The sequence below is a fragment of the Streptomyces sp. NBC_01244 genome, assembly GCF_035987325.1.
GTDB lineage: Bacteria > Actinomycetota > Actinomycetes > Streptomycetales > Streptomycetaceae > Streptomyces.
The window spans coordinates 6,330,769-6,561,454 of sequence record NZ_CP108488.1 but is presented as its reverse complement, the minus strand read 5'-3'; the positions used below and the strand labels follow the sequence as shown (position 1 = coordinate 6,561,454).

Sequence of the window (230,686 nt, the reverse complement as noted above, 5' to 3'; positions counted from 1 at the left end):
AGGAGCGGCGGGACGGCCGGCTCCAGCGGGCCGGTCAGCGCCGCCGCCGCGACCATGCCGAAGTTCTCGATGTCCAGGCTGTCGCGTCCGGCCAGGTAGCCGACGCGCTCGCGCAACTGGGCCGGGCAGGACTGCGCGTTGGGGCACCGGACGTCGATGTCCCCTTCTTTCATGGGCCGCAGCGGCGTCCCGCACTCGGGGCACTCGGCGGGCATGACGAACTCCCGCTCGCTGCCGTCGCGCAGGTCGACCACCGGCCCGAGGATCTCGGGGATGACGTCGCCGGCCTTGCGCAGGACGACGGTGTCCCCGATGAGCACGCCCTTGGCCTTGACGACCTCCTGGTTGTGCAGGGTCGCGAACTCCACCTCGGAGCCCGCCACCGTCACCGGCTCCACCTGGGCGTACGGGGTCACGCGCCCGGTGCGGCCCACGCCGACCTTGATGTCGATCAGCTTGGTGTTGACCTCTTCGGGGGCGTACTTCCAGGCGATGGCCCAGCGCGGGGCGCGCGCGGTGGAGCCGAGCCGGCCCTGGAGGGCGATCTCGTCGAGCTTGACGACGACGCCGTCGATCTCGTGCTCCACGGAGTGCCGGTTCTCGCCGAAGTTCGCGATGAACTCCCGGACCTCGGCGAGCGTGGAGACCACCTTGTTGTGCTGGGCGGTGGGCATGCCCCACTCGTGCAGCAGCTCGTACGCCTGCGACTGGCGCTCGATCTCGAAGCCCTCGCGGGCGCCGATGCCGTGCACGACCATGTGCAGCGGGCGGCTCGCGGTGACCTTCGGGTCCTTCTGGCGCAGCGAACCGGCCGCCGCGTTGCGCGGGTTGGCGAAGGGCTTGCCCTCGGCCTCGACGAGCCGTGCGTTGAGCTCCTCGAACTTCTCCATCGGGAAGTAGACCTCGCCGCGGATCTCGACCAGGGCGGGGATCCGGTCGCCCTTCAGCCGGTCGGGGATGTCGGCGATGGTGCGGACGTTGGGCGTGATGTCCTCGCCCGTGCGGCCGTCGCCGCGGGTGGCGGCGCGGGTCAGGCGGCCGTTCTCGTAGGTGAGGTTGACGGCGAGGCCGTCCACCTTCAGCTCGCACAGGTAGTGGTAGTCGGAGGTGTTGGCGTCCCGGGCCACGCGCTCGGCCCAGGCCGCCAGTTCCTCGTCGTCGAAGGCGTTGTCGAGGGAGAGCATCCGCTCGCGGTGCTCCACGGAGGCGAAGTCCGTCTCGTACGCCCCGGCCACCTTCTGGGTGGGCGAATCGGGCGTGCGCAGCTCCGGGTACTGCTCCTCCAGGGCTTCCAGCGAGCGCAGCAGCTGGTCGAACTCGGCGTCGCTGACGACCGGCTGGTCGTTCACGTAGTACCGGAAGCGGTGCTCCTCGACCTGCTCGGCGATCAGCGCGTGCTGCTCGCGCAGTTCCGCCGGTACGGCCGATTCGCTGCCCTGCTTCTGTTCGGCTGCCATGCCGTGTCCTCCCGTGACCCGTCTCGATCCATCACTCAGGGTTGTCGGCGAGCGACCTCGCCGCCCTGACGCAGTGCGCCTGAACCGCCCGTGCGTAGGCGGGCGAAGCGCCCGCCAGACCGCACGTCGGGGTGACCACGACGGACTCCGCCAGAGTCCCCGGGGTCAGCCCCAGCCTGCGCCAAAGCTTCCTGACACCCATGACGCTACCGCCCGGGTCCGACAACGGGCCGTCGGTCCCGGGCACCACTCCGGCGAAGAGTTTCGTACCGGCTTCGACTGCTTCCCCGATCGCGTCATCCTCGCGCTCGGTGAGCAAGGAGAAATCGAACGACACGCCCGAGACCCCGGCGCGCCGCAGCAGTCCGAAGGGCACCTCGGGTGCGCAGGAGTGGACGATGACCTCGCCGTCGTGGACGGCGAACAGCTCGCGCAGGGTCCCCTCGACGACCTGCCGGTCGACGGCGCGGTAGGTGCGGTAGCCGCTGGCGGAGCGCACCCGGCCGAGCAGGACGGCGGTGAGCGAGGGCTCGTCGTACTGGAGGACGATCTCGGCGCCGGGGATCCGCTTGCGTACGTCGGCAAGGTGCTCGCGCAGGCCCTCCGCGAGCGACCCGGCCAGGTCCCGGCAGGCGCCCGGGTCCTGGAGGACGGCCTCGCCGCCGTGCAGCTCCAGGGCGGAGGCCAGCGTCCACGGCCCGACGGCCTGGACCTTGAGCCGGCCCTGGTAGCCCTGGGTGAACTCCTCCAGGGCGTCGAGGTCTTCGCCCAGCCAGGAGCGGGCCCGCTTGCTGTCGCGGCCGGGGCGGTCGCTGATCCGCCAGCCGCTGGGCTCGACGTGCGCGTACATGTCCACGAGCAGCCCGAGGGACCGGCCGATCATGTCCGAGCCGGGGCCGCGGGCGGGCAGCTCGGCGAGGTACGGGAACTCCTCGAAGGAGCCGGTGACGGTCTTGGCGGCCTCGCGGGCGTCGCCGCCGGGCAGCGAGCCGACTCCGGTGGCTCCGCCGGTGCGGCTCGTGCTCATCGGCCGGGCCTGACGGTGAGGTCGCTGACCACGGCGTCGCGGGGCAGGTCGACGGCCATCACGATGGTGGTCGCGACGGACTCGGCGTCGATCCAGTCGGCGGCGTCGTAGGTCTCGCCCTCCTGGGAGCGGACCTTCATCTGCATGGGGGTGGCGGTGCGGCCGGGGTAGACGGAGGTGACGCGGATGCCGTTCTCCTTCTCCTCGGCCCGGAGCGAGTCGGCGAGGGCCTTCAGCCCGTGCTTGGAGGCGGCGTAGGCGCTCCAGTCGGCGTGGGCGGCGAGACCGGCGCCGGAGTTCACGAAGACGATGGTGGCGTGCGAGGCGCGCAGGGTCGGCAGCAGGAGCCGGGTGGCCTCGGCGGGGGCGATGAGGTTGACGTTGAGCTGCTGGTGCCAGGTCTTGGGGCGCAGCTCCCCCACCGGGCCGAGGTCCACGATGCCGGCGATGTGCAGGAGGGAGTCGATCCGCTCCGGGATGGCCTGCTTGGAGAAGGCCCACGACAGCCGGTCGGGGTCGGCGAGGTCCCCGACGAGCGCGCTCGATCCCGGGTAGCGGTCAGTGAGCTGCCGGGCGCGGGCGGCGTCGCGGGCGAGCAGGACGAGGTCGTCGCCGCGGGCGTGCAGGCGGTCCGCGACGGCTTTGCCGATGCCGGAGCCGGCGCCGGTGATCAGGTGAGTGGCCATGCCTCCCATGCTCGCAGGTACCCCACCCCGCCCACGCCGCGCCCGCATGCGCATCCGTATCCGGCCCCGGCCCGGCCCCGGGGTCGCGTCAGAGGCCGGCGGTCTCGCGGAGGGTTGCCGCCGTCTTCGAGGCGTCGTAGTCCGCGGGGACGCCGTCGACCAGGATGACGTCCCCCGCGATGTGATCCGCGCGGAGCGGGATCAGCGCCTGGTAGGCCTCCGACGCGTACCACCCCCGTGCGCGCTCGAGGTCGGGGAAGCCGATCATCACGACCGTGCCGGGCCAGCTGCCCTCCATGACCTCGACCTGCCGGCCGTGGACGAGGAAGCGGCCCTCGAAGGGGTCCATGGTGGCCTGGATCTCCTCGATGTAGCGGAGGATGTCCTCGTTCATGGTCTCGGGGCGTATGTGGGCGATGGCGTAGGCGGTCATCTCGGGCCTCTTCTTCCCTGCGGGATCGGCTTGTTGGTCCGATCCTGCCCGCCGGTGGCCCCGGAGGCGATTACCTCCGGGGTCATCGGTGGGCGGGTGGGCGGGGCGTCAGCCCGCCAGGTAGGCGCGCAGGACCGTCACCTGCGACGTGTTGCCCGAGCGGTCCGTGACGGTGCCGCGCAGGGAGACCGTGCCGCCCTTCGCGGGGGTGCGGACGTCCACCCTGCCGTGGCGGACGTGGAGCGGGCGCCAGGTGCGGCCCTCGTCGTAGGAGACCTCCGCCCGGAGGGAGGCCCGGGCGGTGGCCGCCGGGCCCTGGACGGTCACCGGGAAGTTCGCCGTGCGGCCCGCCGGCAGGGTGCCGTCCAGGGCCGGGCGGGCGTCGAAGCGGACCACCGAGACCGGGAGCGGGACCGGTCCGGCCGTCTCCTGCGAGCGGAACCGCCAGGTGGCCGTGGTCTCGGAGGAGGTGGCCGAGAGATCCGGGCTCAGCCGGGCCGTCGTGGTGAGCTCGTACGCGGCCTCGCCCGGCGGGACCGGGAAGGGGTCGCTCGACTCAAGCGGGCTGTCGCTGCGGCCCACCTCGACGCCGTCACGGCGCAGGACGGTGCTGCCGGTGGCCTCGTGGAACCCGCCCTGGTGGTTCGCGCCGTCCGCCAGCAGGGGGACGGAGCCGCCGATCGAGCCGCCGTCGCGGAACACCCCGTGCTCGGCGTCCAACCGGGGCCCGAACACAGCCGCGTTGAAGCGCTCGTGGTAGGTGCGGCCGCCCGTGAGGGTGCGCCCGCTCTCCGCCTCGTACGCCGTCTCCTCCCGCGGGAAGCCGTTCTCGTCGTGTCCGGAGCTCTGCGTGTAGAGGAGGTCCCAGGTCACCTTGTCCAGGGTGGACACGTAGAGCGTGGCCGTGGTCGGCAGGGGCCGCCGCAGGGACATCGAGCTGCCGGAACGGCTGTCCGGGAGGCTGCCGATCGCGACGGGCGAGCCCTCCTTGCCCGGGGCGGAGGCGCCCTGGCCGATCACGAGGGCCGCCAGGTCGCGGGATTTCAGGTGCCGGGTGTAGCCGGTGGCGAGGCTCCGTACGGGGCCGCCCAGCACCGCGTGGTACTCCGTCGAGGGGCCGTCCTGCCAATGCACGTCCCACTGCTGGCTGAGCGCTCCGGCGGCGGGCGGCGGGCCCGACTGGCGGGTGCGGAAGCCGGTGAGCGAGTCGAGCCAGAAGCCGAAGCCGTAGCGTGCGCCGCCCTCGTTCAGGGTGTACGAGGGCATCACGAACTGGGCCTGCGCCGACTTCGAGGGGACCGTGATCTCCACCGGCCGGGTGGTGCGCGCGTCGAGGGTGACCGTGGTGTCGGCGGTGATGTCGAGCTGCGGCCGGACGATCCAGTCGGCGCCCTTGGTGAGGTCGAGCGGGTCGACGACGAGGGCGGCGTCGAGCAGGTAGCCGCCCTTGGGGACGCGCAGGGTGACGGTGCCGGAGGGGTCGTGGGCCTCGAAGCGGCGGGCCGCCGCGCCGCCCCTGACGCCCTGGACGGTGGTGGCGTGGTCCGCGGCCGGTTTCCCGTCGCGTCCGAGGTGGCGGAGCGTCAGATCGTAGGACTCGGGCTCGCGTTCGGCGACGGCGGCCGTACGCACCCGCTGGCCGCCGCCGGTAGCCGTCGCGGTGGTGTACGCGCTGTAGGTGCCGTCCGCCGTTCCGCCGAGGCGGGTGTCCACCGTCAGCGCGGTCTCGGCGGTGCCGCCCGCCGGGACGGTGAGCCGGCGGTCGCCGAGGGTGAAGAAGCCCTCGGGCGCGGGCGCGCCGCCGGGGGCGCTGCCCGTGACGGTGAGGTCGAGGGTGACGGGCGCGGCGCCGAGGTTGCGGTAGGTGATCTTCCGGGTCTGCGGGACGTCGTCCGCGTGCGGCCAGCGCTGCATGTCGAAGGTCAGCGCCGCCTCCTGGGCGATCACGCTCTGGCCGAGCGCGCCGTCGACGGCGATCCGGCCGGTGCCCTGCTGGTACGGGGTGTACGCGGCCCCCTGGGCGGAGCCGGTCAGCGCGCCCTTGAGCTCGGCGCCCTTCCAGTCCGGGTGCCGCTGCTTGAGCAGGGCGGCGGCCCCGGCGACGTGCGGGGTGGCCATGGAGGTGCCGGAGATGGTCAGGTAGCCGGCCGGGTCCTGTCCGCTCTCGCGGTCGATGACGCTGCCGGGGGCGGCGGCCGCGGTGATGTCGACGCCGGGCGCCGTGACGTCCGGCTTGACCGCGCCGTCGCCGAGGCGCGGGCCGGTGCTGGAGAAGGGGGCGAGCACGTCGGCGTCGTCGACGGCGCCGACGGTGAGCGCCGCGCTCGCGCTGCCCGGGGACTGGACGGTGCCGGGGCCGCGGCGGCCGCTGTTGCCTGCGGCGACGGCGAAGAGCACGCCCTTCTCGGCGCTGAGCCGGTCCACGGCCGCTTCGACGGGGTCGAGCTGTGGGGTGTCGGGCGCGCCGAGGCTGAGGTTGACGATGTCGGCGCCCTGGGCGACGGCCCATTCCATGCCGGCGAGGATGCCGGAGTCGCTGCCGGAGCCGCGGTCGTCCAGGACCTTGCCGTTGAGCAGTTTCGCGCCGGGCGCGACGCCCTTGAAGGCGCCGGCCGAGCGGGCGCCCGTACCGGCGGCGATGGAGGCGACGTGCGTGCCGTGGCCGAAGCGGTCCGCGGCGTCCTCGGAGCGGGAGAAGTTCTGCGCGGCGACGACCTGGCCGGCCAGGTCGGCGTGGGTGGCGTCGATGCCGGTGTCGAGCACGGCGATCTTGACGCCGGAGCCGTCGTATCCGGCGGCCCAGGCCCGGTCGGCGCCGATCTGCCGGGTGCTCCTGTCCAGGGTGGCGGTGCGCTCGGCGTCGAGCCAGACCGTGGCGATGCCGGGGGCCGCGGCGCGGCCTCCGGCGTCCTGCCGGGGGTCGGTGAGCGCTTCCCAGAGGGCGGCGGCGGCTCCGGGGTCGGCGCTGACGGCCTCGGCGTCGAGGGTGGGGTAGGTCCGGGTGACCTGCGGGCCGCCGGCGGCCCGCAGGGCGGACCGGGCGGCGGGGGCGGGGCCCTCGTAGCCGACGATCAGCTGGAGCCGGCCGGAGGGACGCGCCAGGTACTCGGGGCGGCTCAGTTCGGTGATGTCGAACAGGCGCGGGTCGAGCTTTCCGGCGCGGATCAGCGGCCTGGCGTCGTACGGCACGACGCTGGTGTGGCCGTTCTCGGTGTGCACCGAGAACGGTATGTGCGCGCGGCCCTCGGCGCGCTCGAGGGAGACGGGCCTGCCGTCGGCGGCGAGGACGACGCGGTCGCCGGTGACGAGGGTGATGCGGGTGGTCGGGGCCCGTCCGGCGGCGGATGCCGCACCGTCCCCGGTGCTCGCGGACCCCGGGCCCCCTGGGGCGGTCGCGGAGGGTGTGCCCGATGAGCCGGTCTCGGGCGCCGCGGCGGCCGGGGTGGTCAGCCCCGCCGCGAGCACGAGTGCGGCGGCCGCCGCGAGCGAGGCCGCCGCCGTCCTGGTGTGGTGGTTGCGCACGTGGTTCCCCCTGAGAAGAAGAGTGCAGGGCCACGCAGTATGCCGATGTCCTGACGGTGCATCAATGGTGCGCAGGAGCATAGGAGTTGGGCTGGAAGGTGCGCCGGTAGGCAATCGGGGAGATACCGAGTGCGGAACGCATGTGCTGGCGCAGCGAGTTCGCCGAGCCGAAGCCGGAGCGGTGGGCCACCAGGTCGACGGGGAGGTCGCTGGTCTCCAGCAACTGGCGTGCCATTTCCAGGCGCTGGCCGGTGAGCCACTGCACCGGGGTCATGCCGACCTCGTCGCGGAAGCGTCGGGTGAAGGTGCGCAGGCTCATCCGGGCGTGGGCGGCCAGTTCGGCCAGGGCGATCGGTTCGGCGAGGCGTTCCAGGGCCCAGGCCCGGGTGGCGGTGGTGGTGGCGACGGTGGGTTCGGGGACGGGCCGGACGATGTACTGGGCCTGCCCGCCGTCGCGCCACGGCGGTACGACGCACAGCCGCGCGGCGCGGTTGGCGACGGCCGTGCCGTGGTCCTGGCGGATCATGTAGAGGCAGAGGTCCACGCCGGCGGCGACCCCGGCGGAGGTCAGGATGTCCCCGTCGTCGACGAAGAGCACGTCCTCGTCGAGCTTGACGCGCGGGAAGGCCCGCTGGAAGGCGGGCGCCTTGATCCAGTGCGTGGTGGCGGGCCTGCCGTCGAGCAGGCCGGCTGCGGCGAGCACGTAGGTGCCGGTGCAGATCGACACCAGCCGGGTGCCGGGGCGGATCGCGGCGAGGGCGTCGGCGAGCGGCCGGGGCAGGGGTACGCCCTGCTCCAGCGCCATCATGACGTTGGTCGGCGGGATGATCACCGTGTCGGCGGCCGCGAGGGCCTCGGGTCCCGCCGAGACCCCGACCGTGAAGCCCGCGTCGCTGCTCACGGGCTGCCCGTCGACGGTGCAGACGGTCACCTCGTAGAGCGGCTTCCCGGAGTCGTCGACGGCGTTGCCGAACACCCGGGACGGCATCCCGAGCTCGAACGGGGGGACGCCTTCGAGGGCGAGTACGGCGATCCGGTGCATGGCCAGATCCTGTCACAGGGTGGCCGTCCGGCCAATACCACGGCCTCGCTCCGCCGCCGAAGCTAAGGCGAAACCACCGGACACACCTGAGGAGAAACACATGCGCGCCATCGTCGTCAGCCAGTGGGGCGGACCCGAGGTACTGACCGAGACCGAGCTGGACCGCCCGGAGCCGGGCATGGGCGAGATCCTGGTACGGGTCCACGCGGCCGGCGTGAACCCGGTCGACTGGAAGACCCGGGCCAGCGGCGCCCTGATCCCCTGGGGGCCGGTCCCGGCCGTCGGCTGGGACGTGTCCGGCACGGTCGAGGCCGTCGGCCCCGGCGTGACGATGTTCCAGCCCGGCGACGAGGTCTTCGGCATGCCCCGATTCCCGGTCCAGGCGGGCGGCTACGCCGAGTACGTCACAGCCACGGCCCGGCACTTCACCCGCAAGCCGGCCGCCATCAACCACGTCCAGGCGGCGGCGCTCCCGCTGGCCGCGCTCACCGCCTGGCAGGCGCTGACCGACACCGCCGGCGTGCGGCCGGGGCAGCGGGTCCTGGTGCACGCGGCGGCGGGCGGCGTGGGGCACTTCGCCGTCCAGATCGCCAAGGCGCTCGGGGCGTACGTGATCGGCACCGCCAGCGCCGCCAAGCACGAGGTGCTCCGCTCGCTCGGGGCCGACGAACTGATCGACTACCGGACCACAGCCTTCGAAGACGTCGTCGCGGACGTGGACGTCGTGATCGACGCCATCGGCGGCGACTACGGGACGCGCTCGCTGAAGGTGCTGCGCCCGGGCGGGCACCTGATCACCCTGAACGGCCCGGACGACGTACCGGCCGACGCCGAGGGCTTCCACACCGGCTGGACCCTCGTCGAGCCGGACTACGCGGGCCTGAAGGCGATCGCCGCCTTGGTCGCAGAAGGCAGGCTCCGCCCGGTGATCGACACGGTCCTGCCCCTGGCGGAGGCCGCGAAGGCCCACGAGATCGGCGAGCAGGGCCGGACCACCGGCAAGATCGTCCTGACGGTGGTCCAGGACGCCTAGACGTCCTGGACGTCTAGACCGAGGCGGCCGGGGCGGCCGCGGTCGCCCGGGTGGTCGCGGAGATCGTGGCGGAGCCGACCACGCGGGTGCCGTCGTAGAGGACGATCGCCTGGCCGGGGGCCACGCCGCGGACGGGCTCGGTGAAGCGGACGCGCAGTTCGCCCTCCACCAGCTCGGCGAAGACCTCGGTCTCGCCGCCGTGGGCGCGCAGCTGTGCGGTGTAGGTGCCCGGGGCGGCGGCGGTGGATCCGCACCAGCGGGGGCGGATCGCGGTGAGGGCGGTGACGTCGAGGGCTTCGACGGGGCCGACCGTGACGGTGTTGTTCACCGGGGAGATGTCGAGGACGTAGCGCGGCTTGCCGTCGGGGGCCGGGTGGCCGATCCGCAGGCCCTTGCGCTGGCCGATGGTGAACCCGAAGGCGCCCTCGTGGGTGCCGACCTTCTCGCCGGTGGCCTCGTCGACGATGTCGCCCTCGGCCTTGCCGAGACGGTTCGCCAGGAAGCCCTGGGTGTCGCCGTCGGCGATGAAGCAGATGTCGTGGCTGTCGGGCTTCTTCGCGACGGCCAGCCCCCGCTCCTCGGCCTCGGCGCGGATCTCTTCCTTGGTGGTGAGGGTGTCGCCGAGCGGGAAGAGCGCGTGGGCGAGCTGCTTCTCGTCGAGGACGCCGAGGACGTAGGACTGGTCCTTGGCCATGTCGGAGGCGCGGTGCAGCTCGCGCGTGCCGTCCTCGTTGAGGACGACGGTGGCGTAGTGGCCCGTACAGACGGCGTCGAAGCCGAGGGCGAGGGCCTTGTCGAGCAGCGCGGCGAACTTGATCTTCTCGTTGCAGCGCAGGCAGGGGTTCGGGGTGCGCCCGGCCTCGTACTCGGAGATGAAGTCCTCGACGACGTCCTCGCGGAAGCGCTCGGCGAGGTCCCAGACGTAGAAGGGGATGCCGATGACGTCGGCGGCGCGGCGGGCGTCGCGGGAGTCCTCGATCGTGCAGCAGCCGCGGGCCCCGGTCCGGAAGGACTGCGGGTTCGCGGAGAGGGCGAGGTGGACGCCGGTCACGTCGTGCCCGGCTTCGACGGCGCGGGCGGCGGCGACGGCGGAGTCCACACCGCCGGACATGGCGGCCAGGACGCGGAGGGGGCGGGGGACGCTCGGCAGGTTCTCAGTCATAGCACCGTCCAGGGTACGGGGGAACCGGGCGGGGTCACAGCGCGTTCTCGGTGGCAGGGGGTGGATCACCATGGGGACCAAGAGCGACAAGGGCGGTACGAGGGCCGGGGCGGGCGCGGGAGCCAGGGCCGGCGCGGGGGGCAAACGGCCCGGGCGGACCCGCAGGGCGGTGCTGTTCGGCGGGCTCGGGGTGCTGACGGCCGCGGCGGTCGCCGGGCGCGATGAGATCGGGCGGGCCTGGTGGCTGGTGCCCGGGGTGTCCAAGCCGCGGAAGGAGGGCGAGCTGGACCACGCGGGGGCTTCCTGGACGGCGGCCTCTCCGGCGAACTGGCGGCTGGCGGACCGGCCCGCGGACTACCGGGTGGACCGGATCGTGGTGCATGTCACCCAGGGCGGCTTCAAGTCCTCGGTGGACGCCTTCAAGAATCCGTTCCACCGGGCGTCGGCGCACTACATCGTCGGCCAGGACGGCCACATCGAGCAGATGGTGCGCGAGCTCGACGTCGCCTTCCACTCGGGCAGCCGCTCCATGAACGAGCGCAGCATCGGCATCGAGCACGTCGGGTTCGTGGACCGGCCGAAGGACTTCACGGACGCGATGTACGGGGCTTCGGCGCGGCTCGCCGCCGACGTCTGCAAGCGGTACGGGATACCCGCCGACCGCAAGCACTTCCTCGGCCACTCCGAGGTGCCGGGCGCCGATCACACGGACCCCGGCCGCCACTGGGACTGGGACCGCTACCTCCGCATGGTCAACGAGGCCGGCGCCGCGGGCGCCAAGACCGCCTAGTGCTGTGGCCGGAAAGGTTTGCCCGGTGAACCTTTCCGGTCACAGCACTAGCTCAGCCCCGCCGTGCGGGCGCGGGCCACGGCCGGGCCGATGGCGGCGGCGACCGCGTCCACGTCGGCCTGCGTGGAGGTGTGGCCGAGGGAGAAGCGCAGGGTCCCCCGGGCGAGGCGCGGGTCCGTTCCGGTGGCCAGCAGCACGTGGCTGGGCTGGGCCACGCCGGCCGTGCAGGCGGAGCCGGTGGAGCACTCGATGCCCTGGGCGTCGAGCAGGAGCAGCAGGGAGTCCCCCTCGCAGCCGGGGAAGCTGAAGTGGGCGTTGGCGGGGAGCCGGCCGTCCGGGTCTCCGCCGAGGACGGCGTCGGGGACCTCGCGGAGCACGGCGGCGACGAGCCGGTCGCGCAGGGCGCCGATCTCGGTGGCGAAGCGTTCGCGCCGCTCGGCGGCGAGGACGGCGGCCACCGCGAAGGCGGCGATGGCCGGGACGTCGAGGGTGCCGGAGCGGACGTGCCGCTCCTGGCCCCCGCCGTGCAGGACGGGTACCGGGCTCTGGTCGCGGCCGAGCAGCAGCGCGCCGATCCCGTACGGTCCGCCGACCTTGTGGCCGCTCACGGTCATGGCGGCGAGCCCGCTGTCGCCGAAGCGGACGTCGAGCTGGCCGACGGCCTGGACGGCGTCGGAATGCAGCGGGATGCCGGACTCGCGGGCGACGGCGGCCAGTTCGGCGATCGGCATGACGGTGCCGATCTCGTTGTTGGCCCACATGACGGTGGCGAGGGCGATGTCGTCGGGGTTCCGCTCGACCGCCTCGCGGAAGGCCTCCGGGTGCACGCGCCCGTAGCGGTCGACCGGCAGGTACTCGACCTGCGCGCCCTCGTGCTCGGCGAGCCAGTGCACGGCGTCGAGGACGGCGTGGTGCTCCACGGGGCTGGCGAGGACACGGGTCCGGGCGGGATCGGCGTCGCGGCGGGCCCAGTAGAGCCCCTTGACGGCGAGGTTGTCGGCCTCCGTGCCACCGGCGGTGAAGACCACCTCGCTCGGACGGGCCCCGAGCGCGTCGGCGAGGGCCTCACGGGCCTCCTCGACGGTGCGGCGGGCGCGGCGGCCGGCGGCGTGCAGGGAGGACGCGTTGCCCGTGACGGCGAACTGCGCGGTCATCGCCGCAGCGGCCTCCGGCAGCATCGGGGTGGTGGCGGCGTGGTCGAGGTAGGCCATGATCCCCCGATTCTACGAGTCCCCCACACCCCCGATCCCCCGCCGGGGCCCGGGAACCGCCCGCCGGGGCCGGCGGGCGCTCCGCCCGGTGCCTCAGGAGGGCTTCGGCGCCACGCGCGGAGCGCTCGCCAGCTGGCGGGACTGGGCCACCAGCCGGTCCGCCGAGTCCCAGACCTCCGCGTCCTCTTCGAGGAAGCCGCCCGCCAGGTTCCGCGTGGTGATCGACACCCGGAGCGGACCGGGCGCGGGGCGGTGGCGGATGTGGGTGGTGAGTTCGACCGTGGGGGTCCAGCCGAGCAGGCCGAGGTCGAAGGAGGTCGGCGGGAGCGCGTCCACCGCGAGGAGCAGGGAGAAGGGGTCCGCGTCGCGGCCGTCCGCGAGCTCGAACCAGGCGCGCATCTCGCCCTTGCCCGAGGGGTGGCCGATGGCCCAGCCCGCGGTCGCCGGGTCCAGGCGCAGCCGGAGCCGGTCCACGATCGCCGAGCTGCCGGGGATCGGGGCCGGGCCGGCCTCGGGGCCGAGGCAGTCCTCGTAGGCGGGGATGACGGGCGGGAGGGCCGTGGTGTGGACGGAGTCCGGGAGCGCGGCGAGGTCCCCGTAGGAGGCCAGGACGCGGATCCGCTCGATCTCGGCGCCGCTCTCGTCGAACTGGAACAGGGAGGCCTGCCCGGTGGAGAGCGTGCGGCCGACCCGTACGACCTCGGTGCGGATCACGGCGGGGCCGGGGACCGACGAGGTCAGGTAGTGCGCGGAGACCGTGAAGGGGTCCGGGTGCGGCAGGGTCGCCGACAGGGCGCGGCCGACGAGGGCCAGGAGGTAGCCGCCGTTGACGGCGGTGATGATCGTCCACCCGGCGGAGAGGTCCGCGTCGTACACCCCGGGCTCGCCCGCACGGGCGGTGATGGTGGTGTCGCGGTCGAACTCGCTGTCGCCGATGGACGCCTTGGCAGCTGCGTGTGACATGGAACGACCGTACACCCGACCCCTACTAAGCGGTAGCTTTCCTTGGTGTGGTGACCGCTACGCGGGCTCCGCGCCTACGGCTCCTCCGCCACCGACGAGCGGCGGTTCCACGCGAGGGGCGCCCGCCAGTGGAAGCGGATGGCGAGCAGCCGCAGCACGAAGGTGGTGACGATCGCCAGGCCCGTCGTGATGGCGTTCAGGTGGTCGAAGCTGATGAAGAGCGCCACCATCGAGGCGCCGATGACGGCCGGCACGGCGTACATCTCGCGGTCGCGCAGCAGCGAGGGCACCTCGTTGACGAGGACGTCGCGCAGCACGCCCCCGCCGACGGCGGTCGCCAGGCCGAGCGCGGCGGACGCGGTGAGGCCCAGGCCGTACTCGTACGCCTTGGTCGTGCCCGTCACGCAGAACAGCCCGAGGCCGGCCGCGTCGAAGACGTTGATGGCGCGGTTGATGCGCTGGACCTCGGGGTGCAGGAAGAAGACGATCGCGGCGGCGACCAGCGGTGTGACGAAGAACCCGAGGTCGCTGAAGGCGGCGGCGGGGGTGGCACCGATGACGATGTCGCGGAACAGGCCGCCGCCGAGGGCGGTGACGAGCGCGAGGACGACGATGCCGAAGACGTCGAAGTTCTTGCGTACGGCGAGCAGGGAGCCGGCCGTGGCGAAGACGAAGATGCCCATGAGGTCCAGGGTGTGCTGGACTCCGGGCGGGAAGAGATCGTGGATCACGGGAACATTCTGCCGGTCGCCCGCGGCGCCCTTGGACGGGTGCGGCGCGGCCCCGTCAGGGGCTCCGCCCCCGAACCCCCGTGCCTCGAACGCCGGCGGGGCCGATCCCGCCCCGCCGGCGTCGGACCGTCAGACCGTCGGCCCGGTCACCGCGTCCGCCGCGCCCGGCAGGGCCGGGTCGCCCGGGGCCTGGTCGGGGGCGTTCTCCGGGTGGTGGCAGGCCACCTGGTGGCCGGTCTTCAGCGCGATGAGCGGGGGCTCCTGCGTGGTGCAGACCTGGGTCGCCTTCCAGCACCGGGTGTGGAAGCGGCAGCCGCTCGGCGGGGAGATGGGCGAGGGCACGTCTCCCTTGAGCAGGATGCGGCCGCTCTTGGCTCCGCGCCGGCGCGGGTCCGGCACCGGGACGGCGGACATCAGGGCCGTGGTGTACGGGTGCATGGGCGCCGAGTACAGGGACTTGTTGTCCGCGAGCTCGACGATCTTGCCGAGGTACATGACCGCGATGCGGTCCGAGACGTGCCGGATGACCGACAGGTCGTGCGCGATGATCACGTACGTGAGGCCGAGCTCCTCCTGGAGGTCGTCCAGCAGGTTCACCACCTGGGCCTGGATGGAGACGTCCAGGGCCGAGACCGGCTCGTCCGCCACGACCAGCTTCGGCTTCAGGGCCAGGGCACGGGCGATGCCGATGCGCTGGCGCTGGCCGCCGGAGAACTCGTGCGGATAGCGGTTGTAGTGCTCCGGGTTGAGGCCCACCAGAGAGAGGAGGCGCTGGACCTCCGCCTTGAGGCCGCCCTCGGGCTCGACGCCCTGGAGCTTGAACGGGGCGCTGACGATGGTGCCCACCGTGTGCCGCGGGTTCAGCGAGCCGTAGGGGTCCTGGAAGATCATCTGCACGTCGCGGCGCATCGGGCGCATGCCGGACACGCTCAGGTGCGTGATGTCCTTGCCCTCGAACTCGACCTTTCCGCCGGTCGGTTCGAGCAGCCGGGTGATCAGCCGGCCCATGGTCGACTTGCCACAGCCGGACTCGCCGACGATGCCGAGGGTCTCACCCGGGTAGACCTCGAAGTCGATGCCGTCGACGGCCTTCACGGCCCCGACCTGGCGGCGCAGCAGCCCCTTGGAGATGGGGAAGTGCTTGACCAGTCCGGTCACCCTGAGCAGCGGCTCCGGGGAGTCCACCGCCTGGGCCGGAAGGACGGCCGTCTCGTTCTTGCTGTTATCGGGCGCAGTCATGTCGGTCACAGCTTCGGCGCAATCTCTTCGGTCCAGATCCGGTCCCGCTGCTCCGGGGAGAGGTGACAGGCGGCCCAGTGCCGGCCGGCGCCCTCCGCGGCGGTGTCGACCAGGGCCAGCTCGGGCCGTACGGTCCGCGTGACGTCGTCCTTGGGCAGGTCGGCGTACGGGCACCGGGGGTTGAAGGCGCAGCCGCTCGGGATGTTGATCAGGCTGGGCGGCGAGCCCTTGACCGGGATGAGGCGTTCGGTCTGCTCCCGGTCGATGCGCGGCATCGAGCCGAGCAGGCCCCAGGTGTACGGGTGCCGGGGCTCGTAGAACACCTTCTCCGCGCTGCCCCGCTCCACGCACCGGCCGCCGTACATCACGAGGAGGTCGTCGGCCATCTCGGCGACCACGCCGAGGTCGTGCGTGATCATGATGACCGCGGAGCCGAACTCCTTCTGCAGGTCCCGGATCAGGTCGAGGATCTGCGCCTGGACGGTGACGTCCAGGGCGGTGGTGGGCTCGTCCGCGATGAGCAGTTCGGGGTTGTTGACCAGCGCCATCGCGATCATCGCGCGCTGGCGCATGCCGCCGGAGAACTCGTGCGGGTAGCTGTCGACCCGCTTGTGGGGCTCGGGGATGCCGACGCGGTCCAGGAGGTCGACGGCCCGCTTGCGGGCGGTCTTCTTGTCGACCTTGTTGTGGACCCGGTACGCCTCGGCGATCTGCTTGCCGACCGTGAAGTACGGGTGCATCGCCGACAGCGGGTCCTGGAAGATCATCGCGATCTCCCGGCCGCGCAGCTTGCGGACCTCTTCCTCGGGGCTGGACAGCAGTTCCTTGCCGTCGAGCCAGATCTCACCGGAGATCCGGGCCCGCTGGCGGCCGTACTGGCCGACCCGGTGCAGGCCCATGATGCCCAGCGAGGTCACCGATTTACCGGAGCCGGACTCGCCGACGATGCCGAGGGTCTTGCCCTTCTCCAGCGTGAAGGAGAGTCCGTCCACGGACTTGACCAGGCCGTCTTCCGTGGGGAAGTGCACCTTGAGGTCGCGTACGTCGAGGAACGCGGTGCCGGGTGCGCCGGGGGCGACGGGCTCGTTCAGTGCGCCCGTCACGGCGGGCGCCGTCGAATCGGTCATGACAGCCTCACTCGGGGGTCGATCACCGCGTACAAGAGGTCGACGACGAGGTTGGCCGCGACGACGAAGAAGGCGGAGATCAAGGTGATGCCGAGAATGACCGGCAGGTCGTGCTCGCTGATGGCGCGGACGGCGCTGTAGCCGAGGCCGTGCAGCGAGAAGGTGTACTCGGTGAGGACGGCGCCGCCCATCAGCGCGCCCAGGTCGAGACCCAGGACGGTCAGGATCGGCGTCATGGTCGAGCGCATCGCGTGCTTGCCGATGACGACGGGTTCCGTCAGCCCCTTGGCGCGCGCGGTGCGGATGTAGTCCTCGTTGAGCACTTCGAGCATGGTCGCGCGGGTGAGCCGCGCGTACATCGCCGCGTAGAGGAAGGCGAGCGAGACCCACGGCAGGACCATGCCGTTGAACCAGGCTCCCGGGTCCTCGGCGAAGGTCTTCTCCGGCCGCCCGAACCAGCCGAGCTGGTCGGAGAAGAGGGCGATGGCGAGCATGCCCGTGAAGTAGATCGGGAGGGAGACGCCGGCGAGGGCGAGGCCCATCGCCGAACGGTCCAGGACCGTACCGCGCTTGAGGGCGGAGATGACGCCTGCGGCGACACCGCCGATCACCCAGAGCACGACGGCACCGGCGGCGAGCGAGAGGGTGACGGGCAGCCAGTCGGTCAGCAGCGGCCACACCTCCTGCTCGCTCTTGAAGGAGTATCCGAAGCAGGGCGCGGCGCAGTGCGTGACGTCGTTGCCGTTGGCGTACGTACGACCCGCCACCAGCCCGACGACGAACTTGCCGAACTGGACGAGGATCGGGTCGGCGAGACCCATCTTCTGCCGGATGCCCTCGATGGCGGCGGGGTCGGACTGCTTGCCGACGAAGTACAGGGCCGGGTCCGTCCCGATCATCTTCGGGAAGAGGAAGAAGATTCCGAAGGTCACCAGCGAGATGACCAACAGCATGACGATGACGGCGAAGATCCGCCGGATGAGATATGCAAGCACTGCGCTCGGCCTGGCCGCGGCCCGGGGACGCCCTCTTCTGGAGAGCGCCCCCGAGCCGCCGCCGCGGCCATCACCTGCCCTTCGTGCCTAGCGGGTGTGGCACTGGAACTGAATCGGACGGTTTGTCTACTGGACGCCGAGCGAGGCGTAGTCGTACCGGCCGTTGTACGCGTCGGAGGTGTAGACGTTGGTCAGGCGGCTGCTGCGCCAGGAGATCGTCTTGTCGTAGACGAAGGGCAGGTAGACCGCGGCCTCGGAGACCTTCTGGTTCATCTGCTTGTAGATGTCGCCGGCCTTGGCCGGGTCCGTCTCCGCGATGGCGTCGTCGAACAGCTTGTTGATCGCCGGGTCGTTGAGCTCGGAGAAGTTGTTGTTACCGCTCTGCAGGATGAAGCGGCCGTCGACCAGCGGCTGGGAGAAGCCCTGACCGGTCGGGAAGTCGGCGCCCCAGCCCATGATGATGATGCCGTAGCCCTTCTCCTTGACCACCTTCGGCGAACCGATGATGCCGGAGGTCTGGGCGCCGTCGAACTGGTCGACGTCGGCCTCGATGCCGACCTGCTTCAGGGCGTTCTGCAGGGAGACGGCCGTGGCGACCTCGACCGGCTTGTTGTTGCGGACCGCGATCGTGGTCTTGAAGCCGGTCTCCTTGCCACAGGCCTTCAGAGCGGCCTTGGCCTTGTTGACGTCGGGCTTGCCGTCGTTCGTCAGGACACCGTACGGGTCGTACTTGCCATCGGCGCCCTTGATGCCCAGCGGCAGCATGTTGGGGGCGATGTCACCACCGGCCTGCGGGCCGCCGCGGGCGGTCTGCAGGGACTTGTGGTCGGCCGCGTAGATGACGGCCTTGCGGCACTCGATGTTGTCGAACGGCGCGACGGTCTGCGGCATGACGGCGTACCGGATGAAGCCGGTCTGGCCGTTGTCCAGGTTGTCCTTGTGGTCCTTCAGCGCGGTGGCGCGGGCCGCCTGGCCGATGCCGGTCGCGTTGATGTCCAGGTCGAACTCGCCGTTCATCAGGCGCTTGTCCATGTCGTCCGCGTTCGCCATGAACGTGACGGAGATGGAGTCCGGGAGCGCCTTGCGGATGGTGTCCGACTCGGCCTTCCAGTTCGTGTTGCGCGAGAGCTTCATGCTCTTGTTGGGCTCGTACGAGTCGATCTTGTACGGGCCGTTGGAGAAGGGCTTGAGGCCGTACTTGGCCGCGGTGTCCTTGTCCTGCTTGACCGGGCTGGCGGCCGGCATGGCCAGCATCTGCTCGAAGTCGCCGTTGGGCGCGGGGAGCTTGAAGATGATGGTCTTCGCGTCCGGGGTCTCGATCGCCTTGAGGCCGAGCTTGTCCGGGCTGGTGTCCTTGTACGGACCCGGGTACTCGGTCTTCGGGTCGAGGACCTGCATCAGGTAGACCGGGCCGCCGGAGATGACGTCCTGGGCCCAGGTGCGCTCGATGCCGTACTTGACGTCCTGGGCGGTGACGGGGGTGCCGTCCTCCCAGGTCACGTTGTCCTTGAGGGTGTACTTGTAGGTCTTGCCGCCGTCGCTGATCTCCGCGTTCGCGGTGGCCAGGTCGGGGACGAGCTCGGTGCTCTTGGTGCCCGGCTCCGCCTTGAAGCTGACGAGCTGGCGGGCGTAGTAGCGGGAGAAGTCCCACATGAAGCCGTAGTAACCGCGCTGCGGGTCCCACGAGTCCGCTTCCTGCGTACCGACGAACTTCAGCTCGCCGCCCGTCTTGGTGGAGGCGTTGGCGACCTTGCCGATGGCGGCGTTGAAGCCGCCCGCGGCGGCCGGCTTGTCTTCCTTCGCCTTGCCGTCGTCGCCGCCACAGGCGGTCGCGGCCAGCATCGTCGCGAGCACGACGGCCGTGCCGGCGACGAGCCTGCGCTTGGACATGCGATGGGTAGTCACGATGCTCGCAACCCTCCGTTGTGATTCCGGTACGAAGCCGGGTTCCGGTGTGCCCTGCGGTTCTGACCTACGGGTGCCCTGCGGGATGACCTGCGGGGACGGCTAACGGGAGCCCTTCGGGTCGAGGGCGTCGCGGACGCCGTCGCCGAAGAGGTTGAAGGCCAGCACGGTGATGAAGATCGCCACGCCGGGGAAGATCATGAAGAGCGGGTCGTCCTCATAGGTCCGCACGGCCGTCGAGAGGGTCTCGCCCCAGGACGGCGTGGGCGGCTTGACGCCGACGCCCAGGAAGCTGAGCGCGGCCTCGGTCAGTACGTTGGTGGGGATCATCAGCGTCGCGTAGACGGTGATCGGGGCCACCAGGTTCGGGAGCAGCTCGCGGAAGAGGATGTACATCCGGCCGGCGCCCAGGCTCCGCGCCGCTTCGACGTACTCCCGTTCGCGCAGCGACAGGGTCTGGCCGCGGACGATGCGGCCGATGTAGGGCCAGCCGAAGAAGCCGATCACCAGGACCAGTACGGCGATCCGCAGGCCCGATCCCTCGAAGCCCCAGAGCTTGCCGGGGACGACCGAGATCAGCGCGATGATGAAGAGCAGCTGCGGGAAGGCGAGCAGCAGGTCCATGACCCGGCTGATGGCCGCGTCGACCCAGCCGCCGAAGTAGCCGGCGACGATGCCGAAGAAGGTGCCCATCGAGACCGCCACGAAGGCGGAGAGGAAGGCGACCAGCAGCGAGATGCGGGCGCCGTAGACGATCCGGCTGAACACGTCGCGGCCGTTGACCGGCTCGATGCCGAGCAGGAAGTCGCCGCTCATGCCGCCGTAGTCGCCGGCCGGCAGGCCCAGCAGCGGGTCCAGCAGGTCTTCGTGCAGCTCCTCCGGAGGGTGGCCGAAAACGCTGACGATCAGCGGCGCGAAGAGTGCGACGAGGATCAGCAGGAGCACGACGAAACCGCCGGCCAGCGCGACCTTGTCGCGCTTGAGCCGCATCCAGGCGATGCGGCCGGGCGAACGGCCTTCGATGGCCTTGGCGGGGACGTCGGCTACGGACACGGGTGCGGGTGTCTCCGCGCTCATGTCGTGCAGTGGTGCCGTCATCGTGGTGGGGACCCCTCTCGGCCGACGGGTGGGCCGGCCCATGCCCGCCGCTGTGGCGGCGTTGGTGCGGAGTGGCGCTCGGAGTGCGAGGTACGGGTGCGCGGATTTCCTGCGGCGGGGCAAACCCAGGCGACCGCCGGAGGACTGACCCGCTCTTGGGTGGGGAGTCTTCATCGGGCGCTCGATCAGCCGCCAGACCCGCAGGTGAATGGATGCGCAACCGTGATCTGAGGGTCGAGTTCCCGTTATCCGGACTTCACTGTCATCTCAGCGGAGCAAGACATCCTGTTCGGTACGGAATCGGACATGGCGCCCAACTCGGCCTACGAGCATGCCTATTGGGCGTACATCAACGTCGAAATCAGGACAACGCAAAGGCCGCACGGAACGACTGTTCCGTGCGGCCTGGGGTGGCTTGGTCCCCATGTCTCAACGAGCGGGATGCCTCGGCGAGCGGGACCTCTCAGTAGGCGGGCGCCTGTCCCTCGCGGTCGTAGAAGGGGCGGGTCTGCGCCCGCAGCCACATCGCCACCGGGTCGTGTTCGTCCGCCAGCGCGACCGTGCAGACGGGCACTCCCTCGGGGACCGCGCCGACCGACTGGCGCATCATTTCCCGCACGGATTCCAACGCGTGCGCGGAGGCGTCGTACAGGTCGAGCCCGACGGCGAGGTACGGGGACCCCAGCGCGGGCTGCACCCAGGCGCGGCGCAGCGAGCGGACGGCGGGCGTGCGGTGCGCGTGCTGCGTGAGCAGCCCGTAGAACTGCGGCAGCTCGATGGCGGGCTCGGACAGCCGCAGCGGGCCGGCCGGCATCCGGTCCAGCCCGGTGGCGATCCGGCGCAGGTCGGCCCAGGGAATGCCGACGCCGCCGCCCTGGGCGTGCGGGTTGAGCCACAGCCCCCAGCGGTCGGGGTAGAGGGCGCGGGCGATGTCCCGTCCGGTGACCACCTCGTACCCGCGGTTCCAGCCGCTGGCGGCCAGCTCCTGCGGTGAGGTCACGCAGGGCGCGTACCCGAGGCCCTCGACCTCCATGCCGCCGTACTGGGCCTCCGGGGAGCCGGGCTGCCCCTGCCAGAGGAGCATCCACAGCCGCCCCTCGGCCAGGGCGTGCAGGAGGGACTCGTAGCTCTCGTAGCGCCCGGGAGTCACCTGGCGCAGCATGTGCTCGACCTGCCCGACCGCGGCCGTGCCTGACGCACTCACCCGGTACCCCTCTTCGTCTGTTCGTCCGCCCGTCGTCCACGCGTGTCGGCCACCAGCTTAAGCGTCACTACGGCAGGTAGAAGGGGCGTACGCGCGTGGTGATGAAGTCGACCACCGGGTCTTCCGCGGCGTCGAGCAGGATCAACTGCACAGGCCAGGGCGGCGGTACGCGGGTCAGGGCGCGGCCCAGCGCGTCCATCGGGGCGTTTCGCATGTCGGGCTCCCATCCCACCAGGTGGACTCCGATGTAGAGCTCCGGCGAGCCGCCCTCGACGCTGGCGAGGCAGCGGTGCGCGGAGGCGACGACTCCGGTGGCCCGGAACTCCTCCGCGGCGGCGGTCAGGAACTCGACCGGGTCCTGCTGCCAGTCGGGCTCGAAGAGCCGGACCCTGCCGCCGGTGGCGGGGCCGTCGAGCGGGCCGCGGCCGGTGCGGCAGAGCTCCGCGACGGCCGGCGGGGGCAGGGGCACGCCGACGGAGCCCTCGGGGTTGACCGCGAGGCCGAGTTGCGGGGGCAGGCCCCGGGCGAAGTCCACGGCGGGGGCGACGGCGAAGTCCATGGCGGGTCCGGCGCAGGCGCGGAACTGCTCCTCGGAGCTGTAGACGGGCACGTACGCGGCGCCGTCGATGTCCATGGTGGGCAGGCTGAGGCTGTTCACCCCGCCGGGCAGCGGGATCCACAGGTGGCTGCGCCCGAGGACCTCGAGGATCCGCCCCCCGGCGTCCGCCTGTCCGAGCGCCGCCCCGAGCACCTGCTCCAGCTCGTTACCCGGCCACATGTACGTCTCCGCTCGCTTGCCCTTGATATCGACCCGAGATTAACGGGCGCCCGCGACACCCCGACCGGGGGCCGCCCGTGCCGGGGCCGCCCGCGCCGGGGGACAGGCCCTAGTGGAAGCCGATCGACGTCAGCCGGGACGCCGCCGGGCGGTCCAGCAGGGTCACCGACGCGCAGCCGGCGGGCGGGCGGCCCGCCTCGGCCTCGCGCAGCAGCCGGGCCACCGCGCCCCGGTGCCGGGCGAAGGCGTACGCCGACACGCCCCGGCCCCGCGCCGCCTGCCCGGCCCTGGCCTCCTCCGGAGTGGTGTCCAGCAGCACCAGGTGCAGCGCGCGGCCGCGCCGGCGGGCCGCCGAGGCCAGCAGCGCCCGTACCCAACTCTGCGTACCGCAGTCGTGGACGACGGCCGGGGCCCCGGAGCGGAGCACCCGCCACAGGCCCCAGTAGTGCGCGATCCGGACGGCGGGCCGGTACACCGCGTAGGGCAGGGCGGCCGGCATCCGGCGCTCCCAGCGCTCGCGGGCGTCCTGGGAGTCGACGCCGCCGCCCTCCGCGGCCCGCTTGATCAGGGTGCTCTTGCCGCCGCCGGGCAGCCCGGAGACCACCACGACGTCCCCCTCGGCGAAGCGCAGCCGCCGCGGGCCCTCGGCTCCGCGCAGGTCCCGTACCGCTGCGGGCTCCCCCGCCGTTCCGCCCGCCGCGGGGTCCCGTACGGCGCCGCGCTGCGACGGCACCCCGGCCACCGCACCCTCGACGGTGCCGGTGTTCGTCGCCGCCAGTACTCCGAATCTCCGCACAGTGCTCGCCTCCCCCGCGACGGGTCGCCTGGACCCGGTCCCCCTGAGTGTAAAGAGACGGTAATCCGGTGCCACCGGTTCCGCTCCGGTTCCGCTCGGAGTCTGCTCCGCTTGCGGACCCCCTCCCCCATTCGGCCGCACGTCGTGCAATGATGTGCGCCATCTGGACACCTAATTACATACCGGCCGCTTGAATCCGCGCGGGAGAGTCCCGGCACGCCGCAAGGCGGTGCCCGGGCGCCGAAGGAGCAAGTACCTCCCTTGAATCTCTCAGGCCCCGTACCGCGTGGATGAGGCAGATCTGAAAAGCGAGCCGCGCCACCGCCCGTGAGGGCCCCGGCGACGGTTCCACCCAAGGTGCAAGTCGATGGCCTTCCCCTGGAAGCGGGGAACTCTCGGCGAACCTCTCAGGTTCCGATGACAGATGGGGAGGAACTCCTCCTCGTCATGTCATGCCCTGGGACCCGGGAGCCACACCCATGAGCACTGCCCCCCGCCTGACCGCCCTCGATGCGCTGCACCGTTCTCTCGGTGCGACCATGACCGATTTCGCGGGCTGGGACATGCCCCTGCGGTACGCCAGCGAGCGCGACGAGCACAACGCCGTCCGCACCAAGGCCGGTCTGTTCGACCTCTCCCACATGGGCGAGATCACCCTGACCGGCCCGGAGGCCGTGAAGGTCCTGGACTACGCCCTGGTCGGCAACATCTCCACCGTCGGCGTCGGCCGCGCCCGCTACACGCACATCTGCCAGGAAGACGGCGGGATCCTCGACGACCTGATCGTCTACCGCCTGGGCGAGACCGAGTACATGGTCGTCGCGAACGCCTCCAACGCCCAGGTCGTCCTGGACGCGATCACCGAGCGCGCCGCCGGCTTCGACGCCGAGGTCCGCGACGACCGCGACGCGTACGCGCTGCTCGCGGTGCAGGGTCCGGAGTCCCCCGGCATCCTCGCCTCGCTCACCGACGCCGACCTGGACGGGCTGAAGTACTACGCCGGCCTGCCCGGCACGGTCGCCGGGGTGCCCGCGCTGATCGCGCGTACGGGCTACACCGGCGAGGACGGCTTCGAGCTGTTCGTCTCCCCCGAGCACGCCGTGGAGCTGTGGCAGGCGCTGACCAAGGCGGGCGAGGGCGTCGGCCTGGTCCCGGCCGGCCTGTCCTGCCGCGACACCCTGCGCCTGGAAGCGGGCATGCCGCTGTACGGGCACGAGCTGACCACCTCCCTCACCCCGTTCGACGCGGGTCTGGGCCGGGTCGTGAAGTTCGAGAAGGAGGGCGACTTCGTCGGCCGCGCCGCCCTGGAGGCCGCCGCCGAGCGCGCCGCCGCCAAGGCGCCGCGCAAGCTGGTCGGCCTGATCGCCGAGGGCCGCCGCGTTCCGCGCGCCGGCTTCTCCGTGACCTTCGACGGCCAGGTCGTCGGCGAGGTCACCTCGGGCGCCCCGTCCCCGACGCTCGGCAAGCCGATCGCGATGGCCTATGTCGACGCGGCGCACGCCGCGCCCGGCACCTCCGGCGTCGGCGTGGACATTCGCGGTACGCATGAGGCGTACGAGGTCGTGGCCCTGCCGTTCTACAAGCGGCAGAAGTAGCCCCGTACCGCCCCGTACCGCACCGCACCGCTCTTCGGCGCGTCGCGCCGGTCCGCAGGACCACCGTTCGTATCCACTCCCCCGCATCCAGGAGAATCAGGTCATGAGCAACCCCCAGCAGCTGCGTTTCAGCAAGGAGCACGAGTGGCTGTCGGACGCCGTCGACGGCGTCTCGACGGTCGGCATCACGGAGTTCGCGGCCAACGCGCTCGGTGACGTCGTCTACGCCCAGCTTCCCGAGGTGGGCGACACGGTGACCGCGGGCGAGACCTGCGGCGAGCTGGAGTCGACCAAGTCGGTCAGCGACCTGTACTCCCCCGTCACCGGCGAGATCGTCGAGTCCAACCAGGACGTCATCGACGACCCGGCCCTGGTGAACTCGGCCCCGTTCGAGGGCGGCTGGCTCTTCAAGGTGCGCGTCACGGAGGAGCCGGCCGACCTGCTCTCCGTCGACGAGTACGCCAAGCTCACCTCCGGCAACTGACCCAGGGAACCCTGATGTCTGTACTGAACACTCCCCTCCACGAGCTCGACCCGGACGTCGCCGCCGCCGTCGACGCCGAGCTCGTGCGCCAGCAGTCCACCCTGGAAATGATCGCGTCGGAGAACTTCGCTCCGGTCGCCGTCATGGAGGCCCAGGGCTCGGTCCTGACCAACAAGTACGCCGAGGGCTACCCCGGCCGCCGCTACTACGGCGGCTGTGAGCACGTCGACGTGGTCGAGCAGATCGCGATCGACCGCATCAAGGCGCTCTTCGGCGCCGAGGCCGCGAACGTGCAGCCCCACTCGGGCGCGCAGGCCAACGCGGCCGCGATGTTCGCGCTGATCAAGCCGGGCGACACGATCATGGGCCTGAACCTGGCCCACGGTGGTCACCTGACCCACGGCATGAAGATCAACTTCTCCGGCAAGCTCTACAACGTGGTCCCGTACCACGTCGACGAGACCGGTGAGGTCGACATGGCCGAGGTCGAGCGCCTCGCCAAGGAGTCCAAGCCGCAGCTGATCGTCGCGGGCTGGTCCGCCTACCCGCGCCAGCTCGACTTCGCCGCCTTCCGCCGCATCGCGGACGAGGTCGGCGCGTACCTGATGGTCGACATGGCGCACTTCGCCGGCCTGGTCGCCGCGGGTCTGCACCCGAACCCGGTGCCGCACGCCCACGTCGTGACCACCACCACGCACAAGACCCTCGGCGGTCCGCGCGGCGGTGTCATCCTGTCGACGCAGGAGCTGGCCAAGAAGATCAACTCCGCGGTCTTCCCGGGTCAGCAGGGCGGCCCGCTGGAGCACGTGATCGCGGCCAAGGCCGTCTCCTTCCTCGTGGCGGCCTCGCCCGAGTTCAAGGAGCGCCAGGAGCGCACCCTGGAGGGCGCGAAGATCCTCGCCGCCCGCCTGGTCCAGGACGACGTCAAGGCCGTGGGCGTGGACGTCCTCACCGGCGGCACCGACGTGCACCTGGTCCTGGTCGACCTGCGCAACTCCGAGCTGGACGGCCAGCAGGCCGAGGACCGCCTCCACGAGGTCGGCATCACGGTCAACCGCAACGCCATCCCGAACGACCCGCGGCCGCCGATGGTCACCTCGGGCCTGCGGATCGGTACGCCGGCGCTGGCCACCCGCGGTTTCGACGCCGAGGCCTTCACCGAGGTCGCCGAGATCATCGCGCAGGCGCTCAAGCCCGCCTACGACGCGGAGGACCTGAAGGCGCGCGTCTCGGCGCTCGCCGCGAAGTTCCCGCTGTACCCGACGCTCTAGGCACCGGCCTGAGAGGGCCCGGTCTTGTTTTGCACAGGGCCGGGCCCCTTTCATGACCAAAGCCCCAGGCGGATGCGGCCCATTGCCACTGAATCATCCAAAAAATGGCAAATAGGCTCCGGATAAAGGAAAGACCGCACCCCCCTGGCAGGACGGACAGCACACCCCATGGACATGAGCGCAGCGAACAAGAAGGGACTCAGTCTCTTCGCCCTGATCATGATCGGCCTCGGCTCGATCTTCGGATCGGGGTGGCTCTTCGGGGCCGGCCAGGCCGCCGCGGTCGCGGGGCCCGCGGCGATCATCGCCTGGGTCATCGGCGCCGTCTTCATCGGCATGATCGCCATGTCCTACGCGGAGGTGGGCGCCGCCTACCCGCTGCCCGGCTCGATGGCCCGCTTCGGCACCATCTCGCACGGGCCGGTGCTGGGCTTCATCACCGGCTGGGCGGTCTGGATCGCCATCGCCGCGCTGATCCCGATCGAGTCCATCGCCGGAACGCAGTACATGTCCTCCTGGAACTTCGGCTGGGCCAAGGGCCTCGTCGAGAACGGCGGCCTGACCACCTCCGGCATGGCGATGGCCCTGTTCCTGACGGTCGCGCTGTGGCTGGCCTGCTACTGGTCGGTCGCACTGCTAGCCAAGGCGAACAACCTCCTCACCCTGGTCAAGTTCGCCATCCCGGTACTCGCCGTGATCGCCCTGATCACCTCCGGCTTCCACACCGGCAACTTCACCGACCACGGCGGCTTCGCGCCCAACGGCTGGTCCGCGGTCATGACCGCCGTCACCACCTCCGGCGTGGTCTTCGCATTCAACGGCTTCCAGGCCGTCGTCAACCTCGGCGGCGCCGCCAAGAACCCCGGCCGCGCCATTCCGCTGGCCCTGGTCGGCGCGCTCTCCCTCGGCCTGGTCATCTACCTGGCCCTGCAGATCGCCTTCATCGGCGGTGTCCCGCCGGAGAAGCTGGCCGAGGCCGGCGGCTGGAGCGGCATCAACTTCTCCTCACCGTTCGCCGACCTGGCCAAGATGCTGATGCTGCACTGGGTCGTCACCATGCTCCAGTTCGGCGCCTTCATCTCCCCGTCCGGTGCCAACATCGGCAACGTCGCCTCGGCCTCCTACATGGCGCAGAACCTCGCGGACACCGGCTTCTTCCCGAAGAAGATCCGCGAGGTGCACCCGAAGTACGGCACCGCACGCCCCGCGATGTGGCTGAACCTCGGCTTCTCGATCCTGCTGCTGGTCACCGTCGGCCACAGCTGGGAGGCCCTGGCCAGCGTGGTCTCCGCCGCGATGGTGGTCTCGTACCTGATCGGCCCGATCGCGGTCGGCGTCTTCCGCAAGACGAAGCCCGAGCTGCCGCGCCCCTTCCGACTGCCCGCGGCCAAGATCCTCTGCCCGGTCACCTTCGCCTTCGCCGCCTGCGCCCTGTACTGGTCCAAGTGGCCGGACACCGGCAAGGTGGTGCTGCTCACCCTGGTCGCCGCCCCGATCGCGGCCGTCGTGCTCAAGCGCAAGGGCGAGAAGAACCTGGCCAAGCAGTTCGCCCCCGCCTGGTGGATGATCGCCTTCCTGCTGTGGCTGGGCACGCTGTCGGCACTCGGCAGCACCGAGTTCGGCGGCAGCGGGTTCATCCCCGGCGGCGCGGACATCGCCCTCGTGGCCGTCTCCGCCCTGGGCTTCTACTTCTGGGCCGTACGGTCCGGGGTCAAGGCCCACTACGCGGGCCTGCCGGGCCCGGACCCGGTCCTGGACGCCCCCTCCAGGGAGGCCGACGCGGCCGACGCACCGGAGCGCGAACTGAGCCACGCCTGAGCACCCCCTCCCCGACCCGTCCGGCGGCCGAGCTGTTCACCTCACCGCGTTAAGCTCGACCGCCGGACAAAATCCGCAGATCACCCCTGATCAACCCGATCAACCCGATCAACCCGATCCGCCTCTCCTGCCCACGCTTCCCACCCACGAGCAGACATAGGAGTCCGCAACCGTGGCCATCTCCGTCTTCGATCTCTTCTCGATCGGCATCGGTCCCTCTTCCTCCCACACCGTCGGACCGATGCGCGCCGCGCGCATGTTCGCGACCCGGCTCAAGAAGGACGGCGTCCTCGCCCAGACCGTCTCGGTCCGCGCCGAGCTCTTCGGCTCGCTCGGCGCCACCGGGCACGGCCACGGCACCCCCAAGGCGGTCCTGCTGGGCCTGGAGGGCCACTCCCCCCGCACCGTGAACGTGGAGACCGCCGACGCCGAAGTCGAGCGCATCCGCCAGACGGGCCGCCTGCGCCTGCTGGGCACGGAAATAGGTGACGGCCACGAGATCGACTTCGACGAGCCGAACCAGCTGATCCTGCACCGCCGGCGCTCGCTCCCGTACCACGCGAACGGCATGACGCTCTTCGCGTACGACGAAGCGGGCACCCCGCTGCTGGAGAAGACCTACTACTCGGTCGGCGGCGGGTTCGTCGTGGACGAGGACGCGGTCGGCGAGGACCGGATCAAGCTCGACGACACCCCGCTGAAGTACCCCTTCCGCAGCGGCGACGAGATGCTCCGCCTCGCGAACGAGACCGGCCTGTCGATCTCCTCGATGATGCTGGAGAACGAGAAGGCCTGGCGCACCGAGGACGAGATCCGCGAGGGCCTCCTGGAGATCTGGCGCGTCATGCAAGCCTGCGTCTCGCGCGGCATGTCCCGCGAGGGCATCCTCCCCGGCGGCCTGCGGGTCAAGCGCCGGGCCGCCTCCACGGCGCGCCAGCTGCGCACCGAGGGCGACCCGATGATGCACCGCAGCGAGTGGGCCACCATCTACGCGATGGCGGTCAACGAGGAGAACGCGGCCGGCGGCCGGGTCGTCACCGCTCCGACGAACGGCGCCGCGGGGGTCCTGCCCGCCGTCCTGCACTACTACATGAACTTCGTGCCGGGCGCGGACGAGGACGGCGTGGTCCGCTTCCTCCTCGCCGCGGGTGCGATCGGCATGCTCTTCAAGGAGAACGCCTCGATCTCCGGCGCCGAGGTCGGCTGCCAGGGCGAGGTCGGCTCGGCCTGCTCGATGGCGGCCGGCGCGCTGGCCGAGGTCCTGGGCGGCACCCCGGAGCAGGTCGAGAACGCGGCCGAGATCGGCATGGAGCACAACCTCGGCCTGACCTGCGACCCGGTCGGCGGCCTCGTCCAGATCCCCTGCATCGAGCGCAACGGCATGGCGGCGGTCAAGGCCGTCACCGCGGCCAAGATGGCGATGCGCGGCGACGGCACCCACAAGGTCTCCCTCGACAAGGTCATCAAGACCATGAAGGAGACGGGCGCCGACATGAAGGTCAAGTACAAGGAAACCGCCCGCGGCGGCCTGGCGGTCAACGTCATCGAGTGCTGACGCCGCATTCTGTGTAACCCCGCTCGACGCCGATGGGGCGTGACTCTTGGAGTCACGCCCCATCGGTTTTTCCTGGCTCAATTCTTTCAACTGAGCAGGAATTGTCGCCGCCTAGCCCCTGTCGAGTTTGCGGGATTCATCCGCCAAATCTTCAAGGCGCTCGTGCAACTTCTCGCTTTCAATCCTGGTGGACGACCAAGCTCGACTGAAATGTACCAACTTTTTGGCTTCCGATCGATTACTCAATCCGAGGTCGACGACAGCACGAATACATTCGACTTGCGACAGACCCGCCTCCTTCAGCTTGATGAGGACGGCTTCAGGGTCGGCGCCATCGTCCAGATCACTGCGCACAGCGTCCAGCGCAGCCAGGTACATTGCCATGCGGCAACCCTACCAATCCTTCGATTCGTTCTCAGCAGTCCGGCTTGGGCAGGTCGATGTTCCATTCGCCGGTATGACCGTTCTCCGGGCCTTCACTGGTACGCATCCAGTTGATCTTAAGGGTCGTAAATCCTTGGTTGGCGGCTGCCGAAATAACCTTGCGCCTCAGAGCCAGGAAGTCACGCGGACCAACGGAACCCCGCTCAAGATCACCATCTGCGCCATAGATGGAGATATTTTCCAGCTTGAGGGTCGTTCCATCAATGTCGACAAAGGCGCCGATGTCTATGTCACCGTGGACGGTCTGCAGCACCGTACTGAAGAACAATCCGCCTCTCAGGTCATCAAGGGATGCAATACCCGAGTTGTGCACGAGGACCGGCGTCTTCCCCACGATGACGTAGTACGTGTGGAAGTCGTCGACGGTGAAGTTGTGGGTGGTGACGGCGTGGCGGTAACTACGGCCGGCATTCACCGTGAGGGTCGTGCCGTTGGGCTGGCGGAGCTGCTCGCCGACCTTGAGGTCGCCGGCGTCGATCCACTGGTGGCGGGTTTCGCTCCAGTAGGGGTGGTGAGAGGTGGAAGTGATCTTCGCGGGCGGTCCGCGGGGGCCGGCCTCGTCGGTGAGGGTGAGGTCGGTGAATTCCTTGTCGTCGGGGGTGGTGATGGTGCCGATGACCTTCTTGGGGCGGGTTTCGCCCGTCTGGGGGTCCGTGGCCATCACGGTGTCGCCGACGCTGACGTCCTCGATCGCCTTCGTGCTGCCGTCGCCCATCAGGATCCGGGTGCCGGTGGGGAAGCTGTTCCTCTTCTTGCAGGACGGACCTGAGGAGGAGTCCGGCGCCGAACCGCCATCGGACTGCGCGGCGTCACCACCATCGGCCTTCGCGGCATCGGCTTCGTCCGCCACTGCCTTGGCTTCTGTTCCGGCACTGTCGCTTGCGGATTCCTTGGCGGCTTTCTCCGATGCGGATTTGGCTGCCTTGGCTTCGGCGTCGCGCGCTTCCTTGAAGGCCTTTTTCGCCGTGCTGTAGGCCTCGGCGGCCTTGGAGGCTCCGCGTTCGGCTTCGTGGATGGCGTCGTAGGCCTTGTTCATCTCCTTGTAGATCTTGAAGGCCTTGATGCCGACCTTGACGGCCTTGACGAGCTTGCCCCAGGGGACGAAGTTCAGGGCCGTGTTGATGCACGCCATCACGTCGCCCTTGGTGAAGCAGTCCCGGGCGTCGTTGTATCCGATCAGGTCACCGACCACGTCGATGACTTCGTCGATCAGCTTGTCGCGCTTCTTCTTGGCGTCGGAGACCTTCTTCGTGGCCGTCTTGAGCTCTGTGTCCGACGGGCCGTCGTCGGTCTTTCCCGGGTGCTTGTCGTACCACTCCGGGTCGTACGTGGACCCGAGGTCCGAGCCGTTGCTGCCCGAGCAGTAGCCGGCTCCGAAACAGCTCTCCAAGCCCGAAGCATCGGACTTGTTGACGGGGTTGTTCTCGGAGTAGGCGTACGCGTTCCACTGCTGTGGGTTGCTCGCGTTGATGACGGGGTCGGGGCTGATGAAGCGGCCGGTGGTGGGGTCGTATTCGCGGGCGCCGAGGAGGGTGAAGCCGGTGGATTTCTCCTTGGTGCCGCCGACGAATCCCTTGTCTCCGGCCCAGGCGCCCGGGGCGGGCTGGGTGCCGCGTTCGTTGCCGAACGGGTCGCTCGCGCGTCGGACGTGGCTGAGGTCGGAGGCCTTGAGCTGGACTCCGCCGGTGCCGTGGTGGTCCGAGCTCTGGTAGGTCAGCGCGGAGCCGCTGGTGGTGCTGGTGGTGCGGGTGACGGTCAGGCCGCCGGGCATGCCGTACGTGCGGACGTTGGAGACCTTGCCGCTGGCGGTGTCCAGGGTGATCTGGTCGGCGCCGAGGGTGAGCGTGGTGCTGGCGGCGTCGCGGCGGATGAGCTGGTTGCCGCCCGTGTCGTACAGGTAGCTGGTACCGGCGCTCTCACCGGTACCGATGACCTTGTCCAGCTTGCCCTGGCCGTTCCAGGTCAGGGACCTGGTGCCGGGAGTACTGGTGATGGACGCCGTATTACCGGCAGCGTCGTAGGTGTAGGAGGTGACCTTGGTTCCGGACGGGCCGGTCTCGGTCGAGGACATCAGCGCGTGCGGACCGCCCGTGCCCCCGCCCGTCTGCGGGTCGGTGGAGGGGGCGTTGTTCTTCGGGCCGAACGTCTGGGTGATCGTGACGTCCTTGGCCGCGTTGCCGGTGACGTCCTTCCTCACCAGCTTCTTGCGGTTGCCCATCGCGTCGTACTCGTACTGCTGCCAGTACGGAGCGGTACCACCCACACTGGGCTTGCCGGTGCCGTCGACGGCGGGGCCGGCGCTGTTGGTGCAGCCGCCGATGCCGCGCACGCTGGGCGCGGGAGCCGTGGTCTGGGTACCGGTGTCGGTCCAGGCCTGGGTCAGGCGCCCGAGGTAGTCGTGCGTGAAGCACTGCAGGTCACGGCCGGTGCCATCCTGGGTGTCACCGATCGAGGTGATCACACCGGCCTTGTTGTACGTGTAGTCCAGGACATCCACGCTGGCCGTTGCGGCGGTCTGCTTGTCGAGCGTGGAGCGGACCGCGCGGCCGGTGCCTGCGTCGTAGTCGGCTGTGGAGACGACCTGCATGCCGGTGTCGCCGACGGTCGTGCGGATCGGACGGCCGTAGGGGTCGTAGCGCATGTCCACGAGGTACGGGGTCCGGGCGAGACCGATCTTGCCGCCGAGTGAGGTCAGGTTGCCCGCGACGTCGGTACCGTACGTCAGCGTCTCGACGCCGAGGCCCGCCTTGGAGATGCCGGGCAGGGCGGTCGTCTTCAGCTGCCCGTAGGCGTCGTAGGTGTTGGTCGTCTCGTACGTACCGGCGAGTTCCCTCTCCGCCGCCGGGATGGTGACCTTGGTGCCGAGGGAGCGGTAGCCGCCGTCGTAACCGGTCACCTCGGTGACGTACGCACTGCCCGTCTTGCCGCCCACGTAACGGGTGGTGGTGTCGGGCTTGCCCAGCGCCTTGGTGTCGTACGTGAACGCGGCGATCTGCTTCGCCGGGTCGACGGCCGTACCCTCGTACGTCGCCACGGGACGACCGAGGATGTCAGCCACCGTGGTGGCGCTCTTGAGACGGGCGTCGGTGGAGACGACGAGGATCTTCTTGTCGTCGTAGGCCGTGGTGCTGGTGCCCGAGTCGGGGTCGGTGGTCTTCACCACGCGGCCGAGGAGGTCGTAGGTGAAGGTCCACTCGTTGCCGGCGGAGTCCTTCCGCGACAGCTCCTGGCCCTGGGGGTTGGACACGTAGGTCGTGTCGTCGTACGCACCGGTCGGGGTGTTGGCCTTGTACTGGCGCAGGATCGAGGTGGTGCCGTTGGTGATCTTTGCCGTGGCGAACCCACCGGCCGGCGGGGTCGTACGGGTCTCGTCCACGCCCGGGTATTCGGTCTTGGTGCGGGACTGCTCCACACCGAAGGACTGCGAGACGGAAGCGGCGACGCGGCCGAGGCCGTCGAAGACGGAGACGGTCTGGGCCGGGATCTTGCTGTCGGGCTGGACCCCGCCGTTGGGCAGGAACACGGCAGCGGAAGGCGCGCCCTGGTCGGTGTAGTAGGCGGCGCTGGTCTTGACCTGCCAGCCGTGGGAGTCGAACAGCGCGTCCGTGATCATCCGGCCGGCCACACCCGAAGGAGCGCTGGCCTGGGTCTGGCGGACCCGGCCGAGACCGTCGTAGATCGAATACGAGGACGTGTAGGAGTTGTCGTTCATGAGCGCCTGGCTCAGAACGGCGGACGGCGCGTTCGTGCCGTTCATCGTGTACGAGAACTTGCGCACCGGGAGAGCGCTGTTCGCGCGTTCCTGGCCGGGCTGCCAGATCGAGACGACCCGACCGAGGGCGTCGTACTCGCGTTCGGCGACGTGGTTGTTCTCGTCGGTGGTCTTCAGCGGCTGCGAGCGGCCGATGTCGAGGGTCGTCGTGGACTTCCAGCCCAGCGGGTTGGTGTGGGTCACCTTGTCGGGCAGGACACCCGTGGCCGGCGCGTACTCGGTCGTGGTGACTGCGCCGCCGGGGTGGGCGGTGTCGGTGCGGACCTTGTTGGTGTTGCTGGTGACGCGGCCGTAGGTGTCGTAGGTGGAGGTGGAGTTGAGGCGGTAGACCGGCTTGCCGGTGCCGTCGTACTTCTCCAGGACCTCGGTACCCGTGCCGTCCGCCGTCGCTCCGACCTGGCCGTAGGGCAGACCGTCGAAGTACGAGCGGGTGTCACCGACGGTGTTGGCCGCCGTCGGCGTCTGCCCGCAGACACCGGAAATGACCAGCGTGCGGGAAGCGAGCTCCGTGACCGCGCCGCCCGGGCCGGTCGGGTACTCGAACGTGGTGCACAGACGCTGGTCCGTGCGGGAGATGTCGCTGTTGTCGTCGACCTGGAGGGGCCGGGTGACGAGCGTGGTGTCGTACGTCGACGAGCGCTCGCTCGTGCGCCAGCTGCCGCTGGCGAGCTTCGCCCGGGTGGTGACCTTGGCGGTGTTCACCGCACGGGCCGTGATCGGCGGCATGCCGGCGGACTGGGCGCGGGTCGCGGTGACCGGGCCGAGCCACGGTGTGGTGACCTCGTCCCCGATGACGGTTCCGTCGACGCCGTCGCGGTCGTAGGTCTGGGTCTGGCGGACGAAGCCGGACAGGACTTCTTCGTCCTTGATCGTCCCGCCCTGTGCGTCGAGGACGTTGACGGTGCGCTTGGTGCCGTTGGCGAGGACGTCGCCGTCCATACCGCGGAGATACGTCGAAACGTTCTTCGTTCGCGGGGCTTCGCTCGCGTTGCCGCTGCCCGTGCGGGTCGTCACCGTGCTGAAGCCGCGGAACTGGTCCCAGGTGCGGGTCTTGGGGTCGGCGAACTCGGAGTCGTTGCGGTGCCAGGCGATGCCGCCGCCGTACTCGTAGTCGGTGACGGTGGAGACCTGGCCGCCGACCTTGTCCTGCTGGGTGACGGACTGGACGACGACCTTGTTGAACCAGTCGTTGACGGGGTCGGCGAAGGACTGGCCGGGCAAGTACCACTTGACCGGCATGCAGGCCATCGTGTTGCCGTCCTCCGAGGACGGCATCGTCCCCGCGAGACGCGAGCACTCCGGTGCCTTGTAGGCGACATTGATCTGGCCACCGGTTTCGGTGGTGATCGTCTGGATCCGCGGACGCCGATAGCTCGGAGCCGAAGCGTCCGTACCGTCGGGGCGGCGGACGACGCCGTCGACACGGTTGGGGAACTGCGTCGCCTGGAACAGGACCGCGGGGAGCTTGATCGCGGTCTTGCTGTTGCTGGCGTTGCGCTGGATCGAGTCGAGCCACAAGGTCGGGGACGTGCCGTCACCCGGGTCCTGGAAGGACTGCTTGAGGTCGTACCAGTCGACCGTGCGCCACGCCGTGCCCGTCCAGACCTGACTGGCGATCTGGGTGAACTTCTTCGTCGTGAAATAGGTCGGCGAGAGGTTCAGGCACTGACCGGTGGCCGGGCATTCCTGGTCGATGGGAGTGTCGGGCCAGGAAGCGGCGTTCGCCTTCACACGCTGAGCGGTGTCCGTGCAGGTGACGGTCCCGATCACGACGCAGCGTTCGGCGTTCTTGATGTTGATCTGGACGGCCGGCTTCGCCAGGCCCTTCGCCGTGATCTGCTCCGGCAGACGCTGGCCGTAGCCGATCCAGGTCGGGTAGGAGCCGCGCTGGTACTTCGTGTTGGTGCCGGTGCCGCCGTTCTGGCCGCCACCACGCCCGTAGAAGTTGTCTTCCTGCTCGTAGCGGTAGGAGACCAGGTTCTGGTGCGGGTCCACGACGTAGTCGAGGTTCCACTGCCAGCCCAGCTGCTGCCACGTACCGTTCGCCGGAGTCTCAGCACCCAGGCACTTGTCCTGACCACTGTTGAAATACACCGGGACCGTGGAGACCGACTTGGCCTCCGGGTCGGTGCCATCCCCGCCGGGCAGGCGGTTGGAGCCGAAGTAGTACTGGGTCCCGTCGGTCGTGGTGACCTTGAAACCCTCGCCCTTCCAGGCCGCGTTGCGCTGCCCGGTCAGCCGCTCGATCTTTGTGCCGTCCTCACCCTGAAGGTGATACACGCACGAGGTGTCGTCGCGGACGATCTGGCCGGCGTGGCCGGCGAGGTTCAGGGACAGGATGTCCCCGGCCCAGCACTCGTCACCCGACTCCGCGATCCCCGCGTCTTTGCAGCCCTTGTAAGTACGGGAGATCGAGCCCGGACTCCAGTCCCAGCCCTCACCGAAACCGGACGCCTGCGCGTTCGTCGACGCCGTACGGCCATCGATGGAGGACGAGTCGTAGCCCAGGCCCACGTCCGGACCCGCGCCGGCAATGGAGGACGGAACCTCGACGGTGTAGCCGTAGGTGAAGTTCGCGGCATTCGCACCGGCCTGCCACGACATCGACGGCGCAATCGGCGTCGCGGTGAAGTCACCACTCGCACCCGACGGACCCGCCTCCACCGCAAGCGCAACCGCCTGCGACGCCAGCATCTGCGGAGCATCCGACGGAGCCGACTTGAAGGCAGTCGCCTTCGTCTTGGGGGCGTCGATCTCCGCGACCAGACGGCCCGAGGCGTCCTTGTGGGAAGCGACCGGCGTACGGGCCGTGCAGCCCTTCGCGCCAGGAGTCGTCAGCGCACAGTCGGGAAGGCGGACGACACGCGCACGGTCGCCCCAGTTGGCACCGGTGGTTTTAGCCAACGCCGAGACGTCGAAACCAACCTGGACCTTGCCCGAAGCAGCGCTGCCCGCCGCATCGGTCAGAGCGACGAGGACGCCCCCGACACCAGCCGCACGCGTCTTCGCCTCGTCCTTCACCTCCACCCGAAGCGAACCCTCACCGGAACCGGAACCCGAGGTGGCGAGTTCCGAAAGTTTTGCGGAACGGTTCGGGCCCTTGGCGGGAGCAACCCACACGGGCAAAGAGCCGGCCTGAACCGACTTGCCGCCGCCCGCGGTCGCCGACGTCCCCGCCGCATTGAGCGGAACGGTCGCCGAACCGGACGGGGCCTTCGCCTTCGCGTCCGGCTTCCACGCCTTGCCGGCCGGAGCCTTGGCGTTGACAGGCTTGGCATTTGAACCCTTGACGGGCTTGGTCTGCGGGAGCGCCGTATTCGGCGGCACCCACACCTTCGGCGGCTTCGCCACCGCTTCGACCGCGGGCAAGCCCAGGCCGGAGATGAACACCGCAAGCACGGCGACCATCGCAACACGTGGTCGCATCGCGCGCGCACGCGAATGCAAACCACCCTGACGAGACAACAAAATCCCCCCATGAAAAGGAATGACAAGGTCCGCTTCAGACACAGTTCGGACAGCGGCACCCTAAGGAGAGGGGCATTCCTTCGTACAGATTTTCTTTAGCATTCCCTTACATGATCAATGTCACTTGCCAGCCAACGCGATGTTTATTCCCGCGAATCCGACATATTGCCTGGCGCTTCTTTTGACAGACTTTCGGCCAGCAAGGAACGTGCGCGTGACCTTCGTTCACCGACGCGCATAGCGAGGACCTCTGCCCATGAGGCCGTCTTCTCCATCCCTTGATCCCAGGCCGGGGGCCCTCCGTCGTCGGCGGGCATCCGCAGCCGCGATGCTTCCCGCGGCAGGCGCCGTGGTGCTGTCCCTGGGGGCAGGACTGATCACCGCTCCAAGTGCCTTCGCGGCCGGCTCGCCGAGTCCCGTGCCGAAGCCCGCCTCCAAGGCCGAGCCCACCGCCCAGCAGAAGGCGGTGGAAGCCGCGCTGGCGCAGGCCAAGCGCACCGGAAAGCCGGTGGCGATCGAGGGTCTGACCACTGCCGACTCTCAGACGTTCGCCAACCCCGGCGGCACGCTCACCACGGATGCCACGGCCTCTCCGGAGCGGGTGAAGCAGGCGAACGGGTCGTGGCGGGCGATCGACACCACGCTCCGGGTCAACGCCGACGGGACGATATCCCCGGCGGCCGTTCCTTCCCCGTTGAGCATCTCCGGTGGCGGCAGCGGGCCGATGGCGACGATGACCACGGCCGACGGCAAGAAGCTGGCCTTCAAGACGCCCTTCAAGCTGCCCAAGCCGGTCCTCGACGGCAACGACGCCCTCTACAAGAACGTCCTGCCCGACGTCGACCTGCGCCTGACCGCCACCCAGCTCGGCGGCTGGAGCCAGGTCCTGATCGTCCACACCGCGCAGGCCGCCGCGAACCCGGCGCTGAAGAAGATCCGCCTCGGTGTCGACGCCCCGGGACTGAAGACCACCGCCGACGCCGCGGGCAACATCAGCTTCAACGACGCCCAGGGCAAGGCCCGCTTCACCAGCCCCACCTCCTTCATGTGGGACTCCACGAAGAAGCCCCTCCCCGAGGCAGCGTCCGCCCCGCAGGGCAGCAGCAAGAGCAGCAAGAGCGGCAAGTCCGCGGCCGCGAGCGGCACCGACGCCCCGCCGTCGGCGCCGGCCGCCGCCGACCGGGTCATCGCCTCCAGCGCAGACGCCCCCGGCGACACCGCCAACGTCAAGCCCATCGGCGTCAAGGCCGATGCCACCGGCATCGACCTGATCCCCGACACCTCGCTCCTCGGCCAGGGCGCCGGCCCCTGGTACATCGACCCCGGCGTCAACCCCTCGGTGAACAACGCCACGCGCGCCTGGTCACAGGTGCAGGAGGCCTACCCGGACACCAACGAGTTCAACGGCACCGCGGACGGCCAGAACACCCCGGCCGCCGGCTACTGCGGGTACTCCACCTGCACCCGCAAGGGCCGCGAGCGCGCGTACTTCCAGGTCGGGATCAGTTCGACGATCTACGACACCGAGGTTCTCGACGCCCGGCTCCACGCCACCGTCGTCTCCTCCTCCAGCCCCAGCACGTCCACGCCGATGGGCCTGTATCAGACCGGTCCCATCAACAACCCGACCACGTGGAACAACCAGCCCTGCGACAAGAACTCGCGCATGGGCGGCAACTGCGTCAAGATCGGCGGCATCAACATCTCGGGAACGGGTGACGTCCAGTACGACGTCACCACCCAGATGCGGAACGCCGCCCGCGACAAGTGGCCCCACTTCACGTTCGGTTTCGCGCCGGACGACGAAGGCAACATGTACTACCGGCAGCGGTTCAGCAACAGCCCGCGCGTCACGGTCACGTACGACATCCGTCCGACCATCAGCAACCCGCGCACCGAACCCACCCCCGGTTTCGCCGCCACCGACACCTACGCCGCCTGCCGCACCGCCGGCGCCGTGAACCCCTGGGACAACCCGGGCTGGGTCGGCCTCAACTCCGACACCTCGGTGAAGGTCTTCACCCAGTCGCTCACGGGGCGCCTGCTCCAGACGAACTTCGCGCTCGTGGACGAGGACGACAACGGCAGCGCCCAGTACGTCAACACCGGCTGGAACAGCTCTTCCGGTGATGTCACGGCCCACTTCGGGGCCCTGAAGGACGGGCACAAGTACTACTGGTTCGCGAACACGCAGGACGACACCCTGTGGAGCGCCGACAGCGAGCGCTGCTACTTCTTCGTCGACCGGAGTTCGCCCTCCGCGTCGGTGGCCTCGACCGACTTCCCGGCCTCCGGTACCACCGGCGGTCACCCCAAGCGCGTCGGCGAAGAGGGCAGCTTCACCCTCGCCGGTGCGGACAACACCCCGACCAACGGCAGCACCCGTAGCTCGGGCCTGGCCTGCGCCCGCTGGACGACGGACCCGGTGAAGGCGGCTTCCGACTGGAAGTGCACCGACTCCGACCCCCGGATCGTAAAGACCTTCACGGCCGGCAAGGCAACCGTGAAGTTCACCCCGCAGGCCTGGGGCACGAACTACCTGTACCTCCAGACGCAGGACAACGCGGGCAACATGTCCCAGCCCGTCGTCCACAGCTTCTACGTCCCGTCGAACCCGAACAGCCCCGCGCCGATCTTCGGCGACATCAACGGTGACAAGAAGGCCGACGTCGTCCTCGCCGACTCCGCCGGCAACATCCGCCAGATCAACGGCGGCGGCGACCCCGCCGCCTCACCCGTGGCCCTCGCCCGCTCCAGCGTGAGCGGCAACGGCTGGAACGGCATCCAGCTCACCCACCGCGGCAGCCTCGGCAACAAGAACGTCGACGACCTCCTCGCCCACGAACCGGGCAAGCCCAACCTCTACAACTTCACCAACAACAACACCGGCCTCGTCGACGGCCAGGCACCCATCAACGTCGCCAAGCCCAACGCCTGCGCCAAGACCGACTTCACCCCCATCGACTGCGCCGCCCACGGCTTCTCCACCGCGAACTGGACCAACGTCACCCAGATCGCCGCCTACGGCTCCGTCACCGGAGACAGCAAGGCCGGACTCCCGAACTCCCTGCCCCAGAGCTCCCTCCTCTTCGTGGAGAACGGGCGCCTGTGGCTCGCCATCCCCGGCGCCACCCACCAGCTCGACTCGCCGGCGATCCTGATCTCCGCCAACGACACCAAGTGGGACGGCTACGAGCTGCTCACCCCGGGCCGCGCCAAGGGCACCAACTTCGCGACCCTGTGGGCCCGCAACAAGACCGACGGCGGCACCCTGCACGCCTTCGCCATCACCGGCGGCACCCCCGAGGCCCCGGTCCTGACCGCCGCCACCAACCCCGCCGCGGGCCTCATCACCGGCAAGATCGACCCCGCCCGCTACCCGCGCGTCGGCTCCGACGGCGACCTCACCGGCGACAACATCCCCGACCTCTGGGCCGTCGACAAGGAACAGCAGCTCGTCGCGTTCAACGGCGTGGGCATCGCCCCCAACGGCACGAGCATCCTCTACCCCACCGTCACCGGCATCGCCCCCACCTTCACCCTCCAGGGCAACCTCAACACCCCCACCCACCAGTGGAAGCTGAACACGGCGACCGCAGGCAAGACCCCCAGCGCCGACGGCAACAAGACCCCCGCCACCATCGCGGGCGTCACCTTCCCCGCCGCCGAGACCATCGACGGCCGTAGCACCTCGTACGCGGCGTTCAACGGTGCCCAGGCGACGATCACCGCCACCGGTGCTTCCATCGACACCCGCAAGAGCTTCACCCTCAGCACCTGGGCCAAGGCCGGCCCGAACGGCGGCCTGATCGCGAGCCAGGACAACACGCGCAACAGTGCCTTCACCCTCTACGCCGACGCGGCCACCTCCTCCTGGAGGTTCGCCATGGCCAGGGGCGACGTGGACGGCTGGGCGTACGACTGGTCCGACAAGGTCAACGACGCGGCCCGGTTCCAGGCGAACACCTGGACCCGTCTGTCCGCCGTCTACAACGCCGAGACCGGCCTGATGAGTCTGTACGTCAACGGCGTCCTCGCCGCGAGCGGCAACCACGCGGCCGCCGCCAGTCCGGCGCCGACCGGACCGCTGGTCCTGGGCCGGTACAAGGTCAACGGGCAGCCGGACTACTTCGGCACCTTCGTCGGCGGCATCAGCAACTTCGCCGCCTACCCCTACGCGGCCGCCCCCACCGCCACCGGCGCGACCACCAAGATCTCGCTGACCGCGAGGGGTGCCAAGTGCGCGGACCTGGCCTCCGACGGCAGCACGGTGCAGATCTGGGACTGCAACGAGATCAGCGGGGGCCTCGCCCAGCAGTTCGAGGTCCGGGCCGACGGCACCGTGCGCATCCAGGGCAAGTGCATGGACGCCAAGGACGCCGGTACCGGCAACGGCACGCCGATCCAGGCCGTCGACTGCCACAACCACCCGGCGCAGCAGTTCCTGCCCCGCGCCGACGGCAGCCTCTACAACACGGTCTCCGGTCGCTGTCTCGACCTGAACGGCGGTGACACGACGAACGGGATCCAGCTCCAGCTCTGGGACTGCAACCAGACGGACCCGCAGCGCTGGTCCGTCACCGCCCTGGCCACCGCGCCGCTGCCCGTGCCGAGTTACGACGCGGCAGCCTGACTCGGCAGCAGTTCCGGCACGACGGCGGCCGCTCCTCCCATCCGGGAGGGGCGGCCGCCTCCGCATGGGTGGGTTACGCCAGTAACTTCGTTCGAGATTGGGTGTGATGTGAGGTTTGGCGGTGAGTTGATCACGCTTGAGGGGGAACAAGGCAGTCTGGGCTGGTTTCTTGATGATCACCTGCGCCAGGGTGGGCACACGACGTCGCGTCCACACCCCCGGCGGTTCGGCCAACCGTCTTGGACCACAGCCGTTTTGCTTATCTGGAGGACTTGAATCATGGCAAGCACCCGCAGCATCCGCGTGATGGCGGCCGCCGCATCGCTCCCCCTCGCCTTCGCGCTCCTCTCGGGCGTCGCCCAGGCCGACAACGGGGCCGGTGCGGCAGGGACCGCGTCGAACGCGGCCCTCGCCGGCGTCCTCGGCAGCGGGGTCGGCGGCAGCAACCTCGGGAACTCCTCCACCGCCCAGCAGGTCGCCTCGGGCTTCGGCGCCTCGAACCAGAACAACGGCGCCCAGGCCAACGGTTCGGGCTTCACCGCGATCGGCCAGTCCAACGCGCACGAGTCCTTCATCTACAACCCGCTCCCGTAGTGCCGGCCGGGGCCCCCGCCCCGGTCGCACAGGTCCGCCGAGCCCCGCCCTCCCCCCGGAGGGCGGGGCTCGGCGCATCGGGCGAAGTAGGGCCGAGCGGCCCGGCCGTACGGGACCTTCGGCAGCGGAAAAGCGGTCCGGGGGTGGGCTAGCTTGCCCGAGTGGGCATGTCGCGCGTGCGTCGGCGAGACCCCACCCGAGAGAGAGGCGCCCGCATGACCGGCACCGAACACCGCGTCCTGCCGCTCCGGCTCGAGGCCGCGACCGCGCCCGTCCCGGTGCGGGGCGTCTTCGTGTACCGCACCGAGCGGCCGTACGAGATCTCCCTCGACTTCGAGGGTGCCGGGATGCACCTCGCGCGCTGGGTCTTCTCCCGGGAACTGCTGCTCGACGGCCAGATCTGCGCCACCGGCGAGGGCGACATACAGGTGTGGCCGCGCTGGAAGGGCACCGAGCCGCGCGTCTTCCTCGCCTTCAGCAACGGCGAGCAGTCGTGCGTGGTGTCCGCCCGGGCCAAAGACGTACGGGAGCTGTGCCGCCGGATGACCGAGCTGGTGCCGCGCGGCCAGGAGCACCGGTACTACGACCTCGACGCCGAGCTGAGCGCCCTCCTGCCCAGCTGAACCGGGTAAACGCGATCAACCGGGTGAGCCCGGCGAACGCGGCGAACCCGGTGCAACCACGACCGTAGCGGGCGCGTCTTCACGGGTGACACCGTTCCCCGTCTCTCGGAATCGAGGGGACGCCATGAACCGTCCACGCCGCCGGCAGGCCACCGCACTGGGGTTGGGCGCACTGCTCTCCGCCATGCTCGCCTTCGCCGCCCCGGCCTCCGCCGCAGCCACGACCGCCGCCGCCACCACTACCGCCACCACGATCACTCCGCTCGTCGTCAATGCCCGCTGGGGCGGGCACTGCACGTACGACCGCGTGGTCATCGACCTGCAGGGATACGTACCCGAGGTCACCGTCACCCGCGTCCCGTCGCTGATCTACGACGGATCCGGCAAGCCCGTCCCGCTGCCCGGGCGGTACTTCCTGGAGATCCGCCTGCACCCCGCCGCCGGACACGACGACGCGGGCCGCAACGTCTACCGCGGGCCCAAACTCCTCAAGATCTACCTGCCCAAGCTGAAGGGCATCGCCCTGACCGGCGACTACGAGGGGTACGTCACCTTCGGCGCCGCCTTCGACACCAAGCCCGCCTACACCTCGTTCAAGCTGCACGCCCCGGAGCGCTTCGTCCTGGACATCGCGCACCCGAACGTCTGCTGAGCACGCCGGCGGGAGGAGTGAAGAGGGAGGCGGGACCGGGGGCTACCGGTGCTCGGGGTTCGGGAAGTCGAAGCGGCAGCCCGCGTCCCACAGGGAGCGCTGGTTGCCGTGCGCCGGCATCCCGCCGGACCGCTTGAGCAGAGCGGCCAGGTGCATGAGGTTCCAGCTCATGAAGGCCGTGTTCCGGTTGGTGAAGTCGTTCTCGGGTCCGCCGGATCCGGGGTCCAGGTACGAGGGCCCGGGTCCGGCCTCGCCGATCCATCCGGCGTCGGCCTGCGGGGGGATCGCGTAGCCGAGGTGCTGGAGGCTGTAGAGGATGTTCATGGCGCAGTGCTTGACGCCGTCCTCGTTCCCGGTGATCAGCGCCCCGCCCACGCGCCCGTAATAGGCGTACTGTCCCTGCTCGTTCAGGATCGAGGAGCAGGCGTAGAGCCGCTCGATGACCTGCTTCATCACCGAGCTGTTGTCCCCGAGCCAGATCGGGCCGCACAGCACGAGGATGTCGGCGTCCATGATCTGGCTGTAGAGCACCGGCCACTGATCGCTCTCCCAGCCGTGGTCGGTCATATCGGGCCAGACACCGGTGGCGATGTCGTGGTCGACGGCCCGGATGAGCGAGGTCCGGACCCCGGCCGCCTCCATCACCGCGCGGCTCTTGTCGATCAGGCCCTCGGTGTTGCTGGGCTCGGGCGATCGCTTGAGCGTGCAGTTGACGTAGACGGCGGTGAGGTCGGAGTAGTCGAAGGAGTGCGCGGTGTCGGTAGCCACCCGTCCAGCCTCTCCGGGGCCCGGCGCGGCCGCCACCGGGCCGCGCCCGTCCGGGCGACCGGGCGACCGGGCGACCGGCGCAGGCGATGAGGACCTCGCGGCCGGTTCGTCCGTACGGAAGGGCGCGCCGAAGCGGGCAGCCGGGCCCGGGCTGCCACGGATCCGTGGAACTCCGTTTCCACGCGGGGCCATTGAGGCAGACGGCAGCCGCACGGGCACACGGCGTGACGCACAAGCGGAATCCGGTCACCACCCGGCGCGATCGGGGCGGGTTGTGACCGGTCCGCGCGGCCGACTAGGGTCAGCGGGCCTTGGTGTTCGGGAAACCGGTGGGAAACCGGTGCGGCCCTCGCCACTGTGATCGGGAAGTCCGGCTCCACTCCTGCGGGAAAGCCACTGGGCTGCGCGGGAGGTTCCGCGCTGCCCGGGAAGGCGGAGCATGGACATCAACCCGTGAGCCAGGAGACCGGCCGGGGCGCGTTGTCCATCCACGAGGTGCTGGAGAGGTCTCCCTACTCATGCATATAGCCGAGGGGTTTCTGCCCCCTTTGCACGCGGTCGCCTGGGGCGCCGTGTCCGCCCCCTTCGTCGTCCACGGCGTCCGCTCGCTCACCCGCGAGGTGAAGGCCAACCCGGAGAGCACGCTGCTGCTCGGCGCTTCCGGAGCGTTCACTTTCGTCCTGTCCGCCCTGAAAATCCCCTCCGTGACGGGCAGTTGCTCGCACCCCACGGGCACCGGGCTCGGGGCGATCTTGTTCCGGCCGCCGATCATGGCGGTGCTCGGCACGATCACCCTGCTGTTCCAGGCCCTGCTGCTGGCGCACGGCGGGCTCACCACCCTCGGCGCCAACGTCTTCTCGATGGCCATCGCCGGCCCGTGGGCGGGCTACGCCGTCTACCGGCTGCTGCGGAAGTCCGGTCTCCCGCTGATGGTCACCGTGTTCTTCGGCGCCTTCTTCGCCGACCTGGTCACCTACTGCGTCACCAGCGTGCAGCTCGCCATGGCCTTCCCGGACCCGGCTTCCGGTTTCCCGGGCTCGCTCGCGAAGTTCGGGGGGATCTTCGCGGTCACCCAGATACCGCTGGCCGTGAGCGAGGGGCTGCTGACCGTCCTGGTGATGCGGCTGCTGATGGCGTCGAGCAAGTCGGACCTGGTCCGGCTGGGCGTCGCGAAGCTGACCTCCGCCCGTACCGAAGAGAAGGCGGCGGCCTGATGAGCGGGATGTCCAAGAACGCGAAGATCAACACGCTGCTGCTGCTCCTGGTGGCGGCGCTGGCCGTCCTGCCGCTCGCCCTGGGGCTGGGCGAGGGCAAGGAGGAGCCCTTCGCCGGCGCCGACGCGCAGGCCGAGGTGGCGATCACCGAGCTGAAGCCGGATTACGAGCCCTGGTTCTCCCCTCTGTACGAGCCCCCTTCCGGCGAGATCGAGTCCGCGCTGTTCGCCTTGCAGGCGGCGCTGGGCGCGGGCGTGCTCGCCTACTACTTCGGCGTCCGCAAGGGCCGCCGCCAAGGAGCGGCCGCCGCCGCTGCCGCCGCCGCCCCGGAGGCGTAGGCGGTGCTGCCGATCGACGTGGCCGCGCACGGCAGTCGCTGGCGCGGTCGGCACCCGCTGGAGAAGGCCCTGCTCGGGGTCGGGCTGACGGTCACCGCCGTGTGCCTGCCGCCCTGGCCGGGCGGGCCGCTGGTGGCCGCCGCCACCCTCGCCGTGCTGCTCGGCCCGGCCGGGGTGGCCGGCCGGCAGCTCTGGCGGGCCTTCCGGATCCCGCTCGGCTTCTGCTTCACCGGGGCGCTGCCGCTGCTGTTCGCCGTCGGGGGCCCGGCGGGTCCGGTGTCCCTGGCCCCCGACGGCCCCCGACTGGCCGCCGAACTGCTGCTGCGCACCTCGGCGGCCTCGCTCGGACTACTGCTGTTCGCCTTCACCACCCCGGTCTCCGACGTACTGCCCCGGCTGGTCCGGGCCGGGGTGCCGGCCCCGGTCGTAGACGTGGCCCTGGTCATGTACCGGATCGGCTTCCTGCTGCTCGACTCCATGGCCCAGGTCCGCCGGGCCCAGGCGGCCCGGCTCGGGCACACCGGCCGGGCGGCGGTGTGGCGTTCCCTGGCCGGGCTCGCCGCCACCTCCTTCGTACGGGCCTTCGACCGCGCGGCCAAGCTCCAGGCGGGGCTGGCCGGACGCGGTTACGACGGGGCGCTGCGGGTCCTCGTACCGGAGGCGGCCCTGTCGTGGCGCTTCCTGACGGCAACCGCCGGCCTGCTGGCGTCCCTGATCACCCTGACCCTCACCCTGAAGGGGCTCTCCCTGTGAACCCGTCGCTGCCCCCCTCACCCCACCCGGTGGTGGAACTGTCCGGCGCGGGCTACGCCTACGAGGACGGCCCGGCGGTCCTGACCGGCGTCGACTTCGCCATCGCGCCGGGCCGGGCGCTGGCCCTGCTGGGCCGCAACGGCAGCGGCAAGACCACGCTGATGCGGCTGCTGAGCGGCGGCCTGCGGCCCGGCGCGGGATCGCTGCGGCTGGACGGCACGGAGGTCTCGTACGACCGGGCCGGCCTGACCCGGCTGCGCACGTCCGTCCAGCTGGTGGTGCAGGACCCCGACGACCAGCTGTTCGCGGCCTCGGTGGAACAGGACGTGTCCTTCGGCCCGATGAACCAGGGGCTCCCCGCTCCGGAGGTCCGCGCCCGCGTGGACTCGGCCCTCGCCGCGCTGGACATCACGCACCTCCGGGACCGCCCCACGCACCTGCTCTCCTACGGGCAGCGCAAGCGTGCGGCGATCGCGGGGGCGGTGGCGATGGCTCCGCGGGTGCTGATCCTGGACGAGCCGACGGCCGGCCTGGACCCGGACGGCCAGGAGCGGCTCCTCGACGTCCTCGCGGGACTGCGGGCCTCCGGCACGACGGTGGTCATGGCCACCCACGACGTGGACCTGGCGGTGCGCTGGGCCGACGACGCGGCGGTCCTGACCCCGGCGGGCATCCGCTTCGGCCCCGCCGAGCCCCTCCTCTCGGACCCGCCCCTCCTCACCTCGGCGGGCCTGCGCCCGGCGTGGTCCCCGGCGGTGACGGCCTTCCTGCGCGCCCACGGCCACCTGGCGGCGGGCGCCCCCGGACCGCGCGATCCGCAGACACTGGCCGCCTGGGGGCAAATCTAGGATGGCCGCATGTCGCTCCCGCACGCCATCCTCACCGCCCTGCTCGAGAAGCCCTCGTCGGGGCTGGAGCTGACCCGGCGGTTCGACAAGTCGATCGGGTACTTCTGGTCCGCGACGCACCAGCAGATCTACCGCGAGCTCGGCCGGCTGGAGGAGGCCGGGCTGATCCGGGCGCTGCCCAGCGAGGGGCCCGTGCGGGGGCAGAAGAAGGAGTACGAGGTGCTGCCCGCCGGGAGCGGGGAGCTGGCGCGATGGGTCGGGGAGCGGCAGGATCCCAAGCCGGTGCGGGATCCCCTGCTGCTGCGGATCCGGGCGGCCGCGGTGGTGGGGCCGCAGGGGCTGGCCGCGGAGCTGCGGCGGCATCTGGAGCTGCACCGGGCCCAGTCGGCCGTGTACGAGGGCATCGAGGAGAAGGATTTCCCGGCCGGCCGGGACTCCGACGAGGACCGGTTGCGGCGTGTCGTGCTGCACGCGGGAACCGGGTTGGAGACGTTCTGGCTGCGCTGGCTGGAGGAGGCCCTCGCCGAGGTGGAGGGCATGGCCGCCGAGCCGCGGCAGGCCTGACGCGCGCCCCCGGCCCGGCAGGGGCCGGGGGGCGGCGCGGGGGCTTACTTGTTCAGGGAGTCCCAGAACTCGTCGAAGCTCAGCAGGCCGTCGCCGTTCGAGTCCTTGGCCGCTATCACGGCCTCCGCGACCGGGCCGGCGAAGGGGTCGCCCATCGCCGCCATCGCCGAACGGAACTCGTCGGCCGTGACGAAGCCGTCACCGTTCACGTCGAACTTGCCGAACGTCGTCCGTGCGTTCTCGATGTCCGCCACTGGGTCCACCCCTTCTTGGTGCTTGTTGACCGGCTCAGGGTAGCGGCATGCCCGGCCCCCTCACGCCCCGGGTCCCGTTCGAGCGGCAGATAGAAATTCAATTACTCTTCCGTAGTGCGGAAGCGATAATTCCAGCCAACAATTCAAGCCCCCACTTGTCACGCTCCGGGACCACGGCATAACGTAGCGACATTGCCGCCACACCGGGAGCGCAGGGCTCCCAGGGACAAGCGGCAACAAGGGCGATCACACAGGTGACGATCACAGCTGACGCATCATTCGAAGTTCTGCCCTTCACCCGCACTTGCCACCACATCTGGGAAGACGGCGACCATGTGCTCATCGGAGTGAGTCCTGGGAACAGCTACTTCAGCTCCGAGCGCATATCCGGCCTCACCCGATGGGCCACGACCCGGTTCGCACAGGTCGACTTCGTCTACGCAGACCTCCACGTGGACCGGATGTTCGCCGCCTTCGGCTACACCCAGGAACACGCCGAGAAGCGTGCGACGAAGGAAATCAAGGCAGTCCGGCGAAGGATTCTCAAGGGCGTGGAGGAGTCAGGGCCTCTGCATGCCGAGATCCGAGTGAGGGCACTTTCGGAGTTCCAGACGAACCCCGTCTACCAACTTCTGCACAGACGCGTACTCCATTTCCTGGAGTCCGACGACGAATTCCGCAAGGGCTGCGAGGAAATGGCCCTGCACTTTGTCGGATCCAAGTTGCCGGAAGGTGAATCAATCACCGACGCACAGTTGCAGGTGTGTTTCGATTACATGGCAGCCGAGCTGCCGTTCTTCATCGACACCCCGAGCATTCTCGACGTGCCGTCCTCCGTGGCGGCCTACCACGTCAAGATGCCGATGACCGACGTCCTCTTCGCGCGCGGTGGGGGCCTGCGCGCGACGAGGAACCAGGCATACGCCGTGGTACGGCCCGAGGCGGCCGAAAAGGCACAGAGCAACCCGAACAACCCGAACCCGAACCACCTGAACGCGAACACGCACGCGCACACCGCACCAACCGAAGGGACCGTCGATGAGCGTCGAGCAGCTTGAGGGCACCGGGCCGACCGCCGAGCCCCTCATCGACTTCCCCCTCTCCCGGCGCGGTGACGTGCTCCCGGAGGAGTGCACCTGGCTCCGCGAGAAGGCGCCGGTCGCGAAGGTCCGTACCCTCACCGGGGACCCGGCCTGGCTGGTGAGCAGCTACGCGCTGGCCAAGCAGGTGCTGGAGGACGAGCGCTTCAGCCTCAAGGACACGGCCAATGCCGGTGTCCCGCGCCAGTACGCGCTGACGATCCCGCCCGAGGTCGTCAACAACATGGGCAACATCAACAGCGCCGGACTGCGCAACGCGGTCATGAAGGCGCTCAACCCGCGCCAGAAGGGCCTGCAGGACTGGCTGCGCGCGAAGGCCGGCGAGCTCATCGACCAGCTCCTCGCCGAAGGGGGGCCCGCCGACCTGCGGGCCGGGTTCGCAGATCCCTTCTCCGCGGCCATGCACTGCCAGGTGCTGGGTGTGCCGTTCGAGGACTGGCGGCGGCTGATGTCGGGGCTGGACGTCGCGTTCATGACCGCTCGCGAGCCGTTCTCCGACTCGGCGCTCAACTGGTACAAGGACGTCGGCTACTTCGAGGACCGGCTGAAGGCGCAGCTGGCGCTGCCTGCCGAGGAGCGTACGGGGCTCCTCGGCAAGTTCGCCGAGCTGAAGGAGGCGGACCCGGAGTCGGCGCATCTGACCGACGACATGTTCGCCACCGTCGCCGTCTCGCTCTTCGGAGCCGGCGCCGTCTCCACCTCCGCGTTCCTGACCCTGGCGGTCCTGGCACTGCTGCAGAAGCCCGAGCTGATCGGGTACCTGCGCAAGCACCCGGAGCGCATGGGCAAGGCCGTGGAAGAGCTGCTGCGCTGGAACCTGTCCGTGGGCGACGGCCTGCCGCGCATCGCGATGGCGGACATCCAGGTCGGGGACGTGCTGGTCAAGGAGGGCGAGCTGGTCCTCGTCCTGCTGGAGGGGGCCAACTTCGACCCGGAGGCCTTCGAGAACCCCGACGAGCTGGACCTGGAGCGCGAGAGCTCCAGCGCCAACCTCGCCTTCGGCGCCGGCCGGCACTTCTGCCCGGCCTCCGCGCTGGGCCGGGCGCACGCCGAGATCGCGCTGGAGGTGCTGGTCGAGCGGCTGCCCGAGCTGCGTCTCGCGGTGCCCGCGGAGAACCTCGTGTGGCGGACCGGCTTCATCAAGCGCCTTCCCGAGCGGCTCCCCGTCGCCTGGTGAGGAGGCGGCGGTGAGCGGCCCAGAGTGCCCCGGGAGCTGTGCGAGCTCCCGGGGCACGCCCGTTCCCTCTCTGCTCGCGCGCTCGCGTCCTACCGGAAGATGCCGGTGTGGCCGAGGGAGTAGCGGCCGGGCTGCGGGTAGACGGCGAGGCCGTGCGGTCCACCGCCCACGGGGATCTTGGCGAGCTGATTGCCGGTGGTGGTGTCGATGGCGTAGACCTCGGAGTTGTAACGGCCCGAGAGCCACAGCACCTTGCCGTCGGCGGAGACCCCGCCCATGTCGGGGCTGCCGCCGTCGGGCAGTTCCCACTTCTTGGTCAGCTTGTTCTGGGTGAAGTCGAAGACGGAGACGGAGCCTTCGCCCCGGTTGGAGACGTACATCTCCTTGGAGTCGCGGCTGACGTAGAGGCCGTGGCAGCCCTTTCCGGTGGGCAGCAGCTTGGGGGTCTCGAACTTGTCGCCGCCGAGCACCCACATGCCGTGCGCCATCATGTCCGCGACGTAGAAGGTCTTTCCGTCCGGCGAGACCTTGACGTCCTGCGGCATCGCGCCCTCGAAGGGCAGTTTCTGCTGGCCGACGACCTCCATCTTCTCGGTGTCGACCTTGAGCAGTTCGCCGGAGAACTCGCAGCTCACGATGAAGTAGCGGCCGTCCGCGGAGAAGTCCGCGTGATTGACGCCGAAGCAGGTCACGGGGACGGTCTTCACGCGGTCCATCGTGTGCGGATCGCGGAAGACCAGCTCCTTGTCCATCGAGGCCATGACCACCGCGTACTTGCCATTGGGCGTGAAGTACAGGTTGTACGGGTCGTGCACCTCGACGGGCTTGCCGGCCTCTCCGGTGGCCGGGTTGATCGGGGTGAGCGTGTGGCCCCGGTTGTTGTTGACCCAGAGGGTCTTCATGTCCCAGGACGGGACCACGTGCTGGGGCTGGATGCCGACGGGGATGGTGTCGATGACCTTGTAGGTGACCGGGTCGATGACGGACACCGTGTTGGAGGAGGTGTTCGGCACGTAGACGCGGGACGGGAAGTCCTTGACCACCGGGGAGAGTTTGTTCGGCCGGTCCGCCGCGTACACGTCGTTCGGATCGAGGAGCGGCGGCATTCCGGCCAGGCCCGGCGGCGCGGCCGGTACGGCCTTGACGGGCGCGGCGGGCCCCTTCGTGCCGAGGGCCTCGGCGGGTCCCTTGTCGGCCGCTCCGCAGCCGGTCAGGGCGGCGAGGACCAGGCCGGCCAGCAACGCGGTGGCCTTCCGGGGAAGGCGGGTGGTCGTCATGGGGTCAGCAGCTCCGTGGTGGTCACCGCGCGCAGTTTGCGGCGTGCGAGTTCTTCGAGGAGGGGTGGCATCGCGTCGACCGTGTCCGCGTAGCCGAAGTGCAGGCTCACCACCGATCCGCCTTGGATCGGGCCGATGACGGTGCGGATGACGGCCGCGGCACCGGGCGAGGTGAAGTCGAGGGAGTCCACGTCGTACGAGAGGACGTGCGGGTAGCCCGCCCGCTGGGCCAGTTTTCGCACCAGGGGGGTGGCGTACTGGGTCTGGGACGGGCGGAACCAGGTGCCGATGGATCCGGTCAGCCGTTTGAGCCGGTCGGCGCAGCCGGTGATCTCGGCGTACGCCTGCTCCTCGGGCATGGTGTTGATCGCGAGGTGGCGCTGGGTGTGGTTGCCGAGCTCGTGGCCGCCGTCCAGGATCCGGCGGGCCATCTCCGGGTGGGCGTCGAGCCAGGCGCCGATGGCCAGTACGGTGACCCGCGCGCCCGCCCTTTCCGCTTCGGCGAGCACCGCCTTGGCGATGGCGGGGTCGCCGTTGCCGTGGAAGGTGAGCGCGACGCCGGGCCGGCCGCGGGGACCGTGCCCGATCTCCACGGGCTGGCCGGCGAACCGGCGCGGGGCGGGGGCCGCCTTGCCCCGGGCCGCCGCTTTGTCCGGGGCGGCCTTCGCCGGGGCCGCGGGGCCTGCGGGGGCCGTCCCGGAAACGGACGGCCCCGCAGTGGTGGGGGCGTCCGTGCCACAGGCGGAGGCGAGGACGCCGGCGGCGACCGCCGCGCCGGCACGGAGAGCGGATCGGCGGTCCGGGTAGCAGAGCACCCGCCCATTTAAGGGGTGGATGCCCGTGTAGGTATTGATTGACCCAATTCAGGACCTTCGGTCGAACCGGGTCCACCCGCCCACTGTCCGCTATGTGATCAACGATTCACGCAGAGCGGCCGATCTTTACACACTGATTACGAGGCCAGTGGCCCACCTCACCTAAGATTTAGGTAGAAAGTCTTAGGATATGCACACTTATGTCCAACTTGGGACTTTTGGCATTTGGTCCCTCTTCTGCCATAGTCGGAATCACGGCTTCCCGTTGACCCGAGCGAAGTCCCTGCCGAGGATCACACCCCCTTCGATCCTCGGCACACCCATGAAACCCCCGCAGCGCCCCACAACGGCGACAGGGGGTTTCTGGCATTCAGGGGGTACTCGGCGGTCGGGCAGCGCTCAGTGGTCAGGCGGCGCTCAGCGGTCGGCGACCCGCATCTCGAACCAGGTGATCTTTCCGCGCGGCAGCAGGTCCGCGCCCCAGCGGTCCGAGAGCTTGTCGACGAGGAACAGCCCCCGGCCGGTGGTGTCCATCTCGTGGACCGGCATGAGGCAGGGCAGCCCGCGCGAGGGGTCGCGCACCTCCACGCGGATCCAGCCGCGCCGCCTGAGCATCCGTAAACCGAAGGACCGGGCCCCCGTATGGCGGACGGCATTGCCCACCAGCTCCGAGACGAGCAGGACCGTGTGCTCGGCGATCTGCGGCGAGAGCCCCCACAGGCGGACGACCACGCACTGCGTGAGCCGGCGGGCGGTGCTCGCCGACTCCGGCATCGACGGCAGCGTCACTTCCGCCTCGGCCGGGTTCCCGTACAACTCCAGGGCTTTTAGGCCGAGTTCGTCTTCCAGGGCCGCCGTGAGCCGTACGGCGGAAGCGCTACTGCGCTGCCGCGGCTGTTCCACACCCTCCAGACCCGCCATGCACCCATCATGGAGGGCCGGTACGGCCGTTCGGGCCGTTCCGCAGGAAAAGACCCCCCGGGATCTCTGATTCCGAGGGGTCGTCCTGGCATATGCAATCGGCAACCCGTCGGCCACCGCACCCCGCTGACCTGCGGTGACGTACCGCGAGGTGGTGATCACCCAGAGTGGATCACCGGCTCGCCTTAAGGGTGCCTTAAGGCCTGGCTAATCCACCCACAGGAATGACCCCGACACGGATCCGGGCAGGGATCCGCGCAGGGATTCCGGGCGGGGTTCCCGACAGGGCTTCCGACAGCGCTCCCGACAGGGCTCCCCCTAGAGGAACTTGGCCTTGCCCGGCCCCTCCTCGACGAAGCTGCGCATCCCCCGCTCGCGGTCCTCGGTGGCGAACAGCCCCGCGAACCAGCCCCGTTCGATGGTCAGACCGGTGTCGATGTCGGCCTCCAGACCCGCGTCCACGCACTCCTTCGCGGCGCGCAGCGCGAGGGCCGGGCCCTGCGCCAGCTTCGCGGCCCACGCGTACGCCTGCTCGTAGACCTCGGTGGCCGGGACCACGCGGTCCACGAGGCCCAGGGTCAGCGCCTCGTCGGCCTTGACCATGCGGCCCGTGAAGATGAGGTCCTTGGCCTTGGAGGGGCCGATCAGCCGGGACAGCCGCTGGGTGCCGCCCGCGCCGGGGATCAGGCCGAGCAGGATCTCGGGCTGGCCGAGCTTCGCGTTGTCGGCGGCGATCCGGTAGTCGGCGCACAGGGCCAGCTCGCAGCCGCCGCCCAGGGCGTAGCCGGTGACGGCCGCGACCACGGGCTTGGGGATCCGGGCCACCGCGGTGAAGGCGTCCTGCAGTCCGCGGGACCGGGCGACCATGGCCGCGTGGTCCATCGTCTGCATCTCCTTGATGTCCGCCCCGGCCGCGAACACCTTCTCGCCACCGTAGATGACGACGGTGCGGACGTCCGCCCGGTCGGTCGCCTCCACCGCGAGCTCGCGCAGCCGGTCCTGGGTGGCGATGTCCAGGGCGTTCATGGGCGGCCGGTCCAGACGGATGACGCCGACGCCTTCGGAGACTTCGAGAGAGATGGTCATACGGGAAGGTTAGCGCCGGTTAACGCCGGGTGGCCCGGTGCTGTGGGTCACAGCACCGGGCCACCGGACGACGCGCGGGAGGGCGTTACTTGATCCAGTCCGCCCAGTCCATGTTCCAGCCGTTGAGGCCGTTGTCGGGGGCGACGGTCTTGTCCTTGGAGTTCTTCACGATGACCACGTCGCCGATCAGCGACTCGTTGAAGAACCAGGCGGCGGGCTGGCCGCCGTCGCCGGCGCCGCGGACGTCCTTCAGGCCCACGCAGCCGTGGCTGACGTTCTCGGAGCCGAACGTGCCGGACGAGGCCCAGTAGTTGCCGTGGACGAAGGTGCCGGAGGTGGTCAGCCGCATCGCGTGCGGGACGTCGGAGATGTCGTACTCCCCGCCGAAGCCGACGGTGGCGCCGTTCATCCGGGTCACCTTGTACTTCTCGCTGATGACCATCTGACCGTTGTACGTGGTCGTCGACGGGGCGCCCGCGGTGATCGGAACGTTCTTGAGCACCTGGCCGTCCCGGACCACCTGCATCTGCTTGCTGCCGGCGTCGACGGTGGTGACCTGGGAGCGGCCGATCTTGAAGCTGACCGTACGGGTCTGCTTGCCGTAGACCCCCGGGCGGCCCTCGACCCCGTCGAGCTCGAGCTTCAGGGTGACCTTGGTGCCCGCGGCCCAGTACTTCTCGGGGCGGAAGTCCAGGCGGTCGTTGCCGAACCAGTGGCCCTCGACCGGGACGGCCGGATCGGCCATGACCGTGATGGCCTTCTCGACGGCCTCGGGGTTGGTGATGCCCCGAGAGAAGTTGATCGAGACCGGCATGCCCACGCCGACCGTCGATCCGTCTTCGGGGGTGTACTGGCCGATGAAGGTGTTGGCGGGCGTGAGGGTCGTGAAGGTGGTGTCCTTCGCGGACTCGCGGCCGGCCTCGTCCTTGGCGACCGCGTGCACCTTGTACTCGGTGGCGGAGGCAAGGTTGCGGGCGGGCTCCCAGCTCGCGCCGTCGGCGGCGAGCTTGCCCTCCACCGCGTTGCCCTTGGTGTCGGCGACCGTCACCGTGGTGAGCTTGCCGCCGGTGCTGGTGATCTTCAGGATGCCGCTGGTCGCGACCTCCTTGGCCCCGTCGTCCGGCTTCACGCTCACGACGGCCTTCGACGCCTCGGTGCCGGTCGTGGCGGTACCCCCGTCGCCGCCACCGCTCCCGCCGGCGCCGCCACCACTCCCGCCACCGCTGCACGCGCTGGTGAACAGCAAGGCCGCGCCCAGCAGGAGGGCCGGCAGGCCGGTGCGGGCGCGCCCGCGTATCGGCTGCAGGTTCACGATCGTTCTCCCCATGTCCCCCGCGCACGGACAGTCGCGCGCTTATCGCCAGGAAATCACATGGGGGATCACGAGACAGTACGGTCATGTCACCGTTCCGTCCCAAGAGGGGCGACACGCCGGGAGTTCGGCGGGAGACTCCCGAAGTCATCCCTCGGTGCCGGGCTTGGTGCCCCAGACTTGAAGTGCTCTCCCGGCTGAAGCCGGGAGATTCCTGCTTACCTTGCGGCAGCGGGCTTGACGCGCTTCGCGCGCCTGACGACTGCCCTCCCGGCAGCCGAGATGAGCGCGAGGCCCATCCGGTACAGGTGCAAGACGTTGCGAGCCGCGTTGTGGTCGGCGTTGCCCGACCAGCCACACTCCGGGTTCTTGCACACGAACACGGCCTGGGACTCCCTGCTCCCCGGCGTGATGAAGCCGCACGCGGAGCAGCGCAGGCTGGTGCCGGGGGCGGGGACCTTGTGCAGGGTGCCGCCGTGCCGGGCGGTCTTGTACGCCAGCATGCTGACCGTCCGGCCCCACGCCTCCCCGCTGATGGAGCGGTTCAGCCCAGCCTTCTGGCCGACGTTCTTCCCCGGCTCCTCGTTGGTTCCCCTGGCCGACTTGACCATGTTCGTGATGGTGAGCGCTTCGACCACGACAGTCCCATATGTGCAGGCGATGGCGGTGGTCGCCTTGTGCTGCCAGTCCAGGGCTCTGCGCTTGGCTTTCGCGCGGAGTCCAGCGATCTGGTCGTAGGTGTGGCGCAGCCGGCGGCTGGCCTGCTCTCCGGGCTTGCGGCGTGCCTTGCGCCGGGCGGCGCGCCGCTCCAGGTGCAGGAGCTTCGCCTTCTCCTTGCCGGTCAGCCACTCGCCGTGCTCGTAGGTTTCGCCGTCTGAGAGAGCGAGGGGCACGGTGACGCCCACGTCGGTGCCGACCTCCAGCCCTTGGCGGGGCTCGGGCCCGGCCTCAAGGGTCTGGACGCGGAAGGCGATGTGCCAGCCGAGCGCATCCTTGACCAGACGGGCCCCGGTGATCCGGTTCTCTCCGTTGGCGCGCCTGCCCACGGGCAGGTCCTTGGTCCACCGGAAGCGGACCCGGCCCACCTTGGGGATATTGGCCATGCCCCAGCGGCGGTGCACCCGGATGATGTTCAGGTCACGGCCCTGTGGGATGTCCACGGACATTACCGTGCGGAACCGGCCCTTGAAGTTCGGGGCGTCTGAGCGGCCGTCCCAGCAGTTCTTCCACGCCTGGAAATACGTCTTCAACACCGCTTGCGCGGCCTGCGCGGGAAGAACAGCGAGAAAGTCGATGTCCTCACGCGCCTGCCGGATCGCGGCATCCGCGATAGTCCAGAGTCCGCTTATCCTTCGGCATCATCTGCCACCAGGCGTGCAGACAGTTCCACATGGTGCGGGCCGCGTGCGCCTGGCCATCAGCCTTCAACACCTCGGCAGGCGACAGCGTGAGCCGGGCACGGTGCCCGAACTGCCGTTTTGCCAGGGTGTCTTGACTCAAGATCGAGAACCTGGCATTGGTTTATGTCACCGTGCTGGAACCCTCATCCCGATGTACGCACCGGACGCCATGTTGTTCACAACTTGCACGTTCACTTGGTTTTCGTCACCAAGTACCGGCGGAGTTGAAACAGTTCAACGGCGAACAGGACCACGTGCACCTGCTCGTGCACTACCCGCCGAAGGTGCAGCTTTCCAAGCTGGTCAACTCCCTCAAGGGCGTCAGCTCCCGCAGGCTGCGCCAGGAGTACGACAGCCATGTCCGCCGGTACCTGTGGGGCGGGCGCTTCTGGTCCGGGTCCTACTTCGCCGGCTCATGTGGCGGCGCACCCCTGACCGTCGTCAAGCAGTACATCGAAGACCAGCAGCGCCCCGCCTGACCCTCACCCCGAAAGTGCGGAGCACTCCGGCGCTCCGCACCTCCGGGCCAAGGATGGCCTTTCCCCCCGCCCTGAAGGGCGGATCACTGGCCAAGATCAGAGGTGCTGGAACGTCCGGACCGCCTCGCAGTCCCGCCGTCGCGAGAACCGCGGCCCATGGCGGCCACCGGGCGGCCTAGCCGAGCCGCCTAGCCGGCCCGACGCGGCTTCGGGCCCTTGCCCTTGCCCTTGCCCTTGCCCTTGCCCTTGCCGTGGTGGTCGCGCTTGTTCTCCAGGGTCACCACCAGGCGGTGGTCCGGGGTCCTCTCGTCCAGGTGGAGCGGACCCGTGACCGGGTTGCGCGGGAGGACGTAGCCCTCCGGGACGGCCGTTTCGACCACGTAGTACCAGCCCTCTTCCAGGCCCGGGAACGAGCACGCCCCGGCCCGGTCCGTGGCGCAGCCCGACGTCACCTTGCGGTCGGGGTTGATGCCGCGCGTCTGGAGGCCGGCGGTGCTGTTGGTCTCCTTCCACACCTCGAAGACCGCCCCGCGCAGCGGGTGCTTCGTCTTCGCGTCCTTCTTCACCACCTTGATCGAGCCCTCGTATCCGGGCTCCTCGGTCCGTTCGTCGGTGACGCTGACGACGAGGCCCGCCGTCACGTGGCTCTCGTCGAGGTCGAACGGGGTGACCGGGTCCGCCGGCAGGTCGTAGCCGGCCGGTGCCTGCGTCTCCCGCCAGTAGTACCGCTCGCCGACCGGGAGCTGGACCGTGCAGCTTCCCTGCGCGTCGGTGGTGCAGGACCCGGCCAGCTGCTCGTCGGGTTCCGTGCCGTCGGTCTGGAGGCCCGTCAGGTCGTTGGCCTCGCGCCACAGCTCGAAGCGGGCGCCGGGCAGCAGGGCCCCACCGTCCGCGTCGGACTTGCGCAGCACCACTTGGGCGCTGCCCGGAAACTTCGCGTTGCTCATGCTGCCGCTCACGCCCCCCGCGGCGTTCTGCGCGGTCAGCGTCAGCTCGACGACGGGGTTCTCCGCGAGCTCGTAGCCGTCCGGTGCCTGGGTCTCGCGCCAGTAGTACGTGCCGAGCGGGACGGTGCTGGAGCAGATGCCGCTCGCCGGGGTCACGCAGTCGGTGACCTTGGTGTCGCCGCCGGGGCTCGTGAACTGGGCTCCGGGGGTGCCGTTGGTCTCCCGCCACAGCTCGTACGTGGCTCCGGCCAGCGGGTTGTCCGTGTCGTCCTGCTTGGTGACGGAGACGGTGCCCGTGACCGGGACCGTGTTCCCGCAGTCGGGCAGGTCACCGTTGAACGGGTACGCGTGGAACTCCTGGCCGCCGCCCCCGGTGCTGGTGTGGACGAGCTCGCCGGTGGTGAAGAAGCGGCCGTTGGTCCCGGGCAGGGTCACGGTGGTGCGCGAGGCCTGCTCGCCGACGAGCACGCTGCCCTGGAACTGTCCGGTGCCGACCAGCTGGACGGTGGTGGCGTCGGGGAAGTTCCACAGGAGCCGGGTGCGGTAGCCGTTCCAGGGGTCGGCGCCGGGCCCCACGTCGTTGATGCTTCCGGCGTAGGTGTTGAGCGTGCGGGTGGTGCCCAGGACGTTGACCAGGACGGTGGCGTCGTCCGGGATCCGGTCGAAGCGGAAGCCGATGGCGCCGCCGCTCGAGCTCACCAGGTCGAAGTCCACGTTGAAGACCTGGAGCTCGGAGGTGTTGTCCCCGGTGAAGACGGTGGTGCCGTCCTGGTTGACGGCGGTGCCCGTCGCCGGACGCGCCTGGCCGTCGACCCGGGCGTAGCACCGGCTGGCCGTGGTGAGCTGGTCGCGCAGGCCGGCGTACGGGGTGATGGCGGCCGGGTCGGCCTCGAGCGGGCCGGTGACGGTGCCGGGCCCGGGGGCGGTGCCCGCGTGGCGTACGACGCCGCCGTCCGAGATCAGTTGCTGCTGGGCGGCGATCGTGACGTCGCGGCCGGTGGTGAGGAAGTCCGAACCGGCCGGGGGCCGTACGAGGGAACCCGCGCCGACGATTCCGATGTTGTACCCGCCGCCGGTCGCCGCCAGGTTCTTGTTCTGGTCGAAGCTGCCGAGGACGACGACCTTGCCCTCGGCCTCGGCGGCGCGCTCGCGGACGAGGAAGTCGGCGCCGACGAAGATGTTGATGCCCTCGTCGTAGCCGCTGGGCACGGTGCCGGTATCGACCGCCGGGAACGGGTCGGGGCACAGGGATCCGAGGCAGGGACCCAGCCCGCCCGGAAGCGGGGCCCTCAGGGCGGCGACGGCCTGCCGGGCCGGCGCCGGCTGCTGTCCGCCGGGGCCCGGCGCGGCCGGCGCCGCCAGGGCCACCGGGGCGCCGGCGGCCAGTACGGCCCCGAGGGCGAGCCCCAGGGGCCCGAGGGTCCACTTCCTTGCTGACATGACGCTCCGTCCGTTGCCCGCCGCCGCGTGCGTGCAGGGCCCCGTACAGGCTGGCGGCGGGCTCCGGCGAGCCGGGCGGACCGACACTCCCCCGCTGCGGCATTCCGGTACGACAATCACTCGACTGGGGTGTCGGTGCGGGGAACGGCGGGTGGCGGGTGGCGGGTGGGGTCAGCCGGTCGCGGAGCCCGCCACCCAGGCGGGCCAGGACATGTTCCAGCCGCCCAGCCCGTTGTCCGGGGCGACCGTCTTGTCCTGCGAGTTCACGACCTCCACCACGTCGCCGACCAGGGTCCGGTCGAAGAACCAGCCGGCCGGGGTGTCCGAGCCGCCGCCCTTGTCGTCGCGCAGCCCGATGCAGCCGTGGCTGACGTTGGTGGAGCCGAAGGTGTCGGGGCTGGCCCAGTAGTTGCCGTGCAGGAAGGTCCCGGAGCGGGTGAGGCGCATGGCGTGCGGGACGTCGGGGATATCGTACTCGCCGCCGAAGCCGACGGTCTGCCCGTTCATCCGGGTGACGTCGAAGAGCTCCATCACCACCATCTTGCCGTTGTAGGTCATGTTCTTCGGCGCCCCGGCGGTGATCGGCACGGTGGACACCAGCTCGCCGTCGCGCCGGACCTCCATGGTGTGCGCGGCCGCGTCGACGGTGGAGATCTGGGAGCGTCCGACGGTGAAGCGCAGGGTCTTGTCCTGGATGCCGTAGGAGCCGGCGGCGCCCTCGACGTCCCGCAGGTTCAGCTTGACCGTGACCTCGGTGCCGGGCTTCCAGTACGTCTTGGGCCGGAAGTCGAGGCGCTCGTCGCCGAACCAGTGGCCCACCACTTCCACGGCCGGGTCGGAGGTGATCGTGATGGCCCGCTCCACATCGGCGCGGCGTTCGATGGACCGGCTGAACCCGAAGGAGATGATCATGCCGGTGCCGACGGTCGAACGGTTCTCGGGCTTGAAGTAGCCGATGAACCGCTCCTCGGGAACATAGGTGGTGAAGGTGGTGTGCCGGGCCTGGCGGCGGTTGTGCCCGTCGAGCGCGACCGCGTCCACGGTGTACTTGGCCGCGAGCGCGAGCCGGCCCGACGCCGGTTCGGGGCTCCAGCTGAGCCCGTCGACGGCGATGGAGCCGGCCACCTGCTCCTGCTGGGCGTCCTCCACCTTCGTGACCACGACCCGCTCCAGCCGGCCCTCGGGCACGCTGACCCTGAGCGGACCCTCGGCGGGCACCCCCTTCGCGTTGTCGTCGGGGGTGATCCTGATCGCCTCGTCCGGTGACCGGGGTTTGCCGGGCAGCTGGATCTCGATCGGGGAGCCGCCGTTCTCGGTGCATCCGGCCAGGCCTCCGAGGAGGCCCGCCCATACCGCCACGGCGGCCAAGCCCGCCCCTGCCCGCCTCGTCAGAAGAGTCACGTTCCTCCAACGACCGGGGCCCTCCGGGGGAAACGTGGGCGCGGCCCACGTTCCAGGCAGGACAGTCCGGGCAGAACAGTGGGAAGGACCGGACGGGGGCGGGCCGCGGCAGGGACGCCGGGGCCGCAGTTCCCCCACCCCCGCAGGTACCGAGAGCCGTGGAGGCGGGCAGTGTCGAGCGCAGCCGAGCAAGAGGCGGTGGAAGCCGTCGCGGGGACCGGGCATCCGATCGGGACCGGCCGTCCCGACGGGACCGGACATCCCAACGGAACCGGGAACGGCAACGGCAACGGATCCGCGAACGGGACGTCGAACGGCCTGGCCAGAGGCCACGCGTCGGCGGTGCGGGAGCGGACCCGCCCCGGACCGCCCGTGTGGCCGGGCTCCTCGCACCCGCTGGGGGCCCGGTTCCACCAGGGGCCGGACGGGACGGCCGGGACCAACTTCGCGCTGTGGGCCCAGGGCGCGGAGGTGGTGGAGGTCTGCCTCTTCGCGGAGGACGGGTCCGAGAGCCGGTGCGTGCTGACGGAGCTGACCCACGAGATCTGGCACGGCTTCCTGCCGGGCGTGCGCCCCGGGCAGCGGTACGGATTTCGGGTGCACGGGCGCTGGGACCCGTGGACGGGGGCCCGCCACAATCCGGCGAAGCTGCTCCTGGACCCGTACGCACGCGCCGTGGACGGGGACTTCCTGCTGCCGCCGGAGGTGTACGGGCACGTCCGCGACTGGCCGCAGCAGTACATCGCGGACACCGTGCGCGACGACCGCGACTCGGCCCCGCACGTCCCGAAGGGGGTCGTGGTCCACGATGACGACGACTGGGCGGACGACGTCCGGCCCAAGACCCCGTGGGCCGATTCGGTCATCTACGAACTGCACGTGCGCGGCTTCACGATGCGCCATCCGGGCATCCCCGAGCACCTGCGGGGCACGTACGCGGGCCTCGCGCACCCGGCGGCGATCGAGCACCTGACCGGGCTCGGGGTGACGGCGGTGGAGCTGCTGCCGGTCCATCAGTTCGCGCACGAGGACCACCTGCTGCGCCGGGGCCTGCGCAACTACTGGGGCTACAACTCCGTCGGCTACTTCGCCCCGCACGCCGCGTACTCCTCGAGCGGTACGGCCGGCCAGCAGGTCGGCGAGTTCAAGCGGATGGTCAAGGCGCTGCACGCCGCCGGGATCGAGGTCATCCTCGACGTGGTCTACAACCACACGGCGGAGGCCGGCGAGCTGGGGCCGACGCTGTCGCTGCGCGGGATCGACAACCGGGCGTACTACCGGCTCCAGTCGGACCAGCGCCGGTACGCGGACTACACCGGGTGCGGGAACACCCTGCACGCCGGGCGGCCGCACGTGCTGCGCCTGATCACCGACTCGCTGCGGTACTGGGTGACGGAGATGGGGGTGGACGGCTTCCGCTTCGACCTGGCGGCGGCGCTGGCCCGCTCGATGCACGACGTGGACATGCTCTCGCCGTTCCTCGCGGTGATCGCCCAGGACCCGGTGCTGCGGCGGGTGAAGCTGATCGCCGAGCCGTGGGACGTGGGCTCGGGCGGGTACCAGGTGGGGGCGTTCCCGCCGCTGTGGACGGAGTGGAACGACCGCTACCGGGACGCCGTACGGGACTTCTGGCGCGGCGCACTGCCCGACGTACGGGACCTCGGGTACCGGCTGTCGGGATCGAGCGACCTGTACGCGTGGGGCGGGCGGCGGCCGTACGCCTCGGTCAACTTCATCACCGCGCACGACGGTTTCACCCTGCGCGACCTGGTGTCGTACGAGTCCAAGCACAACGAGGAGAACGGCGAGGCGGGCCGGGACGGCACCAACGACAACCGGTCCTGGAACTGCGGGGTGGAGGGCGAGCCGGAAGAGGGCACGCAACCGCGGATCGCGGCCCTGCGCCGGCGGCAGCTGCGCAATCTGCTGACCACGCTGCTGCTGTCGACCGGGGTGCCGATGCTGGTGGCGGGCGACGAGTTCGGCCGGACGCAGGGCGGCAACAACAACGCGTACTGCCAGGACAACGAGACGAGCTGGGTGGACTGGTCGCTGCTGGAGGACCCGTCCTGGCAGGCGCTGCTGGCGCTGACCCGGCGGCTGCTGGCGCTGCGCCGGGCCCATCCGGTGCTGCGGCGCCGCGCGTTCTTCTCCGGGCGCTCGCAGGGGGCGGACGGACTGCGGGACCTGGCCTGGTTCACCCCGGCGGGGGTGGAGATGACCGAGCGGGACTGGTACGCCCCGGCCGGTTCGGTGGGCCTGTACCTGTCGGGGCAGGACATCCCGGGCCGTGACGAGCGCGGGCGGCAGGTCACGGACGACAGCTTCCTGGCGCTGCTGCACGCTGGGGACCGGCCGGTGGCGTGGGTGCTGCCGGGGGCGCCGTGGGGCCGGGCGTACGAACTGGTCCTGGACACCTCCCGCGAGGACCAGGCGGCGGCGCCCGCCACCGTGCACCGCGGGGGCGAGAGCGTGACCGTCCCGGCCCGAGCGGTGCTGCTGCTGAAGGTGGTGGGCGGGCAGGGCTAGCCGGTCCGGAAGCCGGGGCTAGGGACTGTCGTCACACTCCCGTCGTCGCCCGAAGGGCGGCCTCGCGGCGTCTGGTGCGTGCTCTCGGCGTGCCGGGCGCAAGCCCGCGTACTGGACGTACTTGGCTTCCGTCCGGTGCGGCGAGAGCGCGTGCCAGGCGTCGTGAGGCAGACGGGAGTTTGACGACAGGCCCTGAGGTCCGCGCATCCGGTGGACCCGGAGCGGGAGCCCCCGGACACCCTGCGATGATGTGCCCTTCGTGCGCACGTACACATAAACGGATATTCGAGGGGCTGTGTCGATGGCGAGTGTCGGGACCGCGTTGCGGGAGCTGCGCGGGGCGCAGAAGTCGGCTAAGGGGGTGTCGCTCTACTCCCGGTTCGTCAACCGGCCCGTCGGGCGGTACCTGGCCGCCGGGTCGTACGCGCTGGGGCTCACCCCGAACCAGGTGACGCTGATCAGCGCCGCCCTGAGTTTCGCGGGCGCGGCCGTCGTCGCCCTGGCCTCGCCCTCGTGGGGGCTGGGCATCGCGGTGTGGGCCCTACTCGCCGTCGGCTTCGCCTTCGACTCCGCCGACGGGCAGCTCGCCCGGCTGCGCGGGGGCGGCAGCGCGGCCGGCGAGTGGCTGGACCACGTCGTGGACTGCGCGAAGCTCACCGCGCTGCACACCTGCGTCCTGATCGCCTTCTACCGCTTCCCCGAGGCCTACGGGATCGGCGGCGGCGCGGACGGCGGCGCCGCGGCCGGCTGGCTGCTGGTGCCCCTGGGTTTCCAGCTCGCCGCGGTCGTGACCTTCTTCGGGGGGCTTCTGACGGAGAAGCTCAAGCCGAAGCCGGCGCCGGGAAGTGCGGCCGCCGCGCCGTCGGCCCTGCGCGCGGTGGCGCTGCTGCCCGTGGATTACGGGGTGTTCTGCCTGGTGTTCCTGTTCCTCGGCGGCAGCGGGCTGTTCCGCTGGGTGTACGCCGGGGCGGGCGTGATGGCCGCGCTGTTCCTGGTGGCGTTCCTCGCGAAGTGGTTCCGGGAGCTCAGCGCCGTACCCCGGTGACCGGGGCCGGCGCCCGCCGACGGGCCGCTCAGCCCCGCTGTTCCGTGGCGAGCGGTTGCGACAGCACGTCCAGGGCCCGGCGCAGCTGGGTGCTGGAGGTGTGGACCGTGTACGGGAAGTAGACGACCTCGACCCCGTGCACGGCGAAGTCCTTTTCCAGCTGGTCACCCTTGGGGGTGCCGCGCCAGTCGTCGCCCTTGAATATGACGTCGAAACGGACTTGTTTCCACGTTTCGACCTTGTCCGGGACGGTCTCGACAAAAGCGGCATCCACGTACTGGACGCTACGGACGATCTCCAGCCGCTCGACGAGCGGTATCACCGGGCGGCGCCCCTTGGCGAGTTCCGCCATTTCGTCGGATACGACCCCGGCCACCAGGTAGTCGCACTGACTCCGGGCGTGCCGAAGGATGTTGAGATGTCCGATGTGGAAGAGATCGTAGGCACCCGGCGCGTAGCCGACCCGGTGAGGTCTACGCCCAGGCTCGGCAAATTCGGACATGTCCTGCTCCGTCACGTGTTATCCCCCAGAAGCCGCACACCCCGGTGTGGCGGATTAGCAGACAATAGCGTGCACGTTCCCCCTGGTGCCGGTGAACGAATAGGGTGACGTGCGCATCATCCAGGTGAGAGGGGGACGTCGAGTGTCGAAATCCGGTCAGCGACGCCTACTGCTGGTTTCCACCAATTACGCCCCCGAGCACACGGGCATCGGCCCGTACGCCACCCAGATCGCGGAGCACTGGGCCGGTCTCGGTCACGACACCCACGTCTTGGCGGGCATGCCCCACTACCCGGCCTGGTCGGTCGAGCCGGAGTACAAGGGGGCGCTACGGCGCACGGAACAGCGCGCGGGCGTGACCGTGCACCGGCGTGCGCACACCGTGCCCCCGCGCCAGACCGCCCTACGCCGGGCACTTTTCGAAGGATCGATTCTGCTGCACGGCTCCGCGGCCCCGCCCCGGATGCCGAAGCCGGACGCGGTCCTCGCCCAGATGCCGAGCCTGGCCGGCGGCCTGCTGGCCGCGCGCCTGGCGGCGCGCTGGAAGGTCCCCTTCGTTCCGGTCGTCCAGGACCTGATGGGCGCCGCCGCCGCGCAGAGCGGCATCAGCGGCGGGGACAAGGCCGCCGCGTTCGCCGGGCGGGCCGAGGCCCACGCCCTGAAGCGGGCCGCCCTCGTCGGTGTGATCCACGAGACCTTCGTCGACCGGGTCGTCGGCATGGGCGTGGACCCCAAGCGGATCCGGCTCGTCCCGAACTGGTCCCATGTGGCGTTGCCCACCAAGCCGCGCGGCCGGACCCGCCACCACCTCGGCTGGGCCCCCGACCAGACCGTCGTCCTGCACTCCGGGAACATGGGGCTCAAGCAGGGACTCGAGGTCCTCGTCGGCGCCGCCCGGCTGGACCCGAGCGTCCGTTTCGTCCTGATGGGCGACGGCAGCCAGCGCTCCGCCCTCGCCGACCTGGCGGCCGATGTTCCCAATCTCGACATCATCCCGCCTGCCGCCGACGGCGAGTTCCCGGATATCCTCGCCGCGGCGGACGTGCTCGCGGTCACGCAGCACGCCGCCGTGATGGACATGAGCGTGCCGTCCAAGCTGACCTCGTACTTCCAGGCCGGTCGTCCCGTCGTCGCCTCCGTCGCCGCGCTGGGCGGGACCGCCCAGGAGGTGGAACGTTCGGGCGCCGGGGTGCTCGTACCGCCGGAAAACCCGGAGGCCCTGCTGAAGGCCGTACGGGCGCTGGCCGAGGACCCCGCGGGCGCGGACGCGCTGGGGGCGGCAGGACCGCGCCACGTCGCGGCGCACCTGAGCCGCGAGGCGGGCCTGGCCCGCATCGACGCACTGATGGACGAAGCACTTGGGGGTCCCCGGCCGTGATCGAGACCAACCGCCCGGCAGCGGCTCCGGCCGAGGACGAACCGGACCTGCTCCGGGACCAGTTCCGCCAGCTCCTGCGCTACCGCCGGCTCATCGGCGTGGGCGTGGGCATCGGCCTGCTCGGCGGGGTCTACCTCGGCGTCTCCACGGCGGACACCTACGTGGCCACCGCCGACATCGTGCTGCGCGCGCCCACCGACGACCCGTTCAACCCGAGCCTCGCCCCCGACAAGGCGATCAACATCGGCTCGGAGCGCCAGGTCGCGCTCTCCAGCTCCATAGCCAACGAGGCCGCGAAGAAGCTCGGGGTCTCGGCCACCGACTTCGCGGCCCTGCGCGCCGGTCTGCAGGTGACCAACCCCCCGCAGACGATGGTGCTGCGCTTCACCTACACTGCGGCCTCCCCCGCCGAGGCCGCCAAGCGCGCCAACGCGATGACCGAGGCCTACCTGCTCAAGCGGCAGGAGGCCCTCGACGTCACCCGCGACAAGATGGTCAAGGGCTATCAGGAGCAGCGCGATCCGGTGGCCAAGCAGCTCGAAGAGCTGACCAAGCAGACCACCGGCATGCCGGCCGGTCCGGCGCGGGACGCCGCGTACGCCGCCAAGACCGACCAGCAGAGCAAGATCAACACGCTCAACGGCAACATCGCCAAGCTCAAGGCCCTGGACATGACCCCGGGCCGGGTCACCAGCACCGCCGTCCCGCCGCACGGGGCCGACGGCCCCGGCCTGCCCATGTCGCTCGCGCTCGGCGCGGCCGTGGGCCTGGCCCTCGGCCTGCTCGGCGCCTGGGTGCGCCTCGTCTTCGACCCGGCTCCGCGCTCCGAGGGCGATGTCGCCCGGGCCCTGCGCGCGCCCGTACTGGGCTCCCTGCCGCGGGGCAAGGCCGACGGCGGGCCGCTGCTCGCGGCGGGCGAGGAAGACCCGCGGCTGGCGGAGGAGTTCCGCTCGGTGGCCTTCCGGCTCGCCTACGACGCCCGCTTCGCGGACCGGCGCCGCCTCCTCGTCGTCGCCCCGCGCGGCAGCAGCGAGATCGCCGCCGCCGTGGCGGTGAACCTGGCCGCCTCCTTCGCGGAGACCGGCAAGGACGTGCTCCTCATCGAGGCCGACCTGCGCACCCCGGTGCTGGCCAGCCAGCTGCCCACCGACGCCTCCGGCCGGCCCAACTGGAGCAAGTCCAAGGGGGGCGCGGGCGCGCAGCCCGCGGACACCGAGTGGCCCGACGGCCGCCAGCTCCTGGTGGACGCCGGGGAGTCCGGCAGCTTCGACCTGATCCCGGGCGAGCGGGTCCGCAACGTCCCCCGCGCCCTCACCTCGCAGCGGGCCACCCGGCTGATCTCCGAGGCCGACTCCCCCAACTCCACCGTCGTGGTGCTCGCCCCGCCCGTGCTCTCGTACGCCGACGCCCTCGCGCTCGTCGACCGCGTCGACGGCGTCCTGGTGGTCTGCAACCCCGGCGCGGTGCGCCGCACCGACCTCTCCCGCATCCGTGAGCTGATCAGCGGGGCCGGCGGCACGGTGCTCGGCGCCGTCCTGCACGCGCCGCTGCCGGGCGAGAAGAAGCGCGGCCTCGGCAGGAGCCCCCGGGGCGGCGGCCCCGCCGCCGAGGACCCCCGGCCCGCGCCCCCTTCCGGACCCTCGCCCCGTTCGCGGGAGCCGCAGCCGATCCCGTACGAGGTGGCCGCCGCCGACGCCGCGCAGCACATCCCGGGCGACGGCACCGACACGGTCGCCCTGCGTACGGTCCGCACGGGCCGGCGGTGAGCCGGCGCGGCCTCGCGGCGGTCGCCTCGGTACTGGACCAGGCCGCGTCCAGCGCCACGAACATCCTGGTCCTGGTGCTGGCCGCCCGGCTCTCCTCGGCGGCCGGCTTCGCCGACTTCTCGATGGTCTACGTGACCTTCACCGTGCTGCTCGGCCTGAACGTGGCCTACGTCGGCCAGACCCTGGTGCTGGAGAAGGACGACCCCGCCTCCGCCCGCCTCGCCACGGCCTGCCGCTCGGGCCTGGCCTTCAGCGGCGCCGCCTCGGCGGCGGTGGGAGCCGTCCTGGCCCTCCTGGGTCTGCTGCTGCCCGGAGCCACCGGCTGGTCGTTCCTCGCGCTGGGACTCGTACTGCCCCTGGTCCTGCTGCAGGACGGGCTGCGCTACTGCTTCTCCGCCCTGCGGGCCCCCGGACGGGCGCTGGCCGCCGACGCGCTGCGCCTCGCCTGCGTGGTGCCCGCGCTGCTCCTCCAGCCCGAGGGCGCCCCGGCGGGGCGGCTGGTGCTGGTGTGGGGGATCTCCGCGCTGCCCGCGCTCGCGCTGGGCCTGTGGCTGCTGCGGCCCTCGGTGCGGGGCGGCGCCGGCGGCGCCATCGACCTACGCCCGTACCTGCGGCGCGGGTACCTGGGACAGCGGTTCGTGGTCGAGTTCGCCGTGGGCAACGGCTCCAGCCAGCTCGCCGTCCTGGGGCTCGGCGTCTTCGCGACCCCGCTGGCCGTCGGCGCGCTGCGCGGTGCCACCACCCTCTTCGGGCCGCTGAACGTGCTGTTCAACTCCGCGAACGCCTTCGGGCCGCCGGTCGTCGGCCGGGCCTCCGGGAAGCGGGGCGTGGTCCGCCTCACCGCCCTGATGGGCGGCGCGCTCGCCGTGACCGGCGCCGCCTGGGGGGCCGTGCTGTACGCGCTGCCGGAGCGGGTCGGCCGCGAACTGCTCGGCGACACCTGGCAGGCGGCGGCCGCGCTGCTGCCCGCGACGGGCGCACAGTACGCCGTCATGGGGCTCGGCACCTGTGCGCTGCTGACCCTGCGGGTGCTGAACCCGAAGGCCACCCTCTCGCTCCAGGTGGTCTTCTCGCTGCTGTCGGTCGGGCTGCTGCTGGGCGGGTACGCCGTCTGGGGCGTGGCCGGGGCCGCCTGGGGGCTGGCCCTCGGCTCCGCCTCGAAGGCCGCGGCGGGCTGGCTGCGCGTGGCCCGGCTGCCGTCCCCCGCACCGGCTGCCGCCACCACCTCCGACGAGGTCCGGGCGGCCTGAGGCGGGGCTTTCGGTCCGGCCGGGTGCCGGTCAGGCCGGGTGCCGGTCAGGCCGGGGTGTCGCCGAAGCCCGTTTCGATCAGGTCGAACAGGTCCCGCATGGCCTGCTGCTGGTCCTCCTGGCCGCGGATCAGGCTCGTGGTGTCCATCGCGAACCGGGCCAGCGCGGCGGACCTGAGGTCGCCTTCGGGTGCGCCCGCGGCTTCCGCGATGGCGGCGGCGAGCGCGAACTCGTGACGCCGCCACATCCGGTCCCAGTACTCCAGCAGTTCCGGCGTCTCCCGGACCAGGGTGAGGTGCGCGATGACCGCCGGGTCGTCGATCCGCCGGGTCGCCCGCGTCGCCACGAGGTGCTCGCGCAGGGAGTGCAGGACGGACCGGCCGGGCGCGCGGTCCCGTACGGCCGAGACGAGCGCGGCCTCGATGCCCTCGTCCTCGTCGAAGACCAGGGCTTCCTTGCTCGGGAAGTGCTTGAACAGCGTGGTCACCGAGACATCGGCTTCCTCCGCCACGTCACGGACGCCGACCTTGTCGTACCCGTGCTCCAGGAACAGGCGCAGCGCGGCATCGGCCAGGGCCTTGCGGGTCTGGGCCTTCTTGCGCTCGCGGCGCCCCACGGTCTCGGTCATGGGACCACTGTACCGGCGACATTTATCCGGTGCACAAGTTGAGCGAGTGCACTTGTGGAGCAGCTGCGAGAAAGTGGTGTCCCCAGGTCAGCGCAGGGTCGTGGCCCTGTCCTGCCGGTACGTGGCCACGAGCGCGAGGCAGATCCCCGCGATGGCGATCCGGCCCGAGGCCTGGAGCAGCGGCCCGCGCAGCAGGATGAAGGAGTACCCCGCGACCAGCGGGACCACCGTGGAGATCAGGCTGCCCGGCGGCGAGCTGCGCCGGGCCCGCTTCGCGTACCGCCGGTCGACGCGGGCGGAGGCGTACCCCATCCCCAGGAGCCCCGCCCCCATGCCCAGCGGCCCGAAGTCGATCCACAGCTCGGCCCAGATCGGGGAGGAGAGGTTGGTGTTGACCGTGCCCATCCACTGGCCGACCATCACGCCGGTGTCGCGCGGCTTGCCCGACCACACCGAGCGCGGCACCGCGAAGAAGACGGATCCCGCGAGCTGGCGCCCGTAGGAGTGCCCGGGACCGGACTCCGAGAAGGTGATGGTGTTCGCGAACATGCCGATCTGGTCGTAGTCCTTGAGCGCCATCGGCTCCAGGAAGGAGGTCGTCTCGACGGGCTTGTAGTTCTTCTCGTCGTAGCGGAAGCGGTCCGCGAACGGGAAGACGAGCAGGGCGATCACCACGGCCATGGACAGCGCCACCCGGTACATCGCGGCGCTCACCGGGAAGACGGTGAAGAGCATCGCGAACATGACCGTGAGGAACCAGTAGCGCGGGTTCGAGATCGGGTTGTTGACGATCAGGTTGAGGATCATGAGCGCCGACCAGGTGACGATGATCGACACCTTGCGGCGGGCGAACTTCGAGGTGATCAGCCAGCGCGTGTACAGCAGCAGGGCCAGCAGCGCGGGGACCGTGCCGAAGCCGCGCAGCAGCGCCTGGCCCGCCTGGCCGTCCTGGGAGACGCCCGCTTCCTCGATGCCCGCGATGATCTCCTGGCGGCTGGAGAAGAACACCGCCGGGCCGCCGAGCTTCACGATCAGGGCCGCGCTGCCCAGGAACGCCACGGCGGTCAGCAGGTGGAGGCGCCGGCGGTGCGCCATGACCGGGCGCGGCTCCTTCTGCGAACCGCCCGCGCGGCCGGCCGGCCGGTGCCGGGCCAGCAGCACGCCCACGTCGAAGGCGGCGCAGCCGAGCAGGACCAGGCCGATGGCGGCGGTGAGGTCGGAGCGCGGGCCGACGACGGGGGTCGGGACCTGGCCGAGGACGGCCTGGGCGAGGGGGGCCACGCCCATGGCCATGTAGACGAAGAGCCAGAAGGAGCCCTGGAGCAGCTTGCGGCGACTGGTCAGGACCATCGCGGAGAGCCGGGCGCCCGCGTACATGGTGAGCAGCAGCTGGAGCCAGAAGGCGGCGTCGTGCTGGCCCGCGCCGGGCTGGACGGCGACGAACAGGGGCAGGAAGACGGTGAATCCGAGGGCCAGCGGGACGGAGAGCGCCCGGGAGAGCAGGGTGCGCGGAGTGGTGACCCTGCCCCAGCTCTTGTCTTCACCGGGGCGCGGCGGCGCCGGCCGGGCGGCGGTCTCACGTATGTCGGTCGCCACGCTTGCCCCCACCCCCTGTACCTGATTCCGGCGCAGTCTAGTCTGGGCGCTCGGCGCCCGGGGAGGCGCCTTCGAAGGCGCCGTCGGGGGCCGCTCTACCAGGGGGTGCCTGTGCGTGATCTTCCTGCCTTCACGCTGGCCGGATACGACAAGGGGCGCGGGCGGCTGACGCAGGCGCTCTGGTTCGCCGTGATGAACACGCTCTTCATGAGCTGGCTGTGTCCCGCCCGGCTGCGGGTCGCGCTGCTGCGCGCCTTCGGGGCGCGGATCGGCGAAGGGGTGCTGATCCGCCACAGGGTGCGGGTGCTGTGGCCGTGGAAGCTGACCGTGGGCGACCACGCGTGGATCGGCGAGGGTGCCTGGGTGCTGAACCTGGAGCCGGTGACGATCGGCGCGCACGCCTGCGTCTCGCAGGAGGCGCTGCTGTGCACCGGCTCCCACGACCACCGGGCCGCCGACTTCCGCTACCGCAACGCGCCGATCACCGTAGAGGACGGCGCGTGGGTGGCCGTACGGGCCACCGTGCTGGCCGGCGTGACCATCGGCCGGTGCGCGGTGGCGGGCGCGGGGTCCGTGGTCCACAAGGACCTTCCCGCGCTGACCCTGCAGACCCAGGACGGGCACCGCCGCCCGGTCGAGGAGCCCAAATGAGAGTCCTGCACGCCGTCACCCTGCACTCCCCCACGCACGCCTTCGGCGGGCCGGTGCGGGTCGCGCTGAACCTGGCCAAGGGGCTGCGGGCCCGCGGCCACGAGGCGAACCTGCTGGCGCTGGGCGAGGGCTTCCCGGATCCCTGGCCGACCGCGGTGGAAGGGGTCCCGGCCAAGCTGTTCCCGGCCCGGCGCCTGCTCCCCCTCGGCTTCAGCGGGATGACCTCGCCGGCCCTGCTCGCCTCCGCGGGCCGCCTGGTGCGGGGCGCGGACCTGGTCCACGTCCACCTGGCGCGGGACCTGGTCACCCTGCCCGTCGCCCTGGCGGCGCTGCGGGCCGGCACACCGCTGGTCCTGCAGACCCACGGCATGGTCGACCCGAGCGGGAAACCGCTGGCCAAGGTGCTGGACGCGCTGGCGGTACGCCGCCTCCTGCGCGGGGCCGACGCGCTGCTGTACCTGACCCCGCACGAGCGGGAGGGCCTCGACGCGGTGGTCGGGGCGCCGCTCCCGAACACCGTCCGCCTCGTCAACGGCACCCCGGCCCAGGAGGAGCGCCCCGCCCTGTCCGGGCCCGCGCGCATCCTCTATTCGGCCCGCCTGCAGGCCCGCAAACGCCCGGTGGACTTCGTGGACGCCGCCCCGGCCGTGCTGGCGGCGCACCCGGACGCGGAGTTCGTGGTGGCCGGCCCGGACGAGGGCGAACTCGCGGCGGTCCGCGCCCGCGTGAGCGCCCTCGGCCTCTCCTCCCGCTTCACCGTCCCGGGCGCCCTGTCCGGTGCGGAGGTCCTCACGGAGCTCCGCCGCGCCCACGTCTACGTACTCCCCTCGGTGGACGAACCGTTCCCGATGTCGGTCCTGGAAGCCCTGGCGGTGGGCGTCCCGTCGGTGGTCACCCACTCCAACGGCCTGGCCCGCGACATCGCCCGCGCGGGCGCGGGCCGAGCGGTCGACCCCGGCCCGGCGGGCGTCGCGGAGGCGGTCCTGTCCCTCCTGGACCCGACCGAGAACGCGACGGCCTCCGGCGCGGCCCGCAAGCTCGCCGCCGAGTCCTTCTCCATGGACGCCGTCCTGGACACGCTGCTGCCGGTGTACGAGGGTGCCCTGCGGCGCAGGTGAGGTGCGCGGGGCCCGGCCTCGGGCTCAGAGCCCGCGGCGGGTTTCGTCGACGACCGGGAGGGCGCCGGTCCGGCGGCGCTTGGCGACGTTCGCGTAGACCGCCAGGCCCAGGGCGCCGGCCACCATCATGATCACGCCGACCAGGTCGAGGTTGACGCTCTGCAGCTGCCAGTCGCTCGCGAAGGTGAGGATGGCCCCCACCACGATCAGGCCTATGCAACCGCTGATGCCCCTCATCGGATTCGCCTCCAGCCTCGTGGACGGGGTGCGGCCCCGCCCTGTGGAGGCTCGGATGCCCCCGCTGCGGGAACGGAAACGCCCCACGGCCCGGGGTCCGGGCTGCGGGGGCGTTCGCGGTCGCTGTCGCTGTCGCTGTCGCTGTCGGTTCGGGCTACGCCGGGATCCAGGCGTAGCAGCCGTTCGAGACGAACTGGGTCGTGCCCGCCGGGATCTTGGCGGTGATCTTGTCGCCCGGCTTCAGCGGGGTCGCCGGGCCCGAGGCCAGGGGGGCGCCGTCCTTGCCCTTGGCCTCCCAGCTGCACGTCGTGCTCTGGGTCAGCGCGCGGTAGGTGCCCGCCGCCGGGGACGCCTTCGTACCGTCCGGGAAGCCCTTCGCCGCCGCGGCGAGGACCGGCTTCTGCTCCGGGCACAGGAAGGTGATCGCGTCCTTCGCGCCCGGGATCTCCCCGGCCACGAGGGCGCCGACCGCCGCGTCCTTGTCCCGCTTCGCGGTGCGCTCGATCCGCTGGCAGGCCTCCTCGCCGCTCTGCAGGACGGCCGCCGGGTCCATCTTCTCCGGGACCCTGCCGCTCAGGTACTGCTTCTGCGGCGCGGTGAAGCTGCCCGTCTTCGGGACGAGCTTCGTGTCCGGCAGGACGGGACCCGTCGGCTTCGCGTCCGCCGAGGGGGGTGCCGGGGTGGCCGTGGCATCGGCCGGGTCGACGGCCGACGAGGCGGCCGGCGGCTTGGGCGAGGCGGCCGAGGCTTCGGCCTTGCCGTCGCCGCCCGAACTGCAGGCGGTCAGCGTCAGGGCGGCGGACAGCAGGACAGCAGCCGCTGCGGAGCGTCGGTACATCAGATGGCTCCCGTACGTATGAGATGGGTGTGCGGGGCCCGGCCGTCGAACGGCCGGGCCCCGCACTCCGTCAAGCGGTTACTTCGCGCCGAAGGTGAGGGTCAGCTGCGGCTTGGCGTCCACGGCCGTGGACTCCGCGGACCAGATCCACAGCGGGTCGGTGCCCGTGCTCGTCAGGCCCAGGCTGTAGCTGCTGCCCAGCACCGCGGAGAGCGCGTCGGTGTCCAGCGGCGTGCTCTGGACCGCCGAACCCTCCGGCACGCCCGTGAAGGAGCCGAGCGGGGTGGTGCCCAGGGTGGGCTTGCTCTTGAAGGTCGTGCCCGCACCGCTCCAGGTACCGGTGACCGGGACCACGGAGACGGTGTCGGTGGTGCCGGCAGTCGCCGAGGTGGTGGTCTTGACCTGCAGGGACGCGGACTTCAGCACCGTGCCGGCCGGAGCGGCCGGGATGTCGAAGCGCAGGTACGTCTCGTAGGCCGAGGTGCCGCGGACGGCCAGCGAGGTGGACGCGCCGTAGGCGGTGCCGGGGGCGCCCTGGTTGATGTAGGTGTCCTCGGTCGCGGTGACCTTGGAGACCGTGTCGGTGGCGGTCTTGGCCAGGTTGAAGTGGTTCTTGACCTGGGCCTCGGTCAGCACCTTCGGGTAGACGGCCGTCTCGTCGATCTGGCCGGCGAAGAAGTTGCTGGTCGGCCGGGACGCCCAGCCGGCGAGGTTGTCCCCGCCGACGTGCCAGTAGCCCTCGATCGCCTGGGAGCCGGTGACGTTGGAGGAGTCCTTGGTCTTGCCGTCCACGTACAGCGTCATGCCGGAGGGGCCCTGGGTGACGGCGACGTGGTGCCACTTGTTGTCGTTGAACGTGTCGAACAGGCCGGTGGAGAGGGTCCTCGTCGAGCCCGGGTTGACCCCGAAGAAGATCCGGCCGGTGTTGGTCATGTAGATGTTCTTGTCGTACTGCTTGCTGGTGCGGTCCTGGTTGTCACCGAAACCGATCAGCTTGCCGCCGCGGGTGGTGTTCGTCTTGAACCAGGTCTCCAGCGTGTAGCTGCTGCCGACCGTCTGGCGGTGGGCGCTGTACACCTGCTGGCTGGTGCCGTTGAAGCCCATGGCCGTGCTGGCGCCGCTGATCGCACCCGGGGTCTGGCGCAGCGCCGGAGCGTTGAGCTGGATGCCGCCGGTGTTGCCGGAGACCGAGGAGTCGGCCACGTACGGGCTGACGACGTCGTCGTAGCGCCAGTACAGGGTGGCGCCGTCCTCGCGGACCTGGTGGGGGTAAGCGAGGACCGCGGTCGGGACCGCGACCGAGGTGGTGGCAGACAGGGCGCTGGTGTTGCCCGCCCCGTCGGTGGCGGAGACCCGGTAGCTGTAGGACGCGCCGGCCTTCACCGTGGTGTCCGTCCAGGAGGCCTGCCGGCGCAGCCACTCCAGGGAGTTCGCGCTGACGGTGGCGATCGGGGTCGCGGAGCCGTTGCGGTAGATGCGGTAGGTCAGCTTCTCGTCGTCCGCGTCGTAGCTGGTGCGCCAGCGGACCTGGACCTCGCCGGGCTTGACGCTGGAGACGCTGGAGACCGGGGTGGTCGGGGCGCCGACGTCGCCGGTGGAGGCGAAGCGGGTCAGGGCCTGCTGCTCCTTGCCGTTGATGAGGGTGAACTCACCGCCGACCCACATGTACTTGGTGGCGTTCTTCTCCGCGACGGCCATCACGCGCGGGCCGATGCCCTCGCCGAGGCCGTCGTTGGCGGTGGGGTGCCAGCCGAGCTTCGCCGGGCTGCGCACGAAACCGTTCACGGCAGAGGGGGCGTCGAGACCGCCGTTGCCCCAGTCGGTCAGCTGCGCCAGCAGGAAGTGGCGCTTGCCGTCGGGGTACTGGCCCTCGGAGCTGCAGTTGTGCGCGTGCGAGGAGCTGTAGAGGACTCCGTCGTACGGCAGCACGGCCTGGGTCGCGCCCAGGCACTGGTCGCGCCACTTCTCACTGAAGTCGGTGGCGAGGGCGACGCGGCCGTCGAAGCCGCCGGTGCCCTCGGCGCCGGTGTAGTAGCCCGTGGCGTCGGCCGTGATGGACTTGATGACCGACATCGAGGGGATGGTGCCGTACGTCTTGGCGACGGCGCCGGTGGTGGCGTTCACGACGGCGAGCGCGTGGCTCTGGGAACCGTTGACGGTGAAGAAGTCACCGCCCAGCAGGATGTTCTTGCCGTCGTTGCTGAGCTGGAGGGCGCGGCCGGGCTCGTCGACGTTGGCGACGAAGGGCTTGAGCGCACCGGAAGTGGCGTGGACCGCGGCGAACCGCTCGCGGGTCGCACCCTCGACGGTGGTGAAGTCTCCCGCCGCGTACAGGGTGTCGTCGGTGGCGGCGAGCGCGCGCACCGTGGACGGGAACTTCGGGTCGAACGAGGCCTTGGGGGAGCAGGTCGCGATGTCGATGGCGGCGACGCTGGAGACCGGGGTTCCGTTGACGGCACCGAAGTAGCCGCCCGCGTACAGGGTCTTCTTGTCCTTCGAGACGGTGAGCGCGCGCACGGTCGCGCTGCCCTCGGCGACGGTGAAGGAGAGCTTGCAGGAGGTGGGGGCGCCGGTCGCCGCGTCGAGCGCGACGAAGTTCACGGCTTCCTGCTCGCTGCCGGCGGTGCCGGTGGGCGGACGGACGGACGAGAAGGTGCCGCCCGCGAAGACGGTGCCGTTGGCCTCGGCCATCGCCCAGACGATCCCGTTGGGCTGCCACGTCGGCAGGTTGTCGGCGGTGAAGGCCACCGGCTGCGTGATGGCCGACGCCTCGGGTATCAGCACCAGGCCTATCGCGGTGCCGGCGCCGGCCAGTGACAGGGCGAGGGCAGCAGTCAGCCCTCTGGATCTACGCATGAGCCCCCCAGGGCAATCGCCCGGCTTGAATGGCTGGTTCGGCAAGTATCAGAACAGCCATATGTACTGGCGCAGACTAGGGCTTACGCGAGGGCCTGGTCACCACGCCCGACCCATTGCTACCAACTTGGAATCAACGAGTCCGGCACGGATGGAGCACTTCGGACATACGGCAGATTTGCCCCGGCCGCGCCCGTCAACAGCTGTGCGAACGACCGGGACGGGGCAAATCGTAGGCGCAATATATGGCCTCAGCGGTCGATGCGGACGCCGGCGCCCGCCAGTTGGTCCTCGACCTGCCGGATATCGGCATCCACCATGATCTTGGCCAGTTCGGCCACCAGGACCGTCGGCTTCCAGCCGAGCAGGTCATGGGCCTTGGAGGCGTCGCCGATCAGGGCGTCGACCTCGCTGGGGCGCTCGTACTTGGGGTCGTAGCGCACGTGCTCGTTCCAGTCGAGACCGGCGTGCGTGAAGGAGGCCTCGACGAACTCGCGGACGGTGGCGGCGACGCCGGTGGCCACGACGTAGTCGGTGGGCTCGTCCTGCTGGAGCATCCGCCACATGGCGTCCACGTACTCCGGGGCGTAGCCCCAGTCGCGGACGGCGTCGAGGTTGCCGAGGTAGAGCTTCTCCTGGAGGCCCGCCTTGATCCGGGCGACCGCGCGGGTGATCTTGCGGGTCACGAAGGTCTCGCCGCGGCGCGGGGACTCGTGGTTGAAGAGGATGCCGTTGACGGCGAACATCCCGTAGGCCTCGCGATAGTTCACCGTCGTCCAGTACGCGAACACCTTCGCGGCGCCGTACGGGCTGCGCGGGTGGAACGGGGTGGCCTCGTTCTGCGGGGGCGGGGTGGCGCCGAACATCTCCGAGGAGGAGGCCTGGTAGATGCGGGTGTCCACGCCGCTGGCCCGGATCGCCTCCAGCAGGCGCAGGGCGCCGAGGCCGGTCACGTCGCCGGTGTAGAGCGGGGCGTCGAAGGAGACGCGGACGTGCGACTGGGCGCCGAGGTTGTAGACCTCGTCGGGGCGTATCTCCCGGAGCAGGTTCACCAGGGCGACGCCGTCGGAGAGGTCGGCGTGATGCAGCACGAAGGAACGGTTCGCCGTCTGCGGGTCCTGGTAGATGTGGTCGATCCGCTCCGTGTTGAAGCTGGAGGACCGCCGCACGAGCCCGTGCACCGTGTAGCCCTTGGAGAGCAGGAGCTCTGCGAGGTACGAGCCGTCCTGCCCGGTGACGCCGGTGATCAGCGCGGTCTTGCCCATTGGGTCCCCCTGGGGATCGTTACGGTGCGGTCGTGGCTGCGCCCCGGGGTACGGGCCGGAGCTGTTCGGTTCGGGGCGGCGCCCCGGTTGTGGCTCGGGGCGCGGCCCCGGGTATGGCTCGGGGTCACGCCTCGTCGTGCGGGTCGGTGCCGGGCACCGGGTACGGGTCGGTGCCGGGCCCCGGGTGCAGGTCGGTGCCGGGCACCGGGTGCGGCTCCGGACCTGGACCCGGCCCGGGGCGCGGGTCGGGGCCCGGCACCGGAGTGCGGGTCGGGGCCGCGCCCCCGGTGTTCGGGCCGGCCGCCGGATGCGGAGTGGGGCCGGGCCCGGGGTGTTGCGCGGTCCGCCGCCAGGGGGCTGGAGACGGGTACCGGATGGGTACCGTACACGTTCCGCCCGGAGCCGCTCCCGCCGGATCGGGCCCCCTCGCCCCCTTGCGGGTCGGTATGTACCGGACTGGCCCGCGCCACCCCAAATCGGCCTCCCCGCCAAGGCTCCCGCACCCACCCCGGCAGCGCCGCCCGGGCCCCGGAAGGGCAGTCCCGGCCGGGGCCCGGAAGGGCAGTCCCGGCCGGGGCCGGAGGGACGGTCCGGGACGGGGCCCGGAAGGGCAGTCCCGGAGGAGGCCCGGAAGGGCAGCCCGGACTGGCGGTCCCGGACAGGGCCCGGAAAGGCAGTCCCGGAGGAGGCCCGGAAGGGGCAGACGGGACAGGTCCCGGAGGGGCAGGCCCGAACGAGGCTCGAGGTGGGCACCGGGGTTGGTCCCGGAGCGGGGCCTGGGGATCCCCCGGAGCGGAACCCGCGGCGGGCACGGGACCGGGACCTGGGATGGGGCCCGGGGTTGATCCGGGAGCGGGGCCCGGGGATGCCCCCCGAGCGCGGCCCGGGGTGTCCCCCTGAGCGGAACCCGAGGCGGGCACGGGAGCGGAACCCGAGGCGGGCGTCGAGGTTGGCCCGGGATGGGGCCCGGGAGCGGGGCCCCGGATGGGGCCCGGGGCGCTCGGTACCGGATCCGGGGGGCGGGGCTCCCCCGTAAAACCGCGGACAGCGGACTGGCATCATCGGCGGTATGACAAGTTCGCCGTTCCTGCCCCCGAGCGCCCGCGTCTTCGTCGCCGGCCACCGCGGCCTCGTGGGGTCCGCGGTCGTCCGCCGGCTCACCGCCGACGGGTACGAGGTGCTCACCCGCGGCCGCGCCGACCTCGATCTGCGCGATGCCGCCGCGACCGCGGCGTACCTGCGGGACGCCCGGCCCGACGCCGTCGTCCTGGCCGCCGCCAAGGTCGGCGGGATCATGGCCAACAGCACGTTCCCGGTGCAGTTCCTGGAGGACAACCTCAAGATCCAGCTGAGCGTCGTCGCCGGGGCGCACGCCGCGGAGGTCGGCCGGCTGCTGTTCCTCGGCTCCTCCTGCATCTACCCCAAGCTGGCCCCGCAGCCCATCAGCGAGGACGCCCTGCTGACCGGCCCGCTGGAGCCGACGAACGAGGCGTACGCCCTGGCGAAGATCGCCGGCATCGTCCAGGTCCAGTCGTACCGCAAGCAGTACGGGGCCTCGTACATCTCCGCCATGCCCACGAACCTCTACGGTCCGGGCGACAACTTCGACCTGGAGTCCTCGCACGTCCTGCCCGCCCTCATCCGCCGCTTCCACGAGGCCGCGGCCGAGGGGCGCGAGGAGGTCACGCTGTGGGGATCGGGGACGCCCCGCCGGGAGTTCCTGCACGTGGACGACCTGGCCGCGGCCTGCGCCGTGCTGCTGCGCGAGTACGACGGCGCCGAGCCGGTGAACATCGGCTGCGGCGAGGACCTGACCATCCGGACCCTCGCGGAGACCGTCGCCGAGGTGACCGGCTTCCGCGGCAGGCTCGCCTGGGACACCTCCAAGCCCGACGGCACGCCCCGCAAGCTGCTGGACGTGACCCGGCTGCGCGCCCTCGGGTGGAAGCCCGCGGTCCCGCTGCGCGAGGGCATCGCCGCCACGTACGCCTGGTGGCGCGAGCAGGGCGGCGGGCCCGGACACGGGCAGACCCGCGGGCAGAGCTGATCCCGGGCGCGGGTCCCCCGGTACCTCAGTACGCTCCGCGGCCGTCGACCACGGCGCGGAGCGTGCGGCCCATCACGTCGACGTCACTGGTGAACGACCAGTTGTCCACGTACTGCAGGTCGAGCTGGATGGTTTCGTCCCACGAGAGGTCGGACCGCCCGCTGATCTGCCACAGCCCGGTCATCCCGGGCCGCACGGCGAGCCTGCGCAGTTCGACCTCGTCGTACTCCGCCACCTCCTCCGGCAGCGGCGGGCGCGGGCCGACCAGTGACATGTTGCCCGCCACCACATTGATCAGCTGGGGCAGTTCGTCCATGGACGTGCGGCGCAGCAGCCGGCCCACGCGGGTCACCCGGGGGTCGCGGCGCATCTTGAACATGAGGCCGTCGTTCTCGTTGGCCCCGGACAGCTCGGCCTTGCGCGCGTCGGCGTCCACGACCATCGTGCGGAACTTCCACATGACGAAGGGGACCCCGTCGCGGCCGATGCGCCGCTGCCGGTAGAAGGCGGGACCGCGCGAGCCGAAGCGGATCGCCAGGACCATCGCGAGGAAGGCCGGCGACAGCAGGACCAGTCCGATCGCCGCGCCCGCCCGGTCCAGTACCGACTTCAGGAGGGGCTGCACGCCCCGGCTCACCGGCGGCGCCACCCGCAGCATGGCCAGGCCGCCCGCGGACAGGGTTTCGAGCCGCTTGACGGAGACTTCCACCAGGCCGGGGAAGACCGCCAGTTCGAGCCCGGCGTCGTGCAGGGCCCAGGAGATCCGGCGCAGCCGCTCCCCCGCGAGCCGGGCCCCCGGTGCGACGAGCACCAGGTCGGCGCGGTGGGCGGCGACGGCGCCGAGCACGGCGGTGGAGTCCCCGTTCGGGGACTGCGCCGTCTCGGAGCCGAGCCGTGCCGCGACGGGCACGCCGTTGTCCATCGTGCCGGGGCCCACCGGGACCACCCCGACCACCACGTACGGGTGGTCGGTGCGCGCGGCGAGGTGCCCGATGACGGACTCGGCGGAGTCGGGCTCGCCGACGACCAGCACCCGGCTCACGGCGTGGGCCTCGCGCCGGGCGGCGGAGAGGTGGCGGTAGGTCAGCTTGTGGCAGGCGACGGTGACGAGCAGAGCGGGCACGAGGGCGCCGAGGGCGGCCAGCCGGGGGGTGTTCTCCCCGGTGATCACGCGGGCCACGGCGAGTACGCCGATCAGAATCAGCCAGTCGTGTACGACCGGCAGAACTCCCCGCGATTCCCCGAGCGCGCGGCCGGCATAGCGTCGGCGCATCAGCTGCACGCCGGTCCAGGCCAGGGCCGCGCCGAGGGCGCAGTAGAGCGGCCGTGCCTGCTGGGCCGCCTCGAAGACCAGGCCGACGGGGACTCCCGCGCCGATCAGGTCCGCGGAGACCGCGGCGGGCAGGTACCAACGGGCTTTGTCGCCGAGGCCCCGGGCCGGCATGGCCGACGCCCGGGCCGCTTCGGCCACTCTTTGCACAGGTATATGGACATGCCTCATGGGCCCCCCTGGCACGTGGTCTATGACGGTGGCGCCAGTCCGCGGCTTCCCCAGGCAGTGGACATCAGACGCACCGGGAAACAGTACGACAAACACCCGTACGGTAAATGCCGTTTCCGGGATCCGGGCGTCTTGTTGCCCAAGCGTTAGCGGCCGGTGGCCCTCGTTCCGGCTATGGGACCCCTCTTTCTCATTCCAAAGTGAATGTTCCGCATACCGGATACGTCTCTTCGGACAACGAACGATTTCAGGCCAACCTTTTGACGCGGCCCTGACATCACAGCGCTCAGATGGCACTCTTCGACCGTTCTTCGCACCAGCCCGATCTGCCCGGAGGCCCACCCAGCCATCCGGAACCCCCCTTGCAGAAGGAGTCTGCGTTGAGTCCCACCCCCCAGCGGCGTGCCACCACGGCCGGCGCGCTTGTTGCCGCGGCCGCTCTCCTCGCCGTAGGCATCCAGACCGGATCCGCCAACGCCGACGCCACCGCGTCGCAGGCCGGACAGGTCGCCCAGGCCAACCCGGGCGCGGCCAATCTCAAACTCAGCGCTTCGGAGCGTGCGACGCTCCTGGCCGAGGCCAACTCCACCACCGCGCAGGCCGCCAAGGCGCTCGGCCTCGGCAGCGGCGAGAAGCTCATCGTCCGCGACGTGGTCAAGGACGTGGACGGCACCACCCACACCTCGTACGAGCGCACCTACGACGGCATACCGGTGCTCGGCGGTGACCTGACCGTCCGCGCCAAGGGCGGCGTCACCAAGCTCGTCACCAAGGCCACCAACCACGACCTGAAGGTGGACACCACCGCCACCGTCGCGCCGTCCGCCGCGGAGGGCCAGGCGGTCGCCGCCGCCAACGCCGAGGGCTCCAAGGACGTCAAGGCCAGCAAGGGCGCCCGCAAGGTGATCTGGGCGGCCGAGGGCGCTCCGGTCCTCGCCTTCGAGACCGTCGTCGGCGGCCTCCAGCACGACGGCACGCCCAGCGAGCTGCACGTGGTGACCAACGCCAAGACCGGCGCGAAGATCACCGAGTGGCAGGCCGTCAAGACCGGCACCGGCAACACCATGTACAGCGGCCAGGTGACGATCGGCACCTCGCAGTCGGGCAGCAACTTCACGCTGAACGACGCCACGCGCGGCGGCCACAAGACCAACAACCTCAACCGGGCCACCTCCGGCACCGGCACGCTCTTCTCCGGCCCGGACGACATCTGGGGCAACGGCCTGCCGGCCAACCTGGAGACGGCCGCCTCCGACGCCCACTACGGCGCGCAGGTGACGTGGGACTACTTCAAGAACGTCCACGGCCGCAACGGCCTGCGCAACGACGGGGTCTCCCCGTACAGCCGGGTCCACTACGGCAACAACTACGTGAACGCCTTCTGGGACGACTCCTGCTTCTGCATGACGTACGGCGACGGTGATGGCAACGCCAAGCCGCTCACCTCCACCGACGTGGCCGCGCACGAGATGACGCACGGCCTGACCTCGGTCACCGGCAACATGACGTACGCCGGCGAGCCGGGCGGTCTGAACGAGGCCACCTCCGACATCTTCGCGGCGGCGGTCGAGTTCTACGCGGCCAACCCGCAGGACGTCGGCGACTACCTGGTCGGCGAGAAGATCGACATCCGCGGCAACGGCACCCCGCTGCGCTACATGGACAAGCCGAGCAAGGACGGCTCGTCGAAGGACGCCTGGTACTCGGGCATCGGCTCGATCGACGTCCACTACTCCTCGGGCCCGGCCAACCACTGGTACTACCTGGCCTCCGAGGGCTCGGGCGCCAAGGTCGTCAACGGCGTGAGCTACGACTCGCCGACCTCCGACGGCCTCCCGGTCACCGCGATCGGCCGTGACGCCGCGTCCAAGATCTGGTTCCGCGCCCTGACCACCAACCTGTTCAGGTCGAACACCAACTACGCGGCCGCCCGTACCGCCACCCTGCAGGCCGCTGCCGACCTGTACGGCGCCGGCTCGACCACGTACAACAACGCCGCGAACGCCTGGGCCGCCATCAATGTCGGTCCGCGCATCGTCAACGGCGTCACGGTCACCAACCCGGGCAACCAGACCACCGTCACGGGCAGCGCCGTCAGCCTCCAGGTCCAGGCCACCAGCACCAACGCGGGTGCCCTGAGCTACGCGGCCACCGGTCTGCCGGCCGGGCTGTCGATCAACTCCTCCAACGGCCTGATCTCGGGTACGGCCTCCACGGCGGGCACGTCCAACGTGACCGTCACGGTGACCGACTCGGCGAACCAGACCGGGACGGCGGCGTTCACCTGGACGGTCGGCACCTCGCAGCCGAACGTCTTCGAGAACACCACCGACTACGCCATCGCCGACAACGCGACGGTCGACTCCCCGATCACCGTGAACCGCACGGGCAACGCCCCGAGCACCCTCAAGGTGGACCTCAACATCCTCCACACGTACATCGGTGACCTGAAGGTCGACCTCGTCGCCCCCGACGGCACCCTGTACAACCTGCACAACCGCACCGGTGGCAGCGCGGACAACATCATCAAGTCCGTCACGGTCAACGCCTCCTCCGAGGTCGCCCAGGGTGTGTGGAAGCTCCGGGTCAACGACAACGCGAACATCGACACCGGCAAGATCGACAGCTGGAAGCTCACCTTCTGACCCCCACCGGGGCCGTCCGTGAACCAGAGCTGAACCGCTAGACCACGGGGCCGCCCGGGAGAAGACCTCCCCGGGCGGCCCTGTTCCAATCCCCGGCCCTTTCCCCCAGCTCCCTTCCCCACGCCGTTCCCCACCCCGCTCCCGCAGCCCTCGTTCGGCCCCTCGTTCCATAAGCCCCCGCCGGACCGGGTCCAGCGCCCCTGAGGGCCGGGACCTTCGGCGCCATTCGGCGGGCGGCTCCCGGGTCATAGTGGATTTCAGCGAACCTACGGAACCGTAGGTTCGGGTGATTCCGAGGACGTGACCCATGCCGCAGACCCCCACGACCGCCCCCGCCGCGCAGCACCCCTGGCTGATCCAGGGCGGCATGGGCGTCGGCGTCTCCGGCTGGCGGCTGGCCAGGGCCGTCTCCGGCGAGGGCCAGCTCGGTGTGGTCTCCGGGACGGCGCTGGACGTCGTACTGGCCCGCGTGCTGCAGACCGGGGACCCCGGCGGCCACGCCCGCCGGGCCCTGGCGGCCTTCCCGCTGCCGGAGCTCGCCCAGTCCGCCCTCGACCTCTACTTCCGCGAGGAGGGCCTCGCGGCCGGCGCGGCGATGCGCACCACCCCGCGACTGCGGGCGACGGGCGGATCGCAGGCCGAGATCCTCACCGTCCTCGGCAACTTCGTCGAGGTCTGGCTCGCCAAGGAGGGACATGACGGTGTCATCGGCATCAACTACCTGGAGAAGATCCAGCTCGCCACGGCCCCCGCGATGTTCGGCGCGATCCTGGCAGGCGTCGACTACGTGCTCGTGGGCGCGGGAGTCCCCGGTCACATCCCGGCCCTCGCCTCAAGGCTGGCGCGCTACGAACGCTGCGTGAGCACGATTCGCGTGGAGGGAGGACCTCATGGGGAAGAACCCCTGGAGCACCTCTTCGACCCCGCGGCCCTGCTCGCCGGGCACCTGCCCGGCCCGCTGCGCCGGCCCCACGTGCTGGCCATCGTCTCGCTCCCGGTCCTGGCCGCCTACCTGGCCCGGGACGAGATCACCCGCCCCGACGGCTTCGTGATCGAGACCAGCCAGGCCGGCGGCCACAGCGCCCCGCCGCGCGGGCCGATGAAGCTCGACGAGGACGGCGAGCCGGTCTACGGCCCGCGCGACAGCCCCGACCTCGCCAAGATGGCGGCGCTCGGGCTGCCGTTCTGGCTCGCCGGCGGCCAGGCCGGCCCCGGGGCCGTGGCCGAGGCGCTCGCCGGGGGCGCGGCCGGGGTCCAGATCGGCAGCGCGTTCGCCCTGTGCGAGGAGTCGGGCATGGCCCGCCACCTGCGCGAGGAACTGCTGGAGCGGGCCCACGGCGGCACCCTCTCGGTCCGCAACGACCCCGAGGCCTCGCCCACTTCCTTCCCGTTCAAGGTGGCGGACCTGCCGGGGACGATCTCCGAGCCGGAGGTGGCCGAAGCCCGGCGCCGGGTCTGCGACCTCGGGTTCCTGCGCACGCCCGTACGGGGTCCGCGCGGTCTGGTCTACCGGTGCGCGGCCGAGCCGGTGGCCGCGTACGTCCGCAAGGGCGGCGAGGCCTCCGACACCAAGGGCCGCCAGTGCCTGTGCAACGGCCTGCTGGCCACGATCGGGCTGGCCCAGCGGCGGCCGCACGGCCGGGTGGAGCCCCCGCTGGTGACGATCGGCAAGGACCTGTCCTTCCTCCCGGAGCTCGCCCCGAACGCCGAGCCCTACACGGCCGCGGACGTGGTGCACTGGCTCGCGGCGGGCGCGGACCGGCCTACGGCCGGCTGAGGATCACGGCGCGAGAAGGGCCCGGCACCCCCGAGCGGGATGCCGGGCTCTTCCGGCTCGGCGGCCGTGAACCGGCCGGGGGTGGGAGCGGATCAGCCGATGGAGCGGAAGATCCGGTCGAGGGTGGCGGGGGTGGAGGCGGCGTCCGCTCCGGCGGCACGCCCGCCGATGCCGCGGTCCTCGTCGTCACGCCAGTCGTCGCGGCCGTCGTTGCGGCCGTCGTTTCCGTCCTCGTCGCGCCAGTCGTGGCGGCCGCCGTGGTGGTGGTCCTCGTCGACCGGCTTGAAGTACACGGAGGCGACGGCCGTGTCGCGCAGCCGCTCGCCCGGCTCCAGCTCCGCCTCCGGGACCCCGCCGCAGCTGCGGTTGCTGTAGACCACCGCGAGGGAGTCGGTCTCGTTCGTCACCTCGAAGGCCGGCCGGTTCGCGGTGGTGTGCGTCAGCCGGTAGCAGGTGTCGTTGTCCGCCGGGTGGATCTGCCCGTGGCGGCGGTCGCCGTCGTCGTCCGTGTACCGGTAGTACAGGGTTCCGAGGCGCTCGCGGTCGTCGTGGTCGTTGGCGTACGACAGGCCTGCGGTCGGCAGGACGAGCGCGAGGGCGCCCGTGAGCGCGATGGCGGTGGTGCGAAGACGCATGGGGAGTCCGTTCCTCGGGTTCCTCGGATGCCGGGTCCGGTGGGCATCCGCGGGCAGCGTAGGAGCGGAACGGCGTGACGAGACGATTCGGCACGGCAGCGCGTTCGAAGGTTCACCCTCCCGGACCCTCCGTGGCCCTCCGGGACCGAATGCGCGAACGCCCCGGATCCGCACGGGATTCGGGGCGTACGAGGAGGCGGTACGAGTACCCGGGAATGCGGTACGGAGCCTCGCGCGAAGCTCCGTACGGCGCCCCGGGCGGCTCAGGCGGCGGCGCGGCCGGCGGCCCGGTCCGCCGGCGCGGAACCCTGACCCGGCACCGGAGCCGGGGCCCCGCCGCCAGACCCGGCGGCGGGCCGGCGGACCAGCACCAGCACCAGCAGGATCAGCGCCCCCGCCAGGCCCATCGCCCCCGAGACCCGGAAGGCGTCGCGCAGCCCGCTCGCGAAGGCCGCCTCCACCCAGGACCCGGCCCCCGGAACGGTCTCCAGGAGCCGCGCCGCGCCGCCGCCGGCCATCCCCGCCCGGGCCGGGGGCACGGCCCCCATCGCGGCGGCGGCCAGGGCCGGGGAGACCAGCCCGACGCCCGCTCCGGTGACGACCAGGCCCGGCGCCAGCGCCGTCCAGCCGTCACCCGCGTCGAGCATTCAGCCCTGCAGCAGCGCCCCGGCGGCGATGAGGAACAGCCCGCCGCCGATGGTGATCCGGGGCGAGGCCCCGTGCAGGAGCTTGCCGGAGGCCGCGGAGACGGGGAAGGCGGCCAGGCTCAGCGGCAGCAGGGCCATGCCGGCCCCGACCGGGCCCATGCCCTCGGCGGTCTGCAGCCACAGGGGGGAGACGTACATCAGTTGACTTCCGCTCTCCCCCTAAAGGGCGGAGATTCCTACCACGGTCGGCTGACCGTCTCGGTGGGTTCCTGCTTCTCCGCGCTGTGCCGGGACGCGTCCCGGTCTTACCAGCGCTCGACAGGCTGACACTGCCAGTCCGGCAGCCTCGGCGATGATGACCGCCGCGTTGATGTCCCGGTCAAGGACGGACCCGCACGCCTTGCACTCCCACTCGCGGACATGCAGAGGTTTGGGGCCGTCCTTGACGCCGCACTGCGAGCACACCTGAGAGGTCGGCTCGAAGCGGCCGATGCTTACGAGGGGGCGCCCGTACCGGGCGGCCTTGTACTCCAGCATCGCAAGGAACGCCGACCATCCGGCGTCGTGGACGGACTTGGCCATGCGCGTGCGGGCGAGTCCTTTGACTGCCAGGTTCTCAACGGCAACCGCTTGGTTCTCGCGGATGATCTTCGTTGAAAGCTGGTGGTGGAACTCGCGCCGCGCGTCGGCAACCCGTGCATGAGCGCGGGCGACCTTGATACGGGCCTTGGCCCGGTTGCTGGAGCCCTTGGCCTTGCGGGACAGGCGCCGCTGTTCCCGCTTCAGTTTCTTCTCCGCCCGGCGCAGGAAACGCGGGCTGTCGATCTTCGTGCCGTCCGAGAGGATCGCGAAGTGCGTGAGCCCCAGGTCGATGCCGACCTGACCAGCCACCCCGGGCAGCCCCTCATCCGTGCCGGTCTCGACCACGAATGAGGCGAGGTACCGTCCGGACGCATCCTTGACCACGGTCACCGTGGACGGCGTGGACGGCAGCGTGCGGGACCACTTCACCCGGACATCACCGACCTTCGGCAACGACAGGTCACCGCCGGCCGTGATCTTCCAACGGGCATTCGCCGTGAACCGTACGGCCTGCCGGTTGTTCTTGCGGGACTTGAACCGCGGCGCACCCATGGTGGGGCGCTTACCCTTGAGGCTGTCGAAGAAGTTCCGGTACGCGGCGTCCAGGTCTCGAAGGGACTGCTGGAGGACGACGGCGGAGACCTCCCCGAGCCACGACCGTTCCTCAGTCCTCTTCGCCTCGGTGATCAGCAGCTTGGACAGATCTCCCGCCTTCGGGAACACGGCACCTTCGGAGCGGGCGGTCTCACGTGCGCGGAGCGCATCGTACTGGTCGGCACTGCGCTCTCGCCCTACACGCCCACATGGTTTTCGTGACGAAGTACCGGCACAAGATCTCCACGGACGTGACGCTCTGCCGCTCGACAAGCTGCCGCGCACTCGTCGGGTGACTGGGATCAGCGCGCACACGTCCTGCGGATATTCACCGACTGCCCCGACCACTGGTTCGGGCTCGGTGTGCTGCGCCCGGACCAGGTCCCCGCTGCTGGAGCAGCCGCCGGCCCGAGCGGTACATGCTGGACGGAGCTGGCGCTCCTGGGCCTGCTGGGCCGGGACGGCCGCAGCGGCTATCCGGAGCCGGCGCACGCGACCGGCCGTCCCGAATCCACGGCCCGGCACCGCGTGGAGCGGCTACGGGAGGAGGGCACGCCGCACTTCGACGTGGAGACCGTGCCCGGAACCCTCGGCTTCGAGGCGGAGACCACCCGGATGCTGAAGGTCCACCCAGCCCTGCTGGCGCGGGTAGGCGCGACCTTGGGAGCCACCCAGAGGTGCCGTTCGCTGCGGCGGTGACGGGCACGGCGAATCCGCTGACGGTGATGATCTGCAAGGACACGGACGCGCTGTACACCTACCTGACCGAGCGGATCGGTGCGGTGGACGGTGTGGGACAGGTGGAGGTGATCCCCGCCCTGCGCAGCGTCAAGCGGGCCGGGATGCTGGTGGAGGACGGGCGGCTGGTGGATCCGCCGCCCGCCCCCTGACGGCCCGCTCCCTGACGGCCGGGGCCCTCAGCGCAGTACGACACCGCCTCCCGCGTCCGTGTCCACAGGGCCCGCGACCAGGCCCAGTTCGGCCGGGGTCGCCAGCAGCGGGTGCGCCGGCATGATCCGTACGGTGTAGCCGAAGGGCCCCGTACGGTCGAGGGCGAGCGGGCCCTCGTACAGCCAGCGCCCCTCCAGGTCCGGTCCGCCGGCGGGCTTGAGCGGGAAGGCCCGCCCGCCCTGGATCACGTCCTGCGCGTCGACCCGGCCCGCGACGGCCTGTACCTCCACGTCCTCGGGGGCCAAGGCGTCGAGGGAGACCTGCACGCGCAGGGTGAGGGTGGCCCCGAGTTCGGCGGTGCCGCCGACCGGGCCCGCGGTCAGGGCCTCCACGTGCTCGACGGTGAGCTTCGGCCAGGCCGCCCGGACCCGGCCCTTCCACCAGGCGAGGTCCCGCGCCGCGTCCGGGGTCAGGGCGCGGTGGGAGAGCGCGGCCGGAGCGTAGAGCCGCTCCACGTACTCCCTCACCATGCGCCCCGCGAGCACCTTGGGCCCCAGGGAGACGAGGGTGCGCCGGACCATCTCGATCCACCGCACCGGGAGTCCGGCCTGTCCGGCCCGGTCGTAGAACCGGGGTGCGACCCGGCCCTCGATCAGGTCGTAGAGGGCGTTGGCCTCCAGGTCGTCGCGGCGGTCCTCGTCGGCGCCGAGGCCGTCGGCGGTCGGGATGGCCCAGCCGAAGTCCGGCTCGAACCACTCGTCCCACCAGCCGTCCAGGACGGACAGGTTGAGGCAGCCGTTGAGCGCCGCCTTCATCCCGCTGGTGCCGCAGGCCTCCAGCGGGCGCAGCGGGTTGTTCAGCCAGACGTCGCAGCCCGGGTAGAGCTTCTGGGCCATGGCCATGCCGTAGTCGGGCAGGAACACGATCCGGTGGCGCACGCGGGGATCGTCCGCGAACCTCACCAGTTCCTGGACGAGCCGCTTACCGCCGTCGTCGGCCGGGTGCGCCTTGCCCGCGACCACGATCTGCACGGGCCGGTCCGGGTCCAGCAGCAGACGGCGCAGCCGGTCGGGGTCGCGCAGCATCAGGGTGAGCCGCTTGTAGGACGGCACCCGGCGGGCGAACCCGATGGTCAGCACGTCCGGGTCGAGGACGGAGTCCACCCAGCCCAGCTCGGCGTCGGCGGCCCCGCGCTGGCGCCAGGAGGCGCGCAGGCGGTCCCGTACCTCGTGGACGAGCTGCTCCCGGAGCACCCGGCGCAGGTCCCAGACGTCCTGGTCGGGGATGTCCGCGACGGCGTCCCAGCGCTGCGAGCCGCCGACGGAGAGCGCGTCCTCGGTGCGGCCGGCGCCGATCTGCTTCGCGCCGAGCTTCACGACCTCGGGCGCCACCCAGGTCGGGGCGTGGACGCCGTTGGTCACCGAGGTGATGGGCACGTCGGCGGGGTCGAAGCCCGGCCACAGCCCGGCGAACATCCCGCGGCTGACGGCGCCGTGCAGGGTGGAGACCCCGTTGGCCCGCTGGGCGAGGCGCAGGCCCATCACCGCCATGTTGAACACCCCGGGGTCGCCGCCGGGGTAGGTCTCGGCGCCGAGGGCCAGGATCCGGTCGACGGGTACGCCGGCCAGTTCGCCGCCCTCGCCGAAGTGGCGGGCGACCAGGGCCCGGTCGAAGCGGTCGATGCCGGCGGGGACGGGGGTGTGCGTGGTGAACACGGTGCCGGCCCGGACGGCTTCGACGGCGGCGTCGAAGCCGAGTCCCTGCGCCCCCTCCAGTTCTCTTATGCGCTCCAGCCCCAGGAATCCGGCGTGGCCCTCGTTGGTGTGGAAGACCTCGGGGTCGGGGTGTCCGGTGATCCGGCAGTAGGCGCGCACCGCCCGGACCCCGCCGATGCCGAGGAGCATCTCCTGCAACAGCCGGTGGTCGCTCCCTCCCCCGTACAGCCGGTCGGTCACCTCGCGGGCGACGGCGTCGTTCTCCTCGACGTCGGAGTCGAGGAGCAGCAGCGGCACCCGGCCGACGCGTGCCTGCCAGACGTGGGCGTGCAGGGACCGGCCGCCGGGGAGGCTCAGGGACACCCGCGCGGGGGTCCCGTCCTCCTCGCGCACCAGCGCGACGGGCAGTTCGTTGGGGTCGAGCACCGGATAGTGCTCCTGCTGCCAGCCGTCCCGGGAGAGGGACTGGCGGAAGTACCCGTGCCGGTAGAGGAGTCCGACGCCGATGAGGGGGACGCCGAGGTCGCTGGCGGCCTTGAGGTGGTCCCCGGCGAGGATCCCGAGCCCGCCGGAGTACTGGGGCAGGGCGGCGGTGATCCCGAACTCGGGCGAGAAGTAGGCGATGCCGGCGGGCAGCTCCGCGGCCGCCTCGTGGCTCTGGTACCACCTCCCGCCGTGGACGTAGTCATCGAGGTCGGCGGCGGCGACGGCGAGCCGCCTCAGGAACCGCCGGTCCCCGGCGAGCTCGGCGATCCGCGCGGCGGACACGGCACCGAGCAGCCGGACGGGATCACCGCCGGCGGCTTGCCAGCCCTCGGGATCGACGGATTGGAAGAGTTCACGGGTCTCGGCGTGCCAGGACCAGCGCAGGTTGCGCGCGAGGTCGGCGAGCGGCGAGAGGGTCTCGGGGAGGACGGGGCGCACGGTGAATCGACGGATAGCCTTCACGCGTTCCACCTTCGCAGGGGATTACGGATCGGAGCGGCCGCACCACGCTGTGCACCGCGAGCGTCACCCTCGGAAGGCTAGCGCCGCCACCTCGCCACGGCCATGCCGCCTCCAGCCCCCCTCCACCGGCCGCCCCCTGCCGACAGGGCAGGGGTGGACATCCGTTAGTCCTATCCGAGTTGACGGAGCATCGGCAGGTGTCGAGCCGTGGTGCGCGGGCAGGCGTTCCACTACGTACGAGTAGTTAACCGAACACCCGGGTTGGGCCGGGCTGGAGTGGGAAGGGCTCCTCGGGTACAGCGCACGGCGCACCCCGGAACCGCCTCCCCGCCACCCGAGTGAACGCGGACAGGAGCGGCCATGCCCGCAGCCCAGCCGTCTTCCGAGCGGCTAGAAACAGAGCGAACAGAGCGTGCACTACCAGCTGCCTTGCCGGCTGGCCTGTTGTCACCGAGCCCTGCGAACTGCCCCCAGGTGATCCCATCATGATCGGTCGCATTCCCGTGCTGGACGTCCGCCCCGCCGTCGACTGCGGCGTCAGACCCGCCAAGGCGGTCGTGGACGAGGTCTTCGAGATTTCCGCCACCGTGTTCCGCGAGGGGCACGACGCCGTGGCGGCCCATGTCGTGCTCCGAGATCCGAGCGGACGGCTGCGGCCGCCCGTGTCCCTGTCCGAGCTCGCTCCCGGCACCGACCGGTGGGGGGCCCGGGTGTCCGCCGAGGTCGAGGGGAGGTGGACGTACACCGTCGAGGCGTGGAGCGACCCGGTGGGCACCTGGCGGGCCCACGCGGCGGTGAAGATCCCGGCCGGGATCGACACCGGGCTCACCCTCCTGGAGGGCGCCGAGCTCTACGAGCGGGCCGCCGCCAAGATCCCCAAGCGCGACGGCCGCGAGCACGTGCTGGCCGCCGCGGACGTGATGCGCGACGAGGACCGGCCCGTCGCCGAACGGTACGCGGCCGCCCTCGGCCCCCGGATCGACGCGCTGCTCGCGAAGCGTCCGCTCCGGGAGCTGGTGACGGCCTCCAAGCCGCTGCCGCTGCTGATCGAGCGCAAGCGGGCCCTCTTCGGGTCCTGGTACGAGCTGTTCCCCCGGTCGGAGGGGGCGGTGCTGGAGCCCGGCGGGGCTCCCGTCAGCGGGACCTTCACGACCGCCGCCGAGCGGCTGCCGGCCATCGCGGCGATGGGCTTCGACGTGGTGTACCTGCCGCCCATCCACCCGATCGGGAGCACCTGCCGCAAGGGCCCGAACAACACGCTGTCCGCCGGGAGTTGGGATCCGGGCGTGCCCTGGGCCATCGGCTCCACCGAGGGCGGCCACGACGCGGTCCACCCCGAGCTCGGCACCCTGGAGGACTTCGACGCCTTCGTCGCCAAGGCCCGCGAGCTGCGCATCGAGGTGGCGCTCGACTTCGCCCTGCAGTGCTCCCCGGACCACCCGTGGGTGGAGAAGCACCCGGAGTGGTTCCGCCACCGCGCCGACGGGACGATCGCGTACGCGGAGAACCCGCCGAAGAAGTACCAGGACATCGTCCCCATCCACTTCGACTCCGACATGGCCGGCATCGTCGAGGAGACGGTGCGGATCCTGCGGCACTGGATGGAGCACGGGGTCCGGATCTTCCGGGTCGACAACCCGCACACCAAGCCGGTGGTCTTCTGGCAGAAGGTGATCGCGGACATCAACAAGTCCGACCCCGACGTGATCTTCCTCGCCGAGGCCTTCACCCGCCCCGCGATGATGCGGGCGCTCGCCGCCGTCGGCTTCCAGCAGTCCTACACGTACTTCACCTGGCGCAACACCAAGGCCGAGCTGACCGCGTACGTGACCGAGCTCGCGGACACCCGCTCCGCCTCCGTCATGCGGCCGAATTTCTTCGTCAACACCCCCGACATCCTGCACGCATACCTTCAGCACGGCGGCCGCCCCGCCTTCGAGATCCGCGCGGTCCTCGCCGCCACGCTCTCCCCGACCTGGGGGGTCTACGCCGGTTACGAGCTCTGCGAGAACACCCCGGCCAAGGAGGGCAGCGAGGAGTACCTGAACTCCGAGAAGTACGAGCTGCGCCCGCGCGACTGGGCCGCCGCCGACCGCGAGGGCCGCACGATCGCCCCGCTGATCACCTCCCTGAACCGGCTGCGCCGGCGCAACCCGGCGCTCCAGCAGCTCCGCGACATCCATTTCCACCCGACCGACAACGAACAGGTGATCGCCTATTCGAAGCACGCGGGGAGCAATTCCGTACTGGTGGTCGTCAACCTCGATCCGCACCACACCCAGGAGGCGACGGTCTCGTTGGACATGCCGGTACTCGGCCTCGACTGGCACGGGTCCCTCGCGGTGCGCGACGAGCTCACCGGCGAGACCTATCACTGGGGCAGGGCCAACTACGTGCGCCTGGAACCGGGCCGCACGCCCGCGCACGTACTGGCGGCTCTGCGACCGTCCCCGCCCACCGGAGGGTCACCCATCTCATGATGATCAACGATCCCGTCCCCGACACCTTCGAGGACACCCCCGCCAAGGACCGAGACCCCGACTGGTTCAAGCGGGCGGTGTTCTACGAGGTCCTCGTACGGTCCTTCCACGACAGCAACGGCGACGGCGTGGGTGACCTCAAGGGGCTCACCGCCAAGCTGGACTACCTCCAGTGGCTCGGCGTCGACTGCCTGTGGCTCCCGCCGTTCTTCGCCTCTCCCCTGCGCGACGGGGGCTACGACGTCGCCGACTACACCTCCGTGCTGCCCGAATTCGGCGACCTCGCCGACTTCGTGGAGTTCGTGGACGCGGCGCACACCCGCGGCATGCGGGTGATCATCGACTTCGTGATGAACCACACGAGCGATCAGCACGAGTGGTTCCAGCAGTCCCGCAAGGACCCGGACGGGCCGTACGGCGACTACTACATGTGGGCCGACAACGACAAGCAGTTCCAGGACGCCCGCATCATCTTCGTCGACACCGAGACCTCGAACTGGACGTACGACCCGGTCCGCAAGCAGTACTACTGGCACCGGTTCTTCTCCCACCAGCCGGACCTCAACTACGAGAACCCGGCCGTGGTCGAGGAGATCGTCTCCGCGCTGCGCTTCTGGCTCGACCTCGGGATCGACGGCTTCCGCCTCGACGCCGTGCCCTACCTGTACGCCGAGGAGGGCACCAACTGCGAGAACCTGCCGCGCACGCACACCCTCCTCAAGGCGGTCCGCGCCGAGATCGACGCGCACTACCCGGACACCGTGCTGCTCGCCGAGGCCAACCAGTGGCCCGAGGACGTCGTCGACTACTTCGGGGACTTCCAGAAGGGCGGGGACGAGTGCCACATGGCCTTCCACTTCCCCGTCATGCCGCGCATCTTCATGGCGGTGCGAAGAGAGTCGCGCTATCCGGTCTCCGAAATCCTGGCGAAGACCCCGGCGATCCCCGACCGCTGCCAGTGGGGCATCTTCCTGCGCAACCACGACGAGCTCACCCTCGAGATGGTCACCGACGAAGAGCGCGACTACATGTACGCCGAGTACGCCAAGGACCCGCGGATGCGGGCCAACATCGGCATCCGGCGCCGGCTCGCCCCCCTGCTGGACAACGACCGCAACCAGATGGAGCTGTTCACCGCCCTGCTGCTGTCGCTGCCCGGTTCGCCGGTGCTGTACTACGGCGACGAGATCGGCATGGGCGACAACATCTGGCTCGGCGACCGCGACGGCGTGCGCACGCCGATGCAGTGGACGCCGGACCGCAACGCCGGTTTCTCCTCGTGCGATCCGGGCAGGCTGAATCTGCCGGTCATCATGGACCCGGTCCACGGGTACCAGGTGACCAATGTCGAAGCGGCGATGGCCTCACCCTCTTCGCTGCTGCACTGGACCCGCCGGATGATCGAGGTCCGCAAGGCCAACCCGGCCTTCGGGCTCGGTTCGTACACCGAACTGCCTTCGTCCAACCCGGCGGTGCTGGCCTTCCTCCGTGAGTACGGGGACGACCTGGTGCTGTGCGTGCACAACTTCTCGCGCTTCGCGCAGCCCACCGAGCTGGACCTGCGGTCGTTCAACGGGCGGGTCCCGGTGGAACTCACCGGCGACGTCCGTTTCCCGCCGATCGGCGAATGGCCGTACCTGCTGACCCTGGCGGGCCACGGCTTCTACTGGTTCCGCCTGCGCTCGGAGTGAAGTCCCGCTCGGAGTGACGACGCACGAGGGCGGGCGAATGGGTCAATCGCCCGCCCCTGTACGGACCTTTCTGACCCGACACTCGCTCACACCGGAGCAGCAAACACCGCGATCCGGGACACTCTGCGCATTCTTTGACGGCCCGGGGAAAGGACGCGACGCCATGTCGGAGGCTGCATCCGCCCGGGATCGGCTCACCGCCGACCGGGCCACCGGACTCGGGCTCGGCCCACTGGAGCCGATGCTGCGGGCCTGGCTGCCCGCGCAGCGCTGGTTCGCGGGCAAAGGCCGCGCCATCGGACGACTCAGGGCCATCTCGGCGGCCGAACTGCTCCCGCCCGGGTCGGCCCCCGGACTCCTGCACCTGCTGCTGGACGTGGACGGGGACTGCTACCAGCTCCTGCTCGGCATCCGCCCGAGCCCGCTGCCGCCGGCCCTCGCGCCCGCGCTGATCGGCCGCGCCGAGCAGGGCCCGTACGCCGGCCAGTCGGTCTACGAGGGCCTGGGCGATCCGCGGCTCGCCTCGCTGCTGCTGGAGCGGCTGCGCTCCCCCGGCACCCTGGGCCCGCTGCGCTTCGACCGGGATCCGGCCGCCGTGATCCCCGAGGCCCCCACCCCCCGGCCGCTGGCCGGTGAACAGACCAACTCCTCCCTGATCTACGGGGATTCGTACATCCTGAAAGTCTTCAGACGGGTCGGCCCCGGAGTCAACCCCGACCTGGAGCTGCCCCGGGCCCTGGCCGCGGCCGGCTGCGCCCGGGTGCCCGCGCCGGTCGCCTGGTACGAGGCCGAGCTGCCCGGCTCCGAACCGCTGACCCTGGGCGTGCTCCAGCCGTACCTGCGCGGCTCCGACGACGGCTGGCAGCTCGCGCTGCACCGGCTGCGCACCGGCGCCGACTTCACCGCCGAGGCGCACGCGCTGGGCCGGGCCACCGCCGAGGTGCACAGCGCGCTGGCCGGGGCCCTGCCCACCATCGCCCTGGGCCCGGAGCAGACGGCCCGGCTGGCCGCCGGGATGACGGCCCGGCTCGCCGCCACCGCCCGCGAGGTACCGGCCCTGCGCCCCTACGAGGCGGGGCTGCGCGGCGCCTTCGACGCGCTGGCCGCCTCCCGCGGGGCCGGGGTGCCCGCCCAGCGGATCCACGGGGACCTGCACCTGGGCCAGACCCTGCGCACCGCCGACGGCAGCTGGGCACTGATCGACTTCGAGGGCGAGCCGGCCCGGCCGCTGGCCGACCGGCGCCGCCCCGAACCGGCGGTCCGGGACATCGCCGGGATACTGCGCTCCTTCGACTACGCGGCCCGCTCGCACCGGCCGTTCGCCCCCGCCTGGGCGGACGACTGCCGGGCCGCCTTCTGCGAGGGCTACGCCCGCACGACCGGCCGGGACCCGCGCGAGGACCCCGTACTCCTGCGCGCCTACGAGACCGACAAGGCGGTGTACGAGGCCCGCTACGAGTCCCGGCACCGGCCCGACTGGCTGCACGTGCCGATGGCGGCCATCCGGCGGCTTTCGGAGCCGCAGCGTCCCCCCTCCCACCGCACGCATCCCCCCGTCCCCGGATCCACCACCCCCCACCACCCGAAGCCCCCGAGGAGGCCGCTCGCGTGAGCGCCGCACGACAGCCGTCACCGACCGTCCGCGACGAGGCCACAGCCCCTGTCACCGGCGCTGCCACAGCGGCCCCTGTCACGGGCTCAGCCCCCGTTCGCGAACCCGTGAAGAAGGCCCGGGCCCCCAGGGCACGGCGGGAGGCCCCGCCGCGCGGGGTCCGGCCGGTGCCGGCGCTGGGCGCGGAGGAGCGGGCCCGGCTGCTGGAGGGCCGCCACCACGATCCGCACGGGGTGCTCGGGGCCCGTACCCGGCGGGGCGGGGTGTCCTTCCGGGTGCTGCGTCCGTACGCGAAGGCGGTCACCATCGTCGCCAAGGGGCTGCGGGCCGAGCTCCTGGACGAGGGCGACGGGCTGTTCGCCGGGCTGCTGCCGCTGACCGGGGTGCCGGACTACCGGCTGCTGGTGACGTACGACAGCGACGAGGTGGAGGTCCACGACCCCTACCGGTTCCTGCCCGCACTCGGCGAGCTCGACCTGCACCTCATCGGTGAGGGCCGGCACGAGGAGCTGTGGACGGCGCTCGGCGCGGAGCCGATGGAGCACCAGGGCGTGGCGGGCACCCGGTTCACGGTGTGGGCGCCGAACGCGCAGGGGGTACGGGTCAGCGGGGACTTCTCGTACTGGGACTCGGTCGCCTACCCGATGCGCTCGCTCGGGGCGACCGGCGTGTGGGAGCTGTTCCTGCCCGGCGTCGGCGAGGGCGCCCTGTACAAGTACGACATCACCCGCCCGGACGGCTCGCACACCCTGCGCGCCGACCCGATGGCGAAGCACGCCGAGGTCCCGCCGGCCAACGCCTCGGTGGTGACGGCCTCCTCCTACGTCTGGCAGGACGCCGAGTGGATGGCCTCGCGCGGGGAGCGCCCGCCGCACCAGGCCCCCTTCTCGGTGTACGAGCTGCACCTGGCGTCCTGGCGGCCCGGCCTCTCCTACCGGCAGCTGGCCGAGCAGCTGCCCGCGTACGTGACGGAGCTCGGCTTCACGCACGTGGAGCTGATGCCGGTCGCCGAGCACCCCTTCGGCGGCTCCTGGGGCTACCAGGTCACCGGCTTCTACGCGCCGACCTCCCGGATGGGCACCCCGGACGACTTCCGCTTCCTGGTGGACGCGCTGCACCGGGCCGGGATCGGGGTGATCGTCGACTGGGTGCCGGCGCACTTCCCGCGCGACGACTGGGCGCTCGCCGAGTTCGACGGGCGGCCGCTGTACGAGCACCACGACCCGCAGCGGGCCGCGCACCCGGACTGGGGGACGCTGGAGTTCGACTACGGGCGCCGGGAGGTGCGGAACTTCCTGGTGGCCAATGCCGTGTACTGGTGCCAGGAGTTCCACGTGGACGGGCTGCGGGTGGACGCGGTGGCCTCGATGCTCTATCTGGACTACTCGCGCAAGGACGGCGAGTGGACCCCGAACGAGCACGGCGGCCGGGAGAACCTGGACGCGGTGGCGATGCTCCAGGAGATGAACGCGACCGTCTACCGGCGCTGCCCGGGCGTGGTGACGATCGCCGAGGAGTCCACGGCGTGGCCGGGCGTCACCCGGCCCACCGACGGGGGCGGGCTCGGCTTCGGCCTGAAGTGGAACATGGGCTGGATGCACGACACGCTGCGCTACGCCTCCAAGGAGTCGGTGCACCGCAAGTACCACCACCACGACATGACCTTCGGGATGGTCTACGCGTTCAGCGAGAACTACGTGCTGCCGATCTCCCACGACGAGGTGGTGCACGGCAAGGGCTCGCTGGTGTCGAAGATGCCCGGCGACTGGTGGCAGCAGCGGGCGGCGCACCGGGCGTACCTGGGCTTCATGTGGGCCCACCCGGGCAAGCAGCTGCTCTTCATGGGGCAGGAGTTCGCCCAGGGGTCGGAGTGGTCCGAGACGTACGGGCCGGACTGGTGGCTGCTGGACTCCTCGTACGCGGCGGCCGGTGACCACCGGGGCGTACGCAGCCTCGTGGGCGACCTGAACCGCACCTACCGGGCGGCGCCCGCCCTGTGGGAGCGGGACACGGTGCCGGAGGGGTTCGCGTGGGTGGAGGCGGACGCGGCGGAGGACAACGTCTTCGCCTTCCTCCGCTTCGCGCAGGACGGCTCGCAGCTGCTGTGCGTCTCGAACTTCTCGCCGGTGGTCCGGCACGGGTACCGGATCGGCGTCCCGGAGGAGGTGCCGCTGTGGCGGGAGGTGCTGAACACCGACCTGGAGTCCTACGGCGGCAGCGGCGTCCACCACACCCAGCCGCTGCGCCCCGAACCGGTACCGGCACAAGGCCGCCCGGCCAGCCTGCGCCTGACCCTCCCGCCGCTGGCGACGGTCTGGCTCCGGCCCCTGCCGCGGCGGTAGCCGCGAGCCCCCCTTTCCCGTTCCCGACGGACGGGCCGGAGGCCCTCGCCACCCCCGTGAGCGAGGGCCTCCACCTCATGGAGCACGGGGTGGCCCAGTGGCCGGTTCGGGTCGCTGCGATCGTGTGAGGGGGATCACGCACGGGGCTATCGCTACGGGCGGCCGGAAACGTACGCTTGGAAGTGGATCACGTGCGCGTCGCGCATCGATCCGATTACCGGACAGTCGCAGGGAAAACCGTCCAAAGCCCTTTACTCCATAGGACGTTCCTACGAGTTATGGGCTTGTTTGATTGGTCTGTAGTCGCCGTGCCTCGGCCACTCCTACGGTGTGCCATGTGCACTCCAGCCCCCCTTTCAATGCCCCCGCCGCGCGTCGTCTCCGCGCTGCCCTGGGCATGGCTCCCGGTCATGTCGCCTATGGCCTGCGCGCCCAGTACGGACTGCTCGTCACTCCCGAGACCGTGATGGCGTGGGAGCGTGGCGAGATTTCGCCCACCTCCCCCGAACTCACCGCCCTGGCCGGCGTGCTCTGGTGTTCCCCCGGCGAGCTGCTCGCGGAGCCCGTCACCCTGCGGGAGCACCGCATCGCCCGGGGCCTGGCCGCCGAAGACCTGGCCCGCCGGGTCGGTGTGGAGGCGGGTGCGTACCAGAAGATGGAGGACACCGGCCGCTGGAAGGGCAACGAGCGGCAGTCCGCCGCGCTGGCGACGGCCCTGGGGCTGACGCTGGCCCAGTTCGTGACGGCGACCGGCAAGCACGAGGAGCTGGCCGAGCTGCTGCGCAGCGCGGTGACCACGCGCTGGCAGGCGTACGTGAAACCGCTGACCAAGCTGCTTCCGGTGCCGAAGTCGCACCTGGAGCGGGTGCTGGAGCAGCTGCACGCCGAGTACCAGTCCCGGATGGTGGCGACCCTGAGCTGGGGCGGCGGGCAGGGCGAGGCCGGCAGCGGCGACTCGGGACGTGAGTACCTGGGCGAGATCGTGGAGCGGTTCTGGTACCTCGCGGGGGGTGCGTCGTAGGACACATTTCGCCCGCGGGCTCCCTGCGGGAAAGGCCCCGACCGCGTCCGGACGAGGACGCGATCGGGGCCTTTCGGCGCCCGAACTGGGGGCGGGGGTCCCGCTCCGGGGGCCGGTCGGCGGCCCGGATCGGTGACGGAAGTCCCCGCCGGGAAGGTCAGAAGACGGACTCGGCCTCGTACATGCGGTCCTCGGGGACGGTCTTCAGCTCGGTGACGGCGTCGGCCAGCGGGGCCATGACGATGTCGGTGCCGCGCAGGGCGGTCATGTTGCCGAAGTCGCCGCGGTGGACGCCCTCGACCGCGTGCCAGCCGAAGCGGGTCGCGAGGACGCGGTCGTAGGCGGTGGGGGTGCCGCCGCGCTGGACGTGACCGAGGATGACCGGGCGGGCTTCCTTGCCCAGGCGCCGCTCCAGCTCGACGGCGAGGCGGTTGCCGATGCCGGCGAAGCGCTCGTGGCCGTACTGGTCGATCGCGCCCTTCTCGTAGGGCATGGAGCCCTCGCCCGGGTGCGCGCCTTCGGCCACGCAGATGACGGCGAACTTCTTACCGCGGGCGAATCGTTCCTCCACCATCTTGACCAGGGCGTCCACCTCGAAGGGGCGCTCCGGCAGGCAGATGCCGTGGGCGCCGCCGGCCATGCCGGACTCCAGGGCGATCCAGCCCGCGTGCCGGCCCATGACCTCGACGACCATCACGCGCTGGTGCGATTCGGCGGTGGTCTTGAGGCGGTCGATGGCCTCCGTGGCGACCATGACGGCGGTGTCGAAGCCGAAGGTGCGGTCGGTGGAGGAGATGTCGTTGTCGATGGTCTTCGGTACGCCGACGACCGGCATGCCGGCGTCCGACAGCATCCGGGCGGCCGTCAGGGTGCCCTCGCCGCCGATCGGGATCAGGGCGTCGATGCCGTAGCGCTTGGCCAGTTCGACCGCGTTCTCGGCCGCCTCGTGGAGGCGGGCGCGCTCCATGCGGGCCGATCCGAGGATCGTGCCGCCGCGGGCGAGGATGCCGCTGACCGCGTTGATGTCGAGAGGGCGGAAGTTGCCGTCGAGGAGGCCCTTGAAGCCGTCCTCGAAGCCGATGACCTCGTCCCCGTGCCCGACCACGGCACGGTGTACGACCGACCGGATGACAGCGTTCAGGCCCGGGCAGTCGCCGCCTGCGGTGAGAACTCCGATACGCATCGTGCTGTGTCTCCTGCTCCTGGTCGTACCTGGCCGTTCGCGTGCGGGCGCCCGGTCAGGGGACATATGAGGTGCCGTATGAGGTGCCATAGGGGGTGCCCTGTGAGGGCGTATTGATGAAGCCTGTCCGATTGTTCCACGGGCTCCGGGTGAAGCGCGCTCTGTGGCATGCCGCCCCCGGGAGGCCCACAGGGCCTTTCGGCCCCCTCCGGCAGGCCCTTCTCCCGGCGGGCGCCCTAAGGAATCGCAGGGGTATTGTCAAGAGGTCAAGCCCATATTTACTGGGACAACCGACTCGAATTGGGACGGAGAGCACGCGTGACGCGCAGCGTGTACGTGACGGGTATCGAGCGGGGGGACGGCCGCCAGGTCGTCGAGCTGGGCATCATGGAGCTCCTGACCCGCCAGACCGGCCGGGTGGGCGTGTACCGCCCCCTGCTGCACGACGGGCCCGACCGGCTCTTCGACCTGCTCAAGGCCCGGTACCGGATCGACCAGGACTCCGCGACGGCCTACGGCATGGAGTACCACGAGGCCTCCGCCATCCTGGCCGAGAAGGGCACCGACGAACTGGTCTCCCAGCTCGTCGGCCGCTACCAGAAGGTGGCGCGCGACTACGAGGTCATGCTGGTCCTCGGCACCGACTACGCCGACACCAACCTCCCGGACGAGCTCGCGCTCAACGCCCGCCTCGCCAACGAGCTGGGCGCGCTGGTCATCCCCGTCGTGGGCGGCACCAAGCACCCGGCCGAGGCCGTGCGCGCCGAGACCCGCAACGCCTACCGCGCGTACGAGGCCCTGGGCTGCCACGTGGGCGCGATGGTCGTCAACCGGGTGGCCGCCGAGGACCGCGAGGTGATAGCCGAGCGCCTGGCCGCCAGACTGCCCGTGCCCTGCTACGTCCTGCCGGACGACAAGCACCTGTCCGCCCCGACGGTCGCCCAGATCACCCGGGCGCTCGGCGGCGAGGTGCTCCTCGGCGACGAGGCCGGACTGGCCCGCGACGCCCTGGACTTCGTCTTCGGCGGGGCGATGCTGCCGAACTTCCTCAACGCCCTGACCCCCGGCTGCCTGGTCGTCACCCCCGGAGACCGCTCCGACCTGGTCATCGGCGCGCTCGCCGCGCACACCTCCGGCACCCCGCCGATCGCCGGTGTGCTGCTGACGCTGAACGAGCGTCCGGGCAAGGACATCCTGACGCTGGCCTCCAAGCTGGCTCCGGGCACCCCGGTGGTCTCGGTGGCGGGCAACAGCTTCCCGACGGCCGCCGAACTCTTCGCGCTGCAGAGCCGGCTGAACTCCGCGACCCCGCGCAAGCTGGAGACCGCGCTCGGCCTGTTCGAGCGCCACGTGGACACCGCCGAGCTGCGCGAGGTGCTCTCGGTGGCCCGCTCCGAGCGGGTCACGCCGATGATGTTCGAGAACCAGCTGCTGGAGCAGGCCCGGGCCGAGCGCCGCCGCGTGGTCCTCCCCGAGGGCACCGAGGAGCGCGTGCTGCGCGCCGCGGACGTGGTGCTGCGCCGCGGGGTCTGCGACCTCACTTTGCTGGGCGAGGAGCAGGCGATCCTGAAGAAGGCCGCCGACCTGGGCATCGACATCTCGGCCGCCCAGCTCATCGACCCGGCCACCTCCCCGCTGCGGGAACGGTTCGCCGAGTACTACGCCAAGGCCCGCGCCCACAAGGGCATGACGGTCGAGCTGGCCCACGACGTGGTCACCGACGTCAACTACTTCGGCACCCTGATGGTCCAGGAGGGCCTCGCCGACGGCATGGTCTCCGGCTCGGTGCACTCCACCGCCGCCACCATCCGCCCGGCCTTCGAGATCATCAAGACCAAGCCCGACGCGTCCATCGTCTCCTCGGTCTTCTTCATGTGCCTGGCCGACAAGGTCCTCGCCTACGGCGACTGCGCCGTGAACCCGGACCCGAACGCCGAGCAGCTCGCCGACATCGCCGTCCAGTCGGCCACCACCGCCGCCGCCTTCGGCCTGGAGCCGCGGATCGCGATGCTCTCGTACTCCACCGGCACGTCGGGCTCGGGCGCGGACGTGGACAAGGTCCGCAAGGCCACCGAGCTCGTCCGCGAGCAGCGCCCCGACCTGCTGATCGAGGGTCCGATCCAGTACGACGCCGCCGTGGAGCCCTCGGTCGCCGCGACCAAGCTGCCCGAATCCGAGGTGGCCGGCCGCGCGACGGTGCTGATCTTCCCGGACCTCAACACCGGCAACAACACGTACAAGGCCGTGCAGCGCTCGGCCGGCGCCGTGGCGGTCGGCCCCGTCCTGCAGGGCCTGCGCAAGCCGGTCAACGACCTCTCGCGCGGCGCCCTGGTCCAGGACATCGTCACCACCGTGGCCATCACCGCGATCCAGGCGCAGTCCCGGCCCGCGGCCGGCTGAGCCCTCCACCACCGAGCCCCCGAGCCCCCACCGCAAAGGAAAGACCCTCATCGTGACCGCATCGCGCGTACTCGTCCTCAACTCCGGCTCCTCGTCGGTGAAGTACCAGCTGCTCGACATGGCGGACTCCTCCCGCCTCGCGGTCGGCCTGGTGGAGCGCATCGGCGAGGAGACCTCCCGTCTCGTGCACGAGCCGTTGACCGGTCCGGGCGCCGCGGGCGGCAAGCGCGTGACGACCGGTCCGATCGCCGACCACGGGGCGGCGCTGCGGGCCGTCGCGGCGGAGCTCGCCGCCGACGGGCTGGGGCTGGACTCCCCCGAGCTGGCCGCCGTGGGCCACCGGGTGGTGCACGGCGGGACCAAGTTCACCCACCCGACGCTGATCGACGACGCGGTCCTGGCCGAGATCCGCGCCCTGATCCCGCTCGCCCCGCTGCACAACCCGGCGAACGTGACCGGCATCGAGGTGGCGCGGGAGCTGCGCCCCGACCTGCCGCAGGTCGCCGTCTTCGACACGGCCTTCCACTCGACCATGCCGGAGTACGTGGCGCGGTACGCGATCGACGCCGCGACGGCCGACAAGTACTCCATCCGGCGGTACGGGTTCCACGGCACCTCGCACGCCTATGTCGCCCGGGCCACGGCGAAGCTGCTCGGCAAGGCCGAGGAGGACGTGAACGTGATCGTCCTCCACCTGGGCAACGGCGCCTCGGCCTCGGCCGTGCACGGCGGGGTCTGCGTGGAGACCTCCATGGGGCTGACCCCGCTGGAGGGCCTGGTCATGGGCACCCGTTCGGGCGATCTGGACCCGGCCGTCATCTTCCACCTGGCGCGCGTCGGGGGCATGTCCATCGACGAGATCGACTCGCTGCTCAACAAGAAGAGCGGTCTGCTGGGTCTGTGCGGCGACAACGACATGCGCGAGGTGCAGCGGCGGGCGGCGGAGGGCGACGCCTCCGCCCGCTTGGCGCTGGCCTCGTACATCCACCGTCTGAAGAAGTACATCGGCGCCTACTCGGCGGTCCTGGGCCGGGTGGACGCGGTGGCCTTCACGGCGGGCGTGGGCGAGAACTCCTCCGACATCCGGGAGATGGCCCTGGCCGGTCTGGCCGAACTGGGCCTGGCGCTCGACCTGGAGGCGAACTCGGTACGGTCCCCCGAGCCGCGCCTGGTGTCCGCGGAGTACGCACGGGTGGCCGTGGCCGTGGTCCCGACGGACGAGGAACTGGAGATCGCCAGCCAGACGTACGCGCTGGTTACCGGGTAGTCACTTTGGACTTTCCGCCAGACGGAATATTCCGCTACGAAACAAACCGATAGGATCCGCTCCATGCGCCGTTCCAAAATCGTCTGCACGCTGGGCCCCGCCGTCGACTCTTACGAGCAGCTGAAAGCTCTCGTAGAGGCCGGTATGAACGTGGCCCGATTCAACTTCAGCCACGGCTCCCAGGCAGAACACCAGGAGCGGTACGACCGCGTCCGGAAGGTGTCCGAGGACACCGGGCGTGCCGTCGGCGTCCTCGCCGACCTCCAGGGCCCGAAGATCCGCCTGGAGACCTTCGCCGAGGGTCCCGTCGAGCTCGTCCGCGGTGACGAGTTCACCATCACCACCGAGGACGTCCCGGGCGACAAGTCCATCTGCGGCACGACCTACAAGGGTCTGCCGGGCGACGTGTCCAAGGGCGACCAGGTCCTGATCAACGACGGCAACGTCGAGCTCCGGGTGACCGAGGTCGAGGGCCCCCGGGTCAAGACCATCGTCATCGAGGGCGGTGTCATCTCGGACCACAAGGGCATCAACCTGCCGGGTGCCGCCGTCAACGTCCCCGCCCTGTCGGAGAAGGACGTCGACGACCTCCGCTTCGCCCTGCGGATGGGCTGCGACATGGTCGCCCTGTCCTTCGTGCGTGACGCCAACGACGTCAAGGACGTCCACAAGGTCATGGACGAGGAGGGCCGCCGGGTCCCCGTCATCGCCAAGGTCGAGAAGCCCCAGGCCGTCGCCAACATGGAGAGCGTCGTCGCGGCGTTCGACGCGGTCATGGTCGCCCGTGGCGACCTCGCCGTCGAGTACCCGCTCGAGAAGGTCCCGATGGTGCAGAAGCGCCTCGTGGAGATGTGCCGCCGCAACGCCAAGCCGGTGATCGTCGCGACCCAGATGATGGAGTCGATGATCACCAACTCGCGCCCGACGCGCGCGGAGGCCTCCGACGTCGCCAACGCGATCCTCGACGGGGCGGACGCGGTCATGCTGTCCGCCGAGTCCTCGGTCGGCGCCTACCCGATCGAGACCGTCAAGACGATGTCGAAGATCGTCGAGGCGGCCGAGGAGGAGCTCCTGTCCAAGGGCCTGCAGCCGCTGGTCCCGGGCAAGAAGCCCCGCACCCAGGGCGGCTCCGTCGCCCGCGCGGCCTGCGAGATCGCGGACTTCCTGGACGGCAAGGCCCTGGTCGCCTTCACCCACTCCGGTGACACCGCCCGCCGCCTGTCGCGCTACCGCGCGAACCAGCCGATCCTGGCCTTCACCACCGACACCGGCACCCGCAACCAGCTCACGCTGAGCTGGGGCGTCGAGTCCTACGTCGTCCCGCACGTGGACAACACCGACTCCATGGTCGACCTGGTGGACGTGGAGATGCTCAAGCTCAAGCGGTACAACAAGGGCGACACCATGATCATCACCGCCGGCTCGCCCCCCGGCGTCCCCGGCACCACCAACATGGTCCGGGTCCACCACCTGGGCAGCGGCGCCCGCGACTGACCTCGCCGCACCGCTCCACTCGCTCCATCCGTACAGCCTCTGCCGCACAGAGACCGAGGGCGGCACCCCGATCCGATGAGGATCCGGGTGCCGCCCTCGGTGCGTGCGGCCGCGCGAGGCCGTACGCGTCTACTCCTCCGGGCCGATGTAGTTCTTGAGGCCCGGGACGGTCAGGGTGCCGCCGAACTGGCCGGCCTGGACGACCTTGGCGTTCGTGAAGAACGCGAACGGGACGTTCAGGGGCGGCGGGCTCTTCGGGCTGAACTCGATCGGGATGATCCCGAAGAGGTTGCCCTTGAGGCTCTCGGTGTACATCGTCACCTTGGCCCCGCGGATCTTCGAGGTGGACCCCGGACGGGACTTCAGGTGGGCGACGTTCTTGCCCTTGCCGACCGTCTGGTAGAGGTCCTTGATGTCCAGCGAGTCCGCGGTGAACTTCAGGACGGTCTTGGTCTTGCCGCCCGCCGTCTTCACCTCGACGATGCCCTCGTAGTCGAGGCCGTAGAGGGTCAGCAGCGAGCTGTCCAGGTACCAGGGCTCGTCCGGGAGCAGCGGGATGCCCTGCTCCATTTCGGCGTCGGCCAGGGCCTTGGCGTCGTAGGTCGGGCAGGGGAAGGGTTCCTTCCCGTTCTTGCCCTTCGCGCCCTTCCCGCCCTCCGTGGCCGTTTCAGGCTTCGGCTTCGGCTTGGGCTTCGACTTGCCCGTCTCGTCCTTCGGGGTCGCCTTGGTGCCCTTGACCTCCTCGGAGAGCTCCGAGACCGAGACGCCTGCCGTCTTCGCGGCGTCACGGATCGCGGCCGCGGTCGGGTCCGCGGCGGGCGCGGACGCCTTGGTCGCGGTGGCGGTCGGGGCCGGGGCTGCCGGGGTGCCCGCGAGGGGCTTGCCGAGCTCGCCGAACAGACCCTTGAACGCGTCGCCGACGCCGAGCGGGTCCAGCGGGTTCGCCACCTTCGCCGGGGGGACCGCCGCCGGCTTGACGCCGGGCTGCTCGACGGACTTCGACGCCGACGGGCTGGCGCTCGGCGAAGGTACCGTCGTGGGCGACTTGCCCGGTGAGGGCGTCGTCCGCGGAGTCTTGGACGGGGTCTTGGAAGGCTTCTTCGATGCCGACGGGGAGGGCGACTCCGCGGGCTCGTCGGACCGCGTCACGCACGGACCGGGCGCGAAGGGGATGTCCTTGTCGTCGGCCACGGCCAGCTTCGGCGCCATGCTCATGCCGACGAAGACCGCGGTCGGCATGGCGGCCAGCGCCATCGTCTTGCCGACGGGTATCTGGATCTTGGTCAGCAGCGACTTCCTGGGCGCCGCGTGGCGCGGGCCCTTCCTCTCACGGGACTCAGCACCCGGAGCCTCGCCCCGTTGCGTTTCGTCACCCCGCACTGTTCCTCCCGCCATCGGCGTGGGCAGTCGTCTCGCTCGCGTATGCGGTCGTTTCCGTCTCGCGCTGTCCCGGGACCCCGTAGGGGCCCGCCATCGCCTCGGCCTTGCCCAGGTTCACGGCGTGGGCCGGATCTCTGGCGTCCTGCGGGCCTGTCTCGTGCGCCGGCTTGCCCGGCACCCACGACAGTGCGAGGCCTCCGCCGGTCAGGGCGAGGATGATGCCCAGACCGAAACCGCCGAGGTTCGACACCGGGATGGACACCAGTCCCAGCAGGATCGAGGCGACGCCCGCGAAGATCCGTACACCCTGCTGGAACCAGAGCGTCAGCCCCAGCGTGACCAGGAGGACACCGATGATCAGCGAACCGGCACCGGTCGTCGTCGCCATGGCGAGGGTGACATTGCCGAGACGGACGTCCCCGTAGGGGAAGTAGAGGATCGGAGCACCGCTCAGGAGCGTGAACAGACCCGCCCAGAAGGGGCGGTGACCGCTCCACGCGTGGAAGCGGTAGTACACCGCGGTAAGCCAGGCGTCGTCTTCGGCGCGCACGTAAACCGGGGCCTGGGGGTTCATGGACAACAGCTCCCTGGAAACGGGTGGTACTGAGAACTATGTGGAGCCCGGACGGGCGGGCGACGGCGACCACTGCCGTCACCGCCCACCCGTCCGGTTATGCACCGGGAACGACTACTTCTCGTCCTAGTAGCAGGGCTGGTCGCCACCGAGGAGGCGCAGCTTGAGGTCGGGCAGCTTGAAGGTGCCCGCCGTCGTCGCCCACGCCTTCTGGCGCACGTTCGACAGCACCGCGCGGTCCGCACGCTGCGAGAACGCGTACTTGTTGGCGACCGTGCCGGCCTGCGGCTTGGTCTTGTGGGACGGGTCGCCGACCGCGACACCGATGTCCAGGTTGGTGAACTCGGCGTCGGTGTCGAGCTCCGCAACATCCAGGTAGATGTTGTCGGCCACCGCGGGCTTGCCCGCCTTGGTGCCCGTCGTCAGCTTCAGCGTGATGTTGCCGAGCGGCGTCGGGGTGACCAGCGACTGGCACATGTTGGTGATCTCGGCGTGGCTGAACCCGGAGATGGTGACCGGGTGGTGCGCCGGGTTGCCCTTGAGGTCGTGCCCCTCGGCGACGCCGCCGTACTGGATCAGGTCCTTGCCGTCGAGCTTGTCGGCAGAAACCTTGAAGTCCTGGCCCGAGACGCTGAAGGACGCCGCGAGGGCACCCTGCGCCAGACCCACTCCGACCGCCGCCGTGGCAGCGATGCTCGGCACCATGACGAGCGCGAAGCGCTTCCATCTGGTCCCGCCACGAATCTGGGAAATCATGTTCGTTCCTCCTTCTCGGACGTACATCTCCGGTCCGGGCGGTGCCCGTCCTGGGATGGGAGAAGTGCTACGTCCTCGGGAAGGAGCGCGAGCGGCCGAGCCGCGGCAATGCCGCGTCCGTACACCGGCGTTCACCCCCGAGCGACAACCACTTGGCCACGCGTTCGCGCAACCTGGAGGACAGGCCCCGCCGTGTGACGGAGACCCCCCTGTCCCACGGCCGGTGCCACTGCCACCGGCCGGCCCGGTGGGGACCCTCCACCGCGGCTCCGGATGAGCGGCTCTGCGGGAAGGACCGAGCGTCGCCGATCGTGGTCCATTCACGGCCGGGGCACAAGGGGGTTCGTTACTGGCGGGTAACGGCCAGATAACCCGAAGGAGTCCTGCCCCTGTCGGGCAGCAACACAGGGTGTCACCGAGGGCCACGACAGACCGGGGGAAGAGTGAACACACCGGACAGTTCACGGGGTTCGATTTACTGCGAGTAACAGCGGCCGCGATTGCCAAGTTTTGGCAAAGCGCGGCCGTTGTTTATCTCCGTGTCAACAAATCACCGGCATGTGCCGGTGCTGTGTCGGTCCTGTGCCGGTCTAGAACAGCACCCTCGCGAGCGCCGTGCGCGCCGAGGTGACAAGCGGGCTGTCCGGACCGACCACTTCGAACATCTCCAGCAGGCGCACGCGCACCGCGTCCCGGTCGTCACCGAACGTCACCTTCACGGTGTCCACCAGCCGCCCGAAGGCGTCCGCCACGTGACCGCCGGCCAGATCCAGGTCGGCCGCGTCGATCTGCGCCGCCGGGTCGCGCGGGTTCTCGGCCGCCGCGGCGCGCACCGCCTGCGGGTTCATGTCCTTGACCCGGACGAACAGCTCGGTCTGGGCCAGGCCCAGCTTGGCGTCGGTGTTGGAGGGATCGGCCGCGAGCACGTTCTTGTACGCGCGCACCGCCCCGTCCAGGTCGTCGGCGTCCAGCGCCTCGATCGCCTCGTCGAGCAGCGCGTCGTACGGACCGGCCGGCTCCTCGGCCTCCACGGCGCCCGGCCCCGGGGCGGCGGCGCCCTCGGCGCCGGGGTCCACCTCGACGCCGACGACCCCGAAGCGCTCCTCTGCGATCTGGACCAGCTGGGCCAGGACCCCGCGGACCTCGCCCTCGGACGCGAAGTCCTGGAACAGCGGCATCGCCTGGCCTGCGACCACGGCGAAGACGGCCGGGAGGGCCTGGATGCGGAACTCGCGGATCAGGTTCTGGTTGGCCGCGACGTCGAGCGCGGCCAGCGCGAGGCGGCCGTTCGCCTCGATGGTGAGCCGCTCCAGCAGCAGGCTCAGCTCCTGCCCCTGCTCGAAGCCCTCGGCGCGGAAGTCGAGGATGACCGGGACCTCGCCGGAGAGCGGAACCACGTGGCTCTCGAAGCGGGTCTCGTCGGTGTCGAAGACGAGCGCGGACGGCGGAACCGCCCCGGCGGGCGCGGACGCACCGCCCTGAGCGGCCTTCCGGGCCGCGTCGGCGCGGGCCTGCTCCGCCTTGGCCTTGGCCTCGCCGGCCGCCTTCACCGCGGCGAGGTCGACGACGCCGCTCATGGACATGTTTCTGGGCTGCATGCGTACATCCTCCCCCGAGTGCGCGCGCCGACGAAAAAGATCGGCCGAAACGAACCGATCGCGGTACCTGTCGTGCCGTAACCGTCGTGCTGTGGCGCCGGGTCCCCACCTGGCGCCGGTAGCTCTTCGCGTGGTTGTCGCTCTTACGCTACGAGTCGTAGCGTAACTCCCCCCGCCCGCCCCCGCCCCGTGATCTGAACCACACGCCCGGGGGGCCGATCGGCTCTGCTACCGGCGGGTATGGTCTCGGCCATGCGCAACCCCAGCTCGGACACCTCTTGCCCGCCCGGCCGCACCGGCCGCCCGCGCAGCGCCGCGGCGGACGCCGCGATCCTCGCCGCGACCCGGGACGCGCTCGTGGAGCTGGGCTGGTCGAAGCTGACGATGGGGGACGTCTCGGCGCGGGCCGGGGTCGCGAAGACCACCCTCTACCGGCGCTGGTCGGGCAAGAGCGAGCTGGTCGTGGACGCCGTCGCGGAGCTCTTCGACTCCCTCGAACTCCCCGACAGGGGCTCGCTCGAAGCCGACATCGAGTACGTGGTGCTCCAGTTCGCGGCGCTGCTGCGGCGCCCGGAGGCCCGTACCGCCCTGATGGCTGTCGTCGCCGAGTCCACCCGGGACGAGGCCCTGCGGGACCGGATCCGGTCGGCGATCGTGGACCGGCAGAAACGTCTCGTCGTACTGGGGCGCGAACGGGCGCAGGCCCGCGGCGAACTCCCCTACGAGGAGGACGAGTCCCTCGCCTCCCACACCACGGACCTGATCTTCGACGTGATCGCGGGCACGGTGGTCCACCGTGCGCTGGTCAGCTCCGAGCCGGTGGACGAACTGTGGGTGGCCACCTTCACGGCCCTGCTCATGTACGGCCTCCAGGGTTCCGCCGCCGGCCCTTCCGGCCCCGCACCGGCGGAGTGACCACGGCGGGCCGGCCGCCGTCGGACAGGGGCAGGAAGTCCTCGCACCAGGCCGGCGCCGCAGCGATCAGCGCCTCCGAGCGCGGATTGTGGCCCGGCCAGGGCCTCGGGCGCCCCGGCCAGTCGGCCCAGCGCAGGCTGTCGGCCTCCTCCGGCGGCAGCAGGCCGGAGGCCACCAGGGCCGCCCGGCCCGCTTCGAGCCCGGCGAGCCGGTAGCCGTACTCCGAGGAGTCCACCTCGTGGACACGGGCGTCGGTGAGCAGCACCGAGGCCGCCACCCCGTCGAGGCCGCGCACGATGCCCGCACGCACGCAGGAGAGGTACACCCCGGGCAGCCGGCGCTCCGCCGGGACGGCGTTCAGGACCTCCGTCAGCCCGCCCCGGCCCGGCGGCTCGAAGTCTGCGGCGATGTACGCGTACGGCCCGCAGTTGGTCTGCATGAGCACGCGGGCGGTCACCCCGTACACGGGGACGGGGAGGTGGCGGCCTGTCATGGCCGCCACCTTAGAGCGTGTCTTTTGGATCAGGGCGGGGCGTCAGAAGCCCGGCGGCTCCGTGTACGTGCCCCACTCGTCCCGCAGCACGTTGCAGATCTCGCCCATCGTGGCCTCGGCGCGCACCGCGTCCAGCATGGCCGGGATCATGTTCGACCCGTCGCGGGCGGCGGCCAGCATGGCGTCCAGCGCCTCGGTCACCTTCGCGTCGTCCCGGCCGGCCTTGCGCTCCGCGAGCTCGCGGACCTGTACGCGTTCCACCTCGTGGCTGACCCGCAGGATCTCCAGGTCCCCGGTGACCGAGCCGTGGTGGACGTTGACGCCCACGACGCGCTTGTCGCCCTTCTCCACCGAACGCTGGTACTGGAAGGCCGACTCGGCGATCTCCCCGGTGAACCAGCCGTCCTCGATGCCCCGCAGGATGCCCGAGGTGATCGGGCCGATCGGGTGCTGCCCGTTCGGGTGGGCGCGCAGCCCGCGCTCCTTGATCTGCTCGAAGATCTTCTCGGCGTCGGCCTCGATGCGGTCGGTGAGCTGCTCGACGTACCAGGAGCCGCCCAGCGGGTCGGCCACGTTGGCCACGCCCGTCTCCTCCATCAGCACCTGCTGCGTGCGCAGGGCGATCTCGGCGGCCTGCTCGCTCGGCAGCGCGAGGGTCTCGTCGAGGGCGTTGGTGTGGAGCGAGTTGGTGCCGCCGAGGACGGCCGCGAGGGCCTCCACCGCGGTGCGCACGACGTTGTTGTAGGGCTGCTGGGCGGTGAGGGAGACACCGGCCGTCTGGGTGTGGAAGCGCAGCCACATCGTCTTGTCGGACTTCGCCCCGTACACCTCCTTCATCCAGCGGGCCCAGATGCGGCGGGCGGCGCGGAACTTGGCGATCTCCTCGAAGAAGTCGAGGTGCGCGTCGAAGAAGAAGGAGAGCCCGGACGCGAAGTGGTCGACGTCCAGCCCGCGCGAGAGGCCCAGCTCCACGTACCCGAAGCCGTCGGCGAGGGTGTACGCGAGCTCCTGCGCGGCCGTGGCCCCGGCCTCGCGGATGTGGTAGCCGGAGACGGAGAGCGGCTTGTAGTCGGGGATGCCGTTCGCGCAGTACTCCATGAGGTCGCCGATGAGGCGCAGGTGCGGCTCGGGCTCGAAGAGCCATTCCTTCTGGGCGATGTACTCCTTGAAGATGTCGGTCTGGAGCGTCCCGTTCAGGACGGCCGGGTCGACACCCTGGCGTTCGGCGGCCACCAGGTACATGCAGAAGGCGGGGACGGCGGGGCCGCTGATCGTCATGGAGGTGGTCACGTCGCCGAGCGGGATGTCCTTGAAGAGGATCTCCATGTCGGCGGCGGAGTCGATGGCGACCCCGCAGTGGCCGACCTCGCCGAGCGCGCGGGGGTCGTCGGAGTCGCGCCCCATCAGGGTGGGCATGTCGAAGGCCACGGAGAGCCCGCCGCCGCCGGCGGCCAGGATCATCTTGTAGCGCTCGTTGGTCTGCTCGGCGTTGCCGAACCCGGCGAACTGCCGGATGGTCCAGGTCCGCCCCCGGTAGCCGGTGGCGTGCAGGCCGCGGGTGTACGGGTACTCCCCCGGCCAGCCGATGCGCTCGAAGCCCTCGTACGAGTCGCCGGGCCGGGGTCCGTAGACGGGATCGACGGGGTCGCCGGAGAGCGTCGTGAAATCGGCCTCGCGCTTGCGGGCCTTGTCGTACCGGGCCTGCCAGCGACGGCGGCCTTCCTCAATGGCGTCAGCGTCCATGCTCTGAATTTACTAGGACGTCCTAGTAAATGTCGATGGCCAACCCCCGGGGAGTCGCCCCGGGGGCGGGTGGATCATCTGAGGTCAGGCGCGGGCGGCGGCCGGATCGCCGACGACGAGGGGCTCGACCTCGGCGCGGATCTTGCGCTCCACGAAGAACGCGGCGAGCGGGATGGTGCCGGAGACCAGGACCCACAGGAGCTTGCCGAACGGCCACTTGGCCTTGGAGCCCAGGTCGAAGGCGAACACCAGGTAGACCATGAACAGCACACCGTGCGCCTGCGAGACCGCGAAGGTCAGGTCGGCGCCGGTGTCGAAGCCGTACTTCGCCACCATGCAGGCACAGAGGATCAGGAGCATGACCGCGGTCACGTAGGCCATGACGCGGTAGCGGGTCAGCACGCTTCGTTTCATGCCGTCGAGCCTAGCCGTCCGGTTTGCACGATCTTGACGCGGGCCGGGTTGGTGCCCCGCCGCGCGCCCGGGTCAGCCGGAGCCGGGCGGCGGGGCCGGCGCGGGGTTCGGCTCGGGGGCCGGCTGCAGGTTCGACTCCGGGGCCGGCTCGGGGTTCGGCTCCGGACTCGGCTCCGGGTTCCGGAGCGGGGGCCTCGACCAGGGCGCGTCGACGGCGCCGGACTCCGGCCGCAGACCGAGCTCGTGGAGCAGGTTGACCGCCACCATGCCGGTGAACAGCGCGTTCGGGTTGGCCCCGCCGATGCCCAGCTCCGCGACGGCCCCCGCGAACGCGCCCGGCCGGACCCGCGCGCCCTCCCCGGTCAGCCCCAGCGCCACCCCCTGCAGCGCGGTGGCCTGCTCCAGTACGCCTTCCAGGTAGGCCGCCGCTTCGGCACGGCGGCGCACGGCGAAGGTGTGCCCGTCGGTGAGCAGCTCCGCTTCTCCCCGCTCGAAGAGGAGGGCCGCGGAGGCCAGGACGGTCTGGATCTTGAGCTGGTCGGCGTCGGCCATCGCACCACAGGGCCCGTTGCCCTCGTCGGACAGGTGCAGGACGCCGGCGTCCCGCAGGTGCACGATCACGTGCCCGGCGCAGTGGCCCTGGCTGCGCAGCACCCGGACCGCGCCGTCGGCGAAGGTCCAGCCGGTGAACCGCAGCGGACCGATCCGGATCCGCTCCAGCGGCCGTTCCTCGTAGGTCCGGGTCTTCGTGCCCAAGGGCCGCATCGGCCGGAAGAGCGCGACCAGCCCGGCCGCGGTCCGCCCCGGGTCGGGCAGCGCCGCGGCCCCGGCGGCCCGCTCGAAGGCCCGGACCCAGTACTCGCCCGGGTCCCGCATCTGCGGCAGGTCGGGGGCGGGGACCCAGTGCTCCGCCGGTACGCCCAGGCCGTCGGCCAGGTCGTTGTTGCCGACGTGGTCGAGGTGGCCGTGCGTGGTGAGCACCAGGGCCCGGGACCAGGGGCCGACGCGGCCGGTCGCCTCCAGCAGCGCCGTGCGGAAGGCCGTGGTGACACCGGTGTCGACGACCACGAGGGTGTCGCCGACCCGGTGCACGAGGGCATTGGCGACGTCCGGCTGCCCGTGGGCGAGGTCCAGCCCCTGCCCGAGGACCAGCAGGGTCCGGTCGTCGATCTCGATCAGGTCACCGAGCGCGGTCATAGGCCCTCCGCGGTCCAGTCCGGGCACCCCTGCCGAGCCTACGCCGCCACCGGGGACGGCGCCGCCCGCGTCAGACCAGGGGGACGGGGGCCCGGGCGAGGAGGGTCACCTCTCGTCGAAGTCGGCCGCGGCCACCCGGAGCGGGCGCAGGAGAGCGAAGATCTCCCCGCACTCCTCGGCGTCGTAGGCGCCCAGCCCGAAGTCGATCTCCATCAGCGCCTTCGTGGCCGCCTCGACCACCTCGCGGCCCTTGTCCGTGATCGACGCGAGGGTGCCTCGCCCGTCGTTCGGGTTCGGGCGCCGGGAGACGAGGCCGGACCTCACCAGCCGGTCCACCGTGTTCGTCACCGACGTCGGGTGCACCATCAGCCGCTCGCCGATCTTCGACATCGGCAGCTCGCCGGCCTTGGAGAAGGTCAGCAGCACCAGCGCCTCGTAGCGCGCGAAGGTCAGACCGTACGGCTTGACGACCGCGTCGACCTCGCCGAGCAGGATCTGGTGCGCCCGCATGATCGAGGTGATCGCGGCCATCGAGGGGACGGGACCCCAGCGTTGCTGCCAGAGTTCGTCGGCGCGGGCGATCGGGTCGAAGGGAAGGCTGAGCGGTTTGGCCACGCATCAGACCCTACCGGGCGGTCATTTGGCCGCGGGATCCGTCTCACGCTTCGGCCCGTCCGTCCGGCGCACCTCGGCGAGCAGCAGCAGGACGACCCCGGTGCCCAACACCGCGGCCGACGCCACCACCACGTGGACGGACAGGAACTCCGCCGCGAGTCCGGCGAGCGCCATGCCGACGCCCTGAAGGGTCATCAGCCCGGTGCTCAGCAGGGTCATCGCCCGGCCGCGCAGCTCCTCGGGTACGGCCTCGACGTACCACTGGTCGAGCCCGAGGGTGTACGCGTGGGCGAGCCCGGCCAGGACCAGCACCCCCAGCAGCAGCGGCAGGCCGGGCCGGACGGCGTACGCGAGCAGCGGCAGCAGCGAGAGCGCCGCGAGCGGGGCCGTGATCCGCGAACGCGTTCGGGCGGTGAGCGCGGAGCCCGCCCACACCTCCCCGGCGATGGCTCCGGCAGGCATCGCGCACATCAGCAGCCCGAGCCCGGCGGTGGAGATGCCGAGGCCGGTGGCGTACGGGGTCAGCAGTGCCTCGGGCACGACCACGAAGAGCGGCGGCAGCCAGGACAGCAGGGTCAGCGCCCGCAGCCGGCGGTGTCCCAGCACGGCGCGCAGCCCGGCGAGCGGGGAGACCCGCGCGCCGGCGCCGGCGCTCCGGGCGGGCCGGGCCCGGGTCCCCAGGCGCAGCAGGACCGCGGAGCCGAGGAAACCGGCGGCCGTGAGGAGGATGGCCCCGCGCGGGGCCAGCACGGTGAGCAGCAGCCCGCCGAGCCCGAAGCCGATGAGCTGGGCGCTCTGCGCCACCATGCGCAGCAGCGAGCGGCCCAGGACGTACGCGTCCCCGGCGCCGAGAACGTCGGCGAGGGAGGCGCTGCGGGTGCCCTGGAACAGCGGCGCGACGAAGGCCATCGCGCAGCGCAGTACGAGGAGCAGGGCGACCGGGGTGCCCGGCGCGGCCATGGCCGCCGCGCAGGCCGCGCAGACGAGGTCGCAGCCGACGAGCACCCGGCGGGCGGGGAGCCGGTCGGCGAGCGGCGCGAGGAGGGTGCCGCCGAGGGCGTAGGGGAGGAAGCCGAGGGCGAAGGTGAGCGCGCTCATCAGGGGGGAGCCGGTGGCGCGGTAGACGAGGACGGTGAGGGAGATCTCGGCGATGACGACGCCGAGCACGGACAGCAGGTGCGCGGCGAAGACCGGCCGGAACTCCCCGACCCGGAAGACGGCCCGGTATCCGGCGGGTTCCGGCGCGGGGGGCCGCTCGGGCGGCCCGGGGACGGGATGCGGCTCGGCGGCGGGTGCGCCCTGGTTGGCGGTGGTCATACGGTGCACCGTGGCGGCGCCTAGGCTGGGGTGCCAGAGATTCGTCCTCACCCGAATCACCCGCCTCCGGCCCGCCTACCGCCCACCGCCTACCGCCCACCGCCGCCCGGCACCCCGTCGCCCGCCCAGTCCGCCCCGTCCGCCCCGTCCCACCCCCGGAGGGACCCGTGCCCTTCCACTTCCGCTTCGGCCCCGCCGACCTGCTGCGCTGCCGGTTCTCGATCTCGCCCCGCTGGGAGACCCAGGAGGCGGTACGGGTCCTGCTGGACCGGCGGCGCCACGCCTACCACCTGCCCTGGCTCCGCGGGATCCGCACGGCGGCCGCCGGGCTGGACCTGCGGCCGCTGTGGCTGCTGATGCCGCGCACGGGACACAATCCGGACTTCCTCAGCCCGCCCCCGACGGGCCCGTCGGTCACCTTCGAGGAGGAGCTCGCGCGGGTCCGGGCCGCCGATCCGCAGGCGGCGCGGGAGGACCTGCGGCGCTCCCTGGTCTGCACCCCGGGCGCCCCGGAGAGCGCGGCCGGCCGGCGGATGCTGGACGACCCCGAACGGGCGGTCCAGGAGCTGGCCGACCTCTACGAGCAGGCCTGGCGGGCGCTGGTCGCCCCGCACTGGCCGCGGCTGCGCGCCCTGCTGGAGGCGGACGTCCTGTTCCACTCCCGGCGGCTGGCCGCGGGCGGGCTGGAAGCCCTCTTCGACGGCCTCCACCCGGATCTGCACTGGTCGGGGAACACCCTCAGCATCGCCCGCCGGGGCCACCACGACCGCTCCCTCGACGGCCAGGGGCTCCTCCTGATGCCGAGCGCCTTCGTCTGGCCGGAGGTGGTGGGCGGCTACGACCCGCCGTGGCAGCCGACCTTGGTATACCCGGCCCGCGGCATCGGCGCCCTGTGGACGGCTCCGGCCGGCCCGGCCCCGCGGGCACTGGCCCGGCTGCTGGGCCGCGCCCGCGCCGACGTCCTGTGCGCCCTGACCGAGCCGGCCTCGACCACCGCCCTGGCCCACCGCCTGTCCCTGGCCCCCTCCACCGTCTCCGCCCACCTCAAAACCCTCCAGGAAGCCGGCCTCCTCATCTCCGCGCGCCACGGCCACCAGATCCTGTACGAACGCACCCCGCTGGCCATCGCCCTGACGAATCCGGCTTCGCCGGGGTGAATCCGGCCCCTCCGGCGTGTGAGGAGCGGGGGTCCGGGGGCGGAGCCCCCGAGGAGGTCCGGGCACAGCCCGGCTGGGGGTCCCCCCGGACGGAGTCTGGGGATGGGCGAAGGGCGGGTAGGGGACAGCACCGCGCAGCGCCACCCCCTCCCCCCTCGCCCTCCCCCCACCCGGCCGCACTCGGCGGTGTCGCACCCCACCCCAACTGCCCGTTATGTCACGATGACCCGGCCCGCAGCCGCTCACCCCTTCGCCCCGAGGAAGCCGGATGCCAGCCCGCCGCACCCGCAGCCACCCCGCCACCCTCCTCGCCGCAGCCCTCGCTCTGACGGCGGCAGCCGCCTGCACGCCCGCCCCCACCGCGCGGCCGGAATCCGCCCCGCCCCACCCCCCGGCAGGGGTCGGCCTCGTCGACGAGTCGCCGTTCTGGGTGGACCCGCAGAGCGACGCCGCCCGCCAGGTCGCCGCCTGGGAGGCGCAGGGCCGCAACAGCGACGCCCAGGTGCTGCGCCGCATCGCCGACCGGCCGATGGCCCTGTGGGGCCCGGCCGGCGACCCCGGCCCCGAAATCCGCCGGGCCAGGGCGAGCGCCCGCGCGGCGGGCCGCACGCTGGTCCTCGTCGCGTACAACATCCCGTACCGGGACTGCGGGCAGCACTCGGCGGGCGGTGCCCGGGACGCAGCCGCGTACCGGAGCTGGATCGGCGCCTTTGCCGACAACATCGCCGACACCAAGGCCCTGGTCGTCCTGGAGCCGGACGCGGTCCCGCACCTGGTGGACGGCTGCACCCGGGCCGACCACCGCGACGAGCGCCTGCGGCTGCTCTCCGAGGCCGTCGACCGGCTCAAGCGCAACAAGAACACCAAGGTCTACCTGGACGCCGGCAACCCGGCGTGGATCCCGGACCCGAAGAAGCTGGTCGATCCCCTGTACGAGGCGGGGCTGGAGCGCGCCGACGGCTTCTCCCTCAACGTCTCCAACTTCCAGCCCAGCGCGGCCGGACGGGAGTACGGCGCCGCCCTGTCCAGGGCCACCAAGGGCAAGCACTTCGTCATCGACACCAGCCGCAACGGCGACGGCCCGCTCGAGGGCGACCGAGGCCAGGCCTGGTGCAACCCGCCGGGCCGGGCGCTGGGCACGCCCCCGACCGACGGGACGGGTGACCCGCTCGTGGACGCGTACCTCTGGGTCAAGCGGCCGGGCGAATCGGACGGCACCTGCCGCGGCGGCCCCACGGCCGGGAAGTGGTGGCCGGACTACGCCCTGGGCCTGGCCCGCCGCTCCACGGACTAGCTAGGCCCTGTCGTCAAACCCGCGTCCCTAACTCAGCCAGCCGTCCCGCGACGCCGGTGACGGCGGGGGCTCCGGAGCCGGCCGCACCCGGACCCACTTCGCCACCGACGGGGTGCCGTCCGCGTCCGTCACGAACAGCATGTACCAGCCGGGCGGCACCAGCGTCGGGTCGGCGGGCACGGTGACCGTCACCGTGCCGGCCGTCTTCTCCAGCCCGAGCTCGATCGAGCGCTGCTCCACGTCGGTGGTGTGCGTGACCGCGCTCGGCCGCATCAGCCGGGCCCGCTGGATCCGCTCGGCCCGGGAGGGCCGCGGCGGCCACAAAGGTGTCGGTGCGCGGGTAGCCAACTATTGATTTCGATTGTTGTCCGCGACTGGTCATCGAATAGCCCGTACGGGTGAACGTGAGGTGCTATCGACATACGGTCTTGGTCGGAACGCCAGTGTGAGTGGTGAACGTTGGTGCCGTTGCGGGATGGGGAGGGGTGGCTGGTGGTGCGTAGTGGGGGTCGGCGGAAGCGTGTACTGCGCACGCTGGCTGATCCGTTCACGGTGGCGGCGCCTGCGGGTGCGCGGATCCGGGATCGTCTGCGCCTGTCCGCCGGTGATGCTGAGGTTGTGCGGATGGTCGGTGAACATCTGGGCCGGTATTCCCGTGCTGATCTGGCTGAGCGTGTCCGTATCGGCAGGGTGCCGGTGAAGGAGAACAGGCGGGCGGATCGTAAACGTGTGCTGACGAGGGTGTCGTCGTCCCGGTGGGCAGGGGCGATCACCCGCGCAAGTGAGGATCAGTACCAGCTGTCCCTGCAGTGTCTCTTCGATGAGCGGGCCTCGCTGCGCCGGGCCATCGCGAAGATCAGTCAGCGTCTGGCGGTGCCGTGCGGGCAACGGGTGGTTGGCGTCCGGGGTTACCCGAGCCGGGCCGAGCGGGCGCAGAAGCAGCGCCGGTCGCAGGTCCTCACCGCACGTCTGGTGGAGGTGGAGCGGCGGATCGAGACCGGGCATCCGGCGATCGTCAGCGGTGGTCGACGGCTCGCCAAGACCCGGCACAACCTTGCCACCGCCGGGCTTACCGAAACCGAGTGGCGGGAACGGTGGGAGGCGCAGCGCATGTTCGTGACCGCCGACGGGGAGTCCGGTGCGCCGCATGGGAACTACACGATCACCGTCGATCCCTCTGACGGCGCGGCCACGATCGTCCTGCCCGAACCGCTCAGGCACCTCGCCAATGCACCGCGCGGCCGGTACCGGCTCGCCTGCACCGTCACCTTCAATCACCGCCGCGAGGAGTGGCTGGACCGGCTATGCGCCAACCAGGCCGTGCGCTACGACATCGTGTGCGACACGGAACGTGGCCGTTGGTACCTCGACGCCTCCTGGTCGACCCCGACAGCGCCTCTGCCGACTCCTGCCGAGCTGGCCGCAGCTGGCGTCCGGTTGCTGGCCGTGGACCTCAACGCCGGGCACCTCGCCGCCTGCGTCGTCGACGCCCACGGCAACCCCGTCGGCCGGCCAATCACCGTACCCACCGACCTGACCGGCCCCACATCTCAGCGCGACGGACGTCTGCGCGCCGCGATCGCCGAACTCATCCGCCTCGCGCACCAGCACGGCTGTGCTGGTCTGGCGATCGAGAACCTCGGCTTCACGAAGGCCCGCGCCACCGGCCGGGAAACCATGGGCCGGGGTAAGCGCGGCAAGGCGTTCCGCCGCACTGTCGCCGGACTACCGACCGCCCGCTTCCGCGACCGGCTGGCCGGCATGGCCCACCACGCCGGCCTGATCGTGGCCGCGGTCGACCCCGCTTACACCTCCCGCTGGGGAGCCCAGCACTGGAAGGCTCCACTCCAGAAGCAATCGAAGACCACGCTCGTCACTGGCCACCATGCGGCCTCGGTGGCGATCGGCAGGCGCGCCCTCGGACACGGGACACGGCGTCGGCCAGGTGTGACCGCACACGACCAGAGGATCGTCGCGCGGAGAGCTACCGGCCAGACCGGCACCGCACCGAGGGCACGCGGGACCACGAGCCCGCCAAGGACCACAGGCACACCCAATCCGGGTGGCAAGACCTGCCGGGACCGAAGCGACCAGCTCGCGCTGTTCCCCGTCCCCCAAAACCGTTCGGGGAGACAACCGGCCAGACCGGTTTGCAGCGATTCGGCCGACAGCGGCCAAGATCGCTAGGAACGGTAGTAGAACTGCGCCTTGCGGATATCGCTGGCGCCCCGGCCCCGGCAGTCGGCGGAGCCGCCCGTGGCGAAGACGGCGTCGTCGGGCAGCAGCATGCTGCTGGGGTAGTGGCCCCCCGCGGCAGCCTGGCCGTCGAGCAGAGGGCCCGGCAAGGCCCCCTTGAGGTCCACGACCGCAGTCCGAGCGGTGGCCAGCTTGGCCTCGCCAACCCCGCCACCACCGAGCACCATCCCCGCCGGAGTCGGCGGGCTCGTGGGGCGGGACCTTGTGGCCCAGCGGCCCGGGGGCATCCGGAAGCAGCCGCGCCAGTACTGCCGCAGGAGGGTCTCGTACGTCCCTCGCGACCAGCGCAGCTGCTGCGTGAAGAAGTCGGTCCAGGTGCTCGGCCCCTCCCCCACGGCGAGCACGTCGGGGGTGTAGACGGAACGCCAGAACCGTCCGGTCGCGGGGTTCCTGCTCCGGTGCAGCTCGAAGCCGGTGGCCATGTCCTCGGTGAGGGAGTCGTAGAGCCCGCCGACCTGCCGCAGCGCGCTGATCCGGACGGCGTTGTTGGTGCCGACGAACATGGGGGCGCCGTAGCGGTTTCCCGCGCGCTGGATCAGTGCGTGGAAGAGGTACTGCTGGGACTCGGCGGCCTTGGTGACCGAGGCGGTGTAGTTGCCGTAGACCTGCGGGCCGACGACGAAGGCGATGTCGGGGTCGCGGAAGAAGCCGAGCATCCGCTCCAGGTACTGCGGGAGCGGCACGTGGTCGGTGTCGACGGAGGCGAAGTAGTCGTAGTCGGCGCCGTGCCGGGCGAGCCAGGAGTTGTAGTTGCCGTGCTTGGTCCTCGCCCGGTGGGCGCCCTGGGCCGTGTTCCACTCGGCGACGCCCTTGCGGGTGAAGTGGCGCACTCCGAGCGCCGCGCACAGTTCCCTGGCCCCGGGGTCGTCTCCCTCGTCGAGGAGCCAGACGTCGAGCGGCCCGTCGTGGCGGACGGCGACGGCCCCGCGCAGGGTGGCGGCCGCCATGGAGAGGGGTTCCTTGCCGGGGACGTAGGTGGTGAGGAAGGCGACGCGGGTGCCGGGTTCGGCGGGGACCGGGACCGGGTCCCGGGCGACCATCGTGGCGTGGGCGATCGAGATCACGTTGACCACCATGAAGAGCATGATCAGGGCGACGGATCCGAGCATCACGGCGTCGAGCCGCACCAGCCATCCCTCGCCGCCCTCCCGGACGGTCCGGTGCGTGGGCCAGACGAGGTAGAGGAGCAGACCGGTGGCGGCGACGGGGGCGAGCGTCATGAGCGCGACGGCCCGTATTCGGGTCCGGAGGTCCTCGCGTGCGAGGAGGGAGCGGTAGCGCACCCGGTAGGCGGCGGGATCCGGCTCCTCACAGGGGCCGGCGAGCCGGCTGTGGGTCTCGTAGTCGAAGGCTTCCTGCCGCACGGTTCCTCCAGCGCTCGAAACCGAGGTACGTATCCCAACGAAAGGGGAGATGCCTCGGCCTGTCGAACGGGGTGCACCCACCCGGGCGGTTCCGTTCCGTGCCCTTGCGTTCAGGGCCGAACGGGTCACCGCACCGCTTCTACGCGGACGCCGGGGCCCCGGCCGCGCCCCTCAGCCGGCCCGGCCGCCGAGCAGGATGCCGCGTCCGGCGTAGAAGCGGTCCAGGTCGGCCCAGGGGACGGGCGCGTACTGCTGGGATCCGTCGGGGAAGCCGGAGGGATTGTGCACCAGGACGGCGTCCTCGGTGGCCCCGACGGCGAGCACCAGGTGGCCGCCCCTGGCCTCCACCACGGGGGTCAGGGTGCGGATCGCCCAATGGACCGACAGCATCGCCATCCCGCCCCCGGCGAGCGTGTCCCGGACGGTCCGGTGGTCCAGTACGGGCGCCGAGCGGGCGTCGAGGCCCCAGCGGGCGGTGACGTACTCGGCGAACGGCCGGTAGATCAGCCCCTTCACCGCGTCCCCGTCCCGCACGTACGCCCCGGCCGCGCTGAGCTCCTTCACCAGCTCCACCGAGGGCGGCACCGGGAGCCCCAGGCTCCCCAGCACCATCCGCAGGCAGGCCACTCCGCACATGCGGGGCGCCCAGAAGGCGTACTCCTCGGGGGAGTCGGCGCCCGAGGTGGACCACAGGGGATCCCGGGCCGCGTCGGCGCCCGCGACGAACTCGGGCACCAGCGCGGCGGACTCCCACTGGGAGTAGTACGGGACGGCGTGCTTGATCGTGGAGACGGTCATGCCTCCGAAGTCTGCTCTACGCGAGATGCCCCGGCCTCGGCGGCCGTGGGACGGGCCCGCTACTCGCAGGCCACGCCGTCACCGTCCCTGTCGAGATGGCGGCCGTAACCGGGGTCGCCGCGACGGATCGGGTCGGCTCCCGCGGCGCGGACGGCGGTGCAGTTCTTGTAGTACACGCTGCCGCCCCCACCACCGGTGGACGAACCGCCCGAGGAGGAACCGCCAGAGGAGGAACCGCCCGAGTCGTCCCCGTCGTCCGGCGCTTCGGGAGTGGGTTCGGGGTCCGGATGCAGCCTGCCGCCCGCCGCAGCCGGGCAGGCCGTGCCGGGTGCCACGACCTTCAGCCGGGCGCCCACGGTCTTCGGAGCCTGGATCTCCTTGCCCTCGGCCGGGTCCTGGAAGCAGACCTTCCAGTCGCCCACGGTCGCGGGCAGAGTGACGTCGGTGTACGCGCTCTCCGGTTCGACCGACTTCAGCCCGATCGGCTTGAGGGTCTCGGTCGCCCCGGCGAAGGGGAGACCCACGACCATCGGCATCTTCGGGTGAGCCGGGGCCGCGGTCGCCGAAGACGCGGGTATCGCGGTCGCCGAAGGCACCGCCGCCGCGGTCGCCGAAGGCGTGGTCGTCACGGTGGCCTCGGACGTGACCGCGGCCTTCGGCTTCGCGTCGGTCCCGGTCTTCTCCGGCGGGTCGCCCAGGAAGGGGGCGAAGAACCAGAGCCCGGCGAGGACCGTGGCGGTGATCTTCTTGCCCTTGCTCCAGCCGCTGGTCCACGCGAGGGCGATGCCACCGGGCGGGAAGACGACGAGCAGGGTGATGATCAGTGCCGGATGGTGCCACCAACGCCGTACGGGCGCATGCGGGTGGGGGTACGGCGGCGGGTAGCTCACGGAGTGTCCTTGCTGCTGATGCGTGCCGGGCCCGGCGAGCGTACATAAATGTGAAAGTTGTACCGATCGGTACGCGGGATTGACCCCGGATCGGTCCCGGACACGACGGCGTCACGGGGTGAGCCTGTCTTGGCGAGGCGTAATACGCGTCATACGCTGCGGCTGTGGCTGTGGCCAAGACCAGGATCAGCATCAGCCTCGAGCAGGAGCAGGCCGAGCGCATCAGGCGGCACGCCGAGCACGCCGGCCTGGACGTCTCCGCGTACCTCGTGCACGCGGCGACGCGCCAGATGGCCGAGACCGAGGCCATAGAGGCGCAGTTCGCGGACGTGGACGCCTTGATCTCGGCGGCAGAAGCCGAGGCCGCGAACGCACCGCAGGCGGACGCGGCCGTCCCGGAACTGACGGAACAGGAGCGGCGAGAGGTCGAAGCGGCCCTCGGTCTCGTCTACGGGGCGGATCGATCCGGTGCGCGTCCCGGAAAAGCCGCGTGAGCGCGGGGCGGGTCCCCGTCTACGACACCGGGATGCTCATCGCTCTCGCCGACCGCAAGGCCAAAGCGCTCCATCTGCATGAAGCCATGAAGGAGACCCCGCACCGGGCCCTGGTCCTGGGGCCGGTGCTGGCACAGGTGTGGCGCCCCCACCCGACCTTGGTCCATGCGCTGGCCACGATGCTCAAGGACTGCGCGGTGCCGCAGGCGCGGACTTCGGCCCCGCCGATGCGCGAGACCGGGGCGGGCCGTCCGGAGTGCATCGCCTGCGCGACGGGCTTCGACCCGGCGGACTGGCGCCGGGTCGGTACCGCCCTGGGGGAGGCCGGACTCCCCCCGAAGAAGCGGCCGGACGCAGTGGACGCCGCCGTGGCCCTGGCCGCCGCGAAGCACGGCAGTGCGGTGATCTTCACCAGCGACCCCGAGGACATCACCGCGTACCTGTCGGTGCTCAATCCGCCCGACGTGCACGTCCACGCCGTGTGAGCCGACGCGACGTGCGATCGGACGGGTCCCGCGATCCGGTCAGCCCGCGGCGAGGTGGCGTTCCACCGTTTCCATCTTGGACGTCATGCCGTCCGTGACGCCGGGGCGGATGTCGGCCTTGAGGATGAAGGAGACCCGGGGAGCGCGTGCCTCCACGGCGGCCACCGCGCGCTTGACCACGTCCATCACCTCGTCCCACTCGCCCTCGATGGTGGTGAACATGGCATCCGTGTGGTTCGGCAGCCCCGACGCGCGGACGACGCGGACGGCGTCGGCCACGTACTCGCCGACCTCTTCGCCGACGCCCAGCGGGGTCACCGAGAACGCGATCATCATGCGCGGGCTGCCTCGCGGGCGCGGGCGGCGAGCACGCCGGCCGTCTCGTCGCGCTTGAGCAGGCGGTCGCCGTAGAGCCCGCCGAAGGGGATCAGCGCCAGCAGGAAGAACAGTGCGACCTTCTTCAGGGGCCACTTCGCCTTGAACCAGACGTCCAGCAGGAAGACGCCGTAGATGACGAACAGGATCCCGTGGATGATGCCGAGCGGCATCATCAGGTAGTCGATGTCCGAGATCCGGCTCAGCACCGAGCCGAAGATCAGCAGCGCCGGGAACGAGAGCGCCTCCGGTACGGAGATGAGGCGCAGCCGGTGCAGGGCGGAAGCGGTCTTGATGTCCACGTGGAACCTTCGCGGTGGATGCCGGGGGTCCGTCCCAGTGTCTCAGCCGCCCCGGGCGATCTTGGCGCGGGGCCCTCGGTCCCTGCGGACCGGGGCGGACCGTGCCGAACCGTGACGGATATCGGCCAACGGGCCCTGTTCGGTGCCGCCCGCTGCGGATAACGTCTTCCCGTGGCTCAGTTCCGACTCCAAGGCAGCAAGGTGCTCGCCGTCGACCTGACCGGGGACGCCGTGAAAGCGAAAAACGGCTCCATGGTCGCGTACGACGGCCAGGTGGCCTTCAAGAAGATGACCGGCGGCGGCGAAGGCCTCCGCGGAATGGTGACCCGGCGGCTCACCGGCGAGCAGATGACCGTGATGGAAGTGCAGGGTCACGGCACCTGCTTCTTCGCCGACCGGGCGAGTGAGATCAATCTGGTCGATCTGCGCGGCGAGAAGCTCTACGTCGAGTCCAGCAACCTGCTGTGCACCGACGCCGGCCTGCGCACCGGCACCACCTTCACCGGCCTGCGCGGTGCATCGACGGGCAACGGCCTGTTCACCACGACCGTCGAGGGCAGCGGGCAGGCGGCGATCATGTCCGACGGCCCGGCGGTGGTGCTGCGCGTCAGCGCCCAGTACCCGCTCTCCGTCGACCCGGGGGCGTACATCGCGCACACCGGCAACCTCCAGCAGTCCTTCCAGTCCGGCGTGAACTTCCGCACGCTGATCGGCGAGGGCTCCGGCGAGTCCTTCCAGATCCGCTTCGAGGGCGAGGGCCTGGTGTACGTGCAGCCCAGCGAGCGCAACACCATCGGGGGCGACGTCTGATGCCGTTCCGCGAGATCAACTCGAAGATGGTCGAGGCCCAGGTCGTACCGGGGCAGAAGATGTACAGCCAGCGCGGCGCGATGCTCGCCTACCGCGGCGAGGTCTCCTTCACCCCGAGCCTGACCGGCGGCCAGGGCGGCGTGATGGGCATGATCGGGCGCCGGGTGGCGAACGAGCAGACCCCGCTGATGGAGGTCGAGGGCAGCGGCACCGTGATGTTCGGCCACGGCGGCCACCACATCCAGGTGATCAGCCTCACCGGCGAGACGCTCTACGTGGAGGCCGACCGGCTGCTCGCCTTCGACGGCACCCTGCAGCAGGGCACGATGTTCATGGGCGCGCAGGGCGGGGTCATGGGCATGGTCCGCGGCCAGGTGACCGGCCAGGGCCTGTTCACCACCACCCTCAAGGGCCACGGCTCGGTGGCCGTGATGGCCCACGGCGGGGTCATCGAGCTGCCGATCCACCCCGGCCGCCCGATCCACGTGGACCCGCAGGCCTACGTCGCCCACCACGGCGAGGTCCGCAACAAGCTGTCCACGGCGCTGGGCTGGCGGGACATGGTCGGGCGCGGCTCGGGCGAGGCGTTCCAGCTGGAGCTGTCCGGGCAGGGTGCGGTGTACGTACAGGCCTCAGAGGAGAAGTTGTGAACTTTGGTCCCGTGACCGGTGGACCGGGAGGTCCGACCGTCTTCGACCCGTACACCCTGCCGTCCGACGACAACGTCAACGCCTACACCTTCTGCGTGGAGCTCAAGGGGAGCCAGTGGTTCCTGCAGAAGGGCAAGATGATCGCCTACTACGGGCGCATCGAGTTCAACGGCATCGGCCACGGCCGGTTCGACCGGCTGCTGCGCACCAGCTTCCACTCGCCACTGCACGCGAGCGACTGGGTGGTGGCCGAGGGCCAGGGCAAGATGCTGCTCGCCGACCGGGCCTTCGACGTGAACTCGTACGACCTGGACAACGGCAACCTGACCATCCGGTCGGGCAACCTGCTCGCGTACCAGCCCACGCTCGCCCTCAAGCAGTCGATCGTGCCGGGCTTCCTCACCCTGATCGGGACCGGCAAGTTCGTGGCGGCCTCCAACGGGCCGGTGGTGTTCATGGAGCCGCCGCTGCGCGTGGACCCGCAGGCGCTGGTGGGCTGGGCGGACTGCCCCTCCCCCTGTCACCATTACGACCACAAGTACATGTCGGGCGTGATCGGCGGCCTGCGCTCGCTGACGGGCATCGGGGGTTCCTCGGGCGAGGAGCACCAGTTCGAGTTCGTCGGCGCGGGTACGGTGCTGCTCCAGTCCTCGGAGATGCTGATGGCGGAGCAGGCGGTCGGCACCGTCGGCCCCGGCGCGGCCACGGGCAACGCCCAGGGCGTGCCCGGACAGGGGCCGATGGGGCAGAGCGGCGTACCGCGGATGCCGGGGCAGCTGGGCGATCTCCAGAGGCGCTTCGGGCTGTAGGGAACCTCTCATTCCGCCGCATTTTTGTACGCAATTCAACTTCTTAGGTAGAGTTCTTTCATGGAGACCATCGAGACCGAGACGGCCACCCCCTGGCTGAACGACGCCGAGCAGTGCGCCTGGCGCACCCACCTGGACGTCAGCCGGCTGCTGAGTCACCAGCTGGAAAAGGACCTCCAGCCGTTCGGGCTCACCAACAACGACTACGAGATCCTCGTGAACCTCTCCGAATCCGAGGAACACCGGATGCGGATGAGCGATCTCGCGACGTCCACGCTGCAGTCCAAGAGCCGGCTCTCCCACCAGATCACCCGCATGGAATCGGCGGGCCTCGTCCGCCGTGTGAACTGCGAGTCCGACCGCCGCGGGCTCTACGCCGTCCTCACGCCCGAGGGCATGGAGACGATGCGCAAGGTCGCCCCGCACCACGTGGCGTCCGTCCGCCGGCACTTCATCGACCTGCTCACCCCGGACGCCATCGCCGCGCTGCGCGCCGCGCTCGGACCGGTCGCCGAGCACCTGCGCGCGGGCCGCGGCAAGGCCTGAGCCGGGCCGGACGGCCCCGGGCCGGGCCGCGGGCTCGTCCCGAGCGGCGGTCCTCGGCCGCGGGCCGGAGAATGGGCGGTAACGCTCGCTCGCCGGCCGCCGCCGAGCAACCGTAAGCGCCATGGCCGGCCTGAGGAGGTCATGCCATGAAGCGCACCCTGTACGTCTCGTCGGCCGCGGTCGCCGCGGCCCTGCTGGTCGCAGGGCCGGTGGCGGCCGCCGCCGCTTCCACGGCCGAAGCGGCCACCGGCGGCGTCTCCGCGCCCCTGCGCGCCGCGGTCGATGCCGAGGGGGCCGCCGCGGCGGCCCTCAAGAGCCACCCCGGAGTCATCGAGTCCCTCGACAAGGACGGCTCGGTCTGGCACGTGAACGTGATCGGCAAGGACGGCGGCAACACGGAGCTGCTCGTCACCGCGGCCACCGGATCGGTCGCCGTCGAGAACTCGGACGAGAACGACGACGACGGGGACGAGGACGCCGCCCTGGTCGCCGCGAAGGTCACCGCCCAGCAGGCCATGAAGGCCGCGGTCGCCGCCCATCCCGGCCAGGTGTGGTCGGTGCAGTGGGACGACGATGACGACAACAACAAGACCTACTGGGACGTGGAGGTCAAGTCCGGCGGCAGCACGACGAACGTCCACGTCGACCCCACGTCCGGCAAGGCCACGGTGTCCCACTCGGACAACGACAACGACAACGACGAGAACGACGACAACGGCTAGGCCCAGGCCCGGCCGGGCCCGGCCCGGGTGTACGGAAGCCGCACCCCGTGGACGGGATGCGGCTTCCGTATGTGGTCGTTCCGTGCTCACGGTCAGGCGTTGGGACGCTTTCCGTGGTTGGCCTTCTTCTTCTTGCGGGCTCGCTTCTTGTTGCCGCGCTTCGCCATGAAACCTCCCTGCGTCGGGGCATTCCGGGCGTTCGCCAGTCTATGACCGGCCCGCGGGCTCCGCATCCGGTTCCGGCGCTTCCGTCAGGGTCGACAGCAGCGCGTCCGAGGCCGCGTACGGATCCAGCTCGCCCGCCGCCACCCGCCCGGCCAGGGCCTCCAGGTGGGTGTCGCCGTGCACGTCGGCCAGCCGGGCCCTCAGCGCGGTGATCGCGATCGTTTCCACCTCGCGCGCGGCCCGGGCCGTACGCCGCTGCGCCAGCACCCCGCGCTCGTCCATCCACGCCCGGTGCTTCTCCAGCGCCTCGACCAGCTCGTCGATGCCCGTACCGCGCGCCGCGACCGTCTTGACGATCGGCGGCCGCCAGTCGCCCTTGCCCCGGGACTCCCCCAGGCTCAGCATGTGGTTCAGTTCCCGGGCGGTGGCGTCCGCGCCGTCCCGGTCGGCCTTGTTCACCACGTAGACGTCGCCGATCTCCAGGATGCCCGCCTTCGCGGCCTGGATCCCGTCGCCCATCCCGGGGGCCAGCAGCACCACCGAGGTGTCGGCCTGCGCCGCGATCTCCACCTCCGACTGCCCGACCCCGACGGTCTCGACCAGGATCACCTCGCAGCCGGCCGCGTCCAGCACCCGGATCGCCTGCGGGGCGGCCCAGGCGAGTCCGCCCAGGTGGCCGCGGGTGGCCATGGAGCGGATGTAGACCCCCGGGTCGGACGCGTGGTCCGACATCCGCACCCGGTCGCCGAGCAGCGCGCCCCCGCTGAACGGCGAGGACGGGTCGACGGCCAGGACGCCGACCCGCTTGCCGGCCTGCCGGTACGCGGAGACCAGCGCCGAGGTGGTCGTGGACTTGCCGACGCCCGGGGAGCCGGTGAGGCCCACCACGTACGCGTTGCCCGTGAGCGGCGCCAGCGCCGCCATCACCTCGCGCAGCTGCGGGGACGCCCCCTCGACCAGCGAGATCAGCCGGGCGACCGCTCGCGGCCTGCCCTCGCGGGCCTGGGCCACCAGCTGGGGGACGTCCACCGCCGTCATTCTTGCTGCGCTCCTTGCTTCTCGGGGGTCTCGCGGGTCCCGCGGGCCTCGTACGGGTACGGCTACGGGTGCGGCTACGGGTGCGGGCGGCCGGGTGGCCGCCCCTCCCCTACGGGACGCGGACGATCAGGGCGTCTCCCTGGCCGCCGCCACCGCACAGGGCGGCCGCACCGACCCCGCCGCCGCGGCGCTTGAGCTCCAGCGCCAAGTGCAGCACCACGCGGGCGCCGGACATGCCGATCGGGTGACCCAGGGCGATGGCGCCGCCGTTGACGTTCACCTTTTCAGGGGTCACGCCGAGGTCCTTCATCGACTGCACGGCGACCGCCGCGAAGGCCTCGTTGATCTCGATGAGGTCGAGGTCCTCGACGCCGAGGCCCTCCTTCTTCAGGGCGTGCAGGATCGCGTTGGAGGGCTGCGACTGGAGCGAGTTGTCCGGGCCCGCCACGTTGCCGTGGGCGCCGATCTCGGCGAGCCACTCCAGGCCCAGCTCCTCGGCCTTGGCCTTGCTCATCACGACCACGGCGGCGGCGCCGTCGCTGATCTGCGAGGAGGTGCCGGCGGTGATGGTGCCGTCCTTCGCGAAGGCCGGACGCAGCTTGCCGAGGGACTCGACCGTGGTCTCGGCCCGGATGCCCTCGTCCTGGGAGAACACCACCGGCTCGCCCTTGCGCTGCGGGATCTCGACCGGGGTGATCTCGGCCTCGAAGACGCCGTTCTTCTGCGCGGCGGCGGCGCGCTGGTGGGAGGTGGCCGCGAACGCGTCCTGCGGGGCCCGCTCGATGCCGAGGCGGGTGTTGTGCTTCTCGGTGGACTCGCCCATCGCGATGTTCTCGAAGGCGTCGGTGAGGCCGTCGTAGGCCATCGCGTCGAGCATCTCGATGGCGCCGTACTTGAAGCCCTCACGGGACTTCGGCAGCAGGTGCGGGGCGTTGGTCATGGACTCCTGACCGCCCGCGACCACGATGTCGAACTCCCCGGCGCGAATCAGCTGGTCGGCCAGGGCGATGGCGTCGAGGCCCGACAGGCACACCTTGTTGATGGTGAGCGCGGGCACGTTCATGGGGATTCCGCCCTTGGCGGCGGCCTGGCGGGCGGGGATCTGGCCCGCACCGGCCTGCAGAACCTGGCCCATGATCACGTACTGGACCTGGTCACCCGAGATCCCGGCCCGCTCCAGCGCGGACTTGATGGCGAAGCCGCCGAGGTCGGCACCCGAGAAGGACTTCAGCGAGCCGAGCAGTCGCCCCATGGGCGTGCGGGCCCCGGCGACGATCACTGACGTGGTGTTGTTCGTTCCGGACATGGAGCACAGCCCCTTGAAGATGAGGAGTGAACGAGGGTTTACCCGAATGTACTGAGCGGTACCCGTGCCGTCACCGGCCCGCCAGTGTGATCGCGCGCACGTTGCGTAACCGCCTCCGGTAGCGCTGCACTGTGTCCATGCTGACAAGAATCGACCACATCGGGATCGCCTGCTTCGACCTGGACACGACGGTTGAGTTCTACCGTGCCACGTACGGCTTCGAGGTGTTCCACTCCGAGGTCAACGAGGAGCAGGGCGTCCGCGAGGCCATGCTGAAGATCAACGAGACCTCCGACGGCGGAGCCTCCTACCTCCAGCTCCTGGAACCCACCCGCGAGGACTCCGCGGTCGGCAAGTGGCTGGCCAAGAACGGCGAGGGCGTCCACCACATCGCCTTCGGCACCGAGGACGTCCAGGGCGACTCGGAAGCCATCCGCGGCAAGGGCGTCCGCGTCCTCTACGACCAGCCCCGCACCGGCTCGATGGGCTCCTCCATCACCTTCCTGCACCCCAAGGACTGCCATGGCGTCCTCACCGAACTGGTCACGAGCAACCCCGACCAGTCAACGGCTCGGCACTGACGGGCTTGCGTTACGGCGCACCACTGGCCGTGGTGCGCCGTACGACCGGCAGGCGAAGCGGGCCCGGGAGACCCGGTTCGCCTTGTCGACACGGCCGCACTCGGAGCAGGTGCGGGAGGTGAAGCCGCCTCATTGCAGGCGCGCAAGGTCGCCGCGAGCGCCGACTCCTGTGGCGCCGTCGGCAGCAGCTCGACCTGCACCACGAGCTTCACGTCGACGACGGTACGTTCCAGCCCGGACACATGCATTCGAACACCGCAAATCAGCACTCCACGGACCCGAAGAGAGAATCTCCGCGGGGTCAGCTCGCCGGGGTTCCCGCACGAGGGCACTGATGTCCCGTTTCCCCGGCCGGTAGAGTGGCTTTGGCTCGGCCGGGGTTCGGTGCGGGGACGGGGTCGGGGCCTGTATCGCCCGACCCGGTATCTGACACCATTCCCCGGGGGCGTCGTTCAGCGGGCGGACGGCGCTCGTTTGGGATCGGGCTTGCGACCAGGGGACGGATGGGACCGCGCTGTGCGGGGCTACGAAAGCCAGGAGAGCCATCAGGCCGAGGCCGACCATCTCTCGCGCTTCGAAGCCGAGATGGAGCGGCTGAAGAAGGAACGCGGGAAGGCCGTCCAGCACGCCGATGACCTGGGGTACCAGGTCGAGGTGCTGCGCGCCAAGCTCCACGAGGTACGCCGCAATCTGGCGTCCCGCCCCGCCTACGACGGCGCGGACATGGGCTACCAGGCGGAGCAGCTGCTCCGCAATGCCCAGATCCAGGCCGACCAGATGCGCTCCGACGCCGAGCGCGAACTGCGCGACGTACGGGCCCAGACCCAGCGCATCCTCCAGGAGCACGCCGAGCACCAGGCGCGCCTCCAGGCCGAACTGCACGCCGAGGCCGTCAACCGCCGTCAGCGCCTGGACCAGGAGCTGAGCGAGCGCCGCCAGACGGTGGAAGCCCACGTCAACGAGAACGTGGCCTGGGCCGAGCAGTTGCGCGCCCGCACCGAATCGCAGGCCCGCCGGCTCATGGACGAGTCCCGCGTCGAGGCCGAGCAGACCCTCAACACCGCCCGCGCCGAGGCCGCCCGGGTCGCCTCCGAGGCCACCCGCCGGCTCGCCTCCGAGAACGAAGCCGCCCGCGCCGAGGCCGAGTCGACGCTGCTGCGCGCCCGCAAGGAGGCCGAGCGGCTGCTGACCGCCGCCTCCGCGCAGGCCCAGGAGGCCACCGAGCACGCGGAGCGGCTGCGCTCCACCACCTCCGCCGAGGCCGAGCAGACCCGCCAGCAGACGATGGACCTGGGCCGGGTCGCGGAGCAGCGCGCCCAGGAGGCCGACGGCGCCCTGCGGGAGGCACGCGCCGCCGCGGAGAAGCTGCTGGCGGAGGCCAAGGAGAGCGCCGCACGGCAGCTCGCCTCGGCGGAATCCGTCAACGAGCAGCGCACCCGTACGGCCAAGGAGCAGGTGGCCCGCCTGGTGGGCGAGGCCAACAAGGAGGCCGAGACCCTCAAGGCCGAGGCCGAGCAGGCGCTCGCCGATGCCCGCGCGCAGACCGAGCGGCTGCGCGCCGAGGCCGGCGAGCAGGCCCGTACCGCGGCGGCCGAGGACACGGCGGCCCAGCTGGCGAAGGCGGCCCGCACCGCCGAGGAGGTCCTGAACAAGGCCTCGGAGGACGCCCGCGCCACCACCCGGGCGGCGTCCGAGGAGGCCGAGCGGATCCGCGGCGAGGCGGAGGCGGAGGCCGAGCGGCTGCGTGCCCAGGCCGCGGCCACGGCCGATGAGCTCAAGGGCGCCGCGAAGGACGACACGGAGGAGTACCGGGCCCGCACGGTCGAGCTCCAGGAGGAGGCCCGCCGGCTGCGCGGCGAGGCCGAGCAGTTGCGTGCGGAGGCCGTCGCCGAGGGCGAGCGGATCCGCGGCGAGGCCCGTCGCGAGGCGGTCCAGCAGATCGAGGAGGCGGCCCGCACCGCCGAGGAGCTGCTGGGCAAGTCCCGGGCGGACGCCGACGAGGTGCGCTCCGGAGCGAACGCCGAGAGCGAGCGGGTCCGCGGCGAGGCCGTCGAGCGGGCCACCACCCTGCGCAAGCAGGCCGAGGAGACCCTGGAGCGGACCCGCGCCGAGGCCGAGCGGCTGCGCGCCGAGGCCGAGGAGCAGGCGGAGTCCGTACGGGCCGAGGCGGACGCCGCGGCGGCCGTACGGCGCGAGGAGACCGAGCGGGCGCTGTCGGCGAAGCGGGCGGAGGCCGACGAGGAGCTCGTCCGGCTGCACACGGATGCCGAGGGGCGCCTCGCGACCGCCGAGCAGACGCTGCGCGACGCCCGGACGGCCGCCGAGAACATCCGCAAGGAGACCACCGAGGAGAGCGACCGGCTCCGCGCGGAGTCGGCGGAGCGGATCCGCACGCTGCAGGCGCAGTCGGAGTCGGAGGCCGACCAGCTGCGGACCGACGCCGCCGAGGACGCCGGCCGGGTCCGCGCGGAGGCCGAGCAGAACGCGGTACGGCTGACCGGCGAGGCCGAGGCCGAGGCGGAGCGGCTGCGCTCCGAGGCGCAGGAGACCGCGGACCGGCTGCGCGCGGAGGCCAAGGCCGCCGCCGAGCGGGTCGCGCAGGAGGCGGCCGAGGCGCTGGCCGCCGCCCAGGAGGAGGCCGCGAGGCGCCGCCGGGAGTCCGAGGAGACGCTGGCTTCGGCGCGTACGGACGCGGAGAGCGAGCGGGCGCAGGCCCGGGAGGAGAGCGAGGAGCTCCTCGCCCAGGCCCGCAAGCGTTCCGAGGAGGCCACGGCCGAGGCGGTCTGGCTCACCGAGGAGGCCGAGCGGCGGGCGTCCGAGGTGGTCGCGGCGGCCGAGGCCACCGCCCAGCAGGTGCGCGACGCGGTGGCCGGGCTGCACGAGCAGGCCGAGGAAGAGGTCGCGGGGCTGCGCAGCGCGGCCGAGCACGCGGCGGAGCGTACGAGGACGGAGGCCGAGGAGGAGTCCGGCCGGGTCCGCGCCGACGCGTACGCGGAGCGGGAGCGGGCCACCGAGGACGCCAACCGGATCCGCAGCGAGGCGCGCACCGAGACGGACGCGGCGAAGGCGCTGGCCGAGCGGACGGTCGGCGACGCGATCGCCGAGGCCGAGCAGTTGCGCACGGACACGGCGGAGTACGCGCAGCGGGTGCGCACGGAGGCCACCGACGCGCTGGCCGCCTCCGAGCGCGACGCGGCCCGTACGAAGGCCGACGCCCGGGACGATGCCAACCGGATCCGCGGCGAGGCCGCGGAGGTCCTGGAGGCCGCTCGTACCGAGGGCGGCCGGCTCGTCGCGGAGGCCACGGCCGAGGCCGAGCGCCGCACCGAGGAGACCCGCGCGGCCAACGAGGCCACGATCGGCGAGGCACAGGCACAGGCGGCGCGGCTCACGGCCGAGGCCGAGGCCTCCGCGGAGGCGACCCGTACCGAGGCCGCGGGCACGCTGGACGAGGCCCGCTCCGAGGCCAACCGGCTGCGTACGGAGGCTGCCGAGCAGGCGGACCGCCTGATCTCCGAGGCCACCACGGAGGCCGAGCGGCACACCGAGGAGACCCGCGCGGCCAACGAGGCCACGATCGGCGAGGCACAGGCCGCGGCCGAGGCGCTGCGCGCCGAGGCGGCCGCCGCCCTGGACGGGGCGAAGGCGGAGGCGGGGCGCCTCACGGCGCAGGCCGCCCAGACGCTGGCCGGGGCCGAGCGGGACGCGACGGGGATCCTCGTCGACGCGCGAACCGAGGGCGACCGGCTCGTCGAGGAGACGCGCACGGCCAACGAGGCCACCGTCGGCGAGGCCGCGGCGGAGGCCGACCGGCTGCGCGCCGAGGCGGCACGCACCCTGGACGACGCCCGCGCGGAGGGCGGCCGGATCATCGGCGAGGCCACCGCGGAGGCGGACCGGGTCACGGTCGCGGCCAACGAGACGCTGGCGGGCGCCGAGCGGGAGTCCGAGCGGACCCTGGACGAGGCGCGCGCCGAGGCGGGCCGGATCCGTACCGAGGCCGCCGAGCAGGCGGACCACCTGGTCGGCGAGGCCATCGCGGAGGCGGACCGGCTCACCGAGCAGACCCGCAAGGACACCGAGCGCACGGTCGGCGAGGCGGCGAACGAGGCCGAGCGGCTGCGGGCCGAGGCCTCCGAGGCGCTGTCCTCGGCGCAGGAGCACGCGACCCGCACCCGGTCCGAGGCCGAGCGGGTCAAGGCCGAGGCCGCCACCGAGGCGGAGCGGATCCGGGGCGAGGCGCGCACCGCGTCGGAGCGGGTGCTGGACGAGGCCCGCGAAGAGGCCAACAAGCGCCGCAGCGAGGCCGCGACCCAGGTCGACCGGCTCATCACGGAGGCGTCCTCGGAGGCCGAGAAGCTCACCGGGGACGCGCAGAAGCAGGCCCTGGCCGCCACGACGGCGGCCGAGGAGCAGGCGGACGCGATGGTCGACGCGGCGCGCAAGGAAGCGGCGCGGATCTCCTCCGAGGCGACCGTGGAGGGCAACTCCCTGGTGGAGAAGGCCCGTACGGACGCCGACGAGCTGCTGGTCGGGGCGCGCAGCGACGCGTCGGCCATAAGGGATCGGGCGGAGGAGCTGCGCGGCCGCGTCGAGGCGGAGGTCGAGGAGCTGCACGAGCGGGCCCGCCGCGAGTCGGCCGAGCAGATGAAGTCGGCCGGCGAGCGCGTGGACAAGCTGGTGCGGGCGGCGACCGAGCAGAGCGTCGAGGCCGACGCGAAGGCCAAGGCGCTGGTGTCGGACGCGAGCAGTGAGGCGAGCAAGGTCCGCATCGCCGCGGTGCGCAAGGCGGAGGCGCTGCTCAAGGAGGCCGAGCAGAAGAAGGCCGAGCTGGTCCGGGCCGCCGAGGGGGCTCTCGCGGAGGCGAAGGCCGAGGCCGAGCGGCTCGTCGAGGAGGGCCGGCGCGAGCTGGAGGTCCTCGTGCGCAGGCGCGAGGACATTCAGGCGGAGATCTCCCGTGTCCAGGACGTTCTTGAGGCGTTGGAATCATTCGAGGCGCCTTCGGGTGGCGCGAAGCCCGGGGTCGGCGGTCAGGGCGCGGGGGGCGTGAAGGCCGGTGCGACAGCGGGTTCCACTCGTTCGGGTGGCAAGACGTCAGAGGGCTAGTCAGCACGCTCGACGCTGTGCTCCTGATGGAGGTTCAGGCGAACGAGTGACAAGCATTCTGTCGCCTTGCCACTCAAAAGGGGTGTCATTGTCCAGATCAAACGCGGATTGACTCGATGACACGCCGTCTTGGCGCCTAGGATTCCCCTTAACACCTAACACCCCGCGTAGCACCTCATCGGTCTCATTCGACAGGAACCCCATGAGCGACACATCCTCCCCCTTCGGCTTCGAGCTCGTGCGGCGTGGTTACGACCGCGGTCAGGTGGACGACCGCATCACCAAGCTGGTCTCCGACCGCGACAGCGCCCTAGGACGTATCAACTCTCTGGAAAAGCGGATCGAGGAGTTGCACCTCGAGACGCAGAACGCCCAGGCTCAGGTGAGCGACGCCGAGCCGTCGTACGCCGGTCTCGGCGCCCGGGTCGAGAAGATCCTGCGCCTGGCCGAGGAGGAGGCGAAGGACCTCCGTGAGGAGGCCCGTCGCGCGGCCGAGCAGCACCGCGAGCTCGCCGAGTCGGCCGCCCAGCAGGTGCGCAACGACGCCGAGTCGTTCGCCGCCGACCGGAAGTCGACCGCCGAGGACGAGGGCGTCCGGATCGTCGAGAAGGCCAAGGGCGACGCGGCTTCCCTGCGCACCGAGGCCCAGAAGGACGCCGCCTCCAAGCGCGAGGAGGCCGACGCGCTCTTCGAGGAGACCCGCGCCAAGGCCGCCCAGGCCGCCGCGGACTTCGAGACCAACCTGGCCAAGCGCCGCGAGCAGTCCGAGCGTGACCTGGCCGGCCGTCAGGCCAAGGCCGAGAAGCGTCTCGCGGAGATCGAGCACCGCGCGGAGCAGCTGCGCCTGGAGGCCGAGAAGCTCCGTACGGACGCCGAGCGTCGCGCCCGCCAGACCGTGGAGACCGCGCAGCGCCAGGCCGAGGACATCGTGGCCGACGCGAACGCCAAGGCCGACCGGATCCGCAGCGAGTCCGAGCGCGAGCTGGCGGCGCTCACCAACCGCCGCGACTCGATCAACGCGCAGCTCACCAACGTCCGCGAGATGCTGGCGACGCTGACGGGTGCCGCGGTCGCGGCCGCCTCCGCGCCGATCGACGACGAGCCGGTCACCCGCGGCGTTCCGGCGCAGCAGAGCCGCTAGTCGGCTACTGATCGGTAGCCGCCGGTCGCCGGAGGGTTGCCGGAAGGTGACAATCCACTTCGACACCGAGGGCCCTTCGTCACCCGTGAGAGGTGGCGTAGGGCCCTTCGGCGTTCTAGCGTGGCGGAATGATCGAGCTTGAGGGCCTTACGAAACGATTCGGCGCGAAGACCGCCGTGGACAACCTCAGCTTCCAGGTCAAACCGGGGGTGGTCACCGGCTTCCTCGGCCCCAACGGGGCAGGGAAGTCCACGACCATGCGCATGATGCTCGACCTCGACAATCCGACCAGCGGTACGGTCCGGATCGACGGGAAGCACTACCGGGACCTGCCGGAGCCGCTGAAGTACATCGGGGCACTGCTGGACGCGAAGTCGATGAACGGCGGACGCAGCGCGTACAACAACCTGCTCTGCCTCGCCCAGTCGAACCGGATCCCGAGCAGCCGGGTCTCCGAAGTACTGGACCTGGTCGGCCTGACGGCCGTGGCGAAGAAGAAGTCGAAGGGATTCTCGCTGGGCATGGGCCAGCGGCTCGGCATCGCCGCCGCGCTGCTCGGCGACCCGGAGATCTTGATGTTCGACGAACCCGTCAATGGTCTGGACCCGGAGGGAATTCTCTGGATCCGCAATCTGATGAAGGGGCTCGCGGCAGAGGGAAGGACGATCTTCGTTTCTTCCCATCTGATGAGCGAAATGGCCCTGACCGCAGAGCATTTGGTCGTCATCGGACAGGGAAAACTGCTGGCCGACCTGTCCATGGCGGATTTCATCCAGCAGAACTCCCGCAGTTACGTGCGCGTCCGCACGCCGCAACAGGAGCGGCTGAAGGACGTCCTGCACGAGGCCGGTATCGACGCCATCAGCGTCCCGGCCACCGGCGCCCTGGAGATCGACGGCGTGGAGTCGGAGAAGCTCGGCGAGCTCGCCGCCCAGCACCAGATCGTGCTGCACGAACTCAGCCCGCAGCGGGCTTCACTGGAGGAAGCGTTCATGCGCATGACGGCGGATTCCGTCGAGTACCACGCCCACGCACCGGGGGTGGGCGGGCTCCCGCCGGCACCGGGCATGGCGCTGGACAACCCGGCCCGGCCTGCCGACGTACCCGCGTGGGGCGCCGGCTTCGAGGCGAAGCGCAAGGGCGGCGAGTGATCATGGCTTTCTCCGCACTCCTCCAGTCCGAGTGGACCAAGATCCGCACGGTCGCCTCCACCAGCTGGACCCTCGCCCTCGCCTTCCTCGTCACCGTCGGGTTCGGCGCCGGATTCTGCGCCCTGGTCAACGCGACCTTCGACGACATGAGCGAGGTCGAACAGGCCACCTTCGACCCCACCCTGCTGAGCTTCACCGGAATGGGCTTCGGCCAGCTGGCCATGATCGTCTTCGGCGTGATGGTCGTCAGCTCCGAGTACAGCTCGGGCATGATCCGCACCTCGCTGGCCGCCGTGCCCGGACGCGGCGGCTTCCTGGCGGGCAAGTTCGCCGTGGCCACGGCGCTGGCCCTGGTGGTCGGGCTGGTGACCAGCTTCGTGTCGTTCTTCCTCGGCCAGGCCATCCTGGGCGACCGCAGCATCGGCATCGGCGAGGACAACGTCCTGAGGGCGGTCGTCGGCGCCGGCGTGTACATGGCACTGCTCGCCCTCTTCTCCATGGGCGTGGCCACCATGCTGCGCAGCTCGGTCGCCTCGATCAGCATCCTGATCCCGTTCTTCCTGATCGTCTCGAACCTCCTCAGCGGATTCGAGGCGACCCGCAAGTACGGCCAGTACCTGCCCGACAAGGCGGGATCCAAGATCATGCAGGTGGTGCCGGAAGCGATGGGCAGCCCCGAGACCCCCTACGGCCCCTGGGGCGGCCTCGGGATCATGCTCCTGTGGGTGGCCGCCTCGGCCATCGGCGGCTACCTCGTCCTCAAGAAGAGGGACGCCTGACGTACTACGCGGGCCCCCCGGGTCGTACGGGGGATCCCCGGGTCGGTTCTCAGGGGTAGCTCAGGGTCCGGGACGACGTGGAACCGCAGGGGACTGGATATCCTCTTAACCCTTACGCGGGCGAGAGTCGTCCCGGCCTGGCAAGGGGCAGCAAGATGATCGAGGCAGTCGGCCTGACCAAGCGCTTCGGCGCGAAGACCGCTGTCGACGACCTTTCCTTCCAGGTCAAGCCCGGTCACGTGACGGGATTCCTGGGGCCCAACGGCTCCGGGAAGTCCACCACGATGCGCATGATCGTCGGCCTGGACCGGCCCACCGCCGGCCGGGTCACGATCAACGGCCTGCCCTTCCGCGAGCTCCCGAACGCCCAGCGGCACGTCGGGGCCCTGCTCGACGCCAAGGCCGTCCACGGCGGCCGCCGGGCCCGTACCCACCTGCTGTCGATCGCCCAGCTCTCCGGGATCCCCGAGAAGCGGGTGGACGAGGTGCTGGGCGTCGTGGGCCTGCAGGACGTGGCCCGGCAGCGCGCCAAGGGCTTCTCGCTCGGCATGGGCCAGCGCCTCGGCATCGCGACCGCCCTACTCGGCGACCCCCAGGTGCTGCTCTTCGACGAGCCGGTCAACGGCCTCGACCCCGAGGGCATCCTCTGGGTCCGCAATCTGATGCGCCGGCTCGCCTCCGAGGGCCGTACGGTCTTCGTCTCCTCGCACCTCATGAGCGAGATGGCGCTGACCGCCGACCACCTGATCGTGATCGGCCGGGGCCGGCTGCTCGCCGACATGAGCACCCAGGACTTCATCACCCACAATTCGGCCGGATTCGCCCGGGTCCGCACGGCCGACACCGACCCGGGCGGCTGGGACACCCTCGGCTCCGTCCTCACCCGGGCGGGCGGCCGGGTCCTGCGGGAGCCCGACGGAGCGCTGCGGGTGACCGGGCTGGAGCTGCCGCGGATCTCCGACCTCGCGCACGCGGCCGGCGTACGGCTGTGGGAGCTGTCGCCGCACCGGGCCTCGCTGGAGGAGGCGTACATGCGGATGACGCAGTCCTCCGTCGAGTACACCTCCACCGAGGACCCGCGTGCCGAGCTCTGGGAGCCCGAGCCGCTGAGCGTCCCGAAGTGGGAGGAAGACGAGGCGGCCGACGCCCTCCGGGTCCCGCAGGCGGGCTTCTTCGCGCCCCCGCCGCCCGGGACCGGTGGCCGGCCGTTCCTGATGCCCGGCAGCCCCGGCGAGCTCGCCGGCCCCGGGGCCGCGTCCTCGGGGACCGAGCCCTCCCCCGGCACCTCGCCCTCCCCCGATCCCGTGCGCACCCCCGATCCCGCGCACGCTCCCGATCCCGTGCACACCCCCGCCCAGAAGCCCGAGGACACCCGATGACCGCCCCGACGACCGCGACCACCGGGGACCGGGACCCGGCGGGCTACACCTCGCCGCTGCCGACCCCCCGGCCGCACCTGGGGCACGCACTGGCCTCGGAGTGGACGAAGCTGACCTCGGTGCGCTCCACGATGTGGACGCTCGGCGTGCTGGTGCTGCTCGTCGTCGGCATCGGCGGCACGGTCATCGTGCAGACCCGGTCGCTGGACTACGAGCAGATGCCGTTCATCGCCCCCGCCCTGTTCGGGCTGCTGGTCGGTCAGCTGGCGTTGATGGTGCTCGGGGTACTGACGATCACCTCCGAGTACGGCACCGGCCTGGTCCGCACCACCTTCACTGCGGCCCCCGACCGGTACCGGGTGCTCACCGCGAAGTACCTCGTCTTCGGCATCACCGCGTTCCTCACCACGGCCGGGTCGGTCTGCCTGGTGGGGCTGGCCGCGTCGATCCTGCGCGACGGCCCGGGCGCCGGGCACCACCCGCCTTCCGAGTGGGCGTCCGGACTCGTGGGCAGCCTCTACGTCACCCTGCTCGGCGTACTGGCCCTGGCGGTCGGGGCGCTGGTGCGGCACTCGGCCGGGGGGATCGCCGTGATGCTCGGCGTCGTCACGCTGCCGCCGGTGATAGGCGGAGTGCTCAGCATCTGGGAGGCCGTCGCACCGGTCGGCCGGATCCTGCTCCAGTACAACGCCCCGGTGGCGATGATGGAGCTGTTCGGCATGCCGACCAACGCCTCGGACCCGGCGTCCGGCGAGATGGTGATCCCGGGCAGCCTGAGTCACATGACGGTGATCCTGCTGCTGACGGGCGCCGCGGTCGCCGGCTCGTACGTGGTGGTCGGCCGCCGGGACGTCTAGTGCTGTGGCCGGAAAGGTTTGCCGGGTCGCGGCGTTCGGTGCGGTGCATCGCAAGGCGGAGGACCGCGCCTCGTACTGGACGTACCGGCGTGGTCCGACAACGCGGCGAGGTGCCGTACCGGGCGTCGCGACCCGGTGAACCTTTCCGGTCACAGCACTAAGCGGGCCCGTCCGGATCGTGCCGGTCGGGCCCCGTCCGCCAGGCCGCGCCCTCTAATGCTTGGGGGCGTTGCGGGACCGCTGCACCTTGGTGGTGCGGCGGTCCTTCGCGTTCCAGCAGGCCTTGTGCCAGTGCCGGCGGTCGTCGACCCCGCCGTACTCGGGCCAGGCCACCAGGTGCGGGGTGCCGGAGGGGATCTCCTGGTCGCAGCCGGGGCAGCGGTAGCGCTTGCCCGCGGCGCTCGCGCCCGCGACGTGCCGGACCTTCCAGTCCTCGCCCTGGTACTCCTCCGTGCGCTCCAGGCCGTACCGGTCCAGACTGCCCGGGCCCGAGCCCTGGTCCGAACGATCGGCTGGATTCTCGCCGCCCCTGGGGCGGTTGTGGCGCGGTGACACGTATACCTCACGGATGGGCGGACGGCAGTGACTTTCTCCCAGACTACGCGCAGCGAGCCCGGGTACCCGCAGGGTGTCCGAAGACGACCGTAGGAGCGGGCCGCCGGTCGGTGCGACTGGCCTGACAATCCCAATAACTTTCCGGTCAGGCCGTGCCTTTGGCACGTGTCAGACGTTGTTGCCGATGAGGAAAACGGTCCGCCTGGGGGAGGCCGCGTCAGCCGCGAGGAGGCTAAAGGCGATGCGCGTAGGAGCATTTGTACTGGCGGCCCAGTTCCCGGGACAGGGACAGGGCGAGGCACTGCACCGGGCGGTGCGGACCGCCGAGGTGGCCGAGGAGGCCGGGCTCGACTCGGTCTGGCTCGCCGAGCACCATTTCGTCCCGTACGGGGTCTGCCCGTCCGCGGTGACCCTGGCGGCCCTGATGCTGGGCCTCACCCGGCGGCTGCGCGTGGGCACGGCGGTGAGCGTCCTGCCGAGCACCCACCCGGTGGCCCTGGGCGAGCAGGCGGCCCTGCTGCACCTGACCTCGGAGGGACGCTTCACCCTGGGGGTGGGCCGGGGCGGCCCCTGGGTGGACCTGGAGGTCTTCGGCGGCGGGCTCGACGCGTACGAGAACCGCTTCCCGGAGGATTTGGACCTGTTGCGGCGCTGGCTGACCGAGCCGCGCGTGGGGGCGCCGGCAGCGACGGGGGCGGCGGCCGGCGGCCGGCACGGCTTCCGCGAAGTGGCCGTCGTACCGCGTGCGTCGGAGGCGCTGCACGGGGACGGGACAGGGCCGGAACTGATCGTCGCCTGCACCTCTCCCGGCTCGGTACGCATGGCCGCGGAGCGCGGACTGCCGATGCTGCTGGGCATGCACTGCGGGGACGAGGACAAGGCCGCCATGGTCGAGCTGTGGCGGCGTACGGCGCGGGCCGCGGGGCATTCGCCCGAGGCCGGCCACGTGTCGGCCGGGGTCTGCCAGCTCGCGGACCGGACGGCGGACGCCCGCGAAACGCTGCTGAAGGCGATGCCGGGCTGGCTCAAGCAGGGCCTGGACGCGCACGTCACGGTGGACGGACGGCAGCGGGCGATGCGGGACCCGGTCGCGTACACCGAGCTGTTGTGCGATCTCCACCCCGTGGGAACACCGGAGCTGGCGGCCGACCGACTGGCGGCCACCTCGGAACGTACGGGGATCACGCGGTTCGCCCTGCTGACGGAGGGATCGGGTGACCTCGCCGCGACCGAGGAGAACCTCCGGCGCCTCGGCGCCGAGGTGCTGCCCCGGCTCGGCTGAGACCAGGGCTGCCGCTCCGTTGGCACCGGAGCGGCAGCGAGGTACCGGTCGTGCGGCGATACGGTCGTACGGCGGTGCGGAGTGCGGTCGTACGGAGGTGCGGTCGTGCTGGTCGTGCGGTCGTACGGTTCGTGCGGTCTTCCTGCTAACAGTCACGCATTTCGGGCGACTGGTTGAGCAGCTGGCCACGGATCGAAGTGAACTTGGCCAGCCGGTCGTCCACCGCGGAGTCCAGGGGGAACACCGCTACCCGGTGGCAGTTCTGGAATGCCAGGCGCACTCCGAAGTGGCGCTGCAGCGCACCCCGTATCGCGTCACTCGCGAGAGCGCGCAGCAGTTGGCCACGCGCCTGCTCGTCCGGCGGCGGCGTCTGGTTGTCGGCGAACTGTCCGCCGTCCACCTTGAGCTGGGCCACCAGCGAGCTGATCATCTCCCATGCGTAGGGCAGGGAGGTCCGGACGCAGTCGACGAAAGCGGCTTCGTCGACCTCGCCTCGCTCGGCCTGTTCGAGTAGGGCCGGTGAGACGTCGAGCGACATGGGTTCTCCTCTCGCGACTCCGGCCGATTGGGTTGCCGGAGCCTTACGGGCAGGGAAGGAGATCGCGACGCAGCGTGCACGAGTCGCAACCTCCCGCTCACCACGGTAGGCGCCTCATGGGTACCGCACCAGGAGAATGCGCATACAACGCGCCATCCTCGAACGGGGCTTTCGGGGGCGAATCGCGTGCATGCCTTCTCGTCGAGTAGCGTTGCCGACCATGCGTCTCGTCATTGCCCGCTGCTCCGTCGATTACGCGGGCCGGCTCACCGCCCATCTGCCCTCGGCACCCCGTCTGATCCTCGTGAAGGCCGACGGCAGTGTCTCGATCCACGCGGACGACCGAGCGTACAAACCGCTCAACTGGATGTCGCCGCCGTGCACCCTCAAGGAGGGGAGCGGCGACGACGCCGGCGTCTGGACCGTCGTCAACAAGGCGGGCGAGAAGCTCATCATCACCATGGAGGAAGTCCTCCACGACTCCTCGCACGAACTGGGCACCGACCCGGGCCTGATCAAGGACGGGGTCGAGGCCCACCTGCAGGAGCTCCTGGCTGACCGGATCGAGACCCTCGGCGAGGGCTACACGCTGATCCGCCGCGAGTACATGACCGCGATCGGACCGGTCGACATCCTGTGCCGGGACGCCTCCGGCGCGACGGTGGCGGTGGAGATCAAGCGCCGCGGCGAGATCGACGGCGTCGAACAGCTCACCCGGTACCTGGAGCTCCTGAACCGGGACCCGCACCTGTCGCCCGTGAAGGGCGTCTTCGCGGCCCAGGAGATCAAGCCCCAGGCCCGCGTCCTGGCGAACGACCGCGGCATGGACTGCGTCGTCCTCGACTACAACGCGATGCGCGGCATCGAGGACGACAAGCTCCGCCTGTTCTAGCCAGGGGGCGTCCTGCCGATCAGGGGGTCCCGGTCTCCGGCTCGCCCTCGGAATCCGTGGGGGGCTGCGGCACTGCCGGCGGCGTCGTGTTCGTAGGGCTCGGCGTCACGGACGTGGTCGGGGTCGGAGTCGGGGTCGGGGAGGCCGGCGGACTGCTCACCGGCGGGGCCGAGCTCGTCACCGGCGGCGAAGGCGGCGTCACCGGGCTCGACGACGACTGCGTCGGCGAAGGCGTCGGCGTGGGCGAGGGGGACTTGCGCGGCGGCGGGGTCGTACCCGGCGCCTGCGAGGTGGGGGACGAGGGCTCCGGCTCCGGCGAGGGATCGCTTCCGCTCGGATCCGGCGTACTGGGCTGCGGCTGCGCCTCCTCCGAGCTCGGGGCCGTGGAGACCGCCGGCGCCTGCGCGGGCGGCTTCTCGTCCTCGGTGGTCATCGCCAGGGCGACCACCGTGCCCAGGACCACGACGGTCACCGCCCCGGCGGCGGCCAGCAGCATCGGCTTGCGGCGGGGCCCCGGCTTCGCCTGGGGCAGCGCCCTGGGCGCCGGAGCCGGCTCGGGGGTGAGCGGGAAGGCGTCCTCGAACACCTCGGCAAGGGTCGCGGGCGCGACGGAGCCCGGCGGCGCCACCGCGGGCACCACCGTCGTGAAGCCGTCCGGAACCCGCGTCGCCGCGTGCTCGGCTACGGGGGCGGCCCCGGCACCCGCCCCGGGCAGGGCGGCGAGGGCCTTCGACAGGGTCGCCGGAGTCACGGGAGCCGAGGGTGCGACGGGAGCGGACGGCGTCCCGGCAGCACCACGCGCCCGAAAAGCACCAGGAGCCGACGGATTCCCGGCAGCACCGGCAGCACCGGCAGCACCGGCAGCACCGGCAGCACCGGCAGCACCGGCAGCACCGGCAGCACCGGCAGCACCGGCAGCACCGGCAGCACCGGCAGCACCGGCAGCACCGGCAGCACCGGCAGCGAACGAGGTCCCTACGGCACCGGGAACGCCCGGGCCCTGCCGAACCTCAGGAAACGGCGTGGTCCGAGCGGCCCGGGCAACCCCGGGAGCTCCAGCAGCGGGCGGAGCCCCCTCGGTCCCGGGAACCGCAGGAAGCTGAGCGGCCCCGGCAGCCCGGGGAAGCCCGGGAGGCGCCGGAAGGGCAGGAAGCCCGGGAGCCGGTGCGGCAGCGCCGGCAACGCCGGTAGCCCCAGGAAGCAGCGGAGCCCCCGCAGCCTCCGGACCCGGCGGCAGACCCGGCAGACCTCGAACCGGCAGGAGACCCGGATCACCCGGTGCCCCCGCCCCCGGCTGACCGGGCCCCGGCGACTTCGCCGCTCCCCCGGCCCCCGCCGCAGACGCAGACGCGGTCGGCGGAGCCAGTCGCAGCGGCGGCGATGTCTGGACCTCCGCCGCCTCCCGGTCGGTGACCAGGGCCAGAGCGCGCCGTCCCGCGACGGTCCCCCGCTTGTCGGCCAGCGCGCCGCGCAGCCCGATCGAGGCCTCCAGTTCGGCCCGCGCCCGGTCGAGCCGGCCCTCGCACAGGGCCAGTACGCCCAGCTCGTGGTGGAAGTACGCCTGCTCCGCGACCTCGCCGGCCTTCCGCGCGGCCTCCGCGCCCGCGCGCAGCACCCGCTCCCAGGCCTCCCAGTGCAGCGAGGCCGCGAACGCCGGTGCCGCCGTCCGTGCGAGCAGTACCGCGGCCACCACGTCGGCTCCGGCCAGCGCCGCGAGCACCGCGTCGGCCTCCGCCGCGACCCGCGCGGGGCTGACCGAGGTGTGCCCGGTCCACCAGGCGTAGTGGCGGGCGGCCGTACGGGCCTCCTCGGCCGCGGTGTCTCCGTAGCCGATCTCCTCGAGCTGTCGCGCGACCCCCGCGGCCAGCCGGTGGCGCGTCCCGACGGGGCTCAGCAGCCCGCAGTCGAGCAGCTCCGCGACGGCCGTGTCGGCGTGCGTGTCGCCGACCAGCGCGGGCAGGTGCGCGTGGTGCGGCAGCTCCCCGCCGAGCGCGCAGGCGATCCGCAGCGCGGCCCGCGCCGACTCGCTGACCCGTGAGGCGAGCAGCTCCGCGGGAGCGGCGCCTTCGGCCAGCGTCGGCAGCGGCACGAAGACGGTGTCGCGCGGCTTCTCCTGGAAGACGCCGGGCTCCTCGTCCTCGTCGGCCTCGTCGTCGTAGCCGGTCCGGTTGAGCTCGTCGCGCTGGCGCAGGAGCGCGGCCCCCTGCACGAAGCGCAGCGGCAGTCCTTCGGAGGCGAAGCTCAGGTCCCCGGCCCAGGCCGTTTCCGCGTCCGTCAGCGGCCGTCCGGTGCCCGCTTCGAGCAGGGCCGCGCAGTCGGCGCGGGACAGTCCGCCGAGGAAGACCTCTTCGAGGTGCGAGTCGTCGGAGGGGGCCCGGGTGTCGGGGGTGGTGGCCAGGAGGTACGCGCACTCCGGCGTGGCCCGGAGCAGTTCGTCGAGGGCGGTGCCGCCCATGTCGAGGTCGTCGACGAGGACGACGGCGCCTATCTCGGCCACCCGGGCGAGGAGCCCGGCGCGGTCGGGGCGTTCGGCCGGAGCCTCGTACACGGTGGCGTAGAGCGCCTGGAGCAGCTCGCCGGGCTGCTGGTGTCCGTACCCGCAGAGCCGTACGACCCCGTCGGGGGCGAGGTCCGCGCAGGCGTCGGCGACCGCGTCGAGCAGCGCCGTGCGCCCGGATCCGGGCGGCCCGGTCAGCCGTACGGAGCGACCGCGCGTGAGGAGGCGTACGAGGCGTTCGAGTTCCTCCTCGCGGCCCAGCAGGGACCGCGAGGAGCCCGGGGCGCCCGGCGGTACGGGGGGCCGTGCGGCGGCCGCCGCGGAGGCGCGGGCGGCGGGGGTGCGCTTGACCGGGGCGGGGGCGGGGACGCCGCCGGGGCGGTGCGTCCGGACGATCTCGCTGCCGTCGACGGGGTTCACGGTGAGGGTGAGGTCCCCGGTCGTCAGCGTCACCACCCGCGCCGGCGGCTCCGCCGGATCGGCCTGCCCCTGTGTGCTGCTGCGGTCCATGACCAAGTCCCCCGATCGCGCCGTGCGCCGTCGTCCCGCCCGGCCTTCGCACACGCCGCTGTCGCTACTGGTCCGGTTTCCGCCCGAACCCTAGACCGTGCCCGCCGGGGCCGGTACCGCAGGGGTGCCTTCACCACCGGACCGTTACGTTTGTGCAGGCCCTCTGGAGCGGGCCCCACGGGACCCGCACGGCCCGCGCGCCCCGCACCGCAGACCCCGCGCACGTGAACCGCGTAGGGGCGTCACGCGCGCGGCAGCGACTCCGCTTCCAGCCCGCCCTCGATCGCGAGGATCCGGTGCAGCCGGGTGGCCACGAGCAGCCGCTGCATCTGCGGCGGGACCCCGCGCAGGACGAGCCGGCGGCCGGTCCGGCCGGCCCGGCGGTGGGCGCCCATGATCACGCCGAGGCCCGTCGCGTCCCAGGAGTCGAGCCCGGTGAGGTCCAGCACGAGGTCGCCGTGACCGTCGTCCAGGGCGGTGTGCAGGACCGTACGGGCGTCCGCCGCGCTGCGCACGTCGAGGCGACCCCCGACAGCGAGTTCGGCGTGGTCGCCCCTGATGTGCATGTGTACTCCCGGCAGAGCGGTACTGATTGCGTATGGTCCGACTGGTCCGTGGTCGGCAACTCTCACTGCAACTGACTGCCTCGGGGGCGGGGAAGTTGCCGACCGTGAGCGAACCGATACCTAATTCACCCTGTGGGGTGTAGGCACTCGAACTGGTGCTCAGTGCTTGTAGAAGCCCTGACCGCTCTTGCGGCCGATGTCGCCCGCGTCCACCATGCGGCGCATCAGCTCCGGCGGCGCGAACTTCTCGTCCTGGGACTCCGTGTAGATGTTGCTGGTGGCGTGCAGCAGGATGTCGACGCCGGTGAGGTCCGCGGTGGCCAGCGGGCCCATCGCGTGCCCGAAGCCGAGCTTGCAGGCGATGTCGATGTCCTCGGCCGAGGCGACGCCCGATTCGTACAGTTTCGCCGCTTCGACGACCAGGGCCGAAATGAGACGGGTCGTCACGAATCCGGCAACGTCACGGTTGACGACGATGCAGGTCTTGCCGACCGACTCGGCGAACGCCCGGGTGGTGGCGAGGGTTTCGTCGCTCGTCTTGTAGCCGCGCACGAGCTCGCACAGCTGCATCATCGGCACCGGCGAGAAGAAGTGCGCGCCGACGACCCGCTCCGGACGCTCCGTCACGGCCGCGATCTTGGTGATCGGGATGGCGGAGGTGTTGGAGGCCAGGATCGCGTCCTCGCGCACGAGCTTGTCGAGCGCGCGGAAGATCTCGTGCTTGACCTCCAGCTTCTCGAAGACGGCCTCGACGACGATGTCGGCGTCGGCGACCGCTTCGAGCTCGGTGGTCGTGGTGATGCGGGCCAGCGCCGCCTCGGCGTCCTCGGCCGTCAGCTTGCCCTTGGAGACGAACCTGTCGTACGAGGCCTTGATCCCGTCGGTACCGCGCGTCAGAGCGGCATCGGTCACATCGCGCAGCACGACGTCCCAACCCGCCTGGGCGGAGACCTGCGCGATTCCGGAACCCATCAGTCCGGCACCGATGACGGCGAGCTTCCCAGCCACTGCACACCCCAAGTTCTAAAAAATAGGACACGGCCTTCAATAGGACACGGCCTCAGATACGGCACAGCCTCGTTCGTTCTCCGGCGGAGACTAGCGTCCGAGAGGGGCGCAGTGACCGCGAAGTAACACGCGTCACGTCTCAGATGACGGACATCACACCGGGACGGCCCAGCAGTGCGACAGGGGCCCGCAGTTGGCCCGCACTAGGCTGGCGGCATGGTGAACCTCACGCGCATCTACACCCGCACCGGTGACAAAGGCACGACCGCACTGGGCGACATGAGCCGCACGGCCAAGACCGATCTGCGGATCTCGGCGTACGCCGACGCCAACGAGGCCAACGCGGCCATCGGGACGGCGATCGCGCTCGGCTCGCTGCCCGCCGATGTCGTGAAGGTCCTGGTCCGGGTGCAGAACGACCTGTTCGACGTCGGCGCCGACCTCTGCACCCCGGTCGCCGAGAACCCCGAGTACCCGCCGCTGCGCGTCGAGCAGTTCTACGTGGACAAGCTGGAGGCCGACTGCGACCTCTTCAACGGTGAGCTGGAGAAGCTCCGCAGCTTCATCCTCCCCGGCGGCACCCCCGGCGCGGCCCTCCTGCACCAGGCCTGCACGGTGGTCCGGCGCGCCGAGCGCTCCACGTGGGCCGCCCTGGAGGCGCACGGCGAGGTCATGAACCCGCTGACCGCCACCTACCTCAACCGCCTCTCCGACCTCCTGTTCATCCTGGCCCGCACGGCCAACAAGGAGGTCGGCGACGTCCTGTGGGTCCCGGGCGGGGACCGCTAGGGCCCGTCGTCAGCGGCAGAACGAGGCCGCCCCCGAGGGTGTCCCGGGGACGCAGGGCAGCAGGTGGCGCGGGCGCTCGTGGCGCGAGTCCTCGCGGCGCGGACCCGGCTGCGCGGCGCCGGCGTGCGGGCCGGGCCCCCGGCCCGGGAGCGCGTCGACGCGGCCGATGGCGTTGCCGAGGAGTTCGGTGAACCAGACGTTCCGGTCGGGCCCCGTCGCGATGTTGAAGGGCACCTTCTCCGCGCCGCCCGGCACCGGGAACTCGGTGATCTCCCCTGTCGGGGTGATCCGCCCGATGGCACCGAGCGGGTCGGCGTACCACATGTTCCCGTCGGGGCCGCGGGTGATGCCGTCGGCGCCTCCGCCCGGGTTCGGGAAGAGTGTGATGGTGCCCGTCGGGGTGATCCGCCCGATCTGCTCGGAAGCGGTGAACCACATCCCGCCGGGGCCGGCCGCGATGTCGCTCGGGAACTCGAACCCGGTGGGCAGCGGGTACTCGGTCACGTTGCCGGCGTGGTCGACGCGGCCGATCTTGCCTGCGATCCCCTCCGTGAACCACACACCGCCGGGGCCGGCCGCGATGTGGTACGGGAAGCTGTCCGGCGTGGGGATGGCGTACTCGGTGACCGTTCCGTCGAGCCGCATCCGCCCGATCTTGTTCGTCCCGTTCTCGGTGAACCACAGGGCGCGGTCGGCGCCGAGCGTGATGCCCAAGGGGAAACTGCCCGCCACGGGCAGGGGGAATTCCGTGACCGTGCCCTCGGTGGTGATCCGCCCGATCTTGTCGGCCGCTCCCTCGGTGAACCACAGGGCGCGGTCGGGGCCCTGTGTGATGTCGAAGGGGAAGCTCGATTCGGTGGGTACGGCGAACTCGGTGACGGTGCCGCCGGTCGTGATGCGTCCGATCCTGTTGCCATCGGACTCGGTGAACCACAGCGCCCGGTCCGGTCCCGCCGTGATCCCGGCGGGGAAGCTATCCGGGGTCGTGAGCGGATACTCCGTCACGTCCCCCACGTCGGCCCGGGCGGGAGCGGCCTGCACCGCGACCGCGAGCAGGGCACCCAGGGACGCGGTGAGCAGGCGGTGGAATCGTCGGCGGATCGTCGGCGTGCCCGGCATGGACCAGCCCCTTTGCGGTGAGCTACGGGAGAGTGACAGGTGACGGCCTATCAGCTCACTCCCCGGGACCGCCCGGCCCGCGCCACCGAGTCGGCCGCGAACCAGCCGACTGCCGTAGCGCGGAACGTCCGCTCGACACCTAGGGCGCGTCCACGGCGTCGCGCGCGGCGGCCTTCGCCTCCGGTGCCCGCTTCGGCCACACCGTGTAGGTGACGGCGATCAGCGCGTGGATGCCCACCACCCGCAGGGACGTGAGCTGCCATCCGCGCAGCACCGCGGTGTCGCCCGACCTGCCGACGTACCAGATCGCGGCCTGCAGCAGGCCGGCCGCGACGGCCGCCGCGAGGACGGTCCGCGCGACCAGCTTCCACTCGTGGACGGCCCGCGCCCTGCCGTAACCGGCGCCGGCCGGCTTCGGGCCCCCGGCCAGCCGGTACGCGGCGTGGCCGTCGAGCCAGCGCACGGTGTAGTGCCCGTAGGCGACGGTGTAGCCGAGGTACAGCGCGGCGAGCCCGTGCTTCCAGTCCGGCTCGGCGCCGCCGCGCAGGTCCACGGCGGTGGCCACCAGCAGCACCAACTCCAGGAGCGGCTCGCACAGCAGGACGGCCGCGCCGGTCTTCGGCATCTTCGCGAGGTAGCGCAGGGCCAGGCCGCCGGTCAGCAGGACCCAGAAGCCGACTTCACAGGCGATGATCAGGGTGACGAGCACGGGAGTCTCCGTTCCTGCGGTGGGGGGATGCCTCCAGCTTCCCGCCCGGTTCGCGCCGGTTCCTCGTCGCCGATGACGAATGCCGCGGGGCCGCCCTGCATCCTTCGATGTACGAGGCCTCGGCCGTGATGGCGACGCCCGCCCCCGCCGCACCCTGTTGGATGGGACCGTGACCCTCCGTATCCCGCCACCGCACCGCGACGACGTCCTGCTCGCCGTGTTCAGCGTGGCCGCCGGCCTGCTCCTGTGGTCGCTCGGGGTGTACAGCTCCCCCACCCGGGACCTGTTCCCGGCCTGGGCCGCCCTGGTGCCGCTCCTCGCCCTCGGCGCGATGGAGCTGCTGCGCCGCAGCCTGCCCCGGGTGACTCTGGCGGTCGGCACCGCGGGGGTGATCGCCGACCAGTTCACCGTGGGGAACCTGGCCACGGTCCTGATCTTCACCGACCTGATGTACGCGGCCGTCGTCTACGGCACGCCCGCCATGGCCCGCCGCCTTCCGGTCCAGACCGGCCTGATCACCATCGCCGTCACCATTGCCTCCGTGGCCTGGCTGCGCACCCCGCAGGCCCTGCTGATCGGCGTGATCACCGGCATCGTGAGCTTCGGCCCGGCGCTGACCGGGGCCACGCTGCGCAACCACCGCGAGGCCGCCATCGCCGCCCGGCTGCGCGCCGAGCAGACCGCGCTGCTGGCCGAAATGGACCGGTCGCAGGCGGTCGTGGCCGAGCGGGCGCGGATGGCCCGCGAGCTGCACGACATGGTGGCCAACCACCTCTCCGCCATCGCCATCCACTCCACCGCCGCGCTCTCCATCGACTCCCCCGCCACCAGCCGGGAGGCGCTCGGGGTGATCCGGGAGAACAGCGTGCAGGGGCTGGCCGAGATGCGCCGCCTGATCGGGCTGCTGCGGGACGCGGGCGGCGGACAGGAGGCCGTCGCCACGCCCTCCCTGGACGGGCTGGACGCCCTGCTGGACCAGGCCCGTACGAACGGGGCCGCGAGCGGGCTGGACTTCGTACTCCTCGACGACCGGCCGTCCGGGGAGCCCCTGCCCGCCCCGGTGGAGCTGGCGGCGTACCGGATCGTCCAGGAGTCGCTGACCAACGCCCTCAAGCACGCCGCCCCCGGCACGGTCACCGTCCGCCTGGCCCGCGAGCGCCCCGCGGGTGGTGACCGGGCCGGGGGCGGCGCACTGCACGTCAGGGTCGACTCCCCCTACGGCGAGCGCCCCGGCCCCCGCGCACCCGGCTCCGGCGCCGGCCTGATCGGCATGCGCGAGCGGACGGAACTGCTCGGCGGAGCATTCGAAGCGGGCCGCGCGGACGCGGTCTGGCAGGTCCGGGCGACGCTGCCCGTGGAAGAAGAGGCGGTACGGGCGTGACGATCAGGGTCGTGGTGGCGGAGGACCAGAGCGCGGTACGGGCCGGGCTGGTCCTGATCCTGCGCAGCGCCGGCGACATCGAGGTGGCGGGCGAGGCCGCGGACGGGGAGGAGGCCGTGCGCCTGGCCCGCGAGCTGCGGCCCGACCTGGTGCTCATGGACGTGCAGATGCCGCGCCTGGACGGGGTGTCGGCGACCCGCCGGGTGGTCGCGGAGGGCTTGGCCGACGTCCTGGTGCTCACCACCTTCGATCTGGACGAGTACGTCTTCGGCGCGCTGCGCGCGGGCGCGTCGGGCTTCCTGCTGAAGGACGCGGACGCGGCGGAGCTGATCGGGGCGGTACGGACCGTCGCGCGCGGGGAGGGGCTGATCGCCCCGGCGGTGACCCGGCGGCTGATCGCCGAGTTCGCGGATCCGCGGCCGGTACGGGTCCCCGTGCCGGCGACGGTGCAGTCGCTGACCCCGCGCGAGCGGGAGGTCCTGGGGTGCCTGGGCGAGGGGCTGTCGAACGCGGAGATCGCGGTGCGCCTGGAGATGGCGGAGGCGACGGCGAAGACCCACGTCAGCCGGGTGCTGGCCAAGCTGGACTTGCGCAGCCGGGTTCAAGCGGCAGTGCTGGCACAGGAGTTGGGGATCTAGCGGAATCCGGCCGGAAATATTTCCGGGGTCGCTACGGGAGGTCTGGACCTCTTGACGGTTGGTCCAGACCTTTCTACTCTCACGCACAACTGTGGTGAGCGTGCCATGACAAGGCGTCATACGGGCACGCTCACGGGCGGCGCAGGTCCCACCCCCATGCAGCGGCCGTCCCCACGGCCGCTGCGGACCTCGGAGGAGCACCCTTGAGCACAGCACCCCCACGACGCGCACCGCTGTTTCGAAGAGTCGCGGCCGCCCTGGCCGTCCTCACCCTGCCCCTCGCCGGACTGGTGGCCATCGCCGGTCCCGCCGAGGCGGCCGCCTCGGCCACCGCGACGTACACCAAGGTCTCCGACTGGGGCTCCGGCTTCGAGGGCAAGTGGACGGTGAAGAACACCGGCACGACCACCCTCGGCAGCTGGACCGTGGAGTGGGACTACCCGGCCGGCACCGCCGTCACCTCCGCCTGGGACGCCACCGTCACCAGCTCCGGCACCCACTGGACCGGCAAGAACGTCGGCTGGAACGGCACCCTCGCCCCCGGCGCCACCGTCAGCTTCGGCTTCAACGGCACGGGCTCCGGCGCCCCCAGCGGCTGCAAGATCAACGGCGGCAGCTGCGACGGCGGCACCAACCCCACCGACAACCCGCCCAGCGCCCCCGGCACGCCCACGGCCAGCGGCGTCACCGACACCGGGCTGACCCTCGGCTGGGCCGCGGCCACCGACGACAAGGGCGTCAAGACCTACGACGTCTTCCGCGGCGGCGCCAAGATCGCCACCGTCACCAGCCCCACCTACACCGACTCGGGCCTGACCAAGGGCACGACGTACGGCTACACGGTCACCGCCCGCGACACCATCGACCAGACCGGCCCCTCCTCCGGCGCCCTCTCGGTGACCACCACCGGCGGAGTCGTCGATCCCCCGCCCGCGGGCGGACCGGTCAAGCTCGGCTACTTCACGAACTGGGGCGTCTACCAGCGCAACTACCACGTGAAGAACCTGGTCACCTCCGGCAGCGCCGCGAAGATCACGCACATCAACTACGCCTTCGGCAACGTCCAGGGCGGCAAGTGCACGATCGGTGACGCCTACGCCGACTACCAGAAGACCTACGACGCCTCCTCCAGCGTCTCGGGCGTCGCCGACACCTGGGACCAGCCGGTCGCGGGCAACTTCAACCAGCTGCGCCAGCTGAAGAAGAAGTACCCGAACATCAAGGTCCTCTACTCCTTCGGCGGCTGGACCTGGTCCGGCGGCTTCGGACAGGCCGCCGCGAACCCGGCCGCCTTCGCCCAGTCCTGCTACGACCTGGTCGAGGACCCGCGCTGGGCCGACGTCTTCGACGGCATCGACATCGACTGGGAGTACCCGAACGCCTGCGGCCTGTCCTGCGACACCAGCGGGGCCGCCTCCCTGAAGAACGTCCTCTCCGCACTGCGCACCAAGTTCGGCACCAGCAACCTGGTCACCGCCGCCATCTCCGCCGACGGCTCCAACGGCGGCAAGCTCGACGCGGCCGACTACGCGGGCGCCGCCCAGTACGTCGACTTCTACAACGTCATGACGTACGACTTCTTCGGCGCGTGGGCGGCCCAGGGCCCGACGGCCCCGCACTCCCCGCTCACCTCGTACACCGGCATCCCGATCGCCGGCTTCAACTCCGAGGCGGCCATCACCAAGCTCAAGGGCAAGGGCATCGCCGGCTCCAAGCTCAACCTCGGCATCGGCTTCTACGGCCGCGGCTGGACCGGCGTCACCCAGGCCACCCCCGGCGGCACCGCCACCGGCCCGGCCCCGGGCACCTACGAGCAGGGCATCGAGGACTACAAGGTCCTCAAGAGCTCCTGCCCCTCGACCGGCACCATCGCCGGCACGGCCTACGCCAAGTGCGGCAGCAACTGGTGGAGCTACGACACCCCCGCCACCATCGCCTCGAAGATGACCTGGACGAAGCAGCAGGGCCTCAAGGGAGCCTTCTACTGGGAGTTCAGCGGCGACACCGCGAACGGCGAACTCGCCGGCGCGGTCCACGCCGGCCTCTCCTGACCCCTGACAGCTCGGCCCGGTGACAGACGAAGCCGGGGAGACGGGTCCGCCCCCGTCTCCCCGGCTTCTCCTTGTTTGCGCACCGCTCGCGCGGCTCGGCCCTGGCGGGCCTCCCCGGCTTCGCGCCGCTGCGCCGGACTCCGCCCGGCGGGACGAACGGGTGCCGCCGGCCCTCAGGCCACGTTCACCCGTTGCCCGGGGGGCGCAGCCTCCAGCCAGGCCAGGAAACCGGTCAGCGCGTCATCGCTCATCGCCAGCTCCAGGCGGGTGCCGCGGTGCGCGCAGCAGAGTACGACGGCGTCGGAGAGCAGGGCCAGCTCCTCCTCGCCCTCGGGCGCACGGCGGGCGATGACCTCGATGGAGGACCGCTCCAGCAGCCGGCGCGGCCGCGGGGAGTAGCTGAAGACACGGAACCAGTCGATGCGGTCACCGCTGTAGCGCGCGACCCCGTACACCCAGCCCTTGCCGGAGACGTCGGGTTCCTCGGACACGCCCCAGCGCATGCTGCAGTCGAAGGTGCCGCCGGAGCGCTGGATCAGCCTGCGGCGCAGACCGAACACGAACAGCCCGATCACCACCACGGCGACTACGACCAGGCCGCTCACAAGCAGAGCGAGGAGCATCTTTCACCGACCTCCTCGCTCATCGAATACCACATACGAAAAACGACCTGCATCGCCTCAGCCGCGACCCGGTCCGGAAAATTCCGGAACAGGCCGCGGCTGAGGTTTCAAACTCTTACCAGTACCGGGGCTCAGCGCCCCGAAACCGCGCGCAGCCGGACATCGGCGCGACGCTCGGAGGCCGAATCGGTCTCCGACTTCGCGCGCTCCAGTGCCCGCTCCGCCCGCTCGACGTCGATCTCGTCGGCAAGCTCGGCGATCTCGGCCAGCAGCGACAACTTGTTGTCCGCGAACGAGATGAATCCGCCGTGCACCGCGGCGACAACAGTGTTGCCCCCGACGGTACGGATGGTCACCGGGCCCGATTCCAGCACACCGAGAAGCGGCTGGTGACCGGGCATGACGCCGATGTCGCCGGACGTGGTGCGGGCGACAACCAGGGTGGCCTCGCCGGACCAGACATTCCGGTCCGCCGCGACCAGCTCGACGTGCAGCTCAGCAGCCAAGGTGGCTCCTCGGGTCACCACCCGGCGGGAAAGCCGGGTGTTGGGTCAAATTCTAATGGGCGTGGGGAGAGGGACGGGACACACCCGCCCCTCTCCGTCAGTCAGCTGTGCTCACGGATGAGCGCGGCTTCAGGAGACGCCCAGCTCCTTGGCGTTGGCCTTGAGGTCCTCAATGCCACCGCACAGGAAGAACGCCTGCTCGGGGAAGTGGTCGTAGTCTCCGTCGCAGATCGCGTTGAAGGCAACGATGGACTCCTCGAGCGGAACGTCCGAACCGTCGACGCCGGTGAACTGCTTGGCGACGTGCGTGTTCTGCGACAGGAAGCGCTCGACGCGACGGGCACGGTGGACAACGAGCTTGTCCTCCTCGCCCAGCTCGTCGATACCGAGGATCGCGATGATGTCCTGGAGGTCCTTGTACTTCTGCAGGATCCCCTTGACGCGCATCGCCGTGGCGTAGTGGTCCGCCGCGATGTACCGCGGGTCGAGGATGCGGGACGTCGAGTCCAGCGGGTCCACGGCCGGGTAGATGCCCTTCTCGGAGATCGGACGGGAAAGAACCGTCGTCGCGTCGAGGTGGGCGAAGGTGGTGGCCGGCGCCGGGTCGGTCAGGTCGTCCGCGGGGACGTAGATCGCCTGCATCGAGGTGATCGAGTGACCGCGGGTCGAGGTGATGCGCTCCTGCAGCAGACCCATCTCGTCAGCCAGGTTCGGCTGGTAACCCACGGCGGACGGCATGCGGCCCAGAAGGGTCGACACCTCCGAACCGGCCTGGGTGTAACGGAAGATGTTGTCGATGAAGAAGAGCACGTCCTGCTTCTGCACATCGCGGAAGTACTCCGCCATGGTCAGACCGGCAAGCGCGACGCGAAGACGGGTGCCCGGGGGCTCGTCCATCTGGCCGAAGACAAGCGCCGTCTTGTCGATGACGCCCGACTCGGCCATTTCCTCGATGAGGTCGTTGCCCTCACGGGTACGCTCACCGACGCCCGCGAAGACCGACACACCGTCGTGGTTGTTGGCGACGCGGTAGATCATTTCCTGGATCAGAACGGTCTTGCCGACACCGGCACCACCGAACAGACCGATCTTTCCACCCTTGACGTACGGGGTGAGAAGGTCGATGACCTTGACGCCGGTCTCGAACATCTCGGTCTTCGACTCGAGCTCGTCGAAGCGGGGCGCCTTGCGGTGGATCGGCCAGCGCTCGGTGACGTTGGCGTTCTCCTCCGGGTAGTTCAGCACCTCACCGAGGGTGTTGAACACCTTGCCCTTGGTGAAGTCACCGACGGGGACGGTGATGCCCTCGCCCGTGTTGACCACCGTGGCCTGGCGGACCAGACCGTCGGTGGGCTGCATGGAGATGGTGCGGACCAGGCCGTCACCCAGGTGCTGGGCGACTTCCAGGGTCAGCGTCTTCAGCTCGCCGTCCTGGGCCGGGTCGGCCACCTGGACCTTCAGCGCGTTGTAGATCTCGGGCATCGCGTCGACGGGGAACTCCACGTCGACGACCGGGCCGATGACCCGGGCGACGCGGCCCGTGGCGGCGGCCGTCTCAACAGTGGTCGTCATTACTTGTCACTCCCCGCGGTCGCGTCTGCCATGGCGCTGGCGCCACCGACGATCTCGCTGATTTCCTGGGTGATTTCGGCCTGGCGGGCCGCGTTGGCAAGCCGGGAGAGGCTCTTGATGAGATCCCCGGCGTTGTCGGTAGCCGACTTCATCGCGCGGCGGCGGGCGGCGTGCTCGGAAGCGGCCGACTGCAGCAGTGCGTTGTAGATGCGGCTCTCGACGTAGCGCGGCAGAAGGGCGTCGAGGACGTCCTCCGCCGACGGCTCGAAGTCGAACAGCGGAAGGATCTCGCCCTTCGCGCCAGTCTCCTCGTCGACCTTGTCGAGGCTGAGCGGCAGCATCCGGCCGTCCACCGCGTTCTGCGTCATCATCGACACGAATTCCGTGTAGACGATGTGCAGCTCGTCGACGCCACCCTCGGCCGTAGCCGTCTGGATGGCCTCGATCAGCGGCGCCGCGACGCGCTTGGCGTCGGCGTAGGCCGGGCTGTCGGTGAAGCCGGTCCACGACTCCGCGACCTTGCGCTCGCGGAAGCCGAAGTAGGCCACACCCTTACGGCCGACGATGTACGAGTCGACCTCCTTGCCCTCGCCGCGCAGCCGCTCGGTGAGCCGCTCCGCCTGCTTGATGGCGTTCGAGGAGTAGCCGCCGGCCAGACCGCGGTCGCTCGTGATGAGCACGATCGCGGCGCGCACCGGCGCCTCGACCTCCGTGGTCAGGGCGTGCTTGGTGTTCGAACCGGTCGCCACCGCGGTCACCGCGCGGGTGAGCTCGGTCGCGTACGGCATCGACGCCGCCACCTTGCGCTGCGCCTTGACGATGCGCGAGGCGGCGATCATCTCCATCGCCTTGGTGATCTTCTTGGTCGCCGTGATGGCACGGATGCGACGCTTGTAGACCCGGAGCTGCGCTCCCATGAGTCAGGTCCCTTCCGTCGTCACTTGGAGACGTTGACGGCCGGTACGTCCTCGCCCAGGAGCTTGCCGTCCGAGGTCTCGAACTGCCGCTTGAAGTTGGCGATGGCGTCGGCGATGGACGTCAGAGTGTCGTCCGACATCTTGCCGCCGTCCGCGATGGAGGTGAGGAGCTCCTTGCGCTCGAGGCGCAGGTGGTCCAGCAGCTCCGACTCGAAGCGACGGATGTCGTTGACCGGGACGTCGTCCATCTTGCCGGTGGTGCCGGCCCAGACGGAGACGACCTGCTCCTCGACGGGCATCGGCTGGTACTGGCCCTGCTTCAGCAGCTCCACCAGACGCTTGCCGCGCTCCAGCGAGGCCTTCGACGCGGCGTCCAGGTCGGAACCGAAGGCGGCGAACGCCTCCAGCTCACGGTACTGGGCGAGGTCCAGGCGCAGACGGCCGGAAACCTGCTTCATGGCCTTGTGCTGGGCCGAGCCACCGACGCGGGAGACCGAGATACCGACGTTCAGCGCCGGGCGCTGGCCCGCGTTGAACAGGTCGGACTCAAGGAAGCACTGGCCGTCGGTGATGGAGATGACGTTGGTCGGGATGAACGCCGACACGTCGTTCGCCTTGGTCTCGACGATCGGCAGACCGGTCATCGAACCGGCACCCATGTCGTCCGAGAGCTTGGCGCAACGCTCCAGCAGACGGGAGTGCAAGTAGAAGACGTCGCCCGGGTAGGCCTCGCGGCCCGGCGGACGGCGCAGCAGCAGCGACACGGCGCGGTAGGCGTCGGCCTGCTTCGACAGGTCGTCGAAGATGATCAGGACGTGCTTGCCGGCGTACATCCAGTGCTGGCCGATGGCCGAACCGGTGTACGGCGCCAGGTACTTGAAGCCGGCCGGGTCGGACGCCGGGGCGGCGACGATCGTCGTGTACTCGAGCGCACCGGCGTCTTCCAGGGCGCCGCGAACGGACGCGATGGTCGAGCCCTTCTGGCCGATGGCGACGTAGATGCAGCGAACCTGCTTGTTCACGTCGCCCGAGCGCCAGTTGTCGCGCTGGTTGATGATCGTGTCGACGGCCAGAGCGGTCTTGCCGGTCTGACGGTCACCGATGATCAGCTGACGCTGACCACGGCCGACCGGCACCATCGCGTCGATGGCCTTGTAGCCGGTCTGCATCGGCTCGTGGACCGACTTGCGGACCATGACGCCGGGGGCCTGCAGCTCGAGGGCGCGGCGGCCCTCGGTCGCGATCTCGCCGAGGCCGTCGATCGGGTTGCCGAGCGGGTCGACAACGCGGCCGAGGTAACCCTCGCCGACGCCGACGGAGAGCACCTCACCGGTGCGCTGCACCGGCTGGCCCTCCTCGATACCGCTGAACTCGCCGAGGACGACCGCACCGATCTCGCGCTCGTCGAGGTTCAGGGCGAGACCGAGGGTTCCGTCCTCGAACTTCAGCAGTTCGTTCGCCATGGCGGAGGGCAGGCCCTCCACCTTCGCGATGCCGTCGCCGGCAACGCTGACCGTTCCGACCTCCTCGCGCGAGGCCGCGTCCGGCTGGTACGACTGGACAAAGTTCTCCAGTGCGTCCCGGATCTCCTCCGGCCGGATCGTGAGCTCCGCCATCTGGGTTCCCTGCTCTCCTTGTTGGGCCTGAAGCTTCTTAGGGGTCTGGGGGTGACCCCCAGGAATCTTCTGCAAGTTCTGCACGGCCCAACCGGGCCGCTAGGAATGCTTTTTTCTAATGTGTGGCTGGTCAGCCGGCCATGCGTCGGGACGCCTCTGCGATGCGGTCCGAGATGGTGCCGTCGATGACCTCGTCGCCGACCCGCACCGAGATCCCGCCGAGGACCGTCGGGTCCACGTCGAGGTTCAGGTGCATCGGTCGGCCGTACAGCTTGGCCAGCACCGCGCCGAGACGCTGCTTCTGGACGTCGCTGAGCGGAACCGCGGTGGTCACGGTGGCGACCATGCGGCCACGACGCTCGGCGGCGACCTTGGAAAGGGACTCGAGGCCCGCTTCCAGGCTACGTCCACGCGGGTGCGTGACGAGACGCGTGACCAGCCGCTCGGTGACGGCGTTCGCCTTGCCGCCGAGCAGGCTGCGCAGCAGCTCGCCCTTGGCGGCGGCGGTCGCCGACCGGTCGGTCAGTGCTGCGCGCAGCTCGGTGTTCGAGGAGACGATCCGGCCGAACCGGAACAGCTCGTCCTCGACGTCGTCGAGGCCTCCGCTGGTCTGGGCCGCCGTGAGGTCGGCGGTGGCCGCCAGGACCTCGAGCGAATCCACCAGGTCACGGGACTGCGACCAGCGGGACCGGGCCATTCCGGCCACCAGGTCGAGGGTTTCCCCGCCCACCTGGCCGCCGAGCAGACGACCGGTCAGCTCGGCCTTGGCCTCGCCGGACTGCGCCGGGTCCGTGATGACCCGACGCAGCGAGACCTCACGGTCGAGCAGCGCGGTGACGGCCGCCAGCTCGCCGGCGAGCTTCGCCGCGTCGACGGACGTGTTGTCCGTCAGCGCGTCGAGACGCTCGCGGGCGGAGGCCAGCGCGTCGCGGCTCGCTCCGTTCATCGGGCGGCCTCGGCCTTCTCCTCAAGCTCGCTGAGGAAGCGGTCGATCGTGCGGCTCTGCCGGGCGTGGTCCTCAAGGGACTCGCCTACGAGCTTTCCGGCCAGGTCGGTCGCCAGCTTGCCGACGTCCTGACGGAGCGCCGAAGAGGCGGCCTTGCGGTCAGCCGCGATCTGGGCGTGACCGGCAGCGATGATCTCCTCACGCTGCCGCTGGCCCTCTGCGCGCAGTTCTTCCTTGAGCGCAGTGCCCTGCTCCAGAGCGTCCTGGCGCAGGCGAGCGGCCTCGTGCCGGGCTTCGGCGAGCTGCGCCTTGTACTGCTCCAGCACGCTCTGAGCCTCGGTCTGAGCGGCCTCAGCCTTTTCGATACCGCCTTCGATGGCCTCGCGGCGCTCGTCCAGAACCTTGTTGATGTTCGGGAGGAGCTTCTTCGCGAGGAAACCGAAGACGATGACGAAGGCGATCAGACCGATGACGAGCTCGGGGATCGGCGGAATGAGGGGGTTTTCCCCGCCCTCAGCCGCGAGAACCAGGAGGTTCACATCAGTGCCTTTCGTCGATTCGGACTAGTCGTGGAGTTCGTCTTAGTAGACGAACGGCATGACCAGACCGATGAGGGCGAGCGCCTCACAGAAGGCGAAGCCGAGGATCTGGTTGGCGCGGATCAGACCGGCAGCCTCGGGCTGACGGGCAAGAGCCTGGGTACCGTTACCGAAGATGATGCCGACGCCGACGCCCGGGCCGATCGCCGCGAGACCGTAACCGACGGAGCTGAGGGAACCTTCGACGGCAGCAAGGGTCTGGGACATGCCAGTTCTTCCTTCTCTTTCATGGACCGGTGGGGGTTGGCCACCGGACGATTCGGGGGGATTGCAGGAGCGAGCTGTGGCTCAGTGGTGCTCGGCGAGCGCGCCCTGCAGGAAGCTGCAGGCCAGGAGGACGAAGACGTACGCCTGGACAGCCTGGATGAAGAGTTCGAACGCGGTCATCACGATGACCATGACGAACGAGACGCCCGCGTAAGCGATGCCGATCCCGTTCAGCAGGTACCAGCTGGCGATGGTGAACAGCAGCAGCAGGGTGTGACCGGCGAACATGTTCGCGAACAGTCGGACCGCGTGGGTGAAGGGGCGGACGATGACGTTCGAGAAGAACTCGATGACCATGACCAGCGGCAGGACCGGGCCGAGCGACTTGTCGTAGCCGGTCAGGTTCTTGAAGCCGCCGACGAAGCCGTGACGCTTGAACGTCACGCTCATCCAGATCACGTAGACGATCAGCGCGAGGCCGACCGGGTACGAGAAGATCGCCGTCACCGGGAACTGGGCGATCGGAATGATCGACCAGAGGTTCAGGATCCAGACGAAGAAGAACAGCGACACCATGAAGGGGACGTACTTCTCGCCCTCCTTCTTGCCCAGGGTCTCGTAGACGATGCCGCGGCGCACGAAGTCGTAGCCGGCCTCGGCGACCATCTGCAGCTTGCCCGGGACGACCTTCGGCTTGCGGAAGGCGGCCCAGAAGAAGGCGACGATGACGACCGTGCCGAGCAGGGCCAGCAGCATCGTCTTGTTGAAGTACGAGCTGCTGTCACCGTCCCCGAAGATCGGCTCGAACATGAACGAGTGCAGGCCGGGAGCCGGGAAACCACAACCGTCGAAGATGTGGCAATCGGTCTCGAAGGCGAGCACCGTCGTCGGGTCAGCACTCACCGCGGGCTCCTTCAGCGTGGCGCATAGGTACGGCAACCTCGTTGTGTCGGCGCGGCGGACAGCCGCTGTTCGGCACTGGACTGGTGTAACGGATGTGGGGGCGGCGGTCAGGCATCGAGCCTCGCGATGGAACAGGCGTCAGCCTCAGATGCCCGCGCCCGCATTGCCACAGTTGAAACCGGACGATAGCAGCATCCCGAACGCGTGCTTATTCCGCCCCTACCCCTCACGGCTTCTGGCCCGAATTTCCGGGCTTGTCGCCCTTCATCGAGTCAGGTTCGACGTAGAGGATCTTGGCCTTCATATGAGCACGCGCCTGTGCGGCGATCCACACCAGGGTGGCGACGACGAGCGTGATGGCGAAGGCCTTGGGATTGAACAGCGTCGTGTTCTTGAACACGGCGAGAAAGACGAAGAGCAGCAGGATCTGGGCCGTGTAGAGCATGAGCCCCATGGCCTGGAACAAGTGCGGAAGTGATTTCGCCGTGCGTTGCAGTACGAGGAATCCGATGCCCATGAACAGCATCACCACGACCGTCGCGACGACGGCGCCCACGGCCCCCTTGCCACCGGCGACGATCCCACTGATGACGGCGGCGAGAGCGCCGGCGACAGCCGTGGGAACGGCGGATTGCAGGAGGGATCGGACGTCATCTGACCGCATGGCGGTTTGCTCCGCGTGGTGGTGGGGGCACAGGGACTCGTACAGGACGAGCGTAAGCCCGGTCCGAGAGGGAACCTCGGGCCAATGGACCGTCGCACTACGGTCCTTCGGCTCTGTCGCCGGGTTTAGTGAACGGTATCACAAAGTATTTGATGAGAGCTTTACTCGGAGGGTGTGCGGACTGTCACACATGAGAGTGACCCTGCGCGTGTGTGCGCGACAGCCAAGTGTCTTGTCTGGTAAAGGGTGTTCATGTCCGACATGCGTGCCGGGCGTCAGCGCGAGGATCCGGCCTTACGCCGGTCGGGGAAGCGCGAACGGGGGCCGATGGCGGTCGCCCCGTTGACGCCGGACACGCCTGCCGCGATCGGCCGGGCCGGCTCCGGCTCCGCGGCGGAGGCGTCCTGCAGGGCCGCCTCCGCGGCCCGTTCCGCGTGCCGGTAGCGCGGCGGGACCAGCCGCTCCGCCCACTGCGGGGCCCGCGGGGTGAAGCGCGGCAGCAGGAGCAGGAGCAGGCCCACGGCGCTCAGCGCGGCGATCGCCAGCACGATCCACATCGAGGCGGAATGCACCGAATACGCCACGGTGCCGAAGGCGATCAATCCTGACCAGAAGTACATGATGAGCACCGCCCGGCTGTGCGAATGCCCGAGTTCCAGCAGCCGGTGGTGGAGGTGTCCGCGGTCCGCGGCGAAGGGCGACTGGCCCTTCCAGGTGCGCCGCACGATGGCGAGGACCAGGTCCGTCATCGGGATCGCGATGATCGTGAGCGGCAGGATCAGCGGGATGAAGACCGGCAGCATCGCGTGGGTCGCGTTGCGCTCGCCGCCCACGAACAGCGCCATCGCGTCCGGGTCCACCTGTCCGGTGATGGAGATGGCGGCGGCGGCCAGCACGAGGCCGATGAGCATCGAGCCGGAGTCGCCCATGAAGATCCGGGCGGGGTGCATGTTGTGCGGCAGGAAGCCGAGGCACATGCCCATCAGGATCGCGGCGAAGAGGGTCGCGGGCGCGGCCGCCTCGATCCCGTAGCCGAACCAGATCCGGTACGCGTAGAGGAAGAACGCGCACGTCGCGATGCAGACCATGCCGGCGGCGAGGCCGTCGAGGCCGTCCACGAAGTTCACCGCGTTGATGGTGATCACGACGAGGGCCACGGTGAGCAGGTTGCCCTGCCAGGGGGTGAGCGAGACCGAGCCGACGCCCGGGACCGGGATCCACAGGATGGTCAGGCCCTGCATGCACATCACACCGGCGGAGATCATCTGTGCGCCGAGCTTGATCAGGGCGTCGAGCTCGAACTTGTCGTCCAGTACGCCGACCAGCCAGATCAAGGCCGCCCCGGAGAGCAGGGCCCGCGGCTCGTTCGACAGCTCGAAGACCCCGTTGAGGTTCTGCAGGTGGTCCGCGACGAGCAGGCCGGCGCACAGTCCGCCGAACATCGCGATGCCGCCGAGCCGGGGAGTGGGCTCCCGGTGGACGTCGCGGGCTCGGATCTCGGGCATCGCGCCCACGGCGATCGCGAACTTCCGCACGGGCCCGGTGAGTAGATAAGTCACCGCGACCGTGACGCAAAGCGTCAGCAGATATTCACGCACGGGCTGCCCCAGATGTATCGCCGGCCATCTCAGCCCCACACACTAGCTGCGAAGTACTCACTGTCGGGGACGCGCAAGGGCGGTATCCCGGTTGCGGTACGTCGCTCTTGCCCGGCTTAAACCCCATACGGTGGAAAACTGACCACCAGCTCGTTGACGTCCCTACGGATCTTCGCGGGCTCCCCGCCGGCCAGCGCGGCCGTGAACAGCGCGGCGATCCGGCCCATCTCCGCCTCCCCCATGCCCTGCGTGGTCACCGCCGCGGTGCCGAGGCGGATCCCGCGCTGGTCACCGTAGGGAAGGGCGCAGGTGTCCAGCACGATCCCGGCGGCGGCCAGCCTGCCCCGGGCTCCCGCGCCGTCGAGGCCCAGCGGTGCGGGGTCGGCGGTGATCAGGTGGGTGTCGGTGCCCCCGGTCGTGATCGCGAACCCGCGGGCGGCGAGCGCGTCGGCCAGGGCGCGGCCGTTGGCGACCACCCGGTGCGCGTACGAGGTGAAGGCCGGCCCGGCGGCCTCGCCGAAGGCCACGGCCTTGGCGGCGATGCTGTGCATCTGCGGGCCGCCCTGGGTGAAGGGGAACACCGCCCGGTCGATCCGTTCCGCGAACTCGGCCCCGCACAGGATCATCCCGCCGCGCGGCCCCCGGAGCACCTTGTGGGTGGTGGCGACGACGATGTCGGCGTAGGGCACGGGGCTGGGCGCGGCCCCGCCGGCCACGAGCCCGATGGGGTGGGCGGCGTCGGCGATCAGGAAGGCCCCGACCTCGTCGGCGATCTCCCGGAACACGGAGTACTCGGGGTGCCTCGGGTAGGAGATGGACCCGCACACGATGGCCTTGGGCCGGTGCTCGTGCGCGAGCCGCTGCACCTGGGCGTAGTCGATGAGCCCGGTCGCGGCGTCCACTCCGTAGCCGACGAAGTCGAACCAGCGCCCGGAGAAGTTGGCGGGCGATCCGTGGGTGAGGTGTCCCCCGGAGGTGAGCGCCATGGCCAGCACGGAGTCCCCGGGCCGCAGCAGCGCGGCGTACGCGGCGAGCACGGCGGCGGATCCGGAGTGCGGCTGCACGTTCGCGTGCTCGGCGCCGAAGAGGGCGCGGGCCCTCTCGACGGCGATCTGCTCGGCGAGGTCGGCGTACTCGCAGCCGCCGTGGTGGCGGGCGCCGGGGTAGCCCTCGGCGTACTTGTTGGCGAGCACCGATCCCAGTGCGGTGAGCACGGCGGCGGAGGTGAAGTTCTCGGCGGCGATCAGCTGCAGCCCCGTCGTCTGGCGCTGCCGTTCCCCGTCGAGGACGTCGGCCATCTGCGGATCCTGCTGCCGCAGCAGGTCCAGGGGCTGGGTGATGACGCTCATGGCGCGACTCCAGGGGGGTACCGCGTACCGGGTACCAGCCACTGTAGGCCGCCCCTGCGCATCCCGCCCTGCGGCGCGAATCCGGCCCTGCGGCGCGGAACCGGTCCTGCTGCGCGAATCCCGCCCGACCGGGCAAATCCAGCCCCGCCGGCGTTTGAGGCGCGGGGGTTCGGGGGCAGCGCCCCCGACAACGGCGCCGCAGGTCAGCGCGAGGTCTTGACCCCGGTCAGCGCGGTGACCACCGGCTCCAACGCCTGGTTGATCTCGTCGCCGATCGAGCGGAAGAAGGTGATCGGCGCCCCGTACGGGTCGTACACCTCATCGGCGTCCGGCGAGGGGGCCAGCAGCCACCCCCGCAACGCAGCGGCCGCCCGAACCAGCGCGCGGGCCCGCTCCACCATCCCGTCCTCCAGCGGCGGCAGGGTCGCCGGGTCTATCGCCCGGACCAGCCGGGTGAACTCCTTCAGGGTGAAGGTGCGCAGCCCCGCCGAGTGCCCCATGGAGATCACCTGGGCGCGGTGGTCGCGGGTGGCGGTCAGGACCAGGTCCGCGCGTATGACGTGCTCGTCCAGGAGTTCCCGGCCGGTGAAGCCGGAGGCGTCGGCCCCGAAGTCGGCCAGCACGGCGGCCGCGTTGGCCTCCATGGGCGCGCCCTCGTGGCCCCAGGTGCCCGCGCTCTCCACGATCAGGTCCCCGGTGACGGGGCCCCCGAGCCGGTGGGACAGCGCGTGCCGCGTCAGCCGCTCGGTGATGGGCGAGCGGCACACGTTGCCGGTGCTGACGTGGAGTATGCGGAAGGTGCTGTCCCCGGCTATGCCACGCCCCTCAGGGCTCACGGAGCCACCTCGAGGTCGGGCACGACCTCTCGCAGCTGCTCGGCGGTCAGTGCCCCCTCGCGCAGCAGGACGGGAACCTTCCCGGTGACGTCGACGATCGACGACGGCTGGATGCCCGGGGTCGGGCCGCCGTCCAGGTACACGGACACGGAGTCGCCGAGCATCTCGCGCGCGGCGTCGCAGTCCTCCGGCGCCGGGTGTCCGGTCAGGTTCGCCGAGGACACCGCCATCGGGCCGACCTCGGTCAGCAGCTCGATCGCGACGGGGTGCAGGGGCATGCGTACGGCCACGGTCCCGCCGGTCTCGCCCAGGTCCCACGCCAGCGAGGGCTGGTGCTTGGCGACCAGCGTCAGCGCGCCCGGCCAGAAGGCGTCGACGAGCTCCCACGCCTGCTCGGAGAAGTCGGTGACCAGGCCGTGCAGGGTGTTCGGGGAGCCGATGAGGACGGGGGTGGGCATGTTGCGGCCGCGCCCCTTGGCGGCGAGCAGGTCGCCGACGGCCTCGGCGCTGAAGGCGTCCGCGCCGATCCCGTACAGGGTGTCGGTGGGCAGCACGACGAGCTCGCCGCGGCGTACGGCGGAGGCGGCTTCACGCAGGCCCGTCTTGCGGTCCGTCGCGTCGTTGCAGTCGTATCGCCGGGCCATCAGCGGGCCTCCTCGTGCGGCAGGGGGGTGGCGGGAATGCGCGCGGTGACCGAACCGATCATGACGGGGCCGGTCACGGCAGGGCCTTGCGGGCGGTCGCGAAGCGCGGGCGCTTGTTGAGGTCGGGGTGGTCGGCGGCGTCGGCCCAGCCCCGCTCCTCGGCGAAGATCCACGGGACCTGTCCGCCCTGGGTGTCGGCGTGCTCGATGACGACGATGCCGCCGGGCCGCAGCAGCCGGTGGGCGGTGCGCTCGATGCCGCGGATGGTGTCCAGGCCGTCCTCGCCGGAGAACAGCGCCATCTCGGGGTCGTGGTCGCGGGCCTCGGGTGCCACGTACTCCCACTCGGTGAGCGGGATGTACGGCGGGTTGGAGATGACCAGGTCGACCTGGCCGTCCAGCTCGGGCAGGGCGCTCAGCGCGTTGCCCTGGTGGACGGTGACCCGGGAGCCCTCGGCGTTCTTACGGGTCCACTGGAGGGCGTCCTCGGACAGCTCGACGGCGTGCACGCGCGAGCGCGGCACCTCCTGCGCCATGGCCAGCGCGATGGCGCCGGAGCCGGTGCACAGGTCCACGATCAGCGGTTCGACGACGTCCATCGCCCGGACGGCCTGTATGGCCCAGTCCACGACCGACTCGGTCTCGGGCCGGGGCACGAAGACCCCGGGCCCGACCTGGAGCTCCAGGTACCGGAAGAAGGCGCGGCCGGTGATGTGCTGGAGCGGCTCGCGCGCCTCGCGGCGGGCGACGGCCTCCCAGTAGCGGGCATCGAAGTCCGCGTCCTTGACGTGGTGGAGTTCCCCCCGCTTGACGCCGTGCACGAAGGCCGCGAGCTCCTCAGCGTCGAAACGCGGTGAGGGCACGCCGGCGGCGGCCAGCCGCTGGGTGGCCTGGGCCACCTCGGCAAGCAGCAAGTTCACGCTGGTCCTCCGGGCTGCTGTCGTACGGGGGGTGGTGCGGGGTCCTACGGGGTGGTGCGGGGGTCCTGCGCGGGGACTCAGTGCGCGGACGCGAGCTTGGCGGCGGAGTCCGTGTCGACGCAGGCCTGGATGACCGGGTCGAGGTCTCCGTCGAGCACCTGGTCCAAGTTGTACGCCTTGAAGCCCGTCCGGTGGTCCGAGATCCGGTTTTCCGGGTAGTTGTACGTACGGATCTTCTCGGAGCGGTCCACGGAGCGCACCTGGCTGCGGCGCACGTCGGAGGCCTCCTGCTCGGCGGCTTCCTGGGCGGCGGCCAGCAGGCGCGAGCGCAGGATGCGCATCGCCTGCTCCTTGTTCTGGAGCTGGCTCTTCTCGTTCTGGCAGGAGGCGACCACACCGGTCGGGATGTGCGTGATGCGCACGGCCGAGTCGGTGGTGTTGACGGACTGGCCGCCGGGGCCCGAGGAGCGGTACACGTCGATGCGGAGGTCGTTCATGTTGACCTCGACCTCCACCTCCTCGGCTTCCGGGGTGACGAGCACGCCGGCGGCGGAGGTGTGGATGCGGCCCTGGGACTCGGTGGCCGGCACGCGCTGGACGCGGTGCACGCCGCCCTCGTACTTCAGGCGGGCCCAGACGCCCTGGCCGGGCTCGGTGGCGCCGTTGCCGCCCTTGGTGCGGACGGAGACCTGGACGTCCTTGTAGCCGCCGAGCTCGGACTCGGTGGCGTCGATGATCTCGGTCTTCCAGCCCACGCGCTCGGCGTAGCGCAGGTACATGCGCAGCAGGTCGCCGGCGAACAGGGCCGACTCGTCACCGCCCGCACCCGCCTTGACCTCCAGGAGCACGTCCTTGTCGTCGCTGGGGTCGCGCGGAACGAGCAGCAGGCGGAGCTTCTCGGTGAGCTCTTCGCGCTGTGCGGTCAGTTCCTTGACCTCTGCCACGAAGTCCGGGTCGTCGGCCGCGAACTCCTTCGCCGTCTCGATGTCCTCGGCGGACTGCTTCCAGGCACGGAAGGTCGCGACGATCGGGGTCAGCTCCGCGTAGCGCTTGTTCAGCTTGCGCGCGTTGGCCTGATCCGAGTGGACCGAAGGGTCGGCGAGCTTCTTCTCAAGATCGGCGTGCTCGCCGATCAGTTCCTCGACCGCCTCGAACATCGGGGGCTCCTGAAGATGGTGAATGTGAAGAAAAGGGCGGCTGCGGGACGAGAAAGGCGCCGGTCCGGCTGCCCCCGTGCGAACAGGGTGCAGCCGGGGTCCGGCGCCTGAGGCTCGCTACTTCTGTGCAGCCTTGCCGAAGCGGGCCTCGAAGCGGGCCACGCGGCCACCGGTGTCGAGGATCTTCTGCTTGCCCGTGTAGAACGGGTGGCACTCGGAGCAGACCTCGGCTCGGATGGAGCCCTCGGTCAGGGTGCTACGGGTGGTGAACGACGCGCCACAGGTGCAGCTGACCTGGGTCTCGACGTACTGGGGGTGAACATCGCGCTTCAAGGTGTCTCCTAGATTCGGGAGGGCGCCGGGTCGCAGGAGCCGAATTGCGCGCTGCGTGAACCGGGGCCGACAGACCAGTCTGCCAGGACCGGGCTGCCTGTCAAAATTCTGAGGACGCCTCCCTCAACGGCAGGGGTCCGGCATCTATTCCGCGGCCCGGCGCAACCCCTCCGGGCGGGTGGGCGGGCAGGTGGTCCGCGCTACCGGACGACCGTACCGGCCGTGCCCTTGTCGCCGGCCGAGTTCGCGGTGGCCGCGGCGGGAACCGGCTGGTCGGCCAGGAGTGCGTCCCAGACCATCGTGGACTCCTTGGTGAGCGGGACGACCCGGTTGGGGTCACGGGTGTCTCCGGTCACCGGCAGGGTGATCATCTGCATGTTCTCGGGGCCGATGCCCTCCAGCCCCTGGGCGAACCCCATGAGGGACTTCACGTCGCCGAGCGCCTTGTCCGTGGTGATGGCCTTGGTGGCGGTGTCGGCGAGGTCGAGCAGCTTCTTCGGGTTGTCGAAGACGCCGATGGTCTTGACCTGCTTGATCAGCGCCTTGATGAAGGCCTGCTGGAGCTGTATTCGGCCCAGGTCGCCGCCGTCGCCGACGCCGTGGCGGGTACGGACGAGGCCGAGGGCCTGCTCGCCGTTCAGCCTGTTCGTCCCGGCGGGCAGGTTCAGGTGGCTGTAGTCGTCCTTGATCGGCTTGGTGGTCGTCACCTCGACGCCGCCGAGCTTGTCGATGATCTCCTTGAAGCCCGTGAAGTCGACTTCGAGGTAGTGATCCATGCGGATCCCCGACATCTTCTCCACGGTCGCGACGGCGCAGGCCGCCCCGCCGACGGTGAAGGACTCGTTGAACATCTTGCGCGGGCCGCCCAGGTCGCTCTTGCCGTTCGGGAGCTTGCAGGCGGGCCGGGTCACGAGGGTGTCGCGGGGTATCGATACGACGGTGGCCTTGGTGTGGCCCTCGTTGAGGTGGACGATCATCGCCGTGTCGGAGCGCGCGGAGCCGCCGTCGTCCTGGCCGTACTCCCCGTTGGCGCCGCCGCGGGAGTCGGAGCCGAGGACGAGGATGTCCATCGAGCCGTTGTCCACGTTCTGCGGGCGGTCCTTGCCGAGGGCGGCGTCGATGTCGACCGTCTTGAGGTTGCCGTTGAACTTGAAGTAGAAGTAGCCGAGCCCCGCCCCACCCAGGAGGACCACGCCGGCGGCGGTCCACGCGGCGATGACGACGGCCCTGCGGCCCGTGGCCGGCTTCCGTCGGCGTCTGCCCGCGCCGGCCCTGCGGCCGCGGCCCCTGATGTCCTGGCTCATGCTCTGCTCTGCCCGTCTGTGTTCGGCCCGGTTCCCCGTTTCCCTCTGACAGAGACGGTCGGACGCCCCCCAGGGTTCCACGGCCGCCTGTGCGTCCCGTGTGCGTCCCGGCCCGCGGAACCCCCGCGCCCGGCCTGGACGGGCACCCCGCGAACGCCCCGTGACCCCACACCTACCTGCGGTTTCCCCCGAGCGCGCGGGGTCGCCGCCCGGGGTCGCGCGGGATACGGGATGTGGCAAAGGTCGCATCTGCGCGCGAAGCGCCGTAGACCACACAAGACCGTGCAGACTCCACGGGCCCCGTAGGCACCACAGGCCCCGTAGGCCGGAAAGGTCCGGGCATGACGCGACCGCCCCCGTCGCGGGTGCGGCGGGGGCGGTCGGCGGTCACGCAGGTGGTGCTACGGGGAGACCTCAGTCGTCGTTCTTGCCCGACGGGGTCGTCTTCGCGATCTGCATGAGGAACTCGGCGTTCGACTTCGTCTGCTTCATCTTGTCGAGGAGCAGCTCGATGGCCTGCTGCGAGTCGAGCGCGTGCAGCACCCGGCGCAGCTTCCAGACGATGGCGAGCTCCTCGCTGTTGAGGAGGATCTCCTCCTTGCGGGTGCCCGAGGGGTCCACGTCCACGGCCGGGAAGATGCGCTTGTCGGCGAGCTTCCGGTCGAGCTTGAGCTCCATGTTGCCGGTGCCCTTGAACTCCTCGAAGATCACCTCGTCCATGCGCGAGCCGGTGTCGACCAGCGCGGTGGCCAGGATGGTCAGCGAGCCGCCGTCCTCGATGTTGCGCGCGGCACCGAAGAAGCGCTTCGGCGGGTACAGCGCGGTCGAGTCGACACCACCGGACAGGATGCGGCCGGAGGCGGGGGCGGCGAGGTTGTACGCGCGTCCCAGACGGGTGATGGAGTCCAGCAGGACGACCACGTCGTGGCCGAGCTCGACGAGACGCTTGGCGCGCTCGATGGCCAGCTCGGCGACGGTGGTGTGGTCCTCGGCCGGGCGGTCGAAGGTCGAGGAGATGACCTCGCCCTTCACCGACCGCTGCATGTCGGTGACCTCTTCCGGACGCTCGTCGACCAGGACGACCATCAGGTGGCACTCGGGGTTGTTGACCGTGATCGCGTTGGCGATCGCCTGCATGATCATGGTCTTGCCGGTCTTCGGCGGGGCCACGATCAGACCGCGCTGGCCCTTACCGATCGGCGACACGAGGTCGATGATGCGGGTGGTCAGCACGCCCGGGTCGGTCTCCAGGCGGAGCCGGTCCTGCGGGTACAGGGGAGTCAGCTTCTGGAACTCCGGGCGGCCGCGGCCGGATTCGGGCGCCATGCCGTTGACGGAGTCCAGGCGCACGAGCGCGTTGAACTTCTCGCGGCGCTCGCCGTCCTTGGGCTGACGGACGGCGCCGGTGGTGTGGTCGCCCTTGCGCAGACCGGCCTTGCGGACCTGGGCGAGGGAGACGTACACGTCGTTCGGGCCGGGCAGGTAGCCCGAGGTCCGGATGAACGCGTAGTTGTCGAGGATGTCGAGGATGCCCGCCACGGGGATCAGGACGTCGTCGTCGGCGACCGGAGTCTCCGCCGGCGCGAACTCGTCGCGGCCACGACGGCCACGGCGGTCGCGGTAGCGGCCGCGACGGCCGCGACGGCCGTCCTCGTCGAAGTCGTCCTGCGGGCCGTTGTCCTGACGGTCCCGGTCCTGACGACCGCCCTGCTGGCCCTGGCCCTGACCCTGACCCTGTCCGCGGCCGCCCTGCTGGCGGTCCTGACGGTCGGTCCGGTCCTGACGGCCGCCCTGCTGGCCCTGACCCTGCCCCTGGCCCTGGTTCTGGCCCTGGTTCTGACCCTGGCCGGCCTGGCCCTGACCCTGGGCGCCCTGGCCCTGGTCGTCGGCCTTGGCACCGCGGTCACGGCGCTCGCGGCGGCCGTCGGCGCGGTCGTTGCCCCGCTCGCGGCGGTCGCGACGGCCGCGGCCCTCGCCTTCCTGGCCCTGAGCCTGGCCGGCGGGGGCGGTGGCAGCCTCGGCCTTCGCTTCGGCCTGTGCGGCCGGAGCGACGGTCTCGGACTTCTGCTCCACCTGCACGGCGGCGGCGGGGGCCGAACCCTCGGGGCTGCCGGAGGGGGCGGTGGCACGCCGGCGGCGGCGCTCGCCGACCGGGGCGTCCTCGCTGGCCGGCTGGCCCGGGATGTCGATCTGGGCCTGCGCGGCGGTCTTCTCGGCGGGCGCCTCGGCGGCGGCCTCGCCCGTACGGGCCTTGCTGGTGGCACGGCGCTTCGGCTTGGTCTCGGTGCTGTCAGCGGGCGCGGAGGCCGCGGCGGCGGGCGCGGAGGCCGCAGCCTTGGGGGCGCTGCTTCCCGCCTGCGCCTCCTTGATGACCTCGATCAGCTGGCCCTTGCGCATCCGCGCGGTGCCCCTGATACCGAGGCCCGACGCGACCTGCTGGAGCTCGGCCAGGACCATGCCGTCAAGGCCGGTGCCGGAGCGGCGGCGCTTGGTCGGCGCGGCGCCCTCGGCGGGGGCACTGGTGTCGACGTTGGTGTCGGCAGCGCCCATCAGATCGGTGGTGTCGCTCACGAAGGGTCCTTCCCTGGAGCGGACGTCGGCCTGTCTGGCTCGGCGACCGGTTGTGCTGTCCGACAGCAAGCCACGACTCGATGAGCCGCGAACTGCTGCCGGGGCGGTGGTCCGCCGATAGAGATACGGCGGAGAGAAACGTGCATGTGCGTGGGTGGTTCCGGCGAGAAGCCCCCGAGCTGAAAGCGTGGGAATGTCACGCCGATTCCGGAGCGTGCTCGAAACTGCTGGCAGCGATCAAAGCAGTCGGGGAGGCTCCCGGAAGAAAGGTGGTCCCTGATAGGGACACTGAGCACCAAGCCATGGCGGCTTCGGATGCGCACTTGAGACTAACACTACCGGATCCAACAGACATTCCCCCTCTCCATCACCGGCTTTCGAGCCCGTCCGCGCGGGTTTCGCGCGGGCTCCGCGCGGGCGGCCTGCCCCGGCCGCCCGCCCCTGGCCGGCTGTGTCCTCTACTGCGCGGATCAGCCGCCCTGGGTTCCCAGCGGAAGTACGCTCGCGCCCGCGGCGTCGAGTGCGAGGCGGTTGGCCGCCCACCCCTCGCCGGCGAGCCGTGCGACCTTGTCGGCCGCACCGTTGTCGACCAGCGCGAGGACCGTGGGGCCCGCGCCGGAGATCACTGCGGGGATCCCGTCCGCCCGCAGCCGGGCCACGAGTGCCACGCTCTCGGGCATCGCCGGGGACCGGTACTCCTGGTGGAGACGGTCCTCGGTGGCCGGCAGCAGGAACTCGGGACGCCTGGTCAGGGCCTCTACGAGCAGACCCGCGCGGCCCGCGTTGACGGCCGCGTCCACGTGCGGGACGGTGCGCGGCAGCAGGCCGCGCGCGGTCTCCGTCAGGACCGGCTTGGAGGGAACGAAGACCACCGGAACGATGGAATCGGCGGGCTCCATACGGATCGCCTTGGCGCTGCCGCCGTCCATCCACGCGAGGGTGAAACCGCCGAGCAGACAGGCGGCGACGTTGTCGGGGTGGCCCTCGATCTCGGTGGCGAGCTCCAGCAGCGCCGTGTCGTCGAGCTTGGCCTCTCCGCCTATGGTCACGGCGCGGGCGGCCACGATGCCCGCGCAGATCGCGGCGGAGGAGGAGCCGAGGCCACGGCCGTGCGGGATGCGGTTGGCACAGACGACCTCGAGGCCGCGCGGCTGGCCGCCCAGCAGGTCGAAGGCAGTGCGCATGGACCGTACGAGGAGGTGGCTCTCGTCCCGCGGCAGGGTGTCGGCACCTTCGCCCGCGATGTCGATGTTCAGGCCGGAATCGGCCACGCGTACGACGACATCGTCATAGAGCCCCAAGGCCAGCCCGAAGGCGTCGAAGCCCGGGCCGAGGTTGGCACTGCTGGCGGGAACGCGCACCCGTACGGCGGCGGCGCGGAACGCTGGACCGGCCATCTTCCGATGACACTCCTTGTGACTGTGCGAGACGGAATCTTCGCTGGCTCGCTGTGAATGTACTGGAGAACGTACGACACCCGAAGGCCCTGTGGGCAGCACCGCGGTCATATGCGCGGCGGCGGATGTAAGTACAGCCTATCGAAGGAAGGTTCTTCTCCGACATAGGGCGCACAGCAGGCGCACGATGCGTGTCGCCGGCTCCCGCCGGTCCGGTCGGTTTCCGCCGCGATATCTGGCGGGTCTCCGTCGGTTTTTGTGCCGTACGGCCCGAGTTGCCGGATTCCTCAACCTTCGAAAGACTTCCGGAATCCGGCAACTCGGTTACTGCGGTACTGCTGCGACCACCGGCTGCGACCACCGGCTGGGACCACCGGCCGTCCGCACTTCCGGGACGGCCGGCCCTCCGCTCGGTCAGACGAGGCCGAGACGGATGGCGGCGGCCTCGGCGTCGACCGGAATGGTGATCGGCTGCGGAGCACCCGCGACCGCCCAGTCGGGGTCCTTCAGGCCGTTGCCGGTGACGGTGCAGACGATCTTCTGGCCGGGGTCGACCAGACCGAGGTCGACGGCCTTGAGCAGACCGGCCACCGACGCGGCCGAGGCGGGCTCGACGAAGACGCCCTCTTGGGCGGCCAACAGGCGGTAGGCGGACAGGATCTGGCGGTCCGTCACCTCGTCGATGAAGCCGCCCGACTCGTCCCGGGCCTGCAGGGCGTAGTCCCACGAGGCCGGGTTGCCGATGCGGATCGCGGTGGCGATGGTGTGCGGCTCCTTGACGACCTCGCCGCGCACGATCGGCGCCGAGCCGGAAGCCTGGAAACCCCACACACGGGGCGTACGGGAGGCCAGGCCATCGGCCTTGTACTCCTTGAAGCCCTTCCAGTACGCGGTGATGTTGCCGGCGTTGCCGACGGGCAGCACGTGGATGTCGGGGGCGTCGCCGAGCGCGTCCACGATCTCGAAGGCCGCCGTCTTCTGGCCCTCGATGCGTACCGGGTTCACCGAATTGACCAGCGCCACCGGGTAGTTGTCGGACAGCGCGCGGGCCAGATCCAGACAGTCGTCGAAGTTGCCGTCGACCTGAAGGATCTTGGCGCCGTGGATCAGGGCCTGGCCCATCTTGCCGAGCGCGATCTTGCCGCGGGGCACGAGGACGGCGCAGACCATCCCGGCGCGCACCGCGTAGGCGGCGGCGGAGGCCGAGGTGTTGCCCGTGGACGCGCAGATGACGGCCTTGGCGCCGTCCTCCTTGGCCTTGGTGATCGCCATGGTCATGCCGCGGTCCTTGAAGGACCCGGTGGGGTTGGCCCCCTCGACCTTGAGGTGTACCTCGCAGCCGGTGCGCTCGGAGAGCACCTGGGCGGGGACGAGGGGAGTGCCGCCCTCGCGGAGCGTCACCACCGGGGTCGTGGCCGTGACCGGCAGGCGGTCCCGGTACTCCTCGATGATGCCGCGCCACTGGTGGGTGCGATTGCTGCTCATGGGTCCTTACTCCCCTTCAACACGCATGATGCTGGCGACACCGCGGACGGTGTCCAGCTTCCGCAGCGCCTCGACGGTCCCGGAGAGGGCGGCGTCGGGCGCACGGTGAGTGACGACGACGAGGGAGGCCTCGCCGTCTTGAGCTTGACGACCTTGCTGGCGGACCGTGTCGATGGAGACACCGTGCTCCGCGAAGGTGGTCGCCACCTGGGCGAGTACGCCCGGCTTGTCCGCCACATCGAGGCTGATGTGGTAACGGGTGACGACATCCCCCATGGGGCTGACCGGCAGCTGGGTGTACGCCGACTCGCCCGGCCCCTTTGCCTCGGCGAGCTTGTTGCGGCAGACGGCGACGAGGTCGCCGAGGACCGCGGACGCGGTCGGCGCGCCGCCCGCGCCCGGACCGTAGAACATGAGCCGCCCGGCGGCCTCCGCCTCGACGAACACCGCGTTGTAGGCCTCGCGGACGGAGGCGAGCGGGTGGGTCAGCGGGATCATCGCCGGGTGGACGCGGGCGGTGACGGACTCGCCGTCGGCGGCGCGCTCCAGGATGGCGAGGAGCTTGATGGTGCAGCCCATGCGCTTGGCGGACGCGAAGTCGGCGGCGCTGACCTCGGTCATGCCCTCGCGGTAGACGTCGTCGAGGCGGACCCGGGTGTGGAAGGCGATGCCGGCCAGGATCGCGGCCTTGGCGGCGGCGTCGTAGCCCTCCACGTCGGCGGTGGGGTCGGCCTCGGCGTACCCGAGGGCGGTGGCCTCGTCGAGGGCCTCCTGGTACCCGGCGCCGGTGGAGTCCATCTTGTCGAGGATGAAGTTCGTCGTGCCGTTGACGATGCCCATCACCCGGTTGATCTTGTCGCCCGCGAGGGACTCGCGCATGGGGCGGACCAGTGGGATGGCGCCGGCGACGGCGGCCTCGTAGTACAGGTCCAGCCCGGCCGCCTCGGCGGCGGCGTGCAGCGCGGCGCCGTCCTGGGCGAGCAGCGCCTTGTTCGCCGAGACGACGGAGATGCCGTGCTCGAAGGCGGTGGTGATCAGGGTGCGGGCCGGCTCGATGCCGCCGATGACCTCGATCGCGACGTCGATGTCGCCGCGTTTGAGCAGCGCGGTCGCATCGGTGGTGACCAGGGCCGGGTCGATGCCCTCGCGCACCTTGGAGGGGCGGCGCACGGCCACGCCGGCGAGTTCGACGGGCGCGCCGATCCTGGCCGTCAGATCGTCGGCGTGCGTCGTCATGATGCGGGCAACTTCCGAGCCGACCACTCCACAGCCCAGCAGCGCCACCTTCAGCGGACGCGTACGCATCATTCGACCTACGCCTTTCGATCTTCACATCAGTACCTGTTGCGCGGTTTGCGCCCCAGGTGTGAACCAGTCTCACTCAATGGACAACAGTTTCCACCCTCGGTCCATTGAGTGAGACACCTATTCCGGGGTCCGGGGGCTTCCCCCAGAAGAATGCGTCAGCCGACGTCGAGACGCAGGAGATCCTCCTCCGTCTCCCGGCGGACGATGACACGCGCCCGGCCGTCGCGCACGGCGACGACCGGCGGGCGGAGCACGTGGTTGTAGTTGCTCGCCATCGAACGGCAGTACGCGCCGGTGGCCGGGACCGCGAGGAGGTCCCCGGGGGCGAGGTCGGCGGGCAGGAACGCGTCCTTGACCACGATGTCGCCGCTCTCGCAGTGCTTGCCCACGACGCGCACGAGCATGGGCTCGGCGTCGGAGGTCCGCGAGACGAGGGTGACCGTGTACTCGGCGTCGTAGAGGGCCGTCCGGATGTTGTCGGACATCCCGCCGTCGACGGAGACGTACGTCCGCAGGCCCTCCAGCGGCTTGATCGTCCCGACCTCGTAGAGGGTGAAGGCCGTCGGCCCCACGATCGCCCGTCCGGGTTCGACGGAGATCCGCGGGGCGCGCAGGCCGGCCGCCTCGCACTCGCGGGCGACGATCTCGTGCAGGGCCTTGGCGATCTCGTGCGGCTCGCGCGGGTCGTCGGCGGAGGTGTAGGCGATGCCCAGCCCGCCGCCGAGGTCGATCTCGGGCAGCTCCACCCCGTGCTCGTCGCGCACGGCGGCGAGGAGGCGTACGACGCGCTTGGCGGACACCTCGAAGCCGGCCATGTCGAAGATCTGCGAGCCGATGTGGGAGTGGACGCCGAGCAGCTCCAGGCTGTCGTGCCCGAGCGCGCGCCGTACGGCCTCGGCGGCCGACCCGTCGGCCACGGCGATCCCGAACTTCTGGTCCTCGTGCGCGGTGGCGATGAACTCGTGGGTGTGCGCCTCCACGCCCACGGTGACGCGGATCTGCACGGGCTGGCGTACGCCGAGCTCGCGGGCGATGTGCGCGACGCGGGCGATCTCCTGGAAGGAGTCGAGCACGATCCGGCCGACGCCGGCCTCGATCGCGCGGGTGATCTCCGCGGTGGACTTGTTGTTGCCGTGGAGGGCGATCCGCGCGGCCGGCATCTCGGCGGCGAGCGCGGTGGCCAGCTCCCCGCCGGAGCACACGTCGAGGTTGAGCCCCTCCTCCTTGAGCCACTTCACGACGGCCTTGGAGAGGAACGCCTTGCCGGCGTAGAAGACGTCGGCGTCCGGCCCGAAGGCGTGCGCCCAGGCACGGCAGCGCGCCCGGAAGTCCTCCTCGTCGAGGAAGTACGCGGGCGTCCCGAACTCCTCGGCGAGACGGGTCACTTCGATCCCGCCGACGGTGACGACTCCGTCGCCGTTCCGGCCGACCGTGCGCGCCCAGATCTTCTCCTCGAGCGCGTTGAGGTCGGCGGCCGGCGGAGCGTAGTGGCCCTCGGGCATGACGTCGGCGTGGCGGGGCCCGGCGGGGTGTGCGGAACGGCTCATCTCGACATTCTCTCTTCGCAAATCATCCGGAACACAGGCGCATCACATCGGACCACAATGAGTCGCATCGGATCGCATACGGTTCGCGGCATCACAGGCAGTGGTGGTCGGGCACGTCTATGCCGAGCAGGGCCAGGCCGCCGGCCAGCACCGTCCCGGCGGCTTCGGCAAGGGCCAGCCGGGCACGGTGGGCGGCCGAGGGTTTCTCGTCCCCCTTGGGCAGGACGTGGTACTGGAAGTCGAGCAGGGCGTCCGCGATCGCGACGAGCTGCCGGACGAGCCGCTCGGGCGCATGGTGGTGCGCGGCGGCTTCGAGCACGAGGGGGTGATCGCGAAGAACCCCGAGCAGGACGTCGGCGCCGTCCACCTCCCCCGGTTCCGCACGGAACCCCAACTGCCCGGCGTTACGGGTCAGCGCCCGCGCCCGGGAGTGGGCGTACCGCACCCGGAAGAACTCACTGGACTCGTCCTGGACGAGCAGCGCCGCGGAAAACACGGGGGTCTCGGCAGCGGGAACACAGAGCATCGCCCAGACGGCGGCGCCGGCCCCGTACTCCGCCACCACATCGCCGTCCCGCTTGGCGACGGGGGCGACGCGGGCTACGGCACTCCCGGCCCCCAGCCCCTGACTGCTCGCAATCCGCCGCACGGCTGCGCACACGACGCGCTCGCGCAGGTCGGCACGGGGAACCCCACCGGGCTCGGAGGCCTCACGGCCCTCGGGGGTCTCGTCGTCCTCGGGGGTTCCGTCGCCCTCGGAGGCAAGGCCGTACAACGCCCCACCGGCTCGAATGCCCCGTACCAGCTCTCCGACCGAACTCTCGGCGAGCACGAAGTTCAGGAACCCGGCGCCGGTGATCTCCACACGCTCGACCCCGGGCAGACCCGCCAGCCGCGGGGCCAGCACCTCGGCCACTCCACGGGGCGGAACTCCGGCACCCTTCGCCACCCCGAACGCGACGGGCGAGGCGTAGTCCCCCACTCCCCCGGGCCGCGTCCGCTCGACGACGACCCGCTCGGGCACGACCACACCGGCGGGCAGCTCCCCGTCCTCAACGGCGCGGCGCAGGGCGCGCACGACGGAACGGGAGAGGTCGACGGGGGTCACGTGACCAGCCTAGGGGAGAAGCCCCCACGTCACGCGAACGGTTTCGCCATGTGGAATGCGGCCCCTGGCGGGAGCCCTGACAGGGGCGCCACAGGGAGGGTCATCCCCTCCCTCTCCCGGCGGGAGCACCCTTCCGTTCCCGCCGGTCGCGGCGCTCGATGAGCCGGCGCACGACGCGCACCAGCTCCGCGGGCTCGAAGGGCTTGGCGAGGAAGGCATCCACGCCGGCGGCGATCCCGGCCTCGACCTCGTTCTGCGTACAGGCGCTCACGATCGCAACGGGCAGATGCCGCGTCCTGGGATCGGCCCGCAACTGTGCGGCAGCCCCGAACCCGTCCAGGCGGGGCATGACCACATCAAGAGTGATCACATCGGGCATCACGCGATGAACAACGTCCAGGCACTCGGCACCATCGTTCGCGGTCACGACCTCGAAGCCCTCCAGCTCGAGATTGACCTTGATCAGCTGCCGGATGACCTTGTTGTCGTCGACAACAAGCACCCGGCCCGAGGCGCCCGACACAACTCGAGAGTAGGTCCGCCCCGGCCCCCGCGTCCGGGTTTTTGCCACTTCCACCCCGTCCGAGCGACCCACGCCTCCCTCCCCCCGAATCCGTTCCTGATCACCGTCGGGAAGCTGGTAGTGTTCAACCCGTCGCCGCAACACCAGCGACAGCGCCCCCGTAGCTCAGGGGATAGAGCAACGGCCTCCGGAGCCGTGTGCGCAGGTTCGAATCCTGCCGGGGGCACTTCGCAGGAAGTGCCACAGAGACCCTCCAAACAGTGTCAGTACTGTTCGGAGGGTCTTTTTGTGTTTCGCACCATGGGCACCCGCAGACCAGCAGCATTCAGGGCACATACATCACCGTCCAAGTGCTGCCGTTCACACGCGGCGCCCACTCGGGCATGTACGGCCCCTACGTGCTGCTCAGCTTCCCGCAATTGGAGCGTCGCTCGATCTCGTACTCAACGAGGCCCCACGGGCAACATCTGGATGGAGCGAGAGCAGGAAGTCGCCTGCTACCGAGGGCTCTTCGATGACGCCCGGGGGCCCGTCCGCGACAGCAAGCGGCCCGCCGGGCCGTGATCGGGTTCGGGTTCGGGCCGGTGCTTGGCAGGCGTTCGTCCGTCAGGTGTGGTGAACATTCAGCTCCGGTCCAGGAGTTGGGCGGCCAGGGCGCGGGCGCTGGAGGGGGCTCCGCGTGTCCCTTCGCCGGGCTGGCCGTGTGCTTCGTCCAGGGTGCGTAGGAAGCTGCGCGCGCGTTCGGTGGGGGCGCGGTCCAGGACCGTGGTGCCGGTGGCGGCCTCCTGGGTGGGGGCGTAGCCGGCCAGACGGAGGGCTGAGAGGGTCTCCTCCGGCGGGGCCGCTGAGATGAGGACCGTGGGCGCGATGCGGCGCAGGCCTAGTTTGGCGAGGCCGCGGGCTTGCGCGACCTCGGTGATCAGGGCGGTGTCGTCGGAGCGGATGCAGCAGGCCGAGCGGACGACGCGCAGCTGTCCGTGGGTGCGGGCCGTGTCCTTGATCGTGTAGGTGAGCGGTTGTGGGAGTGGTGTCTCGCGTTCGCTGACCCCCGTCAGTCGGTCCAGGAGCTCGTCGGCGCTCCAGCCCGCGTCCATCGCGCGGCGGAGGGAAGCCGCGGTGATCCGCCAGACGACCGCGTGGCCCTCCGACTCGATGTCGCCGACCGCGGAGAGGAGTTCGGCGAGGTCCGGGGCCGGGGCTCCGGTGACCGTGGCGGTCAGGTCCGCCTGGAAGCGTGTGGTGGTGCTGGGCGCGGGAAGTGTTTCGTACAGGGCGGCGCGGAGGTTGCTCACCGCCCGGGCAAGAGCCGGGCGGGCGGTCAGGTCCTCGCCCAGGCCGTCCGTTCCGAGGGCCGCCGGGTCCGTGCCCGCGCCCGGAACGGCGGGGTAGTGGTGGCCCGCGCCCGCCTCCAGGAGAGCGCTGACCGCACGTCCGGCCGGGGTGAGGGCGCCGTGTGCTACCAGGCCCAGCAGCTCGGCCTCCTCCAGGGTCGACCGGAGGCGGCCCGCGATGTCGTCATCGCCCAGCAGCCGTCCCGCCGCGTCGTTCGCGAGGAGGGAGCTCAGCAACGGCTGGTGCCAGGCGGCCCGTTCCAGTAGTTCCGTGTACGACTCCGCCGTCAGGGTCAGGCCCTGGCCTGGCGCCAGGCCGCCGAGCGCGCGCAGTGTTCCGCGGCGCAGCGGGACGGCGTACGCGTCCTGCGGGCTGATCAGCGCCACCGGGGTCTCGCCGTCGTCCGGCCAGTGGGTGAGCACCTCGGGCACCACCGCCCAGGCGGCCAGCAGGGGCAGCAGCTTGCCCGCGGGCGGGGCCGCCGCCCACGGGTCGTAGCGGTCGCTGGGGAGGAGGCGGGCCGCGGGCTTGGGTGTCGCCTGCCGCCTGCGGCGGGCGGGCTCGGGCTCGTCGGCCTGCGGGGCGGCCAGGCCGGCGTTCACGGCGAGGTCGAGCCACAGGCGGGTGTCCGCCTCGCTCGCACCGGCGGACTTGGCCAGGCGCCGGGTGTCCCGTACGGCGATGCCGCCCGCCTTGCGTACGGCGACCGGCTGCGCGGCCAGCGCCCGTAGGACCAGCTCCGCGCGCCAGGCGGCCGCTCCGGCCGCGGCTCCCCCTTGGCCGTCCCAGCCGCGCGGCAGCGGGACGGTGTGGGTGAGCGGTTCCGGCTCCAAGCGGGGACAGGGCGCCCCCTCGCCGTCGCGCAGGGCGCGGGACACTTCGTACGGGAGTTCCGCCAGGTCCGGGCCGGCGGGCAGGAGTAGCGCGCGTGCGGCGAGCCAGTCGGTGCCCTCGTCGCCGCTGCCGCCCTCCCGGAAGGTGTACTTGGCACTGGGTCCCGCGTACGAGCCGTATTGGGTGACGAAGCAGTGGGTGCGCAGCAGGGGTGGCCCGAGGACCAGATTGTCCAGCAGCTCGCGGGCCGCCGACGGCGCCTGGGACACCAGGTCGCGGACCCGGCCCGGATCGGCGAGCAGGGCGGTGATGCGGGCCTGGGCCTCGGGGCGGGTGCGTGCCGCACTCTCGCCGAACAGCAGGGAGGCGATCCGTTTGACCTCCGGCGCGTTGTAGGCGGCGGTCAGCAGCCGGTCCGCCGGCCGGCCGTAGCCGTCGAAGCCGGCCGCCCGGACGTGGAGCAGGGGCGGGATCGCCAGCCGGCCCTGCGGCGCCGGCAGCAGCAGCGCGCGTTCCCGTAGCCGGGCGATCGCCTCCGCCGCCCGCTCGCGCGCGCCGCCCGGCGTGAACCAGTCCAGCACGTCCTTCTCCGGCACCAGGCGTTCGGACGGCTCCACGGGCACGGCGACCGGCACGGGACGCCACCCGTACTGAGGCCGGGCCGCGGCCTCCTCCGCGACCGGCCCGTGCTGTCGCAGGGCCAGGGCGGCGATCGAGGCCAGGAGCTCCATCTCGCCGGCGGTCCCCGCGGTCAGTCCGCGCGCCACCGACTCGTCCGTGAGCAGGTGCTCGGCGAGTTGGCGGGGAGTCGTGATGCGGGTGTAACCGACAGCGAGAGGGAGATCCCGTTCCTCAAGCAGGGCGGTCAGCTGGTGTTCGGGGAGCTGCTTGAGCCACTTCTCCAAGGCGGTGCGCGAGTTCACCCCGCCAGCGTAGTGCGAGGGGTGCGGCGGCATACGGGCTTCCCGATACCACGGCCGGGGGCGGCCCCGTGGTGGAGCCGGCTGCCCCGGCCTGCCCGCCGCTCCCCTTCGGCGGGCAGGCCGCATCCACCGTCAGGTGAGGGTGTTCGTGAGGTGCGGGCCTATGTAGCCGATGAAGATGCCGTGGGTGGCGCAGGCGCCGTCGTAGTAGTGGAGGCGCGGGGCGATCGTGTTGCCGCCGCCGATCCTGACGTGCGCGCCCATGAAGAGCTTGCGGGCGGGGTCGATGTGCTCCGGGACCGGGAAGGTGCGTTCCTTGCGCCAGTCGGCTTTGGTCTTCACCGACTTCGACTCGTCGCGGATGATTTTCCGCGGGGAGATGGAGTGCTTGCCCTCCGGTACGTCCTCGCACCACTGCTTGAAGTCGCGGGTGGCCTCACCGTCGGCTGCGGCGTCGGCGTAGTCCTGGAGGGCCAGCAGGGCATCCCAGGTCATGCGGCCCCAGGAGGAGCCGTACGCCTGGTCGTCGAGTTCCAGGGTGACCTTGCGGGAGCCGGTGAAGTGGACGCGCGGCATGTCGGCGATCCGGTCGAGGATCTCCGCGAAGGAGGCGGGCCCCGGGGGGCCGGGTTCGACCGGGGTGTACGCGGCTTCGGCTGCGTTGAGGATCAGGAGTCGCTTCTGGACCGCCAGTAGTTGGGCCTTGACTCCGTGGAGTTCCCGGTACTGCTCGTCGTACTCGCCGACCAGCATCGACTCGCCCTGTTGGGTTTCGTGCAGTTCCCGTTTCAGGCCGCGGATCTCGTCCGCCCGGGCCCTCTGCTCTCGTCCCGCCTCCTCCAGGATCTCGAAGAGGGCGTGGTTCTCGTCCCTCAGGCGCTCCAGCTCGGACGTCCCGACGCCCTCCTTGGTGCGGGCCCGGAGGACGGGTACGGAATCGAGTTCCGGGGGCAACGGGGCCTGGATCGCCAGGCGCTGCGGTAGCTGGGCGAGGAGGCCCCGGGCCCGGTGCGGGGTCTCGGTGATGGTCCGGCGGGACAGGACGCGGTGGCGCTGGCCGTCGGCCGCCCAGGCCGGGTCCACTCCCGGCAGGTACGTACGGATCCCGCCGGCGAAGACCTGGTGGTATTCCAGGGCCCGGTTGAAGTACGGCTCGGCCTCGGGTGCGAGGACGTAGAGGATGGCCAGGCCGGCCAGTGGGCGGACCAGCGGGTCCACGGTGCGTTCCAGCCAGGCGTCGAAGTCCACGCCGTGGGGCGTACTGGCCACGACGACGGGCAGGCGCCGCTTCTCGTCGCAGAGCTCGTCTATGACGGAGTGGACGTCGTCGACCTCGATGACCTGGGGCATCCGCGTCACGTCGGCGAGCCCGTCGCGCGCTCGGAGCACGTCGAGCAGGCTCCCGGCGAGACGGGGGGTCTTGGCCGGTGTGGGGAAGACGTCAGGCCTGTCGGGCAGGTGCTCGACGTCCAGCTGGACCCAGGTCGGTCCGGCTCCGGTCTGCCGGATCAGTACGGTGGTCTGCCAGGTGCCGTCCGGGGTCGTCTCCCGCAGCCGCCAGCGGCCGTACGCTCCTGAAGTCCCGGTGGCGGAGTCGTGGTCGAGGGTCACGCCGCGGGCTATCTCGTTGCGTCCTTCGGCGAACGCCTCGATGTCGTAGGTCTTCGGGGGTTCCTTCAGCCAGCTGCGGAGCCGGTCGTCGACCAGGGCTCCCGTGCCGACGTAGTCGAGTCCGCTGGTGACGACCATGCGGTAGCGGCGGGTGTCCACGCGGTGCGGTTCCTTTCGTGGCGCGGTCAGGGCCGGACGGCGGCCGTATCCGAGGGCATGGCTCGCAGGAGCTCCGTGACGTCCGCGTGCCAGGCCCTGACCTCGGCCGGCGTGGGCGGGAGTTCGTAGGTGTGGTGGTGACATGCCGCGCTGAGGGCCGACCGGACGACGTACCACCGGCGCGCCACCGAAGGGCTCGCGTACCACTCCAGGCACAGGGCTTTGGTGCGGCCCCGGCTGTGGACCATGCCGGGGCTGGTGCTCCGCCAGAAGTCGTCCATGGCCTCGTCCAGCGCCAGCCGCAGCAGGGCGGCCGCGGCGCGGGCGCGCAGGCCGGGCGTGAGGGCGGGCTCGAGTGCGGGCGTGAGGCCGGGCTCGAGTGCGGGCGTGAGGCCGGGCAGGGTTCCGGGCGGTGGCGTGAGCAGTTGGCCGGCGGCGGCGACGAGGTCGCGGACGGGCTGGGTCACCGGCGCTGCACCGCCCTGGCGAGCCGCTCGGTTTCCCGGACCAGGTCCCCGTTGGCGCCGGACCGGGCGGGAGCCTGGTGGGCGCCCGCGTTGCACCGCTCGATCAGGGTGCGTGCCCAGGGTCCGTGGTCCCGGGCCACCGCGGCGAGCACCTCGGCCGGCGCCATCGCGCTGTCGTAGAAGGCGAGCGCGGCCAGCTCGGTGAGCTCGTGCGTGCCGCTGATCCGGGCCTCGACTTCGTCGTGGCCGTGGCCGTCGCCGCGCAGTCGGCGCCGGGCCGGTTCGAGGTAGGCCGCTTCCAGTGCTCCTCGGCACATCTGGGGCAGCACTCGATCGGCGACCTCCTGCGGCACATTGCGGTCCGCGGCCACGGCCCGGGCTTCGCCCAGCGCGAGCGAGACCGGGTCGTCGGTCCGGGTGACCCGTACGACGGAGTCCGTCTGGCGGGAGACCTGCATGATCGTCGCGGGGACGCGGAGCTGACGGAGGGCCTGCTGGAGGCGGGTGTCGTGCGTGAAGACCACCACTTGACGGGTCCGGGAGCAGAGTTGGAGGACGCGGGCGAGCCCTTCGACCTTCTCCGGGTCCATGGACTGCACCGGGTCGTCGATCACCAGGAAGCCGAAGGGGCTGCCGGGATGTGTGGCACGCGGGAGGAACAGCGAGAGGGCGAGCGAATGGAGCTCGCCCTGGCTCATCACGCCGAAGGCGGGCGCGTCGATGGCATCCACGGAGGCGTCGAGCACCACCTTCCGCTGGTTGGCGGTGCCGGCGAGGCTGATCGAGCCGAGTGAGACGCTGCTGCGTTCGCACAGGAGGTTCCAGATGGTCTGCGACTGCTCGGCGAAGGGCCGGAGCCGTTCCTCGCGCAGTTCGCCGGTGACCTTCTTCAGCCACGCGCGGCCGTCCTTGATCTGCTTGATCAGCGGCCGGGCCGCCTCCGCGGCCTCGGCGTCGCGCAGGCACTCGGCGAGGCGCAGGGCAAGGGGCTGCCAGCGGCCGTCCTGCTCCGCGATCCGGTGCGCGGCCTCCTCGCCCGACTTGCGGCAGGCGTCCGCCAGGGTGGCCGCCACGCGCTCGACCCGGTCCGCGAGTTCGCGCGGGTCCGCGGCTTCCCGGCAGGCCGCCCACTCGGACCAGAGGAGGGCGAGCGGCGAGTCGGCACCCTGCAGCCAGCCCGGAACGGGCCGTACGAGGTCACGCGCGGCCCGCACCGCGGCCGCCAGCGCCTCACGCGCGCTCTGCGCCGTGGCCGCCTCCCGCTGGAGGCGTTCGACCTGTTCCCGGGCTCCCACGGCCCAGACCTCGTCGAGGCGGCTCCCGGCACCGCATACGGGACAGTCCTCGGACCGCGGGTGGCGGCGCCGGTGGTCCAGCGCGCGCTCCAGCAGTCCGATCAGTTGCCTGGCGTCCTCGGCGGCGCCGAACCGCACGTCCTCGGCAGCCGCGGCGGCCTCCCGCAACCGGGCGACCGCGCCCGCCACTTCGCGCGGGTCGGGGCCCTCCAGACCCGCGAGGCGGTGCAGCCGGGCCAGCTCGGTGCCGTCCGTCGCGACGTGGCCGTTGAGCAGGGCGCGTAGCCGGTCGAGGTCCGGGGTGCGTCCACCGAGCGCCGCGACGGCCTCGGCGGCCCTCGGGTCGTCCGACTCGGCCAGCTCGGCGGTCACGGCGCGGTTCAGCTCAGCGGCGCGGGTGACCGTGTCGGTGAGGACCTTGGCGCGGGCCCGGGCTTCGTTGTCGGCGTCGCTGAGCAGGTCCAGTCCGAGGATCTGCGCGAGCGCGTCGTGCAGGGCGCTCATCCGCCCGTTGATCATCGCGCCGAGCTCGCTGTACGAGAGGAACGGCCGGTAGAGCGACAGGTCCTCGGCGTCGATGACCTCGCGCGGGTCCTGCTCGGGCATGCCGGGCCGGTGCGCGACCGTCCGGGAGTCCTCCAGTCCGTCACCGTGCCAGCTCCTGCGCACGGTCAGCGGAAGGCTCTCGCCGTCCGGGCAGAGCTCGACCGAAACCTGCGGGGCGGAGGGGTCGTGGAGGTTGCGCCAGCCCTGCTTCCAGACCTGAGTGCGGTCCTGCCAGCGGAAGTTGTCCCCGGTCAGGACCATCTCGGCGGCCTCGGCGAAGCTCGACTTCCCCGAGCCGTTCCGGCCGGCGACCACGGTGAGGCCGGGGCCCGGTGTCAGTTCCAGCGCCGCGGCCGGTCCGATGCCGCGCCAGCCGGCCGCCGAGATCGACCTCAGGTACACGGGCCCGGACCGGCCGGCGCTCCTCACCCGCACCTCGGGCAGCAACTCGGCCACGAGGTCCCGCGCCGCGGGTGTCAGCGCGGAACGGGCGAGGCGGCCCAGAACCAGGTCGCGCAGGGTGGGTAAGGGCCGGTCGCTCACTACGACTCCTTGCGGTGGCACGGGGTGCTGATCCCGCCCATGCTGCCCGAAACCTCCGCCCCTGGAAGGGCGAACCGTCCACCGGGGTCCGAAGCCCCGCCGGTCGTGGCGGCCGTGAGGTTCCGGTGGTCCGTACGAAGGATGTGGGGGTGGGTCTGTGGGTTTTGGGGGGTGGGGGGCGGGGGTGTGCGTGCGTAGGTTGGAAGGGAGGCCACTTCGGTTGCGGGTCTGGGGCTTTGTGGCGTGCTCTGACGGTGAGGATGGGGCGGCGCGATATGCGTGACTTGGTGGAGACGGCGCGACAGTGGGTGGCCGAGGGGCGGGTCGGGTTTCTGGCACGGCCCGTGACCGAGCAGGGGTTCGGGCCCCGGGATCCCGCCGGGGCCGTGCTCGTGGATGCGCGCGGGGAGTGCGTCGGGGCCCTGTACCGGGGGGTGTTCGATGCCGAGCTGGTGGCGGAGGCCGCCTCCATGGGGGCCGGGGAGACCGCGCGGGTGTGCGAGGTTTCCGTGGGCGGCGGCGAGGCCGTCGAGGCGAAGCTGACGTGTGGCGGGCAGGCCGAGGTGCTGTTGCAGCCGCTCGGTGCGATTCCCGGTGAGTGGTGGGAGCTGCTCGGGCAGGGGGTCGGCGTCGCGCTCGTGACCCAGCTGAACGAGCGGGCGGACCAGGCCGTCAGTGTCGTGGTGCGGGGTGCCGATCAGCCGTCCGGTGACGCCGAGCGGCGGGCCGGGGAGTTGCTGAGGACGAGGCGGCCCGGCCGGGACGCGCTGTACGCGGGGTCCGGGCTGGTGCTCGTGGAGGCGTACCCGTCGGCTCCGTACGTGGTGATCGGCGGGGCCGGGGAGCTGGCCGAGGTCATCGAGGCCCAGGCCCGGCTGCTCGGGTGGGAGGTCAGCGTCGTCACCGCCGTCGGCGAGGCCGAGAAGCTGCTCGAGGCCCGGCGGGACGCCGCCTGTCTGGCGATGCTGAGCCATGATCCGGACTTCGACGTGCCGACGCTGCGGACCGCGCTCGCGCTCGGGGTGCCGTACGTCGGGGCGCTCGGCTCCCGCAAGACCACCGCGCGGCGCCGCGAGGGGCTGCTCGCGGCCGGGGTGAGCGAGGAGCGGCTGCGGACGGTGCACGGGCCGATCGGCCTGGACCTGGGCGGGCAGACTCCGGCGGAGACGGCGCTGGCCATCTGTGCGGAGATCCTGGCGGTGCTCGGCGGGCGCGAGGTGCGCGGGGTGCGGGACGCGGACGGCCCGCTCCGGGGGTGAGCCGGGCCCCCAGGGCCGGCCTTGGGGGCCTGCCCGGATCCCGATCGGGTGAAATGGTCGCCGATGCGGGAAAATGGATTGTATGGACACGACTCTGATCTTCCTCGCGGTGGACAGAACTCTGACCAACATCGCGTGGTTCTTCGTCGTCGGGCTCCTCGTGGTCGGCTTCCTGCTCGGCGGTTTCATGCTGGGCAAGCGGGTCCGGGCACAGGAACCCGCACCCCCCGCTCCCGAGAGCCAGCCGCACCTGCCCGACGGCGGTGCCGTGCACGAGGTCTCCGAGGAGCGGGAGTACGTCGAATTCCCCGAGAGCGGACTGCGCCCGCACGAGATGCAGGGGTACGGGAACTTCGGCTCCCGGACCCACAGCCATCAGGACGATGCGCGGGCCGAACGGGAATCCGGGTACGAGCACCCCAACCCACGGCCCCGCAAGCAGCCCCCGACCCTGCCGCCCCTGGGCGGCGCCAAGCCCGCCTGACCGGCGGGACGAACGCTTGAAACCGTCCGAAGCGACCCGTTGACCGTGGCCCGCGGCCCTTTCGCCGCGGGTCACAGGTCTGTGCGCAGGCGCAGGACCTCCGGGGGCGGGTGGCGGGTCGAGGTGTGGCGGACCTCGGCCGTCAGGGGCGGGTCCAGGGGGTGGAAGGGGACCTCGCCGAGGCCGATGGCCGTGATGGTGGCGCTCGTGGCGCCCCGGGAAGTGCCAGGGGCCGGGTCGCGGGCGGCCACCGCCGCCGCCACCTCCGCGCGCAGCGGCGCCGTCAGGGGGCTCGAGACCAGCGGGGTCTCGTCGCCGACCGGCAGGACCAGGACGAGGGCGAGCGGGCGGCGGGCGGTGCCCGTGTAGCCGACCACCGCCGCGTCGCGGACGTTGGTGTGGCGGAGCTTTTGCCAGCCGCGCCGGCCGGCGGGGTAGGACTGGTCCATCCGTTTGACGACCAGGCCCTCGATGCCGCTGGCGGGCAGGGTCTCGTACCAGGTCTCCGCCAGCTCCGGGTCCGTGGTCATCGGGACCGGCTGGAGCGGCGGGCCCAGGGGCAGGAGAAGGTCGACGAGGAGGGTGCGCCGGCGTTCGTAGGGACGGGAGCGCAGGTCGAGCCCGGCGAGTTCCAGTACGTCGAAGGCCGCGTACGAGGCCGGGAGCGTCCGGGCCAGCACGGCGGCCCGCGCGGCCGAGGCGGCGGCCGCCCGGCGCTGTACGAGCGCGAAGTCGGTGCGGCCCGCGTGCCAGACCACCACCTCCCCGTCGAGCACCGTCCCGGCGGGCAGGTGGTGTGCGGCCGCCGCGAGGTCGGGGAAGGCCGCCGTGACGATGCGGCCGGAGCGGGCCTGGAGGATCACCCCGTCAACGGCGCGGTCGGTGCGGATGACGACGAGGCGGTGACCGTCGAACTTGGGCTCGTACGCGAGACCGGGCGCGCGCGGCAGGGAGCGTACGGCCACGGCGAGCGCGACGGTGATCACGGGAGCCGTCCGGCCAGGGCGGGGTCGAGGAGCGGGGCGAAGAGGTCTCCTTCGCGGGCCAGCCGGGGGGCGATGTCGTCGGCGAGGAAGACCAGGTCGGAAGGGGTCCTGCAGGACTCGACCTCCGCCCAGGAGAGGGGGGCGGAGACGGTGGGCAGGGCGCGGGCACGCAGGGTGTAGGGGGCCGCGGTGGTCTTGGCGGCGGCGTTCTGACTGTGGTCGACGAAGACCTTCCCGGGGCGCAGCGCCTTGGTCATCCGGTGCACGACCAGGTCGGGGAGTTCGCCTTCGGCCTCCTGGGCGAGGGTCTTCGCGTACGCCGACACGTGCTCGGAGGGGGTCGGTTCGAGGGGTACCACCAGGTGGAGGCCCTTGGAGCCGGAGGTCTTGGGGAAGGCGTGGAGGCCGTCGGCGGCGAGGCGGTCCCGGAGCCAGAGGGCGGCGGCGGAACATTCGACGGCGGTGGCGGGCGGGCCGGGGTCCAGGTCGAAGATCAGGCGGTCGGCCAGGGCGGGGGCGCCGGCCGGCCACTGGGGGGTGTGGAACTCGACGACGAGGTTGGCGGCCCACATGAGGGTGGGCAGGTCGGCGACGACCACCTGTTCGGCCCGGAGGTCCTCCGAGCGGGGCACCGGGGTGGTCTTCACCCAGGCGGGGGTACCGGGCGGCGGGTTCTTCGTGAAGAAGAGCTGTCCGTCCGGGCCGTCGGGATAGCGCAGGAAGGACACCGGGCGGTCGTGGATGTGGGCGAGCAGGGGGCCCGCGACCGTGGCGTAGTAGTGGAGGACCTCGCCCTTGGTGAAACCGGTCTCCGGGTAGAGGACCTTGTCGAGGTTGCTGAGCGAAATGCGACGGCCCTCCACCAGGGTGATCGGCGTCATACGATGAGATTGCCACGAAACAGGAGGAACCGTGCGATCCATATGGAACGGGGCGATCTCCTTCGGCTTGGTCAGCATTCCGATCAAGCTCGTGAACGCCACCGAGAGCCACTCGATCTCCTTCCGCCAGATCCATGTCAGCGATGGCGGGCGCGTCCGCTACCGCAAGGTCTGCGAGCTGGACGGGGAGGAGGTGTCGACCGCCGAGATCGGCAAGGGCTACGAGGAGGCGGACGGGTCGATCATTCCGATCACCGACGAGGATCTGGCGCAGCTGCCGATCGCCACCGCCAAGACGATCGAGATCGTTTCGTTTGTTCCTGCCGATCAGATCGATCCGCTGCAGATGGACGCGGCGTACTACCTCGCGGCGAGCGGAGCCACGGCGGCCAAGCCGTACACGCTGCTGCGGGAGGCGCTGAAGCGGAGCCGGAAGGTCGCGATCGCGAAGTACGCGCTGCGGGGGCGGGAACGGCTCGGCATGCTGCGGGTCGTCGACGACGTGATCGCGATGCACGGGCTGCTGTGGCCGGACGAGATCCGGGTTCCGGAGGGGGTGGCCCCCGAGGGCGAGGTGTCGGTGCGGGAGGCCGAGCTGGACCTCGCGGATGCGCTGATGGCGACGTTGGGGGAGGTGGAGATGGACTCGCTGCGCGACGACTACCGCGAGGCGGTGGAAGCGATGGTCGCGGCGAAGGCGGGTACGGGTGAACCGGTGGTGGCGGGGCCGCCGGCGGAGGGTGCGGGTGCGCAGGTCATCGACCTGATGGCGGCGTTGGAGAACAGCGTGCGGGCGGCGAAGGCTTCTCGGGCGGGGGCGGGTTCGGCTGCGTCGGAGGGGGAGGCGGGGGCCGAGGCCGAGGGGGCTGGGGCTGGGGCTGAGGTTACGCCGATTCGGCGGAAGGGGGCCGGGCGGGCGGCTGCCCCGAAGGCGGTGGGCGGGAAGAAGTCGACGGCGTCGGCGGCTGGGTCGGCATCGGGCTCCGGTGCTGCGAAGAAGTCGACGGCTGCGGCCGCTGCCTCTGCCTCTGCCGCGAAGAAGAAGGCCGCCACGACGGCCGTGAAGAAGACGGCCTCGGCCAAGGCCGCGGAGGGGAAGCCGGCGCGGGCCGCTGCCAAGAAGGCGGCGACGCCGCCGCGCAAGCGGAGCTCCGCTTGAGGGGGGTGGTGGGCCCCCTGCGGCCCTGCGGGATGGTGTGCCCTGCGGGGCGAAGTCCCCTACCCGCCCTTCCACCATCCCCCAGACTCCGTCCGGGGGGACCCCCAGCAGGGCTCCGCCCTGACCCGGTCCTCAAACGCCGGACGGGCTGGGAAGGGGTACCGGGCTGCGCCCGGACCCCCCTGGGGCTCCGCCCCGGACCCCGGTCCTCAAACGCCGGACGGCTGGAATGCCCAACCACCGGACGGCTGGGAGGGGGTACCGGGCTGCGCCCCGACCCCCCGGGGCTCCGCCCCAGGCCCCGGTCCTCCAGCGCCGGACGGCTGGAATGCCCAACCACCGGACGGCTGAAAGGCACACCACCGGGGCGGAAGGGCGGACACGGGGCGGGTGCGGGGCGGCCTAGGGCGGCCCCGGGGCGGACCCGGGGGCGGCTGAGGGCAGCGCCCCGTCCCCGGATGACGGGGGCTACTGCCAGGTTCGGCGGTCTCTGGCTGTGGTGAAGAGGGCTTCCACGTCCGGGGGTTTGAGGGTGGTGGGGGTGTTCGTCAGGAAGGTGGAGGTGGTTGCCGGGGTGAGGATGCGGACGTCCCGGAGGGTGGGGGTGACCTCCAGGCGGGTCGCGTCGACCACCGCCAGGACCGGGGTCACCGGGGCGGAGAGGGCGCGGGTCGCGTGCGCCGCCGCGCGGCGGGCTTCGCGGGGGTCCGGGGTGGGCTCGGCGCGACCCACCCTGAGGAGGAGGTCGCCGATCACCGCACGCTGGCGGCGGCCCTGGACCGTGCGGATGCAGAAGACGCCGGGCGGGCCGAAGAGCAGGTGGTCCGCGACGCCGTGGATCGAATGCAGGACCCGCCAGTCCTCCGACTCCGCCAGGGCGTCCAGTACGTCGCCCATCCGCTGCCTCACCGTGAGCTCCTGGCGGAGCCGGTGCCGGGCGCGGGTGCCCGCGGTGCCGTACGTGAGGGCGCCGAGCTGCGCCTCCCCCGGGCGGTTCGGGGCCAGGTCCTCGTCGGGCGGGAGGGACAGGCGGAGCAGGTCCTCGGCCGTGGGGACGGGTGGCGGGCCGATGGCGACGGTTCCGGTGAGGTAGGGGCGTAACGCCGTCAGGATCTCCTCACGGCGCTCGTCCGCCAGCACGCTGATCCGGTTGGCCCGCCGGTCGTACCAGGCCACCGCCCGGCCGTCGGGCAGGTTCACGTACAGCCGGCCGCGGCCGGGTCGGCCGCTCGGCAGTACCTTCAGTCCCCTCGAAGCCATGGTCCTCACCCCCGCCGTCCATGGGAGCAGCCCGGGCGCCCCGCGGCAATCCCCCGGTGGGGTCCCGCCTGTCGCGCGTGCCGTGCGGCCCGGGGCGTGTAACGACTCCGTCGGGTCGCTGAGGCGTGGCTGTTACAGAAGCAACGGGTTACCGCAACGGCCGGTGCATACGTTTATCCCACCTGGACGGCCCAGGGCCTGACCTGCACCGAAGGACTTCCCGTGAACACCGTGAGCCGCAGCCGCAGCACGCTCGTCCGCGCCGCCGCCGTGGCCGTGGGTGCCGGCACCCTGCTGGCCTTCCCCGCGGCGGCCGCGCTCGCCGACGGGGTGCCGTCGGCTTCCTCCGCGCAGGGCGTGACCGCCCCGCGGACCCTGGTCAAGACCCTGTCCCTCGCGGACGGCGTCTCCACCGCGAAGGTGTACCGGGTGGCCAAGGGCGCCTACCAGGCCGAGGTCCTCAACCCCGACGGCTCCACCGCGGCCACCCTGACCAGCCGTGACGGCGGCACCGGCTACGGCGACGCCGGGTCGATGCACCTCGCGCTGCGGTCTGACGGCCGGCTCAGCTCCTGGGCCGGGGCCGAGGCCGGGGGCGGAGTCGGGGCCGGAGCCGGGAGCGATACGGAGAACCCCGGCGGCTCCCCCGCCACCGGCGGCCACACCGGGCACAAGACCGCGACCCGGGACGGCAAGGTCGTCCCCGCCGTCGCGTCCTCGCGCTCGGGTGCCGGGACCGTCGAGGCGCTGGGCCTGAACACGCTGGCCGACGGTCCGGGTGACGGCATGCTGCTGCTCGCCGCGGGCGGCGGGATCGCGGCGATCGGCGCCGCCGGGCTGGGCTTCGCGATGCTGCGCCGCGGGCGCACCGAGGCGTAGGCCGCACCCTCCCCACCTGGTCGGCGCCGCAGCCCTCCGCCCCGAGCGCACGGGCGGAAACGATGTGGCTCTGCCTACTGTGGACGGGCACATGCTCATGGGAGAGGAGGGTCGACGGGTGATCGGATCCGGATCCGTTCCCTCCCATCACGGTCCCGGGCGGCGGCGTCGGCGTGTCCGGGCCGGTCTGCGGGTCACCCTGTTCGCCGCCCTGCTGCTGCCGCTGGCGAGCGCCTGTGGCGACACCGGCGGGCTGGCCGGCGCGGGGGCGACCCCGACCGCGAGCGGGCCCGTACATCTGTGGCCGGGGCGCGCGGGGGCCGTCGTACCGCCCGCCGATCCGGGGGGCGCGCCGCCCGAGTACGTGCCCGGGATCGCGGCCGTCCAGGACCAGAACGTGCACGGGATCGACCCGGCCGCCCTGGTGCAGGCCGAGCTGCGGGCCCACCCGAACGTGCAGACCGGTCCCGACGGGATGCCTCCGGAGACGATCACCGCGATCAGGGAGTGCGGGGCGGACGGGGCCGACCCGAAGAAGTGTCCGGTGCTGACGCCGTACTACCGGGACCTCACCGGCAACGGCAAGGACGAGCTGATCGTCGGCATCGAGTACCCCGAGCAGCAGATGTCCGTGCGCGTCTACACGGCGGACGCCCAGGGCCGGCTCAACCGGATCATGGCCACCACCGACACCCTCATCAGCGTCGAGCTCGCCGGCCGGGACGTGATCCTGCGCGTCCCCAGCGGCAACGCCGGCTACGAGGTGAACACCACCTGGTCCTGGGACGAGACGCAGCGCTCGATGCTGCCGACGTGGGAGCAGATCGTGCGCGTGCCCGGCGCCGGCCCGAGCCGCGCCCCGGCACCATCCCCGAGCCCCGGTTCGCCGGGAGCGTCGCGGTGAGGCTCCGGCTGCCCTCGTGGACGGCGACGCTGACCTGGAAGTCGGCGTGCTTCATCGTGCTGATGTGCTGCTCGCTCGCGGCGGTTCTGGGTGTGCTCGTGCACGTGGAGGTGACCGGGCAGACCGTCGCGACGGCCCGCGAGAAGGCCCTCGCCAAGCTGACCGACGCCTCGCGCGCCTACGAGGCCGGCGAGATACTGCCGCCGGAATCCGGGCTGGATCCGGCCGGGCTGCCGGACCGGCTGCGCGCGCTGGCCCTGGCCGGACAGCGCGGGACGCTCGTGGCGGAGTACGAGGGCCGGCAGCTGATGTGGGCGGCGGCCCCGGCCGACGGGAAGGCGCTGGCCACGGCCGTCGACTACGGGCAGAGCGCGCGGACGATCAGCGGGCTGGACAACGCGATCATCGGGTCGTCGGTCCTGGCCATCGGCGGGACGCTGCTGGTGGGGGCCTTCGCCGTGACCCGGGTGACGCGGCGGCTGCACCAGACGGCGACGGTGGCCCGCCGGATCACCCAGGGCGACCTGGACGCACGGGTCGGGGACCCGCGTACGAAGGACCCCTCGCGGCACCAGGACGAGGTGGCGACGGTGGCGGCGGCCCTGGACACGATGGCGGGCAGCCTGCAGACGAAGCTCCAGCGGGAGCAGCGGTTCACGGCGGACGTCGCGCACGAGCTGCGCACCCCGCTGACCGGTCTGCAGGCGGCGTCGGAGCTGCTGCCGGACGGCCGGGCGACGGAGCTGGTGCAGGAGCGGGTGCGCACGATGCGGCAGCTGACGGAGGACCTGCTGGAGATCTCCCGGCTCGACTCGGGCAGCGAGGTGGTGGAGACGGACCTGCACCAGCTCGGGCGTCTCGCGCGGCGGGTGGTGCGGGCTTCGGGGACGGACACGGAGGTCGTCGTGGTGCGGGACGCGCACGTGGAGACGGACCGGCGGCGCCTCGAGCGGGTGCTGGGGAACCTGGTCGCCAATGCCCACAAGCACGGGCGGGCGCCGGTGGTGGTGACGGTGGACGGGCCGGTGGTGACGGTACGGGACCACGGTGACGGCTATCCCGAGTACCTCGTGTCCCACGGGCCCCAGCGGTTCCGCACCGGGGACGGGAGCAAGGGGCACGGGCTCGGGCTGACGATCGCCGTGGGTCAGGCGGAGGTCATCGGGGCCGGGCTGGTGTTCCGGCAGGCGGAACCCCCCGAAGGCGGGGCGGGCGGGGCGGAGGCCGTACTGACCCTGGTGGAGGCCCGGCTGCCGTGAGGTGGCGCCCGCCGTCACTCCCCCGGCGCGCCAGGGCCGGGCGGCGTCGGCTTGGTCCAGGGCCAGCGGAGCTTCGGCTTCTGACCGTCCGGGGCGTAGACGTACTTCCAGCCCTTCTGGAGGCCCAGGCGCTTGGAGTACCCCGCCGGGACGCGCTCGTAGAGCAGCACCGTGGGGGCGCCGCCGTCCGGGGCCGGGACCGGGATCTCGTACCACTTCGACGGGTGGCCGGTCGGACCGAGGAGGATCGGCAGGGTCCGGCCGTCCATCGGGCCGCCCTCGAAGGGGGTGGGTTGGCTTCTCACCCCTCCAGTCTCACAGGAGTTCGGAAATTACAGCAGTTCAGGGGTCACAGCAGTTCAGGGGTCACAGCAGGTGGGCCGCCTCGGAGACCACGGGGATCACCCTGCGGGCCAGTACCCCCACAGGGCCGTCCGCCGATTCGAGCGCGAGGGCGGCGCGAGCGGCCGCGGCCGTCTCCGGGTCGGTGGCGGCCGTGGCCGTGAGCAGGGCGATGAACTGGTCCACCAGCCAGTCCCGGAGCGAGTCGATCTCCGGCTGTTTGCCCTCGTCGATCCAGATCAGCGAGGCGGCCTCGACCGCCGTGATCCACGTGCGCACCATCATGCGCAGGCGCGGGCCGGGGGCCGGCACGCCGAGGTGGAAGAGGATCGCCTCGGCGGCCGCCCGGCGGATGCCGTCGACGGTGGCGGTGGTGCGGGAGGTTTCGACCACGCTGCCGCCCTGGAGGAGGGCGGAGAAGCCGGCGTCGTGTTCGTCGACGAAGGCCAGGTACCGGTCCAGGACCCGGGAGAGCCGCTGGGTCAGGGGTCCGGCCTGGGGTTCGGCGAAGCAGAGCCGCAGCACGTCGGCGGCCGAGCGCAGGGCGGCCTCGTAGAGCTGCTGTTTCCCGCCCGGGAAGTAGCGGTAGACGAGGGGGCGCGAGACGCCGGCGGCCTCGGCCACGTCGTCCAGCGAGACCTCCTCCGGCGCCCGGTGCGCGAACAACGTCAGGGCCGCGTCGAGGAGCTGGGCCCGGCGCTCCTCGACGCTCAACCTGCGGTACGCCCGTACGGCTGTCATGTCCGCAGGGTAGCCCCACGTCGTGGCCCCGGGGCCAGGGGTGCTCAGTGGAGTGCGGACCGGGGTGGTCACGGAGGTGGTCGCGGGGGTGGTCAGGCGAGGAGGCCCGAGCTCTTCCAGAGCTTGCGGCCGACTCCGCGCATCACGCCTATGTCGTCCAGGAAGTCGGTGAGCCGCTTGGCTCCGGTCTGCATGACCTCCCGGCGGTGGCCGCTCGCCTTGACCTGGGCGAGCGCCTCGTGCCGGTCGAGGCCGATGTTGTCGTAGACCTGGGGGTTCACGAAGGCCTGCGAGAACACGCGGGCGGCCTGGCCGCAGCTCACGCGGGTGAGCTCCTGCTCCCAGCGCGGGGCGGTGAGCATCTGGCGGCGCAGTTCCTCGCGGGCGTAGCGGACGTGGCGCGCCTCTTCGATGACGTGGATGCGGGTGACTCCGCGGACGAGGGGCTGGACGCGCTCGTCCGGGAAGGTCAGCCGCTGCATCCAGTCGAGGACCTCCTCGCCGAGGAGGGTGCAGGCGAAGGAGCCCGGGGTGGTGGAGACGGTCTTCAGGACGCGGGCGAGGTTGTGGTTGGCGCGGGAGACCGGGTACTCGGGGGCGCCGCCCGTCTTGATCATGCGGGCGAACATCATCGAGTGGCGGCACTCGTCGGCGATCTCGGTGAGTGCGTACCGGACGTGATTGCTGGTCAGGGACTTGTCGTAGATGTGCCGGACCAGGAGCTGCATCAGGATGATCTCGAACCAGATGCCGAGCGAGCCGAGCGCCGCCGCCTCGTGGCGGGAGAGTTCGATGCGCTGCTCCTCGCCCATCTTCTTCCAGAGCGGGGTGTCGAAGAGGGAGAGCAGCTCGGGCGGCCAGTAGTACTTGCCGTCGATGGGCGGGGCGTCCCAGTCCAGTTCCCGGTCCGGGTCGAAGGAGTGCTTGGCCGAGGATTCGAGCAGCCGCTCGGCGATCTGCTCGCGGTCCTTGAGCAGTCCGAGGGCATCGCGGAGCTCGGCTCGTTCGGTCACGGTGGTCATGGCTTCGGACACCTCGTCGTCGAGTTACCGGCGGTCACCTCTTATGAGACTCCCCGTCAGCAAGACCGTCAATCCCTTGCACACGACTTGTTGACCGCGCGTCTACCAACGTGTGACGCTGCCAACTGTCCGGTCCCGTACGGAAGTACACGCGAGTACGCGGCTACGTGAGACGAGGGGGCGTCAGTGTCGACGCACGAGCTCTACACCAACGATCCGGGCGAGACCGTCTGGGCGGTCCCCGCCTCCGGCAGCGCCCGTTTCAGCTGGGAGTACGACGGCGGCCGCGAGCGGCTGCTGGCCCTGTACCAGAAGGGCAAGGACAAGCAGTGGGACGGCGCCAAGCGCATCGACTGGGACATCGAGGTGGATCCGTACGATCCCCTGGGCACCCCGGACGAGGCGCTTCCGCTGCACGGCACCCGGCACTGGGCCAAGCTCACGGAGCGGGACCGGGGCGAACTGCGCCGGCACTACGCCGCCTGGAACTTCAGCCAGTTCCTGCACGGCGAGCAGGGCGCGATGGTGTGCGCGGCGCGCATCGTCGAGTCGGTGCCGGACCTGGACGCGAAGTTCTACTCCGCCACGCAGACCATGGACGAGGCCCGGCACGCGGAGATCTTCGGGCGGTTCCTGCACGAGAAGATCGGGATGCTCTACCCGATCAACAACAGCCTGCAGGGACTGCTCGGCGACACCCTGCGCGATTCCCGCTGGGACATGCCGTACCTGGGCATGCAGGTGCTCATCGAGGGGCTGGCTCTGGCCGCCTTCGGGATGATCCGCGACACCACGAACAAGCCGCTGCCCAAGCAGATCCTGGCCTACGTGATGCAGGACGAGGCACGGCACGTGGCGTTCGGGCGGATGGCGCTGCGCGACTACTACAAGCAGTTGACGGACGCCGAGCTGCGCGAGCGCGAGGAATTCGTGATCGAGGGCTGCTACCTGATGCGGGACCGGCTGCGCGGGGTGGAGGTGCTCGAGAACTTCGGCATCTCGCGCGCCGAGGCGGAGGAGTTCAGCGAGCGGTCGGAGTTCCTGGCGCTCTTCCGCAAGCTGCTGTTCAGCCGGATCGTGCCCTGCGTGAAGGACATCGGGCTGTGGGGCGAGCGGCTGCAGAAGGCGTACCTGGACATGGGCGTCTTCGAGATGGGCAACTCCAACCTGGACCTGCTGATGAGCCAGGACGAGGAGATCGCCGAGGCCCTCGACCGGGAGCGGTTCGCGGCCGAGGAGGAACAGCGGGTGGCGGAGGTGGCGGAGGCCATCGCGGAGGGCGCGGGCACCTAGGGCGGTGGGCGGAACCGGTCGGGCGGGATCCCGTCGGGCGGGCCGGCCCGGGCGGCGCGGCTCCCGCGACGCGGCTCCTACGACGCGCCCTCCGCACGGGTTTCCCGTGCGGAGGGCGAACGCGTACGAGGTCGGGCCATGCCCTCACCGTAATCACGCAACCACCGCTCCTCCCGGGCCGGTTCACCGGGCGGACAGCGCCGCCTCCATGACGGCCCGGGCGATCGGCGCGGCCGCGAGGTTGCCGCTGATGTCCCCGCGGACGGCCGACGCGTCCTCGACGACCACCGCGACCGCCACGGCCGGCGGCCGGCCGCCCCGGGGGCCCGCCCAGGAGATGAACCAGGCGTACGGGGTGCCCGCGTTGCCGACGCCGTGCTGGGCCGTGCCGGTCTTGCCGCCGACCACGGCGCCGGGGATCGCCGCGTTGCGGCCGGTGCCGCTCTCCACCACCTTCACCATGAGCTCCTGCATCCGCATCGCGGTCAGTGGGGTCATGGCCCGGCCGAGGCTGCGCTGGTCGGCGCGGCGGACCGGGTCGCCGTCGTCCTGGGTCGTGCGGTCCACCAGGTAGGGGGCCTTGAGCTCCCCGCCGTTGGCGACGGCCGCCGCCACCATCGCCATCTGCAGCGGGGTGGCCTTGGTGTTGAACTGCCCGATCGAGGACAGGGCCAGCTGGTCGGGGCTCATGTCGGTGTCGAAGTTGGACCGCGACACCCAGGCCGGCACGCGCAGCCCGCCGTCGTTGAAGCCGAACCGCCGCGCCGCGTCCGTCATCCCGCGCAGCCCGACCTGTACGCCGATCTTCGCCATCACGGTGTTGCACGACCACTGCACCGCGTCCGCCATCGAGGCGTCGGCGCAGCCCGTGCCGGCGTTCGGCAGCAGGGTGCTGGTGCCGGGCAGCGGGTACGGGTCCGGAGTCTCGGTCGGCGCGTCCACGTCGGTGACCACGCCCGCGTCGAGGGCGGCGGCGGCCGTCACGATCTTGAACGTGGAGCCGGGCGGGTACGTCTCGCGCAGTGCCCGGTTGAGCATCGGCTTGGCGGGGTCCGCGTTGAGCTTCTCCCAGGCCTCCTTGACCTTCGGCCCCGTACCGGAGAGCACCGCCGGGTCGTAGGAGGGGCTGCTGACCAGCGCGAGGATCTTGCCCGTGGCCGGCTCGACGGCGGCGACCGCGCCCCGCTTCCCGGCGAGCCCGGTGTACGCGGCCAGCTGCATGCTCGCCCGGATGGTGGTGGCGGCGTTGCCGCCGCCCGGGCGGCCGCGCGAGAGCTCGTACCAGAGCGGGAAGGCCGAGAGCCCGGGGTCGGTGCCGGAGAGGACCGGGTCCTCGGCGCGTTCCAGGAAGCTGGTCCCGTAGGTCTGGGAGGCGAAACCGGTGACGGGTGCGTAGAGCGGGCCGTTCTTGTACGTGCGCTCGTAGCGCAGCAGTTGACGGCTGTCCCGGGAGCCGGTGACGGGACGGCCGTCGACGGTGATTTCCCCGCGCGGTTCGGCGTACCGCTCGATGGCGGGGCGCTTGTTGGCCGGATTGGCGCCGTAGCCGGCGGCCTCCCAGACCTGCACGCGGCCGACGTTGACCAGCAGGGCGACGAGCAGCAGGGCGCAGAAGTACGCGCACCAGCGGATGTAGCGGATCACGCTTCGGCCTCCTCGGCCGGTCCGGGCCTGCGGGCGCTGTCGCTGAGCCGGACCAGGAGGGCGACGATGATCCAGTTGGTGACCACGGAGGAGCCGCCCTGGGCGAGGAAGGGCATCGCCATGCCGGTCAGCGGGATCAGACCGGTGACTCCGCCGGCGATGACGAACACCTGGAGCGCGACGATCGAGGCGAGCCCGGTGGCGAGGAGGCGGCCGAAGGGGTCGCGCAGCGCCAGGCCGGCGCGGAATCCGCGGGCTACGAGGAGCCCGTAGAGGAGCAGGATCGCGGTGAGGCCGACGAGGCCGAGCTCCTCCCCGGCGGTGGCGAGGATGAAGTCCGATTTGGCGGCGAACCCGATGAGGAAGGACTGCCCGTGGCCGAGCCCGGCGCCGAGCAGTCCACCGGCTCCGAAGGCGAAGAGGGACTGGGCGAGCTGGCCGGGGCCGTCACCGCGCTCGATGGAGGCGAAAGGATTCAGCCAGTCGTCGACGCGGCTGTTCACGTGCGGCTCGAACGTCCCGACGGCGTACGCGCCCACGGCCGCGAGCAGCAGGCCGATCGCGATCCAGCCGATCCGGCCGGTGGCCGTGAACAGCATGATCACGAAGAGGCCGAAGAAGAGCAGCGAGGTCCCGAGGTCGCGCTCCAGGACGAGTACGCCGACGGAGAGCAGCCAGATGGCCAGGATCGGGCCGAGGACCCGGCCGGGCAGCAGCCTCAGCTTCCAGAAGAGGGTGCGGCCGGTGAGGGCCAGGGCGGTGCGGTTCGCCGCGAGGTAGGAGGCGAAGAAGACGGCGAGCAGGATCTTGGCGAACTCCCCGGGCTGGAAGGAGAGCCCGGCGAACCGGATCCAGATGTGCGCGCCGTTCACGGCGGGGAAGAAGACGGGGACCATCATCAGCACGAGCGCGACGGCGACGGACAGGTACGCGTACTTCTGCAGCACCCGGTGATCGCGCAGCAGCGCGACGACGAGCACGAAGAGCACCATCCCGAGGGCGGACCAGCGCAGTTGTTCGCCGGCGGTGACGTTCGCCGGGGTGGTGGCGTCGAGGCGCTGGATGAGGACGAGGCCGAGGCCGTTGAGCAGGACGGCGATCGGGAGCAGCAGCGGATCGGCGTACGGGGCGAACAGGCGGACGGCCAGGTGGGCGACGAGGGCGGCCACGGCGAGGCCGGCGGCGTAGTGGGCGGCCGGCCCGGGGATGTGGCCGGTGGTGGCGAGCCCCACGTAGAGGTGGCCGAGGACGGCGATCAGGACGGCGCCGAAGAGCAGCGACAGCTCGACTCCACGACGCTTGGGCGCACGGGCGTCGGGTGGCGGTGGCGGGGCGGGTTCCGTCACCTTCGCCGTCAGAGCGGTCATACGGGGAAACGTAGCAAGGAGCCAGGCCGTATGTCCGCTTATGTCATAGTGTGCCGAAGAGTCGTCAGAACTGGTCGGAAGCGAAGTAGCGGACAGCGGATCAGGAGTCTCCTTCCATGGGACCTGCGGAGTTCATCGTCCTGGCCTTTCCGGAAGAACAGCTGCGGGTCGCGGCGGTCGAGGCGGTGATGGGGCTGCGCAAAGCCGGAGTCGTGCGGCTGATCGACGGGCTGGTGGCCACCAAGACGGCGTCCGGCCGGGTGCTGTCGGCGGAGTTCGACGAGTTCGTCGAACTCCGGGGCCTGCTCGCCCACCGGGAGGCGGCCCCGCTGATCGGCCCCGAGGACGTCGGGGAAGCGGCCGAGCTGATGGACCGCGGCAGCTGCGCGCTCCTCCTGGTCGTCGAGCACGTCTGGGCCGAGGACGCCGCCATCGCCGTCCGCGCGGCGGGCGGCCGGATCGCGGGAGCGGTCCGCCTCCCGGCCGACCGGCTGGGGGCGGCCTGATGTTCATCCGCCCGATCGGCTCCGTGGTGAACCCCTCCCAGCGGCCCTCGGGCCACCCCCTGCTACGCGGAATCCTGGCGCGCGGAGCCTACGTCTGGGACACGGCCCAGCACCCGGCGGCCGCGGCGGCGCAGCCGGGGCCGCAGCCGCAGCCGCCGGGTGGCACGGCCACGGCCCCGGACCGGACCGGGACCCCCGGCGCGGGCCAAGCACAGGCCCCGGGCCCGCAGCCCGGCCCGGCCCCCTCCCCGCCGGCCGCCCCCTCGGCCCGCCGGGAGCCCGCGGCCTCCCCCTCGGCTCCACACCCCGGACCGGGAGCTTCGGGACCGGTCTCCCCCGGTGCCGACCTGACCGACCGCCTGACCCAACTCGCCGCCCTGGCACGCGAGGGCCTGCTGACCCCGGAGGAGTTCTCGGCGGCCAAGGCCCGGCTGCTGCGCGACTGACGGCGGGGTCCGGGTCAGCCGATGGTGGGCGCTTCGAAGGTCTCGACCGGGCCGAACTCGCCGAAGGTGACCTTGTTGCCGCCCGCCATGCCGCGCGTCTCCATCCGCTGCTCGAAGCGGAGCGTGCGGCCGTGGGCGTCGATCCACTGGTCGCAGCCGAAGCCCGTGACGCCCTTCGCCTTCATCGACCGGTGTACGCGCGGATCGACCGAGGCGATCTGATCGAGGTCGAGGCGCCCGGCGAGGTGGTACGCGGGGATCCCGCCCAGGTCCTCCATGCCCTTCCTCGCCGAAGGCCCGGTGGCGAGCAGGAGCTTCGCGTAACCCGTGTAGCTCGCCTGACTGTCCGCGGATGCCGGCATCTTGACCCAGGCGCCGCCTGCCTCGAGACGGTCGCGGACGTAGGCGCCGTCCGCCGTCATGACGCTCTCCGTCCAGACGGCCTGCGCAGCCGGGAGCGCGTCCGTGGGGCGGGTCTCCATCCGGCCGGTGAACAGGGTTTCGAAGTTGCCCCGGCCCGTGGTCGTGGCGATGTCCTTCCCGGCGCGCTGGGTGGACGCCTTCATCGTCGCCGCATAGGGCGTCCGCCCGGCCTCCGCGAGGGCCTTCTCCGGGTCGAACGCCCCGGCAGCGGGCGCGGCGGAAGCCGGGGTGGCTGCGGATGCGGACGCGGACGCCGTGGCGGACGCGGCACCCTTGGAGTCCTCGCAGCCGGACAGAGCAGTGAGGGCGACCGCGGCGGCGGCGAGGGTGAGCAGCGGATTACGACGCGCGTCAAAGGTGATCATCGCCAGGCGGCATCCCATGCGGACGACTCCCGCTCGAACTGGCTTCCGCCCTGCCGGCCGAGTCCCTCCGACCCGCCAACCGGGTGACCCCGGCCTGGTCGGCCGCACCATTGGGCGATTTGTCATACCGCGCGTGGCAGCATCGGCCGCCAGGAGGTGACCCCATGTCACGACGACGCAGACGTCGGCTGCTTCGCGCCGCGTGCCTCGCCGCGGCCCTCGTCGCAGCCGGCCCGCTCCCCGTCGCCCACGCGGAGCCGCCCGCCGCACCCGCCGCACCGGAGGTTCCCGCCGCCCCGGAGACACCGGCGGCCCCGGACGCCCCGGACGCCCCGGACGCCCCGGCGGCACCCGATGCCGTCGCGGCTCCCGATGCCGTCGCCGCCCCCGCCGAACCCGTCGGCGTACTCCTCACCCGTCTGCAAGGCCTCTATCAGCGCGCCGAGCAGGCCACCGAGGCCTACAACGCCGCCGAGACCGCCCTCACGGCCCGGCAGCGCGAGGAGAGCCGGCTCAGCACCGAGCTCGGCAAGGCCCGTACCGCCGTCACCGACGCCCAGGCCACCACGGGCCGGCTGGCGCGCGATCAGTACAAGGGGGCCCGCGGGTTCTCCCCGTACGCCCGGATGCTGTTCGCCGGGGACCCCCAGGGGGCCCTGGAGCAGCGCCGGGTCGCGGACCGCGAGGGTGCCCGGCGGGCCGCCGCGCTGGACCGGCTCACCAAGGGCGAGAAGCGGGCCGACACCCTCGCCACCGCCGCCCGCAAGGCCCTGGACTCCGAGCAGAAGCTGGCCGCCGAGACCAAGCAGCGCAAGGAGGAGGCCGCCACGCAGCTCAAGGAGGTCGAGCGGATGCTGGCCTCGCTCAGCCCCGCCCAGCTCACCGAGCTCGGGACGCGGGAAGCCGAGGACACCGCCACCGCGCAGCGGGAGCTGATCGATTCGGGGAAGCTGGGCAGCGGCGGCGCGCAGCTGCGCAATCCCACGGCGGCCGGCGGCACGGCCCTGACGTACGCGGCCGCCCAGATCGGGAAGCCGTACGTCTGGGGAGCCGAGGGGCCTGCCTCCTTCGACTGTTCCGGGCTGACCTCACAGGCCTGGGCGCACGCGGGCCGCGAGATCCCCCGGACCAGTCAGGAGCAGTGGGCCCGGCTGCCCCGGGTGCCGCTCGACGAACTGCGCCCGGGCGACCTGGTGGTGTACTTCCCGACGGCCACCCACGTGGCCCTGTACGTGGGCGACGGCAAGGTCATCCAGGCACCCCGGCCGGGCGCGAAGGTGAAGGTCTCACCGATCGCCGCGAACCCGCTGCTCGGCGCGGTACGGCCGGACCCCGACGGGGCTCCGATGGCCGCCTTCACCCCGCCGCCGCTGCCCGAGGGGGCGACGGCGGGGGACGACACGGGTTACGCGGAGGCCGGGGCGCCCGCGGCTTCCGGGGCGCCCGCGACCTCCGCCAGGTAGTCCGCCGCGTCCTCGGGGTCGTAGAAGTAGGCGTCGAAGTCGGCCGGGTTGTCGAAGCCGTTGGCGAAACGGTCCGCCACCGGCTGGAGCTGCCCGGCCGCACCGATCAGGTTCAGCACGTGCTCCGGCGGGACGCCGAGCATGGCGTTCGTCCACTGGGTGGTGGGCTTGCCACTGGTGAACCAGTACTTGTCGAAGGTCGCCTTCATCCAGGCCTCGTCGAACGGCTTGTCCCCGTGCATGAGGATCGAGGAGAGGTACGAGGCCGCGCACTTGGCGGCCGAGTTCGAACCCTGCCCGGTGATCGGGTCGTTGGCGACGACCACGTCCGCCACGCCCAGCACCACACCTCCGCCGGGCAGCCGGCCGATGGGGCCCCGGACGACGGGGGCGTACCTCCCGGCGAGCGTGGCGCCCGCGTCCGTGAGCTCCACCTTCGTCGCCCGCGCGTACTCCCAGGGAGTGAACTTCTCCATCAGGTCCAGCGTCAGCGCGAGGTGGTCCGCCGGGTCCTTCACCCCGCCGAAGACGTCGACCGGTCCGCCCGGGATCCCCTCCCAGAACAGGATGTCGGCCCGCCCGGAGGTGGTCAGCGTGGGGATCACGAACAGCTCGCCGACGCCCGGGACCAGGTTGCAACGCACGGCGTCCGTCTCCGGGTGCTCGGGGCGCGGAGCCAGCCCGTGCACGTACGACACGGCGAGCGCGCGCTGCGGGGCGTCGTACGGGGAGCGGGCCGCGTCCCGGCCGAACAGCGAGACCAGCTCGCCCTTGCCCGCCGCGACGAGCACCAGGTCGTACGTACGGGAGAAGAAGTCCAGGTCGGAGACGGACGCCCCGTGGATGACCAACTGGCCGCCGCGCTGCGCGAAGGTGTCGAGCCAGCCGGCCATCTTCACGCGCTGGTCGACGGACTGGGCGAAGCCCTTCAGCGTGCCGAGCCAGTCGATGGCGCGGCCGGCGTCCGGGGCGGAGACCGAGACGCCCAGGCCCCCGATCTTCGGCGCCTGCTGCTCCCAGAAGTTCAGCCCGAGGTCGCGCTCGTGCTGGAGCGCCGTGTCGAACATGCACTGGGTGGACATGACCCGCCCGGTGCGGATCTCGTCCGCCGTCCGGTTGGACATGAGGGTGACCTCGTACCCCTTCGCCTGGAGTCCGAGGGCGAGCTGGAGACCGGACTGGCCGGCGCCGACGACGAGTATCTTGCGCATGTGGGCGTTCTCTATTCGGGGGTCGAGTCGAGGGCGTGGCCCACGAGGGTCATGAGGGATTCCAGTACCGTGACCCGGCGCCGCGCGTCCATGATCACGACGGGTACGCGCGCCGGTATGGTCAGCGCCTCCCGCACGTCCTCCGGTTCGTACGAAGGCGTGCCCTCGAAGTGGTTGACGGCCACGGCGTACGGCAGCCCGCAGCTCTCGAAGTAGTCGAGCGCCGGGAAGCAGTCCCGCAGCCGCCGCGTGTCCGCGAGGACGATCCCGCCGACGGCGCCGCGCACCAGGTCGTCCCACATGAACCAGAAGCGTTCCTGGCCCGGGGTCCCGTACACGTACAGGACGAGGTCGTCGTCGAGCGTGACGCGGCCGAAGTCCATGGCGACGGTGGTCGTGTGCTTGTCCGGGGTCCCGGACAGGTCGTCGGTCGGAGCGGCGGCCTCGGTCATCACCGCCTCGGTGCGCAGCGGCCGGATCTCGGAGACGGAACCGACGAAGGTGGTCTTGCCCACCCCGAAGCCTCCCGCCACCAGCACCTTCACGGCGACGGGCGCGCGCGAGCGGTCGTACTGCCAGGGCTGTACGGGCTCGTCCGGGTCCGGGTCGGGGTTCGCCGCCGGGGCGCCCGGGTCCGTGTTCGGGGAGAAGAGACCGGTTTCAGAGACGGCGGAGCCCACTGAGCACCCTTTCGAGCAGAGCGCGGTCGGGACGGCCGCTGCCGTGCCCGGTCCCGTAGACACGGATCCTGCCCTGGTCGGCGAGGTCGCTGACCAGGACGCGGACCACGCCGAGCGGCAGCTTCAGCAGCGCGGCGATCTCGGCGATCGTCCGCATGCGGCGGCAGACCTCGACGATCGCCGGCATCTCCGGCATCCGGTCGGCCTTCCGCGGCTCGGACACCTTGGTGTCGAGGGCCGCGACGAAGGTCTCGACGTGCAGGATCTGCGTGAAGCGGGTGCGGCCGCCCGTAAGGGAGTACGGGCGTACGCGGGCGGGACGGCGGTCGGCGCCGCGTATCGGCAGCCGGTCGGAGGCCGGACTCCTCACGGGGTGTTCTCCATCGACTGGCGCAGCTCACTGCGGACTTCGGGGGTCAGGACGTGGCCGGCGCGGCCCACGAACAAGGCCATGTGGTAGGCGACGACGCTCATGTCGCAGTCGGGCGTGGCGTGTACGCCGAGGAGCGAGCCGTCGCTGATGGCCATGACGAACACGGAACCGTGCTCCATGGCCACCATCGTCTGCTTGACCGAGCCGCCGTCCATCAGGGCGGCGGCGCCCGTGGTGAGCGAGCCGAGGCCGGAGACGATGGTCGCGAGATCGGCGGACGCTCCGCGGGGGCCGCTGGGGCGGGAGGGCGTGGCCGGTGCGGCCGGCGTATCGGGTGCGACCGGATCGGAGGACAGCAGGAGGAGCCCGTCCGAGGACACGACGGCCACCGAGTTGACCCCGGGGACCTCCTCGACGAGGTCGGTGAGCAGCCACTGAAGGTTGCGTGCCTGGGTACTCAGTCCGTACGTACTGGACGCGTTCATGTGCGTGCCTCCTGTGCGGTGTCCCCCCGGTCGGTCTGCCCCTGGTCCTGCGGCGCGTCCCGCGGTGGGTCCTGCGGCGCGTCCTGCCCGGGAGCGTGCGCGAGCTCGGCCTCCACGACGCGGCGCCCGTCCTGGGCACCCCGGTAGAACCCGCCGAGACGGCGGCGCAGCTCGTCGGCGTCCACCCGGCCCGGCGCCGGGCGCACCTCGTCACCGCGTCCGGCGGCGACCACGCGGGGACTCCGCTTGGGGAGCCCCTTGTCGGTGAGGAGTTCCTCCGGCTCGGGCCCGTCCGGGGCCTGGGCCCCGGAGGGCGCCTCGGCCTGCGGCGGTACGCGGAACACCTGCTCGGCGGGCACCTCGGCCGGTGCCGGGACCCGGAACACCTGTTCCGTGGGCGGCAGCTGCCCGGCCGGAGGCGCGAACGCCGACGGAGCGGGCTCCGGGGTCACCCGGGCGGACGGCTCCGCGGCGGAGGCCCGCGCGGTCCCGTGCGCGGGCTCCGGCTCGGGGAAGGCGTCGGGGAAGACATCGGGGAAGGCCTCGGAGGCCGGGTCCGGAGCCGGGGTTTCGGCCGGTTCCGCAGCAGCGGCTTCGGGCGCGGCCGGGGCCGCGGACGGCTCCGCGTCCAGGGCCTGCTCCGCCGAAGGCGCCGGCGCCGGATCGGGCTCCGGGGAGGCCTCCCCCGCCGGCTCCGGCAGGGCCGGGGCCGGCGGGGTCCCGGGCGTGGGGGCGGCAGGGCCCCGTACGCGTGAGGGGAGGGTGTTCTCGTTGGCCTCCGCGATCACCCCGGGCAGGTGCAGCGCGGGTGCGCCCGGTGCGCCCAGGGTGTGGACCGGCGAAGCCGGCGGGGTCGCGGGAAGCAGCGCCGCGGGTACGACGACCAGGGCCTCCGTACCGCCGCGCGGCTGGGTGCGCAGCTCGGCGCCGACCCCGTGCCGGGCCGCGAGCCGCCCGGCCACGTACAGGCCGAGGCCCAGGCCGTGTTCCGACTCGGGCTCCTCGTCGTACGCGTCCGGGGTGGCCAGCCGCTCGTTCAGCGTGGCGAGCCTGTCCCCGGTGATCCCGATGCCCTCGTCGACGACGGACAGCACCACGTCGCCGGAGTCCAGCAGCCATCCGGACACCTTCACCTTGGCGTCCGGCGGCGAGAAGGTCGTCGCGTTCTCCAGCAGCTCCGCCAGGACGTGCGAGATGTCGTCGGCGGCGTGCCCTGCGACCTGCGTGTACGAGGGCAGCACCCCGAGGTCCACGCGCTCGTAGCGCTCGATCTCGCTGACCGCCGCCCGCATGACGTCGACCAGCGGCACCGGCAGGCCCTGCGCGTGGCCGTGTTCCTGGCCGGCGAGGACGAGCAGGTTCTCGTTGTGGCGGCGCATCACGGTCGCCAGGTGGTCGAGCTTGAAGAGGGTGGAGAGACGGTCCGGGTCCGGCTCCTCGGACTCCAGCTCCTCGATGACGGCGAGTTGGCGCTCGACGAGCCCCAGGGTGCGCAGGGACAGCGATACGGACGTGGTCGACATGATGCGGCGGTGCTCCTCGAGCCCCGCCCGCAGCTGTGCGAGCTCTGCCTCCAGCGCCTCCCGGCCGGCCGAGAGCGCCTCGTTGCGGCCGATGAGGCGGCGGCGGTCGGCGTCGAGTCCGGCGATCCGGGTGTGCAGGGAGACCGTCTGGTCGCGTACCGCGTTGAGGTGGCGCACCACCTCGGCGAACTCGTCGTTGCGGCCCGTGAACCGGACCGGTTCCACCGAGCCCTCCGGCGTCGCCAGCCTCGCGGCTCCGCGCCGCAGGACCGACAGCGGGCGGGTCAGGGAGCGCGCGATGGCGGTGGAGATGCCGAGGGTGAGGAGGAACAGCACGCCGAGGAAGGCGAGCTTGAGCTCCAACGCGGTCACGTCGTCGTCGCGCAGCGCGGCGAGCGCGGTGGCGCGCTGGCCGGCGAGGGTGGCCTCGACCGAGCGCATCCGGTCGACGCGGGCGGTCAGGGCCGGTCCGACGGTGCCGGGATCGAGCTTGCGGTCGGCGGCCGAGAGGGACGGCCGGTCGGTGAGCCGCTTGAGGTAGTCGTCGGCCGTCTTGACCTCGGGTCCGGTGACGGTGGCGGCGAGGCTCTGGCGCACGTCGGGGCGCGCGGCCCGCGCGAAATCGTCGAGCGCGCCCTGCTCCCGTACCCGCGCCCGCTGGGCGGCGGCGGCGAGTTCGTCCACGTAGGCGGCGCCCGGCTGCCGGTCGCCGCCGGGCACGGACAGTGCGGCGAGCAGCAGTCCGCGGGTGGCGGAGGCCTGCTCCGCGGCCTGGCCGAGGGGGCCCAGCGGGCGGGTGGTGACGAGGGCGTCCGCGGCGCGCGGCGGGGTCAGCTCGGCGAGCCGGCCGCTCGGCGCGAGGAGTTCGGCGATGACTCCGGAGTAGGCCTGGTGGGCGGTGAGGGCGCTGTCCTTGCCCTCGATGGACTCGGTGCGGACGGCGCCGACCCGGCCGAGTGCCTGGGCGAGCTCCTCGTCGGCGTCGGCCTGGACCTCGGCGAGCTGGCGGTCGGTGCCCGCGGCCCGCTCCTGGACCGCGGCGGCCTGCTTGCCCCGGACGCCGCCGGGGCGGCCCTTGGCCACGTACGCGGTGACGGCGTCGCGCTCGTCCCCGAGCAGGTGGGCGAGGGTGAGGGTCTGCCGGCTCCGGTCGGCGAGGGTGACCAGCTCCTGGGAGTCCTTCAGGTCCGCGGAGGCGGACAGGACGGCCGGCGCTCCCGCCGCGAGGACGGCGAGCCCGGCCACGGCGACCCCGATGACCAACCTGCGGCGCACGCGGACGCGGCGCCCTGCGGGAGCGGTCGCGGCGACCGGGCCGTCGGGGGCTCGTCGGACGGGTGCGGTGCCGTCGGGTGCGGTGCCGTTCGCGACGGTGCCGTTCTTCCGAGGCCGCTTCTTCTGCACCGGTGCTCGCAATCCTGTTTACGTGTGCTGCTCGTGCTCGTGCTGGTTGCCTGGTGGGGCCGGGGTGACGGCCGGTCACCGGATGGCGGTCCCCCGCCTCCGTCGTACCGCCGCGCCGTACCGCCGCACCGCTTCAGACCCTCGCAGTGAGTTGGGAAGAGGGGCGCACATCGCCCGCCCGGCCACACGAAGGAGTGAACAGCACGGAAGAGTTGGCGACCAACTCGGCGATCGGCTGTCAGAGCCCCGCCGTGGACGGGTGGTTGAAAGATCGATGCGGCTTTTGGCAGGATGCCCGCCCACATGACGAGGGTCACCCCGCCGAGCCCGGAAGTCCCTTCGCGCCCCGCCCGCCCCGCTTTGGTCCGGACCTTCCCCGGCCCCTCCCGCCCCTACGGAGCCCCGCGCGGGCAGAATGTCCGCATGCGCATCGATCTCTCCTCCGCCCCCGGCAATCCGGAACGCCCCAACGAGGACTGGCTGTCGGCCGCGATCCCCGCCTCGGGCGGCGGCGTTCTGGTCGCCCTCGACGGGGTCACCCCGCCCCCGGGTGAGGTCGGATGCGCGCATGGAGTGCCGTGGTTCGCGGCCCGGCTGGGCGGCCTATTGACCGAACTGTCCGGATCGCGCCGGGACATGCCCCTCGACCGGGTCCTGGCGGAGGCCATCCGCGTCACCGCGGACACCCATCGCGACACGTGTGACCTTTCTCACGTCCGGACGCCACAGGCGACGGTGGTCGTGGTCCGCTGGGACGAGTCCTGCGTCGAACACCTGGTGCTCTCGGATTCCGTACTCCTCCTCCAGGCACCCGGCGGCGAGGTGCGCGCGGTCCTCGACGACCGGCTGGACCGGATTCCGCGCGAGCGGCTGCGTACGCACGCCTCCGCCGACGTGCTGCGCAACGCGGAGGGCGGCTTCTTCACCGCCGCCGCGGACCCGGAGGTGGCGGCCCGGGCGGTGACCGGGCGGACACCGCGCCCGGAGGTGCGGGCGGTGGCGGCGCTCACGGACGGGGCCAGCCGGTGGACGGACACGTTCGGGGAGGGCGACTGGGCCGCCTGCCTGGCCGTGCTGCGCAAGGAGGGCGCGCAGTCCCTGATCGACCGGGTGCGCACGCTGGAATCGGACCCGAGCCGGGCGCACCGCCGCGGCAAGCGCCACGACGACGCGTCGGCGGCGTACGCGGAGCTGTAGGGGAGGCGTACGCGGAGCTGTACGGGAGCTGTCGTGGGTGCTACTCCCCGCCCGAGTTCAACTGGTTCAGGAGCCGCGCCAGTTCCGCCACTTCCCCGCGGTCCCAGTCCGCGAGCTTGCGCATGTACTGCTCGCGCCGGGCGCCCCGGACCCGCAGGAAGCGTTCCCGGCCCTCCTCGGTGAGCCCGACCAGGAAGGCCCGCCCGTCCGCCGGGTCCGGCTCGCGGGCCAGCAGGCCCAGTACCTCCAGGGCCCGCAGCTGCCGGCTCATCGTGGCCTTGCCGACCCCGAAGTACGCGGCGAGCTCGGTCGCCCGCTGCCGCCCGGCGGCTTCCAGTCGTACGAGGAGCCCGTACGCGGCAGGTTCCAGCTCCGGGTGCAGCTCGCGCGCCATCTCCCCGGAGGAGGCGCGGGCCCGTCGGAGGAAGACGGACAGCTCCCGCTCCAGGGCAAGGAACTCCTGGTCTTCGGTCCCGTGCAAGGCCCGCTCCTTCGCTGGTGTGTGGCCCACCAGTATTTCGCAGCGGGTGCGCCGGGGACCCGGGGCCCCGCCGGAGCGGGGAACCCGGGACCCCCCGGGGGCGTTTCCTCCGGATCAGGCCGCGGCGGCCACCGGGACCGCGTCCGCGGCCAGGGCCAGCTCCAGGACCTGGCGTACGTCCGTCACCGGGTGCACCGACAGTCCTGCCAGCACCTCGGCGGGAACGTCGTCCAGGTCGGCCTCGTTCCGCTTCGGGATGATCACGGTGGTCAGCCCGGCCCGGTGGGCGGCCAGCAGCTTCTGCTTGACCCCGCCGATCGGCAGCACCCGCCCGGTCAGCGAGACCTCGCCGGTCATGGCCACGTCCGTACGGACCAGCCGGCCCGACAGCAGCGAGGCCAGCGCGGTCGTCATCGTGATGCCCGCGCTCGGACCGTCCTTGGGCACCGCGCCCGCCGGGAAGTGGATGTGCACGCCCCGGTCCTTCAGGTCGGCGACGGGCAGTTCCAGCTCGGCGCCGTGCGAGCGCAGGAAGCTGAGCGCGATCTGCGCCGACTCCTTCATCACGTCCCCGAGCTGGCCCGTCAGCGTGAGCCCGGCCGCGCCCGTCTCGGGATCGGACAGCGAGGCCTCGACGAACAGGACGTCACCGCCCGCCCCGGTCACGGCGAGGCCGGTGGCCACGCCCGGTACCGCGGTGCGCCGCTCGGCCGGGTCCTGCGCGGACTCCGGTACGTGGTGCGGCCGCCCGATGAGTGCCCGCAGGTCGCCGGCGCCGATCCGCAGGGGCAGCTCGCGCTCCCCCAGCTCGTGCTGGGAGGCCACCTTGCGGAGCAGCCGGGCGAGGGAACGCTCCAGGGTGCGCACGCCCGCCTCCCGGGTGTACTCCCCCGCCAGCTTGCGCAGCGCGTCCTCCTCCAGGACCACTTCCTCCGCGGCCAGGCCGGCGCGCTCCAGCTGCCGTGGCAGCAGGTGGTCGCGGGCGATGACGACCTTCTCGTCCTCGGTGTAGCCGTCGAGGCGGACGAGTTCCATGCGGTCGGCGAGGGCCTCGGGGATGGCCTCCAGCACGTTCGCGGTGGCCAGGAACACCACGTCGCTCAGGTCCAGTTCCACCTCCAGGTAGTGGTCCCGGAAGGTGTGGTTCTGGGCGGGGTCGAGGACCTCGAGCAGCGCGGCCGCCGGGTCTCCCCGGAAGTCGGAGCCGACCTTGTCGATCTCATCGAGCAGGACGACCGGGTTCATGGACCCGGCTTCCTTGATCGCCCGTACGATCCGGCCGGGCAGCGCGCCCACGTACGTACGCCGGTGTCCGCGGATCTCGGCCTCGTCGCGGACCCCGCCGAGGGCCACGCGGACGAACTTGCGTCCCATGGCGTGGGCCACGGACTCCCCGAGGGAGGTCTTCCCGACGCCGGGAGGACCCACGAGTGCCAGGACGGCCCCGCCCCTGCGCCCGCCGACGACTCCCATCCCGCGCTCGGAGCGGCGCTTGCGCACCGCCAGGTACTCGGTGATCCGGTCCTTCACGTCGCTCAGCCCGGCGTGCTCCGCGTCCAGGACGGCGCGTGCCCCCCGGATGTCGTACTCGTCCTCGGTCCGCTCGTTCCACGGCAGTTCGAGCACGGTGTCCAGCCAGGTGCGGATCCAGGACCCTTCCGGGGACTGGTCGCTGGAGCGCTCCAGCTTGTCGACTTCCTTGAGGGCGGCCTCCCGTACCTTCTCGGGCAGGTCGGCGGCCTCGACCCGGGCGCGGTAGTCGTCGGACTCCTCGCCCTCCTTCTCCCCGCCGAGCTCGCGCAGTTCCTTGCGCACGGCGTCGAGCTGCCGCTTCAGCAGGAACTCGCGCTGGACCTTGTCGACACCGTCCTGGACGTCCTTGGCGATGGACTCGGCGACGTCCTGCTCGGCGAGGTGGTCGCTGAGCGCCTTGACCGCGAGGCGCAGCCGGGCGACGGGGTCGGCCGTCTCCAGTAGCTCCACCTTCTGCTCGACGGTCAGGAACGGGGAGTACCCGGAGTTGTCCGCGAGGGCCCCGACCCCCTCGATCTGCTGCACGCGGTCCACGACCTGCCAGGCCCCGCGCTTCTTGAGCCAGCTCGTGGCGAGCGCCTTGTACTCCTTCACGAGCTCGGCGACGGCCCCGGGCAGGGGATCGGGGACGGCCTCGTCCACCGTCTCCCCCTCGACCCAGAGCGCGGCCCCCGGCCCGGTCGTCCCGGCTCCGATACGAACCCGGCCGCGCCCCCGGATCAGCGCCCCGGGATCCCCGTCGGACAGCCGCCCCACCTGCTCCACCGTCCCGAGCACCCCGGTTCCGGCGTACTTCCCGTCGATCCGGGGCACGAGCAGCACCTTCGGCTTGCCCCCCGCGGCGGCGGCCTGAGCGGCCTCGACGGCACCCCGCACCTCGGCATCGGACAGGTCCAGCGGAACGACCATCCCAGGCAGCACGACCTCGTCGTCGAGCGGCAGCACGGGCAGGGTGAGCGTTACGGACGTCGAAGCCATGATCTTCCCTCCGGCAGTGAAGTTGAGCTATGCCGACTCAATGCATCTGCGCGGCTCGGTGTTCCCCAACTGCCGTTCGCCGGGGGCGAACAAGGGTGGGTGCATCCCGTCCGGGCGGTGGCATCTCCGGAAATGCCCAGGTCACCACGGGTGGGGCGAGTTCCGGGCAGAGCCACGCTCCCCGCATGTACGGAGAGGGTGTGGGCGTCGCCGAGGTCAGGGAACGGATCATCCAGAACGTCGAGACCTGGCAGGTCGTCGAAGCCCCGTAGGCCGGACCGGTGCTCAGGCCGCCGAGATGTGGATGTCTCCCGAGGAGGTCGTCACCGCGAGGCGGGCGGCGGCGGAGGGGGTTGCGGGGAGGGTGATGTCGCGTTCGCCGGAGTCGGTGGAGATATCGAGCGCGTACGGGGCCGCGGGGACCTTCACCTTCGCCTCGCCCGAGCTGGTCCGCACGGCGATCGAGGCCGGGGCCGTGGTGAAGGCGAGGCGGACGTCGCCCGAATCGGAACGGGCGTCCGCGCCCGTTCCGGACAGTTCCCCGGCGGTGACCGAGCCCGTGGACGTACGGACCTTCAGCGGGCCGGCGATCCGGTCCGCCCGGACCGGGCCGGAGGCGGTACCGACCTCCAGCGCGCCGGCGATCCGGTCCACCCGCACCCCGCCCGAGGACGTCACGACGTTGGCGGCGGCCACTCCCGACACCGTGACGCGGCCGCTGCTGCTCTTGGCCCGGACCGTGGCGGAGGCCGGCACCTCCAGCCGGTAGTCGACTGAGCAGCGGCCGGAGCACTCGCCGTTGGTGAGGGTCAGCACGCCGCCGGAGAGCCGCTGGGCGGGCTGGGGCACGGTGTCGCCGCGGTAGTGGACGGTACGGCGGACGGTGACGCCCGGGCCGGATCCGGCGACCACCTCGATGGTTCCGCTTCCGGAGTCCGACACCTCGACCGCGGTGACGGCCTCGGCCACCGTGGCGTCGGCGTTCGCCGTCTTCTCCGGTCCGCCGCGGGAGACGAGCGAGCCGAAGGAGCAACCGGTGAGCAGCAGCCCGGCGGCGAGCGCCGTGGCGGTGACGGTGACGGTGGCCTTGGTGCCCCGGGGGCGCGTCTTCGTGGTCATGGTGTCGATCGTGCCCGCGCGGTGGCCGCGGGGGCATGGTGCATGTGCCCGGATCCGCGGTGGGGTTAACCCCCCGTCCCCCGGCCCCCGGGAACGGTGGCCGGGCCCGCCGCGTCCGGCCTCCGGTTTCCCTGCACCCCGGCGGCGGGCGGGATCCGGAGGAGACGGCCTAACTCCCCTGTACGACCGGCCGGTCCGGGGAGGGCATGCCCCACTCGCTCCAGGAGCCGTCGTACACGGCGAGTTCCTCGTACCCGGCGAGGTCCGCGCCCAGCGCCAGCACGCAGGCCGTGACCCCGGAGCCGCAGCTGAAGTACAGCCGCTCCCGCTCACCCGCCGCCGCCCCGAAGGCCGCGCGGAGTTCGGCCGCGGGGCGCATCAACCCGTCGGGGCGCCGCAGTTCGCCGAAGGGGAGGCTGACCGAGCCCGGCATGTGGCCCCCGCGCAGACCCGGACGGGGTTCCGGGGCGGTGCCGGCGAAGCGTTCGCGGGTCCGGGCGTCGAGCACCGCGGCGGCCGGATCGGCCAGGGCCGCCGAGACGGTGGCCGCGTCCACCAGCAGCCCGGCGCGGGGCCGGGCCGTGAAGGAGCCGCGCGGGCCCTCGTACCCCGGCCGGCGCCCCTCCACCGGCCGCCCGGCGGCGAGCCACGCGGGCAGCCCGCCGTCGAGGACGGCGACCCGGTCGAAGCCCATGGCGCGCAGCATCCACCAGGCGCGGGCGCTGGAGTAGATCCCGGCGCCGTCGTACGCGACGACCGTGCTGCCGTCGTCGACGCCGAGGGCGCGCATCGCCTCGGCGAAGGCGACGGGGCCGGGCATCGTGTGCGGGGCGGCGGCGGTGTGGTCGGACAGCGCGCCGTCGAGGTCGAAGGGACGGGCCCCCGGAATGCGGCGGTCCGCGTCGCGGTGCGCCCCGACGGAGGCGTCGAAGACGACGAGTCCGGGTATCCCGAGGCGCTCCGCGAGCCAGTCGCCGTCGACGAGCGGACCGGCCGGCACGAGGGAGTGGCGGTGGGGGTGGGGGTGGGCTGCTTCCATACGGCACCTCCGGCAGAAGTCGGCGGGCCCCGGCGAGGTCGGCGGCCCGCCGCCCATCCTCCCCCCTGCTCCCCGGCCCCCTGCGAACGCACCCGCCTCCTGGGCGCGTTACCCACGGCGCACCAGCCCCGGGGCGGCCCCGGACCGGTCGGGGGCCACACGGGCGCAGCCGCGAAGGCGCAATCTGCCGGCCGACGAGGTCGGCGGCCCGCCGCCAGGGACGGCCCGACGGGCCGAGGGCGGGGCCGGCCGAATCAAGCCTCACCGGCGTTTGAGGCGCGGGGGTCTGGGGCTGAGCCCCAGGTCTTTCGGTTCCGGGCAGAGCCCGGCTGGGGGTCCCCCCGGACGGAGTCTGGGGGCGGTGGAAGGGCGGATGGGAGACCCCGCGCAGCGGTACCGGGCCCGTGCCGGGCGACCGGCTGCGCACGCTCCGGGCCGCTCCGGGCCGGGCCGGGCCGCGCCGGGCCGCGCCGGGCCGCGCCGGGCCGCGCCGGGCCGCGCCGCGCCGCGCCGCGCCGCGCCGCGCCGCGCCGGGCCGGGCCGGCGCAAGTACCCCGAGGAGCAGCGGGTGGGGGCGGCGCGCCCCCGCGGCCCCGCCCCTCCCGGCGGGCGCGCCCCCGCGGCCCCGCCCCTCCCGGCGGGAGCTCCCGCCGGGAACTACGGACAGCCGCCCGGCCGGGCGAAGAGCGCCACCCGGGCGCCCCGCACGTCCGTCACGGAGCACAGGTCGAAGGAGGAGACCAGCGTCTGGCGTTTCACCGCCTCGGCCGGATACCCGTCCACCGGCTGGCCCGCCGGGTCGAGCAGGGCGACCACCCGGTCGACGGCCGGGTCCAGCAGGGCCGCCTGGATCTCCTCCGGTGTCCGCTCCACGCCCTGGAGGCTCCGCGAAGCCGCCGGGGTGCGGGACAGCGCGAGGTCGCGGAGGGATCCGTAGGTCTCCGGCGAGGACAACAACCATTCGCGCCGCCGCGAGGGGAGGAACAGCACCGCGTCGCCCGGGCGCGCGAGTGCGCCGACGGCCGCCGCCACGGCCCGCGCGTCGTCCTTGCGGCTGTCGGGGGTACGCAGCCACGCGGACCAGAACCCGACCGGGACCAGCAGGACCCCGACCAGCGGCCACACCCACCAGCCCCGCGACGTGGCGAGCCGCGCCCCCGCGAGGAGGGCGAAACCGGCGAGGGCGTAGAGGACGTACCGGTCCACGTACCAGGGGTGCACCAGCGAGATCGCGAGCAGCAGCCCGGGCGGCAGCAGCGCCAGCGGCAGGGCGACCCGTACGAGTTCCCGCGGGGCCCCCCGGGCCAGGAGCAGCGAGGCCGCCGCGAGGACCCCGTACGCCGCCCAGTCCTGCCAGCTCGGCCGCCCGAGCCAGCCCAGCTGCTGCTGCGCCTGCCGCGCGCTGACCAGGGCGAGCGGCAGCAGAGCCGCCACCACGGCCCAGGCGGCGAGCCGCCAGCCGCGCGAACGCCCGGCGGCGAACGCGTGCGCGGGCAGCGCCAGTACGGCGAACTCGTGCAGCCAGCACCCCAGCACCAGCACCACGACGTAGCCGACCCAGCGCTCGCGCAGCATCAGATACGTGGCCCAGACGACGGCCGCGGCAACGAAAGCGTACGAACGCCCCTCCTGGGCGTACATCTGCACGGGCGGCAGCACCGCATACCCGACCCCGGCCAACAAGGCGACCCGCCCGGACAGGCCGGACCGCCCGAGCCGAGCAGAGCGGTCAGGCCGTCCGAGCCGGTCGGACCCGCCAGGGCCACCGGACCGGTCAGGCCGGTCAGAAGCGCCGGACCTGTCGGAGTGGTCGGGCGGGTCGGAAGGGCCCGGGCTGTCAGACCGGTCGAGGCAATCAGACCCGTCGAGGCCGCCAGAGCGGTCGGGGCCACCGGCCCGGTCAAGGCGGTCGGACCCGCCAGGGCCACCGGACGGGTCGGGGCCGCCGAAGCCGTTGGACCGGTCGAGCCGGTTCGGGCCGGCGGGCCGGTCAGGGGCTCCGGGCCCGGCGGCTGGGGCCGGGGTGTCGGGCCGGTCGGGGCCTCCGGGGCTGTCGGGCCGGTCCGGCCCACCGGGGCGGTGTGGCTGCCCGGATCCGCCGGGTGGGGCGGGCTCCGGGACATCGCTCCCGTCCCCGCCGCGCAGGGCACCCGTCAGGTGGTGGGCCACCGCTGCCACGCCGGACGCGGCGAGGGCGGTGGCGGCCACCGAGGGGAGGCGCAGGGCCCAGAGGTCGGCGTCGGGGGTGGCGGCGCCCGTCGCCTCGAAGACCGCGTGCATCAGCAGGTAGTAGAGGCCGTGTACGGCGTCCACCTGGCCGAGCAGCTCCCAGAGCTCCCCGAGCGGCCGGTGCGCGACCTGCCACGTGACGGACTCGTCGCGCCACATGGAACCGCCCCGCGCGAGGCCCCAGAGGCCTAGCGCGAGGGCGGTGAGCGGCGGCAGCCAGCGCCAAGGGGCGAAGCGGCGGATGTCGGCCTCCGGGTGCTATCCGTGCGGGTGGTGCTGACTCCATACTCGGGGTTCGAGCCGGATTACCTGCGGGGGTGGGACGTGCGAGCACGTGGTGGGCGAGTGGGTTTGGCGACTGCGGCCGTGGCACTGGCCGTGGTGGCGGCCTTGGGCGGTTGCTCCTCCGGCGGGTCGAAGGAGGGGGCGGCCTCGCCGGCACCGAACGCGAGCACCGGCACCGGCTCCGGCCCCGCCACGAGCGGCGCCCCGTCCGGGACCTCGACGGACGCCCCGGGGACGCCGTCCCCGGGTCAGAGCGCCGGTCAGAGTACGGGCCCGGGCACCGGTACGACCGCTCCCGCCCCGCAGCCCGCGCCGAGCACCTCCGCGCCCGCCCCCGCACCCAGCGCCTCGGCGCCCGAGGCCGGCGAGACCCTCCTCGCGGTCACCCGCAGCGGCGGCATCACCGGAAAGACCAGCACCTTGATCATCAAGGGTGACGGATCGTTCCTCCGGCTCAACGCGAAGGCCGAGACGGTCGACCGCGACAAGCTCTCGGCGGCCGCCCTCACGAAGCTGCGCACCGCGCTCCGGAAGGCGGACTTCCCCCGCCTGCCGCGGATCTCGATGCCCAAGGATCCGGTCTCCGACGCGTTCACGTACGCCTTCCGGCACGGCGGCTACGAGGTCGCCGCCGCCCAGACCACGCTGCCACGCCCCCTGGAAGGGGTCCTGAGCACCCTGCCGCCCTTCGAGCCCCGCTGAAGCGTAGAAGAGCAGGCCACCCCTATAGGGCCCGTCACAGCCCCGTCCCCGCCACCGTGATCTCCCGCAGCCGCCGGTCCAGGTACCCGCGCAGTAGGACCGCCATGTCCACGCCCTCCGGGTCCAGCACCCACTGGATCTGGAAGCCGTCCATCACCGCGATGGTCTCGCGGCCGACGGCCTCGCAGTCCGTGTCCGGCCGCACCTCGCCGCGCGCCACGCCCGCCCGGAGCAGGTCGACGCTGTAGCCGAGGACCCGGTCGTAGCGCTGCCGGAAGTAGGCGTGCGCGGGGTGGCCGGGGTTCCCGGACTCGCCGACGAGCGTGTTGTACATCCGTACGAGACCGGGTCTGCGGGCGTTGTCCTCGGCGAGGGCGACCACCGCGGCGAAGTGCACGGCCACCGAGGCGACCTCCTCGGCGGACCCGCCGAAGAGCCGCTCGACGTCGTGCTGCTCGCTCTGCGCCAGGACGGACAGCAGCAGGTCCTCCTTGCTGCGGAAGTGGTGCAGCAGGCCGCCCTGGGTGATCCCGCAGTCGTTGGCGATCCGGGCGAGCGAGGAGGCGTGGAAGCCCCACTGCGCGAAGTGCTCGACGGCGGTGTCGAGGATCTTCTGGCGACGGGCGTCGCCCACCGCGTATCCGCCCCGGGCGGCCGCCGCCTTGGGGGCCGTTCGGCCCTTGTCCTGTGCCATGCGGACCACCCTAAACCCGACTGTTTCCGCCCATCCCGATGGAGTGATCCAGCTCACTATGCGAAAACCTAGTGGGTGCACGGTTTTCGCGCCTACGGTGAAACCGCCCGGTCGGCGACGAGGCCGACGCGGAGACGTTGGAGCCACCCATGCCGCTCACGCAGGACCCCGGAAGCGCACTCGATGCCACCGACCGCCCCGATCCGGCCACGCCGGTCATCGCCCCGGCCGGCGCCCCGGCAGCCCTCCCGGCCCATGCCCCGGCCCATGCCCCGGCCGACGCGCCCGCCGACGCCCCCGCCAAGCTGATCTTCGGCCTGGTCGCCGCCCAGCTCGGCGTCTGCATCGCCGTCTTCACCCCGATCGTGGTGACCCTCGCCCTGCGCGTGGCCCAGATCGTCCC

Annotated in this window: 191 protein-coding genes, 1 tRNA gene, 5 pseudogenes and 2 riboswitches (2 of these 199 running past the window's edge); of the genes and pseudogenes, 78 read left to right on the top strand and 119 right to left on the bottom strand. The window is 71.5% G+C overall.

The features are described 5' to 3' along the window. The 6 genes from ligA to OG247_RS29630 form a co-directional block, all read right to left on the bottom strand. Positions 1–1,457: the 5' portion of an NAD-dependent DNA ligase LigA gene (gene ligA, locus OG247_RS29655; RefSeq protein WP_327255073.1), read on the bottom strand. It extends 754 nt beyond the left edge of the window; the window shows 1,457 of its 2,211 coding nt (coding positions 1–1,457); the start codon lies at positions 1,455–1,457; its stop codon lies beyond the left edge, outside the window. Between the two features lie 31 nt (positions 1,458–1,488). Beyond that, complete coding sequence (locus tag OG247_RS29650) at positions 1,489–2,484, bottom strand: methionine synthase (protein ID WP_327255072.1); 996 nt, start codon at positions 2,482–2,484, stop codon at positions 1,489–1,491. Beyond that, on the bottom strand, positions 2,481–3,170 hold the full coding sequence (locus OG247_RS29645; RefSeq protein WP_327255071.1) for an SDR family oxidoreductase: 690 nt from the start codon (positions 3,168–3,170) through the stop codon (positions 2,481–2,483). The genes OG247_RS29650 and OG247_RS29645 overlap by 4 nt, the downstream gene beginning before the upstream one ends. Positions 3,171–3,258: 88 nt before the next feature. Continuing rightward, positions 3,259–3,603 (bottom strand): DUF1330 domain-containing protein, encoded by a 345-nt coding sequence (locus tag OG247_RS29640; RefSeq protein ID WP_327255070.1) that lies wholly within the window; start codon positions 3,601–3,603, stop codon positions 3,259–3,261. 108 nt (positions 3,604–3,711) lie between these two features. After that, on the bottom strand, positions 3,712–7,125 hold the full coding sequence (locus tag OG247_RS29635) for a S8 family peptidase (protein WP_327255069.1): 3,414 nt from the start codon (positions 7,123–7,125) through the stop codon (positions 3,712–3,714). Positions 7,126–7,186: 61 nt separating this feature from the next. After that, positions 7,187–8,167, bottom strand: a complete 981-nt coding sequence (locus tag OG247_RS29630; protein WP_327255068.1) for a GlxA family transcriptional regulator — start codon at positions 8,165–8,167, stop codon at positions 7,187–7,189. Between the two features lie 100 nt (positions 8,168–8,267). On the opposite strand from OG247_RS29630, the gene OG247_RS29625 reads away from it, so the two are divergent. Next, positions 8,268–9,200: an NADP-dependent oxidoreductase gene (locus tag OG247_RS29625; RefSeq protein ID WP_327255067.1), complete on the top strand. Its 933-nt coding sequence runs from the start codon at positions 8,268–8,270 to the stop codon at positions 9,198–9,200. A gap of 13 nt (positions 9,201–9,213) precedes the next feature. On the opposite strand, the gene mnmA is transcribed toward OG247_RS29625, so the two are convergent. After that, positions 9,214–10,362 carry a tRNA 2-thiouridine(34) synthase MnmA gene (mnmA, locus tag OG247_RS29620; RefSeq protein ID WP_327255066.1) on the bottom strand — a complete coding sequence of 383 codons (1,149 nt, stop codon included), beginning with the start codon at positions 10,360–10,362 and terminating at the stop codon, positions 9,214–9,216. A gap of 70 nt (positions 10,363–10,432) precedes the next feature. On the opposite strand from mnmA, the gene OG247_RS29615 reads away from it, so the two are divergent. Continuing rightward, the gene (locus tag OG247_RS29615) at positions 10,433–11,152 is read left to right on the top strand and encodes an N-acetylmuramoyl-L-alanine amidase (RefSeq protein ID WP_327255065.1); all 720 of its coding nucleotides are present in this window, start codon (positions 10,433–10,435) and stop codon (positions 11,150–11,152) included. A gap of 47 nt (positions 11,153–11,199) precedes the next feature. Here the strand turns inward: OG247_RS29615 and OG247_RS29610 are convergent, their stop codons facing one another. The 11 genes from OG247_RS29610 to OG247_RS29560 all read right to left on the bottom strand — a co-directional run bounded on the left by OG247_RS29610 (position 11,200) and on the right by OG247_RS29560 (position 23,199). Continuing rightward, positions 11,200–12,363, bottom strand: a complete 1,164-nt coding sequence (locus tag OG247_RS29610) for a cysteine desulfurase family protein (protein WP_327255064.1) — start codon at positions 12,361–12,363, stop codon at positions 11,200–11,202. A 93-nt stretch (positions 12,364–12,456) separates the two neighbouring features. Next, positions 12,457–13,326, bottom strand: a complete 870-nt coding sequence (locus tag OG247_RS29605; RefSeq protein WP_327255063.1) for a thioesterase family protein — start codon at positions 13,324–13,326, stop codon at positions 12,457–12,459. Positions 13,327–13,400: 74 nt separating this feature from the next. Beyond that, a complete protein-coding gene (locus tag OG247_RS29600) occupies positions 13,401–14,009 on the bottom strand; it encodes a trimeric intracellular cation channel family protein (RefSeq protein WP_442813668.1) in 609 nt (202 codons plus the stop codon). A gap of 177 nt (positions 14,010–14,186) precedes the next feature. Beyond that, entirely contained in the window at positions 14,187–15,296 is a 1,110-nt protein-coding gene (locus OG247_RS29595) for an ABC transporter ATP-binding protein (protein ID WP_327255061.1), read from the bottom strand. Positions 15,297–15,301: 5 nt separating this feature from the next. Then, entirely contained in the window at positions 15,302–16,423 is a 1,122-nt protein-coding gene (locus OG247_RS29590; protein ID WP_327255060.1) for an ABC transporter ATP-binding protein, read from the bottom strand. Further along, positions 16,420–17,418: an ABC transporter permease gene (locus OG247_RS29585; protein WP_327255059.1), complete on the bottom strand. Its 999-nt coding sequence runs from the start codon at positions 17,416–17,418 to the stop codon at positions 16,420–16,422. Before OG247_RS29585 ends, OG247_RS29590 begins: the two co-directional genes overlap by 4 nt. A 126-nt stretch (positions 17,419–17,544) precedes the next feature. Further along, a complete protein-coding gene (locus OG247_RS29580; protein ID WP_442813451.1) occupies positions 17,545–19,323 on the bottom strand; it encodes an ABC transporter substrate-binding protein in 1,779 nt (592 codons plus the stop codon). A gap of 102 nt (positions 19,324–19,425) precedes the next feature. Further along, positions 19,426–20,421, bottom strand: coding sequence for an ABC transporter permease (locus OG247_RS29575; protein WP_327255058.1), 996 nt, complete (start codon positions 20,419–20,421; stop codon positions 19,426–19,428). A 463-nt stretch (positions 20,422–20,884) separates the two neighbouring features. Continuing rightward, positions 20,885–21,625 (bottom strand): enhanced serine sensitivity protein SseB C-terminal domain-containing protein, encoded by a 741-nt coding sequence (locus OG247_RS29570; RefSeq protein WP_250746298.1) that lies wholly within the window; start codon positions 21,623–21,625, stop codon positions 20,885–20,887. Positions 21,626–21,692: 67 nt separating this feature from the next. Beyond that, positions 21,693–22,403 (bottom strand): enhanced serine sensitivity protein SseB, encoded by a 711-nt coding sequence (locus tag OG247_RS29565; protein WP_327255057.1) that lies wholly within the window; start codon positions 22,401–22,403, stop codon positions 21,693–21,695. 109 nt (positions 22,404–22,512) lie between these two features. Beyond that, on the bottom strand, positions 22,513–23,199 hold the full coding sequence (locus OG247_RS29560) for an AAA family ATPase (RefSeq protein WP_327255056.1): 687 nt from the start codon (positions 23,197–23,199) through the stop codon (positions 22,513–22,515). A gap of 191 nt (positions 23,200–23,390) precedes the next feature. Beyond that, a riboswitch (glycine riboswitch) is annotated at positions 23,391–23,494 on the top strand. A 184-nt stretch (positions 23,495–23,678) separates the two neighbouring features. Between OG247_RS29560 and gcvT the strand changes: the two genes are divergently transcribed. From gcvT to OG247_RS29535, 5 genes are all read left to right on the top strand, one after another. Next, on the top strand, positions 23,679–24,794 hold the full coding sequence (gene gcvT, locus OG247_RS29555; RefSeq protein WP_327255055.1) for a glycine cleavage system aminomethyltransferase GcvT: 1,116 nt from the start codon (positions 23,679–23,681) through the stop codon (positions 24,792–24,794). A gap of 103 nt (positions 24,795–24,897) precedes the next feature. Next, the gene (gene gcvH / locus OG247_RS29550; RefSeq protein ID WP_327255054.1) at positions 24,898–25,278 is read left to right on the top strand and encodes a glycine cleavage system protein GcvH; all 381 of its coding nucleotides are present in this window, start codon (positions 24,898–24,900) and stop codon (positions 25,276–25,278) included. Positions 25,279–25,292: 14 nt separating this feature from the next. Continuing rightward, on the top strand, positions 25,293–26,549 hold the full coding sequence (glyA, locus tag OG247_RS29545) for a serine hydroxymethyltransferase (RefSeq protein WP_250746311.1): 1,257 nt from the start codon (positions 25,293–25,295) through the stop codon (positions 26,547–26,549). Between the two features lie 168 nt (positions 26,550–26,717). Beyond that, the gene (locus tag OG247_RS29540; RefSeq protein ID WP_327255053.1) at positions 26,718–28,367 is read left to right on the top strand and encodes an APC family permease; all 1,650 of its coding nucleotides are present in this window, start codon (positions 26,718–26,720) and stop codon (positions 28,365–28,367) included. A gap of 172 nt (positions 28,368–28,539) precedes the next feature. Continuing rightward, positions 28,540–29,922: an L-serine ammonia-lyase gene (locus OG247_RS29535; RefSeq protein ID WP_327255052.1), complete on the top strand. Its 1,383-nt coding sequence runs from the start codon at positions 28,540–28,542 to the stop codon at positions 29,920–29,922. Positions 29,923–30,033: 111 nt separating this feature from the next. Here the strand turns inward: OG247_RS29535 and OG247_RS29530 are convergent, their stop codons facing one another. Beyond that, positions 30,034–30,306, bottom strand: a complete 273-nt coding sequence (locus OG247_RS29530) for a hypothetical protein (protein WP_327255051.1) — start codon at positions 30,304–30,306, stop codon at positions 30,034–30,036. 31 nt (positions 30,307–30,337) lie between these two features. Then, positions 30,338–37,546, bottom strand: coding sequence for a polymorphic toxin-type HINT domain-containing protein (locus tag OG247_RS29525; RefSeq protein ID WP_327255050.1), 7,209 nt, complete (start codon positions 37,544–37,546; stop codon positions 30,338–30,340). 388 nt (positions 37,547–37,934) lie between these two features. Here OG247_RS29525 and OG247_RS29520 point away from each other — a divergent pair, with 388 nt between their 5' ends. The 4 genes from OG247_RS29520 to OG247_RS29505 all read left to right on the top strand — a co-directional run bounded on the left by OG247_RS29520 (position 37,935) and on the right by OG247_RS29505 (position 44,108). Further along, positions 37,935–42,239: a ricin-type beta-trefoil lectin domain protein gene (locus OG247_RS29520; RefSeq protein WP_327255049.1), complete on the top strand. Its 4,305-nt coding sequence runs from the start codon at positions 37,935–37,937 to the stop codon at positions 42,237–42,239. 279 nt (positions 42,240–42,518) lie between these two features. Then, positions 42,519–42,833 carry a hypothetical protein gene (locus OG247_RS29515; RefSeq protein WP_266904246.1) on the top strand — a complete coding sequence of 105 codons (315 nt, stop codon included), beginning with the start codon at positions 42,519–42,521 and terminating at the stop codon, positions 42,831–42,833. A 215-nt stretch (positions 42,834–43,048) separates the two neighbouring features. Beyond that, a complete protein-coding gene (locus OG247_RS29510) occupies positions 43,049–43,456 on the top strand; it encodes an SsgA family sporulation/cell division regulator (protein WP_327255048.1) in 408 nt (135 codons plus the stop codon). A 184-nt stretch (positions 43,457–43,640) separates the two neighbouring features. Beyond that, positions 43,641–44,108 carry an AMIN-like domain-containing (lipo)protein gene (locus tag OG247_RS29505; RefSeq protein WP_442813667.1) on the top strand — a complete coding sequence of 156 codons (468 nt, stop codon included), beginning with the start codon at positions 43,641–43,643 and terminating at the stop codon, positions 44,106–44,108. 42 nt (positions 44,109–44,150) lie between these two features. On the opposite strand, the gene OG247_RS29500 is transcribed toward OG247_RS29505, so the two are convergent. Continuing rightward, complete coding sequence (locus tag OG247_RS29500; protein ID WP_327255046.1) at positions 44,151–44,876, bottom strand: flavodoxin family protein; 726 nt, start codon at positions 44,874–44,876, stop codon at positions 44,151–44,153. Positions 44,877–45,171: 295 nt separating this feature from the next. Next, positions 45,172–45,365: riboswitch (cobalamin riboswitch) on the top strand. A 29-nt stretch (positions 45,366–45,394) separates the two neighbouring features. Here OG247_RS29500 and OG247_RS29495 point away from each other — a divergent pair. From OG247_RS29495 to OG247_RS29475, 5 genes are read left to right on the top strand one after another with little or no spacing between them, the layout of a single operon-like run. Then, positions 45,395–46,090: an energy-coupling factor ABC transporter permease gene (locus tag OG247_RS29495; RefSeq protein ID WP_327255045.1), complete on the top strand. Its 696-nt coding sequence runs from the start codon at positions 45,395–45,397 to the stop codon at positions 46,088–46,090. Beyond that, complete coding sequence (locus tag OG247_RS29490) at positions 46,090–46,428, top strand: energy-coupling factor ABC transporter substrate-binding protein (protein ID WP_442813450.1); 339 nt, start codon at positions 46,090–46,092, stop codon at positions 46,426–46,428. The genes OG247_RS29495 and OG247_RS29490 overlap by 1 nt, the downstream gene beginning before the upstream one ends. A gap of 3 nt (positions 46,429–46,431) precedes the next feature. Next, complete coding sequence (gene cbiQ / locus OG247_RS29485; RefSeq protein ID WP_327255044.1) at positions 46,432–47,181, top strand: cobalt ECF transporter T component CbiQ; 750 nt, start codon at positions 46,432–46,434, stop codon at positions 47,179–47,181. Beyond that, positions 47,178–48,029, top strand: a complete 852-nt coding sequence (locus OG247_RS29480) for an energy-coupling factor ABC transporter ATP-binding protein (protein ID WP_327255043.1) — start codon at positions 47,178–47,180, stop codon at positions 48,027–48,029. Before cbiQ ends, OG247_RS29480 begins: the two co-directional genes overlap by 4 nt. A 9-nt stretch (positions 48,030–48,038) precedes the next feature. Continuing rightward, a complete protein-coding gene (locus OG247_RS29475) occupies positions 48,039–48,593 on the top strand; it encodes a PadR family transcriptional regulator (RefSeq protein WP_327255042.1) in 555 nt (184 codons plus the stop codon). Between the two features lie 44 nt (positions 48,594–48,637). On the opposite strand, the gene OG247_RS29470 is transcribed toward OG247_RS29475, so the two are convergent. Further along, complete coding sequence (locus OG247_RS29470; RefSeq protein WP_327255041.1) at positions 48,638–48,847, bottom strand: EF-hand domain-containing protein; 210 nt, start codon at positions 48,845–48,847, stop codon at positions 48,638–48,640. Between the two features lie 254 nt (positions 48,848–49,101). Here OG247_RS29470 and OG247_RS29465 point away from each other — a divergent pair, with 254 nt between their 5' ends. Both OG247_RS29465 and OG247_RS29460 read left to right on the top strand, forming a co-directional pair. Then, complete coding sequence (locus tag OG247_RS29465) at positions 49,102–49,905, top strand: tRNA-dependent cyclodipeptide synthase (protein WP_327255040.1); 804 nt, start codon at positions 49,102–49,104, stop codon at positions 49,903–49,905. After that, positions 49,886–51,124, top strand: coding sequence for a cytochrome P450 (locus OG247_RS29460; protein WP_327255039.1), 1,239 nt, complete (start codon positions 49,886–49,888; stop codon positions 51,122–51,124). Before OG247_RS29465 ends, OG247_RS29460 begins: the two co-directional genes overlap by 20 nt. A gap of 89 nt (positions 51,125–51,213) precedes the next feature. Here OG247_RS29460 and OG247_RS29455 read toward each other — a convergent pair whose 3' ends face one another. The 6 genes and pseudogenes from OG247_RS29455 to OG247_RS29430 all read right to left on the bottom strand — a co-directional run bounded on the left by OG247_RS29455 (position 51,214) and on the right by OG247_RS29430 (position 57,927). Beyond that, entirely contained in the window at positions 51,214–52,401 is a 1,188-nt protein-coding gene (locus OG247_RS29455) for a YncE family protein (protein WP_327255038.1), read from the bottom strand. Continuing rightward, on the bottom strand, positions 52,398–53,216 hold the full coding sequence (locus tag OG247_RS29450) for a polysaccharide deacetylase family protein (protein ID WP_327255037.1): 819 nt from the start codon (positions 53,214–53,216) through the stop codon (positions 52,398–52,400). The genes OG247_RS29455 and OG247_RS29450 overlap by 4 nt, the downstream gene beginning before the upstream one ends. A gap of 417 nt (positions 53,217–53,633) precedes the next feature. After that, positions 53,634–54,137: an ATP-binding protein gene (locus OG247_RS29445; RefSeq protein WP_254384318.1), complete on the bottom strand. Its 504-nt coding sequence runs from the start codon at positions 54,135–54,137 to the stop codon at positions 53,634–53,636. 318 nt (positions 54,138–54,455) lie between these two features. Next, the gene (locus tag OG247_RS29440; protein ID WP_327255036.1) at positions 54,456–55,223 is read right to left on the bottom strand and encodes an enoyl-CoA hydratase/isomerase family protein; all 768 of its coding nucleotides are present in this window, start codon (positions 55,221–55,223) and stop codon (positions 54,456–54,458) included. An 85-nt stretch (positions 55,224–55,308) separates the two neighbouring features. Further along, complete coding sequence (locus OG247_RS29435) at positions 55,309–56,550, bottom strand: L,D-transpeptidase (RefSeq protein WP_442813449.1); 1,242 nt, start codon at positions 56,548–56,550, stop codon at positions 55,309–55,311. A gap of 203 nt (positions 56,551–56,753) precedes the next feature. Then, positions 56,754–57,927, bottom strand: a pseudogene (locus OG247_RS29430) (RNA-guided endonuclease InsQ/TnpB family protein). 131 nt (positions 57,928–58,058) lie between these two features. On the opposite strand from OG247_RS29430, the pseudogene tnpA reads away from it, so the two are divergent. Continuing rightward, positions 58,059–58,414: pseudogene (tnpA, locus tag OG247_RS29425) on the top strand (IS200/IS605 family transposase). Between the two features lie 188 nt (positions 58,415–58,602). Here the strand turns inward: tnpA and OG247_RS29420 are convergent. Continuing rightward, entirely contained in the window at positions 58,603–60,801 is a 2,199-nt protein-coding gene (locus OG247_RS29420) for a choice-of-anchor A family protein (RefSeq protein WP_327255035.1), read from the bottom strand. A gap of 171 nt (positions 60,802–60,972) precedes the next feature. After that, entirely contained in the window at positions 60,973–62,193 is a 1,221-nt protein-coding gene (locus OG247_RS29415; RefSeq protein ID WP_327257681.1) for a L,D-transpeptidase, read from the bottom strand. 180 nt (positions 62,194–62,373) lie between these two features. On the opposite strand from OG247_RS29415, the gene glgX reads away from it, so the two are divergent. Then, a complete protein-coding gene (gene glgX, locus OG247_RS29410; RefSeq protein ID WP_442813448.1) occupies positions 62,374–64,731 on the top strand; it encodes a glycogen debranching protein GlgX in 2,358 nt (785 codons plus the stop codon). A gap of 301 nt (positions 64,732–65,032) precedes the next feature. Then, positions 65,033–65,776 (top strand): CDP-alcohol phosphatidyltransferase family protein, encoded by a 744-nt coding sequence (locus tag OG247_RS29405; protein WP_327255034.1) that lies wholly within the window; start codon positions 65,033–65,035, stop codon positions 65,774–65,776. Positions 65,777–65,804: 28 nt separating this feature from the next. On the opposite strand, the gene OG247_RS29400 is transcribed toward OG247_RS29405, so the two are convergent. Then, the gene (locus OG247_RS29400; RefSeq protein WP_327255033.1) at positions 65,805–66,278 is read right to left on the bottom strand and encodes an adenylyltransferase/cytidyltransferase family protein; all 474 of its coding nucleotides are present in this window, start codon (positions 66,276–66,278) and stop codon (positions 65,805–65,807) included. A gap of 172 nt (positions 66,279–66,450) precedes the next feature. On the opposite strand from OG247_RS29400, the gene OG247_RS29395 reads away from it, so the two are divergent. From OG247_RS29395 to OG247_RS29385, 3 genes are read left to right on the top strand one after another with little or no spacing between them, the layout of a single operon-like run. Then, a complete protein-coding gene (locus OG247_RS29395; RefSeq protein ID WP_327257679.1) occupies positions 66,451–67,656 on the top strand; it encodes a glycosyltransferase in 1,206 nt (401 codons plus the stop codon). Then, positions 67,653–69,422, top strand: coding sequence for a lipopolysaccharide biosynthesis protein (locus OG247_RS29390; RefSeq protein ID WP_327255032.1), 1,770 nt, complete (start codon positions 67,653–67,655; stop codon positions 69,420–69,422). The genes OG247_RS29395 and OG247_RS29390 overlap by 4 nt, the downstream gene beginning before the upstream one ends. Continuing rightward, positions 69,419–70,672, top strand: a complete 1,254-nt coding sequence (locus OG247_RS29385) for a hypothetical protein (protein ID WP_327255031.1) — start codon at positions 69,419–69,421, stop codon at positions 70,670–70,672. The genes OG247_RS29390 and OG247_RS29385 overlap by 4 nt, the downstream gene beginning before the upstream one ends. A 46-nt stretch (positions 70,673–70,718) precedes the next feature. Here the strand turns inward: OG247_RS29385 and OG247_RS29380 are convergent, their stop codons facing one another. Then, on the bottom strand, positions 70,719–71,300 hold the full coding sequence (locus tag OG247_RS29380; protein WP_327255030.1) for a TetR/AcrR family transcriptional regulator: 582 nt from the start codon (positions 71,298–71,300) through the stop codon (positions 70,719–70,721). Between the two features lie 87 nt (positions 71,301–71,387). Next, positions 71,388–72,896 carry a hypothetical protein gene (locus OG247_RS29375; RefSeq protein WP_442813447.1) on the bottom strand — a complete coding sequence of 503 codons (1,509 nt, stop codon included), beginning with the start codon at positions 72,894–72,896 and terminating at the stop codon, positions 71,388–71,390. 111 nt (positions 72,897–73,007) lie between these two features. Here OG247_RS29375 and OG247_RS29370 point away from each other — a divergent pair, with 111 nt between their 5' ends. Beyond that, positions 73,008–73,547 (top strand): WcaF family extracellular polysaccharide biosynthesis acetyltransferase, encoded by a 540-nt coding sequence (locus OG247_RS29370; RefSeq protein ID WP_243336300.1) that lies wholly within the window; start codon positions 73,008–73,010, stop codon positions 73,545–73,547. After that, entirely contained in the window at positions 73,544–74,665 is a 1,122-nt protein-coding gene (locus tag OG247_RS29365) for a glycosyltransferase (RefSeq protein ID WP_327255029.1), read from the top strand. The genes OG247_RS29370 and OG247_RS29365 overlap by 4 nt, the downstream gene beginning before the upstream one ends. Before the next feature lie 24 nt (positions 74,666–74,689). On the opposite strand, the gene OG247_RS29360 is transcribed toward OG247_RS29365, so the two are convergent. From OG247_RS29360 to gmd, 4 genes are all read right to left on the bottom strand, one after another. Then, a complete protein-coding gene (locus OG247_RS29360) occupies positions 74,690–74,902 on the bottom strand; it encodes a hypothetical protein (RefSeq protein ID WP_327255028.1) in 213 nt (70 codons plus the stop codon). Positions 74,903–75,056: 154 nt separating this feature from the next. Continuing rightward, entirely contained in the window at positions 75,057–75,740 is a 684-nt protein-coding gene (locus OG247_RS29355; protein ID WP_327255027.1) for a hypothetical protein, read from the bottom strand. Between the two features lie 78 nt (positions 75,741–75,818). Beyond that, positions 75,819–78,596: a CBM96 family carbohydrate-binding protein gene (locus OG247_RS29350; protein WP_327255026.1), complete on the bottom strand. Its 2,778-nt coding sequence runs from the start codon at positions 78,594–78,596 to the stop codon at positions 75,819–75,821. A gap of 251 nt (positions 78,597–78,847) precedes the next feature. Then, positions 78,848–79,861 carry a GDP-mannose 4,6-dehydratase gene (gmd, locus tag OG247_RS29345; protein WP_327255025.1) on the bottom strand — a complete coding sequence of 338 codons (1,014 nt, stop codon included), beginning with the start codon at positions 79,859–79,861 and terminating at the stop codon, positions 78,848–78,850. Between the two features lie 1,069 nt (positions 79,862–80,930). On the opposite strand from gmd, the gene OG247_RS29340 reads away from it, so the two are divergent. Then, positions 80,931–81,908, top strand: a complete 978-nt coding sequence (locus OG247_RS29340; protein ID WP_327255024.1) for a GDP-L-fucose synthase family protein — start codon at positions 80,931–80,933, stop codon at positions 81,906–81,908. A 25-nt stretch (positions 81,909–81,933) separates the two neighbouring features. Here OG247_RS29340 and OG247_RS29335 read toward each other — a convergent pair whose 3' ends face one another. Next, positions 81,934–83,409, bottom strand: coding sequence for a sugar transferase (locus OG247_RS29335; RefSeq protein ID WP_327255023.1), 1,476 nt, complete (start codon positions 83,407–83,409; stop codon positions 81,934–81,936). Positions 83,410–83,789: 380 nt separating this feature from the next. Between OG247_RS29335 and OG247_RS29330 the strand changes: the two genes are divergently transcribed. Next, complete coding sequence (locus tag OG247_RS29330) at positions 83,790–86,054, top strand: M4 family metallopeptidase (RefSeq protein WP_327255022.1); 2,265 nt, start codon at positions 83,790–83,792, stop codon at positions 86,052–86,054. Between the two features lie 307 nt (positions 86,055–86,361). After that, positions 86,362–87,831, top strand: coding sequence for a nitronate monooxygenase (locus OG247_RS29325; protein ID WP_327255021.1), 1,470 nt, complete (start codon positions 86,362–86,364; stop codon positions 87,829–87,831). 92 nt (positions 87,832–87,923) lie between these two features. On the opposite strand, the gene OG247_RS29320 is transcribed toward OG247_RS29325, so the two are convergent. From OG247_RS29320 to OG247_RS29305, 4 genes and pseudogenes are all read right to left on the bottom strand, one after another. After that, positions 87,924–88,466, bottom strand: coding sequence for a hypothetical protein (locus OG247_RS29320; RefSeq protein ID WP_327255020.1), 543 nt, complete (start codon positions 88,464–88,466; stop codon positions 87,924–87,926). Positions 88,467–88,729: 263 nt separating this feature from the next. Next, positions 88,730–89,113 (bottom strand): hypothetical protein, encoded by a 384-nt coding sequence (locus OG247_RS29315; protein ID WP_327255019.1) that lies wholly within the window; start codon positions 89,111–89,113, stop codon positions 88,730–88,732. Next, positions 89,114–89,311, bottom strand: coding sequence for a hypothetical protein (locus OG247_RS29310; RefSeq protein ID WP_327255018.1), 198 nt, complete (start codon positions 89,309–89,311; stop codon positions 89,114–89,116). It abuts the gene before it with no gap. 21 nt (positions 89,312–89,332) lie between these two features. After that, positions 89,333–90,460, bottom strand: a pseudogene (locus OG247_RS29305) (RNA-guided endonuclease InsQ/TnpB family protein); the annotation flags it as partial. Between the two features lie 192 nt (positions 90,461–90,652). Between OG247_RS29305 and OG247_RS29300 the strand changes: the two are divergent. Beyond that, positions 90,653–90,988 carry a hypothetical protein gene (locus OG247_RS29300; protein WP_327255017.1) on the top strand — a complete coding sequence of 112 codons (336 nt, stop codon included), beginning with the start codon at positions 90,653–90,655 and terminating at the stop codon, positions 90,986–90,988. Next, the gene (locus tag OG247_RS29295; protein ID WP_327255016.1) at positions 90,985–91,179 is read left to right on the top strand and encodes a hypothetical protein; all 195 of its coding nucleotides are present in this window, start codon (positions 90,985–90,987) and stop codon (positions 91,177–91,179) included. Before OG247_RS29300 ends, OG247_RS29295 begins: the two co-directional genes overlap by 4 nt. 27 nt (positions 91,180–91,206) lie before the next feature. Here the strand turns inward: OG247_RS29295 and glgP are convergent, their stop codons facing one another. Continuing rightward, complete coding sequence (glgP, locus tag OG247_RS29290) at positions 91,207–93,843, bottom strand: alpha-glucan family phosphorylase (RefSeq protein ID WP_327255015.1); 2,637 nt, start codon at positions 93,841–93,843, stop codon at positions 91,207–91,209. 485 nt (positions 93,844–94,328) lie between these two features. Between glgP and OG247_RS29285 the strand changes: the two genes are divergently transcribed. The 5 genes from OG247_RS29285 to OG247_RS29265 all read left to right on the top strand — a co-directional run bounded on the left by OG247_RS29285 (position 94,329) and on the right by OG247_RS29265 (position 102,989). Further along, positions 94,329–96,323: an alpha-1,4-glucan--maltose-1-phosphate maltosyltransferase gene (locus OG247_RS29285; protein ID WP_327255014.1), complete on the top strand. Its 1,995-nt coding sequence runs from the start codon at positions 94,329–94,331 to the stop codon at positions 96,321–96,323. Then, positions 96,320–98,014: a maltose alpha-D-glucosyltransferase gene (gene treS / locus OG247_RS29280; RefSeq protein WP_327255013.1), complete on the top strand. Its 1,695-nt coding sequence runs from the start codon at positions 96,320–96,322 to the stop codon at positions 98,012–98,014. Before OG247_RS29285 ends, treS begins: the two co-directional genes overlap by 4 nt. A 163-nt stretch (positions 98,015–98,177) precedes the next feature. Then, positions 98,178–99,626, top strand: coding sequence for a maltokinase N-terminal cap-like domain-containing protein (locus OG247_RS29275; protein ID WP_327255012.1), 1,449 nt, complete (start codon positions 98,178–98,180; stop codon positions 99,624–99,626). Then, positions 99,623–101,968, top strand: coding sequence for a 1,4-alpha-glucan branching enzyme (gene glgB / locus OG247_RS29270; protein ID WP_327255011.1), 2,346 nt, complete (start codon positions 99,623–99,625; stop codon positions 101,966–101,968). Before OG247_RS29275 ends, glgB begins: the two co-directional genes overlap by 4 nt. Positions 101,969–102,365: 397 nt before the next feature. Further along, complete coding sequence (locus tag OG247_RS29265; protein WP_327255010.1) at positions 102,366–102,989, top strand: helix-turn-helix domain-containing protein; 624 nt, start codon at positions 102,366–102,368, stop codon at positions 102,987–102,989. Positions 102,990–103,146: 157 nt separating this feature from the next. On the opposite strand, the gene OG247_RS29260 is transcribed toward OG247_RS29265, so the two are convergent. Then, positions 103,147–104,172 carry an ATP-dependent 6-phosphofructokinase gene (locus tag OG247_RS29260; RefSeq protein ID WP_243336280.1) on the bottom strand — a complete coding sequence of 342 codons (1,026 nt, stop codon included), beginning with the start codon at positions 104,170–104,172 and terminating at the stop codon, positions 103,147–103,149. A 318-nt stretch (positions 104,173–104,490) separates the two neighbouring features. On the opposite strand from OG247_RS29260, the gene pta reads away from it, so the two are divergent. The 3 genes from pta to pyk all read left to right on the top strand — a co-directional run bounded on the left by pta (position 104,491) and on the right by pyk (position 109,333). Then, positions 104,491–106,572 carry a phosphate acetyltransferase gene (pta, locus tag OG247_RS29255; RefSeq protein WP_327255009.1) on the top strand — a complete coding sequence of 694 codons (2,082 nt, stop codon included), beginning with the start codon at positions 104,491–104,493 and terminating at the stop codon, positions 106,570–106,572. A 52-nt stretch (positions 106,573–106,624) separates the two neighbouring features. Further along, on the top strand, positions 106,625–107,839 hold the full coding sequence (locus OG247_RS29250) for an acetate/propionate family kinase (protein ID WP_327255008.1): 1,215 nt from the start codon (positions 106,625–106,627) through the stop codon (positions 107,837–107,839). Positions 107,840–107,902: 63 nt separating this feature from the next. Next, a complete protein-coding gene (gene pyk / locus OG247_RS29245) occupies positions 107,903–109,333 on the top strand; it encodes a pyruvate kinase (RefSeq protein WP_327255007.1) in 1,431 nt (476 codons plus the stop codon). 129 nt (positions 109,334–109,462) lie between these two features. Here pyk and OG247_RS29240 read toward each other — a convergent pair whose 3' ends face one another. From OG247_RS29240 to OG247_RS29225, 4 genes are all read right to left on the bottom strand, one after another. After that, positions 109,463–110,713 (bottom strand): hypothetical protein, encoded by a 1,251-nt coding sequence (locus tag OG247_RS29240; protein ID WP_327255006.1) that lies wholly within the window; start codon positions 110,711–110,713, stop codon positions 109,463–109,465. Further along, positions 110,703–111,287 carry a DUF6114 domain-containing protein gene (locus OG247_RS29235; RefSeq protein ID WP_327255005.1) on the bottom strand — a complete coding sequence of 195 codons (585 nt, stop codon included), beginning with the start codon at positions 111,285–111,287 and terminating at the stop codon, positions 110,703–110,705. The genes OG247_RS29240 and OG247_RS29235 overlap by 11 nt, the downstream gene beginning before the upstream one ends. Positions 111,288–111,413: 126 nt before the next feature. Next, the gene (locus tag OG247_RS29230) at positions 111,414–112,043 is read right to left on the bottom strand and encodes a DUF6230 family protein (RefSeq protein WP_327255004.1); all 630 of its coding nucleotides are present in this window, start codon (positions 112,041–112,043) and stop codon (positions 111,414–111,416) included. Positions 112,044–112,633: 590 nt separating this feature from the next. Continuing rightward, on the bottom strand, positions 112,634–113,641 hold the full coding sequence (locus tag OG247_RS29225) for a tetratricopeptide repeat protein (protein ID WP_327255003.1): 1,008 nt from the start codon (positions 113,639–113,641) through the stop codon (positions 112,634–112,636). Between the two features lie 252 nt (positions 113,642–113,893). On the opposite strand from OG247_RS29225, the gene OG247_RS29220 reads away from it, so the two are divergent. Next, a complete protein-coding gene (locus OG247_RS29220; RefSeq protein WP_327255002.1) occupies positions 113,894–114,556 on the top strand; it encodes a TetR/AcrR family transcriptional regulator in 663 nt (220 codons plus the stop codon). On the opposite strand, the gene OG247_RS29215 is transcribed toward OG247_RS29220, so the two are convergent. The 6 genes from OG247_RS29215 to OG247_RS29190 all read right to left on the bottom strand — a co-directional run bounded on the left by OG247_RS29215 (position 114,498) and on the right by OG247_RS29190 (position 120,335). Next, complete coding sequence (locus OG247_RS29215) at positions 114,498–115,049, bottom strand: hypothetical protein (RefSeq protein WP_327255001.1); 552 nt, start codon at positions 115,047–115,049, stop codon at positions 114,498–114,500. The two genes, OG247_RS29220 and OG247_RS29215, sit on opposite strands and share 59 nt — an antisense overlap. Positions 115,050–115,091: 42 nt before the next feature. Continuing rightward, entirely contained in the window at positions 115,092–116,792 is a 1,701-nt protein-coding gene (locus OG247_RS29210) for an acyl-CoA mutase large subunit family protein (protein ID WP_327255000.1), read from the bottom strand. Positions 116,793–116,876: 84 nt separating this feature from the next. Continuing rightward, on the bottom strand, positions 116,877–117,206 hold the full coding sequence (locus tag OG247_RS29205; RefSeq protein ID WP_327254999.1) for a DUF3817 domain-containing protein: 330 nt from the start codon (positions 117,204–117,206) through the stop codon (positions 116,877–116,879). Between the two features lie 72 nt (positions 117,207–117,278). Beyond that, the gene (locus OG247_RS29200; RefSeq protein WP_327254998.1) at positions 117,279–118,403 is read right to left on the bottom strand and encodes an MBL fold metallo-hydrolase; all 1,125 of its coding nucleotides are present in this window, start codon (positions 118,401–118,403) and stop codon (positions 117,279–117,281) included. A 105-nt stretch (positions 118,404–118,508) separates the two neighbouring features. Continuing rightward, complete coding sequence (locus OG247_RS29195; protein WP_327254997.1) at positions 118,509–119,018, bottom strand: MarR family winged helix-turn-helix transcriptional regulator; 510 nt, start codon at positions 119,016–119,018, stop codon at positions 118,509–118,511. 21 nt (positions 119,019–119,039) lie between these two features. Next, on the bottom strand, positions 119,040–120,335 hold the full coding sequence (locus OG247_RS29190) for an MFS transporter (RefSeq protein WP_327254996.1): 1,296 nt from the start codon (positions 120,333–120,335) through the stop codon (positions 119,040–119,042). 167 nt (positions 120,336–120,502) lie between these two features. Between OG247_RS29190 and OG247_RS29185 the strand changes: the two genes are divergently transcribed. Both OG247_RS29185 and OG247_RS29180 read left to right on the top strand, forming a co-directional pair. Continuing rightward, complete coding sequence (locus OG247_RS29185; protein WP_327254995.1) at positions 120,503–121,492, top strand: ArsR/SmtB family transcription factor; 990 nt, start codon at positions 120,503–120,505, stop codon at positions 121,490–121,492. 268 nt (positions 121,493–121,760) lie between these two features. Then, positions 121,761–122,786: a glycoside hydrolase family 6 protein gene (locus OG247_RS29180; protein WP_327254994.1), complete on the top strand. Its 1,026-nt coding sequence runs from the start codon at positions 121,761–121,763 to the stop codon at positions 122,784–122,786. A 144-nt stretch (positions 122,787–122,930) separates the two neighbouring features. Here the strand turns inward: OG247_RS29180 and OG247_RS44905 are convergent. Beyond that, a pseudogene (locus OG247_RS44905) lies at positions 122,931–123,059 on the bottom strand (DUF1929 domain-containing protein); the annotation flags it as partial. Positions 123,060–123,410: 351 nt separating this feature from the next. On the opposite strand from OG247_RS44905, the gene OG247_RS29170 reads away from it, so the two are divergent. After that, positions 123,411–124,973: a hypothetical protein gene (locus OG247_RS29170; RefSeq protein WP_327254993.1), complete on the top strand. Its 1,563-nt coding sequence runs from the start codon at positions 123,411–123,413 to the stop codon at positions 124,971–124,973. 281 nt (positions 124,974–125,254) lie between these two features. Here the strand turns inward: OG247_RS29170 and OG247_RS29165 are convergent. The 3 genes and pseudogenes from OG247_RS29165 to OG247_RS44900 form a co-directional block, all read right to left on the bottom strand. Next, positions 125,255–126,406, bottom strand: a pseudogene (locus OG247_RS29165) (glycosyltransferase family 2 protein); the annotation flags it as partial. A gap of 171 nt (positions 126,407–126,577) precedes the next feature. Then, positions 126,578–127,204: a C39 family peptidase gene (locus tag OG247_RS29160; protein ID WP_327254992.1), complete on the bottom strand. Its 627-nt coding sequence runs from the start codon at positions 127,202–127,204 to the stop codon at positions 126,578–126,580. A 59-nt stretch (positions 127,205–127,263) separates the two neighbouring features. Then, complete coding sequence (locus OG247_RS44900; protein WP_442813445.1) at positions 127,264–128,094, bottom strand: excalibur calcium-binding domain-containing protein; 831 nt, start codon at positions 128,092–128,094, stop codon at positions 127,264–127,266. A 164-nt stretch (positions 128,095–128,258) separates the two neighbouring features. Between OG247_RS44900 and OG247_RS29150 the strand changes: the two genes are divergently transcribed. Both OG247_RS29150 and OG247_RS29145 read left to right on the top strand, forming a co-directional pair. Then, positions 128,259–128,588 carry a hypothetical protein gene (locus OG247_RS29150; RefSeq protein ID WP_327254991.1) on the top strand — a complete coding sequence of 110 codons (330 nt, stop codon included), beginning with the start codon at positions 128,259–128,261 and terminating at the stop codon, positions 128,586–128,588. Beyond that, entirely contained in the window at positions 128,585–129,073 is a 489-nt protein-coding gene (locus OG247_RS29145; protein ID WP_327254990.1) for a hypothetical protein, read from the top strand. Before OG247_RS29150 ends, OG247_RS29145 begins: the two co-directional genes overlap by 4 nt. 39 nt (positions 129,074–129,112) lie before the next feature. On the opposite strand, the gene OG247_RS29140 is transcribed toward OG247_RS29145, so the two are convergent. Beyond that, positions 129,113–129,409 carry an MTH1187 family thiamine-binding protein gene (locus OG247_RS29140; protein ID WP_327254989.1) on the bottom strand — a complete coding sequence of 99 codons (297 nt, stop codon included), beginning with the start codon at positions 129,407–129,409 and terminating at the stop codon, positions 129,113–129,115. Beyond that, positions 129,406–129,750, bottom strand: a complete 345-nt coding sequence (locus OG247_RS29135) for a DUF3817 domain-containing protein (RefSeq protein ID WP_327254988.1) — start codon at positions 129,748–129,750, stop codon at positions 129,406–129,408. Before OG247_RS29135 ends, OG247_RS29140 begins: the two co-directional genes overlap by 4 nt. Before the next feature lie 171 nt (positions 129,751–129,921). Between OG247_RS29135 and OG247_RS29130 the strand changes: the two genes are divergently transcribed. The 5 genes from OG247_RS29130 to OG247_RS29110 all read left to right on the top strand — a co-directional run bounded on the left by OG247_RS29130 (position 129,922) and on the right by OG247_RS29110 (position 133,287). Beyond that, a complete protein-coding gene (locus tag OG247_RS29130; RefSeq protein WP_327254987.1) occupies positions 129,922–130,560 on the top strand; it encodes an AIM24 family protein in 639 nt (212 codons plus the stop codon). Further along, the gene (locus tag OG247_RS29125; RefSeq protein ID WP_327254986.1) at positions 130,560–131,210 is read left to right on the top strand and encodes an AIM24 family protein; all 651 of its coding nucleotides are present in this window, start codon (positions 130,560–130,562) and stop codon (positions 131,208–131,210) included. The genes OG247_RS29130 and OG247_RS29125 overlap by 1 nt, the downstream gene beginning before the upstream one ends. A gap of 11 nt (positions 131,211–131,221) precedes the next feature. After that, positions 131,222–132,019, top strand: coding sequence for an AIM24 family protein (locus OG247_RS29120; protein WP_327257677.1), 798 nt, complete (start codon positions 131,222–131,224; stop codon positions 132,017–132,019). Positions 132,020–132,088: 69 nt separating this feature from the next. Next, positions 132,089–132,565, top strand: a complete 477-nt coding sequence (locus tag OG247_RS29115; RefSeq protein ID WP_327257676.1) for a MarR family winged helix-turn-helix transcriptional regulator — start codon at positions 132,089–132,091, stop codon at positions 132,563–132,565. Positions 132,566–132,711: 146 nt separating this feature from the next. Further along, positions 132,712–133,287, top strand: coding sequence for a PepSY domain-containing protein (locus OG247_RS29110; protein ID WP_327254985.1), 576 nt, complete (start codon positions 132,712–132,714; stop codon positions 133,285–133,287). 92 nt (positions 133,288–133,379) lie between these two features. Here OG247_RS29110 and OG247_RS44895 read toward each other — a convergent pair whose 3' ends face one another. The 3 genes from OG247_RS44895 to OG247_RS29100 all read right to left on the bottom strand — a co-directional run bounded on the left by OG247_RS44895 (position 133,380) and on the right by OG247_RS29100 (position 135,796). Continuing rightward, positions 133,380–133,454, bottom strand: a complete 75-nt coding sequence (locus tag OG247_RS44895) for a 50S ribosomal protein bL37 (protein WP_099895366.1) — start codon at positions 133,452–133,454, stop codon at positions 133,380–133,382. A gap of 40 nt (positions 133,455–133,494) precedes the next feature. Further along, the gene (gene meaB / locus OG247_RS29105) at positions 133,495–134,490 is read right to left on the bottom strand and encodes a methylmalonyl Co-A mutase-associated GTPase MeaB (protein ID WP_327254984.1); all 996 of its coding nucleotides are present in this window, start codon (positions 134,488–134,490) and stop codon (positions 133,495–133,497) included. Between the two features lie 109 nt (positions 134,491–134,599). Next, a complete protein-coding gene (locus OG247_RS29100; protein WP_327254983.1) occupies positions 134,600–135,796 on the bottom strand; it encodes an acetyl-CoA C-acetyltransferase in 1,197 nt (398 codons plus the stop codon). A 137-nt stretch (positions 135,797–135,933) separates the two neighbouring features. Here OG247_RS29100 and mce point away from each other — a divergent pair, with 137 nt between their 5' ends. The 7 genes from mce (at position 135,934) to OG247_RS29065 (ending at position 146,790) form a co-directional block, all read left to right on the top strand. Beyond that, entirely contained in the window at positions 135,934–136,377 is a 444-nt protein-coding gene (gene mce / locus OG247_RS29095) for a methylmalonyl-CoA epimerase (RefSeq protein ID WP_327254982.1), read from the top strand. Between the two features lie 516 nt (positions 136,378–136,893). Beyond that, the gene (gene scy, locus OG247_RS29090) at positions 136,894–141,483 is read left to right on the top strand and encodes a polarized growth protein Scy (RefSeq protein ID WP_327254981.1); all 4,590 of its coding nucleotides are present in this window, start codon (positions 136,894–136,896) and stop codon (positions 141,481–141,483) included. A 202-nt stretch (positions 141,484–141,685) separates the two neighbouring features. Beyond that, positions 141,686–142,624, top strand: coding sequence for a cellulose-binding protein (locus OG247_RS29085; protein WP_327254980.1), 939 nt, complete (start codon positions 141,686–141,688; stop codon positions 142,622–142,624). A 128-nt stretch (positions 142,625–142,752) separates the two neighbouring features. Continuing rightward, on the top strand, positions 142,753–143,775 hold the full coding sequence (locus tag OG247_RS29080) for an ABC transporter ATP-binding protein (protein ID WP_327254979.1): 1,023 nt from the start codon (positions 142,753–142,755) through the stop codon (positions 143,773–143,775). 2 nt (positions 143,776–143,777) lie between these two features. Continuing rightward, on the top strand, positions 143,778–144,554 hold the full coding sequence (locus tag OG247_RS29075; protein ID WP_442813442.1) for an ABC transporter permease subunit: 777 nt from the start codon (positions 143,778–143,780) through the stop codon (positions 144,552–144,554). A gap of 155 nt (positions 144,555–144,709) precedes the next feature. Continuing rightward, positions 144,710–145,933, top strand: coding sequence for an ABC transporter ATP-binding protein (locus tag OG247_RS29070; RefSeq protein WP_327254978.1), 1,224 nt, complete (start codon positions 144,710–144,712; stop codon positions 145,931–145,933). Next, a complete protein-coding gene (locus OG247_RS29065; RefSeq protein ID WP_327254977.1) occupies positions 145,930–146,790 on the top strand; it encodes an ABC transporter permease in 861 nt (286 codons plus the stop codon). The genes OG247_RS29070 and OG247_RS29065 overlap by 4 nt, the downstream gene beginning before the upstream one ends. A 213-nt stretch (positions 146,791–147,003) precedes the next feature. Here the strand turns inward: OG247_RS29065 and OG247_RS29060 are convergent, their stop codons facing one another. Beyond that, entirely contained in the window at positions 147,004–147,345 is a 342-nt protein-coding gene (locus OG247_RS29060) for an ATP/GTP-binding protein (protein WP_327254976.1), read from the bottom strand. A gap of 241 nt (positions 147,346–147,586) precedes the next feature. On the opposite strand from OG247_RS29060, the gene OG247_RS29055 reads away from it, so the two are divergent. After that, entirely contained in the window at positions 147,587–148,627 is a 1,041-nt protein-coding gene (locus OG247_RS29055; RefSeq protein ID WP_327254975.1) for an LLM class flavin-dependent oxidoreductase, read from the top strand. Between the two features lie 145 nt (positions 148,628–148,772). Here the strand turns inward: OG247_RS29055 and OG247_RS29050 are convergent, their stop codons facing one another. Beyond that, positions 148,773–149,165 (bottom strand): SCO5389 family protein, encoded by a 393-nt coding sequence (locus tag OG247_RS29050; RefSeq protein ID WP_327254974.1) that lies wholly within the window; start codon positions 149,163–149,165, stop codon positions 148,773–148,775. Positions 149,166–149,385: 220 nt separating this feature from the next. On the opposite strand from OG247_RS29050, the gene nucS reads away from it, so the two are divergent. Next, the gene (gene nucS, locus OG247_RS29045) at positions 149,386–150,057 is read left to right on the top strand and encodes an endonuclease NucS (RefSeq protein WP_327254973.1); all 672 of its coding nucleotides are present in this window, start codon (positions 149,386–149,388) and stop codon (positions 150,055–150,057) included. A gap of 19 nt (positions 150,058–150,076) precedes the next feature. Here nucS and OG247_RS29040 read toward each other — a convergent pair whose 3' ends face one another. From OG247_RS29040 to OG247_RS29030, 3 genes are all read right to left on the bottom strand, one after another. Then, positions 150,077–153,064 (bottom strand): ATP-binding protein, encoded by a 2,988-nt coding sequence (locus OG247_RS29040; protein WP_327254972.1) that lies wholly within the window; start codon positions 153,062–153,064, stop codon positions 150,077–150,079. A gap of 242 nt (positions 153,065–153,306) precedes the next feature. Next, on the bottom strand, positions 153,307–153,630 hold the full coding sequence (locus OG247_RS29035; RefSeq protein ID WP_243336243.1) for an STAS domain-containing protein: 324 nt from the start codon (positions 153,628–153,630) through the stop codon (positions 153,307–153,309). Positions 153,631–153,789: 159 nt separating this feature from the next. Continuing rightward, positions 153,790–154,638, bottom strand: coding sequence for a 3-hydroxyacyl-CoA dehydrogenase family protein (locus OG247_RS29030; protein WP_250744745.1), 849 nt, complete (start codon positions 154,636–154,638; stop codon positions 153,790–153,792). A gap of 216 nt (positions 154,639–154,854) precedes the next feature. On the opposite strand from OG247_RS29030, the gene OG247_RS29025 reads away from it, so the two are divergent. Next, complete coding sequence (locus tag OG247_RS29025; protein ID WP_266881157.1) at positions 154,855–155,427, top strand: cob(I)yrinic acid a,c-diamide adenosyltransferase; 573 nt, start codon at positions 154,855–154,857, stop codon at positions 155,425–155,427. A gap of 9 nt (positions 155,428–155,436) precedes the next feature. On the opposite strand, the gene OG247_RS29020 is transcribed toward OG247_RS29025, so the two are convergent. Both OG247_RS29020 and OG247_RS29015 read right to left on the bottom strand, forming a co-directional pair. Continuing rightward, positions 155,437–156,546: a Vgb family protein gene (locus OG247_RS29020; protein WP_327254971.1), complete on the bottom strand. Its 1,110-nt coding sequence runs from the start codon at positions 156,544–156,546 to the stop codon at positions 155,437–155,439. Positions 156,547–156,685: 139 nt separating this feature from the next. Next, positions 156,686–157,255 carry a hypothetical protein gene (locus OG247_RS29015; RefSeq protein ID WP_327254970.1) on the bottom strand — a complete coding sequence of 190 codons (570 nt, stop codon included), beginning with the start codon at positions 157,253–157,255 and terminating at the stop codon, positions 156,686–156,688. A gap of 157 nt (positions 157,256–157,412) precedes the next feature. Here OG247_RS29015 and OG247_RS29010 point away from each other — a divergent pair, with 157 nt between their 5' ends. The 3 genes from OG247_RS29010 (at position 157,413) to OG247_RS29000 (ending at position 161,325) form a co-directional block, all read left to right on the top strand. Then, on the top strand, positions 157,413–158,636 hold the full coding sequence (locus OG247_RS29010) for a sensor histidine kinase (RefSeq protein WP_442813441.1): 1,224 nt from the start codon (positions 157,413–157,415) through the stop codon (positions 158,634–158,636). After that, the gene (locus tag OG247_RS29005; RefSeq protein WP_327254968.1) at positions 158,633–159,274 is read left to right on the top strand and encodes a response regulator transcription factor; all 642 of its coding nucleotides are present in this window, start codon (positions 158,633–158,635) and stop codon (positions 159,272–159,274) included. The genes OG247_RS29010 and OG247_RS29005 overlap by 4 nt, the downstream gene beginning before the upstream one ends. Before the next feature lie 203 nt (positions 159,275–159,477). After that, on the top strand, positions 159,478–161,325 hold the full coding sequence (locus OG247_RS29000; RefSeq protein WP_442813440.1) for a glycosyl hydrolase family 18 protein: 1,848 nt from the start codon (positions 159,478–159,480) through the stop codon (positions 161,323–161,325). A 173-nt stretch (positions 161,326–161,498) separates the two neighbouring features. On the opposite strand, the gene OG247_RS28995 is transcribed toward OG247_RS29000, so the two are convergent. The 25 genes from OG247_RS28995 to OG247_RS28875 form a co-directional block, all read right to left on the bottom strand. Then, entirely contained in the window at positions 161,499–161,948 is a 450-nt protein-coding gene (locus OG247_RS28995; RefSeq protein WP_327254967.1) for a DUF2550 domain-containing protein, read from the bottom strand. Positions 161,949–162,079: 131 nt separating this feature from the next. Next, positions 162,080–162,454 (bottom strand): F0F1 ATP synthase subunit epsilon, encoded by a 375-nt coding sequence (locus OG247_RS28990; RefSeq protein ID WP_327254966.1) that lies wholly within the window; start codon positions 162,452–162,454, stop codon positions 162,080–162,082. Positions 162,455–162,583: 129 nt separating this feature from the next. Further along, positions 162,584–164,026: a F0F1 ATP synthase subunit beta gene (atpD, locus tag OG247_RS28985; RefSeq protein WP_327254965.1), complete on the bottom strand. Its 1,443-nt coding sequence runs from the start codon at positions 164,024–164,026 to the stop codon at positions 162,584–162,586. Further along, the gene (locus OG247_RS28980; protein WP_327254964.1) at positions 164,026–164,943 is read right to left on the bottom strand and encodes a F0F1 ATP synthase subunit gamma; all 918 of its coding nucleotides are present in this window, start codon (positions 164,941–164,943) and stop codon (positions 164,026–164,028) included. The genes atpD and OG247_RS28980 overlap by 1 nt, the downstream gene beginning before the upstream one ends. Before the next feature lie 20 nt (positions 164,944–164,963). Then, positions 164,964–166,559 (bottom strand): F0F1 ATP synthase subunit alpha, encoded by a 1,596-nt coding sequence (gene atpA / locus OG247_RS28975; RefSeq protein WP_274549590.1) that lies wholly within the window; start codon positions 166,557–166,559, stop codon positions 164,964–164,966. A 130-nt stretch (positions 166,560–166,689) separates the two neighbouring features. Further along, the gene (locus OG247_RS28970) at positions 166,690–167,505 is read right to left on the bottom strand and encodes a F0F1 ATP synthase subunit delta (protein ID WP_327254963.1); all 816 of its coding nucleotides are present in this window, start codon (positions 167,503–167,505) and stop codon (positions 166,690–166,692) included. After that, positions 167,502–168,044 (bottom strand): F0F1 ATP synthase subunit B, encoded by a 543-nt coding sequence (locus OG247_RS28965; protein WP_254384247.1) that lies wholly within the window; start codon positions 168,042–168,044, stop codon positions 167,502–167,504. Before OG247_RS28965 ends, OG247_RS28970 begins: the two co-directional genes overlap by 4 nt. A gap of 42 nt (positions 168,045–168,086) precedes the next feature. After that, complete coding sequence (atpE, locus tag OG247_RS28960) at positions 168,087–168,311, bottom strand: ATP synthase F0 subunit C (protein ID WP_030545783.1); 225 nt, start codon at positions 168,309–168,311, stop codon at positions 168,087–168,089. An 81-nt stretch (positions 168,312–168,392) separates the two neighbouring features. Continuing rightward, positions 168,393–169,229, bottom strand: a complete 837-nt coding sequence (atpB, locus tag OG247_RS28955; RefSeq protein WP_327257673.1) for a F0F1 ATP synthase subunit A — start codon at positions 169,227–169,229, stop codon at positions 168,393–168,395. A gap of 211 nt (positions 169,230–169,440) precedes the next feature. After that, the gene (locus tag OG247_RS28950; protein WP_327254962.1) at positions 169,441–169,878 is read right to left on the bottom strand and encodes a hypothetical protein; all 438 of its coding nucleotides are present in this window, start codon (positions 169,876–169,878) and stop codon (positions 169,441–169,443) included. Between the two features lie 275 nt (positions 169,879–170,153). After that, on the bottom strand, positions 170,154–171,488 hold the full coding sequence (locus OG247_RS28945; protein ID WP_327257672.1) for an MraY family glycosyltransferase: 1,335 nt from the start codon (positions 171,486–171,488) through the stop codon (positions 170,154–170,156). 104 nt (positions 171,489–171,592) lie between these two features. Next, entirely contained in the window at positions 171,593–172,825 is a 1,233-nt protein-coding gene (gene glyA / locus OG247_RS28940; RefSeq protein WP_327254961.1) for a serine hydroxymethyltransferase, read from the bottom strand. A 203-nt stretch (positions 172,826–173,028) separates the two neighbouring features. Then, complete coding sequence (locus OG247_RS28935; protein WP_327254960.1) at positions 173,029–173,661, bottom strand: arsenate reductase/protein-tyrosine-phosphatase family protein; 633 nt, start codon at positions 173,659–173,661, stop codon at positions 173,029–173,031. Further along, entirely contained in the window at positions 173,658–174,305 is a 648-nt protein-coding gene (locus OG247_RS28930; protein ID WP_112448421.1) for an L-threonylcarbamoyladenylate synthase, read from the bottom strand. Before OG247_RS28930 ends, OG247_RS28935 begins: the two co-directional genes overlap by 4 nt. A 73-nt stretch (positions 174,306–174,378) precedes the next feature. Beyond that, positions 174,379–175,224, bottom strand: coding sequence for a peptide chain release factor N(5)-glutamine methyltransferase (gene prmC, locus OG247_RS28925; RefSeq protein ID WP_327254959.1), 846 nt, complete (start codon positions 175,222–175,224; stop codon positions 174,379–174,381). Positions 175,225–175,301: 77 nt separating this feature from the next. Then, on the bottom strand, positions 175,302–176,381 hold the full coding sequence (gene prfA, locus OG247_RS28920; RefSeq protein ID WP_266881142.1) for a peptide chain release factor 1: 1,080 nt from the start codon (positions 176,379–176,381) through the stop codon (positions 175,302–175,304). Between the two features lie 117 nt (positions 176,382–176,498). Beyond that, positions 176,499–176,714: a 50S ribosomal protein L31 gene (gene rpmE, locus OG247_RS28915; protein WP_112448418.1), complete on the bottom strand. Its 216-nt coding sequence runs from the start codon at positions 176,712–176,714 to the stop codon at positions 176,499–176,501. 200 nt (positions 176,715–176,914) lie between these two features. Continuing rightward, a complete protein-coding gene (locus OG247_RS28910; protein ID WP_327254958.1) occupies positions 176,915–178,018 on the bottom strand; it encodes an LCP family protein in 1,104 nt (367 codons plus the stop codon). Between the two features lie 414 nt (positions 178,019–178,432). Next, positions 178,433–180,589, bottom strand: a complete 2,157-nt coding sequence (gene rho / locus OG247_RS28905) for a transcription termination factor Rho (RefSeq protein ID WP_327254957.1) — start codon at positions 180,587–180,589, stop codon at positions 178,433–178,435. Between the two features lie 470 nt (positions 180,590–181,059). Further along, the gene (gene thrB / locus OG247_RS28900; protein ID WP_243336217.1) at positions 181,060–181,986 is read right to left on the bottom strand and encodes a homoserine kinase; all 927 of its coding nucleotides are present in this window, start codon (positions 181,984–181,986) and stop codon (positions 181,060–181,062) included. A gap of 414 nt (positions 181,987–182,400) precedes the next feature. Beyond that, positions 182,401–183,471, bottom strand: a complete 1,071-nt coding sequence (thrC, locus tag OG247_RS28895) for a threonine synthase (protein ID WP_327254956.1) — start codon at positions 183,469–183,471, stop codon at positions 182,401–182,403. Between the two features lie 6 nt (positions 183,472–183,477). Then, a complete protein-coding gene (locus OG247_RS28890) occupies positions 183,478–184,776 on the bottom strand; it encodes a homoserine dehydrogenase (protein WP_243336365.1) in 1,299 nt (432 codons plus the stop codon). Between the two features lie 158 nt (positions 184,777–184,934). Continuing rightward, a complete protein-coding gene (gene lysA, locus OG247_RS28885) occupies positions 184,935–186,326 on the bottom strand; it encodes a diaminopimelate decarboxylase (RefSeq protein ID WP_327254955.1) in 1,392 nt (463 codons plus the stop codon). A gap of 91 nt (positions 186,327–186,417) precedes the next feature. Beyond that, complete coding sequence (nrtL, locus tag OG247_RS28880; RefSeq protein ID WP_327254954.1) at positions 186,418–187,434, bottom strand: ArgS-related anticodon-binding protein NrtL; 1,017 nt, start codon at positions 187,432–187,434, stop codon at positions 186,418–186,420. 100 nt (positions 187,435–187,534) lie between these two features. Further along, the gene (locus OG247_RS28875) at positions 187,535–188,011 is read right to left on the bottom strand and encodes a response regulator (RefSeq protein ID WP_442813666.1); all 477 of its coding nucleotides are present in this window, start codon (positions 188,009–188,011) and stop codon (positions 187,535–187,537) included. A 100-nt stretch (positions 188,012–188,111) separates the two neighbouring features. Here OG247_RS28875 and OG247_RS28870 point away from each other — a divergent pair. Continuing rightward, positions 188,112–188,183 (top strand) — tRNA-Arg (locus OG247_RS28870). A 397-nt stretch (positions 188,184–188,580) separates the two neighbouring features. Here OG247_RS28870 and OG247_RS28865 read toward each other — a convergent pair. The 4 genes from OG247_RS28865 to OG247_RS28850 all read right to left on the bottom strand — a co-directional run bounded on the left by OG247_RS28865 (position 188,581) and on the right by OG247_RS28850 (position 195,667). After that, on the bottom strand, positions 188,581–191,046 hold the full coding sequence (locus OG247_RS28865) for a helicase-associated domain-containing protein (RefSeq protein WP_327254953.1): 2,466 nt from the start codon (positions 191,044–191,046) through the stop codon (positions 188,581–188,583). A gap of 132 nt (positions 191,047–191,178) precedes the next feature. Further along, positions 191,179–192,816 carry a hypothetical protein gene (locus OG247_RS28860; protein ID WP_327254952.1) on the bottom strand — a complete coding sequence of 546 codons (1,638 nt, stop codon included), beginning with the start codon at positions 192,814–192,816 and terminating at the stop codon, positions 191,179–191,181. A 26-nt stretch (positions 192,817–192,842) separates the two neighbouring features. Continuing rightward, positions 192,843–193,283, bottom strand: a complete 441-nt coding sequence (locus OG247_RS28855) for a hypothetical protein (protein WP_327254951.1) — start codon at positions 193,281–193,283, stop codon at positions 192,843–192,845. Next, positions 193,280–195,667: an AAA family ATPase gene (locus OG247_RS28850; protein ID WP_327254950.1), complete on the bottom strand. Its 2,388-nt coding sequence runs from the start codon at positions 195,665–195,667 to the stop codon at positions 193,280–193,282. Before OG247_RS28850 ends, OG247_RS28855 begins: the two co-directional genes overlap by 4 nt. 275 nt (positions 195,668–195,942) lie before the next feature. Between OG247_RS28850 and OG247_RS28845 the strand changes: the two genes are divergently transcribed. Both OG247_RS28845 and OG247_RS28840 read left to right on the top strand, forming a co-directional pair. Then, entirely contained in the window at positions 195,943–196,926 is a 984-nt protein-coding gene (locus OG247_RS28845; protein WP_327254949.1) for an XdhC family protein, read from the top strand. An 82-nt stretch (positions 196,927–197,008) separates the two neighbouring features. Further along, positions 197,009–197,410, top strand: a complete 402-nt coding sequence (locus tag OG247_RS28840; RefSeq protein WP_327254948.1) for a DUF6479 family protein — start codon at positions 197,009–197,011, stop codon at positions 197,408–197,410. Positions 197,411–197,481: 71 nt separating this feature from the next. On the opposite strand, the gene OG247_RS28835 is transcribed toward OG247_RS28840, so the two are convergent. Both OG247_RS28835 and ligD read right to left on the bottom strand, forming a co-directional pair. Next, positions 197,482–198,393, bottom strand: a complete 912-nt coding sequence (locus tag OG247_RS28835; RefSeq protein ID WP_327257670.1) for an ATP-dependent DNA ligase — start codon at positions 198,391–198,393, stop codon at positions 197,482–197,484. Next, positions 198,393–199,277 (bottom strand): non-homologous end-joining DNA ligase, encoded by an 885-nt coding sequence (ligD, locus tag OG247_RS28830; protein WP_327254947.1) that lies wholly within the window; start codon positions 199,275–199,277, stop codon positions 198,393–198,395. Before ligD ends, OG247_RS28835 begins: the two co-directional genes overlap by 1 nt. A 31-nt stretch (positions 199,278–199,308) precedes the next feature. Here ligD and ku point away from each other — a divergent pair, with 31 nt between their 5' ends. Then, positions 199,309–200,436 carry a non-homologous end joining protein Ku gene (gene ku / locus OG247_RS28825; protein ID WP_327254946.1) on the top strand — a complete coding sequence of 376 codons (1,128 nt, stop codon included), beginning with the start codon at positions 199,309–199,311 and terminating at the stop codon, positions 200,434–200,436. A 468-nt stretch (positions 200,437–200,904) separates the two neighbouring features. Here ku and OG247_RS28820 read toward each other — a convergent pair whose 3' ends face one another. Further along, on the bottom strand, positions 200,905–201,696 hold the full coding sequence (locus OG247_RS28820; RefSeq protein ID WP_327254945.1) for a nuclease-related domain-containing protein: 792 nt from the start codon (positions 201,694–201,696) through the stop codon (positions 200,905–200,907). 222 nt (positions 201,697–201,918) lie between these two features. Between OG247_RS28820 and OG247_RS28815 the strand changes: the two genes are divergently transcribed. The 3 genes from OG247_RS28815 (at position 201,919) to OG247_RS28805 (ending at position 204,738) form a co-directional block, all read left to right on the top strand. Then, positions 201,919–202,575 (top strand): hypothetical protein, encoded by a 657-nt coding sequence (locus OG247_RS28815; protein ID WP_327254944.1) that lies wholly within the window; start codon positions 201,919–201,921, stop codon positions 202,573–202,575. Between the two features lie 118 nt (positions 202,576–202,693). Beyond that, a complete protein-coding gene (locus OG247_RS28810) occupies positions 202,694–203,479 on the top strand; it encodes a hypothetical protein (protein ID WP_327254943.1) in 786 nt (261 codons plus the stop codon). Continuing rightward, complete coding sequence (locus OG247_RS28805) at positions 203,476–204,738, top strand: HAMP domain-containing sensor histidine kinase (protein WP_327257669.1); 1,263 nt, start codon at positions 203,476–203,478, stop codon at positions 204,736–204,738. The genes OG247_RS28810 and OG247_RS28805 overlap by 4 nt, the downstream gene beginning before the upstream one ends. Before the next feature lie 14 nt (positions 204,739–204,752). Here the strand turns inward: OG247_RS28805 and OG247_RS28800 are convergent, their stop codons facing one another. The 3 genes from OG247_RS28800 to OG247_RS28790 all read right to left on the bottom strand — a co-directional run bounded on the left by OG247_RS28800 (position 204,753) and on the right by OG247_RS28790 (position 206,843). Beyond that, positions 204,753–205,043: a hypothetical protein gene (locus tag OG247_RS28800; protein WP_327254942.1), complete on the bottom strand. Its 291-nt coding sequence runs from the start codon at positions 205,041–205,043 to the stop codon at positions 204,753–204,755. Between the two features lie 61 nt (positions 205,044–205,104). Continuing rightward, positions 205,105–205,821, bottom strand: coding sequence for a TetR/AcrR family transcriptional regulator (locus OG247_RS28795; RefSeq protein ID WP_327254941.1), 717 nt, complete (start codon positions 205,819–205,821; stop codon positions 205,105–205,107). 92 nt (positions 205,822–205,913) lie between these two features. Continuing rightward, positions 205,914–206,843: an AurF N-oxygenase family protein gene (locus tag OG247_RS28790; protein ID WP_327254940.1), complete on the bottom strand. Its 930-nt coding sequence runs from the start codon at positions 206,841–206,843 to the stop codon at positions 205,914–205,916. Positions 206,844–207,029: 186 nt separating this feature from the next. On the opposite strand from OG247_RS28790, the gene OG247_RS28785 reads away from it, so the two are divergent. Continuing rightward, the gene (locus OG247_RS28785) at positions 207,030–208,136 is read left to right on the top strand and encodes a ferritin-like domain-containing protein (protein WP_327254939.1); all 1,107 of its coding nucleotides are present in this window, start codon (positions 207,030–207,032) and stop codon (positions 208,134–208,136) included. 183 nt (positions 208,137–208,319) lie between these two features. Here OG247_RS28785 and OG247_RS28780 read toward each other — a convergent pair whose 3' ends face one another. Both OG247_RS28780 and OG247_RS28775 read right to left on the bottom strand, forming a co-directional pair. Then, a complete protein-coding gene (locus OG247_RS28780; RefSeq protein WP_327254938.1) occupies positions 208,320–209,780 on the bottom strand; it encodes a penicillin-binding transpeptidase domain-containing protein in 1,461 nt (486 codons plus the stop codon). After that, positions 209,777–211,147: an FtsW/RodA/SpoVE family cell cycle protein gene (locus OG247_RS28775; RefSeq protein ID WP_327254937.1), complete on the bottom strand. Its 1,371-nt coding sequence runs from the start codon at positions 211,145–211,147 to the stop codon at positions 209,777–209,779. Before OG247_RS28775 ends, OG247_RS28780 begins: the two co-directional genes overlap by 4 nt. Before the next feature lie 116 nt (positions 211,148–211,263). On the opposite strand from OG247_RS28775, the gene OG247_RS28770 reads away from it, so the two are divergent. Both OG247_RS28770 and OG247_RS28765 read left to right on the top strand, forming a co-directional pair. Further along, positions 211,264–211,653, top strand: a complete 390-nt coding sequence (locus OG247_RS28770) for a DUF6325 family protein (protein WP_327254936.1) — start codon at positions 211,264–211,266, stop codon at positions 211,651–211,653. Next, positions 211,653–212,099 (top strand): SHOCT domain-containing protein, encoded by a 447-nt coding sequence (locus tag OG247_RS28765; RefSeq protein WP_327254935.1) that lies wholly within the window; start codon positions 211,653–211,655, stop codon positions 212,097–212,099. Before OG247_RS28770 ends, OG247_RS28765 begins: the two co-directional genes overlap by 1 nt. 14 nt (positions 212,100–212,113) lie before the next feature. On the opposite strand, the gene OG247_RS28760 is transcribed toward OG247_RS28765, so the two are convergent. Continuing rightward, positions 212,114–212,887 (bottom strand): hypothetical protein, encoded by a 774-nt coding sequence (locus OG247_RS28760; RefSeq protein ID WP_327254934.1) that lies wholly within the window; start codon positions 212,885–212,887, stop codon positions 212,114–212,116. Between the two features lie 164 nt (positions 212,888–213,051). Here OG247_RS28760 and OG247_RS28755 point away from each other — a divergent pair, with 164 nt between their 5' ends. Beyond that, the gene (locus OG247_RS28755) at positions 213,052–214,350 is read left to right on the top strand and encodes a C40 family peptidase (RefSeq protein ID WP_327254933.1); all 1,299 of its coding nucleotides are present in this window, start codon (positions 213,052–213,054) and stop codon (positions 214,348–214,350) included. Here OG247_RS28755 and OG247_RS28750 read toward each other — a convergent pair. From OG247_RS28750 to OG247_RS28730, 5 genes are read right to left on the bottom strand one after another with little or no spacing between them, the layout of a single operon-like run. Continuing rightward, a complete protein-coding gene (locus OG247_RS28750) occupies positions 214,293–215,561 on the bottom strand; it encodes a styrene monooxygenase/indole monooxygenase family protein (RefSeq protein WP_327254932.1) in 1,269 nt (422 codons plus the stop codon). The genes OG247_RS28755 and OG247_RS28750 overlap by 58 nt on opposite strands. A gap of 11 nt (positions 215,562–215,572) precedes the next feature. After that, positions 215,573–216,241 (bottom strand): GTP-binding protein, encoded by a 669-nt coding sequence (locus tag OG247_RS28745; RefSeq protein ID WP_327254931.1) that lies wholly within the window; start codon positions 216,239–216,241, stop codon positions 215,573–215,575. Next, positions 216,222–216,611: a DUF742 domain-containing protein gene (locus tag OG247_RS28740; RefSeq protein ID WP_327254930.1), complete on the bottom strand. Its 390-nt coding sequence runs from the start codon at positions 216,609–216,611 to the stop codon at positions 216,222–216,224. Before OG247_RS28740 ends, OG247_RS28745 begins: the two co-directional genes overlap by 20 nt. Next, positions 216,608–217,099, bottom strand: a complete 492-nt coding sequence (locus OG247_RS28735) for a roadblock/LC7 domain-containing protein (RefSeq protein WP_327254929.1) — start codon at positions 217,097–217,099, stop codon at positions 216,608–216,610. Before OG247_RS28735 ends, OG247_RS28740 begins: the two co-directional genes overlap by 4 nt. Then, positions 217,096–220,026, bottom strand: coding sequence for a sensor histidine kinase (locus OG247_RS28730; protein WP_327254928.1), 2,931 nt, complete (start codon positions 220,024–220,026; stop codon positions 217,096–217,098). The genes OG247_RS28735 and OG247_RS28730 overlap by 4 nt, the downstream gene beginning before the upstream one ends. Positions 220,027–220,449: 423 nt before the next feature. Between OG247_RS28730 and OG247_RS28725 the strand changes: the two genes are divergently transcribed. After that, on the top strand, positions 220,450–221,223 hold the full coding sequence (locus tag OG247_RS28725) for a hypothetical protein (RefSeq protein WP_327254927.1): 774 nt from the start codon (positions 220,450–220,452) through the stop codon (positions 221,221–221,223). Between the two features lie 40 nt (positions 221,224–221,263). On the opposite strand, the gene OG247_RS28720 is transcribed toward OG247_RS28725, so the two are convergent. After that, on the bottom strand, positions 221,264–221,704 hold the full coding sequence (locus OG247_RS28720) for a MarR family winged helix-turn-helix transcriptional regulator (protein WP_327254926.1): 441 nt from the start codon (positions 221,702–221,704) through the stop codon (positions 221,264–221,266). A 114-nt stretch (positions 221,705–221,818) separates the two neighbouring features. Next, complete coding sequence (lon, locus tag OG247_RS28715; RefSeq protein ID WP_327254925.1) at positions 221,819–224,215, bottom strand: endopeptidase La; 2,397 nt, start codon at positions 224,213–224,215, stop codon at positions 221,819–221,821. A 95-nt stretch (positions 224,216–224,310) separates the two neighbouring features. Here lon and OG247_RS28710 point away from each other — a divergent pair, with 95 nt between their 5' ends. After that, entirely contained in the window at positions 224,311–224,487 is a 177-nt protein-coding gene (locus OG247_RS28710; RefSeq protein ID WP_327254924.1) for a hypothetical protein, read from the top strand. A gap of 13 nt (positions 224,488–224,500) precedes the next feature. On the opposite strand, the gene OG247_RS28705 is transcribed toward OG247_RS28710, so the two are convergent. From OG247_RS28705 to OG247_RS28695, 3 genes are all read right to left on the bottom strand, one after another. Next, positions 224,501–225,334 (bottom strand): DUF4097 family beta strand repeat-containing protein, encoded by an 834-nt coding sequence (locus OG247_RS28705; RefSeq protein WP_327254923.1) that lies wholly within the window; start codon positions 225,332–225,334, stop codon positions 224,501–224,503. A gap of 169 nt (positions 225,335–225,503) precedes the next feature. Continuing rightward, positions 225,504–226,373, bottom strand: coding sequence for a sulfurtransferase (locus tag OG247_RS28700; RefSeq protein WP_327254922.1), 870 nt, complete (start codon positions 226,371–226,373; stop codon positions 225,504–225,506). 657 nt (positions 226,374–227,030) lie between these two features. Further along, positions 227,031–228,761 carry a hypothetical protein gene (locus tag OG247_RS28695; protein WP_327254921.1) on the bottom strand — a complete coding sequence of 577 codons (1,731 nt, stop codon included), beginning with the start codon at positions 228,759–228,761 and terminating at the stop codon, positions 227,031–227,033. A 186-nt stretch (positions 228,762–228,947) separates the two neighbouring features. Between OG247_RS28695 and OG247_RS28690 the strand changes: the two genes are divergently transcribed. Then, positions 228,948–229,589: a hypothetical protein gene (locus OG247_RS28690; protein WP_327254920.1), complete on the top strand. Its 642-nt coding sequence runs from the start codon at positions 228,948–228,950 to the stop codon at positions 229,587–229,589. Between the two features lie 34 nt (positions 229,590–229,623). Here OG247_RS28690 and OG247_RS28685 read toward each other — a convergent pair whose 3' ends face one another. Further along, positions 229,624–230,283, bottom strand: coding sequence for a TetR/AcrR family transcriptional regulator (locus OG247_RS28685; protein WP_327254919.1), 660 nt, complete (start codon positions 230,281–230,283; stop codon positions 229,624–229,626). A 149-nt stretch (positions 230,284–230,432) separates the two neighbouring features. Here OG247_RS28685 and OG247_RS28680 point away from each other — a divergent pair, with 149 nt between their 5' ends. Further along, a protein-coding gene (locus OG247_RS28680; RefSeq protein ID WP_327254918.1) for an MFS transporter crosses the window boundary here: on the top strand, positions 230,433–230,686 show its start. 1,105 nt of this gene lie beyond the right edge of the window; only the first 254 of its 1,359 coding nucleotides appear in the window; the start codon lies at positions 230,433–230,435; its stop codon lies off the right edge, out of view.

Excerpts from the sequence above, each read along its gene's own strand:
- OG247_RS29650 (WP_327255072.1), bottom strand. The coding sequence starts at position 2,484 with ATGAGCACGAGCCGCACCGGCGGAGCCACCGGAGTCGGCTCGCTGCCC.
- OG247_RS29645 (WP_327255071.1), bottom strand. The coding sequence starts at position 3,170 with ATGGCCACTCACCTGATCACCGGCGCCGGCTCCGGCATCGGCAAAGCC.
- OG247_RS29640 (WP_327255070.1), bottom strand. The coding sequence starts at position 3,603 with ATGACCGCCTACGCCATCGCCCACATACGCCCCGAGACCATGAACGAG.
- OG247_RS29630 (WP_327255068.1), bottom strand. The coding sequence starts at position 8,167 with ATGCACCGGATCGCCGTACTCGCCCTCGAAGGCGTCCCCCCGTTCGAG.
- OG247_RS29625 (WP_327255067.1), top strand. The coding sequence starts at position 8,268 with ATGCGCGCCATCGTCGTCAGCCAGTGGGGCGGACCCGAGGTACTGACC.
- mnmA (WP_327255066.1), bottom strand. The coding sequence starts at position 10,362 with ATGACTGAGAACCTGCCGAGCGTCCCCCGCCCCCTCCGCGTCCTGGCC.
- OG247_RS29615 (WP_327255065.1), top strand. The coding sequence starts at position 10,433 with ATGGGGACCAAGAGCGACAAGGGCGGTACGAGGGCCGGGGCGGGCGCG.
- OG247_RS29610 (WP_327255064.1), bottom strand. The coding sequence starts at position 12,363 with ATGGCCTACCTCGACCACGCCGCCACCACCCCGATGCTGCCGGAGGCC.
- OG247_RS29605 (WP_327255063.1), bottom strand. The coding sequence starts at position 13,326 with ATGTCACACGCAGCTGCCAAGGCGTCCATCGGCGACAGCGAGTTCGAC.
- OG247_RS29600 (WP_442813668.1), bottom strand. The coding sequence starts at position 14,009 with ATGGGCATCTTCGTCTTCGCCACGGCCGGCTCCCTGCTCGCCGTACGC.
- OG247_RS29595 (WP_327255061.1), bottom strand. The coding sequence starts at position 15,296 with ATGACTGCGCCCGATAACAGCAAGAACGAGACGGCCGTCCTTCCGGCC.
- OG247_RS29590 (WP_327255060.1), bottom strand. The coding sequence starts at position 16,423 with ATGACCGATTCGACGGCGCCCGCCGTGACGGGCGCACTGAACGAGCCC.
- OG247_RS29575 (WP_327255058.1), bottom strand. The coding sequence starts at position 20,421 with ATGACGGCACCACTGCACGACATGAGCGCGGAGACACCCGCACCCGTG.
- OG247_RS29565 (WP_327255057.1), bottom strand. The coding sequence starts at position 22,403 with ATGTGGCCGGGTAACGAGCTGGAGCAGGTGCTCGGGGCGGCGCTCGGA.
- gcvT (WP_327255055.1), top strand. The coding sequence starts at position 23,679 with ATGAGCACTGCCCCCCGCCTGACCGCCCTCGATGCGCTGCACCGTTCT.
- gcvH (WP_327255054.1), top strand. The coding sequence starts at position 24,898 with ATGAGCAACCCCCAGCAGCTGCGTTTCAGCAAGGAGCACGAGTGGCTG.
- glyA (WP_250746311.1), top strand. The coding sequence starts at position 25,293 with ATGTCTGTACTGAACACTCCCCTCCACGAGCTCGACCCGGACGTCGCC.
- OG247_RS29540 (WP_327255053.1), top strand. The coding sequence starts at position 26,718 with ATGGACATGAGCGCAGCGAACAAGAAGGGACTCAGTCTCTTCGCCCTG.
- OG247_RS29530 (WP_327255051.1), bottom strand. The coding sequence starts at position 30,306 with ATGGCAATGTACCTGGCTGCGCTGGACGCTGTGCGCAGTGATCTGGAC.
- OG247_RS29525 (WP_327255050.1), bottom strand. The coding sequence starts at position 37,546 with ATGGTCGCCGTGCTTGCGGTGTTCATCTCCGGCCTGGGCTTGCCCGCG.
- OG247_RS29520 (WP_327255049.1), top strand. The coding sequence starts at position 37,935 with ATGCTTCCCGCGGCAGGCGCCGTGGTGCTGTCCCTGGGGGCAGGACTG.
- OG247_RS29515 (WP_266904246.1), top strand. The coding sequence starts at position 42,519 with ATGGCAAGCACCCGCAGCATCCGCGTGATGGCGGCCGCCGCATCGCTC.
- OG247_RS29510 (WP_327255048.1), top strand. The coding sequence starts at position 43,049 with ATGACCGGCACCGAACACCGCGTCCTGCCGCTCCGGCTCGAGGCCGCG.
- OG247_RS29505 (WP_442813667.1), top strand. The coding sequence starts at position 43,641 with ATGCTCGCCTTCGCCGCCCCGGCCTCCGCCGCAGCCACGACCGCCGCC.
- OG247_RS29495 (WP_327255045.1), top strand. The coding sequence starts at position 45,395 with ATGCATATAGCCGAGGGGTTTCTGCCCCCTTTGCACGCGGTCGCCTGG.
- OG247_RS29490 (WP_442813450.1), top strand. The coding sequence starts at position 46,090 with ATGAGCGGGATGTCCAAGAACGCGAAGATCAACACGCTGCTGCTGCTC.
- OG247_RS29475 (WP_327255042.1), top strand. The coding sequence starts at position 48,039 with ATGTCGCTCCCGCACGCCATCCTCACCGCCCTGCTCGAGAAGCCCTCG.
- OG247_RS29460 (WP_327255039.1), top strand. The coding sequence starts at position 49,886 with ATGAGCGTCGAGCAGCTTGAGGGCACCGGGCCGACCGCCGAGCCCCTC.
- OG247_RS29455 (WP_327255038.1), bottom strand. The coding sequence starts at position 52,401 with ATGACGACCACCCGCCTTCCCCGGAAGGCCACCGCGTTGCTGGCCGGC.
- OG247_RS29445 (WP_254384318.1), bottom strand. The coding sequence starts at position 54,137 with ATGGCGGGTCTGGAGGGTGTGGAACAGCCGCGGCAGCGCAGTAGCGCT.
- OG247_RS29440 (WP_327255036.1), bottom strand. The coding sequence starts at position 55,223 with ATGACCATCTCTCTCGAAGTCTCCGAAGGCGTCGGCGTCATCCGTCTG.
- OG247_RS29435 (WP_442813449.1), bottom strand. The coding sequence starts at position 56,550 with ATGGGGAGAACGATCGTGAACCTGCAGCCGATACGCGGGCGCGCCCGC.
- OG247_RS29420 (WP_327255035.1), bottom strand. The coding sequence starts at position 60,801 with ATGTCAGCAAGGAAGTGGACCCTCGGGCCCCTGGGGCTCGCCCTCGGG.
- OG247_RS29405 (WP_327255034.1), top strand. The coding sequence starts at position 65,033 with ATGGCGAGTGTCGGGACCGCGTTGCGGGAGCTGCGCGGGGCGCAGAAG.
- OG247_RS29400 (WP_327255033.1), bottom strand. The coding sequence starts at position 66,278 with ATGTCCGAATTTGCCGAGCCTGGGCGTAGACCTCACCGGGTCGGCTAC.
- OG247_RS29380 (WP_327255030.1), bottom strand. The coding sequence starts at position 71,300 with ATGACCGAGACCGTGGGGCGCCGCGAGCGCAAGAAGGCCCAGACCCGC.
- OG247_RS29365 (WP_327255029.1), top strand. The coding sequence starts at position 73,544 with ATGAGAGTCCTGCACGCCGTCACCCTGCACTCCCCCACGCACGCCTTC.
- OG247_RS29360 (WP_327255028.1), bottom strand. The coding sequence starts at position 74,902 with ATGAGGGGCATCAGCGGTTGCATAGGCCTGATCGTGGTGGGGGCCATC.
- OG247_RS29355 (WP_327255027.1), bottom strand. The coding sequence starts at position 75,740 with ATGTACCGACGCTCCGCAGCGGCTGCTGTCCTGCTGTCCGCCGCCCTG.
- OG247_RS29350 (WP_327255026.1), bottom strand. The coding sequence starts at position 78,596 with ATGCGTAGATCCAGAGGGCTGACTGCTGCCCTCGCCCTGTCACTGGCC.
- gmd (WP_327255025.1), bottom strand. The coding sequence starts at position 79,861 with ATGGGCAAGACCGCGCTGATCACCGGCGTCACCGGGCAGGACGGCTCG.
- OG247_RS29340 (WP_327255024.1), top strand. The coding sequence starts at position 80,931 with ATGACAAGTTCGCCGTTCCTGCCCCCGAGCGCCCGCGTCTTCGTCGCC.
- OG247_RS29335 (WP_327255023.1), bottom strand. The coding sequence starts at position 83,409 with ATGAGGCATGTCCATATACCTGTGCAAAGAGTGGCCGAAGCGGCCCGG.
- OG247_RS29325 (WP_327255021.1), top strand. The coding sequence starts at position 86,362 with ATGCCGCAGACCCCCACGACCGCCCCCGCCGCGCAGCACCCCTGGCTG.
- OG247_RS29320 (WP_327255020.1), bottom strand. The coding sequence starts at position 88,466 with ATGCGTCTTCGCACCACCGCCATCGCGCTCACGGGCGCCCTCGCGCTC.
- OG247_RS29315 (WP_327255019.1), bottom strand. The coding sequence starts at position 89,113 with ATGCTCGACGCGGGTGACGGCTGGACGGCGCTGGCGCCGGGCCTGGTC.
- OG247_RS29310 (WP_327255018.1), bottom strand. The coding sequence starts at position 89,311 with ATGTACGTCTCCCCCCTGTGGCTGCAGACCGCCGAGGGCATGGGCCCG.
- OG247_RS29285 (WP_327255014.1), top strand. The coding sequence starts at position 94,329 with ATGATCGGTCGCATTCCCGTGCTGGACGTCCGCCCCGCCGTCGACTGC.
- treS (WP_327255013.1), top strand. The coding sequence starts at position 96,320 with ATGATGATCAACGATCCCGTCCCCGACACCTTCGAGGACACCCCCGCC.
- OG247_RS29275 (WP_327255012.1), top strand. The coding sequence starts at position 98,178 with ATGTCGGAGGCTGCATCCGCCCGGGATCGGCTCACCGCCGACCGGGCC.
- OG247_RS29265 (WP_327255010.1), top strand. The coding sequence starts at position 102,366 with ATGGCTCCCGGTCATGTCGCCTATGGCCTGCGCGCCCAGTACGGACTG.
- OG247_RS29260 (WP_243336280.1), bottom strand. The coding sequence starts at position 104,172 with ATGCGTATCGGAGTTCTCACCGCAGGCGGCGACTGCCCGGGCCTGAAC.
- pyk (WP_327255007.1), top strand. The coding sequence starts at position 107,903 with ATGCGCCGTTCCAAAATCGTCTGCACGCTGGGCCCCGCCGTCGACTCT.
- OG247_RS29235 (WP_327255005.1), bottom strand. The coding sequence starts at position 111,287 with ATGAACCCCCAGGCCCCGGTTTACGTGCGCGCCGAAGACGACGCCTGG.
- OG247_RS29230 (WP_327255004.1), bottom strand. The coding sequence starts at position 112,043 with ATGATTTCCCAGATTCGTGGCGGGACCAGATGGAAGCGCTTCGCGCTC.
- OG247_RS29225 (WP_327255003.1), bottom strand. The coding sequence starts at position 113,641 with ATGCAGCCCAGAAACATGTCCATGAGCGGCGTCGTCGACCTCGCCGCG.
- OG247_RS29220 (WP_327255002.1), top strand. The coding sequence starts at position 113,894 with ATGCGCAACCCCAGCTCGGACACCTCTTGCCCGCCCGGCCGCACCGGC.
- OG247_RS29215 (WP_327255001.1), bottom strand. The coding sequence starts at position 115,049 with ATGACAGGCCGCCACCTCCCCGTCCCCGTGTACGGGGTGACCGCCCGC.
- OG247_RS29210 (WP_327255000.1), bottom strand. The coding sequence starts at position 116,792 with ATGGACGCTGACGCCATTGAGGAAGGCCGCCGTCGCTGGCAGGCCCGG.
- OG247_RS29205 (WP_327254999.1), bottom strand. The coding sequence starts at position 117,206 with ATGAAACGAAGCGTGCTGACCCGCTACCGCGTCATGGCCTACGTGACC.
- OG247_RS29200 (WP_327254998.1), bottom strand. The coding sequence starts at position 118,403 with ATGACCGCGCTCGGTGACCTGATCGAGATCGACGACCGGACCCTGCTG.
- OG247_RS29190 (WP_327254996.1), bottom strand. The coding sequence starts at position 120,335 with ATGACCACCGCCAACCAGGGCGCACCCGCCGCCGAGCCGCATCCCGTC.
- OG247_RS29180 (WP_327254994.1), top strand. The coding sequence starts at position 121,761 with ATGCCAGCCCGCCGCACCCGCAGCCACCCCGCCACCCTCCTCGCCGCA.
- OG247_RS29170 (WP_327254993.1), top strand. The coding sequence starts at position 123,411 with ATGGTCGGTGAACATCTGGGCCGGTATTCCCGTGCTGATCTGGCTGAG.
- OG247_RS29160 (WP_327254992.1), bottom strand. The coding sequence starts at position 127,204 with ATGACCGTCTCCACGATCAAGCACGCCGTCCCGTACTACTCCCAGTGG.
- OG247_RS29140 (WP_327254989.1), bottom strand. The coding sequence starts at position 129,409 with ATGATGATCGCGTTCTCGGTGACCCCGCTGGGCGTCGGCGAAGAGGTC.
- OG247_RS29125 (WP_327254986.1), top strand. The coding sequence starts at position 130,560 with ATGCCGTTCCGCGAGATCAACTCGAAGATGGTCGAGGCCCAGGTCGTA.
- OG247_RS29110 (WP_327254985.1), top strand. The coding sequence starts at position 132,712 with ATGAAGCGCACCCTGTACGTCTCGTCGGCCGCGGTCGCCGCGGCCCTG.
- meaB (WP_327254984.1), bottom strand. The coding sequence starts at position 134,490 with ATGACGGCGGTGGACGTCCCCCAGCTGGTGGCCCAGGCCCGCGAGGGC.
- OG247_RS29100 (WP_327254983.1), bottom strand. The coding sequence starts at position 135,796 with ATGTCCGGAACGAACAACACCACGTCAGTGATCGTCGCCGGGGCCCGC.
- mce (WP_327254982.1), top strand. The coding sequence starts at position 135,934 with ATGCTGACAAGAATCGACCACATCGGGATCGCCTGCTTCGACCTGGAC.
- OG247_RS29085 (WP_327254980.1), top strand. The coding sequence starts at position 141,686 with ATGAGCGACACATCCTCCCCCTTCGGCTTCGAGCTCGTGCGGCGTGGT.
- OG247_RS29080 (WP_327254979.1), top strand. The coding sequence starts at position 142,753 with ATGATCGAGCTTGAGGGCCTTACGAAACGATTCGGCGCGAAGACCGCC.
- OG247_RS29075 (WP_442813442.1), top strand. The coding sequence starts at position 143,778 with ATGGCTTTCTCCGCACTCCTCCAGTCCGAGTGGACCAAGATCCGCACG.
- OG247_RS29070 (WP_327254978.1), top strand. The coding sequence starts at position 144,710 with ATGATCGAGGCAGTCGGCCTGACCAAGCGCTTCGGCGCGAAGACCGCT.
- OG247_RS29065 (WP_327254977.1), top strand. The coding sequence starts at position 145,930 with ATGACCGCCCCGACGACCGCGACCACCGGGGACCGGGACCCGGCGGGC.
- OG247_RS29055 (WP_327254975.1), top strand. The coding sequence starts at position 147,587 with ATGCGCGTAGGAGCATTTGTACTGGCGGCCCAGTTCCCGGGACAGGGA.
- OG247_RS29050 (WP_327254974.1), bottom strand. The coding sequence starts at position 149,165 with ATGTCGCTCGACGTCTCACCGGCCCTACTCGAACAGGCCGAGCGAGGC.
- nucS (WP_327254973.1), top strand. The coding sequence starts at position 149,386 with ATGCGTCTCGTCATTGCCCGCTGCTCCGTCGATTACGCGGGCCGGCTC.
- OG247_RS29040 (WP_327254972.1), bottom strand. The coding sequence starts at position 153,064 with ATGGACCGCAGCAGCACACAGGGGCAGGCCGATCCGGCGGAGCCGCCG.
- OG247_RS29035 (WP_243336243.1), bottom strand. The coding sequence starts at position 153,630 with ATGCACATCAGGGGCGACCACGCCGAACTCGCTGTCGGGGGTCGCCTC.
- OG247_RS29025 (WP_266881157.1), top strand. The coding sequence starts at position 154,855 with ATGGTGAACCTCACGCGCATCTACACCCGCACCGGTGACAAAGGCACG.
- OG247_RS29020 (WP_327254971.1), bottom strand. The coding sequence starts at position 156,546 with ATGCCGGGCACGCCGACGATCCGCCGACGATTCCACCGCCTGCTCACC.
- OG247_RS28995 (WP_327254967.1), bottom strand. The coding sequence starts at position 161,948 with ATGCTCCTCGCTCTGCTTGTGAGCGGCCTGGTCGTAGTCGCCGTGGTG.
- atpD (WP_327254965.1), bottom strand. The coding sequence starts at position 164,026 with ATGACGACCACTGTTGAGACGGCCGCCGCCACGGGCCGCGTCGCCCGG.
- OG247_RS28980 (WP_327254964.1), bottom strand. The coding sequence starts at position 164,943 with ATGGGAGCGCAGCTCCGGGTCTACAAGCGTCGCATCCGTGCCATCACG.
- atpA (WP_274549590.1), bottom strand. The coding sequence starts at position 166,559 with ATGGCGGAGCTCACGATCCGGCCGGAGGAGATCCGGGACGCACTGGAG.
- OG247_RS28970 (WP_327254963.1), bottom strand. The coding sequence starts at position 167,505 with ATGAACGGAGCGAGCCGCGACGCGCTGGCCTCCGCCCGCGAGCGTCTC.
- atpE (WP_030545783.1), bottom strand. The coding sequence starts at position 168,311 with ATGTCCCAGACCCTTGCTGCCGTCGAAGGTTCCCTCAGCTCCGTCGGT.
- OG247_RS28950 (WP_327254962.1), bottom strand. The coding sequence starts at position 169,878 with ATGCGGTCAGATGACGTCCGATCCCTCCTGCAATCCGCCGTTCCCACG.
- glyA (WP_327254961.1), bottom strand. The coding sequence starts at position 172,825 with ATGAGCGTCATCACCCAGCCCCTGGACCTGCTGCGGCAGCAGGATCCG.
- OG247_RS28930 (WP_112448421.1), bottom strand. The coding sequence starts at position 174,305 with ATGGCCCGGCGATACGACTGCAACGACGCGACGGACCGCAAGACGGGC.
- prfA (WP_266881142.1), bottom strand. The coding sequence starts at position 176,381 with ATGTTCGAGGCGGTCGAGGAACTGATCGGCGAGCACGCCGATCTTGAG.
- OG247_RS28910 (WP_327254958.1), bottom strand. The coding sequence starts at position 178,018 with ATGAGCCAGGACATCAGGGGCCGCGGCCGCAGGGCCGGCGCGGGCAGA.
- thrB (WP_243336217.1), bottom strand. The coding sequence starts at position 181,986 with ATGGCCGGTCCAGCGTTCCGCGCCGCCGCCGTACGGGTGCGCGTTCCC.
- thrC (WP_327254956.1), bottom strand. The coding sequence starts at position 183,471 with ATGAGCAGCAATCGCACCCACCAGTGGCGCGGCATCATCGAGGAGTAC.
- OG247_RS28890 (WP_243336365.1), bottom strand. The coding sequence starts at position 184,776 with ATGCGTACGCGTCCGCTGAAGGTGGCGCTGCTGGGCTGTGGAGTGGTC.
- lysA (WP_327254955.1), bottom strand. The coding sequence starts at position 186,326 with ATGAGCCGTTCCGCACACCCCGCCGGGCCCCGCCACGCCGACGTCATG.
- OG247_RS28845 (WP_327254949.1), top strand. The coding sequence starts at position 195,943 with ATGCGTGACTTGGTGGAGACGGCGCGACAGTGGGTGGCCGAGGGGCGG.
- OG247_RS28840 (WP_327254948.1), top strand. The coding sequence starts at position 197,009 with ATGGACACGACTCTGATCTTCCTCGCGGTGGACAGAACTCTGACCAAC.
- ligD (WP_327254947.1), bottom strand. The coding sequence starts at position 199,277 with ATGACGCCGATCACCCTGGTGGAGGGCCGTCGCATTTCGCTCAGCAAC.
- OG247_RS28820 (WP_327254945.1), bottom strand. The coding sequence starts at position 201,696 with ATGGCTTCGAGGGGACTGAAGGTACTGCCGAGCGGCCGACCCGGCCGC.
- OG247_RS28795 (WP_327254941.1), bottom strand. The coding sequence starts at position 205,821 with ATGACAGCCGTACGGGCGTACCGCAGGTTGAGCGTCGAGGAGCGCCGG.
- OG247_RS28790 (WP_327254940.1), bottom strand. The coding sequence starts at position 206,843 with ATGACCACCGTGACCGAACGAGCCGAGCTCCGCGATGCCCTCGGACTG.
- OG247_RS28775 (WP_327254937.1), bottom strand. The coding sequence starts at position 211,147 with ATGACCGCTCTGACGGCGAAGGTGACGGAACCCGCCCCGCCACCGCCA.
- OG247_RS28770 (WP_327254936.1), top strand. The coding sequence starts at position 211,264 with ATGGGACCTGCGGAGTTCATCGTCCTGGCCTTTCCGGAAGAACAGCTG.
- OG247_RS28765 (WP_327254935.1), top strand. The coding sequence starts at position 211,653 with ATGTTCATCCGCCCGATCGGCTCCGTGGTGAACCCCTCCCAGCGGCCC.
- OG247_RS28760 (WP_327254934.1), bottom strand. The coding sequence starts at position 212,887 with ATGATCACCTTTGACGCGCGTCGTAATCCGCTGCTCACCCTCGCCGCC.
- OG247_RS28755 (WP_327254933.1), top strand. The coding sequence starts at position 213,052 with ATGTCACGACGACGCAGACGTCGGCTGCTTCGCGCCGCGTGCCTCGCC.
- OG247_RS28750 (WP_327254932.1), bottom strand. The coding sequence starts at position 215,561 with ATGCGCAAGATACTCGTCGTCGGCGCCGGCCAGTCCGGTCTCCAGCTC.
- OG247_RS28735 (WP_327254929.1), bottom strand. The coding sequence starts at position 217,099 with ATGAACGCGTCCAGTACGTACGGACTGAGTACCCAGGCACGCAACCTT.
- OG247_RS28725 (WP_327254927.1), top strand. The coding sequence starts at position 220,450 with ATGCGCATCGATCTCTCCTCCGCCCCCGGCAATCCGGAACGCCCCAAC.
- lon (WP_327254925.1), bottom strand. The coding sequence starts at position 224,215 with ATGGCTTCGACGTCCGTAACGCTCACCCTGCCCGTGCTGCCGCTCGAC.
- OG247_RS28705 (WP_327254923.1), bottom strand. The coding sequence starts at position 225,334 with ATGACCACGAAGACGCGCCCCCGGGGCACCAAGGCCACCGTCACCGTC.
- OG247_RS28700 (WP_327254922.1), bottom strand. The coding sequence starts at position 226,373 with ATGGAAGCAGCCCACCCCCACCCCCACCGCCACTCCCTCGTGCCGGCC.
- OG247_RS28695 (WP_327254921.1), bottom strand. The coding sequence starts at position 228,761 with ATGTGGCGCGACGAGTCCGTCACGTGGCAGGTCGCGCACCGGCCGCTC.
- OG247_RS28685 (WP_327254919.1), bottom strand. The coding sequence starts at position 230,283 with ATGGCACAGGACAAGGGCCGAACGGCCCCCAAGGCGGCGGCCGCCCGG.